The 224,511-nt window shown below is 63.6% G+C and carries 213 protein-coding genes, 2 tRNA genes and 4 pseudogenes (2 of these 219 cut by a window edge); 97 read left to right on the top strand and 122 right to left on the bottom strand.

The annotated features are described in order from the left end of the window. From NGM68_RS01010 to NGM68_RS01020, 3 genes are all read right to left on the bottom strand, one after another. A protein-coding gene (locus tag NGM68_RS01010) for a glycine zipper 2TM domain-containing protein (protein ID WP_252699804.1) crosses the window boundary here: on the bottom strand, window positions 1-196 show its 5' portion. It extends 47 nt beyond the left edge of the window; the window shows 196 of its 243 coding nt (coding positions 1-196); its start codon is at window positions 194-196; the stop codon falls past the left edge of the window. A gap of 118 nt (window positions 197-314) precedes the next feature. Beyond that, a complete protein-coding gene (locus tag NGM68_RS01015; RefSeq protein WP_252699805.1) occupies window positions 315-1,136 on the bottom strand; it encodes a hypothetical protein in 822 nt (273 codons plus the stop codon). A gap of 264 nt (window positions 1,137-1,400) precedes the next feature. After that, window positions 1,401-1,922 carry an archaemetzincin family Zn-dependent metalloprotease gene (locus NGM68_RS01020; protein ID WP_252699806.1) on the bottom strand — a complete coding sequence of 174 codons (522 nt, stop codon included), beginning with the start codon at window positions 1,920-1,922 and terminating at the stop codon, window positions 1,401-1,403. A gap of 39 nt (window positions 1,923-1,961) precedes the next feature. Between NGM68_RS01020 and NGM68_RS01025 the strand changes: the two genes are divergently transcribed. The 5 genes from NGM68_RS01025 (at window position 1,962) to serA (ending at window position 6,026) form a co-directional block, all read left to right on the top strand. Next, window positions 1,962-2,366, top strand: coding sequence for a UPF0146 family protein (locus tag NGM68_RS01025; protein WP_252699807.1), 405 nt, complete (start codon window positions 1,962-1,964; stop codon window positions 2,364-2,366). 68 nt (window positions 2,367-2,434) lie between these two features. Then, the gene (locus NGM68_RS01030) at window positions 2,435-2,881 is read left to right on the top strand and encodes a hypothetical protein (protein WP_252699808.1); all 447 of its coding nucleotides are present in this window, start codon (window positions 2,435-2,437) and stop codon (window positions 2,879-2,881) included. Between the two features lie 118 nt (window positions 2,882-2,999). Further along, the gene (locus NGM68_RS01035) at window positions 3,000-3,176 is read left to right on the top strand and encodes a hypothetical protein (RefSeq protein ID WP_252699809.1); all 177 of its coding nucleotides are present in this window, start codon (window positions 3,000-3,002) and stop codon (window positions 3,174-3,176) included. Window positions 3,177-3,191: 15 nt separating this feature from the next. Next, complete coding sequence (locus tag NGM68_RS01040; protein ID WP_252699810.1) at window positions 3,192-4,046, top strand: transposase; 855 nt, start codon at window positions 3,192-3,194, stop codon at window positions 4,044-4,046. Between the two features lie 396 nt (window positions 4,047-4,442). Further along, window positions 4,443-6,026, top strand: a complete 1,584-nt coding sequence (serA, locus tag NGM68_RS01045) for a phosphoglycerate dehydrogenase (RefSeq protein ID WP_252699811.1) — start codon at window positions 4,443-4,445, stop codon at window positions 6,024-6,026. A gap of 60 nt (window positions 6,027-6,086) precedes the next feature. Here serA and NGM68_RS01050 read toward each other — a convergent pair whose 3' ends face one another. Continuing rightward, window positions 6,087-7,643 (bottom strand): DNA-directed DNA polymerase II small subunit, encoded by a 1,557-nt coding sequence (locus NGM68_RS01050; RefSeq protein ID WP_252699812.1) that lies wholly within the window; start codon window positions 7,641-7,643, stop codon window positions 6,087-6,089. 115 nt (window positions 7,644-7,758) lie between these two features. On the opposite strand from NGM68_RS01050, the gene NGM68_RS01055 reads away from it, so the two are divergent. Further along, window positions 7,759-9,000 (top strand): S24/S26 family peptidase, encoded by a 1,242-nt coding sequence (locus NGM68_RS01055; protein ID WP_252699813.1) that lies wholly within the window; start codon window positions 7,759-7,761, stop codon window positions 8,998-9,000. 132 nt (window positions 9,001-9,132) lie between these two features. Here the strand turns inward: NGM68_RS01055 and NGM68_RS01060 are convergent, their stop codons facing one another. From NGM68_RS01060 to NGM68_RS01080, 5 genes are all read right to left on the bottom strand, one after another. After that, window positions 9,133-9,723 carry a hypothetical protein gene (locus NGM68_RS01060; RefSeq protein WP_252699814.1) on the bottom strand — a complete coding sequence of 197 codons (591 nt, stop codon included), beginning with the start codon at window positions 9,721-9,723 and terminating at the stop codon, window positions 9,133-9,135. 171 nt (window positions 9,724-9,894) lie between these two features. Then, entirely contained in the window at window positions 9,895-10,434 is a 540-nt protein-coding gene (locus NGM68_RS01065; RefSeq protein WP_252699815.1) for a heme NO-binding domain-containing protein, read from the bottom strand. Window positions 10,435-10,612: 178 nt separating this feature from the next. Beyond that, complete coding sequence (locus NGM68_RS01070) at window positions 10,613-11,485, bottom strand: ribose-phosphate diphosphokinase (protein ID WP_252699816.1); 873 nt, start codon at window positions 11,483-11,485, stop codon at window positions 10,613-10,615. A gap of 54 nt (window positions 11,486-11,539) precedes the next feature. Then, window positions 11,540-12,070 (bottom strand): hypothetical protein, encoded by a 531-nt coding sequence (locus NGM68_RS01075; RefSeq protein WP_252699817.1) that lies wholly within the window; start codon window positions 12,068-12,070, stop codon window positions 11,540-11,542. 48 nt (window positions 12,071-12,118) lie between these two features. Continuing rightward, the gene (locus NGM68_RS01080) at window positions 12,119-13,147 is read right to left on the bottom strand and encodes an HVO_0234 family beta-propeller protein (RefSeq protein WP_252699818.1); all 1,029 of its coding nucleotides are present in this window, start codon (window positions 13,145-13,147) and stop codon (window positions 12,119-12,121) included. A 133-nt stretch (window positions 13,148-13,280) separates the two neighbouring features. On the opposite strand from NGM68_RS01080, the gene glmM reads away from it, so the two are divergent. Then, a complete protein-coding gene (glmM, locus tag NGM68_RS01085) occupies window positions 13,281-14,645 on the top strand; it encodes a phosphoglucosamine mutase (RefSeq protein ID WP_252699819.1) in 1,365 nt (454 codons plus the stop codon). Window positions 14,646-14,728: 83 nt separating this feature from the next. On the opposite strand, the gene trpY is transcribed toward glmM, so the two are convergent. After that, the gene (gene trpY / locus NGM68_RS01090) at window positions 14,729-15,232 is read right to left on the bottom strand and encodes a TrpY family transcription regulator (protein ID WP_252699820.1); all 504 of its coding nucleotides are present in this window, start codon (window positions 15,230-15,232) and stop codon (window positions 14,729-14,731) included. Window positions 15,233-15,264: 32 nt separating this feature from the next. On the opposite strand from trpY, the gene NGM68_RS01095 reads away from it, so the two are divergent. Both NGM68_RS01095 and NGM68_RS01100 read left to right on the top strand, forming a co-directional pair. Beyond that, window positions 15,265-15,480, top strand: a complete 216-nt coding sequence (locus NGM68_RS01095) for a hypothetical protein (protein WP_252699821.1) — start codon at window positions 15,265-15,267, stop codon at window positions 15,478-15,480. A 41-nt stretch (window positions 15,481-15,521) separates the two neighbouring features. After that, a complete protein-coding gene (locus NGM68_RS01100) occupies window positions 15,522-16,583 on the top strand; it encodes an N-acetylmuramoyl-L-alanine amidase (protein ID WP_252699822.1) in 1,062 nt (353 codons plus the stop codon). Window positions 16,584-16,614: 31 nt separating this feature from the next. Here NGM68_RS01100 and NGM68_RS01105 read toward each other — a convergent pair whose 3' ends face one another. Further along, window positions 16,615-16,986, bottom strand: a complete 372-nt coding sequence (locus NGM68_RS01105) for a DUF5518 domain-containing protein (RefSeq protein WP_252699823.1) — start codon at window positions 16,984-16,986, stop codon at window positions 16,615-16,617. Between the two features lie 80 nt (window positions 16,987-17,066). Between NGM68_RS01105 and NGM68_RS01110 the strand changes: the two genes are divergently transcribed. Further along, complete coding sequence (locus tag NGM68_RS01110) at window positions 17,067-18,035, top strand: NOG1 family protein (RefSeq protein ID WP_252699824.1); 969 nt, start codon at window positions 17,067-17,069, stop codon at window positions 18,033-18,035. Between the two features lie 24 nt (window positions 18,036-18,059). Here NGM68_RS01110 and NGM68_RS01115 read toward each other — a convergent pair whose 3' ends face one another. Together NGM68_RS01115 and NGM68_RS01120 are read right to left on the bottom strand one after the other, a co-directional pair. Beyond that, window positions 18,060-18,335: a hypothetical protein gene (locus tag NGM68_RS01115; RefSeq protein WP_252699825.1), complete on the bottom strand. Its 276-nt coding sequence runs from the start codon at window positions 18,333-18,335 to the stop codon at window positions 18,060-18,062. A 383-nt stretch (window positions 18,336-18,718) separates the two neighbouring features. Then, the gene (locus NGM68_RS01120) at window positions 18,719-18,874 is read right to left on the bottom strand and encodes a flagellin (protein ID WP_252699826.1); all 156 of its coding nucleotides are present in this window, start codon (window positions 18,872-18,874) and stop codon (window positions 18,719-18,721) included. Between the two features lie 317 nt (window positions 18,875-19,191). On the opposite strand from NGM68_RS01120, the gene NGM68_RS01125 reads away from it, so the two are divergent. Beyond that, the gene (locus NGM68_RS01125) at window positions 19,192-20,538 is read left to right on the top strand and encodes a tryptophanase (protein ID WP_252699827.1); all 1,347 of its coding nucleotides are present in this window, start codon (window positions 19,192-19,194) and stop codon (window positions 20,536-20,538) included. Between the two features lie 80 nt (window positions 20,539-20,618). Here NGM68_RS01125 and NGM68_RS01130 read toward each other — a convergent pair whose 3' ends face one another. The 3 genes from NGM68_RS01130 to NGM68_RS01140 all read right to left on the bottom strand — a co-directional run bounded on the left by NGM68_RS01130 (window position 20,619) and on the right by NGM68_RS01140 (window position 22,162). Continuing rightward, the gene (locus NGM68_RS01130; protein ID WP_252699828.1) at window positions 20,619-20,993 is read right to left on the bottom strand and encodes a hypothetical protein; all 375 of its coding nucleotides are present in this window, start codon (window positions 20,991-20,993) and stop codon (window positions 20,619-20,621) included. 93 nt (window positions 20,994-21,086) lie between these two features. After that, window positions 21,087-21,599 carry a GNAT family N-acetyltransferase gene (locus NGM68_RS01135; protein ID WP_252699829.1) on the bottom strand — a complete coding sequence of 171 codons (513 nt, stop codon included), beginning with the start codon at window positions 21,597-21,599 and terminating at the stop codon, window positions 21,087-21,089. Then, the gene (locus NGM68_RS01140; protein WP_252699830.1) at window positions 21,596-22,162 is read right to left on the bottom strand and encodes a redoxin domain-containing protein; all 567 of its coding nucleotides are present in this window, start codon (window positions 22,160-22,162) and stop codon (window positions 21,596-21,598) included. The genes NGM68_RS01135 and NGM68_RS01140 overlap by 4 nt, the downstream gene beginning before the upstream one ends. Window positions 22,163-22,258: 96 nt before the next feature. On the opposite strand from NGM68_RS01140, the gene NGM68_RS01145 reads away from it, so the two are divergent. The 3 genes from NGM68_RS01145 (at window position 22,259) to NGM68_RS01155 (ending at window position 31,132) form a co-directional block, all read left to right on the top strand. Continuing rightward, window positions 22,259-24,457, top strand: a complete 2,199-nt coding sequence (locus NGM68_RS01145; RefSeq protein WP_252699831.1) for a CARDB domain-containing protein — start codon at window positions 22,259-22,261, stop codon at window positions 24,455-24,457. Between the two features lie 273 nt (window positions 24,458-24,730). Beyond that, complete coding sequence (gene polC / locus NGM68_RS01150; RefSeq protein ID WP_252701352.1) at window positions 24,731-30,442, top strand: DNA polymerase II large subunit; 5,712 nt, start codon at window positions 24,731-24,733, stop codon at window positions 30,440-30,442. 360 nt (window positions 30,443-30,802) lie between these two features. Next, the gene (locus NGM68_RS01155; protein ID WP_252699832.1) at window positions 30,803-31,132 is read left to right on the top strand and encodes a DUF7130 family rubredoxin-like protein; all 330 of its coding nucleotides are present in this window, start codon (window positions 30,803-30,805) and stop codon (window positions 31,130-31,132) included. A gap of 21 nt (window positions 31,133-31,153) precedes the next feature. On the opposite strand, the gene NGM68_RS01160 is transcribed toward NGM68_RS01155, so the two are convergent. The 6 genes from NGM68_RS01160 to NGM68_RS01185 form a co-directional block, all read right to left on the bottom strand. Next, window positions 31,154-32,353 carry an AAA family ATPase gene (locus NGM68_RS01160; protein WP_252699833.1) on the bottom strand — a complete coding sequence of 400 codons (1,200 nt, stop codon included), beginning with the start codon at window positions 32,351-32,353 and terminating at the stop codon, window positions 31,154-31,156. Between the two features lie 41 nt (window positions 32,354-32,394). Next, window positions 32,395-33,531 (bottom strand): ABC transporter ATP-binding protein, encoded by a 1,137-nt coding sequence (locus NGM68_RS01165; protein ID WP_252699834.1) that lies wholly within the window; start codon window positions 33,529-33,531, stop codon window positions 32,395-32,397. 2 nt (window positions 33,532-33,533) lie between these two features. Then, complete coding sequence (locus NGM68_RS01170; protein WP_252699835.1) at window positions 33,534-34,427, bottom strand: carbohydrate ABC transporter permease; 894 nt, start codon at window positions 34,425-34,427, stop codon at window positions 33,534-33,536. Window positions 34,428-34,433: 6 nt separating this feature from the next. After that, window positions 34,434-35,318, bottom strand: a complete 885-nt coding sequence (locus NGM68_RS01175; RefSeq protein WP_252699836.1) for a carbohydrate ABC transporter permease — start codon at window positions 35,316-35,318, stop codon at window positions 34,434-34,436. A 30-nt stretch (window positions 35,319-35,348) separates the two neighbouring features. Continuing rightward, the gene (locus tag NGM68_RS01180) at window positions 35,349-36,725 is read right to left on the bottom strand and encodes an ABC transporter substrate-binding protein (protein ID WP_252699837.1); all 1,377 of its coding nucleotides are present in this window, start codon (window positions 36,723-36,725) and stop codon (window positions 35,349-35,351) included. A 251-nt stretch (window positions 36,726-36,976) separates the two neighbouring features. Beyond that, window positions 36,977-37,765: an HAD-IIA family hydrolase gene (locus NGM68_RS01185; RefSeq protein ID WP_252699838.1), complete on the bottom strand. Its 789-nt coding sequence runs from the start codon at window positions 37,763-37,765 to the stop codon at window positions 36,977-36,979. A 168-nt stretch (window positions 37,766-37,933) separates the two neighbouring features. Here NGM68_RS01185 and NGM68_RS01190 point away from each other — a divergent pair, with 168 nt between their 5' ends. Next, window positions 37,934-38,770 carry a glycerophosphodiester phosphodiesterase gene (locus NGM68_RS01190; RefSeq protein WP_252699839.1) on the top strand — a complete coding sequence of 279 codons (837 nt, stop codon included), beginning with the start codon at window positions 37,934-37,936 and terminating at the stop codon, window positions 38,768-38,770. Between the two features lie 259 nt (window positions 38,771-39,029). After that, window positions 39,030-39,944, top strand: coding sequence for a ketopantoate reductase family protein (locus NGM68_RS01195; protein WP_252699840.1), 915 nt, complete (start codon window positions 39,030-39,032; stop codon window positions 39,942-39,944). Between the two features lie 15 nt (window positions 39,945-39,959). Here the strand turns inward: NGM68_RS01195 and NGM68_RS01200 are convergent, their stop codons facing one another. After that, window positions 39,960-40,310: a NifU family protein gene (locus NGM68_RS01200; protein WP_252699841.1), complete on the bottom strand. Its 351-nt coding sequence runs from the start codon at window positions 40,308-40,310 to the stop codon at window positions 39,960-39,962. Window positions 40,311-40,375: 65 nt separating this feature from the next. After that, a complete protein-coding gene (locus NGM68_RS01205; RefSeq protein WP_252699842.1) occupies window positions 40,376-40,696 on the bottom strand; it encodes a DUF5783 family protein in 321 nt (106 codons plus the stop codon). 248 nt (window positions 40,697-40,944) lie between these two features. On the opposite strand from NGM68_RS01205, the gene NGM68_RS01210 reads away from it, so the two are divergent. The 5 genes from NGM68_RS01210 to NGM68_RS01230 all read left to right on the top strand — a co-directional run bounded on the left by NGM68_RS01210 (window position 40,945) and on the right by NGM68_RS01230 (window position 47,551). Further along, window positions 40,945-41,346, top strand: coding sequence for a hypothetical protein (locus NGM68_RS01210; protein ID WP_252699843.1), 402 nt, complete (start codon window positions 40,945-40,947; stop codon window positions 41,344-41,346). Window positions 41,347-43,618: 2,272 nt separating this feature from the next. Beyond that, window positions 43,619-44,512 (top strand): Gfo/Idh/MocA family oxidoreductase, encoded by an 894-nt coding sequence (locus tag NGM68_RS01215; RefSeq protein ID WP_252699844.1) that lies wholly within the window; start codon window positions 43,619-43,621, stop codon window positions 44,510-44,512. 137 nt (window positions 44,513-44,649) lie between these two features. Further along, complete coding sequence (locus NGM68_RS01220; protein WP_252699845.1) at window positions 44,650-46,002, top strand: neutral/alkaline non-lysosomal ceramidase N-terminal domain-containing protein; 1,353 nt, start codon at window positions 44,650-44,652, stop codon at window positions 46,000-46,002. A 134-nt stretch (window positions 46,003-46,136) separates the two neighbouring features. Continuing rightward, window positions 46,137-46,511, top strand: coding sequence for a Rid family detoxifying hydrolase (locus tag NGM68_RS01225; RefSeq protein ID WP_252699846.1), 375 nt, complete (start codon window positions 46,137-46,139; stop codon window positions 46,509-46,511). Beyond that, a complete protein-coding gene (locus NGM68_RS01230) occupies window positions 46,508-47,551 on the top strand; it encodes a zinc-dependent alcohol dehydrogenase (RefSeq protein WP_252699847.1) in 1,044 nt (347 codons plus the stop codon). Before NGM68_RS01225 ends, NGM68_RS01230 begins: the two co-directional genes overlap by 4 nt. Before the next feature lie 151 nt (window positions 47,552-47,702). On the opposite strand, the gene NGM68_RS01235 is transcribed toward NGM68_RS01230, so the two are convergent. Next, entirely contained in the window at window positions 47,703-48,482 is a 780-nt protein-coding gene (locus NGM68_RS01235) for a sugar phosphate isomerase/epimerase family protein (protein ID WP_252699848.1), read from the bottom strand. Window positions 48,483-48,719: 237 nt separating this feature from the next. Between NGM68_RS01235 and NGM68_RS01240 the strand changes: the two genes are divergently transcribed. After that, window positions 48,720-49,502, top strand: coding sequence for an IclR family transcriptional regulator (locus NGM68_RS01240; RefSeq protein ID WP_252699849.1), 783 nt, complete (start codon window positions 48,720-48,722; stop codon window positions 49,500-49,502). A 118-nt stretch (window positions 49,503-49,620) separates the two neighbouring features. Here NGM68_RS01240 and NGM68_RS01245 read toward each other — a convergent pair whose 3' ends face one another. From NGM68_RS01245 to NGM68_RS01255, 3 genes are all read right to left on the bottom strand, one after another. Then, on the bottom strand, window positions 49,621-50,175 hold the full coding sequence (locus NGM68_RS01245) for a YdcF family protein (RefSeq protein WP_252699850.1): 555 nt from the start codon (window positions 50,173-50,175) through the stop codon (window positions 49,621-49,623). A 91-nt stretch (window positions 50,176-50,266) separates the two neighbouring features. Then, window positions 50,267-51,001 (bottom strand): fumarylacetoacetate hydrolase family protein, encoded by a 735-nt coding sequence (locus NGM68_RS01250; protein ID WP_252699851.1) that lies wholly within the window; start codon window positions 50,999-51,001, stop codon window positions 50,267-50,269. A gap of 153 nt (window positions 51,002-51,154) precedes the next feature. After that, the gene (locus NGM68_RS01255) at window positions 51,155-52,786 is read right to left on the bottom strand and encodes a N,N-dimethylformamidase beta subunit family domain-containing protein (RefSeq protein ID WP_252699852.1); all 1,632 of its coding nucleotides are present in this window, start codon (window positions 52,784-52,786) and stop codon (window positions 51,155-51,157) included. A gap of 415 nt (window positions 52,787-53,201) precedes the next feature. Here NGM68_RS01255 and NGM68_RS01260 point away from each other — a divergent pair, with 415 nt between their 5' ends. Next, window positions 53,202-54,221 (top strand): amidohydrolase family protein, encoded by a 1,020-nt coding sequence (locus tag NGM68_RS01260; protein WP_252699853.1) that lies wholly within the window; start codon window positions 53,202-53,204, stop codon window positions 54,219-54,221. Window positions 54,222-54,351: 130 nt separating this feature from the next. Here the strand turns inward: NGM68_RS01260 and NGM68_RS01265 are convergent, their stop codons facing one another. Genes NGM68_RS01265 through NGM68_RS01280 form a run of 4 tightly spaced genes read right to left on the bottom strand, consistent with a single transcriptional unit; the run spans window position 54,352 to window position 58,158 of the window. Continuing rightward, window positions 54,352-55,905: a sulfatase family protein gene (locus NGM68_RS01265; protein ID WP_252699854.1), complete on the bottom strand. Its 1,554-nt coding sequence runs from the start codon at window positions 55,903-55,905 to the stop codon at window positions 54,352-54,354. Continuing rightward, a complete protein-coding gene (locus NGM68_RS01270; protein ID WP_252699855.1) occupies window positions 55,902-56,990 on the bottom strand; it encodes a Gfo/Idh/MocA family protein in 1,089 nt (362 codons plus the stop codon). The genes NGM68_RS01265 and NGM68_RS01270 overlap by 4 nt, the downstream gene beginning before the upstream one ends. After that, complete coding sequence (locus NGM68_RS01275) at window positions 56,987-57,970, bottom strand: LLM class flavin-dependent oxidoreductase (protein WP_252699856.1); 984 nt, start codon at window positions 57,968-57,970, stop codon at window positions 56,987-56,989. The genes NGM68_RS01270 and NGM68_RS01275 overlap by 4 nt, the downstream gene beginning before the upstream one ends. After that, on the bottom strand, window positions 57,967-58,158 hold the full coding sequence (locus NGM68_RS01280; protein ID WP_252699857.1) for a hypothetical protein: 192 nt from the start codon (window positions 58,156-58,158) through the stop codon (window positions 57,967-57,969). The genes NGM68_RS01275 and NGM68_RS01280 overlap by 4 nt, the downstream gene beginning before the upstream one ends. Window positions 58,159-58,365: 207 nt before the next feature. Here NGM68_RS01280 and NGM68_RS01285 point away from each other — a divergent pair, with 207 nt between their 5' ends. The 4 genes from NGM68_RS01285 (at window position 58,366) to NGM68_RS01300 (ending at window position 61,712) form a co-directional block, all read left to right on the top strand. Beyond that, window positions 58,366-59,577, top strand: a complete 1,212-nt coding sequence (locus tag NGM68_RS01285; protein WP_252699858.1) for an aminotransferase class V-fold PLP-dependent enzyme — start codon at window positions 58,366-58,368, stop codon at window positions 59,575-59,577. 247 nt (window positions 59,578-59,824) lie between these two features. Continuing rightward, window positions 59,825-60,373: a flavin reductase family protein gene (locus NGM68_RS01290; protein WP_252699859.1), complete on the top strand. Its 549-nt coding sequence runs from the start codon at window positions 59,825-59,827 to the stop codon at window positions 60,371-60,373. A gap of 213 nt (window positions 60,374-60,586) precedes the next feature. Beyond that, the gene (locus NGM68_RS01295; RefSeq protein ID WP_252699860.1) at window positions 60,587-61,234 is read left to right on the top strand and encodes a YIP1 family protein; all 648 of its coding nucleotides are present in this window, start codon (window positions 60,587-60,589) and stop codon (window positions 61,232-61,234) included. Between the two features lie 178 nt (window positions 61,235-61,412). Continuing rightward, window positions 61,413-61,712, top strand: coding sequence for a hypothetical protein (locus NGM68_RS01300; protein WP_252699861.1), 300 nt, complete (start codon window positions 61,413-61,415; stop codon window positions 61,710-61,712). A gap of 310 nt (window positions 61,713-62,022) precedes the next feature. Here NGM68_RS01300 and NGM68_RS01305 read toward each other — a convergent pair whose 3' ends face one another. From NGM68_RS01305 to NGM68_RS01330, 6 genes are all read right to left on the bottom strand, one after another. After that, window positions 62,023-63,726, bottom strand: a complete 1,704-nt coding sequence (locus tag NGM68_RS01305; protein WP_252699862.1) for an amidohydrolase family protein — start codon at window positions 63,724-63,726, stop codon at window positions 62,023-62,025. A 121-nt stretch (window positions 63,727-63,847) separates the two neighbouring features. Then, complete coding sequence (locus tag NGM68_RS01310) at window positions 63,848-64,873, bottom strand: ABC transporter permease (protein ID WP_252699863.1); 1,026 nt, start codon at window positions 64,871-64,873, stop codon at window positions 63,848-63,850. A 12-nt stretch (window positions 64,874-64,885) separates the two neighbouring features. Next, window positions 64,886-65,914 (bottom strand): ABC transporter permease, encoded by a 1,029-nt coding sequence (locus NGM68_RS01315; protein WP_252699864.1) that lies wholly within the window; start codon window positions 65,912-65,914, stop codon window positions 64,886-64,888. Between the two features lie 172 nt (window positions 65,915-66,086). After that, window positions 66,087-68,021 (bottom strand): ABC transporter substrate-binding protein, encoded by a 1,935-nt coding sequence (locus tag NGM68_RS01320; RefSeq protein WP_252699865.1) that lies wholly within the window; start codon window positions 68,019-68,021, stop codon window positions 66,087-66,089. 148 nt (window positions 68,022-68,169) lie between these two features. Next, entirely contained in the window at window positions 68,170-69,258 is a 1,089-nt protein-coding gene (locus NGM68_RS01325; protein WP_252699866.1) for a HEAT repeat domain-containing protein, read from the bottom strand. Window positions 69,259-69,305: 47 nt separating this feature from the next. Further along, window positions 69,306-69,548: a hypothetical protein gene (locus NGM68_RS01330; RefSeq protein ID WP_252699867.1), complete on the bottom strand. Its 243-nt coding sequence runs from the start codon at window positions 69,546-69,548 to the stop codon at window positions 69,306-69,308. 375 nt (window positions 69,549-69,923) lie between these two features. Here NGM68_RS01330 and NGM68_RS01335 point away from each other — a divergent pair, with 375 nt between their 5' ends. Next, complete coding sequence (locus NGM68_RS01335) at window positions 69,924-72,131, top strand: dipeptide ABC transporter ATP-binding protein (protein WP_252699868.1); 2,208 nt, start codon at window positions 69,924-69,926, stop codon at window positions 72,129-72,131. A gap of 192 nt (window positions 72,132-72,323) precedes the next feature. Here the strand turns inward: NGM68_RS01335 and NGM68_RS01340 are convergent, their stop codons facing one another. Next, a complete protein-coding gene (locus NGM68_RS01340; RefSeq protein WP_252699869.1) occupies window positions 72,324-73,448 on the bottom strand; it encodes a dipeptidase in 1,125 nt (374 codons plus the stop codon). 136 nt (window positions 73,449-73,584) lie between these two features. Here NGM68_RS01340 and NGM68_RS01345 point away from each other — a divergent pair, with 136 nt between their 5' ends. Continuing rightward, entirely contained in the window at window positions 73,585-74,322 is a 738-nt protein-coding gene (locus NGM68_RS01345) for an HpcH/HpaI aldolase family protein (RefSeq protein ID WP_252699870.1), read from the top strand. 89 nt (window positions 74,323-74,411) lie between these two features. Further along, window positions 74,412-74,621, top strand: coding sequence for a DUF8074 family membrane protein (locus NGM68_RS01350; protein ID WP_252699871.1), 210 nt, complete (start codon window positions 74,412-74,414; stop codon window positions 74,619-74,621). Window positions 74,622-74,700: 79 nt separating this feature from the next. Here NGM68_RS01350 and NGM68_RS01355 read toward each other — a convergent pair whose 3' ends face one another. Continuing rightward, on the bottom strand, window positions 74,701-76,125 hold the full coding sequence (locus NGM68_RS01355; protein WP_252699872.1) for an amidohydrolase: 1,425 nt from the start codon (window positions 76,123-76,125) through the stop codon (window positions 74,701-74,703). A 609-nt stretch (window positions 76,126-76,734) separates the two neighbouring features. Further along, window positions 76,735-77,463, bottom strand: a complete 729-nt coding sequence (locus tag NGM68_RS01360; RefSeq protein WP_252699873.1) for a sugar phosphate isomerase/epimerase family protein — start codon at window positions 77,461-77,463, stop codon at window positions 76,735-76,737. A 276-nt stretch (window positions 77,464-77,739) separates the two neighbouring features. Here NGM68_RS01360 and NGM68_RS01365 point away from each other — a divergent pair, with 276 nt between their 5' ends. Both NGM68_RS01365 and NGM68_RS01370 read left to right on the top strand, forming a co-directional pair. After that, window positions 77,740-77,913 carry a hypothetical protein gene (locus NGM68_RS01365; RefSeq protein ID WP_252699874.1) on the top strand — a complete coding sequence of 58 codons (174 nt, stop codon included), beginning with the start codon at window positions 77,740-77,742 and terminating at the stop codon, window positions 77,911-77,913. Window positions 77,914-77,944: 31 nt separating this feature from the next. After that, a complete protein-coding gene (locus tag NGM68_RS01370; protein WP_252699875.1) occupies window positions 77,945-78,952 on the top strand; it encodes a zinc-dependent alcohol dehydrogenase in 1,008 nt (335 codons plus the stop codon). 184 nt (window positions 78,953-79,136) lie between these two features. On the opposite strand, the gene NGM68_RS01375 is transcribed toward NGM68_RS01370, so the two are convergent. The 4 genes from NGM68_RS01375 to NGM68_RS01390 form a co-directional block, all read right to left on the bottom strand. Beyond that, window positions 79,137-80,162 carry a Gfo/Idh/MocA family protein gene (locus NGM68_RS01375; RefSeq protein WP_252699876.1) on the bottom strand — a complete coding sequence of 342 codons (1,026 nt, stop codon included), beginning with the start codon at window positions 80,160-80,162 and terminating at the stop codon, window positions 79,137-79,139. Then, a complete protein-coding gene (locus tag NGM68_RS01380) occupies window positions 80,159-81,136 on the bottom strand; it encodes a Gfo/Idh/MocA family protein (RefSeq protein WP_252699877.1) in 978 nt (325 codons plus the stop codon). Before NGM68_RS01380 ends, NGM68_RS01375 begins: the two co-directional genes overlap by 4 nt. Window positions 81,137-81,206: 70 nt before the next feature. Continuing rightward, entirely contained in the window at window positions 81,207-82,721 is a 1,515-nt protein-coding gene (locus NGM68_RS01385) for an oligosaccharide flippase family protein (protein ID WP_252699878.1), read from the bottom strand. Between the two features lie 84 nt (window positions 82,722-82,805). Further along, complete coding sequence (locus tag NGM68_RS01390) at window positions 82,806-83,504, bottom strand: PIG-L deacetylase family protein (RefSeq protein WP_252699879.1); 699 nt, start codon at window positions 83,502-83,504, stop codon at window positions 82,806-82,808. A gap of 166 nt (window positions 83,505-83,670) precedes the next feature. On the opposite strand from NGM68_RS01390, the gene NGM68_RS01395 reads away from it, so the two are divergent. Both NGM68_RS01395 and NGM68_RS01400 read left to right on the top strand, forming a co-directional pair. Continuing rightward, entirely contained in the window at window positions 83,671-84,126 is a 456-nt protein-coding gene (locus NGM68_RS01395; protein WP_252699880.1) for a universal stress protein, read from the top strand. Window positions 84,127-84,237: 111 nt separating this feature from the next. After that, window positions 84,238-84,945 carry an AAC(3) family N-acetyltransferase gene (locus NGM68_RS01400; RefSeq protein ID WP_252699881.1) on the top strand — a complete coding sequence of 236 codons (708 nt, stop codon included), beginning with the start codon at window positions 84,238-84,240 and terminating at the stop codon, window positions 84,943-84,945. A 108-nt stretch (window positions 84,946-85,053) separates the two neighbouring features. On the opposite strand, the gene NGM68_RS01405 is transcribed toward NGM68_RS01400, so the two are convergent. Beyond that, window positions 85,054-86,565 carry a hypothetical protein gene (locus NGM68_RS01405; protein ID WP_252699882.1) on the bottom strand — a complete coding sequence of 504 codons (1,512 nt, stop codon included), beginning with the start codon at window positions 86,563-86,565 and terminating at the stop codon, window positions 85,054-85,056. Between the two features lie 255 nt (window positions 86,566-86,820). On the opposite strand from NGM68_RS01405, the gene NGM68_RS01410 reads away from it, so the two are divergent. From NGM68_RS01410 to NGM68_RS01430, 5 genes and pseudogenes are all read left to right on the top strand, one after another. After that, complete coding sequence (locus NGM68_RS01410) at window positions 86,821-88,293, top strand: arylsulfatase (RefSeq protein WP_252699883.1); 1,473 nt, start codon at window positions 86,821-86,823, stop codon at window positions 88,291-88,293. Window positions 88,294-88,396: 103 nt separating this feature from the next. Then, complete coding sequence (locus NGM68_RS01415; protein WP_252699884.1) at window positions 88,397-89,194, top strand: sugar phosphate isomerase/epimerase family protein; 798 nt, start codon at window positions 88,397-88,399, stop codon at window positions 89,192-89,194. Further along, a pseudogene (locus NGM68_RS01420) lies at window positions 89,191-89,328 on the top strand (sulfatase-like hydrolase/transferase); the annotation flags it as partial. The gene NGM68_RS01415 and the pseudogene NGM68_RS01420, both read left to right, overlap by 4 nt. A 20-nt stretch (window positions 89,329-89,348) precedes the next feature. Next, window positions 89,349-89,687, top strand: a complete 339-nt coding sequence (locus NGM68_RS01425; RefSeq protein ID WP_252701462.1) for a hypothetical protein — start codon at window positions 89,349-89,351, stop codon at window positions 89,685-89,687. A gap of 45 nt (window positions 89,688-89,732) precedes the next feature. After that, window positions 89,733-90,041, top strand: coding sequence for a HalOD1 output domain-containing protein (locus tag NGM68_RS01430; RefSeq protein ID WP_252699885.1), 309 nt, complete (start codon window positions 89,733-89,735; stop codon window positions 90,039-90,041). A 51-nt stretch (window positions 90,042-90,092) separates the two neighbouring features. Here NGM68_RS01430 and NGM68_RS01435 read toward each other — a convergent pair whose 3' ends face one another. After that, window positions 90,093-91,181 carry an aryl-sulfate sulfotransferase gene (locus NGM68_RS01435; protein WP_252699886.1) on the bottom strand — a complete coding sequence of 363 codons (1,089 nt, stop codon included), beginning with the start codon at window positions 91,179-91,181 and terminating at the stop codon, window positions 90,093-90,095. 241 nt (window positions 91,182-91,422) lie between these two features. Between NGM68_RS01435 and NGM68_RS01440 the strand changes: the two genes are divergently transcribed. The 6 genes from NGM68_RS01440 (at window position 91,423) to NGM68_RS01465 (ending at window position 98,187) form a co-directional block, all read left to right on the top strand. Then, entirely contained in the window at window positions 91,423-91,983 is a 561-nt protein-coding gene (locus NGM68_RS01440) for a hypothetical protein (RefSeq protein ID WP_252699887.1), read from the top strand. Window positions 91,984-92,274: 291 nt separating this feature from the next. After that, the gene (locus NGM68_RS01445; protein WP_252699888.1) at window positions 92,275-93,510 is read left to right on the top strand and encodes a DegT/DnrJ/EryC1/StrS family aminotransferase; all 1,236 of its coding nucleotides are present in this window, start codon (window positions 92,275-92,277) and stop codon (window positions 93,508-93,510) included. A gap of 164 nt (window positions 93,511-93,674) precedes the next feature. Further along, window positions 93,675-95,015, top strand: a complete 1,341-nt coding sequence (locus NGM68_RS01450; protein ID WP_252699889.1) for an aminotransferase class III-fold pyridoxal phosphate-dependent enzyme — start codon at window positions 93,675-93,677, stop codon at window positions 95,013-95,015. Between the two features lie 277 nt (window positions 95,016-95,292). Next, the gene (locus NGM68_RS01455) at window positions 95,293-96,639 is read left to right on the top strand and encodes a hypothetical protein (RefSeq protein WP_252699890.1); all 1,347 of its coding nucleotides are present in this window, start codon (window positions 95,293-95,295) and stop codon (window positions 96,637-96,639) included. Next, window positions 96,639-97,739, top strand: a complete 1,101-nt coding sequence (locus tag NGM68_RS01460; RefSeq protein ID WP_252699891.1) for a DUF4432 family protein — start codon at window positions 96,639-96,641, stop codon at window positions 97,737-97,739. The genes NGM68_RS01455 and NGM68_RS01460 overlap by 1 nt, the downstream gene beginning before the upstream one ends. Window positions 97,740-97,839: 100 nt before the next feature. Further along, on the top strand, window positions 97,840-98,187 hold the full coding sequence (locus tag NGM68_RS01465) for a hypothetical protein (RefSeq protein WP_252699892.1): 348 nt from the start codon (window positions 97,840-97,842) through the stop codon (window positions 98,185-98,187). Window positions 98,188-98,436: 249 nt separating this feature from the next. Here NGM68_RS01465 and NGM68_RS01470 read toward each other — a convergent pair. The 5 genes and pseudogenes from NGM68_RS01470 to hemC all read right to left on the bottom strand — a co-directional run. Then, a pseudogene (locus NGM68_RS01470) lies at window positions 98,437-98,901 on the bottom strand (IS630 family transposase); the annotation flags it as partial. Between the two features lie 77 nt (window positions 98,902-98,978). Continuing rightward, window positions 98,979-100,481, bottom strand: a complete 1,503-nt coding sequence (gene recJ / locus NGM68_RS01475; protein WP_252699893.1) for a RecJ family nuclease — start codon at window positions 100,479-100,481, stop codon at window positions 98,979-98,981. Between the two features lie 64 nt (window positions 100,482-100,545). After that, entirely contained in the window at window positions 100,546-101,289 is a 744-nt protein-coding gene (locus NGM68_RS01480; RefSeq protein WP_252699894.1) for a uroporphyrinogen-III synthase, read from the bottom strand. Window positions 101,290-101,292: 3 nt separating this feature from the next. Beyond that, entirely contained in the window at window positions 101,293-102,108 is an 816-nt protein-coding gene (cobA, locus tag NGM68_RS01485; protein WP_252699895.1) for a uroporphyrinogen-III C-methyltransferase, read from the bottom strand. Continuing rightward, window positions 102,105-103,316, bottom strand: coding sequence for a hydroxymethylbilane synthase (hemC, locus tag NGM68_RS01490; RefSeq protein ID WP_252699896.1), 1,212 nt, complete (start codon window positions 103,314-103,316; stop codon window positions 102,105-102,107). The genes cobA and hemC overlap by 4 nt, the downstream gene beginning before the upstream one ends. Before the next feature lie 197 nt (window positions 103,317-103,513). On the opposite strand from hemC, the gene NGM68_RS01495 reads away from it, so the two are divergent. Next, window positions 103,514-103,699, top strand: coding sequence for a hypothetical protein (locus NGM68_RS01495; protein ID WP_252699897.1), 186 nt, complete (start codon window positions 103,514-103,516; stop codon window positions 103,697-103,699). Here the strand turns inward: NGM68_RS01495 and NGM68_RS01500 are convergent. Further along, a complete protein-coding gene (locus tag NGM68_RS01500; protein ID WP_252699898.1) occupies window positions 103,672-103,980 on the bottom strand; it encodes a HalOD1 output domain-containing protein in 309 nt (102 codons plus the stop codon). The two genes, NGM68_RS01495 and NGM68_RS01500, sit on opposite strands and share 28 nt — an antisense overlap. Before the next feature lie 170 nt (window positions 103,981-104,150). Between NGM68_RS01500 and NGM68_RS01505 the strand changes: the two genes are divergently transcribed. Further along, the gene (locus NGM68_RS01505) at window positions 104,151-104,750 is read left to right on the top strand and encodes a helix-turn-helix domain-containing protein (RefSeq protein ID WP_252699899.1); all 600 of its coding nucleotides are present in this window, start codon (window positions 104,151-104,153) and stop codon (window positions 104,748-104,750) included. A 64-nt stretch (window positions 104,751-104,814) separates the two neighbouring features. Here the strand turns inward: NGM68_RS01505 and NGM68_RS01510 are convergent, their stop codons facing one another. The 4 genes from NGM68_RS01510 to NGM68_RS01525 all read right to left on the bottom strand — a co-directional run bounded on the left by NGM68_RS01510 (window position 104,815) and on the right by NGM68_RS01525 (window position 108,174). Then, entirely contained in the window at window positions 104,815-105,750 is a 936-nt protein-coding gene (locus NGM68_RS01510; protein ID WP_252699900.1) for a metallophosphoesterase family protein, read from the bottom strand. Between the two features lie 94 nt (window positions 105,751-105,844). Continuing rightward, entirely contained in the window at window positions 105,845-106,672 is an 828-nt protein-coding gene (locus NGM68_RS01515) for an ABC transporter permease (protein WP_252699901.1), read from the bottom strand. 51 nt (window positions 106,673-106,723) lie between these two features. Beyond that, window positions 106,724-106,999 carry a DUF8119 family protein gene (locus tag NGM68_RS01520; RefSeq protein WP_252699902.1) on the bottom strand — a complete coding sequence of 92 codons (276 nt, stop codon included), beginning with the start codon at window positions 106,997-106,999 and terminating at the stop codon, window positions 106,724-106,726. A gap of 2 nt (window positions 107,000-107,001) precedes the next feature. Further along, window positions 107,002-108,174 carry a hypothetical protein gene (locus NGM68_RS01525; protein WP_252699903.1) on the bottom strand — a complete coding sequence of 391 codons (1,173 nt, stop codon included), beginning with the start codon at window positions 108,172-108,174 and terminating at the stop codon, window positions 107,002-107,004. 440 nt (window positions 108,175-108,614) lie between these two features. On the opposite strand from NGM68_RS01525, the gene NGM68_RS01530 reads away from it, so the two are divergent. After that, complete coding sequence (locus NGM68_RS01530; protein WP_252699904.1) at window positions 108,615-110,363, top strand: acyl-CoA carboxylase subunit beta; 1,749 nt, start codon at window positions 108,615-108,617, stop codon at window positions 110,361-110,363. 296 nt (window positions 110,364-110,659) lie between these two features. After that, a complete protein-coding gene (locus NGM68_RS01535; RefSeq protein ID WP_252701353.1) occupies window positions 110,660-110,959 on the top strand; it encodes a DUF5658 family protein in 300 nt (99 codons plus the stop codon). A 95-nt stretch (window positions 110,960-111,054) separates the two neighbouring features. Here NGM68_RS01535 and NGM68_RS18235 read toward each other — a convergent pair whose 3' ends face one another. The 4 genes from NGM68_RS18235 to NGM68_RS01560 all read right to left on the bottom strand — a co-directional run bounded on the left by NGM68_RS18235 (window position 111,055) and on the right by NGM68_RS01560 (window position 117,130). Continuing rightward, on the bottom strand, window positions 111,055-112,416 hold the full coding sequence (locus tag NGM68_RS18235) for a GNAT family N-acetyltransferase (RefSeq protein ID WP_311136051.1): 1,362 nt from the start codon (window positions 112,414-112,416) through the stop codon (window positions 111,055-111,057). 140 nt (window positions 112,417-112,556) lie between these two features. Continuing rightward, window positions 112,557-113,432, bottom strand: a complete 876-nt coding sequence (locus NGM68_RS01550) for a cohesin domain-containing protein (RefSeq protein ID WP_252699905.1) — start codon at window positions 113,430-113,432, stop codon at window positions 112,557-112,559. Then, window positions 113,429-114,652, bottom strand: a complete 1,224-nt coding sequence (locus NGM68_RS01555; protein WP_252699906.1) for an iron transporter — start codon at window positions 114,650-114,652, stop codon at window positions 113,429-113,431. Before NGM68_RS01555 ends, NGM68_RS01550 begins: the two co-directional genes overlap by 4 nt. Before the next feature lie 279 nt (window positions 114,653-114,931). Then, window positions 114,932-117,130 carry a bifunctional metallophosphatase/5'-nucleotidase gene (locus tag NGM68_RS01560; RefSeq protein WP_252699907.1) on the bottom strand — a complete coding sequence of 733 codons (2,199 nt, stop codon included), beginning with the start codon at window positions 117,128-117,130 and terminating at the stop codon, window positions 114,932-114,934. A gap of 358 nt (window positions 117,131-117,488) precedes the next feature. Between NGM68_RS01560 and NGM68_RS01565 the strand changes: the two genes are divergently transcribed. Further along, window positions 117,489-117,860, top strand: a complete 372-nt coding sequence (locus NGM68_RS01565; protein WP_252699908.1) for a DUF7113 family protein — start codon at window positions 117,489-117,491, stop codon at window positions 117,858-117,860. 36 nt (window positions 117,861-117,896) lie between these two features. Here the strand turns inward: NGM68_RS01565 and NGM68_RS01570 are convergent, their stop codons facing one another. Continuing rightward, on the bottom strand, window positions 117,897-119,168 hold the full coding sequence (locus NGM68_RS01570; RefSeq protein ID WP_252699909.1) for a DNA double-strand break repair nuclease NurA: 1,272 nt from the start codon (window positions 119,166-119,168) through the stop codon (window positions 117,897-117,899). A 698-nt stretch (window positions 119,169-119,866) separates the two neighbouring features. Next, window positions 119,867-121,804 (bottom strand): archaea-specific SMC-related protein, encoded by a 1,938-nt coding sequence (locus NGM68_RS01575; protein WP_252699910.1) that lies wholly within the window; start codon window positions 121,802-121,804, stop codon window positions 119,867-119,869. Window positions 121,805-122,027: 223 nt separating this feature from the next. Between NGM68_RS01575 and NGM68_RS01580 the strand changes: the two are divergent. Next, window positions 122,028-123,346: pseudogene (locus tag NGM68_RS01580) on the top strand (RNA-guided endonuclease InsQ/TnpB family protein). A gap of 96 nt (window positions 123,347-123,442) precedes the next feature. Here NGM68_RS01580 and rdfA read toward each other — a convergent pair. The 5 genes from rdfA to NGM68_RS01605 form a co-directional block, all read right to left on the bottom strand. Beyond that, window positions 123,443-124,042, bottom strand: a complete 600-nt coding sequence (gene rdfA, locus NGM68_RS01585) for a rod-determining factor RdfA (RefSeq protein WP_252699911.1) — start codon at window positions 124,040-124,042, stop codon at window positions 123,443-123,445. A gap of 478 nt (window positions 124,043-124,520) precedes the next feature. Further along, window positions 124,521-124,862 (bottom strand): ferredoxin, encoded by a 342-nt coding sequence (locus NGM68_RS01590; RefSeq protein WP_252699912.1) that lies wholly within the window; start codon window positions 124,860-124,862, stop codon window positions 124,521-124,523. A gap of 172 nt (window positions 124,863-125,034) precedes the next feature. Next, a complete protein-coding gene (locus NGM68_RS01595; RefSeq protein ID WP_252699913.1) occupies window positions 125,035-125,550 on the bottom strand; it encodes a peptidylprolyl isomerase in 516 nt (171 codons plus the stop codon). 81 nt (window positions 125,551-125,631) lie between these two features. Beyond that, window positions 125,632-126,696 carry an anthranilate phosphoribosyltransferase gene (locus tag NGM68_RS01600; protein WP_252699914.1) on the bottom strand — a complete coding sequence of 355 codons (1,065 nt, stop codon included), beginning with the start codon at window positions 126,694-126,696 and terminating at the stop codon, window positions 125,632-125,634. 102 nt (window positions 126,697-126,798) lie between these two features. Then, window positions 126,799-127,311 carry a pyridoxamine 5'-phosphate oxidase family protein gene (locus NGM68_RS01605; RefSeq protein WP_252699915.1) on the bottom strand — a complete coding sequence of 171 codons (513 nt, stop codon included), beginning with the start codon at window positions 127,309-127,311 and terminating at the stop codon, window positions 126,799-126,801. Between the two features lie 194 nt (window positions 127,312-127,505). On the opposite strand from NGM68_RS01605, the gene ahbB reads away from it, so the two are divergent. After that, entirely contained in the window at window positions 127,506-128,582 is a 1,077-nt protein-coding gene (ahbB, locus tag NGM68_RS01610) for a siroheme decarboxylase subunit beta (RefSeq protein WP_252699916.1), read from the top strand. Here the strand turns inward: ahbB and NGM68_RS01615 are convergent. From NGM68_RS01615 to NGM68_RS01625, 3 genes are all read right to left on the bottom strand, one after another. Continuing rightward, complete coding sequence (locus NGM68_RS01615; protein ID WP_252699917.1) at window positions 128,565-128,942, bottom strand: hypothetical protein; 378 nt, start codon at window positions 128,940-128,942, stop codon at window positions 128,565-128,567. The genes ahbB and NGM68_RS01615 overlap by 18 nt on opposite strands. Window positions 128,943-129,089: 147 nt before the next feature. Next, window positions 129,090-129,350: a DUF8006 family protein gene (locus tag NGM68_RS01620; protein WP_252699918.1), complete on the bottom strand. Its 261-nt coding sequence runs from the start codon at window positions 129,348-129,350 to the stop codon at window positions 129,090-129,092. A gap of 88 nt (window positions 129,351-129,438) precedes the next feature. Then, complete coding sequence (locus NGM68_RS01625) at window positions 129,439-132,546, bottom strand: FAD-binding and (Fe-S)-binding domain-containing protein (RefSeq protein ID WP_252699919.1); 3,108 nt, start codon at window positions 132,544-132,546, stop codon at window positions 129,439-129,441. A gap of 262 nt (window positions 132,547-132,808) precedes the next feature. On the opposite strand from NGM68_RS01625, the gene NGM68_RS01630 reads away from it, so the two are divergent. After that, complete coding sequence (locus NGM68_RS01630; protein WP_425493606.1) at window positions 132,809-134,572, top strand: L-lactate permease; 1,764 nt, start codon at window positions 132,809-132,811, stop codon at window positions 134,570-134,572. A gap of 233 nt (window positions 134,573-134,805) precedes the next feature. Here NGM68_RS01630 and serS read toward each other — a convergent pair whose 3' ends face one another. After that, a complete protein-coding gene (gene serS, locus NGM68_RS01635; protein ID WP_252699921.1) occupies window positions 134,806-136,188 on the bottom strand; it encodes a serine--tRNA ligase in 1,383 nt (460 codons plus the stop codon). Window positions 136,189-136,311: 123 nt separating this feature from the next. Here serS and NGM68_RS01640 point away from each other — a divergent pair, with 123 nt between their 5' ends. Next, the gene (locus tag NGM68_RS01640; protein WP_252699922.1) at window positions 136,312-137,520 is read left to right on the top strand and encodes a potassium channel family protein; all 1,209 of its coding nucleotides are present in this window, start codon (window positions 136,312-136,314) and stop codon (window positions 137,518-137,520) included. A 310-nt stretch (window positions 137,521-137,830) separates the two neighbouring features. Here the strand turns inward: NGM68_RS01640 and argS are convergent, their stop codons facing one another. From argS to NGM68_RS18300, 3 genes and pseudogenes are all read right to left on the bottom strand, one after another. Then, window positions 137,831-139,603, bottom strand: a complete 1,773-nt coding sequence (argS, locus tag NGM68_RS01645; protein WP_252699923.1) for an arginine--tRNA ligase — start codon at window positions 139,601-139,603, stop codon at window positions 137,831-137,833. Window positions 139,604-139,780: 177 nt separating this feature from the next. Beyond that, window positions 139,781-140,617, bottom strand: coding sequence for a sensor histidine kinase (locus NGM68_RS01650; protein WP_252699924.1), 837 nt, complete (start codon window positions 140,615-140,617; stop codon window positions 139,781-139,783). Window positions 140,618-140,894: 277 nt separating this feature from the next. Next, window positions 140,895-141,215 (bottom strand): annotated as a pseudogene (locus NGM68_RS18300) (PAS domain-containing protein); the annotation flags it as partial. 61 nt (window positions 141,216-141,276) lie between these two features. Between NGM68_RS18300 and NGM68_RS01660 the strand changes: the two are divergent. Beyond that, window positions 141,277-141,417, top strand: a complete 141-nt coding sequence (locus NGM68_RS01660) for a hypothetical protein (protein WP_252699926.1) — start codon at window positions 141,277-141,279, stop codon at window positions 141,415-141,417. Between the two features lie 314 nt (window positions 141,418-141,731). Here the strand turns inward: NGM68_RS01660 and NGM68_RS01665 are convergent, their stop codons facing one another. After that, the gene (locus tag NGM68_RS01665; protein ID WP_252701355.1) at window positions 141,732-142,652 is read right to left on the bottom strand and encodes an isoaspartyl peptidase/L-asparaginase; all 921 of its coding nucleotides are present in this window, start codon (window positions 142,650-142,652) and stop codon (window positions 141,732-141,734) included. A 115-nt stretch (window positions 142,653-142,767) separates the two neighbouring features. Between NGM68_RS01665 and NGM68_RS01670 the strand changes: the two genes are divergently transcribed. Together NGM68_RS01670 and icd are read left to right on the top strand one after the other, a co-directional pair. Next, the gene (locus NGM68_RS01670) at window positions 142,768-143,061 is read left to right on the top strand and encodes a hypothetical protein (protein ID WP_252699927.1); all 294 of its coding nucleotides are present in this window, start codon (window positions 142,768-142,770) and stop codon (window positions 143,059-143,061) included. Window positions 143,062-143,211: 150 nt separating this feature from the next. Continuing rightward, the gene (gene icd / locus NGM68_RS01675) at window positions 143,212-144,474 is read left to right on the top strand and encodes an isocitrate dehydrogenase (NADP(+)) (protein ID WP_252699928.1); all 1,263 of its coding nucleotides are present in this window, start codon (window positions 143,212-143,214) and stop codon (window positions 144,472-144,474) included. Window positions 144,475-144,638: 164 nt separating this feature from the next. On the opposite strand, the gene NGM68_RS01680 is transcribed toward icd, so the two are convergent. Genes NGM68_RS01680 through NGM68_RS01690 form a run of 3 tightly spaced genes read right to left on the bottom strand, consistent with a single transcriptional unit; the run spans window position 144,639 to window position 146,937 of the window. After that, window positions 144,639-144,887: a lipoyl domain-containing protein gene (locus NGM68_RS01680; RefSeq protein ID WP_252699929.1), complete on the bottom strand. Its 249-nt coding sequence runs from the start codon at window positions 144,885-144,887 to the stop codon at window positions 144,639-144,641. After that, window positions 144,884-145,918 (bottom strand): alpha-ketoacid dehydrogenase subunit beta, encoded by a 1,035-nt coding sequence (locus NGM68_RS01685; RefSeq protein WP_252699930.1) that lies wholly within the window; start codon window positions 145,916-145,918, stop codon window positions 144,884-144,886. The genes NGM68_RS01680 and NGM68_RS01685 overlap by 4 nt, the downstream gene beginning before the upstream one ends. Then, window positions 145,918-146,937: a thiamine pyrophosphate-dependent dehydrogenase E1 component subunit alpha gene (locus NGM68_RS01690; protein ID WP_252701356.1), complete on the bottom strand. Its 1,020-nt coding sequence runs from the start codon at window positions 146,935-146,937 to the stop codon at window positions 145,918-145,920. The genes NGM68_RS01685 and NGM68_RS01690 overlap by 1 nt, the downstream gene beginning before the upstream one ends. A 353-nt stretch (window positions 146,938-147,290) precedes the next feature. On the opposite strand from NGM68_RS01690, the gene NGM68_RS01695 reads away from it, so the two are divergent. Beyond that, complete coding sequence (locus NGM68_RS01695; protein WP_252699931.1) at window positions 147,291-147,875, top strand: hypothetical protein; 585 nt, start codon at window positions 147,291-147,293, stop codon at window positions 147,873-147,875. Window positions 147,876-147,932: 57 nt separating this feature from the next. On the opposite strand, the gene NGM68_RS01700 is transcribed toward NGM68_RS01695, so the two are convergent. Next, the gene (locus NGM68_RS01700) at window positions 147,933-148,589 is read right to left on the bottom strand and encodes a DUF7509 family protein (protein WP_252699932.1); all 657 of its coding nucleotides are present in this window, start codon (window positions 148,587-148,589) and stop codon (window positions 147,933-147,935) included. Window positions 148,590-148,684: 95 nt separating this feature from the next. On the opposite strand from NGM68_RS01700, the gene NGM68_RS01705 reads away from it, so the two are divergent. Next, window positions 148,685-149,068, top strand: coding sequence for an ArsR/SmtB family transcription factor (locus NGM68_RS01705; protein ID WP_252699933.1), 384 nt, complete (start codon window positions 148,685-148,687; stop codon window positions 149,066-149,068). Between the two features lie 86 nt (window positions 149,069-149,154). On the opposite strand, the gene NGM68_RS01710 is transcribed toward NGM68_RS01705, so the two are convergent. Continuing rightward, entirely contained in the window at window positions 149,155-149,493 is a 339-nt protein-coding gene (locus NGM68_RS01710; protein ID WP_252699934.1) for a cupin domain-containing protein, read from the bottom strand. Window positions 149,494-149,676: 183 nt separating this feature from the next. Here NGM68_RS01710 and NGM68_RS01715 point away from each other — a divergent pair, with 183 nt between their 5' ends. From NGM68_RS01715 to NGM68_RS01725, 3 genes are all read left to right on the top strand, one after another. Continuing rightward, window positions 149,677-150,099, top strand: coding sequence for a VOC family protein (locus NGM68_RS01715; protein WP_252699935.1), 423 nt, complete (start codon window positions 149,677-149,679; stop codon window positions 150,097-150,099). Window positions 150,100-150,153: 54 nt separating this feature from the next. Continuing rightward, window positions 150,154-150,678, top strand: a complete 525-nt coding sequence (locus NGM68_RS01720) for a DUF5817 domain-containing protein (protein ID WP_252699936.1) — start codon at window positions 150,154-150,156, stop codon at window positions 150,676-150,678. Window positions 150,679-150,777: 99 nt separating this feature from the next. After that, on the top strand, window positions 150,778-151,122 hold the full coding sequence (locus tag NGM68_RS01725; RefSeq protein ID WP_252699937.1) for a hypothetical protein: 345 nt from the start codon (window positions 150,778-150,780) through the stop codon (window positions 151,120-151,122). Between the two features lie 94 nt (window positions 151,123-151,216). Here NGM68_RS01725 and NGM68_RS18145 read toward each other — a convergent pair whose 3' ends face one another. The 3 genes from NGM68_RS18145 to NGM68_RS01735 form a co-directional block, all read right to left on the bottom strand. After that, on the bottom strand, window positions 151,217-151,345 hold the full coding sequence (locus tag NGM68_RS18145; protein WP_256469918.1) for a hypothetical protein: 129 nt from the start codon (window positions 151,343-151,345) through the stop codon (window positions 151,217-151,219). Window positions 151,346-151,581: 236 nt separating this feature from the next. Then, entirely contained in the window at window positions 151,582-152,259 is a 678-nt protein-coding gene (locus NGM68_RS01730) for an ArsR/SmtB family transcription factor (RefSeq protein ID WP_252699938.1), read from the bottom strand. Between the two features lie 222 nt (window positions 152,260-152,481). Then, complete coding sequence (locus NGM68_RS01735; RefSeq protein WP_252699939.1) at window positions 152,482-153,330, bottom strand: hypothetical protein; 849 nt, start codon at window positions 153,328-153,330, stop codon at window positions 152,482-152,484. Window positions 153,331-153,683: 353 nt separating this feature from the next. Here NGM68_RS01735 and NGM68_RS01740 point away from each other — a divergent pair, with 353 nt between their 5' ends. The 5 genes from NGM68_RS01740 (at window position 153,684) to NGM68_RS01760 (ending at window position 157,895) form a co-directional block, all read left to right on the top strand. Beyond that, window positions 153,684-154,094, top strand: coding sequence for a DUF5802 family protein (locus NGM68_RS01740; RefSeq protein ID WP_252699940.1), 411 nt, complete (start codon window positions 153,684-153,686; stop codon window positions 154,092-154,094). Window positions 154,095-154,130: 36 nt separating this feature from the next. Further along, window positions 154,131-155,141, top strand: coding sequence for a Vms1/Ankzf1 family peptidyl-tRNA hydrolase (locus NGM68_RS01745; protein WP_252699941.1), 1,011 nt, complete (start codon window positions 154,131-154,133; stop codon window positions 155,139-155,141). 107 nt (window positions 155,142-155,248) lie between these two features. Continuing rightward, window positions 155,249-156,265, top strand: coding sequence for an N-acetyltransferase DgcN family protein (locus NGM68_RS01750; protein WP_252699942.1), 1,017 nt, complete (start codon window positions 155,249-155,251; stop codon window positions 156,263-156,265). Then, window positions 156,262-157,305, top strand: coding sequence for a dipeptide epimerase (locus NGM68_RS01755; protein ID WP_252699943.1), 1,044 nt, complete (start codon window positions 156,262-156,264; stop codon window positions 157,303-157,305). The genes NGM68_RS01750 and NGM68_RS01755 overlap by 4 nt, the downstream gene beginning before the upstream one ends. Before the next feature lie 194 nt (window positions 157,306-157,499). Beyond that, complete coding sequence (locus tag NGM68_RS01760) at window positions 157,500-157,895, top strand: hypothetical protein (RefSeq protein ID WP_252699944.1); 396 nt, start codon at window positions 157,500-157,502, stop codon at window positions 157,893-157,895. Between the two features lie 271 nt (window positions 157,896-158,166). On the opposite strand, the gene NGM68_RS01765 is transcribed toward NGM68_RS01760, so the two are convergent. Next, the gene (locus tag NGM68_RS01765) at window positions 158,167-159,225 is read right to left on the bottom strand and encodes a DUF7972 family membrane protein (protein WP_252699945.1); all 1,059 of its coding nucleotides are present in this window, start codon (window positions 159,223-159,225) and stop codon (window positions 158,167-158,169) included. A gap of 322 nt (window positions 159,226-159,547) precedes the next feature. Between NGM68_RS01765 and NGM68_RS01770 the strand changes: the two genes are divergently transcribed. Next, window positions 159,548-160,057 (top strand): FxLYD domain-containing protein, encoded by a 510-nt coding sequence (locus tag NGM68_RS01770; protein WP_252699946.1) that lies wholly within the window; start codon window positions 159,548-159,550, stop codon window positions 160,055-160,057. Between the two features lie 31 nt (window positions 160,058-160,088). Here NGM68_RS01770 and NGM68_RS01775 read toward each other — a convergent pair whose 3' ends face one another. Both NGM68_RS01775 and NGM68_RS01780 read right to left on the bottom strand, forming a co-directional pair. Then, window positions 160,089-160,931, bottom strand: coding sequence for a PspA/IM30 family protein (locus NGM68_RS01775; protein WP_252699947.1), 843 nt, complete (start codon window positions 160,929-160,931; stop codon window positions 160,089-160,091). A 143-nt stretch (window positions 160,932-161,074) separates the two neighbouring features. Continuing rightward, the gene (locus tag NGM68_RS01780; RefSeq protein WP_252699948.1) at window positions 161,075-161,509 is read right to left on the bottom strand and encodes a nuclear transport factor 2 family protein; all 435 of its coding nucleotides are present in this window, start codon (window positions 161,507-161,509) and stop codon (window positions 161,075-161,077) included. Window positions 161,510-161,856: 347 nt separating this feature from the next. Here NGM68_RS01780 and NGM68_RS01785 point away from each other — a divergent pair, with 347 nt between their 5' ends. Continuing rightward, window positions 161,857-162,489, top strand: a complete 633-nt coding sequence (locus NGM68_RS01785; protein ID WP_252699949.1) for an alpha/beta hydrolase — start codon at window positions 161,857-161,859, stop codon at window positions 162,487-162,489. 108 nt (window positions 162,490-162,597) lie between these two features. Here the strand turns inward: NGM68_RS01785 and upp are convergent, their stop codons facing one another. Further along, entirely contained in the window at window positions 162,598-163,275 is a 678-nt protein-coding gene (gene upp / locus NGM68_RS01790; protein WP_252699950.1) for a uracil phosphoribosyltransferase, read from the bottom strand. 158 nt (window positions 163,276-163,433) lie between these two features. Here upp and NGM68_RS01795 point away from each other — a divergent pair, with 158 nt between their 5' ends. The 8 genes from NGM68_RS01795 (at window position 163,434) to NGM68_RS01830 (ending at window position 173,764) form a co-directional block, all read left to right on the top strand. Further along, entirely contained in the window at window positions 163,434-165,224 is a 1,791-nt protein-coding gene (locus tag NGM68_RS01795) for an Hvo_1808 family surface protein (RefSeq protein WP_252699951.1), read from the top strand. Between the two features lie 186 nt (window positions 165,225-165,410). Beyond that, entirely contained in the window at window positions 165,411-166,874 is a 1,464-nt protein-coding gene (locus NGM68_RS01800; RefSeq protein ID WP_252699952.1) for an Hvo_1808 family surface protein, read from the top strand. A 178-nt stretch (window positions 166,875-167,052) separates the two neighbouring features. Continuing rightward, entirely contained in the window at window positions 167,053-168,948 is a 1,896-nt protein-coding gene (nosZ, locus tag NGM68_RS01805; protein ID WP_252699953.1) for a TAT-dependent nitrous-oxide reductase, read from the top strand. 6 nt (window positions 168,949-168,954) lie between these two features. Beyond that, window positions 168,955-169,812, top strand: a complete 858-nt coding sequence (locus tag NGM68_RS01810; protein WP_252699954.1) for a hypothetical protein — start codon at window positions 168,955-168,957, stop codon at window positions 169,810-169,812. Then, window positions 169,809-171,194, top strand: a complete 1,386-nt coding sequence (nosD, locus tag NGM68_RS01815) for a nitrous oxide reductase family maturation protein NosD (protein WP_252699955.1) — start codon at window positions 169,809-169,811, stop codon at window positions 171,192-171,194. Before NGM68_RS01810 ends, nosD begins: the two co-directional genes overlap by 4 nt. Next, the gene (locus NGM68_RS01820; RefSeq protein WP_252699956.1) at window positions 171,175-172,239 is read left to right on the top strand and encodes an ABC transporter ATP-binding protein; all 1,065 of its coding nucleotides are present in this window, start codon (window positions 171,175-171,177) and stop codon (window positions 172,237-172,239) included. Before nosD ends, NGM68_RS01820 begins: the two co-directional genes overlap by 20 nt. After that, window positions 172,236-173,147: an ABC transporter permease gene (locus tag NGM68_RS01825; RefSeq protein ID WP_252699957.1), complete on the top strand. Its 912-nt coding sequence runs from the start codon at window positions 172,236-172,238 to the stop codon at window positions 173,145-173,147. Before NGM68_RS01820 ends, NGM68_RS01825 begins: the two co-directional genes overlap by 4 nt. Window positions 173,148-173,149: 2 nt before the next feature. Continuing rightward, window positions 173,150-173,764: a nitrous oxide reductase accessory protein NosL gene (locus NGM68_RS01830; RefSeq protein WP_252699958.1), complete on the top strand. Its 615-nt coding sequence runs from the start codon at window positions 173,150-173,152 to the stop codon at window positions 173,762-173,764. Between the two features lie 13 nt (window positions 173,765-173,777). Here NGM68_RS01830 and NGM68_RS01835 read toward each other — a convergent pair whose 3' ends face one another. Both NGM68_RS01835 and NGM68_RS01840 read right to left on the bottom strand, forming a co-directional pair. Beyond that, window positions 173,778-174,362 (bottom strand): hypothetical protein, encoded by a 585-nt coding sequence (locus NGM68_RS01835; protein WP_252699959.1) that lies wholly within the window; start codon window positions 174,360-174,362, stop codon window positions 173,778-173,780. A 205-nt stretch (window positions 174,363-174,567) separates the two neighbouring features. Then, entirely contained in the window at window positions 174,568-174,768 is a 201-nt protein-coding gene (locus tag NGM68_RS01840) for a hypothetical protein (protein ID WP_252699960.1), read from the bottom strand. 171 nt (window positions 174,769-174,939) lie between these two features. Here NGM68_RS01840 and NGM68_RS01845 point away from each other — a divergent pair, with 171 nt between their 5' ends. Then, the gene (locus tag NGM68_RS01845; RefSeq protein WP_252699961.1) at window positions 174,940-176,094 is read left to right on the top strand and encodes a nicotinate phosphoribosyltransferase; all 1,155 of its coding nucleotides are present in this window, start codon (window positions 174,940-174,942) and stop codon (window positions 176,092-176,094) included. A 27-nt stretch (window positions 176,095-176,121) separates the two neighbouring features. Here the strand turns inward: NGM68_RS01845 and NGM68_RS01850 are convergent, their stop codons facing one another. From NGM68_RS01850 to hemB, 3 genes are all read right to left on the bottom strand, one after another. After that, window positions 176,122-176,724 (bottom strand): TIGR00296 family protein, encoded by a 603-nt coding sequence (locus tag NGM68_RS01850; RefSeq protein WP_252699962.1) that lies wholly within the window; start codon window positions 176,722-176,724, stop codon window positions 176,122-176,124. Between the two features lie 258 nt (window positions 176,725-176,982). Continuing rightward, on the bottom strand, window positions 176,983-178,707 hold the full coding sequence (locus tag NGM68_RS01855) for an ammonium transporter (protein ID WP_252699963.1): 1,725 nt from the start codon (window positions 178,705-178,707) through the stop codon (window positions 176,983-176,985). 542 nt (window positions 178,708-179,249) lie between these two features. Next, complete coding sequence (gene hemB / locus NGM68_RS01860) at window positions 179,250-180,302, bottom strand: porphobilinogen synthase (protein ID WP_252699964.1); 1,053 nt, start codon at window positions 180,300-180,302, stop codon at window positions 179,250-179,252. 156 nt (window positions 180,303-180,458) lie between these two features. Here hemB and NGM68_RS01865 point away from each other — a divergent pair, with 156 nt between their 5' ends. Further along, the gene (locus NGM68_RS01865) at window positions 180,459-182,030 is read left to right on the top strand and encodes a hypothetical protein (protein ID WP_252699965.1); all 1,572 of its coding nucleotides are present in this window, start codon (window positions 180,459-180,461) and stop codon (window positions 182,028-182,030) included. A gap of 34 nt (window positions 182,031-182,064) precedes the next feature. Here the strand turns inward: NGM68_RS01865 and NGM68_RS01870 are convergent, their stop codons facing one another. Then, window positions 182,065-183,207, bottom strand: a complete 1,143-nt coding sequence (locus NGM68_RS01870) for an SDR family oxidoreductase (protein ID WP_425493593.1) — start codon at window positions 183,205-183,207, stop codon at window positions 182,065-182,067. Next, window positions 183,207-184,754 carry a succinic semialdehyde dehydrogenase gene (locus NGM68_RS01875; protein ID WP_252699966.1) on the bottom strand — a complete coding sequence of 516 codons (1,548 nt, stop codon included), beginning with the start codon at window positions 184,752-184,754 and terminating at the stop codon, window positions 183,207-183,209. Before NGM68_RS01875 ends, NGM68_RS01870 begins: the two co-directional genes overlap by 1 nt. A 272-nt stretch (window positions 184,755-185,026) precedes the next feature. On the opposite strand from NGM68_RS01875, the gene NGM68_RS01880 reads away from it, so the two are divergent. Next, on the top strand, window positions 185,027-185,611 hold the full coding sequence (locus NGM68_RS01880) for a nitrous oxide reductase accessory protein NosL (protein WP_252699967.1): 585 nt from the start codon (window positions 185,027-185,029) through the stop codon (window positions 185,609-185,611). An 87-nt stretch (window positions 185,612-185,698) separates the two neighbouring features. Here the strand turns inward: NGM68_RS01880 and NGM68_RS01885 are convergent, their stop codons facing one another. From NGM68_RS01885 to NGM68_RS01900, 4 genes are all read right to left on the bottom strand, one after another. Then, window positions 185,699-187,192, bottom strand: coding sequence for an outer membrane protein assembly factor BamB family protein (locus tag NGM68_RS01885; protein WP_252699968.1), 1,494 nt, complete (start codon window positions 187,190-187,192; stop codon window positions 185,699-185,701). A gap of 143 nt (window positions 187,193-187,335) precedes the next feature. Beyond that, window positions 187,336-188,241: an ABC transporter permease subunit gene (locus NGM68_RS01890; protein ID WP_425493594.1), complete on the bottom strand. Its 906-nt coding sequence runs from the start codon at window positions 188,239-188,241 to the stop codon at window positions 187,336-187,338. Next, window positions 188,238-189,005, bottom strand: a complete 768-nt coding sequence (locus NGM68_RS01895; RefSeq protein WP_252699969.1) for an ABC transporter ATP-binding protein — start codon at window positions 189,003-189,005, stop codon at window positions 188,238-188,240. Before NGM68_RS01895 ends, NGM68_RS01890 begins: the two co-directional genes overlap by 4 nt. Before the next feature lie 86 nt (window positions 189,006-189,091). Further along, window positions 189,092-191,005, bottom strand: coding sequence for a NosD domain-containing protein (locus tag NGM68_RS01900; RefSeq protein ID WP_311136052.1), 1,914 nt, complete (start codon window positions 191,003-191,005; stop codon window positions 189,092-189,094). 153 nt (window positions 191,006-191,158) lie between these two features. On the opposite strand from NGM68_RS01900, the gene NGM68_RS01905 reads away from it, so the two are divergent. Further along, on the top strand, window positions 191,159-192,331 hold the full coding sequence (locus tag NGM68_RS01905; protein WP_252699970.1) for an acyl-CoA dehydrogenase family protein: 1,173 nt from the start codon (window positions 191,159-191,161) through the stop codon (window positions 192,329-192,331). 126 nt (window positions 192,332-192,457) lie between these two features. Here the strand turns inward: NGM68_RS01905 and NGM68_RS01910 are convergent, their stop codons facing one another. The 4 genes from NGM68_RS01910 to NGM68_RS01925 form a co-directional block, all read right to left on the bottom strand. Beyond that, window positions 192,458-192,940 carry a hypothetical protein gene (locus NGM68_RS01910; protein WP_252699971.1) on the bottom strand — a complete coding sequence of 161 codons (483 nt, stop codon included), beginning with the start codon at window positions 192,938-192,940 and terminating at the stop codon, window positions 192,458-192,460. Window positions 192,941-193,042: 102 nt separating this feature from the next. Continuing rightward, window positions 193,043-194,332 carry a threonine synthase gene (gene thrC, locus NGM68_RS01915; RefSeq protein ID WP_252699972.1) on the bottom strand — a complete coding sequence of 430 codons (1,290 nt, stop codon included), beginning with the start codon at window positions 194,330-194,332 and terminating at the stop codon, window positions 193,043-193,045. 137 nt (window positions 194,333-194,469) lie between these two features. Further along, a complete protein-coding gene (locus tag NGM68_RS01920) occupies window positions 194,470-194,856 on the bottom strand; it encodes a helix-turn-helix domain-containing protein (protein WP_252699973.1) in 387 nt (128 codons plus the stop codon). Between the two features lie 80 nt (window positions 194,857-194,936). Further along, window positions 194,937-195,206: a DUF8001 family protein gene (locus NGM68_RS01925; protein ID WP_252699974.1), complete on the bottom strand. Its 270-nt coding sequence runs from the start codon at window positions 195,204-195,206 to the stop codon at window positions 194,937-194,939. Window positions 195,207-195,453: 247 nt separating this feature from the next. Here NGM68_RS01925 and NGM68_RS01930 point away from each other — a divergent pair, with 247 nt between their 5' ends. Next, entirely contained in the window at window positions 195,454-195,951 is a 498-nt protein-coding gene (locus NGM68_RS01930) for a histidine kinase (RefSeq protein WP_252699975.1), read from the top strand. A 184-nt stretch (window positions 195,952-196,135) separates the two neighbouring features. Then, window positions 196,136-196,474, top strand: a complete 339-nt coding sequence (locus NGM68_RS01935) for a DUF7126 family protein (protein ID WP_252699976.1) — start codon at window positions 196,136-196,138, stop codon at window positions 196,472-196,474. Window positions 196,475-196,981: 507 nt separating this feature from the next. Here the strand turns inward: NGM68_RS01935 and NGM68_RS01940 are convergent. Continuing rightward, on the bottom strand, window positions 196,982-197,704 hold the full coding sequence (locus NGM68_RS01940; protein WP_252699977.1) for a 5-formyltetrahydrofolate cyclo-ligase: 723 nt from the start codon (window positions 197,702-197,704) through the stop codon (window positions 196,982-196,984). Window positions 197,705-197,828: 124 nt separating this feature from the next. Between NGM68_RS01940 and NGM68_RS01945 the strand changes: the two genes are divergently transcribed. Together NGM68_RS01945 and NGM68_RS01950 are read left to right on the top strand one after the other, a co-directional pair. Then, the gene (locus NGM68_RS01945; protein ID WP_256469919.1) at window positions 197,829-198,143 is read left to right on the top strand and encodes a thioredoxin family protein; all 315 of its coding nucleotides are present in this window, start codon (window positions 197,829-197,831) and stop codon (window positions 198,141-198,143) included. A 150-nt stretch (window positions 198,144-198,293) separates the two neighbouring features. Next, window positions 198,294-199,334: a DUF4382 domain-containing protein gene (locus NGM68_RS01950; protein WP_252699979.1), complete on the top strand. Its 1,041-nt coding sequence runs from the start codon at window positions 198,294-198,296 to the stop codon at window positions 199,332-199,334. Window positions 199,335-199,504: 170 nt separating this feature from the next. Here NGM68_RS01950 and npdG read toward each other — a convergent pair whose 3' ends face one another. The 8 genes from npdG to NGM68_RS01990 all read right to left on the bottom strand — a co-directional run bounded on the left by npdG (window position 199,505) and on the right by NGM68_RS01990 (window position 208,163). Continuing rightward, window positions 199,505-200,173 (bottom strand): NADPH-dependent F420 reductase, encoded by a 669-nt coding sequence (npdG, locus tag NGM68_RS01955; protein ID WP_252699980.1) that lies wholly within the window; start codon window positions 200,171-200,173, stop codon window positions 199,505-199,507. 115 nt (window positions 200,174-200,288) lie between these two features. Next, a complete protein-coding gene (locus NGM68_RS01960; protein ID WP_305884193.1) occupies window positions 200,289-201,896 on the bottom strand; it encodes a Cdc6/Cdc18 family protein in 1,608 nt (535 codons plus the stop codon). Between the two features lie 463 nt (window positions 201,897-202,359). After that, complete coding sequence (locus NGM68_RS01965) at window positions 202,360-202,881, bottom strand: hypothetical protein (RefSeq protein WP_252701360.1); 522 nt, start codon at window positions 202,879-202,881, stop codon at window positions 202,360-202,362. Window positions 202,882-203,037: 156 nt separating this feature from the next. Then, on the bottom strand, window positions 203,038-204,729 hold the full coding sequence (locus NGM68_RS01970; protein ID WP_252699982.1) for a histidine kinase N-terminal 7TM domain-containing protein: 1,692 nt from the start codon (window positions 204,727-204,729) through the stop codon (window positions 203,038-203,040). 172 nt (window positions 204,730-204,901) lie between these two features. Next, window positions 204,902-205,186: a hypothetical protein gene (locus NGM68_RS01975; RefSeq protein ID WP_252699983.1), complete on the bottom strand. Its 285-nt coding sequence runs from the start codon at window positions 205,184-205,186 to the stop codon at window positions 204,902-204,904. Between the two features lie 452 nt (window positions 205,187-205,638). Next, window positions 205,639-206,301, bottom strand: coding sequence for a hypothetical protein (locus tag NGM68_RS01980; protein WP_252699984.1), 663 nt, complete (start codon window positions 206,299-206,301; stop codon window positions 205,639-205,641). Window positions 206,302-206,849: 548 nt separating this feature from the next. Beyond that, entirely contained in the window at window positions 206,850-207,194 is a 345-nt protein-coding gene (locus NGM68_RS01985) for a hypothetical protein (RefSeq protein ID WP_252699985.1), read from the bottom strand. Window positions 207,195-208,089: 895 nt separating this feature from the next. After that, window positions 208,090-208,163 (bottom strand) — tRNA-Phe (locus NGM68_RS01990). A 218-nt stretch (window positions 208,164-208,381) separates the two neighbouring features. Here NGM68_RS01990 and NGM68_RS01995 point away from each other — a divergent pair. Further along, window positions 208,382-208,819, top strand: coding sequence for a DUF7344 domain-containing protein (locus NGM68_RS01995; protein WP_252699986.1), 438 nt, complete (start codon window positions 208,382-208,384; stop codon window positions 208,817-208,819). A 587-nt stretch (window positions 208,820-209,406) separates the two neighbouring features. Here NGM68_RS01995 and NGM68_RS02000 read toward each other — a convergent pair. Next, window positions 209,407-209,480, bottom strand: a tRNA-Val gene (locus NGM68_RS02000). 67 nt (window positions 209,481-209,547) lie between these two features. Here NGM68_RS02000 and NGM68_RS02005 point away from each other — a divergent pair. Both NGM68_RS02005 and NGM68_RS02010 read left to right on the top strand, forming a co-directional pair. Beyond that, a complete protein-coding gene (locus NGM68_RS02005; RefSeq protein ID WP_252701361.1) occupies window positions 209,548-210,051 on the top strand; it encodes a DUF192 domain-containing protein in 504 nt (167 codons plus the stop codon). A 177-nt stretch (window positions 210,052-210,228) separates the two neighbouring features. Beyond that, window positions 210,229-212,193: an ABC transporter ATP-binding protein gene (locus tag NGM68_RS02010; protein WP_252699987.1), complete on the top strand. Its 1,965-nt coding sequence runs from the start codon at window positions 210,229-210,231 to the stop codon at window positions 212,191-212,193. 11 nt (window positions 212,194-212,204) lie between these two features. Here NGM68_RS02010 and NGM68_RS02015 read toward each other — a convergent pair whose 3' ends face one another. Further along, window positions 212,205-212,549, bottom strand: coding sequence for a DUF5789 family protein (locus NGM68_RS02015; protein WP_252699988.1), 345 nt, complete (start codon window positions 212,547-212,549; stop codon window positions 212,205-212,207). 188 nt (window positions 212,550-212,737) lie between these two features. On the opposite strand from NGM68_RS02015, the gene NGM68_RS02020 reads away from it, so the two are divergent. After that, window positions 212,738-213,475, top strand: coding sequence for a creatininase family protein (locus NGM68_RS02020; protein WP_252699989.1), 738 nt, complete (start codon window positions 212,738-212,740; stop codon window positions 213,473-213,475). 20 nt (window positions 213,476-213,495) lie between these two features. Here NGM68_RS02020 and NGM68_RS02025 read toward each other — a convergent pair whose 3' ends face one another. From NGM68_RS02025 to NGM68_RS02050, 6 genes are all read right to left on the bottom strand, one after another. Beyond that, window positions 213,496-213,912 (bottom strand): DUF5790 family protein, encoded by a 417-nt coding sequence (locus tag NGM68_RS02025; protein WP_252699990.1) that lies wholly within the window; start codon window positions 213,910-213,912, stop codon window positions 213,496-213,498. Between the two features lie 228 nt (window positions 213,913-214,140). After that, window positions 214,141-214,761, bottom strand: coding sequence for a hypothetical protein (locus NGM68_RS02030; RefSeq protein WP_252699991.1), 621 nt, complete (start codon window positions 214,759-214,761; stop codon window positions 214,141-214,143). Window positions 214,762-215,056: 295 nt separating this feature from the next. After that, window positions 215,057-215,431, bottom strand: a complete 375-nt coding sequence (locus NGM68_RS02035) for a dihydroneopterin aldolase family protein (protein ID WP_252699992.1) — start codon at window positions 215,429-215,431, stop codon at window positions 215,057-215,059. Between the two features lie 78 nt (window positions 215,432-215,509). After that, window positions 215,510-215,677, bottom strand: coding sequence for a DUF7576 family protein (locus tag NGM68_RS02040; RefSeq protein WP_252699993.1), 168 nt, complete (start codon window positions 215,675-215,677; stop codon window positions 215,510-215,512). A gap of 180 nt (window positions 215,678-215,857) precedes the next feature. Next, a complete protein-coding gene (locus NGM68_RS02045) occupies window positions 215,858-216,964 on the bottom strand; it encodes a PGF-CTERM sorting domain-containing protein (protein WP_252699994.1) in 1,107 nt (368 codons plus the stop codon). A gap of 357 nt (window positions 216,965-217,321) precedes the next feature. Continuing rightward, window positions 217,322-217,516 (bottom strand): cold-shock protein, encoded by a 195-nt coding sequence (locus tag NGM68_RS02050; RefSeq protein ID WP_006087767.1) that lies wholly within the window; start codon window positions 217,514-217,516, stop codon window positions 217,322-217,324. 253 nt (window positions 217,517-217,769) lie between these two features. Here NGM68_RS02050 and NGM68_RS02055 point away from each other — a divergent pair, with 253 nt between their 5' ends. The 5 genes from NGM68_RS02055 (at window position 217,770) to NGM68_RS02075 (ending at window position 221,660) form a co-directional block, all read left to right on the top strand. Further along, entirely contained in the window at window positions 217,770-217,922 is a 153-nt protein-coding gene (locus NGM68_RS02055) for a hypothetical protein (protein ID WP_252699995.1), read from the top strand. Further along, the gene (locus tag NGM68_RS02060; protein ID WP_252699996.1) at window positions 217,915-218,625 is read left to right on the top strand and encodes a queuosine precursor transporter; all 711 of its coding nucleotides are present in this window, start codon (window positions 217,915-217,917) and stop codon (window positions 218,623-218,625) included. Before NGM68_RS02055 ends, NGM68_RS02060 begins: the two co-directional genes overlap by 8 nt. A gap of 219 nt (window positions 218,626-218,844) precedes the next feature. Then, window positions 218,845-219,942, top strand: coding sequence for an aminopeptidase (locus NGM68_RS02065; protein ID WP_252699997.1), 1,098 nt, complete (start codon window positions 218,845-218,847; stop codon window positions 219,940-219,942). 567 nt (window positions 219,943-220,509) lie between these two features. Beyond that, window positions 220,510-221,130, top strand: coding sequence for a DUF309 domain-containing protein (locus NGM68_RS02070; RefSeq protein WP_252699998.1), 621 nt, complete (start codon window positions 220,510-220,512; stop codon window positions 221,128-221,130). A 50-nt stretch (window positions 221,131-221,180) separates the two neighbouring features. After that, window positions 221,181-221,660 (top strand): deoxyuridine 5'-triphosphate nucleotidohydrolase, encoded by a 480-nt coding sequence (locus tag NGM68_RS02075; RefSeq protein ID WP_252699999.1) that lies wholly within the window; start codon window positions 221,181-221,183, stop codon window positions 221,658-221,660. A 142-nt stretch (window positions 221,661-221,802) separates the two neighbouring features. Here NGM68_RS02075 and NGM68_RS02080 read toward each other — a convergent pair whose 3' ends face one another. Beyond that, entirely contained in the window at window positions 221,803-222,684 is an 882-nt protein-coding gene (locus NGM68_RS02080) for a hypothetical protein (protein WP_252700000.1), read from the bottom strand. Between the two features lie 137 nt (window positions 222,685-222,821). Between NGM68_RS02080 and NGM68_RS02085 the strand changes: the two genes are divergently transcribed. The 3 genes from NGM68_RS02085 to NGM68_RS02095 all read left to right on the top strand — a co-directional run bounded on the left by NGM68_RS02085 (window position 222,822) and on the right by NGM68_RS02095 (window position 224,489). Continuing rightward, entirely contained in the window at window positions 222,822-223,376 is a 555-nt protein-coding gene (locus tag NGM68_RS02085) for a metal-dependent hydrolase (RefSeq protein ID WP_252700001.1), read from the top strand. Window positions 223,377-223,463: 87 nt separating this feature from the next. Then, window positions 223,464-223,943 carry a copper resistance protein CopD gene (locus NGM68_RS02090; protein ID WP_252700002.1) on the top strand — a complete coding sequence of 160 codons (480 nt, stop codon included), beginning with the start codon at window positions 223,464-223,466 and terminating at the stop codon, window positions 223,941-223,943. Between the two features lie 102 nt (window positions 223,944-224,045). Continuing rightward, the gene (locus NGM68_RS02095; protein WP_252700003.1) at window positions 224,046-224,489 is read left to right on the top strand and encodes a hypothetical protein; all 444 of its coding nucleotides are present in this window, start codon (window positions 224,046-224,048) and stop codon (window positions 224,487-224,489) included. Between the two features lie 17 nt (window positions 224,490-224,506). Here the strand turns inward: NGM68_RS02095 and NGM68_RS02100 are convergent, their stop codons facing one another. Further along, a protein-coding gene (locus NGM68_RS02100) for a DUF7118 family protein (RefSeq protein ID WP_252700004.1) crosses the window boundary here: on the bottom strand, window positions 224,507-224,511 show its final stretch. It continues 1,147 nt past the right edge of the window; the window shows 5 of its 1,152 coding nt (coding positions 1,148-1,152); its start codon lies off the right edge, out of view; its stop codon occupies window positions 224,507-224,509.

The following is a 224,511-nucleotide window of genomic DNA, read 5'->3' on the forward strand; positions in this document are numbered from 1 at the left end:
GTGCTTTCAGTTCCTCGAGCCGTGACTCTGCCGAGGGGCGGCGTTCGCCGATCGCGGCTCCAGCGAGTGCGCCGAGGGCAGCACCGGAACTCGCGGCGTTTTTGCTGATCAATCCACCGACGAAGCCGCCGATGGCGGCCCCGATGGCGGCGTATCGTGCGCGACTGAGCATGCGTTCGAGTCGATCTTTCACCATGGGTGAGTATTCGCTTCTCAGAAAGATAAGCGTGTTCCCGGTTTGCAGGGTGGTCGTTCCGGTTTTCTCGAGTCGAGGGTTCGCCCCGTGAGTGCACTGTCAGGGGCCGTCGGTTCCTTCACTCGGTGTCGACGTGGGTACTGATCGCCAGCCCGATCACGACGAGACTGAGCCCAAGGATGATCGCTGCGAGGGCCACACCAGAAACGACGATTGCGCCGGCCGTTCCGTACATCGTGCCCACGGCGGCGACGAGCACGCCGAGTAACGCGAGTCCAGCACCGACGGGTATTCGCCAGACTCGAGTGGCATCCCCCTCCTCGACCCGCTCGAGCGGATCGACGAGTCGCCACTCTGGGCTGTGGTCTTCCTCGAGGCGGAACTGTCCACCGAGGGTGTCGAGCAGCGCGTTCCCGGTCGTGCGGACGAAGCCGTCCCGCCACTCGTCCCAGCCCCACGCCCATCCCGACGCAGGCTCGTCCTCGGGATCGACGCGGGCGACGTAGATCGGTTCGCCGACCAGGTGGTCGATCGAGGCGGCGTCGTAGCCGACGTCCTCGACGATGCGGGCGAGCAGGTACGTCCGCGACCACGGAATCGGCTTCTCGAGGCGGAACGTCGTCGTGACGTCGTGTGGGAGCGTGACCTCGAGTTCGACGGTCGTCTCGTCGATCGGCGTCAGTCCGGTGACTCGGCCCTCGACGTAGCCGTCGGGCGTGGTCATGAGGTCGATGCGGCCAAGTTCGTCCGCGAGATCGTCGGGGGTCGCGGTGGTGCGATCGTCCTGGGCGTCGTCGCCGTCGTAGTTGCTCGAGCGGTCGTTTGCCGTCGCAGCGGCGTGATCGTCGGACGCCCACCCACGACCAGTGTCACGTTCGGAGTCGATTTCGATTTCGATCTCGTCTCCGTCGTCTTCGGTGTGACGCCAGCGATCACTCATCGGTTTCCCTCCGTGTGTGCGTTTGCGGGGTGGCCCCGATCGTTTCGGCTCGAGATAGTCTCGGGTGTGCGTCCCGCTATTGACCGTCCTGACCGACCCCATCGCGAACGCGTCGCTGGAACGGAACCCGGTGCCGTCGCTCCGTTGGGTAGCGTAACAGGGGTTTCATCGTGAACGGGGGTCGAGGGGGCCACGGTCGTCGACTGCGTCTACTGGCGCCGGAGGGATAAGCCGTTCTTTTGTAGCCGATCCAACCACTCCCGCTCAGTCGACCAACCGCTGACAGCTCCCACAGAGGTGTTCTTCCTTGATGTCGACCTCGCGAACCGTGGGCGAGAAGTTCATCACACAGCGCTGGTTGTCACAGTGCTCGAGCCCGTAGGTGTGGCCGATCTCGTGGACGATCTCCTTGCGGACGCGATCCTCGAAGATGTCCGCCGCGCTCTTGTTCGAGAAGCCGCCGTCGCTCGAGGTCTGGAGCCGGTAGGTGGAGACGACGCTGCCGCTGCCGTCGAGGTAGGCCAGGCCAAAGACGTAGTTTCGCCGGCGGTAGAAGAGGTCGTGCGGGGTGATGGCGATGTTCTTCTCGCCGCGCCCGACGCGCTCGGCCAGCTGGATGAAGGTCTCCGCACAGTACTGGTTACGCCCGGAGTCGTACGCGCCGTTTGGAATCGACTGGGAATCGTTGACCGTGACGTCACAGTCGTAGACCGAGCGAAGCGCCGCGGAGGCCTCCCGTTTGACCGTCGCAGGAACGGAGCCAACCGGCACGATGTCGACGAGCATAGCAACGTCTATGCCGTCCCGTGGCATAAACATCCCGCCGTGGCACGCTTTCGCCGGAACCAGGCAGCACTCATCGAGAAATTGGCCGCCTACGACGCCCTGGTCGAGATCGGAATCGGTCGCCGGACGGGGGTCGCGAGCGCGCTGCTCGAAGGCGGGTGTTCCGTCGTCGCGACGGACATCCAGCATCGTGAGGTTCCTGACGATCTGCCGTTCGTCCTCGACGACGTGACCGATCCGACGCTCGCACGCTACGCGGATGCCGACGCGCTCTACGCACTGAACCTGCCGCCGGAGTTACACCGTCCAACGCTCGAGGTTGCGCGGGCAGTCGACGCCGACTTCCTGTTTACGACGCTGGGTGGCGACCCGCCGCTAGTCCAGGTTGAGCGGGTGGCACTCCCTCGAGAGACGCTATTTGTGGCGCGCCGAGCTACCGGATAGGGTGACACCCATACGCACCCTGTGTATGCCGGGTGCACACTTCTCCCTACAGCAGCGCTGGCTCGAGCATGCGCATTTCGATCCCCGGACTACCCGGCGTTTCCTACGACACCGACGGCCAATCGACCGCACTCACCGTCGCGCTCACTGCGGCGGGGCGACGGGCACCGAAACCACACGGCTACGCGGTTCAGGTGCTGCCGTACCTCTGGGAACTGGAGATCGATCTCCAGGAGGTGCCTCCCGACCACCCGATCCAGTATCTTCACCCCGACGGGGCACGCAGCGTGCAGTCGGCCGCTCCTCACGAGTCGCTCGAGGTGGCCGCCGGCAACGTCGACCGACTCGGTCGGCTGCTGTGGGCTATTAGCGAGGAGACCGAACGGGGCTTCGAACAGCTGGCTGGTGCGGAGCCGATCGAGACCCGCGAGCACGCCGACGGCGGCGTCGTGATCGAGATCGACGACGGGTCGCTCGAGGACGATTCCGGATCGGGCTCGACTGACCGCTCTTGAACATTCACATCATTTCGAATTGTGCGTTGACACATAGTGCGAGCACATACCCGCGTCTTCACAGTAGTTGCCGAAGTGTCTGAGAGACGGGTATCTCTGGTGGAACCGTACGATGAGTATGGTCGCTCCCGTCGAGGCACGGCAGGTCTGCCGTGCCGCAGGATCGTTGCTGTATCCGCCACTTGACTTCGGAACGAAGGTCAACGGCACCTATCCGAGTGAGGACTTCGCCTGGGTCCTCACTCGGAATGCATTCGAACAGGAGTTTACCAACACCAGTGCCAGACACCTGTAACTTACCAGAGGCGAGATGCTCGATCTCGACGACCGCAGTCCGCTAGCGAAATCACTCCTGTACAATCTTGGCACGATGGACGTGGACGCCATTGACGGCCAGTTCGATGGCGTCCGCGACCAATTCATCGCTCAGGCACGCAAGGCTCGTCGCTTCCCGACCACTGCAGAGGTCGCCCTAGACCTCCACGAGTGGCTCTACTACGGCTCGAAGCAGACACCGATGGTGGCACGAATCAACCCGGATCGTGGAACGAATCTCGCCTACGTCTTCGTGACACTCTGCATCGTTTCACCGTCAACACGCTTCACGCTCGCGTCCAAGCACGTTCCTCGAACCGACACAACGTCGCTGATTGGAGCGATCCTGGACATGATCGAGACGGCACGAGAAGCCGTCTCGATCACCCGTCTCTACTGTGACCGTGGTCTCTATCGGGTGGAACTGGTCAACGCACTTGTCGATCTCGACGTGGAGTTTGTGATGCGCGCACCCAAAACACCAGGAATCAAGCGCGTCCTCTCTGAGCACGACGCCGAGAGATTCGTCACCAACTACGAGTTAGTCAGGAGAGCCTCACCGACGATGCGAGTGCCGGTGACGCTCGTCGTCGTCCCGCACAACTCGCGGGACGACGACTCGCTGTGTCTTATCACGAACCGGACGAGAACGGTTGACGAAGCGGTGCCACTCGCTCAGGCGTATCAGCGCCGGTGGGGAATAGAAACGTCCTACCGGAAAACCGGTGGGTTTCTGCCCCGAACCACGTCGCCAGTGTTTGCGGTGCGGCTGTTCTCTTTCTGTTTGCTGTGGCAGTGTACAATCTCTGGATCATCGTGTGTCTGTTGCTCTCTGAGCAACGGCGAGTGAGAACACGGCCAGCCGTGTCAACGGCGACATTTCGGTTCTTCCTGGGCACAGTGACGTACGGCTGACCGTCTTGAGGGCGCTAGCCCGGGTCAGCACGCCTTTTCGTACTGGCGAGACTCTCTGTCAGCGTGAATTACTTGTCTCGTCCGTCACTGCCGGCTCAAACCACTGCTCGAACAACCGACTTAACCCGAATTTCAGTGACCGCGCCCTGTTTCAGCGAGCGCTCTGCAATCTGAATCGGCAACTACTCTTCAGGCGCGGGAGGAGGTCAACACCCTCTGACCCGTCGACTGGCGACGATCCACGACAACTGCGGTCGGTCACAGCTTCGAGACCCACCCAACATCTGCACCCTTCGGAAGGGTTTACCTCGTCCGCGCGATTGACTCGCACATGAAGGTGCTAGTCACCGATCCCATCGACGATGCGGGTCTGGCCGTGTTGCGGGACGCCGGCCACGAGGTCGAAACGGGCTACGAACTCGAGGGCGAGGAACTCCTCGAGGCGGTTTCTGCGGCGCATGGACTCATCGTCCGCTCTGGAACCGAGGTCACCCGGAGTGTCCTCGAGACGGCCGAGAACCTGGTCATCGTCGGGCGAGCGGGGATCGGTGTCGACAACATCGACATCGATGCAGCCACGGACGAAGGGATCATCGTCGCCAACGCCCCGGAGGGGAACGTTCGTGCGGCCGCCGAACACACCGTCGCGATGACGTTCGCCGCCGCCCGATCCATTCCACAGGCACACGCTCGTTTGAAGGTGGGTGAGTGGGCGAAAAGCGACTACCTCGGCACCGAACTCAACGGCAAAACCCTCGGCGTCGTCGGCCTCGGTCGCGTCGGCCAGGAGGTCGCCAAAAAGCTCGACGCCCTCGGAATGGACGTTGTCGCCTACGACCCGTACATCTCCGAGGAGCGCGCCGAGCGCATCGGGGCCGAACTCGCCGACCTCGAGGCGTGTCTCGAGCAGGCGGACTTTCTGACGATCCACACGCCCTTGACCCCCGAGACGGAGGGGCTCATCAGCGACGCCGAACTCGAGCGCTTCGGCCATGGCTACGTCATCAACGTCGGCCGGGGTGGCATCATCGACGAAGACGCCCTCGCCGCGAAGGTCGAAGACGGGACGGTCGCCGGCGCAGCCCTCGACGTGTTCCGCGAGGAGCCACTCCCCGAGGAGTCGCCGCTGCTGTTCGTCGACGACATAATCGTCACGCCCCACCTCGGTGCGTCGACGGAGGCCGCCCAGGAGAACGTCGCGACCTCAACGGCGAGCCAGGTCGTCGCCGCCCTCGGGGCCGAACCCGTGGCCAACGCGCTGAACGCGCCCTCGATCGACGAGAGTGCGTTCCCGCGAGTCGAGCCCTACATCAACATCGCCGAGACGGCGGGCAAAATCGCCGCCCAGCTCCTCGATGCTCGCATCAAATCCATCGAGGTTCGCTACGAGGGCGAGATTGCCGACGAGGACGTCGAGTTCGTTACCGCGAGCGCACTGAAGGGCGTCTTCGAACCGCTCGAGTGGCAGGTCAACGCGGTCAACGCCCCCCAGATTGCCGAGGATCGAGGCGTCGAGGTAACGGAGTCCAAGAGCCACCAGACGGCGGACTTCCAGAGCCTGATCTCGGTGACGGTCGCGAGCAGCGACGATGCGATCACCGTCGACGGGACGCTCTTCGCGGGCGACGATCCGCGAATCGTTCGGATCGACGACTACCGCGTGGACGCCATCCCGCACGGCAAGATGGTCGTCACCCGGAACACCGACGAACCCGGAGTCATCGGCCTCATCGGTACCGTGATGGGCTCTCACGGCGTCAACATCGCGGGGATGTTCAACGCCCGCGAAGCCCACGGTGGGGAGGCGCTGACGGTCTACAACGTGGACGGCGACGTCCCCGAGGAGGCCAGGGAAGAACTCGAGCGCGACGAGCGGATCATCGGGGTTCGGTACATTACGCTGAACGGGCAGTAGTAGCACTCACTCGAGGCGCTGAAGGGACAGTTCTACGCTCTCGCTCGAGGCTCCCTTACTTTAACTGAACTTTTGCACCGTCACGTCGAGCGTGTCCAGATCCACGATCGGCGCGTACCCCGAGTCGGGGTTGATGTTGACGCTCTTCTGAAAATCGGTCTGGGACTGCCAGCAGCCGGAGTTGATCGCCAGCACGTTGTGATACTTCCCGAAGCCGAGTTTGTGGACGTGACCCGTGTGGAAGATGTCCGGCACCTCGTCGATGATCAGGTAGTCCTTCTCCTCGGGGGCCAATCGGGTGTGGCCGCCGAACTGGGGTGCGACGTGACGTTTCTTCAGGAGGTGGTACATCGCCTTGTGTGGCTCGTCGTAACTCGCCTTCTCCGCTGGGAGTTCGGCGATCACTTCGTCTAAACTGACGCCGTGGTACATCAGGACGGAGACGCCCTCGAGGGTCACCGTCGACGGATTGCTGACGATCCGGGGGTCGTGGGCGTCCATGATCCCGCGCAGACGTTCGTTGAATCCCGGCTGGGGTTCGGCGAGGCGGACGGCGTCGTGGTTGCCCGGGATCATCACGATCTCGAGGTCGCCGGGAACCTGTTTCAGGTACTCGTTGAACAGTTCGTACTGGTCGTAGATGTCGACGACGTCGAGTTCCTCGTCCTGGTTCGGGTAGACGCCGACGCCCTCGACCATGTCGCCGGCGATCAGGAGGTACTCGACATGCTCGGCGTCCTCGGTGTGGAGCCAGTCGGTGAAGCCGTTCCAGGCGTCGTGCATGAACTCCTGGCTGCCGACGTGGACGTCGCTGATGAGCGCCGCCTGGACGTGGCGGTCGGCCGTCGAAGGCTGGTGCGTGCGTGGAACGTCCGGGAAGTACATCGAATCGACGAAGGCGATCCCCGAGTCGTCGGCGAGGGTGCCCTCCATCGCGAGCGCCTCGTCACAGAGCAACTCCTCGACGAGGTCGGCGTACTCCCGATCCTTCATCACCAGCCACGGGAACGTACCGGTGGCGTCCTCGAGTTCGACCAGCCAGTGACCGCTCGCCGTCGACCGAATGTCGTTGACCAGGCCGACCATTGCCACCTCGCTGCCGCCGGGCATCGACTCGATCGAGGTCGCGGGCCGGTGGTTGACCCGCCCGCGCAGTTTCGAGCCGAGGCGCTCGAGGCGGTCGCGAAAGACGGCGACGAAGTCCTCGTACTCGCCGGTGCCGGTGCTCTCACCGGTCATGTCGTTCGTGATCGCGACCGCTTGCCGGCTCGTATCGATCGCCGACCGTGGTGCGTCCGACCCCTTCGTTTCAACTGGAACTGACCCAGCGCTGGAGGCCGGTTTTGTGGGCTGTGTTCCAGTCGAAACAGGGGGGTCTGTGGTTGCGTCCAGTGCGGTCGTGTCCGTCTCGGACGCGTCACCCCTGGCACGCTCGAGGGCCGCCCGAACGTGGGCCGTTTCGAGGACGAGTGCGTTCTCGGGCGCCCCGTCGATCGCCTGCTCGAGCAGTGCGAACGGCTCGTCGGCACTGGCGATGAGTGTCACGGCTTCCCGTTCGGCGTTGTAGCCGCGGCTCGTGAGTTCACTGACGATCCGGGCCGGCCCCTCTAATGGCACGTTCTGGGTATTCTCGAGTGGCGATAAAAGGCTAGCGAATGTCTCGATAGGTGGGATGTTTACGTCCTTCCCCGGAACAGAAAGTTGATTGCCGACGCCCCCAAACCGAAGGCCGATGAGCGGTAACGGTGCCGACGACTCAGGTGAGGACTCGAGCGATCGCTCCGGGTCGTCGGATCGCCGTGACGAAGGCTGCGACCCAGACGCGGATCGGCGGGACGAGCCCCGATCCGACTCACCTCCTGTTGCTGACGATGCATCGGGCTCGAGTAATCCCGAAGCCGATGATGATACCACTGTCTCGGACTCGAGGCATTCTGATACCAATAATGCGGACTCGAGGCGCGACCTTGATCGCCCGTCTCACTCGAGTTCCCACCGAGACGATACACAGTCACCGGAATCGGACGACGAGCCCGAAAATCGGACACCTGAGTGGGCTCGTGACCATTCCGGTGGCCCGGCGTCCCCCGGACAGACGGCAACCGACAGCGACACAGGCCGACGATACGACTCGTCGCCACCGCCACGGAAACGACCCGACGACGATCGGGTGACGATCGAAGACGACGGCGTCGTCCGCTGGTTTTTCAAGACCGATCACGGCACGGTCGTCGCCGTCCGTGACATTCTGAGCAGCGTCGCCCTCGTCGCGTTTATCGGCCTGCTCCTGTTCGCCATTAGCGGGATCTGGCCCCCGCTGGTCGCCGTCGAGAGCGGTAGTATGGAGCCGAACATGGAGCGTGGTGACATGATCTTCGTCGTCGCCGTCGACCGGTTCGTCGGCGACGGCCCCGTCGACGGAACCGGTGTCGTTACCCTCGACACGGGTGTCGAAAACGGCCACGAGAAGTTCGGAAAACCGGGTGACGTAATCATCTTCAGACCGAACGGGGCGGCGCACGAGACCCCGGTGATCCACCGGGCACACTTCTGGGTCGAGGAAGACGAAAACTGGGTCGACGAGCAAGCAAACCCCGAGTACGTCAACGGCAACAGCTGTGATCAGATCCAGGCCTGTCCAGCCCCACACGACGGCTTCATCACCAAAGGTGATGCCAATAGCGTGTACGACCAGACGACGTGGTCACGCGGTGCGGATACGACGGTCGTCAAACCCGAGTGGACGACCGGAAAGGGAATGTTCCGTATTCCATGGCTCGGCCACATCCGCCTCGGCTTCGAGCGACTCTTCCCGTCGATGATCGCGATCGGGTTCCAGCCCGGCGTCTCTGTCCCAGTCTCGAGCGGTTTGCTCCCGCCGCTGTCGCTCTCGACGACCCTTGTCGGTACGGCGGGCGCGATCGGTTTCGCCCGCGTGTCGCAGGTGGATCGAGGTCGACGTCGACGGTTCTGACGGTTCGGGTTCTCGTTTTGGTCTCGATTGGGTCTCATGTCCCGTCTCTCGAGTTCCGAGTTCCGTGTCTCGTTTGAGGCTCGAGTCTCGAGAGTCCCGTATCACGAGTGCTGCGAGTACCGTGAGCACGCCCTACGACGTCGTTCTGTCGTCGACACCTGTCCCGAACGCCTCCGTTTCGATTCGAACGGCTTTCGGCGTCGGCCCCACGAGAGCGAACCCCGATTCGGTTGTCAGCCGGACGCTGGCGTTCGCTCGCGGTCGGTCGCTCGGAGTCGTTCTAGCGCTTTCGAACGCTTCGTCCCTGATTCGCGTCTCCGTCCACGCCGCCCGCTCGAACGCCCGACGCCAGGCTTCCGGGATCGTCGCGTCAGATCGATTGTCCGTCTCGCCTTGCTCGGGCCCGTCGGATTCCGTTTCGGTGTCCTCGATTGCTCCGTCGTCGAAACCGAACCACTCCCCCTCCTCGAGATCCCAACCTGGGGATTCCATTCGGCTCTCGCCGGCCTCGAGTTCGCGGGCCACTCGCTCGAGTTCCTCGAAGAGCTCGCTCGCGACGGTGTCGTCGGCGTCGATCGATTCGTCTCGAGTTGGATCATGTGCGCCGTCCGCGCTGGCCAGCACGTCTTCGGGCGAATCGACGCCGAAGGCATCGAGTACAGCGTCCGGGTCGGGATCGATCTCCTCGAACACGTCCGTTTCGTCGGTGGGCTGATCGTCCATGGGTGCCCGCCCGTTCCAGACGGCTCCCCTTGGTTAGCCCCCTGCTACCGTCTCACAACATTGCCTGGCAGCGTCGTTGCGTCGAGTTTGGCAGTGCCTACTCGTCTCTCGTGAGCAGGGTCTCTGCGTGGGGACAAGCGCTCCTATGCGCCCGCTCACTCGAATCCGACCTCACTCGAGCCCCTCGACCAGAAACACACACTCCGTATCCCCGTTCACACGTCTCGTTTCGAGCCGCGTCACCGTCACGTCGACGTTGAACTCCCTGGCCATCCCTTCGAGGACGCCGTGGGCAATCGCCGGATAATCACGCGAGGATCGGTAGGTCACCCGAAGCCCGTCGCCGGCTTGCATACAGCTCAGCGTCGGCGGTTCGGTATCGTTATCTTTCGAGCGAATCTCGTCGGTGATCGCCTCGAGACCGCTGAGCAACTGGGGGTACGACCAGTCGTTGCGCCAGTGGGCGCGAAAGGTCTGGAGAAGCGCTGGCCCAAGGGTGCGGCCGAAGTCGCGTTCGATGATTGTACGCTCGTGGCCAGACAACTGGGCGACTGTCTCGAGAACCTTAGGAATCTCGTCGTCAGGATAGTGTGAGATCTGCAGGTACAGTTGTGGGTCGATCCCCGCACGATCGAGGACGACCGTCCAGCTCGCTTCGTCGGTTTTATCAACGACATAGGTCTTGAGCGTCTGGTGGACGAGTCCGTGCATTCTGATGGGTTCCCCCTGATGAAATTGTTAGTCGAGGGTTGGAGCGTGACGTAATATGTTGTTCGGATCAGGAATGTTTGCCGACGTGAGTTCGGTGGGAGGTAATTGCGTTCGGGAGCGGAGGGCGGCGTCGGTGTCTGTGTAGTGTGGCTACGTGGCCGTCACCTCACCACCGTTCTTACTCGAGCGCTGCCGCGACCGCCGAGGCGACCGACACGGCGCTGACGGGACGCTCGAGGGTGTCGGTGCCGTAGATCGCGTCGACACCTGCTTTCGTCAGTCGGGTGTAGGCGTTTCGAGCCAGCAGCGGGTGGACGCAAGTGACGAAAATTCGGGCGGCCCCGCGCTCAGTGAGTACGCCAACGGCTTCGCTCATCGTACCGCCGGTCGCGATGATGTCGTCGGTGACGATGACGTCTCGGCCCCCGACCGCGACGTCGCTCGGCGAAATGTCGACGTCGGTTCCCGAGTGGCGGGTCTTCTCGAAGTAGTCGACCTCGCCGCGACCGTAGGTGTCGCGAACCGTTTCGGCGAGTTCGATCGCGCCGGAATCGGGGGAGAGAAAGACGGGGTCGTCCAGATCCGTAGGCAGTGGCTCGGCGAGGACGCCGGCGGCATCGATCGCCGTCGCCGTCGGCTCGAAGAACGCACAGACGTCCGTCTCGTGGGGGTTGACGACGAACACTGAGTCCGTTCCCGTGGAGATGGCTCGAGCGACCGCCCGCGCAGACACCGGCTGGCCGGCTTCGAACGCTCTGTCCTGACGACCGTACCCCATGTAGGGGATGACGGTGACGACCTCGGCTGCACCCGCCTCGCGGGCGGCGTCTTGCAACAGGAGGAGTTCGACGTGGGCGTCGCTCGAATCCGTCGAGGCGACGACGACGACCCGTTCGCCCTCGAACTCGGGTGCTGGGTCGGATTCGAGGCTGAAAAATAGCTCGCCGTCGGGAAAGCGGTCGTAGGTGGCGGGAGCGAGCGACGCGCCGAGTTCGTCCGCGAGCGCCGCTGCCAGCGCCTGGGATCTGGAGCCGCTAACGATAGTCGTCATACTCGGGGGGACAGCCTCCGGGGTAAAACCGGTTTTCGTTCGCGTTTCGATCGATTAGGCGTCGTCGCCGTTGTCGTCATCGTCCGCCTCGGCAGCATCCTCGGCGTCCGTGATGTCGACGTCGCCGTCACCGCAGGGGCCACCGTCGGTGACGCCGGCGATGCGGATCGTTCCATCACGACGAACGAAGATAATCAGGTTCAGACAGGCCGGATTACTCCAGTTCGTGGGGGTCACTTGCGTGAACTCGCCTTCGTCGAGGCGCGCGGTTACCCGGAAATCGCCCCGCTGGTCGGGCCAGTCGCCCTCGAGGGTGACCCCTTCGGTCGTGTCGTCGAACTCGTGGGTCGACCAGTGGTCGATTTCGCCGTCGAACTCGACGAGGACGTCGACCGTGTGTCCCTGGTCGTCGAGGTTCTCGACGGTGATTTCGCCCAGGCGTGTCCCGGTCGGTTCGGGCGAATTACCCTCGTCGTCCCCACTTTCCCCGTCGTCCTCTTCAGCCGAACTCGTACACCCGGCGATCGCCATTGCACCGACAGCACCCGAGGCGGCGAGCACCTTCCGCCGCGTTAGATCGCTCATGATCCGGCGAATGGGGTGCCCGGTAGATAACTCCCCGTCAGACGCTCGTCAGACTCCGCGGTCGGGTGACGCCGCGAGCGGAACCGCCAGCCCACAGACGCCCGAAATTCCGATGGTGTGCGCCCGCCACGACGGGTCGTCCGCCGATGCGGTGTCGGCGGCCAAAACCGTTCCCGTCGTCGTCACTGCGTAGACCGCCTCGCCGTAGGCCACCCCTGCAATGGGATCGCTCGAGGAAATCGCCTCATCGTCCTCGACGCGTGTCCACTCGCCGCTGGCAGTGGTCGTGGTCGTAGCGCTCGAGCCGGCAGAACTCGAGGAGGCGTCCGCGCTCGCGGAGCCGTCGGCAAACACGTACCATTCGTCGGCCACCACCGCGTGCGCGCGAGCCAGCGACCCGGGTTCGCTCACCGGATCCGCACAGACAAGATCGACCGACCCGTCGAGTTCCTTCATCCAGCCGTTACCGAGTTTGTAGAGTCCCTCGGCGGTCGCCGCAAGCGGGACGCCCGCGGCGGAGACGTCCCGGACGTCCGTCAGCCCAGCGTGCTCGAGGCGGCCGTCCCAGTCTCGGAAGACGCCGACGTCGGTCGCGAGCAGGTCGCCAGCGATCGATCGGACGCTCGAGGGGGCGGGCGCGTCGGTTCCGTACTCGAGGGGGAGCCAGTCACCGGTTGCCGTACTGCCCGTCTCCGACTCGAGTTCGTACCGTGCGACGACTCCATCCTCGTCGGCGGCCAGCACCGCTCCCTGGTGTACGCCGACGGCGACGGCGGGGCCGAAGCCGGTCGGCTCGAAGCTGAGAGTGGATCTTTCGTCTCCGTCTCCGTCTTCGCCCCCAACTCCATTCCCGCCACCCGTCTCGAGTCGACACACGAGAACGTCTTCGTCGGTTGCGACGGCTAGCACGTCGACACCGGCGGCGATATCGCGGGCGGTACAGCGCTCGAGCAGGCCGAACTCGCCGACCGTCGTTCCCGAGACGAGCACCCGGACGACGCCGACGTCGCTGGCGACGTAGACCGTCGTCACCCCGCTCCGGTCGCCGTAGACGCGCTTTTCGTCGATCGATTGCATGGTTGAACGTTGGTGCGGTGGGTGGAAAACGTTCCCGACGCTGGCGACCGCCTCGAATGCGCGGGGCGTGTCGACGGTCGGTGCCCACTGTAGTTCGCAACCACTTTGATGATTCCCGACCTATTATGTCCTAATGAAGGTATTCGGTTCGAGTGGCACCCGTGGCGTCGCAAACGAGGAACTGACGCCGGCGTTCGTTCTGCGGGTGGCGAAAGCGGCCGGAACCGCGTGGGGAGCCGACCGCGTCGCCGTCGCTCGAGACACCCGCTACACCGGGCGCATGATGGCCGATGCCGCCTCGAGCGGCCTGGCAAGCACCGGGACGGACGTCGACCGACTCGGCATCCTCCCCACGCCCGGCGCCCAGTTCTACGCCGAACGCGAGGGCGTGCCGACGATCGTCATCACCGCCTCGCACAACCCGCCACCGTACAACGGCGTCAAACTCGTCGGCGCTGACGGCGTCGAACTCGCCGTCTCGGATCTCGAGGAGATCGAACAGACGCTCCTCGGGGAGACGTTCGCCGTCGCCCGCTGGGACGAGACCGGCCGCGTCCGGGAGGTCGACGGCGTTCGCCAGGACTACGTCGCCGAACTGCTCGCGAACGTCGACCGCGAGACGATCGAAGCGGCGGAGTTAACCGTGGCGCTCGATCCTGGCCACGGCGCTGGCTCGCTCACCAGCCCTGAATTCTTCCGAACGCTGGGCTGTCGCGTCATCACGGTCAACGGCCAGGCCGACGGCCACTTCCCCGGCCGCGACCCCGAACCCGTCGCCGAGAACCTCGTCGACCTCGGTCGACTGGTTCGTGCCACCGATGCCGACGTCGGCATCGCCCACGACGGGGACGCCGACCGGGCTATCTTCTTCGACGAGGACGGCACCTACGTCGAGGGGGACGCCACGCTCGCAGCGCTGGCCGCCGCGGAACTCGAGCCCGACGACGTGACGGTCTCGGCGGTCAACGTCTCCCAGCGTCTGGTCGACGTGGCCAACGACGTCGGGGCCGACCTCGAGTTGACGCCGATCGGCTCGACCAACATCATCACCCGAATCGAGGAACTCGAGATCAACGACCGACACGTCCCGATCGCGGGCGAGGGCAACGGCGGCATCTTCTTCCCGGACTTCCGGCTCTCCCGCGATGGAGCATACACGGCCGCCCGGTTCCTCGAAATCGTGGCCGAGCGACCGGTGAGCGAGATCGTCGCGCCCTACGACGGCTACGCGAACGTCCGGCGCAACATCGATTACGGCTCGACGGCCGAACGGGACGCGATGCTCGACGCGGCGGCCAACCATGCTCAGGCCTCCGACGCCGAACTCAACACACGCGACGGCTACCGCCTCGATCACGGCGACGCCTGGGTGCTCGCCCGACCCTCGGGCACCGAGCCGCTGGTACGGATCTATGCGGAGGCTCGGGATCTCGAGCGGGCAGAGACCCTCGCTGGCGACATGTACGAGGCGCTCGCGGAGGCGAAAGCGAGCGCCTGAGAACCCGTCTGTTCGAATCCTTTTGAGACGCGCTGTACGTTCGCAAACGGGCAGTTAGCTAGCAACCCGAGATGACGGCGATACTATTGCAACTCGAGGCGGCGAACGAACGCCAGCTCCCGAATGTCGGTGATCACGTTCCCCGGGAGATCCTGATCGGTGACGAGGTGGAGCCGTGGCTCGTCGGTGAACTCCGGATCCTCGCTGATCGTCTGGCGGATCGAGATGTCGTGATCGGCGAGCACCCCGGTCACCGCGGCGACGATTCCCTGCTGTTCGGCGTCGCTGACCTCGACGGATAGCACCGTCAGGTCGAGCACGGGGGCCAGATCCATCAGACTCGGCACCTGCGAGATGTTCTGAAAGATCCGTCGCAACTCCGGATCCTCGAGGATGACGTCCGTCGTGGAATCGACGACGCGCCGATCGACGTCGATCTCGCGGGCGATGCCAGTGTTTGGGATTTCGATACCGCCAGAGACGACCCGTCCGTCGTCGTTAACCGAGAAGCCGCGCTCGAGGAGCAATCGGATCACCGCCTGTTGACTGGGCGATCCCTCGAATTTCTCCATGATCTCGTCGAACATTCTTTGGCGGTCAGTACGCGCCCTGTCGTATAATGGTGGGTGATCGTCCGGTGGTCGGTTCCACGCTCGTGGTTGTGCAGATGGTGGTAGTGGTGGTTGTGCAGATGGTAGTAGTGGTGCTCGTGATGCTGGTGGGCTATCGAGTGGGTTTCGACTGCGTGTCCCTGTCTCGTGTGGATCGGATGGTGATCCGACTCCCGACACTTAAAAAATATGACTACATAAACATAATGGATATAATAATTTGATTAAAAATTATATATCTTCGTGTGGTTGTGTGTGCCACACCATGGATGTTAACAGGCGACAACTCCTGAAAGCCGCCGGCCTCTCGGTCGGCGCTGGTGGCGTCGTAGCGGCAAGCACCACGGCGGCCGCAGCTGAGGAACCGGTCGATCAGTGGCGACCCGCGGACTCGAGCAACTACTCCGCGTCGAACCGAGGCGTGAACGACATCAACTGGATCGTGATCCACTACACGGTCGGTTCGTACGGGGGTGCGATCAACTGGTTCCAGAACCCGGACGCGAACGTCTCGGCCCACTACGTCGTCCGAAACTCGGACGGCCACACGACGAAGATGGTCGACGAATCCGACGTCGCCTGGCACGCCGCCGGCTTCAACTCGAACTCGATCGGGATCGAACACGAGTGGGTCGAGGGCCAGGACGGCTTCACCGACGCGCTCTATCAACGCTCGGCGGCGATCATCGACTACCTGGCCGAGACCTACGACATACCGAAAAACTACTACACGAGTCACACGGCCCCCTGTAACGCCAGCGGCGGCATCATCGGCCACATGCACACCCCGACAGATAGCTACTGCTCGAGTTCGAACTCGACGTCCTGTCCGGGGCCGTACGATCCCGACAAGTTACAGCAGTACCTCGGTGATGGCGACGGTGGCGACAGCACCTTCGAGATGGATCAGGCGGTTCACACCACTGCCGACCTCAACGCCCGCGAACAGCCCGGTACCGACTCGCCCATCGTCGCCACGATGCCCGAGGGCTCGGCCGGTCGGGTCGTCAACGGCCCCGAGTCGGCCGACGGCTACACCTGGTGGGGGCTGCACTTCCATGCGGAGAACGTCTGGGCCTGGTGTGCCGAGCCGTGGCTCGAGGCCTGCCCGACGTTCTGTCACGGCACTTACGTCGAGTCAACGGGCGACCTGAACGTCCGTTCGGGGCCGAGCGTCAACGACACCGTCCGGTCGACGGTTCCTGAGGGAACCCGCGGCGTCGTCACCCAGGGGCCACAGAACGCCGACGGCTACCAGTGGTGGTACGTCGAGTGGAACGACGGCTCGGAGGGGTGGTCGGTCGTGGACTATCTGCAGACGGCCTGATTCCTTCGACCGCTGCAGATACCTGCCTCGATCACGGATTGAGCAGGCCGCCGAGCGCCCCAGCGACGGCGCTCTCGAGCGCCATGACGAACGCCACGATCACGGCGAAGGCGAAGATGCTGGCCCCGAGGACGCTCGAGATGGCGGCACCGGCCGGACCGAGCGCGAAGCCGACGAGCCCGACGACGAGCGCCAGGATCAGTCCGCCGACGATGCCACCGAGCGAGCCCGCGAGGAGGCCGTGCCAGAACCCCGAACCGAGGCCGCCCCCGGCGAGGTAGCCCGCGACGAAGCCGCCGACGAGGCCGGCGGTGAGCTGGCCGAGTCCGGGGGCGGCGACGCCGAGTACGCTGAGGACGACGATCACGAGAAAACCGATGCCGACTGCTCTCCAGCTGGTCATGCTCCCTCATAGAAGGGCCGGACAAAAATACGCATCGCGTAACGAACGACCTTTTATGACCGGCCCACCTAGTCGAGCACATGATTTTCGAAGACCTTCCGACCACGCCCACGTCGGAAGAGCTGATCGACAAGGCGTTCTCCCGGGCGTCACGAGCCGGTCGAGCCCAGAAAGGGCTCGACGCCCAGCAGTCGATGCTCCAGACGGCGGCGAACATCATCTCCGACAACCTCGAGAACGTGGTCACGTCCTGGCCGGATTTCAGCTACGACGTCCACCCGTTTTACTACGAACTCGCCGACGCCATCGTCGACGTCGACCGGCTTCGCCAGAGCCTCTCGGAGGTGACGTGGGCCAGCCGAAAAGCCCGCGAGATTCACGAGGAGTACCAGTCGAAACTGCGCAAGACCGACGTCGACACGGCTAGAAAGCACCGCAAACAGGCGTTCGCCCGGCTGGCCGACATCGTCGAACAGGTCGGGGACGAACTGCTGTACATCAACCAGTCGCGCAACGACCTGCGCGACCTCCCCGAGATCAACCCCGAGGAGCCGACGATCGTCGTCGCCGGCTACCCGAACGTCGGGAAGTCCTCGTTCGTCAACGACGTGACCAACGCGCGCGGGGAGACCGCTTCCTATCCCTTTACGACCAGGGGGATCGGACTGGGCCACTTCACCCGCGATCACATCCGTCACCAGATCGTCGACACGCCGGGGCTGCTCGACCGCCCGCCACAGGATCGCAACGAGATCGAATCCCAGGCCGTCAGCGCCCTCGAGCACCTCGGCGACTGCATCCTCGTCCTCGTCGACGCGAGCGAGGAGTGTGGCTACCCGCTGGCCGACCAGCTCGAGTTGCGCGACGCCGTCGCCGACCAGTTCGGCGACATCCCGGTGCTCACCGTGTGTAACAAGGCCGATCGCTCGCGAGACGTCGAGGCCGACTACTACATGAGCATCGAAACCGGCGAGGGCGTCGAAGAGGTGCTCCAGGCTGCCATCGACGTCATCGATTTCCAGCCGGAGTTGCCGTCTCGAGACCGTTAGCGCACGTTTTCTCTTCCCGGATGATCAGGCATCGGTCTCGGTATCGGCCTCGGCCTCGTCCTCGTCCTCGGAGACGATCCGAACCACCACCTCGTCGGTGCCCCAGCCAGCGTCCACGGTGACGCGAACGGTCTCGTCGACGTCGTCCTCGTCGGCGAGTTCCTCGAACGATAGGGCGGTCGCGTTCTCGCCGTCCGCATCCGTCGTTCCCGCTGTTCGCGTGAGGCTGATCTCCTCGCGGGTGTCATCGGGGATCGAATACGTGACGTCCACGCCGTCTTGAACCGGATCGGTGCCCATCGTCAGCGTCAGGTTCGCCTCGCTGGCGGCGACGGCACACTCACCGTCCTCGCACGTCGCCGGCGGCTGATCGGCCAGCCAGAAGGCCTCCCGGTGGGCGAACTCGAGCGTCGAGCGGGCGCCGTCGAGGGTGGCGACGAGCCGGTGTGGGCCGGGCTCGATGGTGCGATCGATCGTGACCTCGAAGACGGCTCCTTCGCGCCAGTGGTCGCCGTCGACGACAGTTCGATCGGTGATGGCACCGTCGGAGACGTACTACCCGTCGAGCAGGACGTCGAGTGCGTCCGGCTCGAGGGTCGTTTTGCCGACGCTTTTCACGTACAGGGTGACGGTTTCGGTGTCGCCGTCGTAGGTCGCTCCAGACTCTGGATCGTTGATGATCGTCAGGTCGGTCTCGAGGCTGCCTGCTCGCGCTCGTTCTCGTCGTCGATCGCCTGCGCGTACAGGCCGGCTTCGGTGACTAGCACCCCGGCGGCGATGGTCGCCGCGCTCACGACGGCGAGAAAGAGGATCAGGTGGGTGATCGAGATGCGGGCCATTGGGTCTCGCTCGAGTTGCTGTGTCGGGTGGCCCTCGTGTCGCCCGTTGTCGTCGTATCGATCCCGTGAGACGACATCTGGCGCTCGAGGGTCAGGACTGCGCTCGAGACACTAGCCGAACGGGGGCGGGATAATCCTACCTGCCAATCGCGTCTCACGCTCACATGTGGCATCCACGGCGACGATCGCCTCGGAATCCGGCGCTCGAGAAACCCGCCCGACGACCGCCCGATACGTCCGTCGATGTACGTTCGGGGCACCCAGTCCCCAGAAAGGCGCAGATGCATTGAACTACCGCCCGACCACAACATCCGGCTATGGTGCAGTACAAATCGAAGATGGTCGAGCGGATCCACCTCCCCGAGCGCGCCGAACGCGAGCACGCGCTCGAGGCCGCCGGCTACAACGTCTTCAATCTCGACGCCGAGGACGTCTTTATCGATCTCCTGACCGACAGCGGCACTGGCACGATGAGCGAGGCACAGTGGGCGGCGCTGATCCGCGGCGACGAGTCCTACGCCGGCTCGAAGAGTTTCGCCCGACTCGAGTCCTCCGTCGACGACGTCATGGGCTTCCCACACGTGATCCCCGCCCACCAGGGTCGCGGGGCCGAGAACGTCCTCTACGGGACGCTGCTCGAGGCGGGCGACGTCGCGTTGAACAACACCCACTTCGACACGACGCGGGCGCACGTGGCGAACCAGGGCGCCGACCCGGTCGACTGTCCGATCCCCGACGCGGCCGATCCGAGCGCTGACGGGGACTTCAAGGGCAACTTCTCGATCGAACGCGGCTGGGAAATCGTCGAAGAGGTTGGTGCTGACCGGATTCCCGTCGTGATTCAGACGATTACGAACAACTCGACGGCGGGCCAGCCCGTCAGTGTCGAAAACACCCGGCGGGTCGCCGCGTTCGCCGACGAAATCAACGCGACGTTCGTCATCGACGCCTGCCGGTTCGCCGAGAACGCCTACTTCGTCACCGAACGCGAGGACACCTACGCCGACGCCACCGTCGCCGCAGTCGCCCGCGAACAACTCGGCTACGCCGATGCGCTCGTGATGAGCGGCAAGAAAGACGGCCTCGTGAACGTGGGCGGCTTCGTCGCCACCGACGACGAGCGTATTGCCGACCGTTGCCGGCAGCGGGCGATCCTCTACGAGGGGTTCCCCACCTACGGTGGGATGGCCGGCCGCGACATGGAGGCGTTGGCGGTCGGCCTCCGCGAAGCCGTCGAGGTCGAGTACGTCCGCGACCGGATCGAACAGATCCGCACCCTCGCCAGCCTGCTCGAGGATCGAGGCGTCCCCGTCTACACGCCGACGGGCGGCCACGCGGTCTACCTCGACGCCGAGGCGTGTTTCCCGCACCTCCCCCCGAGTGCGTTCCCGGGGCAGGTACTCGTCTGTGAACTCTACCGCGAGGGCGCCGTCCGCGGGGTCGAACTCGGGAGCTTCGCCTTCCCCGGAACGGATCGTCCGGAGCTGGTTCGCTTGGCCGTGCCCCGACGCACCTACCACCGCGAGCACTTCGAACACGTCGCCGACACTGCCGCGGCAGTGCTCGAGCGAGCCGAGGAGGTCTCGGGTCTCGAGATCCAGACCGAACCGGAGGTGCCCGAACTGCGGCACTTCACGGCCGAACTCGAGCCGGTCTCGAGCTAACTCGGTTCCCCTGTTTTACGGGCATACTACACTCTCTAAAGTATTAAACTTCAAAAACCATAGCTTCGATTTACGGCCGGTCAGTCGCCGATGACGCCTTTCGCTCGAGTACGGATCGAGGATTTCGGCCCCGGTTCGGGCTCCGTGCCGCCAAAGCGCTGTTTGGCGGTCGCGGCGAGGCCGGCGCCCTCACCCTTCGGCTCGCCCTCGAGTTGGGCGAGCACCCAGTCAGGAACCGACTCCCGGAGTTCTTCGCGCTTTTCGGCTCGAAGGGTACTGTACTTGCGGAGCGCGAGGCCCACACCGAGGAACAGCGCGGCGTCGAGCAGTTCGCGACGGAATCGCGTTCGGTCGTTGCGGACGGCCAGTGCCTTGAGCAGCGAGACGGTACCGATCCCGAGGTAGAGCCACGAGCTACGCCCGGGGTCGCCGGTGAGGAGCTGTCTGAAATCCATGACGAAGCCACGTACCACGTTCGTCGGTATAAAACCGGTACCGAGCTCTCCACTCGTGAGGGTCGCTTCTCTCACCACTCCAGTGGGGGCCGCTCAGGCGGACACCGAGTCGTCCTCGAGTCGCTTACGTCCTCGACATCGCCCCTCCGCGAGCGGTTCGATCTCGAACCCGAGCGATCGGTAAAACGGTCGTACACCGACGTCGAAATTCGCGGTCAGTGCGCCCTCCCGTTCGAGTGCGGCCTCCAGCAGCGCGGTTCCGACACCGCGTCCGCGAGCGCGCTTCCGGACGGCGATTGCATGGACGTGGCTCCCCTGGTCGTCGTCTCGAGCGTTCCTCCGTGCCGAGGCTGCGGTGTCGTCCTCGTCGGCGCTCGAGTCCCCTGCAGTCGTCGTCGGCTGGTCGGGGGGCTCGAGGACGATCACGCCGACGATGGCTCGTCGCGTCTCCCCCGACCCAGTCGGCCGTTCCTCGGTCGCGACGAGAACGTCATCGGCGTCGATGCGCGCCTCGACGTTCCCTACCTCGAGCATGGCCCCGTCGACGATCCGCCTGATCTCGAGGGCGTCCTCGGGCGAAGCGACACGAACCCGTCGGCCGGTCACGGCTGCCCCTCGTCGTCGTGGCGGCTTTGCTGGCACGCCTCGACGGCCGCGAGTAGGTCGTCGACGGTGGGTCGATCCCACCGGGACTGGCCGTGGTGTTCGTAGACGGTCTCGAGGGCACCCGAGTCCCGGACGTCGAGGACGAGGGCGGCGGGCATCCGTCCGAGGAGATCCGAGTGCTGGCCGAGGGAGCCCAACCGAACGTGCTGGTCGACGGCGTCACCCGCGTTCGCCTCCGGGTCGGCACAGATCGGATAGGGGAGTTCGTAGGCGTCTTGCCACTGCTCGACGCGTTCGCGTGGCTCCGGGACGATCGAGACGACCTGAGCGCTCCGGGCCACGAACTCGTCGTAGCGGTCGGCGACGGCTCGCACCTGTCGCCGACAGTTGCCACAGTGGTGGTCGCGGTGGAACAGGACGACGATGGCGTCGTAGGCGGGCGTCTCCTTGCCGGTCGTCGTCGGGTCGGGCGGCGTGACCGTTTCGGCGACGCCGCGCAGCCGGAGTGGATCGGGGCCGGGGCCGACGTTTTCCAGGGCGAGGTCGAGGAGGGTCGTTGACATGGCCCCGCCTACACCCTCCTCGGTGAAAACGCTCCGGTTGGTTCGTTTCGAGCGGAAGCCAGAAGAGACTTGGACACTCACGACTGATGATCGGTCGTGACAGGCCGGGTTCTCGCTGTCGTCCTCGCAGTCGTAATGCTCACCAGCGTACCGGTGAGCGCCGGAGCGACGGCGTTCGGGTCGAACGATCTCACCCTCGAGGGGCCTGCCGAGCCTCGACAGGACGGATTCGCCCTCGAGCCGACAGCACCCGGGACGATCGACCGCACTGCTCCCAGCACGACCGCACTGATGGGAGTCGACCCTGCCGAGAGCGGACTCAGCGACGACGCCGAACTCATCCGTGAGTCGTTCGTCCTCCACCAGCGCCCCGACCGACCCGGTGAGTACGAGGCCGTCGTCACCTACGACGTGCCGGAACCGGTGACGCGGCTGTCGGTGACTCCCGAGTCCAGGGTGACCGTCCTCGAGGCGACCGGCTTCGAACAGACCTCCGATGGGGCCTACGAGTGGCACGAACCCGACGAAGCCGATGACGGTGAGGGTGACGGCCACACCCTCGAGTTACACCTTCGTGTCGAGGCGAACCAGACGAACGAGGGGCGTCACGCCCACGACGCACCGCTTCGATCCGGCGACTCGAACGAGATACGCGGCCACGACCACAAGGGTGGTCTCACGTTCGCCGAGACCGGCGAGTGGGGAATCGTCAGCCTCCCACAGCTCAGGGTCGGCTGGAGCCAGCGTTCCCTCGTCGGAACCACTCGATCGGTGACGGTCGACGGGCCGGGCGCTGCTGGAACCAACGTGGCCTATTTCGGCGCACAGACGACCCACGAACGGACGGTTGCTGGCGAAACGATCCGGCTCGTCGTCCCCGAGGCTGCCGACCTCAGGGAGTCCCCCGAGGCGATACTGGATTCGCTCACGTACGCCAGCGAGGAGCTGCGAATCGGCGGGCGCAACGAGGAGGTGTTCGTCGTCGCCGCCCCGGCGGGCGATGTCGAGTGGGGAGCAAACGGCATCCAGTACGGCCCGAGCGACGCCTGGGTGAACGCCGACGCCCGACTCGACGTGGCGGGGAACGTCTGGATCCACGAGTACGTCCACACCCGCCAGGACTACGCCAGGGCTGGCCTCGACCGGGAGAGTACCTGGCTGCTCGAGGCCCAGGCGGAGTACTACGCGGCGTCGCTCACGTACGAGCAGGGCCACATCTCCTACCGGACGTTCCGCCGGTTCCTCGAGGAAGGCCAGGAGTCACCCTACGCCGAGGGGATCCTCGCCGATCCGTCGACGTGGAACGATCCGCTCACCGACTACGTGAAGGGGCCGCTCGTCTACGGCGCGATCGATCGCGAACTGCACCTCGAGACCGACGGTGAGCACTCCATGGCGGCCGTCTTCCGTGATCTCAACCGTCACGACGGCGAACTCACCGAATCTGCCTGGCTCGGCGCGCTCGAGGACGCCGGCGGGGCCGACGTACGGGCAATGGCGGAGACCTACACGCGGACGGACGCCGTTCCCGACTCGTGGTACGCGCTCGAACATCGGGCGGCCTTCGGCCAGTCCACGCCCGCCATCGACAGCGCCCTCGCCGAGACCGAGCCGATCAGGGTCGACGGCCTGCTCGGGAGCGAGACACTCGAGCAGCCACGGCCGGTGCTCGTCGGCGAGACCGTCACGTTCCCCGTCGCGGTCGACAACCGCGGGGATCGTGACGGGCCGTACTGGGCGACCGTCCAGGTCGACGGAACGGTCGTCGACGGCACGACTGGCCGCCTCGAGGCCGGCGAATCGACCGTCGAATCGCTCGGCTGGACGCCCGAGAAGCCAGGTCGGTACACGCTCCACGTCGGTGACCAGCCGATCCGCGTCGACGTCCTCAGGCCGGCGTCGCTGACGGTGACGTCCCTCGAGGCAGTGCCCGACCGCGTCGAGTCCGGCGAGTCGGTAACGGTGACGGCAACCGTCGAGAACCAGGCGACCCGCGTCGGGCAGGAGACGCTCGAGTTCCGGACGGGATCGGGAACGGTCGGCGAGGAGACGGTGACGCTCGCTCCCGGCGAGTCGACGACCGTCGAGACGACGGTTTCCTTCGACGCTCGAGGCAGCCACGAGGTCGCGGTGGGCGAGCAGCGAATGACCGTCACCGTCGAGGGGAGCCTCGAGTCACAGGCCGGCAACGCCGTAGACTCGATCCCCGGCTTCGGCGTCGGGGCGGCGGCCGCCGCGGTCGTGCTGTCTCTCGTCGTGATCGGTCGCTTCACCTCGGGTCGTTCGCGTCGCTGATCTGTTTGCGCCCGGGGTCTGGTATCGAATTCGCGAATAGGCCCCTCGATACGGCTTCTCGATCGCAATCTGGCAAATATTCCCTGTCCCGTTCCCGACCCACTCATCGAACGATGGGATTTTGCTGCTGGGGCCGACAGTATGCTGGCATGAACGATCGTGCAGTCGACGGAACGAACGAGAACGTCGCTTCTTCGTGGGTATGCGACCGACGAGCGGCCCTCGAGTGCACACACGAGTACCCGCTACCAGCACCGGGCGGGCGCTGATACCATGCGGGAGGAGGACGAACAGTACTTCGAGCGCCTCGAGTCCCGCCTCGACGAGGCGTTCGACGTCGCCGAGACGGCCAAACAGCGCGGTGGCGACCCCAAACCGGAGGTCGAGATTCCGGTCGCCAAGGACATGGCCGACCGGGTCGAGAACATCCTCGGTATCGAGGGAGTCGCCGAACGCGTCAGAGAACTCGAGGGCCAGATGTCTCGCGAGGAGGCCGCCCTCGCCCTCGCGGAGGACTTCGCGGACGGGTCGGTCGGCGAGTACGAGACGAAAGCCGGGAAAGTCGAGGGCGCGGTACGAACGGCCGTCGCACTGCTCACCGAGGGGGTCGTCGCGGCCCCGATCGAGGGGATCGACAAGGTCGAGATCCTCACCAACGACGACGGAACCGAGTTCGTCAACGTCTACTACGCCGGGCCGATCCGATCCGCGGGTGGGACGGCTCAGGCGCTGTCGGTGCTCGTCGCGGACTACACCCGCGCGCTGGTTGGTCTCGAGACCTACGACGCTCGTAAAGAGGAGATCGAACGATACGCCGAAGAGATCGGCCTCTACGACAAGGAGACTGGCTTGCAGTACTCCCCGAAGGATAAAGAGACGAAATTCATCGCCAAACACCTCCCGATCATGCTCGACGGGGAGGCGACGGGCGACGAGGAGGTCTCGGGCTTTCGGGATCTCGAGCGCGTCGACACCAACTCCGCCCGGGGCGGGATGTGTCTGGTGATGGCCGAGGGGATCGCCCTCAAAGCGCCCAAGATCCAGCGCTACACCTCCCAACTCGAGGAGATCGACTGGCCGTGGCTCCAGGATCTGATCGACGGGACGTACTACGACGACGCGGCCGGTGCGGACGAGGACGAGGATGTCGACGGGGACGTAGCGGAGGGGGACGCCAACGAGAGCGACGACGGCGAGGACGACGATGCTGTGGACGCGAACGACGAACCCGAAGAAGACCGCCCGACCGGCCCTCCGCGAGTCGAACCCGCCACGAAGTTCCTCCGGGATCTCATCGCCGGTCGACCCGTGTTCTCACACCCGTCCGCGAAGGGTGGTTTCCGGCTTCGCTACGGTCGCGCACGTAACCACGGCTTCGCGACCGCGGGGGTCCACCCCGCGTCGATGCACCTGCTCGACGACTTCCTCGCGACGGGTACCCAGATCAAGACCGAACGCCCCGGCAAAGCCGCCGGGGTCATCCCCGTCGACAGCATCGAGGGTCCCACAGTTCGGCTGGCCAACGGCGACGTCCGCCGAATCGACGACGTCGAGGAGGCCCTCGAGGTCAGAAACGGAGTCGAGAAGATTCTCGACGCTGGCGAGTACCTCGTCAACTACGGGGAGTTCGTCGAGAACAACCACGCCCTCGCCCCGGCGTCGTACGTCTACGAGTGGTGGATCCAGGATCTCGAGGCCGCCGGGGCCGACGTCCAGGCCCTCGAGGACGACCCCAGAATCGACCTCGAGCACCCGACCGCAGACGAGGCCCTCGAGTGGGCTCTCGAGTACGACGCACCGATCCACCCGGCGTACACCTACCAGTGGCACGACCTCGGCGTCGACGCCTTCAGTACGCTCGCCGACGCCGTCAGCGACGCCACCATCGAGAGCGACACGGGCTCGCTGGTCCTCGAGTACACCGACGCGACCAGGGACGCCCTGGAAGCCATCGTCATCGAACACCGCCAGCGCCCCGACCGCCTCGAGATCGACGACTGGCTTCCGTTCGTCCGGACGCTTGGCATTGCGGTCGACGACGGGGCCGAGACCGGAGCCGAGGCCGACGCTCAGGAACCGACGCTCGAGCGCACCTGGGCCGACGACGACCTCAGCGAGCGCGCCCGCACCTGGGGCGTCGAGACAGCGGGCGACAACGCCATCGAGGCCGTCAACGAGGTCGCCCCGTTCGCCGTCCGCGAGTGCGCCCCGACGCGCATCGGAACCCGGATGGGTCGGCCCGAAAAATCCGAACGCCGGGATCTCAGCCCGCCGGTACACACCCTGTTCCCCATCGGCGAGGCGGGCGGTGCCCAGCGTAACGTCGCCGACGCGGGCAAGTACGCCGAGACGATGTCGGACACCCCCGGCGTCATCGAGGTGCAGATCGGCCGCCAGCGCTGTGAGACCTGTGGAGAGGAGACCTACAAGAACCGCTGCCCCGAGTGCAACGCTCGAACGGTGCCGGACTACCGCTGTCCCGACTGTGACACCCAGATCGATCCCGACGAGGCCGGCCGCGTCGAGTGTGGACACTGCGAACGCGAGGCAACCTGCGTCGAGTTCACCGAAATCGACGTCCACGCGGCCTACCGCGACGCCCTCGAGGCCGTCGGCGAGCGCGAGAACGCCTTCGAGATCCTCAAGGGCGTGAAAGGGCTGACGTCGACGAACAAAATCCCCGAACCCATGGAAAAAGGCGTCCTCCGGGCGAAACACGACGTCTCGAGTTTCAAGGACGGCACCGTCCGCTACGACATGACCGACCTCCCCGTGACGTCGGTGCGCGCCAGCGAACTCGACATTACGGTCGGCCAGCTCGAGGCGCTCGGCTACGAGGAGGATATCCACGGCGAACCGCTCACCCACGAGGATCAGTTGGTCGAGCTCAAGGTGCAGGACATCGTCCTCTCGGATGGCGCGGCCCAGCACATGATGCAAACGGCCGCCTTCATCGACGACCTCCTCGAGCAGTACTACGGCCTCGAGCCGTTCTACGAACTCGAGGATCGACAGGATCTCGTGGGCGAGCTGGTGTTCGGGATGGCACCCCACACGTCTGCGGCAACTGTCGGGAGGGTGATTGGTTTCACGAGCGCAGCGGTCGGATACGCTCATCCGTTCTTCCACGCTGCGAAACGCCGGAACTGCTTCCATCCGGATACAGAGATTCGGTTCGAAGACGAGTCCGGACGAACTCGAGCGGAGACAATCGAGCAGTTCGTCGACTCGAGGCTGACCGACCCGCACACGGACGATTTCGGCACCTTCGTTCAGGAACTCGACGGATCCGTGGCGGTACCGTCGATAACCGATTCAGGAGCGACCGTTTCGAAACCCGTTACCGCCGTTTCGAAACACCCGGCTCCCGATCACCTCATCCGCGTGGAAACGGAGCATGGTCGAACGCTAACAGTCACCCCAGATCACACGATGGTCGTGTGGAACGGCGGCCTGGAGCAGGTGCCGGCGAGCGATCTTGAGTGTGACGATGCGATCCCCGTCCCGCCAGAACCGGGAATATCTCGGGATCAGTCGGTCTCTCAGACGACTGACGGCGGTCGTCCGGAGGTTGATATAGTAGCACGAGCCCAGATTGTGCCATCCGATGTGGAATACACCTACTGCCTCACGGTTGCAGAGACCCACACGCTCGTCGCCAATGAACTATACGCGAAGCAATGTGACGGTGACGAGGATTGTGTAATGTTGCTTATGGATGGGCTGCTCAACTTCTCGCGGTCGTATCTCCCGGATAAACGAGGGGGTAGCGTCGCCGAAGACTCTCGACTGATCGCGTTCGACCCCGATGGCAACCTTCGGTTTATGACGTTCGACGAGTTCTGGGACGAACTCGAGTTACCGATCGAGATCGACGGAAAGTTTCACAAGAAAACGGTTGCACTCGAGAGGTGGACGACCTACACCTTCGACGAGAATCACGAGGCGTCCCCACAGCCAATCGAGAAGGCGATTCGATATCGGGCCGACGACGACGAAGAACTCCTTCGAATACGAACCCAGTTCGGTCGGGAGATCGAGATCACGACCGACCACAGTCTGTTCCGATACAAAGACGGCATTGAGGAGGTGGCCGGTTCGGATCTCGAACCGGGCGAGTTGATCGTCGCCCCGCGTACTCTCGACGTCGATCCAATCGAGACGAAGATCGACGTCCTCGAGTGTGTCGATGACCCGTATGTCCTTATCGACGACGCTCACGAGGAGTGGCTTTCGGAGGTCTGGAACGACGCCGAACGGGGGAGCGACACACGAGTCGCGTTCGATGGTGGACTTTCATACCGACTTCGGAAAAAGAAGGTCGATCGATCCACACTTGAGGCGATCGAGAGTGAACACGGTGAGCGGACGCTTCCCCACGAATGCGCGGTTGGCTGGATGGGGTCGTCCGACTGTATCGACCGGTACATCGAGGTCGATGCGGACTTCGCGTGGTTACTCGGCATGTTCGTCGCCGAAGGGTCACTATCGGCGAGTCGACCGACGATTTACAACGCTGACGAGGAGTTGGTCGATCGCGTCGTCGAGGCTACGGAAGCAGTGATCGGCTGTGAACCAAGTGTTCGGTGGTCGAACAAATCGTACGAGATCGCGTTTCCTGCCGTGTTCTTTGACGTGCTGTACGACCTCGGATTTAAAAAGCGCGAGTCGTATAACTCGAGCGAGAAGGTTGTTCCAGATTGTATCCTCCGAGCTGAAAGGGACACTGTGCTTGCCTTCCTTCGCGGATTCATCGCGGGCGATGGCTCCGAACCGAGCGACGACAACTACACGGGGATTAATTTCCACACCACCAGCGAGGACGTCAAAGACGGCATCGTATTCCTGTGTCACAGATTGGGTCTCGTTGCGAACATCTCCCGTCGGGAACGCGACCCGCCCCGGCAGCCGATATTCGACGTGAATGTGTCCGGTGGCGCCTACGACAATCCGCTTCGGCGGATACTCGACGGCGACGATCCCTACCATCCGAAGAGTCTCGTGGTCACGATTCCTGACGAGTTGATGGCGATTCGTGAGATGGATGTCGAGAGAGTGAAACAGATCATCCCGAAGTACCTCAAACGACGGGAAAACATCTCACTCGAAAAACTTCGCGAAATCGTCGACGAACTCGACGCTGGAGACCTCTCCGTTGAAGCGGAACGAAACCTCGAGGCGATCCGCCCGCTGGTCGATGGTGATTTGTCGTACCTTCGGATCACGTCGATCGAGCGCGTCGAGTACGACGGGCATCTCTACGACCTTCAGGTCGGCGGCGAACCGATATTTACGTCGAACTGGCTCTATGCCCACAATTCGATGGACGCCCCCCTCGTCATGTCCTCGAGAATCGATCCCTCCGAGATCGACGACGAGGCCCACAACATGGACGTCGTTTCGCGGTACCCTCGCGAGTTCTACGAGGCCACCCTCGAGCAGGCAGACCCCGGCGCGGTCGAGACCCTTGTCGAGATCGCCGAGGACACCCTGAGCACCGACGAGGAGTACACCGGCTTCGAGCACACCCACGACACCACCGACATCGCCATGGGGCCGGATCTCTCGGCGTACAAGACGTTGGGCTCGATGATGGACAAGATGGACGCCCAGCTCGAGTTAGCGCGCAAACTCGAGGCCGTCGACGAGACCGACGTCGCCGAGCGGGTGATCGAGTACCACTTCCTGCCCGACCTGATCGGCAACCTGCGGGCGTTTTCGCGCCAGGAGACGCGCTGTCTGGACTGCGGGGAGAAGTTCCGGCGAATGCCGCTGACGGAGGTCTGTCGGGAGTGTGGCGGTCGGGTCAACCTTACGGTGCACAAGGGCTCGGTGAACAAGTACATGCAAACCGCGATCGAGGTCGCCGAGGAGTACGGCTGTCGCGATTACACGAAACAGCGCCTGGAAGTGCTCGAGCAGGCTCTCGAGAGCATCTTCGAGAACGACAAAAACAAGCAGAGCGGCATCGCGGATTTCATGTAACGACATTTTTCCGCTCGGGTTCGCATCGCTCACCGCTCGCGTAAAAATCTCGGCCAAAAAGCCGCTTGCTCGGCTTCACCTCGCTCGCGGTGATCGTCGGTGAGAAGCCTGCCCTCCCCCGGCGAGCGGCCGGCCGCCGTCGCCACGGCGACCGACCGCTCACGGCCACCGTGTGTGGGCCTCGAGCCCGGGAGGGGGTCTTGTGTCCATGAGGAGTCTCGTATCAATAAGGGTTCTCGTGCCGGGTCACTCGAGTCATTCCCCACAGCGACAGCGCGAACGTGATTTCGAGGCTGAGTGTCGTCTCGCTCGAGGGATCGGCGTCGTAGCTTTATGCCCCTCCTCGTGGCCCGCAATCGTATGGGAGAAACACCTGCGAGAGAAGGCGAACAGGACGCAATTGAGGACGTTCACGAGGTCACCTTCGGACAGGTCGTCTACGACGAGGAGGGCACGAAACTCGGGACGATCCGCGGACTCGACCACGGCGGATTCTTCGTCACCACGCGCGAGGGCGTCGAAGCGTTGAGCGTCGAACACGCTCGAGCGGGCCACGAGTTCGGCGAAGCCGAGTTGATGTGGCGTTGTACCGAGTGTGGCGAGATGGGTGCGATCAACGAAGGGCTTCCAGACACCTGTCCCGGCTGTGGCACCGAAAAGGAGAATCTGATGTACTGGACGGAGGACTGACGCCGGTCGAGGGTGGTTCGATCATTCGTTTGGGTTCGAGTCCGAATCCGAATCCGAGTCCGAGTCGTGTAATGCCATGAACACCGACACCGGAAACCGTGGTTCGAGCGTGCTCGGTGGCCTGCCACGACCGTCGCTTTCCCCGTCGATGCGACGAAACAGCCCGTCTTCGGTGAGTTCGTACAGCAGCCGTTTGACCGTCGATGCCTGTAACTCGATCGCCGGGTGGGAGGCGAGCGCCTTCGCGGTCGCCCCGACCGAGGCCGTCTCCGTCGTCGACAGGGCACCGAACCGATACAGGAGCTCTCGACGATCGGCAGGTAATGCGAACACGCGGTGGAGCGAGACGCAATCGTCGGGGAGGCGCTCGACCGCTCGAGCCCTCGTGTCATCGTCGATCCGGTGATCGTCCGAGGCCGCTGCCGCCCTCGCTGCCACAAACAGCGCGACCAGCGCGTCGTGGGCGTCACCGTCTGCCCACTCGGCGATCGCGTCCAGCTGGTCGTGCATGATCGACCCACTTGTCAACCCCGCGTCGGCCCGGCCGGTGAGGATATCGACGAGCGTGTGGTGACGATAGGGATCGAACTCGAGGTAGTGGTCGAACGCGATGTCGACGTCGTCAGGGGGGCTCCGGCCGCTCGCAACCCACGCCGTCCGGGTCTCGAGGCCGTCGATCCAGGACGCGATTTCCGTCGCCGGCGGCGCTCGAGTGTCGTCGAGGTGGTCGGTCACGATCAGTGCCGCGTGGCGCGGCGTGAGCGCGGACTCGACTCGTTCTCGAAGCTCTTCCGTGCTGATGCCGTTGGTTGGCACGGCCTCGGAACCGATGACCGATGCCAGCAGACCACGATAAAACGCGAACTCGCTCGTGACGCTGCGGGCGTCGAGGTAGGTCGCAACAGGGACGTCCCGTTCGGTCGTCCGCGTCGACGTGTAAAACAGCTCCCTGTCGTCGCCGCCGACCCGCCGAATCGCCCGGACGACGCCGACGAGAATCGTCGATTTACCGGCTCCTTTCGGGCCCCACGCGTACACCGTCGGCCGTCCGTCGGCTGAGAGGGCTGGCTCGAGCAGGTCGAGTAATCGTTCGATATCTGGCCCGCGGCCCGCTACGTCGACTCGATAGGCTGTTGGATCCAGTGCCGACTGGTCGGTGATGACACTCGTCGACGAGTCGCTGCGTATCCGTCTCTCCACGCGGTCGGTAATTGTCGTCATCGACTGAACGTCAGTGAGTGATACCGTTGGCCCGATGGCTGTCAGTGTGTCGGTGTCTGGTCGGGCGCGTCGACCGACTGATCCGAGTGATACCGTGCGTGACCGGTTTCGGGATCGAACAGGTGAATCCGATCCGTATCGGCGCTGAAATCGAGGGTTTCTCCGGTCTCGAGTTGCCGTCGCGCCTCGATCTGGAATTTGAGCAGTTCGGATTCGACGTGGCCGTGTAACAGCATCGAGTCCCCCAGCGGTTCGGTGACGGAGACGGTGGTTCGAACGCGGTTGTCGTCCGTTGCCGTCCCCTCCGAGAGGTCTTCGGGTCGAACCCCGAGTAGCATCATCGTTCCCTCGAGACCTTCCAGCCCCTCACTCTCCGGGAGGGCGATTCTGAGTTGATCCGAGGCCGAGGTGGCGACGTGTTTGGTGCCGTTGCGTTCGATCGTGACCGGGACAGTGTTCATCGCGGGACTGCCGATGAACTCCGCGACGAACTGATTCGCCGGATAATCGTACAACGTCTGTGGTTCGGCGACCTGCTGGATGCGGCCGCCGTCCATCACGGCGACGCGGTCGCCGAGGGTCATCGCCTCGGTCTGGTCGTGGGTCACGTAGATGGTGGTTGTGCCGAGTTCGTCGTGAAGTTGGCTCAGCTCCGCGCGCATCTGGATCCGGAGTTTGGCGTCGAGGTTGCTCAGCGGCTCGTCCATGAGCAGGTAGTCGGGGTCGCGAACGAGCGCGCGACCGATGGCGACGCGCTGTCGTTCCCCGCCGGAGAGCGCTTTCGGCTTCCGCTCGAGCAGATCCTCGATGTCGAGGATCGACGCGGCTTCCATGACTCGGCGCTCGATTTCGTCGTCGGTGTAGTCGCCCGCCGACTTCATCCCGAAGCTCATGTTCCGCTTAGCGGTCATGTGCGGATAGAGCGCGTAGTTCTGAAACACCATCGCGACGTTACGGTCTTTCGGGGCTACGTGAGTAATCTCGGTGCCGTTCGTGAAGATCTCCCCCTCGGTGACGGTTTCGAGCCCCGAGAGCATCCGGAGCGTGGTCGATTTCCCACAGCCGGATGGGCCGACGAGGATCAGAAATTCGCCCTCGTTAATCGTGAGATCGATCGAGTCGACTGCCGTTACGTCCTCGAATTGCTTTGTGACGTTGTTGAGTGTAATCTCTGTCATTGTTACTTCTGTTGCACCCCGAAGGTCTCGAGGAGTGGCTTCTTGAAGATGATCAGCGCGAGTAGTGGCGGGATCAGGGTGATGATCGCGCCTGCCATGACGATTGCCCACTGCAACTCACCCGCCTGAATGTCTCCCTGGAGCAGGGTAATCCCGACCTGGGTGACCTGCTGGCTCTGGGAGTCGATGATGACCAGCGGCCAGAGGTACTGGTTCCAAGCGTAGATGAACATGATCACGGAGACGCCTGCGAGCATGCCTTTCGACATCGGAATCAGGACGTAGATGAGGAATTTGAATGGCCCGATCCCGTCGAGTTTCGCCTGTTCGACGATCGACGCGGGAATCGAGTAAAAGTGCTGGCGGAGCAGGAAGACGGTGGTCGCACTCGCGAGATACGGGATGGTCAACGCGAGCATGCTGTTGTACCAGCCGAGATCCGTCACGATGTTGAACAGCGGGACGAACCGCACCGGAACGGGCAGCATGAGCGTGAACAGGATGATCAAGAACATCAGGTTCTTGAACGGGAAGTCGTAGTAGACGATCGCCAGCGCGGCAAATAGCGAGATGGCGAGTTTCCCGACGACGATGATGATCGACATGATGAACGAGTTCATCAGGTAGACGCCGAAGTTGTAGTCGGTCATCACCGTTTGGTAGTTGTCGATCAGCTGTGAGCCGGGCAGTAAGTCGCTGAAACTGGTGACGATGCCGACTTCCTGTGTACTCACGATGGCGGCGATCAGGATGGGAACCGCCATCACGAACACCGAGAACCCGAGCACGAGGTGAACCAGGAGCCGTTTGAGTGTCTGCTCCGGGTTGAGCCGTCTATCGAAGACGGTGATCGTGTTCGGTGGCGACGTCGACTGTGATTGTGTGTCAGTGCTCATGTGTGATCACCCGTAGTGTGCATAGCGATCGGAGACGCGCAACTGGGCGTACATCAGAATCCCCACGACGAAGAAGAGGATCACCGATTGGGCCGACGCCAGGCCGTGATTGTTGAACTCGAAGGCGTTTCGGTACAGGTCGTAGATCATGATGTTCGTCGCACCGCCCGGCCCACCCTGCGTGAGGATGTCGATGAACGCGAACGTGTGGAAGAACGCGTAGATCGTGTTCATCACGATCAGGAAGATCAGCGTCGGCGAGATGAGCGGGACGTACACCCGAACTAGCCGATGGAACTTGCCGACGCCGTCCAGATCGGCAACCTCCCCCAGTGCGTCCGGGACGTTGTTCAACGCGGCGATCATGAAGATCACGTTGTAGCCGATCTGTTTCCAGATAACGGCGATCGTGACGATGGTGAACGCCTGTCTGCCGTTGGTGAACCAGTCGACGTTGATCCCGAATATCGCCTCGATCGGCTGTGTGAACACCCCCAGCGTCGGGTGGATGATGTAGAAAAACACGATACCAGCGACCGCTGGCGGCAACGCGTACGGCCAGATCGCGGCGATGAGATACGACGACTGCCCGACGCTGACCTCGTAAATGAGATACGAGATCACCAGCGAGATGGTCAACACCCCGATGATGACGATCAGCGAAAACAGGATCGTGATACCGATACTACTGTGGTAATCGCTCGAGGTGAGCAGGTACTGGTAGTTACCGAGCCCCGTCCAGACCCGGATCGTCCCGAACTGTAGCGTCTCGTACAGACTGAGATACGCGGCTCGGATCGCCGGGTAATATAGGAAAACGATTGACACGACGAGTGTCGGCAACAACAATAGATACGCCACCCACGACCGATTGTATATTTCTCGTGACATGGTGAAAACGAACTCGACGCGTGTCGAGCCTTACTGGTTCGCGACGCGGTCGTACCGTTCGAGCTCTTCCTCGACGTCTTCTTTCATGTTCTGTAATCCCTCATCGACGCTGACAGCGCCGGAGAAGATCTCCTGGGACTCCTCCTGGATCGTCAGCTGCACCTGCCGGGCTGGGCCGACGAGCATGCGCAAGGTTGCCGGCGTCGTCTCGGACTCGAGCAGCTGATCGAACGCCGTCGCATAGTGGGGGTTGTCCTCGAACCAGCCATCGGATTCGAGTTCGTCGATAGCCTCGTTCCGGATCGGGTAGTAGCCACTGCCCTGGTGCCACTCGATTTGCTGGTCGACGGAGGTCAGGTGCTCGAGCAGACCTCCGACTTCCTCCTCGCGTTCGTCGGACATGTCGCCACTGACCCACAGCGATGCGCCGCCGATGACGACGCCGGTGCGTTCTTCGGTTGGCGAGGGGTAGAACCCGGTTCCAAGTTCGAACGCGTCGACGTCCTCTTCGTCGATGTCGTCGCCGTCGACGTCGCCTTCGGCTCCGGAGAGGGTCGATTCGACGGCCGCAGTCGAGTCGAGTTTGATGCCGACTTCACCGGTGAGGAACGCGCTGCGGGCTTCGCTCCAGGCTTCGATACCCGGATTCATGAAGAGGTCGTCCTCGTACATCTCTTTCCACCACGTCCAGAGTTCGTGGGCGAAATCGGTGTCGGCGTACATCGTCGTCGGCGCGCCGGTGTGACCGTTCTCCTCGTCGAGGATGAGTTCGTCGGCAAGCGAGTACCAGGTTTCGACGAACCAGACGTGGTTTGGCCAGGTGATCCCGTAGTTCGTCGCGCCGGATTCGACGAGCGCTTCGGAGTGGGTGCGAACGTCCTCGAGCGTTTCCGGTGGCTGTTCGGGGTCGAGTCCGGCCTCCTCGTACGCGTCCTTGTTGTAGTACAAGATTGCGTTCGAGTTGTTGAACGGCATCGAGTTCAAATCGCCGTCGACAACGAAGAAGTCCTGGACGGCGCTAACGAGGTCGTCGGTCGGGAAGTCATCTCCCAACAGGGCGGAGACCGGTTGGGTCGCCTCGGTGTCGAGCACCTGTTGGTTGTGCAGGCTGTCGATCATGACCACGTCGGGCATCTCGCCGGCCTCGATGGCCCCGAACATGCTCTGGAGGATGTCCTCGTAGCTGCCCTGATACTCGGACTCGCTGTTTGCGCCATCGTACCCTTCGACCATGTCGTCGAGGAGCTGGCCAGAGCCACCACCCATGGCGTGCCAGAAGTTCAGGACATCGTCGTCGACGTCGCCGTCGCCGTCGTCGTCGTCGCCACCGAGACATCCTGCGAGGCCCAGTGCAGTGGCTGCCGAGGCCCCCGCGAGAACTGATCGTCGTGAGTGCTTGTCAGGCATAAACAACCATTAGGAATCATAACATAAATATTTACTGGAAACTCTTTTCAAGACCCATAATTTAAACCAGCAAACCGGGGTACTGCGATATTATTTACTACTATTCAAACTCCCTCAGTAACAAATTAATTTTGTAGTTTATATATAACTCTCCGGTGAACTCGGAACCGCTCCTGAGGCGAACGGGTTCGGGAGGTGTCGTCATTCACACACAGCACACGAAATCACTACCACGTCGAAATCGGAACCGGTCACGACTCGAGCACCGCCTCGATATCGCCCAGCGACTCGAGCACGTATGACGGATCGGCGGTCGACCCATCGAGTTGGTTCCGATCCGTGACGCCCGACAACACGAGGGCAGTATCCATCCCCGCTCGCTGCCCCATCGTGATATCGGTCTCGAGGCGGTCACCCACGACGAGACACCGCATGGGGTCGACACCCAGCTGTTCAGCTGCGACGGTGACGGCCGTCGCGGATGGCTTTCCGATGACTCCGTCGAGTTCCCGACCGGTGAGCCCCTCGATCGCACCGATCATCGCCGCAGCGTCGGGTATCTCGCCATCAGCGACCGGACACGTCCGATCGGGATTCGTTGCGTAGAACGCGGGTTCGTTCTCGAAGGCGTCGAGGACGTCCTCCAGATCGGCGTACTCGAAGGTTCGATCCATCGACGCGAGTACGACCTCCGCCCTGGATGGATCGGTCGTCGTCGTCACCCCGGCTGTTTCGAGTTCCTCGACAAGGGGTGTCTCTCCCACCACAAACGTCGCTTCGTCGGGATGGGTATTCGCCAGATACGTCGCGCTGATCGTCGCTGCGGTTAACACGGACTCGAGGTCGGCGTCGACCCCGATGGCCGCCAGCCGATCCCGATAGCTGGAACGACGTTCGATCGGGTTGTTCGTCAGAAAGACGAGATCGACGCCCGCTGCTCGAAGGCGCTCGATACCGGTTACAGCGCCGTCGACTGCGTGTTCTCCACGGTAGACGGTGCCATCGAGATCGAGTATCGCACCCGCGTACTGCTCGCTCATCGCCCCGCAATTTGACCGTCACGTCTCGAATTCGTTACGAACACTTTCGGATCACGAGTACGAGTGTGTGCGCTCGCTACATCTAACTCTTGCCCTCCGGGCACGGTGTCGCGATACAACGCCGTTTCGGGGAAGAGATCAAAGGGGTCGGGCACCTACTGAGCCACGATGACGACCGGGCGCTCTCGTCGCGAGTTCGTGCGGGACGCGAGCCTCGGCTGTGTGGTCGGGACGACCGGTGTTCGACTCACCCTGCACCGACCACCGAATCGTGATACTGAACCGCCTCGTCTCGTCGGTCATCGGGGCTGTGCACTCGAGGCACCAGAAAACACGCTCGCAGCGGTCGAGCACTCGAGCCGGGTGGCAGATGCCGTCGAGGTCGACGTTCGCCGTGCCGGTAGCGGAGAACTCGTGGTGTTCCACGACGATACCCTCGACCGAGTCACTGACGGGACGGGTGCCCTCGAATCGCACACCCTCGAGGAACTCCGCGATTTCACCGTACTCGAGAGCGACGAATCGATACCGCGACTCGAGGCGGTGTTCGAGACCGCTCCGGCGTCGACGTCGCTGGTTCTCGATCTCAAAGAGCGGGGGATAGTTCCTGATGTGCTCGACCTCGCCGCTGGTTTCGACCACGACGTACTTATCTCGTCGTTCGATCAGTCGATCGTCGAGACGGCGAGTACGGCCGGTGCGGACTGCGCGCTGATCGTTCGGGAGACTTGGCTGGCCAGGCGCGCCCGCGGTGTGGTCGCTCGAACGTCTGTCCCAGTGTACATTCGACAGCCGGTGAATCAGCTTCTCGAGACGGCCCTGGAGCTAGAGTGCGTCGCGATCCATCCACGACTCGAGCTGTGTCTTCGGACGCCGCTGGTCGAACGCGCACACGAACGGGGTCTGTTGGTCGAACCGTGGACGATCACCTCTCCCGAAGAGGCGCGTAAGCTGGCGGAGAGTGGCGTCGACGGCCTCATCACGGACGTTTGCGCGGCGCTGTAGTGCCGGGTCGCACGTTTCGAACACGGGCACATTCCGTTTACACGACACAGCGCACACCCTGCTCGAGCGCGGACGTAGGCTACCTCCCGTCATCTCGAATGGGCACGATTCGGAGGCTGCCCCATACCGTGACCACGAGCGTGTCTGTCCACTCGGGCGACGGTGAACTCGCCGCACTGCTCCGGGATTGTGAGGTGCGTCCCGCCACGACGCTTCCAGGAGGAAAACGATTTTGCCACCACCGCTCGCCAGACCAGGTATGGACATCGTCGTCTTCGGGGCGGGTAGTCTCGGCAGTCTCGTTGGCGGCCTCCTCGCCCGCGAACACGACGTCACCCTCGTCGCTCGCGACCCCCATGCACGGGTAGTCACCGAACGCGGACTTCGGATCGAAAACGCCGTCCAGACTACGGTCTCCCCAGAGGCGACGACCGACGGCCGCGAACTCGAGGCCGACCTCGCCCTCGTGACCGTCAAATCGTTCGACACGGAATCGGCAGCGACGGCGCTGGCGATGGGGCAGTTCGACGCCGTCCTCTCCCTCCAGAACGGGATGGGAAACGAGGAGGTGCTCTCGGCGCACCTCGAGTGTCCCGTACTGGCGGGCACGGCGACCTACGGTGCCGCCCTTCGGGAACCGGGAGTCGTCGCGTGTACCGGCCTGGGCGAAATCGTTCTCGGAGCGCCGGACGGCGGCTCGTCGGCGGTCGCCGACGTCGTCGCGACGGCGTTTTCGGCCGCTGATCTCGAGACGACGGTCTCGACCGAGATGCCACGACGACGGTGGGAGAAACTGGCGGTCAATGCCGGAATTAACCCGGTGACGGCGCTCGCCGACGTCCGAAACGGGGCGGTGCTCGAGTCGCCAGCCCGCCCACTCGCACGGGCTGCCACACGCGAAACCGCACGGGTCGCCCGCGCCGGTGGCGTCCGTCTTTCGAATCGGGAGGCGCTCGCCGCGCTCGAATCGGTCGCTACGGCGACAGCCGAGAACACGTCCTCGATGCGCCAGGATTTCGTGGCGGGACGGCGAACGGAAATCGACGCGATCAACGGATTCGTGCTCGAGCGCGCTCGAGAGCAGGGACTCGAGGTACCGACGAACGCGTTGCTCACGGGACTCGTTCGAACGTGGGAGAGTGAGAACGTCACGTCGCGGTCGGCCGGTCGGTGACTGAAACAGTCCCCGCTAGAACGGTGCCTGTGGCCCTTCGTCGTCGTCGTCGCCGTCGTCGACGGTTTCACCGGGGAACGACGGACTCATGCCACCGCCACCGCCGCCCATGCCGGTTCCTGCGTGGACTTTCGTAATCTCGGGGATCTCCTTGACCATTCGGCTCTTGATCGCCTGAATCGTCATCGGGGAGATGCCACAGCCGCTGCAGGCACCGCCGAGCTGGATGTGTACCTCGCCCGTCTCGCGGTCGATGTGCTGAATCGCGGCGCTCCCGCCGTGCATCTGGATCTGGGGGAAGTTCCGACGCAGGAAGTTCGCGACGCGCTCTTCGAGGTCGTCTCCCTCTTGGGTCTCCGTGCTCATACACACCTGTTGGGTGTCGCCCTCCCTAAACCTTCCGTCGTCCGTGTTCGGTTGCCGGCCAATCGTCAGTCTCGAACGTCGAATATACGCTCGAGTTCCGTTTCGATAGCGTCGACGTGGGCCTCGAGGACGTGTTCGAACTGTTCTTTCTCGACGACGACGCCGGTGATTCGGTCGTAGGGGTCGTCGGGGAGTTCGATCCAGAACCCGTCGTCCTCGTCGTAGAACGGTTCGCTCTCGTTGAGCACCTGCTGGTCGATGGCGTGGACGAGTGTCGAGTCGTAGCGCTCGTTAATTCGGCTGAACGCGTTCTTGTAGGCCTGCTGCAGTTCGGGGAAGTAGTTGGCGTACTTGTCCTCGAATTGTTCAGGATCGAAATCGGTCATTGTGGCGCTGTAGTGGCTCGAGGGTATAGTACCCGTTGAAACGTCCCTGAGACCGACATCCTCACCACGAATGGGGCCCGTAACCGGGGCCACAGCCAGGCACCGATCACCCGGATAGATCGGTCACTCGACCGACCAATCCGCCGGATTGAATGTCTCCGACGATGATGGTGTATGGGTACCCTACAAAGGGTGGCTGCCTACGCAAGGCGAATTCATTCAACGGGGAGTAGCTTTTCCCGACGTGTATGCCACTGGATCACCACCCAATCCCACACGAAGCGTTGCCGCCGGGATGGGGGCCTGCTGTCGTCGGTGAAGACGAACTGGTCTATCGCCGTCGCCAGCCACCAGTTGAGCTGATCGCCCAGGACAGTCATGCCGAACAGGCACACCCGTCGCTGGGGATCGGTCGATGCTGGGAACTGCAGTATCGCCACCAGATTGGCGAGCTGTCGGTGACCGAAACGATCGGACACGTCTCGACGAGACAGGGTGCGATTACTGGATTGCTCGAGTGTATGAATCACTTACACGAACACCTCGGTCATCGAGCCGACCCAATCGAGATTCAATCGGCCATCGACGACCTCTCACTCCCGGCATCGCTGCCTGAGAAGCGAAACGTGTCTACAGACCGAACGCAGTAATTCCGAACGGTCTCTATTCCATATAGCATTATATGATTCATCAGCCACGAATTCGTTCGACACTCTCACTCGACGGATCGTCCCGGTGAACGCTCGCAGGCTCGGTGACGCCCGTATTGGCAATCACGTGCGCCATTTCGGCACCTGTGGCCGTGGTGGCTCTCGGTGGGGCACCATTGGTGCTGGTTCGATGGAGGTTGTGCCGGTTCGGTTAACAACCGGCATTCGGACGGGGACGTCAGGTAGCTGATGTAGGCACCACCAAACGTGCTCGAGGTGAGCGACCGACGTGCCTGGGCAATCCCGTCACGTGTCCTGGTCGCCGTCTTTCACGGCCGTCGGTATCGTGTATAGTAGGATCTGGGTCTATCGGATGGACTTGTACGCGCGTTGAAGGTGGGTGCCATCGTTCTCACTGCTTCGCACCTCCGCTATCCAATCGTCTCCTTCGATATCGTCTGACTCGATTCATCATCCTCGAGACGAGTGATGACAGGCCTGCTGCTCGTTCGGGTTCGTCACTCGAGACGGCGGGGTCGTCGTTCTCGTTCTCGCCTTCGTATCGTCTCGTGTAGGATTCGGTTGTCGCTTGCCGAGCTGCAGACTGGTTGAGTCATTTCTGGTGTTCGCCTGAAGTCGAGGGTTTTGGGTCTTCTACTGGCCGGTCGCCGGGCGCTGGTGGAGTTTTACCCTTTCTGGCTCTCGGGTCGATAAATCTTATTATGCTATACAAAATCGCCTCCTCCGCGGTCAGCCAGTGGCACTGAACTGCTTCTCGGTCAGCACACCCGTATCGAGCCGATCGCCAGTGAGTAGGCCCCACCTCGGTTGCTACTGACAGCTCTTTTGCCCGGGTGGTGAGTAACGGAATCACGAGCCAGAAATCGAATTTACTCGCTTGTTCGCCGTCTTCGTTCATCGCCGGGTGACGGATTGTGACACGGAACTTCCCCGTTCAGCGCCCTCGAGAATCTGCCAAAATACGGCTCACCGGTAGTGTAGTAACCGACCACAACGATCGTGGGTGATCGGTACGCTACCGTGGGATCGGCCGCAGAAATGTCCACACCTTATCGCTCGTTGAGTGACGGATTGCGTGTTTGGGAACTCCTCGAATCCGGGTTCCAACACGCCCGGTGTAATTATTTAAATTCGATACTTAGGTAATCATGTTTGATAGCTGATGTGCGGATTTATTGATTCGGTATGCCTTTTCATTGGCTTTCAGTTCTGTCGATCCGTCCCGACTGCTCATCGTCCTCTGACGAGATCGAGTGGTCGATCGGGTTTGCCGGAGCCGTCACGGGCGAGTCGTTTCCGACGATAGATGTTCCCCTTTTTGCGTTGGCGGCGGTGTCTCTGTACGACTCTCACTCGTTGGAAGGGTGCCTGAAAGCAAGACTTTTGAGCACGTGTCTCTGGCAGTCGGTACTGTCCATGGATTCATACACTGTGACTCGTCGACAGTCGAATTGACGGCGGTTGAACGATTGCTGTCTGGAATACGTTGGTATCAGTATCTCTGTTTCGAATGCAGTATGAAATACTAACATGTTTGACCGATACTCTATCTGCTGATGCGATATACTTCGGGCAATGCATTCGTCGGTTGGCACAGGTGAGGACAAAGGTCCTTGATATTACAGACATATCTTTGTAATGGGTGGGGGAGGTTCACCTAGGTATGCGGAGTGGTGTGTAGTACCGGACTGGTACGAGCGTCACGCTGCATAACTGCCACATTTTACAGCGGCTGACGGTCACGGGAGGGGTATGCGTGTGGTAGTGCACCGGAGACTGTGGTTTCTGGGGTGTAAACCCCGCACTTGTCGGTGCTGACTACTGTGTTTCTCAGGTCTAAACGTGGATGTGCGTTCGAACTCTCGTCTCCACCGACAGATGAGGAGACGTATACTCACCGTGGCCAAACACTGTGGTCACGGTCAACGAACCGGCCAGACACGAACGTTTACCAGTAGAAAACACCAACGTTCGGATCATTATTGCTCGATATCGATTACACTGCGACACCGATGGCCGTATTCAGTGTTTCACGGTGTTGGTGGCTGCGGACTCTCTACTGGCTGTTTACGCAGGGAAAACAGCTCGAGTACAATGGGAACACACCACATTAGCTCGAATAGCCGGTATCGGACGAACGGGCTCTATAATTCCACCACCTCCTCGCTAAACCGCTCGAGACCGTGTTTAACATGGTTTCGAGCCTATGGTGCAGTAAACTATAAGTCGGTGAAAGGGTCAGTGGTGGTAGATGGTAGAGATCGGCATCGTCGGGTTAGACACGAGTCACGCAGAAGCGTACGCAACGTCGATCCGAAACCACCCGACGGCAACGCTCGAGGCCGTGTGGGATGGCGGCGACGTTCGCAGTGACTCGTACGCAGAGGGCTTCTGTGATCGGAACGACGCTATCCAATACAGCGACCCGCTCGAGATGGCCGACACCGTCGACGCGGTGATGATTCTCACCGTCGACTGGAATTCCCACCGAGACCTCGCCGTCCCGTTTTTACGACGGGACGTCCCGACGCTGATCGATAAACCGATCGCCGGCACTCTCGCGGACGTGACGGCGATCCGTTCGGCGGTCGAAACGACGCCGTTTTTCGGGGGCTCTGCCGTTCCGTACCACCCCTCGCTTCGCTCGTTCCAGGCGAACGGCGACGAACGGACGCTCTACTGCGTCGGCTACAACGACCCGTTTTACTACGGATGCCACGTTATCGATGCACTGTCGTATCTGGTCAATTCTCACTGGGCAAGCGTCATGCCGGCCGACGACCCCGGGAAGACCGTCGACATCGTCTTCACCGACGGGACGTACGCGACTGCCCGACTCGACGATCCCAGCGGCTACGAGCAGTTCACGTTTTTCAGCGTGGGGGATCAGACGACGGTTCGCGACGTCGGGAACTCCGAGCGTGACATGGCTGAAATGTATTACGGGTATCTGGACGCGTTCGTGGAGGTCGTCACGGGGGAACGCGAGTCACAGAGTGACCGGATTCTCGATGCGGCGACTCTCTTGTTGGCGGTGAACGCGGCCCTCGAGGAGGGGCAACCGATCACGCCGGAGTGCCGAAATCTGGCAGCGTATCGAGCCAATGGGCGGGCCTTTCTCGAGGAGTACCAGCCGTACTACTGACTGTGAGTATTGCTGTGGCTGCCCGCATCGTGTGGATGGTGCCGCGGACAACGTCTGCCTCGCCATAGAGTTAAGAGGCGAGACGCGTTCGTGTCTGTCATGACGTTGCTCGAATTCGATCGACCGGAGGACATCTGATGTACGCCCACGAAGCACGGCTCCGGGCCGGTTCGGCCGCCGTCGACATCACGCCCGATCACCCTGTCGTGATGAGCGGCTACGGCGCGCGAGATGGACGCTCGACCGGCGTTCACGATCGACTGTTCGCGACCGCCCTCATTCTGGACGACGGCGCGGTCACGGTCTGCATTGCGTCTGTCGACGCGTTGAACGTGTCGCGGGAATTCACCCATCGCGTGACCGCTGCCCTCTCGAGCCGAGGCGTGGAACTGGACGCGATTATTCTCGCCGGAACACACACCCACGCTGGCCCGTACCTCCCCGCTCGAGCGATCGACGTGAGCCCCCCGTTGCGAGCGGACGAGGACGTCTCGAGGACGGTCGAGGGGATCGAATCGGATCTGGTGGGAGCGATCGAACGGGCGTTCGAGCGCCGCGAGTCGGCGGGGATTCGGCTGGGGCATGCGACGGAGGAGGGCGTCCAGGAGAACCGACGAGCGGCCGGTGGCGTCGGTGGCAACGTTCGGATGCCACAGGGGCCGATTGATCCCGACGTGACGGCCGTCGTCGTCGAAACCGCGTCCGGCGACGAAACGATTCTGTACAACTTTGCCTGCCATCCGGTGTGTACGACTCCCGGCGAAACCGTTCTCTCGGCGGACTGGCCGGGGTACGCCCGCCGACGGATCGAAGCCGACCGCGACGGGGCGACCGTGCTCTTCCTCAACGGCGCGGCGGGCGATATTAACCCGAGTGGGCTGGAACCCGCCCGTTCGGGTTCGGCAGTTTACGAGGCGATGGAACGCGTCGGGTCGCGTGTCGGCGATGCCGTCCTTCGAGCGGTCGCGGACGCGACTGCGGACGACGCCCCGGTGCTCGAGCGAACGCCGATCCGGTGTGCGAACCGAGCCGTCGAGTTCCCTGTGAAACGAACGCCGTCGCTCGAGAGAATCGAGAGCCGTCTCGATGAACTCGAAGCGCAACTCGAGCACCTCGAAGAGCGGGGAGACGGGGTCGGCTACGAGAAGGTAAACTGGGATCGTCGGTACGCGGAGGAGCTGGCCGCGATCGCGAAGTGGGACGTCGACGCACTTCCGAACGCTATCCCGTACGTCGAAATCGGCGACCTGGGTGTTCTCGGGATGCCCGGTGAGGTACACGCCCGACACGGGCTCGAGTTCAAGGAACGCTCGCGCGCCGATACCCTCGTGCTGGCCGGGTACGCCAACGACTACGTCGGCTACGTGCCGACGCTGTCTGCACTCGAGAACGGGGGGTACGAGGTGCGAACGATGAAAATCGCACCGGAGGCGATCGTCGAGTTCCGTCGGGCGGCGTTCGATCTCGTCTCCGGGGACACCCGCTGGTAGCCCGCCGAAATGCGCGGCCCTTTTGGGGGGACAGGACACTCGAGCGGCCGATACGGCCACGTTGGTGACGCACCCTGGATGGGCTATCGGTAGTGTTAACCGAGTCGGGAACGACCCTTCTCTTGACTCGAACTATGGAAGCAATTCACACGGACGAGGCACCAGCAGCGATCGGCCCGTACTCCCAGGGCATCAGGGACGGCGACCGTATATTTGTCTCCGGTCAGGGCCCTGTCGACCCCGAGACGGGGGACGTCGTCAGCAGCGATATCAGCGAACAGACCGCCCAGACGCTCGAGAACGTCGCCGCCGTGCTCGACGCGGCGGACAGTTCACTCGAGAACGTCGTCAAGGCCACCGTCTTCGTGACGGACATGGACACCTACGAAGACGTCAACGAGGTGTACGCCGAGTACATGAGCGAGCCATACCCCGCCCGGAGTGCGATCGAAGTGGCCGATCTCCCGATCGACATCGGCGTCGAAATCGAGGTGATCGCGACGGCATGAGCGTCGACAGATCGGGCACGCAGCAGGCGGTCGTCACCGACGGCACGGGTGAGGCGTGGGCCGAAGACCGTGAGATTCCCGAACCGGAACCTGGCGAGGCGCTCGTTCGCGTGACGGCAATCGGCATCTGTGGTAGCGATGTTGGCCTCATTGGAGGCGAAGGGCCGCCGTGGACGGACTACCCCGTCGTCCTCGGCCACGAGGTCGCCGGCGAGGTCGTCGAACTCGGCGAGGGGGTCGACCACCTCGAGGTCGGCCAGCGGGTGGCCCTCCACGGCTTCATCTTCTGTGGCACCTGCGGCGCGTGTCGCGACGGTCGGTACTACCAGTGTGACGACCTCAAGGAAATCGGTTTCACCGTCGACGGTGGCTACCGAAAATATGCGGCCTGGCCCGCGTACACGCTGACACCGTTGCCGGACGACGTCTCCGACGTCGAGGCCAGTCAGATCGACTCGGCCGGTTGTACGCTGCACGCGTTACAGCGGATTCAGACGTCGTTTACCGACACGGCGGCCGTTCTCGGCCCGGGTTCGCTCGGCCTCTACGGCGTTCAGTTGCTGCGCGCCCAGGGTGTCAAGGACATCGTCCTCACCGGAACGCGAGAGGCACGTCTCGAGGCCGGCAAACAGCTCGGAGCCACGCGAACGGTGAACGTCTACGAGGAAGATCCAGTCGAGGCGATCATGGAACACACCGACGGTCGCGGCGTCGACGTTGCGGTCGAGGCCGCTGGCGCTGGCGACGTGCTCGACACCTGCGTCCAGAGCGCTGCCAAACAGGGCACGATCGTGCTGACGGGTGTGTTCGGGCAGCGAAAGGAACTCGATCCGGATCAGATCGTTGCGAAGGAACTCACCGTCGTCGGCGGCGTGACCGCCTCACATGCCGTAGACGAGGTGATCGAACTGTTCCGGCGGGACGACCTCACCATCGACGGCGTCGTCACCCACGAGTTCCCGCTCGAGGAGTTCGAGGACGCGCTCGATGCGGTTCGGGAACGGCGTGACGGTCTCGTCAAGGCGGTACTTCGGCCGTAGTCGCTGACCGCCGACTGCCGGACGCCACGAACCGCCCGTGACCGAGCCCTCAACTCGTTTTCTCCTGTCTTCCCGACGATCGCCCGATCACAACAGTGCGCGTGGCGACTGTCCACCCGAGGCCGAAGACGAACGGTGCTCGCTCGAGACGCTACTCGGTACGCCCGGCGAGGATCGATTCGAGGTACTCACGATCCCGTTCAGCGGCCTCCTCGAACGCGAGATCGTCGGTGACGAACTCCACTTCGACGTAACCGTCCAACCCCGCCTCCTCGAACGCGTCGACGACGGCCGGGACGTCGAAGAACGCGTCCTCGAGCAGGCACCGTTCGTCGGGCGGGCGGCCGGATTCGGGGACGGCCTGTACGTGGACGTTGTTCGACAGCGGGGCGAGTTCGCGGGCTTCCGCAAGCACCTCGTCGGGGCTGAGGCCAAACAACGGCTGCCAGTTGAGTCCGCAGTTTGGACGATCGACTGCCTCGATGAGTCGTCTGGCACCGTCCTGGGTGTTCGTCAGCGTTCCTTCGTGCTTCTCGACGGTTACGCCGATCCCGTTTTCAGCCGTCCGATCGGAGAGGGTCTGCAGGTCGTCGATCGTCCGCCTCCAGTGCTCGTCCGACCGATCCTGAAACTCCTCGTGTCCGGCCCAGACCCGGATCAGGGAGGCGCCAAGTCGATCGGCTATCTCGAGTTCTTCGTCAATCGCGTCGAACCCGTCCGTCCCCGGTCGGAGGTACGAGCCGTAGACGGGGATCTCCAGGTCGTTGTCCCGGGCGGCCTCGCGAACCGACCGACAGGCCGCCTCCGAGCCGTCGCCGATGTGCCCGCGGCCCCAGATTTCGATGCCGGCGTATCCGGCGTCCGCGGCGATCGACGCCACCGTCTCGATCGGCTGGTTCCCGGCCGCAATCGTACAAAGTCCGAGCTTCATGTCGTTGCCTCTCGAGGTGGCTGTTTGGTTCGACGGTGTCTCGGGTGATGGATGACGTCGGTGTGTCGATTCATACCGTATCGGATTCTCCCAGTCACTTAACCGTGGCTGTTGGTCGAGCGAATCGGTTTTACCAGCGTGCACACGTGGACTCATCGGGTATCAGGACGTTCGCCGTGGCACGGTGTGTTTACCACGCCTGAACAATTAAGTGGCGTGCGGTCGTAACCGGACAGTATGACGTCAAAACGGAGTTCGGGGGGGTCGAAAAAGCGGATCCAGGCCGTCCAAACGACGCTGGACATCTTCGAGATGCTTCGCGAGAGCGGGGGTGCTGGCGTCACCGAAATCGCCAGGGAAATCGGCGTCACGAAGGGAACCGTTCACAACCACCTCGCCACGCTCGAGGCGAACGATTACGTGATCAAGGAAACCGATGAAACCTACCACCTAGGGCTTCGGTTTATCGACGTCGCCCACCACGCGAAGTCCCGGATCTCCATCCTCGACCTCGCCCGCACGGAGGTCGACAAACTGGCAGAAAAGAGCGGAGAGATGGCGCTGTTTACCGTCGAAGAACACGGTGTCGGGGTCTGTTTGCACGTCGCCCACGGCGAACAGGCGGTTCAGACGCCGCTGCACGTCGGCCACCGGAGCGAACTCCACCACACGGCCGTCGGAAAGGCGATCCTGGCACATCTGCCGCCGGAACGCGTCGACGCGATCGTTGAGAAACGTGGCCTGACCCAGCTAACCGACAAGACGATCACTGACACCGAGCAACTCCACGAGCAGTTGAAAGAGGTTCAAAAGCGCGGGATCGCGTTCAACGAACAGGAGACGATTCAGGGATTAGTCGGCGTCGGCGCACCGATCACGGATCAACAGGGGAACGTACTCGGTGCGTTGAGCATCATCGGCCCGTCCAGTCGGATGGACGAGGATCGACTCCAGCGCGAGCTGCCGGATATGATCATGCGAAGCGTCAACGTCATCGAGATCAACCTCACCTCGCTGTGAGGCCGGCGGTGGGTCTCGAGCCCGTCATTGACTCCGTTTCACTCGAGCCGTCGCCGAGTTTTCCGCCTTCATTGCCCTTCGACACTCACCGCACTTACCGTCCCTCCCCACTCTCCACTCACGCGTGTGCCACCGATAGCTCGTCGTAGTAGTCGTGTCGCTCCTGAAGTCGTCTCGCGATTGTCTCGACGTCGCCGGAGGAGACACCGTCGAAGAAGGCGCGCGTTCGCCGCAACCGCTGTCGCTCCGCTCGTCGTCTCTCCTGACGGCCCGGACCGGCTTCGACCGGCACGACGTCGTACCGATCGCCGACGCACTGGTCGAAGACGTACGTCGCCCGCTCGAGGTGGTACGCGGACGTGACGAGATACACCGTGTCCACCGCTGTGGGCAGTCCATCGATGAGTCGTCGACTGAAGTAACCGTTCCCGATCGTATCGAGTGACCGATTCTCGAGGCGAATCCGATCCGGGTCGATGCCAGCCTCGAGCCCGTACGCTTCCATCTCCGCAGACTCCGATCGTGGGAGTACCTGGTTCGTCCGGCCACCGCTGAAAATCAGGTACTGAGCATCGGTTCGCCGAAAAACGCTGACTCCGACGTCGACCCGATCGTGCAGTTCGTCGATGTCGGATTTCGACTGGAGCTGCCGACCGAGCGTGACGACGACCATACCCGACTCTTCGAGCCGATTGCTATAATGCTGTCGACGCGCGGAGTTGGGCTTGCTCACATCGCGCTCTGCTTGCGATGGCCGCTCCGCCTTACCGCGTCGTGACGTGATTCTCGAGCGTTCCGACGCCCTCGAACTCGACCTCGACGACGTCGCCTTCGGCGAGGGAATCCGGGCCAAACGGCGTTCCGCTCGCGATGACGTCACCCGGCTCGAGGGTGATGAGTTCGGTGACCTCGGCAACGAGTTCGGCGACGGAGAAGATCATCATGTCGCGGGTCGTCTCCTGTTTGGTGTCGCCGTTGAGGCGTAGCTCGAGGCGGGCGTCGTCGGGCACCTCGTCGGGTGTGGCCATCACGGGCCCCATCGGTAACGACGAGTCGAACGCCTTTCCGCGAACCCAGTTTCGCTCCTCAGCCTGGTCGTCGCGGTTCGAGATGTCGTTGACGCAGGTAAAGCCCGCCACGACGTCCATCGCCTCGGATTCCGGGACGTTTCGACACTGTTGGTCGATGACGATACCGAACTCGGCTTCGAAGTGAATCTCGTCCCGACCTGGGGGGAGTTCGATGGCGTCGCCGTGGCCGACGACACAGTTGGGTGTCTTCAGGAATAGCTCGGGACGTTCCGGAAGATCGTCGAATCCGGACTCCTCCCGGTGATCCATGAACCCGCCGGCCTGGCAGACGATTTTCGTGGGTTCGCAGGGTGGCAACACGGTGACCGAATCCGGATCGTAGAGCCGGTCGCCGGTGTCGATTCCGTCATCGGTCAACTCGCCAGTCCGGGGGTAGCCGGATGGATCGGTAAATCGAACGGTGTGCATCGTCGACTAACGACTCGCTCTGGCACACTAACATCCTTTCGGTTCGTGCAGGTTCCCCGACGGACGACGGCCGTTCGGCGTGTCCGCTCCGACTGTTTGCGAACGGTCGTAATCGGACGTGCCTCGACTCCTCGAGGCGACGCGCCGACGACGTCACCGCGACGAATTCACGAAGTCGTCGAGCAGATTCCGGGTGAACTCCTGGAGGCGTGGATCCGGGTCGGCGATCGACGGCGCGTACTCCCGAACCCGAACGTACGGCCAGCCGCGGTTCCAGTCGGGATCCGGATCGATCGCCCGTGTGTAGCCGAGCGTCCCCGCGCTGAAGACGGTGCCACCGGCCTCGCTGTTGTACGCGATCGCGTCCGCGTCGGCCGGGCGCTCTATCTCGAGGTCGCTCGTCCCCTCCTCGTAGTGGAAGAAGTTCGTGTACTCACCGGGTGGCGGACAGTCGTCCCTGACCCAGTCCCACTCCGGGCCGACGACCGCCAGGATCTCGTCACCCGGTTCGAAGCCGGTGTTCGCCATCCACGGATGATCCATGGCGTCCTCCTGTACCGTGAAGTTCGGGAAGTTATACAGGCCGGCCCCCCATCCCTGGACGCCGAGCAGTTCGCACTCGGGCAGCCCCACATCCCTGAACAGCCCGGTTCGACGCTCGTCCTGAATCGGATCGTCTTCGACGGTGTGTTTGTAGCAGACCATCGACCGTGCGTCGTTCTCGTAGCGAACCTGCCAGTAGGCGATGTTCGCCCCGAAGAAGCCGACGTTCGATCCGGCGTCGACCGCTCGTTGAAACGCCAGGCGCTGGGGTCGACTCCAGTACTCGTCGTGACCGGCGCTGAGGACGACGCCCTGGTTCTCGACGAGCGAGGGGTCGCGGTGGACGTCGCTGTCACAGACGTACGCGACGTCGTATCCTTCTTGCTCGAGAAAGCGCAGGAGGTGTACCGCGTAGTTCAGGTGGAACGTGACCTCGTTCACGTACGGGCGGTCGTGGGAGACGACGTTTGCCGGCTCTCCCTCGCTCGTGTGGTCGTAGAGGCTCTTGCCGCCCCACCCGTTGTACGCCTGTGCGGTCGCCAGCGGGAGCTGCACGAGCACAGCCGGGTCGCGGTCGGGATGCGGTCGAACGACGAACGGGTGGGTCGTCGACGTCCCCGCCTCGGGGCCTGAGGTCAGGACGAACCGAGCGAGGTAGAGCCCGCTCAGCCAGTCGACCGGCACCTCGAGCACGTCGGTTACGTCCCAGTCGCAGGCGACTTCGCCGGTTTCGGGATCCGGTTCGGGAATCGGCTGATCCGTCCCTCGGGAGTCACCGCTCGAGGGAATCGTCGTCGTGAGGCGACCGCCGTCACCGTCGTACCAGCCCAATCGGTAGACGTCGATCCGATACGTCCAGTCGTCATCCGTTCGAACGTAGAACTCGAGGGAGTCGCCGGGTAAGACGCTCGTCTCACCGGTGTAGCCTTCGATCAGGTGTTCGACGTGCTCGGGGCGCTCGCTGGGACTGACCCGGGGTTTCCAGCCGTCGTCCCCATCGCGGTCGTTTTCGCTCGAGAGGGTTCGCTCGACAGCCTCGGATTCCTCGGATTCCTCCCCCGAATTTGGCCCGCCGTCGCGTTCGTCGTCGGATCCGGCCGACTCGTCCTCCGAGAGACAACCGCTCGTGATGATCGCGGCACCGCTCCCGCCCGCGATGCCGATTTGCAGCCACCGACGACGGCTCAATCGATCGCTCGCGACGCGTGCTCCAGTGAGGGCTCTCGCCCGGATCGATTCCATCGATAGCGGGTTTGTACGGGTTCATCATAAAGGAATGGGTCGATCGGCCGAACTGATCGCATGTGGCTATAGTAGCCACTGCACGTCATTGCACACCTGGTCGTCAGGCGTATCGGCAATCAGTGCGTCCATCGTTGCATAGCAATTCTTGGAACAGTCTAGACACGCAAGCGCTACCGTCTCCGCTCGAGTGTCTCAGGACTTCCAAGAATCGCTATCAGTTGGTGCTCTCTTTTCAGAGGTTCGACGGCGGTGATCGATTCGCGACGATATCGATGTGTGCGTAGCCTTCCAACAGAAATGTATAAGTCGCCCCGTGATTGTTATCCCATCGCATGGATTTCCCAGACGAGACGCGAGCGACGGGTGCTCTATCCTCGCTCGTGTTCGCGCGAACACAGACGGGTGAGCAGCGGTGACGACCGAGACGAACCACGCCGAGTGGCGACGCGACCAGCCAGTGATCGATATGCACACGCACATCGGCGTCGATCACCTTGAGGAGGCCATCGAACTGATGGATCGCAACGGCCTCGAGACGATGGTCGACATCTCGGCGTACTCCGGCGAGACCTTCGACGAGTTCGTGGAGGCGATCGCGGACTACCCCGGTCGCTTCGGCGTCTTCGGCGGCTTCGAGTTCGAGGACTTCGGCGAAGACGGCTGGCTCGAACGCGAACTCGAGCGGATGGAACGCGCGGTCGAGGCCGGGGCCGTCGGCTTCAAGATCCACAAGCGGATGGGTCTCGTCTACACCGACCCCGAGGGCGACGTCGTCCCCGTCGACGACGAACGTCTCGCCCCGCTGTTCGAGAAGGCGAGCGAACTGGACGTCCCCATCGCGTTTCACACCGCGGATCCGAAGGCGTTTTTCGAACCACTTACCCCGGAGAACGAGCGCTACGCGGAGCTGTCGGAGAACCCCGACTGGTGGTGGGGCGATCACGAGAACCACCCCTATCGCTGGTGGGAACTCATCCGACAGCTCGAGAAGGTGATCAGCCGCCACCCCGAGACGACGTTCATCGGCGTCCACTTCGGGTGTGCGGCAGAGGAGGTCGGCTACGTTGCCGACGTCATGCGGGACAACCCGAACTACGTCGTCGACGTCTCGGCACGACTCCCCGAAATTGGTCGCCACGATCCCGCGTTCGTCCGCGACGTCTTCATCGAGTTTCAGGATCGCATCCTCTTCGGGACGGATCTGGGCGTGCGCGAGACGCTCATGCTCGGATCGCCCCAGGGGTTCGACCCGACCCACGAGCAGGCCGAGGCGTTCTACGACGCCCACTGGCACTACTTCGAGACCGACGAGGCGGAGATCGATCACCCCACGCCGATTCAGGGCGACTGGACGGTCGACGCCATCGATCTTCCACGAGAGGTGCTCGAGAAGTTCTACGTGACGAACGCTCAGCGGATTCTGGGCCTGTAGCGCGGTCGACATCGACGATCGATCTGCCTATACGGTCGTTTTTCTCTGTCGCCGTTCGCCGAGCCACGGCTCGAGCACGAACGTCTGAGCGAAAGCCGATAAACGAGGCCGTATACGACGTCGATCCCGCCTACCGCGACCGCGGGAACCGCTCCATCGTCCGCTCGACCGCCTCGATCTGGCCGTCTGAGCGGTCGTGTTCGCGATACAACTCGAGGAGGGCGTCCGGATCGGCGTACAGGTACGGCCCCCGCGAGGCCGTCCGTGCGAGGGGATCACGCCCGCGAGCCTCGACCGGCCGTTGCTCGTGCCACCGATCCGAGAGGCGCTCGACGAGCCAGCGGTCGAGTTCCGCGCGCAGTTCCGCCGTCTTCTCGGGGCAGGCGTCGACGAGGTTCGTCGTCTGGTGGGGATCCGCCTCGAGGTCGTGTAACAGCTCCAGCCCGTCGTTCGTGAGCGCCGGATCGTTGTAGAGGCCCGGGTAGGAGAACACGCCGGGGTGGAGCAGGCGAACGTACAGCCACCGATCCTGGCAGACGGCTCGACCGTAGGTGTAGATGCCGTGTCCGGAGACGATCGTCTCCCGCCCGTCGAAGGGCTCGCCCTCGAGGGCTGGCGTGAAGGATTCGGCGTCCCACCCGGACGGGACGTCGAGATCGGCGAGGTCACAGACCGTCGGTAAGAGGTCGAACTGGTAGATCTGTTCGTCGACGGCGGTTCCAGCGCCCTCGTCCGTGACGCCCGGCCAGGAGACGATCATCGGGACGCGCTGGCACGCGGGATGGGGGAAGGCGTGTTCGGCGTAGATCCCGTGTTCGCCGAAGGCTTCGCCGTGATCGGCGGTCACGACGATCGCGGTGTCCTCACGAACGCCGTGGCGCTCGAGCGCCTCGAGCAGTGTCGCGATTTCGCCGTCGACGCGGCGGATGCTGGCGTCGTAGCCGTCGACGAACTGCTCGACGTCCTCGCGACTCTCGACGGATTCGGGCATCCGGTAGTCGTAGGACTCCTCCCAGCCGGGTCGGTACTGGCCGGCGCTCGGCCACAGATCGGCGGTGCGAATCCCGGTCATCTCCTGCTGGTCGTCGATCGTCTCGCGGTCGGGCCACGACGGTGGCGGCCCGCTCTCGCGTACCGGGTCGACGAACTCCTCGATGCCCAGGTAGGGGTGGTGGACGTCCCAGTAGTTGACGTGGAGGAGCCAGTCGTCGTCGGTCGCGTGTCTGTCCAGCCAGGATTCGACGACTGGCGTGACGTCCGAGCAGTCCTCGACCGCCGGTCCGCCCGCAGTCGCCGTCGGCATGATCGACTCCTGGAAGTTGGCGCTGAAGTGATAGGCCAGATGGCGCTGGGAGAACTGGCTCACCGACGCCGTGTAGACGCCGTTCTCGGCGAGATACCGGAACGCCGGCATCCGATCGGCGCCAGGGTCGTGGCCGTCGCCGGGTTCGTCGTATCGCTGGCCCTCGCCGTGGTGGGTCACGACGCCCGTGTTCACGCCGAACCGGCACGTCGCCAGCGCGGTTCGACTGGGGAGACACGGCGTGTCCGAGGCGTAACACCGATCGAACCGAACGCCGCGGTCGGCCAGCGCGTCGATCGTCGGCGAGGTCGCCCGTTCGTAGCCGTAACAGCCGAGGTGATCCGGTCGCAGGGAGTCGACGTCGATGACGAGAACTCTCATAGTCGCGCTTCAGCCGCCGGTGTCGCGCCGGCGACGTCGACCCACGACCCCGAGTCGGCCGACTCGTACACCGCGTCGAGGACGCGAAGCACCGACAGTGCGTCGGTCAGATCGGCCGGGGGCTCGACGTCCTCGTGCGTGCGTGCATCGAGGAACTGTTGCATGAAGTCGAGTCCGTAGCCGCCACCGTAGCCCGGGATCGGCGCGTAGTCGTAGGTGAGAAACCGGCGGGGTGTGCTCGCGTACGCCTCTCGAGTCGACTCGAACTCGACGGTCGTCTCGTCCTCGAAGCCGAAGTAATCGCCCATCGGATCCCAGGTCGCCCGGCCGTCCATACCCGTGATCGAGAGGTTGGTGTCGTACCGCCCCTCTCGGAGGTAGTAGCCACAGTGAAGCGTTCCGATCGCGCCCGAGGCGAGTTCGAACTGTACGACGGCGCCGTCGTCCACGTCGACTCCTGCCCGTTCGGCGGTCAATCGAGCGTTCACACGGGCGACCGGGTCGTCCAGAATCCACGGGAGCAGATCGATCCAGTGAATGCCCAGCCACTGGACGATGCCGCCGCGACTCGCCTCCTGGTCGAACAGATAGTGATCGTCGTCCCGGCAGGCGAGCTGGGAGGCGACGAACCGCGCTTCGACGGCTCGGAGGTCGCCGAAGAAGCCGGTCGCCGCGCGCTGACGTAGCTCCTGGGAGGCGGGGTGACCGCGCCAGGTGTAGGAGACGCCTACGGTTGCGTCGGCCTCGTCCGCGGCGTCACGGACGCGCTCGAGGTCAGCGCCCGTCCGCGCGGCCGGTTTTTCGGTGTAGACATCGACACCGCGATCGATCGCCGCCTCGACGACGGCGGGCGTGTCCCGGTTCGAGAGCGTCACCCAGACGATGTCCGGCTCCTCGGCATCGAGCAGCCGTTCGGGGTCGGCGTAGAGCGGGACGTTGCTGAGGCCCTCGACCGAATCGGCGTCGAACGACTCGTCGGGTTCGCAGGCGGCCGTCACCGACACCGGCAACTCGGCGAGACTCTCCAGGTACGGTTCGGTGTGGTGGTGATCCAGTCCGATGTACCCAACCGTCGGCATCGTCATGGTTGCATCTCCGGGATGATCTCCTCGCCGATCCGCTCGAGACACTGGAGGGTCGTCTCCTGGGGCTGACCGGGGAACTGGACGCGGAAGACGACGTGATCGACGCCGAGCTCCTCGTAGGTGCGGAGTTTCTCGAGACACTCCTCCGGCGTGCCGAGGACGAACTTCTCGGCGAGTTCGTCGTAGTCGACCTCGACTTCGTGTTCGTCCATGTAGGTCTGCCCCCAGCGGGCGTACATCTGGTAGAGTTTGAGGAGGTACGGCTCGATCGTATCCCGCGCTTCCTCGTAGGAGTCGGCGACGAAGCAGTCGCGCATCAGGATGACGTCGTTGTCCGATCGATCCATCCCGAACTCCTCGAGGGAGTCCTCGTAGACGCCGATCTGGCGCTCCAGGTCTTCCGTCGTCGACGAGGCGCTCGCGATCCAGGCGTTCCCCCGGTAAGCGGCGCGTTTGATCGCGATGTCGGCGTGGCCACCGATCCAGACGGGCATCTCACCCGTCGGCCGGGGGCTGATGAACACGTCGTCGAACTGCCAGTGGTCGCCGTCGTGGTTGACGCTCTCTTTCGCCCAGAGGCGTTTGAGCAGCGAGAGCGACTCCATGAACATCGGCACCCGGTCGTCCAGCGTGACGCCGAAGGGAGTCAACTCGCGCTCGCGGTAGCCGATGGCCGCGCCAAAGCGCATCCGCCCGCCGGAGAGGCGATCGATCATCGCGACCTTCTCGGCCAGGTGGAGCGGGTTGTACAGCGCCGGTAGCACCGCCATCGTCGCCAGCTCGAGGGTGTCAGTTCTCGCCCCGAGCGCGGCGAGCGTCGTCAACGGTTCGACGACGCCCTCGTCGTGGACGTGCCGTTCCCCGAGCGCCAGCGAGTCGAAGCCGACCGACTCCATCAGTTCGGCCTGTTCGAACAGATCCGTAACCTCGAACTCGTCGTCGGGCGTGTAGTACTGGTTCAGAAAGACGCCGAATTTCATGCGTGGATCACCGTCGCTCGTGGTTCGGACGTGGGGGAAGCGGTCGCCGTTCGTCGATCGCGTTCGGATGCCGCGAGTGTCGGGTGCGATCGCTCGAGCGTGATCGACTCGAGGGGAACCGAGTCGTGAGATAGTTCGTCGTTCGTCCGTCCCGAGATGTCGGGAGTGTTCGCTCTGCGAAGCTGCATTCGTCTATCCGCAGGGGGCGATAGGTAATAATAATAGGGGGCACGACTGCCACCGTTCGGCCGAATCGATCCCCGCCGGAGACATCGCCGGTCACCCGCTGAATCGTCGACACTCGGCGGATTTGATCGACGTAGTGGCGATTCTCGAGCGAATCGACCGAACGACTTATTTTCCGACCGGCGGATATCCAGACGTGTTTCGAACGCATGTCTAACGAGCGATCAATTTACGACGAACTCGGTGTTCCGACGGTTATCAACGCGGCAAGTACGAAAACGCGGATCGGCGGCAGCCTCATCCGACCGGAAGCCGTCGAGGCCATGGCCAGCGCGTCGGAGTCGTTCGTTCGCATCTCGGACTTGCAGGCACGCGCCAGCGAACTCATCGCCGAGGCGACGGGGGCGGAAGCCGGATACGTCGCAAGCGGGGCAGCGGCGTGTCTGACCCTCGGAACGGCCGCGTGTATCGCCGGCACCGATCTGCACGTGATGGATCAACTCCCACACGCCGAGGACGCGGCCAACGAGGTCGTGATGCCGCGCACGCACCGAAACGGCTACGACCACGCCATCCGCCTCGGTGGCGGGCGTATCGTCGACGTCGGCAACAACGACAATCACCTCGGAACCGGGTCGGTCAACACCGAACTCTGGGAGATCGAGGCCGCGATCACCGACCAGACTGCCGCCGTCGCGTACATGCAGAAGTCGTACTCGCAACCGGAGCTCTCGGACGTGGCCGACGTGGCCCACGAGCACGACGTCCCGGTCATCGTCGACGCCGCCGCCGAGTTGCCTCCGGCGAAGAACCTCTCGCGGTTCATCGACGAGGGTGCCGATCTCGTCGTATACAGCGGCGGCAAGGCGATTCGTGGGCCGCAGGCCTCGGGTATCCTCGCCGGCCGAGGGGACCTCATCGAGTCCGCGGCGATGCAACACCTCGACATGCACGTCGCCGAGTCGGTCTGGAAGCCGCCGTCCGAGCTGATAGATCTCGAGCGCTTCGACGGCGTCCCGCGACAGGGCGTCGGTCGCCCACTCAAGGTCGGCAAGGAGGAACTCGCGGGACTCATTCGAGCGCTCCAACTGTTCCTCGAGGAGGATCACGACACTAACGCGCGCGAGTGGGCCGCCCGCACGAAGACGATCGCATCGGCGCTTCGCGAGGAGCCGAGCCTCTCGATCACCGTTACGGAGGGCGAAAAGACGGCCGTGGCACCCGAATCGTTCGTTCGGATCGACCCGGACGTCGCCGGCATCGACGCGACGACCCTCGTCGCAAAGCTACGCCAGGAGGATCCGCGGGTGTTCGTCGGCCCCGATCACCTCCACGAGTCGGCGTTCACCATCAATCCGATGTGTCTCACCGACGAGGAAGCCGAGTACGTCGTCGACCGCGTTCGATCGTACCTCGAGTGAGCCGGGTTCGGGCGGGGATCCCGTCTCTCCGCGTCGGCCGTTCGACCCGACTTCGATTCTAATCACCGATTCTTGCACCCGATCGCTTCCAGTGGTGCACCGCTCCGTCGGCCGCCGAATTCGGTTCTCGAGTTCGTCGAATTCCCGTCACGGTGCCATACACGAGCGTCGCCGGAGCCGGCCGTCGTCACCGCGACCGGTACGCCTATCGTGGTTCACGAAAAGGCCGTGGACAGATGGTGATACTGTGAAACGAGTACCACTCGGCGAGGCAGTGGCGCGAAAGTTCCCCGAATCGGTCGTGTTCATCGTGGCTCCGGACGAGGAGGGCGATCCGAACGTCATGCCGGCGGGCTGGAGTATGTTTACGTCGAACGATCCACTGATGATCGCCGTGAGCGTTGGATTCCCCCGATACACCCATGGGCTCCTCGAAGCGGCCGAGGAGTACGTGGTCGCGTTCCCGAGCGCGGCCCAGAAGGCGGACGTCGTCTTCTGTGGCTCCAACTCGGGGGCTGACGTCGACAAAATCGGGGAAAGCGGGTTATCGCTCGCCGATCCGGCGGTCGTCTCCACGCCGATCCTCGAGGACGCGGCTGCGTGTTTCGAGTGTCGATCCGGGCCGTCGCTCGAGACCGGTGACCACACGATCTTCGCGGGCGAGGTCGTTGCGGCTCACGTCTCGGAAACCTACGACGAACGGCTCAAGAACCTCGGCAGGGAGTGGGGTGACGGCCCCGAACGATTCAAAACGCTCTCGGAACTACTCGGCTCGACCCTGTCTCCCCAGTCGTGACCGATTGTAATCGTTCGGGTTGGCCGCGGTAGCCGTGAGCGACGGGGTGTGGCTCGTGTCGATGTGGCCGCGAGCGACGGTGAGCGTCTTGTGCAGTGGGAACCGAGATCGGGGAAGGCATCGGGTCGGTGTGGACGCCAGTTTTCGCCCGATTACACCGGTTACCATGGGTAACCGAAACACCTACGATGCTAGAGCAGCACACGTAGGGTGATGATCGAACACCTGGTGACACAGCCACGGTACTTTTTCAAAGAGCAGACGAAGTATCCCGGAGCGAGAACGCAGATGCTTCTCGTGTTGGCGGTCGGCATCGCGTTCGGATTGGCCCACGTGAGCATCTACTATCAGATGGGTGAAGAGGCAGCCCAGTACTACGAGGTGATCGCTATTTACACCTCGGTCAACGTCGCGGTGCCGTTTCTGATCTGGATCGGCTCGACGATACTGATGGCAATTCTCTCCCGGTTCATCTCGAGGGGACTGCTGATCGGCGAGCTCTTTCGACTCACTGGCTGGGGAATGTATCCGCTTCTGGCCGCTGGCCTGATCCAGAGCGCGGCTCGAGTCTACGCGCTCGAGGGAAGCGAACCGCCGGAACTCGGCCTGACTCCCCACCTCTCGCACACCTGGGATCAGTATCGGCTCTACCTCGAGACGGCGAACGGCGACCCGGTGTTCCTCGTTACGACGGGCATCGCTGTCGCGTTGGCGCTATACGCCGGCTACCTGTGGATGATAGCCGTCGAGGAACTCGCCGCGTTCGACGAGACGACTATCGCCAGACCGAAAGCGGCAATCATCGCGGCCATCCCGACGGTACTGTGTCTCGTCTGGATTGTGGCACCGTTCGTCTTCTGAGACGTCACGTCGTTTTCACTTCACCTCTCCATCGAAAGGTCGCGACCTGCGCGTTACGTTTGCCGCCTGTTCGGAGCACGGGCGGTGGTTAGCATCTAGCACTCGTTTATACTCGTGGTGACGAAGCTCAGACCGTCATCCAAAACGTATTTACTGGCGTTGTGCGTTAACACAGCTAATGGATTCGAACGGAGAGCCTTCGTCCGCCTCGGTGGAACAGAATCGCAAGTCACTCGGCGTCCGATTCGCCGAGTCGTCCGTCGGCGAACCGGTTATCAACGGTCTGCTCTTTATCACCAACTCGTTCTGGTTGATGCTCGCCGCAGCCGGCGTCATACTCGTCGTGATCGCGGCGGCCGTCGGCGAGGGCGTAATGGCCGGTATCACCGGCGTCTTCGGACTGAGCGCGGTCGCAGTCGGCGTCTTCGGTTACCTCTCCTACCTGTTCTACGTGTCGCGCCAGGACACGCGTTCCTGACGCTGCAGGCGTTCGAGCACAGAGCCGACACCATACCACACCCGCTCGCCACTGTCCTCGCCCGTCGTGCGATTCGATCATCCTTTGGCTACTGACATCGTTCTCAGGCACGCAGAAACGATTCCGCACGCTCGAGCCCGGTGATGTGAGTAACTACGACGGACTCGAAAGCAGTTTCAATGGATCCACGGTCACCACCGTTACGGGTTTTATCGCCAGCGAGGCGTAACGCCGATAATCCGATCTCCCCATTCCTCTTCGACTCGATACCAGAAGGGGTGAGGTTCGAGAGGCCTCGAACTACACCGACTCACTCATCGAGCAGTTCCAGCACGTTCTCGCTCCGGACGCGATTTTTTTCCGTCTCGGTGACCGGCAGGTGTTTCGTGTAGTTGTAGAACGATTCGAAGTACTTGAGCGGGAGCTTAGATCCCATCACAAGGTGATCGGTTCCGATCCCCTCGACGATATCACGACCCTGGGTCTGGGTCCAGTAGCAGAACAGGTCGTCGATGATGAGCAGCGTCCGCCCCGAGCGGATCGCGTTGTGCAGCCGGACGTCTTGCCGGTTAACGGTCGTCGTTTCCCTGATGATGCGAGCGCCAGCGGACCAGGCACCGGCGACGACGACGTCCGCTTCCGGAACGGCCAGGAGGAGATCGATCAGTTCGTCGATCTTCCCCTCGTTTGCGCGCCAGTGCTTGGCCTGTCCCATCCCCTCGAAGTGGCGTAGTTCGACCCGAGGATGGCGCCCGCGCTGATCCTCGAGAGCCGGGACGATCATCGCCGGCACGTCCAGATCCACACAGTGTCGGAGCAGCGCTTTGGATTCGGGGGCGTCGATCTCGTAGTCGTGATATGCCGGGAACAGACGAACGCCTCGCATCCCCAGCTCTTCGACGCAGTGGCGCAGATCCGCCTCCCAGCTCGGGAATGTCGGATCGATCGTGGCGAACGGAATTAGCCGATCCCCGTGGCCCTGGATGTCGTCCACGAGTTCGTGGTTCCCGTGTTGTGGGTCGCGGTAGAACAGGGCCTCGAGCGAGGACACGACGGCTCTGTCGACGCCGTTTCGATCCATCGTCTCGAGCAGATCCTCGGCCGATGCGTCGAACGGGTGGAACGGCCATCTACCGATGTAGGCGTTCGCGTCGACGATTTCTTCTTCGTAGGGTTCGTCAAGCGCCGCGAATCGATCGGTCTTTTGCTCGATCCGCCTCTCCCGTTCGTCGTCGGAGAGGCGGTTTTCGACGCCGTCGTGGAGCAGGTGTTCGAAGTTGTACGCGATCGTCGCCCGCTCGGCCGGCGGTAAGTTCGCGGCGTCGAGTTTGCCAGCGCACACCGAGAGCCACGTGTCGGTTCCGAACAGCAACCGGTCGACACCCAGGTACTCCGCGGCTAGCTCGAGCTGTCCAACCTCACAGTTACTCCCGCTGAGGTCGAGATACACGTTGTCGTGCGGGGCGATGTTCTTGATACGGTATTCCCAGTTTCCGCCCGCACTGATGTGTCCCGAGATCAACGTGAGGTCGGGATACTGCGTCGCGAGTTCGACGACGTCCTCGGAGCGGGCTTCGCTCGGCCGTTCACTGGGGTACGGTTCCTCGTTTTGCATTACGTGGGAAATAATCGGCACGTCCATGTCGATCGCCGCTTCGACGAGTGGTGCAAACTCCGGATCCGTGATGTTGATTTCCGTCCCGAGGAAGTGGTGTTTGAGTCCGACCAGCCCGTCCTCCTCTACAGCTCGTCGGAACTCCGCGACGCTCTGCTCGCCCAGTGCGGGGTGGATTCGTGCCCAGCCGTAGAAGAGATCGGGGTGTTCTTCGACGAATTTGGCGACAGTTCGGTTGTGCTCTTTGCACGCGTCGACGGTGTCGCCGATCTCCCCGATGAGACAGGTTCGATCGATCCCGAGGACATCGGCCTCGCGACGGAACTGCTCGGCTCGCTCGGCGCGCTTCTTGGGCGTCGAAACGTCCTGCGTCCACACGTGGAAGTGACAGTCGATCATTTGTTATTGGTATATTACCGGTTTGTACCGGGATTATCGTTTGTGTTCCGGCGATACCCACGGCCGTCGATCGTCCCCTCAGAATGAAAATGGGGTCGCTCCAAATCGATATTCCGGGCGTTCAGCTGTGCAAGTCTGCGTCGAGGTCGTCTTTTTCAGACGCCGTCTTCTCGTGTCGCGCCCGGAGTCGCGGGTTGAATATCCGGTCGAGTCCCTGTGACAGCAAGATGAGCGACATCGACATCAACAACAGGACGATCATCGGAGCGAACAACCAGTGGCCGGCGTGACCGGGGTTCGACACTGCGGAGCCGGTGTTGTACGCCTCTTCCATCATGACACCCCAGTTGAGCCCGCTGGCGGGCAAGACGCCGATGAAGTACAGCCCCACCGACTGGAAGATCACGCCGCGAGCGGCCCCGGCGGAGCGGATCGTAATGTACGGCATGAGCTGTGGGAGGACGTCGTCCCACAGGATCTCACCGGAGTTGCGTCCCATCGCCCGACCGGCCTCGATGTAGGACTCCTCACGGATCGTCAGCACTTGCGAGCGGAGCGCTCGCGCCAGGCCCGGCCAGTTGTCGATCGCCAGGATGAATCCGACCATCCACGGGCTGTCCGGTGCGAAGATCGCGACGATCACGATCACGAGCGGGAGGCCGGGGATACAGATGACGACGTCGCTGATCCCCATCAGTACCTCGTCCCAGTAGCCGCCCTTGTAGCCGGCAACGATACCGATTACGACCCCGATGCTCATGGCGACCACAGCACCCGAGAAGGCGATGATGAGCATATCGGGCGTCGCGTGGATCAACTGCGGGAGGATCGCACGGCCGCCGTAATCGGTGCCGAGTGGATACGACAGACTCTGGAAGGGTGGGGCATATCGCGGATGGTCGCCGACACGCGGATACGGCGTGAACCGAACCACGACCGTGCCAACGAGTACGAAGAGGGCGATCATGGCGATCCCAAAGGATGCGCGCCAGTCGGATCGGATAATCCGGTACGGCGTGAAGAGGTGGATGTCTAACCATCTGTACAGGCGTTCTTTTCGTGTGAGCGGATCGGCGTCCGACACGATGTTGAAGACGCTCGATTCGTCCGTGGGACGATCACCAGCGTTTGGATCAGTGTTACTCATTGCAGTGTCTCGTCAGTAGCTCTCCTTGTTTTCGGTACTCGCGCGTGGATCGATGAACCCGTAGGTGAGATCGGCGATCAGGATACAGAACACCGTGATCACGGTGAAGAAGATGAACGCCCCCATCAACAGCGGATAGTCGTTCCGGATGAGCGCGTCGAACGTGTACCAGCCGACGCCCGGGTACGTGAAGATCCGTTCCATGATGACGCTGCTGCTGAAAATGCTGCTGAGTCCGATCATGAAGCCCGTGTACAGTGGCAGGACGGCGTTCCGTCCGATGTACCGGATCGAGATCCGGCTATCTTTCAATCCGCGAAGCTCGGCTACGCGGAGATAATCCGATCCCATGACCCGAATACTGTTCGCTCGCATCGCCAGTGCGCCGGATCCGAATCCGACGACCATTCCGGAGAGAATCGGGAGCGTGCCGTGGTGGAGAACCCCTTGCATGAAGTAGAGGTTAAATCCGGGAATCGCGTCCGGATACGCCCGGCCGCCAGTGGGGAACCACCCGAGTCCGAACGCCAGCGTCGCGAGCATGAGGACGGCGGCGACGTAGTAGGGGATCGAGTCGAGGATGATGATGGCGACCGTCATCACCTTGTCGAAGCGACCTCCTTCTTTGAAAGCCATCACCGCCCCGAGGACGATCGTGATGGCGAACCCGAGCAACAGTCCGTAGACGCTCACAAAAATAGACCACGGCATCGCACGAAACAGGATGTCGAAGACCGGCTCACCGTAGTAGTACGACATCCCGAAGTCCTGGTAGAGGAGAACGTCTCGCATATATTCGTAGTAGGCGATGTGGATCGGTTGGTCGGGCGTAATTCCCGTGTGAAACTCGATCAATCGGTCGATCTCTTCGGGATCCCGGCCGGCTCCACCCGACGCGAAGTCCCGTTCACCGCTCATGTATTCCTGGCGCAACGCTTCAACTGGACCCCCTGGCATAAGGCGATAGAGCACGAACGTCAGGCTCGTCGCCGCAAAAATCGTCACGATGGCCTGACCGACGCGCTTCGCGAAGTACCTCATCGTCGATATACGTTTTGGGCCATCCGCTATATGTGTTTTGGTGCCACACCCCACTTGAAACCTCGAGGCGTCAGCGGATTTTCCCGTACGAGTTGCTTTGTCGTCACGTCACTGTGAGGCGGCTGGCTTCGTCATTCGATGCAGCCAAAAAACTCAATCGTCGTTGTCGGGACTACTGCTCGCGTCCCTGCATCACGCCGTAGCGGTGTACCAGGTGCTGGGTCTGGTCGGGAACGTCGTGGTACAGCGGATCGTCGTTCGGGAACTGCCAGCTTTCGGTGTCCGCCCACAGGGCGTTGACCTGCGGGAACAGGTCGGGCCGGGGAAGGTCGTAGTTGAAGTACGTCACGAAGTCCTGGATGATCTCGTGGGATCGTTCCTCGTCCTGAGTGCTGATGAACTCGTCCCAGAGTTCGAGGAGGTTGATCTCCCTTGTCGAGCCCTCGAGGAAGATGTCGCTGGGATCTTCGGGGATTTCGACGACGATGGGTCGGCCGTTGTTCGGTGACTCGGTGAGTCCTTCGTCTAACCACTGCGTGTGGTCGTCCGTTCCGGGCGTGTACAGGTGCAGGAAGAACGGGTTGATCGGCGAGAAGTAATCGCGCGGATCGCCACGTCCCCAGCCGGTCGCCCACAGCGTTACGTCGACGTCGCCGGTGCCGTCCTGCAGGTTCGGCGTCAGGTAGCCGAAGTCACGCGAGATCATCTCCGGTTCGAAGCCGAACTCGTCCCACCGGTCGTAGATCGCGCTCGCGAGCGTGCTGAACAGGCTTCCGGTCGGCGGGGCGAACGTGAACTCGACGGTTTCGCCGTCGCCGTTCTCCCAGAGGCCGTCCCCGTTGCGTTCGTACCCACCCTCGTGCATGAACTCCTCCGCGAGTTCTTCGTCACCCGCGGTCGGGTAGTCGTAGAGCGAGTCGAGGAAGTCACTGTCGAGGAACCGTTGTTCGTCGGCTTCGGCCATTCCGCTCTGGGTTTGTTTGACGAAGCCGCCCTCTCCCTGCCAGAAGTTGACGAGGAAGTCGAGATCAAGCACGGTCAACAGCGCCCGGCGAACCCACCGGTTCGCGATGTGATCGTTCAGGTACCGGAAGTAGAGGTTGCGCGAGGCGAGCGCCTCGGTCTCGGTAATCGTCTGTAAGTGATCCGGGGAGACGTCACGAATCGATTCGGGGAACGTCCCGGTACCGATGTCGATGTAGTCGTTGAGGATCAGTTCGTCACAGGCCGCCCCGTCGCAGGTGTGTGCGACCAGCTCGTCGTAAGCGAACGCGTCGGCGTAGGGGTGGTTCTCGTTCTTCTCGAACGTCACGGACGTCTCGTCGTACGTGACCGGCATCCACACCGAGGAGCTCATTCCCTCGTCGATGAACTCCTGCATCGTGATGCGTTCGTTCGCGATTTCGGCGGACACCTCGGCGCGTTCGTCTTCGGTGCTCACGTCCTCGAGTTTCTCGAGCCACTCCTGTTCGCGCCCCTTGGCGAGTGCGAGCCGTTCGTCGGGATAACCCTGCACCATAGGGTTCATCGGATCCTTCGAGACGGCTTCCCACTCCCACTCGTTTAGCAGGTTGACCTCCTCGGCCCAGCGCTGATCTTCGGATTGCTGGAGGAGCGTCACCATCGTTTGCGTGTAGAAGTCTTCGGCGGTGATTGGGTCGCCGTTCGCCCAGTAGAACTCGTCCTCTTTGACTTTGTAGTGGTACGTCCGGGTATCGGGATCGTAGTACGTCCCGTCGCCGTCGTAGATCATCCACACCGGTTCGTCCATCGCCTGCGTGAAGATCGATTCGTACTCGCGAACGATCCAGTGGTAGCCGGTGTTCAAGGCGAACCGGTTCATGTTCACCTCCTCGGGCGTGTTACCGTCCATCACGTCGACGGTGGAATCCATGAGGTCTTCCGGGGAGAGTTCGGACGTATCCTCGACCTCGTCGGATGTGCCGTTCCCGCCGTTGCCGTTTCCGTTCCCGACACCGTTCCCTTCGCTTGGACTGCTTGCACACCCGGCCAACCCGGTTGCCACACCCGCCGTCGTCAACGCGAGCAGTTGGCGCCTCGACACCCCTCGCTTATTAATCTCTAATCGCCGCTTGTCGCTTGTCATACTACACCATACTACTTCAAGAGCACCTATTTATGTTTATTTTATCTATTCAGATATGTGTGTGACGATTTATTACCCACAAACTCCGAACTCCGCACAACTAGTTCATCGCATTTCTAACAAACGTGGTCGTGGTGGCGGACTGCCATCACGGTTGAGCGCCTCCTACGTCATCGCAGTCGGCCCGTTCGTCCGCAAGCGCGTCGATCGCCTCTTCAGCCGTTCGTACCACTGCAGGATCGATGTCGTCTCGCTCGAGAACGTCGGTAAGTGCGCTCACGGCCCTGTCGGTACCGATGAATCGCAGCGCCCAGACGGCGTTGCCGGCGACGGTAACCGGCCCGTCGAGACTCTCGATGAGCGTCTCCTCTGCTGGTTGGATCGCCTCCGGTGTGTCCTCGGCGAGGTAGGCGAGCACACCGGCGACCGACGCACGAATCATTGGGTTGTAATCTTCGAGGAGGCCGAACAGACTTGGATAGTGTGGCTCGAGGGCCTCCGTTGCCAGTGCTGTTTCCTCGGGGGTAACGCTCGCGAGGGTTCGCGCCGCTGCCTCTCGTGCGCGGACGTTTGCTGCACGTCCGCCACGATCGGAGACCAGGGTCTGATAGCCGCCCATCTGTTCGGTCGCGGAGCTTTTGTCGTTCGTCGCGTTCGGATCGTAGGTGATCTCCGTCGGTGTCCGGTGTGGATCGGTGAGCAACGCGAGCAGCGCGTCGGTCGACTCGATCACGTCGGCCGGATGATCGTCGCTCACCGCCTCCAGAACCGCGGCGGCGTCCCGTCGTGTCTCCTCGCTCTCGGCCTGCAGTAGCGACGTTACGCGCGGGACGGCGTCGACGACGGCCGTCGGATCGTTGGCGGCGATCTGCCGGAGGGCTCCGATGGCACTCCGGGTCGTCGACGCCGACTGATCGTCGAGCCGCTCGACGAGGCGATTCGCGTGCGGCGACACCGGCCCTGGGGAGGTCTCGGCAACGTTTCCCAGCGTGAGCGCCGCCTTCGTTCGGATCGTCGCCCGATCGCTTTCGAGGAGTGAAACCAGCTGTGGAACCAGCGTACGTACCCGATCCGGCTGGGTAAGCGAGATCGTGTACGTCACGGTGAGCGCTCGGTCACGAATCGATTCCGTTTCCACCTGGAGCGCGCGCTCGAGCGGTTCGATCGGAACCGTTTCCGGGTCAGACCGTGTCTGGCGCTGTAATCGTTCGAGCCTGGATTGCAGTTCGTCCTTCATCCCCGTTCGTCAGTGAGAACGCTCTACTCCGGCATAAACCATCGGGCTCATATCCCTCGTTCTCGGCAGAGGTAGAGAACCGTTCCAGACGCGAGAAGCATCCCGCTCAGGCCGACCAGATTGAGAACCACGATCACGTACGTCTCCGAGCCTGGTTCGACCACGACGAACGAGATGAGACTGAGCACCACCATCACGACCGAGATGACGAACACGACGAAGATGAGTTCTCGATAGAGGCACAGCCCTTCGAGGAAGGTGTCCGCCTTTCCGCGGTTGTCCGGGTTCATCGACCTCCCTCGAACTGCCCGTCGTCACGACGTGGGTAGACGAACCGTCGTTGGAGGGGTGGTCGATGAGGTGACGTGCCAGCGGGTTGGTTAGCGGGCGAATCAGCACGCTCGAGACGCGTTTCGGGTGCCGTCGTCCGACACAGTTCGACCATGCGTAAGGACTCGGGTCGGTCGGCAAAGCCTTTTCGCCGCCGTGGAGGCCGTTCACGTTTGTTCGCGCGTCCCTGCTACGATCGACGACTCGATCGACGAACGGCTCACGCTCCGCCTCGTAAAGTGCGTGTCCCATTCGATGACCCATACGAAAGATATTTACCCCATTTCGCCCACCACTATGTCATAACGTACCTCTCCACACGTTCCAGTGATACAATGGCCACGACAGAAACTACGGGCGATCGTCTTCATCAGGGCAGCGATACCATCCTCGAGATGCGCGGAACGACGGTTCAATTCGGCATGGATCGTGGCGTGTCCCGCGTTCTCGACGACGTGAGTATGGACATCGAACGGGACGAAATCCTCGGTATCGTCGGGGAGTCGGGTTCCGGCAAATCGATGTTCGCCTCGGCCCTCCTCGACGCGGTCGCTCCACCGGGGGAACTCAGCGGCGAGATCACCTATTATCCGAGGGATGGAGACCCCGTGGACGTCCTCAATCTCACCGACGAGGAGCTTCGCCTGCTTCGATGGGAGGATATCTCGATGGTCTTCCAGGGGGCGATGAGTTCCTGGAACCCAACGATGAAGGTCGGTGACCACTTCCTCGAAACGCTACGGGCTCACAACTTCGAGGCCGAGGCGGGAATGGATCGTGCTCATCAACTCCTCTCCGACCTGTATCTCGACCCCGAGCGCGTGCTCACGTCGTACCCTCACGAGTTGAGCGGCGGGATGAAACAGCGGGCACTCATCGCCCTGAGTCTGGTGCTCGAACCGGAGGTGCTGGTGATGGACGAGCCGACGGCCGCACTCGACTTGCTCATGCAGCGGTCGATCCTGAAACTCCTCCAGGAGGTGCAGGCGAAGTACGACATCACGCTCATCTTTATCACCCACGACCTGCCGCTGGTCGCAGAACTCGCCGACCGGCTGGCAGTCATGTACGCGTTCGAATTCGCCGAGGTGGGGCCGACCGATGAGATCCTCGAGGAAGCGACCCACCCGTACACGCGGGCGCTGTTGAACTCGACGCCGAACCTCTCGACGAGCGTCGAGGCGATGCAACCGATCGACGGCTCGAGCCCCGACCCCGTCGATACGCCCGAGGGTTGCTCGTACCATCCACGATGCTCGCTGGCGACCGAAGAGTGTCGGGACTCGCCACCTGAGTTTCGCGAGACCGGCCCATCCCACCACGCCGCGTGTTATCACTGGGAGCAGGCGGCCGAGGAGATACCGTTTACGCGGGAAGTTCCCGACGAGATACCGTCGGCGGACGACGAATCTGTGACTGGGGCAGCGGCCAGGCGAAACGACGATGCGGAACCGGTACTCTCGCTCGAGGACGTCGAAGTCCACTTCGAGATCAACAAGGGTATGCTCAATTTCTGGCGCGAGTCGGAGACGGTTCGTGCGGTCGACGGCATCTCCCTCGACATACCCGAAAACGAATCGATCGCGCTCATCGGGGAGTCGGGCTGTGGGAAGACGACCATGGGGAAGACGGCCATCGGGCTTCAGCGGCCGACCGGTGGCTCGGTCAGCTACCGCGGTCAGAACATCTGGGACGCACGAGATGGGAAGGGGAAGATCGACATTGCCTGGCGGAACATTCGACGATCGCTCCAGATCATCCACCAGGATCCCGGTAGTTCGCTCAACCCGAACAAACGGGTGATGCACCTCCTCGAGATCCCGCTGAAGAAGTGGAAGCGCGATCTCAATCACCAGGATCGACGCGCGCGCATCCTGGGGATGCTCGAACACGTCGGGATGAGTCCGCCGGAGGACTACGCGAACCGGTTCCCTCACCAGCTCTCCGGTGGGGAGAAACAGCGCGTCGCCCTGATTCGGGCGCTGTTGATGAACCCGGACATTATCCTCGCTGATGAGTCGATCAGCGCGCTCGACGTCTCGTTGCGCATCGAGATGATGAACCTCTTCCTCGAGCTCCAGGAGGAGTTCAACACGTCGTTCCTGTTCATCTCTCACGACCTCTCGAACGCCCGGTATCTGACGGAGAAGTCGGACGGCCTCATCGGGATCATGTACCTCGGCGAACTCGTCGAGATCGGGCCGGCCAAGCAGATCATCAACGATCCCCGCCACCCGTACACGAAAGCCCTTCGCTGGGCCACGCCCGACTTGCTTCCGGACGACGGGGACGAGGAGATGCCGATGACGAAAATCGACATTCCGGATCCGAAGAATCCGCCATCGGGTTGCCGGTTCCACACACGGTGTCCAGTTGCCAGGGAAGCGTGTACAAACGAGTCACCTGAGCCGATGGAGGTAACGCCTGGACAGCGTGTCGCCTGTTTCCGCGAGGACGACACACACGAGTACTGGCAGAGCGAACCGATCGCAGAGGAGGCCGCCTTCGACACCGCGGCCGCGGAAACGACGGGCGACGACTGAGTCTGCGGCGGTCAACCGATTTCGTTTCGGACGTCGTTTCGGTGTCGTGGTTATCAACTTGTTCTTCCGGCTCGACCGTCTCTGGACGTCACTCGAGGTACGTTGGTCGCTCGAATTCGTATCGTTGGCTCGTGTGCTCGCTGTCGGCGCGAATTCGTGTTGCTGTCGCTCGAGATTACCTTCCGCATCGAGTCACTGAACCTGCTCGAGTACCCGCAGGAAGTTCTCGCCGAGTATGCCCCGAATCTCCTCGTCGGTGTAGCCCCGCTCGACCAGCCCGCGGGTCAGGTTCGGCAGTTCGGTGTGGCGGTGAAGGCCGTGGGGGAACGGTTCGTAGTGATCGATCGGCCCGCGACCGTAGACTTCGGGGAAATCCGGTCGGAAGTTTCGGTAGGCGGCGTACGGCGGTGTCGTTCCGCTGTCCAGGGATTGATCACTCATGTCGCTCCCGAACGCTACGTGCTCGACCCCGGCGACGTCGGCGACGTGATCGACGTGATCGAGGACGTCGTGGATCGTCGCCTCCTGTACCGCGTAATTGTCCGGATCGGTCTTGACCGTCGGCGGGAAGACGCTGACGCCGACGACCCCGCCGTTTTTCCCGATCGCTTCGATCTGTTCGTCGGTCTTGTTTCGTTCGACGTTGCTCAGTGCTCGAGCGCCCGCGTGGGTGCAGACGACCGGATCGTCCGCGTACTCGATCGCTTCCATCGTCGTCCGGTCGCCGCAGTGTGAGAGGTCGACGACCATTCCGAGGTGATCCAGTTCGTCGATCAGGCGCCGACCGAAGTGTGACAGGCCGGGGTCAACCCGCTCACAGCACCCGGCGCCGACGTAGTTGAGCGAGTTGTACGTCAACTGGATCACGCGCACGCCGAGTCGATCGAACGCTCGGAGATACTCGAACCCGCCCTCGAGGATCATCCGATCCATCGGGATGATCGGCATCGTATCCTGGAAGGCGATGACGATCGCAGTCTTCCTCGCGTCCTTGGCCGCCCGGACGTCTGTCGCCGTCTCGGCGACCGTGAACAGGTCGTCGTGTTCGGCGACGAGCGATCGGATCCGCTCGACCTTGCGCGTCGCTTCGGGGAAGGAGACGCGACTTGCGGCGGTGATCCCCGCGGCGGTGACGCCGCCGCGTTGCAGGTGATCGCGGTACTCAGCCGTGTCCAGGTACGCCGTCGTCGGGACGCAGGCATCGACGACGATCGAGTCGTCGTGGAGGCGCGTCGCCCGTCGCTCTTCCGCCGGTGTGAGATCGAGTATCGAGTCGGTGCTATCGGGGTCGGTGGTGGCGGTCGCTGGATCGTCCATGCGTGGTGGGGTGTCTCGAGGCACCTATAGGTTTCTCTCGGTGCTATCGGTGACTGTCGATCCTCGAGTGATGGTGGCGCCGGTCGCTCGTCACCGATTCCAAACCACTTTTAACCCGGGTGCGTCATTCACACCCATGGAACCGAGACAATCCTTCGCGGAGCTAGTGAACCGTCCAGAAACCGCCATGGGAACGAATCTGAAGAGTGGCTCACCGGTCATGGCCGAGGCGCTCGGCTACAGCGACCTCGATTTCTTGCTCATCGACCGCCAGCACGGCTCGCCGCTGATGGAGGGGCTCGAGGAGGTCGTCCGCGCCGCGGATCTACAGGACGTTCCCGTCGTCGTTCGAACGCCCAAAGACGACACGAGCATGATCACGTACCTGCTCGACACCGGCGTTCGCGGCATCATGCTCCCGATGGTCGAGGACGTGGAGACGGTACGGGAGGCGAGCGCGCACATGCGTTATAAGGACGGGCGAAGCCTCGGCTCGTACACGCGAGCGGCCCGGTTCGGCAACGTGCCGAAACCGCGGTACGCGGAGTACGTCAACGAGGAACTGGCGCTCCTGCCGATGATCGAGACGACGGCTGGACTCGACATCGTCGACGAACTCTCGAGCATGCCCGAGGTCACGGCGCTCGTGATCGGCCCTGGCGACCTCGCGTGGTCGCTCGACGTCCCCTACGACAGCCCGGAACACCACGATGCGCTCGACGAAATCTTCGAGGTCGCAGCGGCCAACGACTGCCCAGTCGGCACGTTCGCGCCCGCAGTGTCCCACGTCGAGCAGTTCCGCGAGCGGGCGGCCTATCTGATCCACAGCTCGGACGTCTCGATCACCATGGGGCACTTCGACGACCTGTCGTAAGGGCGCTTCGTCGCCCGTTCGTGGCGGAGAACGCATCCTCCGTGGGCGGAACCAGCGATTTTTTAGCACCCGCACGTCAAGGACACCTCATGCGTGTCACACTAACTGACTGGGTCGTGTTTCTGTACAACCTCGGTGTCGTGTTGAGCGGCGGATACGCCGTCTTATTGTTCGAGATCGACGACCGCCTCATTCTGTTCGGTCTGACGTTCGTGTTCGCCCTGTTCTGGACGATCTACTTCAAGTTCTACATGCGCTCGCGGCTCGAGACGCTGGCCGAGCGGGCCGACGAGAGCTAATCCAGCGTCCGTGGCGGTGTCGCACGCCGATTCCGACTTTCGCGTATCCGACTGTGACGGCACCCGTGCTATCCGCCGCCTACTCGAGCGTGACGTCGAACGGCGGCTCGGCGTCCGCAGGGAGCGGCGTCTCGTAGGAACGGTCGCTCGTTGCCGCCTCGAACTCAGCCTGAGCACGCTCGAGCGTTGCCGGCTGCTCGAGTAGCCTGGCCGCGCTCCCGGCGAGGACTTTCGCCGCGTAGACGGCCCCGTCGATCCCGAAATCGCCGTTAGCGGCGACGGCCTGCCAGCTGTGCGCCGGCGTCCCGAGCGCCCAGGTTGCCCCCCTGAACTGTCCCGTCGGGACGAGCCAGCTCACGTCGCCGACGTCGGTCGACCCGCCACCGATCTCGTCCGCTCCGTGGGGTGGGATGGGATCGTCGTAGAGCGCTACATCGCTCATTTCCGCTGCATGTTCGCGGGGGACGCCCTCGAGCGTCGACTCGAGCTCTTCGTCAGAGAGCGTCTCCTGTAATTCGCTCGCGAACGCCCGGTCGTCGTCCGTGTAGCCGACGGGGCCGAGTTCGTCCATCGTCTCCCAGATGACGTCGGTCACTGCGTCGTTGGGGAGGTAATCCCAGCACCCGGTGACGTACCGCGACGTGAGATCAGTTCGGGTCATGTTCGCGGCGGCCGTGGCGATGTCGCGCACCCACTCGGTGGCGAACTCGACGGCATCCCGAGTCGGTGCTCGAACGTAGTACCAGACGGTCGCCGACGGGGGGACGACGTTCGGCGCGTTGCCGCCGTCGGTGATCACGTAATGTACGCGTGTCGTATCCGGGAGGTGTTCTCGAGCGTACTCGACGCCGGTGTTGAGGAGGGAGACGGCGTCGAGCGCGCTGCGCCCCGACTCCGGGGAGACGCCCGCGTGTGCGGCGATCCCATCGTAGGTGAACTGGATCGAGTCGAGCGCCAGCGTCCGACCTACGTATGGTGTACTGACGTCCCACGGGTGCCACGTGATCGCCGCGTCCAGGTCGTCGAACGCGCCATCGCGGGCCATGAACACCTTTCCGACCAGCGTCTCCTCGGCTGGACAGCCGAAGAAGCTGATCGTTCCCTGGAGGTCGCCGCGATCGATCGCGCGCTTGATGGCGACCGCGGCTTCCACCCCGGCGACGCCGAAGAGGTTGTGCCCGCAGCCGTGGCCCGGTTCGCCGTCGGTAATCGGGTCGCGCTCGGCGCGCACGCGCTGTGAGAGCCCTGGCAGTGCGTCGTACTCGCCGAGAATGCCGATCGTCGGGCCGCCGTCACCGTCGCAGTAGGTTGCGACGAACGCCGTGGGCATTCCGCCGATTCCAGTGTCCAGGTCGAAGCCTTCCTCTTCGAGTCGCTCACAAAGGAGTCGCGCGGACGTTTCCTCGTGAAGGCCGAGTTCCGGCGTCTCCCAGATCGATCGGGCCATTTCCTCGAGTCGATGATGGTCGCCGTCGATGTCGTCGAATAGAGTGGTCGTCTGCACGGCTGACTCGTGGATAGCTGCCATCATAAGTGTTCGAGTCCTCCTTCGAATTCGATTCAGTATTCGGTGTTCGCGCCGTTGTCCGTTTTGTCTGAGTGGGAGAATCACGCCATGTGGTGTCTTGTACCATGACCTGGTTTACCACGTCTAAACAGCACTTGTACCCACAACATTCGGAGTATGGTACGAAGATTATTACAAACATATGCGTGTAATGGGTGTCTCTATACTCGATACAAACGCGCCCACAATTGACCTGGCTGTGTGAATTACCAATGAACAATACTGTGAAACTCTCACAAACTGTTCACCCATGGTAAACGGGGTGTTGTGCTGGATGCGGCCTCGGCGGGTCTGGCGCTCGCGGCTCCGCCGTCCGTCGCCGTTGCGAACCGGGTCACACCCAAGACGGTCGGGCCCGTTGCTCCCTGCGTGGGAGATTAATGGCTTGAGTCGATCAGACGGCTGACGTGACCAGCGCGCTCTGGACGGACGTCGGTGGACGCATCCTCGTGTGAGACGGCCGAGTTCCGCGGGTTCGCTGATTAGAATCCGTGTACGGGACACTTTCGCTGTCTCTCACCGAACGGTCGAAAAAGGAAATGGGTGCTAGTCGGTGGAATGAGCCGTTCCGGCAGCCGTCGAGTCGTCCGGCCCGTGGCACAACATCGACAACCTGGACTCAGCGTGGGCGAGCGAGTCCGTTGGGTCACTCGTTTTACTGTGTTCGTACACCATCCATTCGACGCCGGCCGCCCGGGCGGCCTCGACGCAGGCTTCCACGTCGAGTTCGCCTGCGCCGAGTTCGACGTTGACGGTCGCACCGGTTCCTGGGACGGAATCGGTGAGGTGGACGAGTTCGACGCGGTCAGTGTAGCGCTCGAGCATCCCGATCGGATTCACACCGGCGTACTGGGCGAGGCCGGTATCGATTTCGAGGGCAACATCGTCGTCGAGTGCGTCGACGAACACGTCGTACGCGAGTTCGCCGCCGATCCGTTCGAACTCGATCATATCGTTGTGGTAGACGAGGTCGAATCCATCCGCCGAGAGCCGCCTCGAGACCTGATTCATCCGATCTGCGAGTCGTTCGACGTCGGCGAACGAGGTGAACGCCTCGACGTTGCGATCCGCGACGATCAGTCGACGACAGCCGATGGTGTCGTAGGTGTCGACGACCGTTTCGTAGTCGTTTTCGAGGCGAGCGAGGTCGACGTGTGCCCCGATCGGTTCGAGGGACGATTGGACGAGCACATCGACGACGGTTTCAGGGGGCGTTTCGTCCAGACCGGCGAACTCGACGCCCTCGAGCGTCGTCGCACCGACTCTGGCGATCATTGCTGGAAGATCCTCGGAGAGAGACTCGAGCGTCTGTAGCTGTATCGCAGTACCAACCATACGTTCAGTCTGTAAGAGATAGTCTACCCATGATATAGGTGTTGCGCTCACCGAACGTCTCGAACACGCCTCCGGCGGTGGCGTCACCCAACGAAAACAGCTATATCGCTGTATTCGAGAGTACGTGATGTGCGTTTCCTCGGTCGTTCATCGAGGTGCGTTCACGCTCGCTGATACGCCATGAGTAATCCCGAATCGTCCGATCCGAAAGCACCAATGGGACCCTCGCCCGATCGCTTGACTGCGACCTCCGCCACTGCAGTGATGAACCGCCTCGACGTTCGCGGGGCCTTCCTCGAGTTCGTGGCCGAAACGGGTGGGCACGGACACACGACCGACATCCGAGGCGCGATCGCTGCTGCGGACGACGAGGCACAACACATCAACTGACTGGCACGCCCGCCAGTACGAACCAACCACTATGAGCACGAACCCAACCATCGTCTTCACCGACGTCGAATCGATAGCGATCGAAGAACGACCGATCCCCGAACCGGCAGCCGATCAGGTACTGATCCGGACAGAACGAACCCTCGTGAGTACCGGCACCGAGTTGACGGTGCTCTCCGGGGACGTCCCGCCCGGTTCCGACTGGGACGAGCACATCGAGTACCCGTTCACGCCGGGGTACAACAACGTCGGCACGGTCGTCGAAACCGGCGACGCGGTCGACGACGTCTCGGTGGGCGACCGCGTCGCGACGTACGGCTCACACGCGAAGTACGTCTGCACCGGTGCCGGTGCCTGCCGACCGATCCCCGACGACGTGAGCGACGAGGAGGCCGTCTTCTTCACCATCGCCGAAATCGTGATGAACGGCGTCCGCCGCAGCGACCTCACCTGGGGCGAATCGAGCGTCGTGTACGGACTCGGCTTGCTGGGTCAACTCGCAGCCAGGATCAGTCACGCGGCCGGAGCCCGTCCCGTCGTCGGCTTCGACGTCGCGTCCTCGAGGCTCGAACGCCTCCCCGACGAACCCGGAATCGTCGCCGGGAACCCCCTCGAGGCGGATCCGGAGAGCGTCGTCCGGGAGGCGTCGGGCGGCCAACTCGCCGACGTCGTCTTCGAAGTGACGGGCAACCCCGACGTGATCCCGGACGAGTTCGACGTCCTTCGCGACCAGGGCAAACTGGTCGTCCTGAGCAGTCCCCGCGGGGAGACGTCGATGGATTTTCACGATTACTGCAACCTTCCGAGTTACACGATCATCGGGGCACACAACTCGTCCCATCCGTCCGTCGCGACGCCGGAGAACCCGTGGACGCAGAAACGTCACGCCGACCTCTTCTTCGAGTACGTCGCCGACGGCTCCATCGACGTCGCTCACCTCGTCAGCCACGCCGAATCGTACGAACAGGCGCCGCGACTGTACGAGCAACTGCTCGAGGATCGCTCAGACGCGATGGGTGTCGTGCTCGAGTGGGAGTGAGAGGGGCTGTTGTGACGAGGGTTCGTCGGGTGCCCGCCACGGGGTCGGAGACCGACGATTTGCGACCGGCGATCGGCGGTAACTGACGACAACGACAGCACCGAGACGCCTCGAGCGACGGATTGCAGGGGATCGATTTACCGACCGAAACGAGACAGGTACAGAAAAGAGCCGGGCGTCCACCCTACCGGTAGTCCACGTCGACGGGTTCACTCCGCTCGGCCGACTCGTAGGCCGCCTCGACGACGGCGACGGCTTCGACGCCCGCTTCGCCCCGCGTTTCCGGCGCACGCCCGTCGCGCACGGCGTCCACGAAGTCCGAGACGAGGCCGCCGTTGGGGTCGCTTCCCCAGTAGACCGAAGCGATTCCGTCGCCGTCCGCGCGGCCGTCCGTATGTGTGAGTTTCTGGGCGAAGCAGTCCACGTCGATGGCCGCGTCGGTGCCGAGGAGACTGACGGTCGCGTCGCCCCAGAAGTCCCACGTCTCCGGCTTGCTCCAGGACCCGTCGAGAGAGAACTGCGTCCCGTCGGTGAGTGTCATCGAGAGGAGGTTCACGTCCTCGACCGGGATGTCGTGGAACCGCGACCCCGTCTCTGCGTAGACGGTCTCGACGCGTTCGCCGGTCAGCCAGTGTACCAGATCCACGATGTGCACCGTGTGATCCATCACGGCACCGCCGCCGGAGGCGTCCGGATCGACGAACCAATCGCCCGGCATTTTCCCCCGGTTCGTCCCGGTGATGCTCATGAGCGTGCCGATCTCACCCGCCTCGAGGGACGTTTTCGCCTCCCGGGCCGGCAGGCTGAACCGCAGCGGCATGGCGACCCCGAGGTGGACGTCTGCGTCGGCACACGCATCGACGATCGCTCGTGCGTCGTCGACTTCCGGGGCGAGCGGTTTCTCCGAGAGGACGTCGACGCCAGCCGCCGCGGCTCGTTCGATCCAGGATCGGTGCTCGACGTTCGTCGAACAGACGATGACGCCATCGACGCGGTCGAACAGCGCGTCGGACTCGAGGTACTCGACACCGTGTTCGTCGGTGAACGCGCGCCCCCGCGACTCGTCTCGGTCGGCGACGCCGACGAGGGTCGCTCCCTCGAGCGCCTCGAGCTGGGCGGCGTAGGCACCGGCGTGGAGATGGGCGGCCGAACAGATGCCGATGCGGACGTCCTCACCGTTTCGGTCGCCTCCACGAGCGGGGGCAGTCATGCGACCACCTCCTCGACCGCGACGGGCCGCCCTTCCGTCGCGGAGCGGTTCGCCGCGATCGACAGGCGGAGCGTCTCGATCGCATCTTGGGCAGTGACGGGAGGTTCGGTTCCCGTGCGAACGCTCTCGACGAACGCCTCGAGTTCGCGCTGGTAGCCGCCCGCGTCGACCGGGCTGGCGGTTTCGGTTCCGCCCGCGGTCATCGTCGTCACGGCGGCGTCGTTGCCGTCGTACTCGAGAAGTCCGTCGTCGCCGGCGATCTCGAGGGAGTGGGTGAGTTCCTGGCTCTCGGGCAGGCCCCACGACGCCTCGACGTAGCCGACGGCTCCGTCCTCGAACCGGAGGGTGACGTGGGCGTGTTCGCCGCCGTCCCAGATCGACCGGCGGGCGAAGACCCGGTCGACGTCGCCGACGACCCACCGGAGGTAATCGAGGTCGTGGATCGCCAGGTCGACCAGCACCCCTCCGCTGCGGTCGCGGTCGGCGTACCAGTTATCATGTCCCCACGAGGGGAACGGCGACAGCCGTCGAGCGCGAGCGACGCCCGGGGTGCCGATCCCGCCGTCGTCGACGACCCCCCGGATCCGCTCGTACTGTGGGAAAAACCGCAGGACGTGGCCGACCATGAGCGAGATCCCGCTTTCCTCGGCTACGTCCGCGATCGCGCGGGCGTCCTCGAGGGTGCCAGCGATCGGTTTCTCACAGAATGCGTCGACTCCGTGTTCGGCGGCTTGCTCGACGATCGGGCGGTGCGTCGGTGTCGGCGAACAGATGTCGATGGCGTCGACCGTCCCGTCCTCGAGCAGTTCATCGGCGGATGAATAGGTTGCCGCCTCGAGTCCTGTGCTGTCGACGAACTCGTCGGCCGTGCTCGGCGAGGCGACCGCGACGATGGTCGCGTCGTCGATACCTGCGTAGGCGTCGGCGTGGGTTTCGGCCATGAACCCGCTGCCAACGATACCAATGCGTACCATACCACACACATCGGACGAGGGGGTAAAAACTGTGCCGACGGACGACTATCGATCCCGTTTCGGTTCGGGGTTACCGCAGCGCGCGAATGCCGATAGCCGCGCCGAAAAACTCTCGATCGGCTCGTTCGATGCCGAGTAGCCAGATGAGGCCGCCGTAGGTCACCAGGCCGACGACGATACCCGCAGCGAGGAGCGGGATTCCCGAAAGCGGGAAGTGCAGTCCGTACATCGTCAGGCCGGCTCCAGCGCCGGCGGCAAGCGGCTTGAGAAACCCTCGCGTGTAGGGGTACAGTCCCTCGAGGTACCAGATCTCGAGAAGGCGGGCGACGTTGTTGAGGGCGCCGATGGTAGCGGTCGCGAGCGCTGCCCCGATCAGCCCGTACTCGAGGATGAAGTAGTAGTTGAGCACGACGTTGCAGACGCCGAAGACCCACTGGTTCGCGAGGAGGACGTACTGGTGGCCCGATATCATCAGGAGGTAGCCGCTCGGCCCGACCGCGTTGTTGAGCAGCTGGCTGGCCACGAAGAACGCGAGGACGGCCGCGCCAGCCGTGAACTCGGGGCCGAACAGGGCGAGGATCTCGGTTCGGTAGAGGGCAGCGACGAGCCCGAGAAAGAGCGAGCTCGTCAGCGTCCAACGCGTGACGATGCTGAAGACGCGATTGAGTTCCTCGAGATTCCCGTTGGAATAGAGCCGCGAGGCGACCGGCGGAAACAGCTGATTGAAGGCGGCGAGTGGCAACGACAACATCGCCGCGACGATGAGCGTGACGTTGTAGATCCCGACGGCGGTCGACGTGAGGAAAAACCCCACCATCAGGACGTCGATGCGACTTCGAAAGATCGCGCCGGTATCCTTCAACACCAGCGGGATCGAGAGGTTGTAGTACTCCCTGACGTCGCTGGCCGACCCCGCCGACCGACCGATCGACGGCCGGAGCGAGAGGCGCGTCAGCAGGAAGTAGATCCCGACGAGGAAGACGACGACACTGGCGACCACGAGCGCGGCCATGACGCCGTAAAACGAGAGGCCGAGGAGGAGGGCGAGACCGACGCCGAGCAGTCGCGAGACCGGTTTGAGAAACTGCAGGAGAAAGACCGAGTACTCGAGACGCTCGAGGCTCCTGAACGTCCCCGCCACGATCTGTACCATCGTGTCGAACACCAGGACGATCGCGAACAGGCGCAGGACGTCGACGAGTAACGGGTCGCCGAGGGTGTATCGGGTGACGACCGGGGCTGTGAGGTACAGGCCTGCCGCGACGACGAAACTCGCGACGAACGAGGTGGCGTAGGCGAGGCCGAGCATGAACCGCTGCTTTCGTTCGTCGTCTTCGTACTGGGGGACGTACTTGAGGATCGAGTTGGTCGATCCGAGGTTCGTAAAGACGAGCGCAATTGCGATCAGCGTGTTCGCGTAGGCGAACACCCCGTACATCGTCGAGGTGAGTGCCCGAGTGAGTACGAGGGTGAGGAGAAATTGGAGCGCGTCGAGGACTATTCGTCCGATAATAAACACGAGTGCGCCGCGGGAAATCGACTGGAGCGACGCGACGGCTACGTCGCGACTGCGTTCATCGCTCATCTGCTACCCGTCCGATTTCACCCGGCGTATAAATACGTGGCTATCCGGTCACTGTCGGCCGATCACTCGAGGAAGTCCTGCCGATCACTCGAGAAAGTCGACCGTGGTGTCGTGGAGTCGGGTGAACCCCTCGGCGTACGTCGCTCCTGCCTGTCGACCCAGGGTGTTCGCGGTCGCGCGCATGCTCTCGACGAAGTCGTCGAACTCGGCGTCGATGCCGCCGTGTTCCTCGAGCCAGGCGACCTGGGATTCGTGACAGAGGGCGGCCTCCTCTTTGATCTCCTGGAAGTCGGTAACGTCGACGATGACCGTCGGATCGAACGCGGATGTCGGCTTGCCGAAGTAGTAGACGTTGGTCGGATCACAGGGTGGGTGGTCGGTCTCGAGCAGCGGCAGTGACACCATGTAGTAGGCGTCGGTCACCAGTTTCGAGGTGACGCGGTGGTCGGGGTGCATGTCGTCGGCGAAGTGCGTGAGCACGATGTCGGGGGCGACCGACCGGATGCAGTCGACGAGGGCGAGCCGGTTCTCGAGGGAGTACGTCACCCGTCCGTCCTCGAAGTCGAGGAACGTCGTCTCTGCACCGAGTACCTCTGCAGCGCGGCGGGCTTCGTCCTCCCGGGTCGCGGCGAGTTCCGCCTCGCTGGTGTCGAAGCCGCCGTACTCTCCGCGGGTCATGTAGGCGATAGTGACGTCGTCGCCACGGTCGGCGTGTTTCGCGAGCGTTCCGCCACAGAAGATCTCGGCGTCGTCGGGGTGTGCAACGATAGCGAGTACCTGCATGTCTCTACGTCTGCCACTGGAGGACATAACGTTTCGGCCTCGAGGCACCAGTCGCTGCGTGCCGTAATCGCCGTTATGGTGCCCACACGTCGACGAACGCACGGAAATACCCCGCCTGTCGTGGTGGAACTGAACGTTTATCATCCTGTCCCCGAAAGTGACGGTTATGGAACGCGCACTGATCGTCCACGAGGAATCGCATTCCACGGAACCCCTCCTTCGGGAAGCTGCAACCCTCGCCGCAGGGGTCGATGCCGAACTCGTCATTCTCTCGCTGGTGACGCCCGAGGAACTCGACCAGGATCTCGAGACGCTCGAGACGATCGCCGACATCGAACACACGGACTACGGGGCCGACACCGTCCTCCAGTCGGCGGTCGTCGCGGCCAAGGATCACGCCGCCGACGTCATCGGGGACGTCGACGTCGAGTACACCGCCGTCGCGAGCATCGCCGACGACGGGGCGGCGAGAACAATCGTCGAGACGGCCGTGCAGAACGACTGCGACCACGTCTTCCTCGCCGGACGGAAACGCTCGCCGACCGGGAAGGTACTCTTTGGCGACGTCGCCCAGTCCGTGTTACTCAACTTCGAGGGCCGAGTGACTGTCGAACTGTCGTGACCGAGGTCACAAGATGACCGGCTATTCGTCCGGTCAGTCCAACCAATCCAATCAGTCCGACCAATCCGACCGACCCTCACCGTCGGCGATCTCGTCGACGATTTCCGTTCGATGGGCCTCGAGCGCGGCGACGAGCTCGTCGTCCACGGTTCGCTCTCGAGCATCGGCTGGGTCGAAGGCGGTGCCGAGACCGTCGTCGACGCGCTGTGCGCGGCCGTCGGCGACACCAGAACCGTCGTCGTCCCGACGTTCACTCCCTTCGTCGTCCGCGAGGAACCGTTCGACAGCGCGGAAACCCGCTCTCGAACCGGTGCGATAACCGAAGCGCTGCGGACGCGCGAGCACGCCGTCCGGAGCGATCATCCAACGCACTTCGTCTCGGCTCTCGGCCCGGCTGCTGAACCGCTGACGGACGGCCACGCACTCGAGCGTTCGCTGGGCCGCGATAGCCCGCTGGATCGCCTCGCTCGCCGCGGCGGGAAGATCCTCCTGCTGGGTGTCGGTCACGAACGCAATTCGACGATTCACATGGCCGAAGCGCTCGCCGACCTGCCGTACAAGACGGGCACCAACGAGGTGCTGATTCGTGGCGCGGACGACGCTATCAGAACGGTCGAGGCGGCGACGGTCGGCTGTGGGAAGGGGTTCTCGGCTTTCGAACCGGTTCTCGAGGAGGTGGGGCTCCTCACACGCGGTCGTATCGGTGAGGCCGACGCACAGGTACTTCCAGGAAAGGGGCTGCTCGAGGAACGTCCCGCGTTCGCACTGTGTGACGAGTCGGACTGTTGGTGGTGTCCTGAAGCGAAGCAAATGGTGTGAGCGCCACGCCAGCGAGATTGATTGGGCAGGTCGCTCGAAGGAACAGAGGGAACGATTCGGTCTGGAAGCCGGTGGAAACACGTACTCGTGCCACCGGTCGGAACCTCCTCAGGAGAGGTTGCGAACCGTCACGTCGCTCTCGTCGTCGGCGACGATCGCCTCGCCGGTGACGTCGATCGACGGATTGTTCACCATACCGGTGGCGTTCTGGAAGCTGATACCGTCCCGATCCGCGCCGGACTGGGTGACGCGGAGGTTGTTGACGGTCGCGTCACAGTTGCCGAGCAGGAGCGCCGATCCGGTACCGGCGTCGCCGGCAACGTGAACGTTGTTGAGCCTGACCTCGTCCCCGCCCTGGAGGTACCGGACGGCGTGTCGACCGTCGCGGTTGAGTTCGAACCGGCTGTTGACGACCTCGAGGGAGCCGTGGTGGCTCGCCTCCTCGAGGATCCCCTCCCCGTTGGGGTGGTCGTGGACGACGTCGATGTTCTCGTAGGTGCCGTCGAAACTGTGCCAGATCCAGCCAGCACGGCTGGTGATGGCCCCCCACGGCGTCGCAGGGATCTCCCCCTCCTCGGTGACGACGGTGCAGTCTTTCGCGTAACTGCCAGGCGACCCGAGACGGATCGCCGTGATGTTGTTGTTCTCGAAGTGGCAGTTCTCGACACGAACGGATCCTTCCTGACCGTTGTGCTGGCCGGGCGGTGAGGCGTAGATCGCGTTGTCCGAGAAGTTGGAAAACTCACAACTCTGAAAGAGTAGATCGCCAGCGTGGTGGAAGGTAACCCAGCAACCGCCCTTGCGGCTGAACGGCTGGACTCCGTCCGGAGCGCGGACGTTCTCAATGACGCCAGTTCCGTCCCGGCCGAATACGCCGGGTCCGACGCAGAACGGGTCGTCCAGTATGACGCTCGGGTCGTACTCCGGATCTTGCCAGTGGGGAGTTTCTACGTAGTCGCCCGTCACTTTCCCGTCGAAGTGAATGTCCTTGATGACTAACTGGTCGGATCCCTGTACGGTTATCCCAGATGAAGTGTCATCGACGGTCTGATCGACGGTGAAGTTTTCGATGCGAAGGTCTCGTCCCCAGAGCGTGAAAATCGGGTGTCGACCCCCTTCAGCCGGTCGGAGGATAGCATCTCCGTCACCCTCTCCGACGAGCGCCAACTTCCCGAGGAACTGCTGCTCTTCCGGGTGAGCAGGACTAATTCCCCACCGAGTAAAGCCGAAACCCCTCGCCCCGGCTTCGATCACGTATTCGCCTTCAGGGAAGATCACCTTGACACCGCCGTCGTCGAAGTCGATCTCGTCGATGGCCGGCATCGGCCAGCCCTGGGCTGGTGCATAGTGGCTGAAGTCGTACTCGACGTCGGCGGTCGCCGCCGCGAGCGCGTCGTTGATTGGCTCCGAACCCGTGTTGTCGGCACCGAGGTCGTCGACGACGTCGAGGACGACGTCGTACTCGTCGTCCGACGCCGCGACGCTTGGGACGCCGGCGGCACCGGCGAGGAGGCCGGCTCCGGCTAGCTGGAGGTACCTGCGCCGGTTTACCGTGGTGTGTTCGATCGTTCGAGAGTCGTCGCTCAAGCTGTGGTCGTGACTACTGTTGTCAAATGGCATGCGTGTCAGCAGTCACCACAAAGAAGATCCGCATAATAATACTATTTGAACTGTCCTGACATGATGTACCTTCACATGTGCTGACTTTATGTATGGCCGATAGAGCGTTGCCATATCCCGGCCCGAGCGCGTACGGACGGATCTCGATCGCATCGCCGTTGACCCCGACCGTCGACGCTGTGAGTGCGTCGACTCGAGGGGGGACTCGAACCGGAAGGACGTAGAATTATAAGTCTCGATTCAGTGGAGTGCAGTATGTCGAATCGACCGAACATCCTGTTTATCATGACGGATCAGCACCGCGGCGACTGCATCGGTGCCGATCCCGACTCGCCGCGAGATCGCGACGGGCGACCGCTCGTTCACACCCCCAACATCGACAACCTGATCGAGAACGGAGCGATGTTCACGCGAGCCTACACCCCTGCCCCTTCGTGTATCCCTGCGCGGCGCTCCCTGCTCACCGGCCAGACGCCGTTCACCAACGGGGCACCCGGCTGGGTAACCACCCCCTGGGAGTTCGAGCACACCCTCCCCCAGGAACTTCGCGACGCTGGTTACCAGACCAAACTCACCGGGAAGATTCACTCGATCCCGATCCGGAACCACGTCGGTTTCGAGGATATGGAGCAACACGAGGCGCTGTTCGCCCACCCGGACGACGACTACACGCGCTGGCTCGAGGCCGAGAGCGGCGGCAAGTACGAGGAACTCGGCACCGGGCTGGGTCGGAACTCCTGGGATCCGCGGCCGTGGCACCTCGAGGAGTACCACCACCCGACGAACTGGACGACGCGTCGGGCGCTCGAGTTCCTCGACCAGCGCGACGACACCCGGCCGTTCTTCCTCAACCTCTCGTACGTCCGCCCCCACACGCCGTTCGATCCGCCGCAGGTGTACTGGGACATGTACGTCGACCGGGAGACGCCGGAGCCGTACGTGGGCGACTGGATCGACGCCGAACACGGCGAGAAGATCCCCGACTACCCGGCGATCGACGCCTGGCTCGCCGACCTCCCGCCGACCATCGTCCATCGGGCTCGAGCCGCGTACTACGGGCTCATCACCCACATCGACCACCAGATAAAGCGCGTCTTCGACAAACTCCGCACCATCGGCGAACTCGAGAACACGTTCGTCGTTTTCCTGTCGGATCACGGCGAGATGCTCGGCGACCACCACATGTGGCGAAAGACCTACGCCTACGAGGGGTCGGCCCGGGTGCCGCTTCTCCTGCAGTTCCCCGAGTCGATGGAACTCCCGCGAAAACGGATCGTCGGCCAACCCGTCGGCCTCGAGGACGTGATGCCGACGCTGCTGTCGGTGGCCGGCGTCGACGTCCCGGAGACCGTCGAAGGACGGAACCTGCTCGACCTCGTCGAAGAGCCGGATCGCGAGGACTGGCGGGAGTGGTACCACGGCGAACACGCCGCCGGCAGCTACGACCCCGAGAACGGTACCCAGTACCTGATCGACGAGCAGTTCAAGTACGTCTGGAATCCCGTGACCGGCAGCGAACTCCTCTTCGACCTCGCAGCCGACCCCGGCGAGGAACGCGACCTCTCCGACGATGGGGATCACGCCGGCGAACTCGAGCGTGCTCGAGACGCGATGGTCGAACGGCTCTCGAGTCGACCCGAGGGGTTCGTCGAGGATGGGGAACTCGTCCCGACCGACGCGGGCCCGGACGACGTCGGCGACCCGGACGATTGCAGCACGAGTAGCTGATCGCCCTCTCGACGTTCCGATCTTTTCCCAAAATCTCGCTCTCGAACGGCACGAGCGCCACCTCGAGCAAAAGGACTTTATCCCGCCTCGTCTCCTGTGTGCTATGGTACGCACAGCCATTCAGCTGTTTACACTGAAAGACGTCGACGAACCGGTCTGGCGACTCATCGACCGCGTCGGCGAGTCGACCTTCGACGGCGTCGAACTGTACGGGGCCAACGTCGACGACCTCGACGACGCAGACCTCGAGCGAGCGAAGATGGCACTGGACGAGGCCGACCTGTCGGTCGCCGGCTGTCACTTCCGCGCCGAAGAGATCGAGGACGAGTTCGACGATATCGTGCACGTCTGTGACGCGCTCGAGATTCCGAATCTCGTCGTTCCGACCTACGACGGGGACGCGTTCTCCTCGGTCGACGGGATCGAGGCCGCCGCTGATCGCCTCGGTACGATCGCCGCCGATCTCGCCGAGCACGACGTCGACTTGCTCTATCACAATCACACGTTCGAGTTCGACGAGGTCGAGACTGACGACGGCTCCCAGGTCGCGTTCGAGGCGTTCGTCGACCGCGCCGACGGCCGGTTCGGGTTCGAGCCCGACGTTGGCCTCGCGAGCCGCGCCGGCTACGACCCCATCGACCTGCTCGAGTACACTGCGGGCCAGGCACCGCTGGTTCACCTCACCGACACCGTGCCGGAGGACGACTACCTGCTCCACGCCGACGTTGGCGAGGGGGCGGTCGACCTCGACGCCTGTGTTCGCGCCGCGGGCGACACCGGCGCCGAGTGGCTCGTCTGTGAGAACGGTCGGACGGACGACGGCCTCGCGTCGCTCAAACACGGTAGCGAGACGTTCGCCGACTTCCGCGCTCGTCTCGAGTCGTCGCCACGGAGCCGATGACCGACACCCCCTCGAAGATTCTCTACGTCGACACCGACTCGCTCCGGCCGGATCACCTGGGCTGTTACGGCTACGAGCGGGACACTTCGCCGGTGATCGACGACCTAGCGTCGGCGGGGATGCGATTTACGAACTATTACGCGACGGACGCCCCGTGTCTTCCCTCCCGGACGGCACTGTTCTCCTCCCGGTTCGTATCCACACCGGCACGATACATCTCGGCGGACTCACGGCCGACACGCGGCCGCTCGGCGACCACCGAACCTTTCGGAACCTCGACGGTTGGAAATCGTGGATGCAGGCGTTCCGTCAGGAGGGGTACTACACGACGTCGATCAGCCCGTTCGTCCAGCGCCACCAGGCCTGGTCGGTCGCGGCAGGCCGACCGGGCACGCGAACTCGAGCGCTGCTACGGCTGATCCTCTCTTCTCACACCCAAGTTTCGCCCCCTCACACGAGTATCGATGGTCTCGGAGACCGTTCCGAAAAGTGACCATAGATTGATGTGGTGGTAGTATGAACACGAAGGTTGATTCGGATGGATTCGCCCCGAAGAAACAATGGTAGTGGTGGGAGTGAACGGCCGTTCGAGTACGGTTTCAAAGAACACACCTCGGTGAGTGTCGCGATCGTCGAAGCGATCGCTGCAGTCGAACGCGTTGCGCCGACGACGACGCCGAAAGAACTCGGCTTCACGCTGTACGACTACATTGACACCGATGCACTCGACGCGCTCTTCGACGGTCAGCAGGTGTCCGAGTGCCTCGAGGTCGAGTTCGATGTTGACTGTTACGAGATCCGCGTCGAGGGCTCCGGCCGAATTCTCGTCTCGACGGGCGAACGCTAAGACGATCGAGGAATCGATAAAAGTCGCGTGTCTCTCGAGCACGCCGGCCGCTCAGTTCGACTCGAGCAGCGGTTCGACGTACTCTGGGGAGTAGCGCAGACAGCGATAGACGTTCCCTATCGACCCCTCCTCGTTGAACGGGCTGACGAAGTCCCAGACGACCTCGCCGTCGGGCGTGACCTCGAAGAGGTGGGCCTTCGTTCCCTCACAGATCAGCGTGTTGCCGTTCGGGAGTCGCTGGGCCCCGGAGATGAACGGCGCGTAGAAGTCCTCCTTCGGCGAGCCGGTGTACTCCCAGACGATCTCCTCGCTGAGCGGGTCGAGTTCGATCACGCGCGACCAGCCCCGCTCGGTGCCGTTGTCGAAAATGAGCAGATTGCCGTTCTCGAGCATGTAGGGGAGGTGCTGGCCGTCGAGTTCGCTGGGCCCCCACGCCCAGACGATTTCGCCGCTGGGGTAGTCGATGACGCCGATGACGTCGACGCTCCGGTAGGAGAAGACGATGTTCCCCGGTTCGAAGCGGACGGGGCCGTCTCCCTCGAGTTCTTTCCGGTAGGTGTCGTTCTCGGGGATGAGCTGGAGCGTGTTGTTGTGGGCCCAGTCGAAGGAGTAGTCGTTCTCGATGCGGTCTTCGACGAAGGCCCACTCGTCGTCGGGGAGAAGTTCCCGGATCTCGTCGACGTGATCCTCGCCGAACCACTCCCAGTGGAGGTTCTTCTCCCGGTCGATCTCGACGATGTAGGGGTTGCGCTTCAGCTCCGGCCCGAGGTCGGGCACCATGTTGTCGGTGATGGTGTGACACATGAGATGGCCGTTGTCCATCACCTGATAGTCGTGGTCGATCCGGCAGTGGTACGACCAGACGACGTTGCTGTCTGGGTCGAGTTCCCGGAGGCCGGCCTGGGAGAGATCGGATCGATCACGTGTCGGGTAGAGGAGGTTGCCGTTCGGGAGCAGCCGGGTGTGTGACTGCACGGCGGTTTCGACCTCCCAGCGGTGGACTGGCTCGCCGTCCATGTCGACGAGGTATACCTTCCCCTTTCCGTCGGGGGCCTCCTCGGGAAACTGGTACGTTTCGTTGAAGAGCGTGTAGCCCTCGTAGTACTGCTCGGCGTCTGCAATTGTAACTCCTGATGGCATGCGTGCTACCGTGTTAGCCGTTCCCAGCCCAGTGTGATAAGCGTATTCCTCCGGCTTGTCGATTCCGTCTCGGGCGTTCGATCGTTCTACATGTTCGGGTCGTTCGATGCGATTAGCCCGTTCACCGTTCATTGTACTCTCGAGTCCCGAACGTGGCTAACGAGTCCGTTCAGCACGCTCGAGCACTGAACGATTTCCGGGAGGAAAACCCTTATCAGGTACTGTCTGGGAGATGCATACAATGGGACGAGTTCGCCTTACCCGTCGCCAGTATAGCGTCGCAATCACCTCCGGTCTCGTCGCCGCGCTTGCCGGCTGTCTCGACGGAGACGATGCGGACGACGACCTCGAGCCAGCGGACGACGATGACGCCGTCGACGACGATCAGGAGGACGAGACCGATGGTACAGATTCGGACGACGAGCAGGATGCGGACGACCAGGACTCCGATGACGATGCGGCGGCCGACGAAAACGACTACGGCGCGGTCGGTGAACTCACCGTCATCCTCGAGAACGAAGACGGCGATCCCGTCTCGGACGGCGTCGAGGTGCAGGTCATGCACGACGAGGAGGGCGTCGGTGTCGTTACCGAGGAAATCATCGACGGCGTCGCCCAGGTCGAACTGGTCGAATCTGGCCCCTACACCGTCCGTGCGGAGAGCCTCACCGACGAGTTCGAATCGGTCGAGGAGGGCATCGAGGTCGAGGGCGACGAAGAGATCACGCTGGTTCTCGAGGGTGCGGCGGGTGACGAGGACGTGGATGAGGACGACGGCGAGGAAGAGGACGACGGGGAGTAACTCCAGTGCGCTCCGCGTAGCGTCGGTCACGGGGAGTTCGCTCGATCGGTGATCGACCCAGAGCTAGACCGCTCGAGCGGACTGACTCGCGGGCCAGTTTTTCGATTCACCCTTTCGCCACGTTCGTCCGTTCCCGTCTCCACTACGACCACTACCGTGTCCGCTTCGTCCGTTCCCGTATCCGGTTCGCCCGCTCCCGCCCCGCCAATCGGTGTGACCGATGGACTCATGTACCAGACCACGTATGTAGCAAGTGATCTAGCACCCCATCGACGGGGTGTCTCAGCACCAATGACCAGGTTAGCACTCAACGGCGGCCCCGAGGCGGCCGCGGGGCTCGATATTCCGCGGTGGCCTCAATGTACGGACACGAGCAAAGAATACGTTCTCGATGCCCTCGAGTCGGAGAAGTGGTGTCGAATCATCGACGGGGCGGACTGGGTCGACCGGTTCGAATCCGAGTTCGCCGACTATCACGACGCCGAACACGCGATCGCCGTGAGCAACGGGACGGTCGCGATCGAACTCGCGTTGCGCGCGTCCGGATTGCAACCCGGTGACGAAGTCCTCGTCCCGGCGTACACCTTCATCGCCACCGCAAGCGCGGTCGCCTGTATGGGCGGCGTTCCGAAGTTCGTCGACGTCGACCCCAACACGTTCAACATCGATCCCGAGTCCGTCCGGGAGAACGTTACCGATCGGACGGTCGGGATCGTCGGCGTTCACTTCGGCGGCTATCCGATGGACATGGACGAACTACTGCCGATTGTCGAGGAACACGGCCTGTTCCTCATCGAGGATTCGGCTCACGCGCAGGGCTCCGAGTGGCGCGGACAGCGGGTCGGCACGTTCGGCGACTTCGGCACGTTCTCCTTCCAGCAGTCGAAGTCCCTGCCGGCCGGCGAGGGTGGTATCGTCGTCACCGACGACGACGTCCTCGCCGAGGAGGCTTCGCTCGTCCACAACATCGGCCGCCCCGTGGGCGCGGGATACAAACACACCATGCTCGCGTCGAACTACCGGCTGCCGGAGCTACAGGGGGCGCTTCTCTGTTCGCAACTCGAGAAACTCCCCGACGAAAACCGCCGTCGCCAGGAAAACGAGGAGCGCCTCGTCTCGGAACTCGACGTGATCGACGGTATCCACACGCTACGGAGAGACGACCGAATCACGAACCGCGGCTACTGCGTGTACAACTTCCGCTACGACGCGGACGCGTTCGACGGCCTGTCGCGCGATCGGTTCCTCGAGGCCCTCAGAGCCGAGGGCGTGCCGGCCAGTCCGGGATACGGGCTCCCCCTCTACAAACAGCCTGCCTTCTCTCGCGAACAACTCGGGACGCTCGTGCCGCCGGACACCGAGATTCCGGTCAACCGGCACCTCCATCTCCCCGGCGTCGAGGAGATCATGGAGACGAACGTCAGGCTCTCCCACACCGCGCTCCTCGCGGAGGGTGAGACGATCAACGCCATCCCGCGAGCGATCCGCAAGATACAGGAGAACGTCGATCAGTTGCTCGAGTCCTGATGGTGATTGGTCGGTTTTGTCGAGCACCGATGATACCGGTTATCGAGCCGTGACGTCACCGGCTCCCGATCCGTCACCAGCCGTCAGTATCGAACACTGTAGATCACTATCACGCGCCGTGTGAACGAAGCACTTATCATGCCGCGGTGTCACTCGTCTGTGTAATGTCCAGCGGTTCACCGTTAGTGTCCACTGATCGGTCGATCACCGAATCGAGACGCCTCGTCGAACGCGCCTCGAAGGTCATCCCGGAGGCGACCCAGACCGGGAGCAAACGCCCTACGCAGTTCGTCCAGGGCGTTTCGCCCACCCACATCGTACGTGGGGAAGGAAGTCGGCTGTGGGACGCCGACGGCAACGAATACGTCGACTGTAACGCCGCGCTCGGCCCGATTCTCCTCGGCCACAACTACCCGGCGGTGACCGACGCGGTGAAAGCCCAACTCGACGACGGGACGATGTTCAGCATGGAACACCCACTCCACGTCGAGGTCGCCGAACTGTTCACCGAGGTCGTCCCCTGTGCGGAGATGGTTCGTTTCGCCAAGAGCGGCAACGACGTCACCGCCCTCGCGGCGAAGGTCGCTCGAGCGTCCACCGACCGGGACGTCGTCGCCACGCAGGGCTACCACGGCTGGCCCGATGTCTGGATGGGGAACAAGCCGGGGCTCAACGCCGGGGTTCCCGACGTGGTCGGCGAGTACACCGAGGAGTTCGCGTACAACGACATCGAGAGCGTCGAGCGAATCTTCGAGGCACACCCCGATGACGTCGCTGCAATCGTGACGACGCCAGTGAACCTCGAGATGCCCGAGGACGGTTTTCTCGAGGAGCTTCGAGAACTCGCCGACCGGGAGGGAGCACTGCTCGTCTTCGACGAAGTGCTAACCGGGTTCCGGTTCGCCCTCGGCGGCGCCCAGGAGTACTTCGGCGTGACCCCCGACCTCGCGTGTTTCGCGAAGGGGATGGCCAACGGCTATCCGATCTCCGCACTCGCCGGGAAGCGAGAGTACATGGAGGTTCTGAGCCGTGGCGACTTCTTCTACTCGATGACCTACGCCGGCGAGGCGGCGTCGCTGGCGGCGACGAAGGCGTCGATTACCGTCCAGCGCGAGGAGAACGTTCACGACCACATCTTTACCGTGGGCGAGACGCTCATCAACGGCTACAACGAACTCGCCGCCGAACTGGATCTCGGCGATGTCACGCAAGCGAAGGGGCTCCCACCGCGGTTCGTCGTTCAGTTCACGGACGACGAGGGCAACCACGACCAGCTCGTCCGGAGCCTCTTCATGCAGGAGGCCCACAAACGGGGCGTCCTCTACACCGGCGGGCACATTCCGACGTACAGCCACACCGACGAGGACGTCGAGTGGATCCTCGACGCCTACCACGAGGCCCTCGAAATCGTGGGGGACGCTCTCGAGAACGACGACGTCGCCTACAGACTCGAGGGTGAACCAGTCGGCGCGACGCTGCGTCAGCGAACCGGCGAAAACGACTGATACGGAACAGACTGGCGGATTTTTTGTGACCCGTATGGGCAGCAGTGCTCGTTCGAGCGGTTAGAGACACGAGTGAACGGGTGGCTCGAGTGCCGATCGATCGGCTCGAGTCATCGGTGGTTTGGCGCTGACAACGGTCGACCGGATAGTCGCTCACACCGGACACTTGAGCGGGACGACGAAGCGCCGACGGCCGACCACCGTTCATCGTGATCCGGGCCCGATCACCGGCACGTACGTAGGTTTATTAACCGCGACGTCAGACGAGTGGATACGAATGGCAACCGCTGACGAACAGCCACGCGGAGACGACAGTGGGTCGGACGGAGGCGACGAGAGCGCCCCCGAACGACGCTGTGACGGAGGACGCACCCTCGGGACACGTGAACACGAGTGGCGGGTCGGCACTGCAACCGTACCGATCACGCCCAATGAAGACGAGCCCCATCGACTCATCGGATTCGGCGCCCGCGAGGGTCACATGGACGGCGTCGAACACGACATCTACGCGCGAGCGGTCGCGTTCGAGGACGGCACCGGACGACGGATGGTTCTCGTATCCTACGAACTGCTGTTCGTGTTCGAAACGCAGCGTGCGCTCCTCGAGCGCGAGTGTGCCGAACGCTGGGATCTCGAACCCGAAGCGCTCCTCATCAATCCCAGTCACACCCACTACGGCCCGGACTACGACGTTCACGAGGAAGGGCTCGAGGAGGACTACGACCGGGACGACGACCTCGTCGCCGCCTACCGCGAGTTCGTCGACGAGCGACTGCTCGAGGTGATCGGCGCGGCGCTCGACGACCTCGAACCGGCCTCGCTCGCCTCCCACCGGGCGAAACTCGCCATTGCGATGAACCGTCGCCGCCCGCTGGAAGGCGGGATCGGATTCGATCCCACGCCCGACGGGCCGGTCGACCACGACCTGCCGGTGCTCACCGCTAAAACGGAAGGCGGCGAGGTGAAGGCGCTGCTGTTCGGCTACGCCTGTCACCCGACGGTCGGGATGGCGTTCTGTAACGAGGTCAACGGCGACTGGCCGGGGTACGCGATGTCGATCCTCGAGGAGGCCTACCCGGAGGCGACGGCCGTCTTCGTGATCGGCTGTGCGGGCGATCAGAAGGCCTACCCGCAGGGGAGTCGCGAACTCGTCCGCCAGCACGCCCGAACGGCGGCGACGGCGGTCGAACGCGCGCTCGTGACCGAACCGCGGCCGGTTCGCGGGCCGTTAAAACTCGCGGCGGGAGGCGTCAACCTCGACGTCGAGAATCCCATCGAGGACGACGACGGAACCCAGATCGGGATGGAGGTAACTGACCACCGGCCGTACCCCATCCAGGCCGTCGGCTTCGGCACCGACCTCACCCTGCTCTCGTTGTCCGGGGAGGTCGTCGCCGACACCTCGCTTCGACTGAAGGACACGCTCGAACCGCCGCTGTGGGTGGCCGGCTACGCGAACAACACGGGGTATCTGCCGACGAAACGAATCCTGGCCGAGGGCGGATACGAATCCTGGCAGTCCTTCGAGGACGGCCACTACGCGCCGTCGACCGCCGAGCGAATCCACAACAAGGCAGTTTCGCTCGCCGAACGCGTTGGGGCACAGCGGAGGGAGCGACCGTAATGTCCTCGAAAGACCGGCGCGGTACCCGCTACCGCACGGAACCGGGCCCACGCGTTTCGACCGATTTCACCTACCGCGGAATCGACGCCGCGATCCTCGAGAACGAAGCGCTTCGCGTGATGGTGTTGACCGGCAAGGGAGGCGACCTGGTCGAGTTCCGTGACAAGCGGACGGACGTCGACGTCCTCTGGCGAACGCCGCACAAGTGGACGGCCCCGAGCGACCGGTACGTCCCGTCGACGAATACGACCTGGAACGAACACTATCCGGGCGGCTGGCAAGTGAACCTCCCGATCGCCGGCGACGGGATGGAGATCGACGGCAGCAGCTACGGCCAGCACGGCGAGAGCGCTCTCCTCCCGTGGGACGCCGAGGTCGTCCGTGACGACGGCGAGGCCGTGACGCTCCGGCTCACCGTCGAACTCGTCCGGTATCCCTTCTTCGTCGAGCGTGAGTTGACGCTGCGGGCCGGCGAGTCGAGCCTCCACATCGACGAGTCGGTGACTAACCTCGGCGGGGTGTCACTCGAGTACGTCTGGCAACAACACGTCACGCTGGGGGAACCGCTACTCTCGCCGGCCGCACGGCTCGATCTACCCGAGGCGACCGGTATCAACGCACCGTACGGGGACGGCTTCCCGAACGCGCGACTCGAAGGAGACGTGGCCTACGAGTGGCCCCACTCCCCGGGCGCGGACGGTGGCACCGTCGACCTGCGGGACATTCCGCCGCGGTCGGCGACGGTTCACGACCAGTCCTACGCGATCGATCTGTCCGAGGGCTGGTATGCACTGACCAATCCGGAACTCGATTTGGGATTCGGTCTGCAGTTCCCACACGAGACGTTCGACTGCCTGTGGTACTGGCAACCCTTTGGCGGCTACCACGAGTCACCGTGGTTCAACCGCACCTACAACGTCGGCCTCGAGCCGACGACGCGTTATCCGGGCGACACACTCCCCGGCGACCTCGGATCGAACGACCCCCGAGACGTTCTCGATCCCGGCGAAACCGTCGACGCCTCGTTCACCGCCGTCACCTACGACGGCCTCGAGGAAGTGACCGGCGTCTCGCCCGACGGCACAGTCGAGGGTCGATAGCGGAGCCGGTACATCGTTTTCTCACCACGAGGGCACCCCACGTCCGTCGATCGCTACCGAACGCGAAAGTTAATGCCGCCGGGTCGGTTTGTACCGTCCAATGAAACGGTATGAAACGGATCTTCGGGACGACGTCCTCTTCCTCGAGACCGACGAGGGCTGGATCGAGGTCGGATCGATGGCCGACATCTGCGAACTCGTCGGCGGGGAGACCTACACGCTCGAGTACGACGAGCACCAGCGGACGGTGTCGTGGCTGGACACGGACGAGGACGGGACGCTGACGTTCGACGTCCGTGAAACCCTGGCCGAGATGAGCTACGACCGGGAGTTCGTCGCCAACATCGAATCGATCGACGCCGACGCCACCGACGGGGAATACCCGCTTCGGGCGTCGGTGTTCGCGGATCTGATGACGACCATCTGGGATTCGAAAGGCGATCTGTAGCGTACGGGTACCTGGACGAAATTTCGCAGTATTCGACTCCGAATATTCAAAAGTAACTACCCATCCCGAACGAGAGCGCCGAACGGTGGTGATTCGAGGGGCCGGTTCGACCCGACGTCACCAGAGCAGGCGAACCTGGAACGTATCCTCTCGAATTGCCATTCATTATTCAAGTATGATATACTCCATAGTCAGACACTCCGACTACCGCAGCACCCACGCCCCGTCGCCAACCGTCCGCTCGCCGGGTTCGCTCGAGGCATCCTCCGTGGTTTCCGCTGGTGAACGCCGATACCGCAATCCGGACTCCTTCAGAAAGCGCCGACAGCTCGGGATCGAGTACTCGACGTCGTAAGTCTCCTGGATCCAGTTCTGAAGGAGCGCAGGCGTCCACGCCAGTTCTTCGTAGCCGACGTCGGTCGGCGGTTCCCGAACAGTTCGTTCGAGTATTTCCTGTTGTTCGCCGGAGAGTTTTCGAGGCCTTCCGGATCGATGACTATCGTACACGGCCTGCTCGAGCGACGCCGCATCGAGTCGCGTGAGCCAGCTGTAGATGGTTCGCCGTTCGACGCCGTACCACTCGGCGAGTTCGGTCTGTGTCACTCCGTTTTTGTACGCGATGGCGGCCAACAACCGTTGCGTCGGTTTCTTCCCCTCGACGGCGTCGAGGGCGGCTTGCAGTTGTTCGACGGTAATGTCCTCGAGGTGATCCATCACCTGTGGTAGAATCTGTGAGTAAAAAGTTTTAATGGAAAAGATCGGTGGTCGGGCTCCGCATCGTCGTGTACTGCTTACGAAAGCTGCTCGCCGACGATCTCGTCTGCGAGTTCGATGAACGCCTCCTCCTGCCCTTTCGGTACCGTCGCCCCGGCAGCAACGTCGTGACCGCCGCCATCGCCGCCGACGGCCCGGGAGGCCTCCCCCATCACGACCGAAAGGTCGAGCCCCTCGCGGACGAGGCTGTGGGTGCCGCGAGCGGAGACTTTCACCTCCTCGTCGTTCTTGTCGGCGAAAGCCAGGATCGGCATTCGCCTGCTGATGCCGGCGTTGCCGACGGCCATGCCGGCCACGATACCGACGATCGTCTCCCGAATCCGGTCGCCCGCGTGGAACCACTGGACGTGATCTTCTTTCGTGACGCCCTCCTCGGTGACCAGATCGATGCCGTTCGAGAGGTTTCGGCGGTGTTCCCGAAGGAGCTGGCGGGCGCGCTCGAGCGCCCCTTCGCGATTGCCGAGACAGACGCTCAGCCCGACGTCTGCGCGCTCGTATCGGGCGGTGGCGTTCAACAGCGTGGAGAACTCGCTGGCGTCCCGGAGTTCGGTGCCGACGGGTTCGGCCGCGAGGACGTAGCTCGTCCCGACGAGGTCGTCGATTTTGTGGGCGGGAACCCCGCTCGTTACGGCCTTCTTGACCAGCGCGCTCGCGACGACCTGTTTCTCCTCGCTTGTGAGGTCGGCCCAGCAGCGCCAGTCGCCGTCGCGGCGCAACTCGAGGTCGAGGCCGTCGAGGAACCGAAGGGAACCGTTCCCGTCGTTGGAGATGCCGGGTATGTTGACGTCGCTGGCATACTCGAGCAGTTTCGGGAGCGGACGGGTCTGTTTCCCGTAGAGTGCGAGGTCGGTGGCCGTCTCGAGAACGCCGGCCTCGACGCCGTCCTCGACGATGGACGCGTTGGCACCGTGGAGCTCGCCTCCCGAGGCTTGCATGTCGCCGACGGCCCCGACGACGGCGAGAGCTGCCAGGTCGCGGTTGTCCGACCGGGCGGTCGTCGCGACGGTGCCACCGTCGGGTACTGTTTCTCTCTCGTTGGCCGTTGAACTGCTTCCGCCTTCGGACTCGCCCTCAGACTCGGCCTCCGCCAGCGCTCGAGCGAGGACGTAACTCGCGCCCGCCCCGGAGAGTTCGGACGCGCCGTTGATCCCGAACAGGAGCGGGTTGAGGTGGAGGTCGGTGTCCGTCTCGGCGGGCTGGTGGTGATCGGCGATGACCGGGGTGAAGTCGCCCGCCGCCTCGTACTCGCCAATGACGTCGAGCTGGCCGCTGCCGAAGTCGGTGAACAGGACGGTGTCGTAGTCAGTGTCGGCGATGGCCGCGATGGCGTCCTCGTCGAGCTGTTTTTCGAAGACGGTTTCGAACGGGAGGCCCGCTCGCTCGAGCGCGCTGGCGGCGATCGCGGCGCTCGTCAGTCCGTCGGCGTCAATGTGGGAGGCGAGGAGGACGCGGTCACTGGCGAGCAGGTGCTCGGCGCAGGCGGTCGCACGTTCCTCGAGGGCTGGAATTGGGCCTGCCATCGGTCTTGGCTGGGGATTGGGTCGGCTTCTGGTATAAACCTGCGGTCGCAAAAGGGCTACAGCCCTATTCGTGGTAGGTCGGTGCCGCCGCCTCGACCGTCTCACAGGCCAGCGCGTCGAACGTCGCCTCGCTGGCGACCAGGTCGACGTCGATACCAGCATCGGCGGCGGTCTCTCGTGTTGGCTCTCCGATGACGCCGACGGTCGCTTCGGTCAGCCCCTCGAGCGCTTCGTCTCGGTTCCCGCGTTCGTCGGCGGCCTCGAGCCAGTGTTCGACCGTCAGCGAGGAGGTGAAACAGGCGGCGTCGAGGGTGCCAGCGGCGGCGCGTTCGGTGGAGTCGCCGCTCCCGGCCGGTCGGACGAGTCGGTACAGCACGGTTTCGTGGACGTACGCGCCTGCCGCCTCGAGTCCATCGAGCAGGACGGGGCTGCCGTGATCGCTGCGCGCCACCTCGACGCGAGCGCCGTCGACGGCGCCCTCGAGGGTGGCGACGAGGCCGCTCGAGGTGTACTCCTCGGGGACGGTATCGACGTCGTAGCCGACTTCGCGGAGCGCGTCGGCGGTTCGCGGCCCGATGGCACAGACGGTCGCCTCGCCCGGTTCCCAGCCGGCGTCCGCGACGAGTTCGGCCCCGGTTTTGCTCGTCAGGACGACGCAGTCGGCATCAGTCCGGGGAGGGGAACCAGTTGGCTCGACGGCGAGCATCGGATCCGGGACGGCGGTCGCGCCGAGAGAGTCGATCAGTTCGACGGCGTCCTCGAGGCGCTCGTCGTCGGGGCGGAAGACGGCGACGGTGAGATCCCGCACGCGTCACACCTCCTGCTCGTCGCTGTCGGCATCCGTCGGCTCGTTCTGAAGAAACTCGAGCACCGACTCGCGGGTGCCGGCGACGTCGCCGATGACTGTCACCGCGGGCGGTTCGATGCCTGCCTCGTCCCGAACGTCCACGATGGTCTCGAGGCTGCCCGTCGCGACCCGCTGGCCTGGCCAGGTGCCTCGTTCGATCAGGGTGACCGGCGTCTCGGGGGCCATGCCGGCCTCGAGCAGGGCAGTGGTGTAGTCTGGCAGTCGGCCGACGCCCATCAGGACGACGATGGTGCCGCCAGTGGCAGCCAGGGCGTTCCAGTCGACGGTGGATTCGTCTTTCGTGGGATCCTCGTGGCCGGTGACGAACGAGACCGATGAGGCGTGATCGCGGTGCGTAACGGGGATGCCGGCGACGGCGGGGGCCGCAATCGCGGCGGTGACGGCGGGGACGACTTCGAACGGAATCCCGTGTTCGGCGAGGTACTCGGCCTCCTCGCCGCCGCGACCGAAGACGAACGGGTCACCGCCTTTCAGGCGGGCGACGCTCTTGCCCTCTCGGGCGAGTTCCACCAAGCGTTCGTTGATCGCCGACTGCGGAGTGCGCTCGCCGCCGGCGCGTTTCCCGACGTCCTCGGCGTCCTCCGGGAGCGAGTCGAGAATTCGTGGCCCCGGAAGCTTGTCGTGGAGGACGACGTCGCACGTCTCGAGCAGGCGGGCGGCTTTGACCGTCAGGAGGTCGGGGTCGCCGGGCCCGCTGCCGATGAGGTAGACGGTGCCGGGTTCGGGTTCGGCGTCGGTGGTCGACGTGGCGTCACTCATTCGACGTCCCCCTGACGAGACGCGTTTCCGTCGCCACCGTCAGCATCACCCGCTTCGCCGACGTCCGCGCCGCCGTCGCCGGCGTCGTCCCCTCGAGCGGCAGCGATGAGGTCGGCAGCACCGCGGTCGGCCAGGTCGGTCGCGAATTCACTGGCCGCGTCCGCGTGGGACTCGATGGGAAGGTCGCGGCTGCCGACGACTGACTTCTCGCCGTCCTGGTCGAACACCTGGACGCTCGCGTGGACGTACGCCCCCTGGACGACCGCGTAGATGCCGATCGGGGCGATACAGCCGCCGCCGAGTTCGGCCAGAATCGTCCGCTCGACGGTCGTCTCGACCCGGCTTCGCGGGTGGTCGATGGCCTCCTTGATCTCGCGAGCGGTGTCGCCGTCCTCGGCCGTCACGGCTAGGGCACCCTGTCCGGGTGCGGGAACGAACGTCTGGGTCGGGAGGGGCACGTACTCGACCTGGTCGGTCAGCCCGCTGCGGTCGAGCCCTGCTTCCGCGAGGACGAGCGCGTCGTAGTGGACGTCGACCTCCCGGTCGAGTGCCCGCTGCTCGAGGTCGGTGAGGCTCGCGTACCAGTCGTCGACGGTGACGGTTTCGTCGGTACCGTCTTCGCCCTCGCCCTCGCCGTTGTCGTCGTAATCCGGCTTGTAGCTCCCGGTGTCGCCCTTGCGGTTCGCGTCGGCTTCCCGACGCCGCTCGCGTTCGGCCTGCAACGCCGGCGCAAGTACCTTCTCGAGGCGGGTGTCGACGTTGCCCCGAATCGGTTCGACCTCGAGGTCGGGGCGTTCGGACAGGAGCTGTGCGCGTCGGCGGAGGCTCGAGGTGCCGACGACCGCCCCCTCGGGCAGTTCCTCGAGCGTCGATCCGTCGGGGGTTACCAGCACGTCGCCTGGTCGGGCGCGCTCGGGGACGGCCGCCGTCACCAACTCGGCTGGCTGTTCGGTCGGCATGTCCTTCATGGAGTGAACCGCGCCGTCGACGTCACCCGCGAGAACGCGTTCGTCGAGTTCGCGGACGAACGCGCCGGTTTTCCCTAGCCGGTGGATCAACTCGTCGCGGATCTGGTCGCCCGTCGTCTCGACGGTCTCGAACGCGACGTCGTAGCGGCGGTTCTCGAGGCCCTCGCCCACGAGTTCCGCCTGCCGTCGGGCGAGCCTGGAGCCTCGTGTCGCCAGCCTGAGCGTCCCCTTGGTTCTCATATCACCCAGTCCGAGCCTCGAGTATGAAAAGCGCACGCTCTGGACTCGCCGTGTCGGTGGGCTGACCCCCGTTCGATCTGTGAGCCGATAACGAGTTCCTGCAGGCTGAAAGGCGATGTCGTTTCGGTCGGCTCGGCCCCTCGTGCCAGGTCGCGACTCGAGTGGCCTCCGAGACCTCGTCGAGCGACCGGTCTTGAGTGGCACCCGGATCGGTTACCCGCGATCGCAGCGCCGTGGATGGTGCCCTCGTCGCCGTCCCTCGCCTCGACGACGAGCGGTGGCTCACGACGGTCGCCTGGCCGCGTCTCAACGACGTTCTCTCGCGCTGTCCCTCGAAAATGGGTCTCTCGAACGGTCATCCCTCGAGTTCGATAATCACCTGATCGTCCTCGACGACGACCGAACACCCCTCGTAGGTGAACGCGATGGTGCACTCCCTCGAGCGTGTCCCGGTCGACGAGAACAGTGCGTCGAGTGCTTCGGGATCGATGGCGTCGTACAGCGGTGGCAGCGCCTCCGGCCGTTCTGCGGTGGGGGCGGCCGTTTTACCGGTGGCGGCTGCCACGGCAATGACGACTGCTTCACTCGGCGATTCGTCCGCAGGGCGGTCGTACCGGTGGTGGGGGGTTCCGGTCGAGCCCCCGGTCTTCTCGAATCGTGACACTGCTACACCTAGTGTATATTGACAAAAAAGCCGCACTGTTGACTATGTAACCCCAACATGATTGGTCATGTCGCTTTTACATCGACGCACAAACTGATCTTATGGGATTGATTGCTGAGTTCTCTGTCGAACTCCCCGCTCTGTGTCACACCTCCACTGCTGTCCCTACGATGCGTCTGTCCGGTATCGATATCGTTCTGGACGACGATCGGCCACACAAATTTGCCTTCACGGCGTACGGTACCCGTTTTTCCGAGTTCGAGCGCGCGCTGACGACCGATCCAACCGTCTCAGAGCACACCGTTCTCGCGAAAGGTGACGATCGGAGCCAGTACGTGGTAACCTACGACCAGTCGACGGTGACCCAGGGCACGTATTACGTCGCAACACAACAGAACATCGTCTACGATCTGGTTTTCCTCCGGGACGGCGAATACACCGTTCACGCCCAGGTGCCCGATCGAGACGCGCTTTCTCACCTCCGCGAGCACTGTTCGGAACACGACATCCCGTTTCAACTCGACCGACTCTATCGATCGGAGGGGGTGTCCCTCTCTGCAAACGAACTCACGGCGTCACAGCGCGAAGCGCTGGTGGTCGCCTACGAGAACGGCTACTTCGATTCGCCGCGGGTGACGACGCTCGAGGCCATCGGTGACGAGATCGGGATCTCGCGGCAGGCGGTCGCCGATAGGCTTCGACGCGGGCATCGCCACCTGATCGAGTCGATGCTGATCAGCGATCCCGATCTCGACCTCGAGGAGATGTGACGGGCGATTTGTGTGCGTTCTAGTCATCGAGGGGCAGATTCGAGTGTTTCCACGATAGACACCCCTACTCGAGTTCGTCGACCAGCGGATAGGTCGCCTGCTGGGCGGCCGACAGCAGGACGCGGTCTTTCTCGTAGCCGTGGGCGATCGATTCGACCATGCCGTCGCTGTCGGTGAGCGGCAGCTGGCGGACGCGCGTCCCTCGCTCGTCTATCTCGAGGACGAGCAGCGCGTGGGGGAACGAGGAGACGGCGGGCACGGTCAACTCCCTGACGCCGTCTCCGTCTTCGATGGCCGGAAAGTGGAGGTGGCCGGTGATGACCAGGGCGACGTCGTGGGCGGTGAGTACCTCGAGCAACGGCTGAGGGTTGGTGAATCCCGGGACGTACCCCTCGACGGGTAACCGCTCGCTCCAGCGGTCGTAGAGCGCGCCGGTTGCCGGAAGATTGTGGTGGACGGCGACGATGGTCGCGTCCGCGTCGGTCGCCGCGAGAGCCTCGTCGAGCCACATCAGCGACTCGGCGTCGATGCGTCCGTCCCAGCTTTCAGCGGGCTCGCCGGGTCGTGCAGCGTGGCTGTCGAGGCCGACGACCTCTAGTCCGCCGATACGAGTACGGAAGGGGAGGCTTCCGGGGGTGTAGCGCCGTTCGAAGGACGCGACCGAGGCCGTCTCGTGTTCGTCGAACGTCGTCGGCTCGTCGTGGTTGCCGGGAATCGCGACCATCGGTGGCTCGAAGGTGGCGAGTTCGTCGAACCGATCGAACTCCTCGGGAGCCCCGTTCCGGGTGAGGTCGCCGGCGACGAGTACGCCGTCGACGTCGCGTTCGTTGACGCAGGTGACGGCCGCCTCGAGGTGCCGCTCGGTGCGGTGAAATACCTTCCAGGTACCCGTTGCGTCGGTTGCGAGGTGGATGTCGGAACAGACGGCGAGCGTGATCGGGTCGGTGGTTCGCGGTCGCTCGAGACGAGCCAGCAGGTGTCCCGCGTGGGGTCGGGCCATCGGGCATAGCAACCACGTGGAAGGTGAAAATGGGTGTGGGCTGGTTCGCTGGGTGTTCCAGTTGTTTTAGTTGGTTCTCGGTTTCCGCTCTCGGCTAGATAAGCCCGCTGATGAACGCCAGTCCCATGACGATGAGCACGGCGGCTGTGAGTGTCGGGAAGTGTCGCGTGTAGCGTTCGACGGTCTCGCGATGGCGTTCGTAGCCAGCGATCAGCAACAACGTCGGCACGATGATTGCGACGATGACCGCCAGCGAGTAGACGAGCATCAACTCGAGACAGCGCTCGGTGCCGATACAGATGGCCAGGATCTGGATCGGCTCCTCGTGGGCGAATCCGAGCACCAGTGCGGTCGTTCCCAGGGTGAACAGCCCCCGCTCTGCGTGGGATTCATCGAGGTGCTGGTGGCCGTTTCCAGGGAGGAGTGAACGGAGTTGAGCGAGGCGGCTCGAGTCGTGTTCGTGGTGGTCGCCGTGTTCGTGTTCGTGGTGGCCCCCGTGGTCGTGGTTGTTGCCGTGTTCGTGTTCGTGGTCGTGACGATGGGCGTGATCGCTGTCCTCGTGGTGGTTATCGTGACCGTCGTGACCGTCGTGTTCGCCGTGATCGTGCCCATCTCCGAGGTGCCCATGCCCCCCGTAACGGTACTCGTAGAGTCCGAGCAGGATCAACAGCGTTCCGGCGATATATTTCATCATCGGCCCTTCAGCGAACGCCGCGAAGCCACTCACCCAGAAGTACGCGAGCACTAACACCACGCTGCTGACGAGGTGGCCGACGCCGAGAATAAGCGCCGCGACGAACCCGTGAAGCCAGCGTCGGGGTCGCTCGAGCGCGTACGTTGCGGCGATCGGCCAGCCGTGATCGGGTAAGACGCCGTGGATGAACCCGATGGCGATGACGCCGGCGACGACACCCAGTTCCATGCGTGAGCGTGTCGGCGCGGACGCTAAATCGTTTGGTATCGTGACGGGTTGCTATCCCGGGGTCTCGGGGGATCGAATCCAGGGAGCGGTCACGACCACGTACACGGCCGCGCCACCAACGAGTATCACGTAATACGCCCAGCGGGGCCAGGCCGTCGAGAGAAAGAGGAGCGTGAGAAAGATCGTCCAGAGCCCGAGGACGACCAGATCAGTGAGCAGCCGAGCACCTCCGAGGAGGTACCTCGAGAGCGTTCGGTCGGTCGATCGGGAGCCGGTGGAATCGGTCGGTTCGGAGTCGGTGGAATCCGTGATTTCGGTACGTACCATCGTTAGAAGTGATAGCCGTGCTGTTCGGTGAGGTGGTAGGCGGCGATTCCCCAGACGTAGCTCTGACCGGGCCACCACGTGCGGGCGTTGTTGAAACCGGCGATCAGGACGCTGTTATCGTCGCCTTCCGGATCGGCGTGGAAGCTCACCGATCCGCTGTCGCCGTCTGTCATGTCGGTTTCCTCTCCCCATCGAAGCTGCCCCCGACGACAGATCGAACTCGTCACACAGGAGACGGCGTCAATCCCCTGGATGTCGCCGCTCGTTTCCCCCGTTAGCGCGCCGACCTTCCAGAGCGGTTCGCCCCTGGCGACCAGGTCAGCGAGCCCGAACCGGGTGTACTGACCCGTGATCTCGTAGCGCGCCTTCCCCTCGATGGTACTGCTCGGTTGGTACGCCCCCAGCGGCTCGATCGTCGCGACGTCGGCGACCGGGTAGCTGCCGACGACGGTCCCGAGTTCGACCCGCGACCCGTCCGAGAAGGGAAGGGTGACGAGTTCTCCTTCGGGGGCGTCGGATCTCCCAAAGGCGTGTTCGGCGGTCGAAAAGTATCGTTCTTGCCCCTCCGGATCGTACAGCGCCGGGCCAAGGGTTGCCATACTGTCCGCGGTTTCACAGGCGTATCCCGCAGGAATCGCCGGGTTCGAGTCCGCTCGAGCGAGCCGCGGTTCAAGCACGGATCGATCCTCCTCGAGATTGTCGAGGTTACGGATCGCCTCGAAGTTGATCGAGACGCCGTCGGTAATCCGCTCGAGTGCTTCCCGCATTTGGGCCGGGTTGACGCTCACTTCGACGGTGATCGAGGCACTCTCGTCGCTGTAGCTCCCGGGGACGACGGCACTCCCCAGGTAGCCGGTGATCGTCGACTGGGCGAGCAACTCGTTGTATTCGAACGCCTTCGAGACCCGGTCGTACCATGCCGCCGGCACCGACCGCGTACGGGTCTCCATCGACCAGGGGTCGTCCGGATCGGCTCGAACGAGAGCGGTGACGACTGGCACCTCGCCGTCGGGACTCGAGAGGAAGTCTTCGACCCCGAGAAACTGTGCGAGTCCGAGGGTGTATCCGGATGCGACGAGGGTTCGGAGAAACTCCCGACGATCCATACCGCGTGCGAGGCGCTCGCGGATCGACGCTAGTCGCTGTCCGGTCGTCTCATCACTGTCAGGAACCATCGTCTCGAGGGCCGCTCGTAGATGACGCTCCGACAGGGATAGCTAATTCTCCCGTACACCGACTGGTCGCTCGTTCAGATCATCCAATCGATACTTAACTACTGTCTGTATCAAGCCCAACACAAAGGATTGGTGACGCGAATCGACATGGTGTCTCCGTGCTGGTGACCACGGGGACGCATGGCGCGAACCCCGGTTCCCCCTCGAACCGGGTTCCGTCTCTTCTCCCCTTTCCTGCCGATCAGCGCTCGACCCACAGCCGACCGTTGGGCGAGACATACAGCGAATCGTTCGCATTTCGGTTCCGATCGACGCGCCACACGTGCACACGTGGTGGGGTCGCTCGTGACCACAGGAGGTTGCATCTCGAGTAGGGATCCGTTTCCTGCGGTCACCGCAAAAGGGAAAACGGTTTTTCCCCGCTCCTCGCAGAAATTGCCATGGACGTTCGTATCGGATCGGGTGCATCCGCGGAGGAAGCGTCGGCGATCGGGGCGGCCCTCGCCGAGTACGTCGGCGACGAAGTCGAAGTGTACGTCGGTGATGGCGAGGAGCCCGCGGCCGTGGCCGAACCGCCGGAATCGGCGACGACCGACGACGGCAGCGAATCGCCGTCAGAACCAGCACCAGCCGCCGACCTCGGGCCGACCGAACGCGAGGAGAAACTCATCGAAGAGATCGAGGAGATCCTCGAGGGCGGCCACGAGAAGTACAAAGAACAGCTCCCCGATGAGGGGAAACTGTTCGTGCGCGACCGTCTCGACCTCTGGTTCGACTCCGACGGCAGCGCGTTCCTCTTCGAGGACGGCCGGTTCGCCGAGTTCGACGCCGACGATCGCCTGCCCGCGGACGCGCTCATCACGGGCGGGGCGACGTTCGAGGGCCGCGACCTTCACTTCATGGCCAACGACTACACGGTCAAACGCGGCTCGATGGCCGCGAAGGGGGTCGAGAAGTTCCTTCGGATGCAACAGCGCGCGCTCAAGACCGGGCAGCCGGTGCTGTACCTGATGGACTCCTCGGGCGGTCGGATCGACCAGCAGACCGGCTTTTTCGCCAACCGAGAGGGGATCGGCAAGTACTATTACAACCACTCGATGCTCTCGGGGCGGGTACCCCAGATCTGCGTCCTCTACGGGCCGTGTATCGCCGGAGCGGCCTACACCCCCGTCTTCGCCGACTTCACGATCATGGTCGAGGGGATGTCCGCGATGGCGATCGCCTCTCCGCGGATGGTGCAGATGGTCACCGGCGAGGAGATCAGCATGCAAGAACTCGGCGGCGCGCAGGTTCACTCCAGCGAATCCGGCTCGGCCGACCTCGTGGCGACCGACGAGGAACACGCCCGGAAACTCGTCGCCCAGCTGATTACCTACCTTCCCGACAACGCCGACGAACAGCCGCCGCAGATGGAACCTCGAGCCCCGTTGCATAGCCCGGAGGGAATCGACTCGATCGTCCCCCAGCACCCGAACCGGGGCTACGACATGGTCGACGTCATCGAGCGCGTCGTCGACGCGGGGAGCTACTTCGAACTCAGCCCCGACTACGGCAAGGAGATCATCACCGCTTACGCCCGTATCGACGGCCGTCCAGTCGGCATCGTCGCCAACCAGCCGGCCCACCGCGCGGGCGCGATCTTCCCCGACGCCGCCGAGAAGGCCGCCGAGTTCATCTGGAAGTCGGACGCGTTCAACATTCCACTGCTGTACCTGTGTGACACGCCCGGCTTCATGGCCGGCTCCCAGGTCGAGAAGGATGCCATCCTCGAGAAAGGGAAGAAGATGATCTACGCGACCTCCTCGGCAACCGTCCCCAAACAGACCGTGATCGTCCGGAAAGCCTACGGGGCGGGGATCTACGCGATGGGCGGGCCAGCCTACGATCCAGAGAGCGTCATCGGCCTCCCCTCGGGCGAAATCGCGATCATGGGGCCGGAGGCGGCTATCAACGCCGTCTACGCGCGCAAGCTGTCGGAGATCGAGGACGACGACGAGCGCGCCGAGATGGAACAGCAACTACGCGAGGAGTATCGCGAGGACATCGACATCCACCGGATGGCCAGCGAGGTCGTCATCGACGAGATCGTCCCCCCGAGTTCGCTTCGGGACGAACTGGCCAATCGCTTTGCGTTCTACGAGGGCCTCGAGAAGGAGTTGCCGAGCAAGAAACACGGCACGATTCTGTAGGCGTCGTCGGCTTTGGAGTCCTCGAGTTGACACGCTGTCCGCCACACTTTGGCCCACTGTAGGGGATCGACAACCCTGGAATCATCAGGGTAACTTTCTGCTTACTCCGCAGTAACAGCCGCTTACACGCTCACTCGAGGCTCCATAACAATAGCCCGGATCGCGGTAGCCGTGAACGCTCTCGGTGGCTGGGATCGACGACGATGCGACGCCGGTTCGACTCCGGTGGGGAGCGTATGCGGTCTGACGGCCTCCAGTGGCGATGGCACCGCCGCCTCTCGATCGACCTCGAGCAGATGGACGACCTCGAGCGCCTGCTCTGGGTCGTCGTCGGCCTCTCGCTGGTCGGCGATCTGGTGACGACGTTCGTCGGGCTACACCTCGGGCTGGCGGAATCGAACCCCGTCGCCCGCAACGCGATCGAACAGTGGGGGGTCTTCGGGATGCTCGCGCTGAAAGGGTTCGCGGTTGCCGTCGCCCTGCTCTGCCGGACGGTGCTCGAGCAGGCCTACCGGCCGATCATCCCGGCGGCGCTGGCGCTGCCGTGGGTGCTCGCGGTGTGTATCAACGTGTACATGATCTCGAGCGTGATGTGACTGCGGTGTGTGCGGTCGCCGGAACGGTGGCAGGCACGTTCGCCGGTGTGGTCGCCGATCACTCGTGATGCAGTCGCCGATCGCCCGCGATTCGGTCACCGATCGATCGTAGCCGACTCCGGAATCCGCACCGTCACGTCGGGCTGATTGTCCTGATACTCTTCTCTCGAGACGGTGTACCGGTACAGGGTCGCGGGCTCGCCGTCCTGGACGCGCCAGTTGCGCACGCGTCCCTCACAGCCGCCGCCACGAGCCTCAGTGTAGCGGGTGATCGCCCGTCTGGAGCGCTCGTTCCCCTCGAGTACGGTGACCGTGACGACCTCGAGATCCAGGTGTTCGAACGCGAGTTCCATGAACGCCGTCGCCCGCTCGCCCGAGTAGCCCCGTCCCCAGAAGGGTTTGCGCAGCCAGACGCCGAGGGTCATGGTTCGCGCCTCCCAGTCGATGCCGAACCCCGCGTCTCCGGCGAATTCGCCGTCACCGTCCTCGCCCGAACGGGGGTAGATGGCGTAGGAGCCGCCGGTCGATACATCCCACTTCTCGCTGACGTACTCGAGGAACTCGAGGGTCTCCTTCGGCGTCCGGTGGGGATCCCAGGTGAGGTACTCGGTGATCTCCTCGATGTCCGGATCCGACGAGCAGATCGCGTAGAGCGCGAACAGGCCGTCGGCGTCGACCGCGTCGGTGTGGAGCGCCTCGAGGCGAAGCCGATCGGTTTCGATCGTGCCGGGAAACAGCGGGTGGTCGTCGGTCGTCGCGGTCGTTTCGGCGGCGATGGGGCCGACGGTCGGTTCGGCTTCGGTGCTGACTTTGCTGGCTCGAGTCGTTCGATCCGCGCCTCGAGCAGCGTACTCCTCCCCTCGACTCGCCTCGAACTCCTCCCGTGCGATCGTATACCGGTGCAGATCGACCGGCTCGTCCTCGAGGGTGCGGACGTTGCGGAGGTGTCCCTCGTACTGCCCGCCCGCGCGGTCGACGTACCGGTCGATGGCTCGCCGGGAGCGCTCGTTGTCGGGCAGACAGGAGACGGCGACCGCCTCGAGATCCAGTCGGTCGAAGGCCACCTCGAGCAAGGCACGAGCGCGTTCGCCGGAGTACCCCCGTCCCCAGAAGCGTTTCCGGAGGACGATGGCCAACTCGGCCAGGTGGCGATCCCAGTCGACGAAGATGGTGGTCGTCCCAGCGAAATCGCCGGCCCCGTCTTCGCCTTCTCGGGGACGGATCACGTACGTCGCCGCCGCTCCCTCCGCTCGCTTCTCGGCCACCGACTCGAGGAACTCGAGGGCGTCGTGTGGTGTCTCGTACGGCGAGAGCGGGACGTACTCGAACACCGATTCGTCCTCGAGGCCGTCCCGGGCATATGCGGCGTACAGTTCGTCGACGTCGATGCGATCCGGATCGGCCGCCTCGAGACGCAAGCGATCGGTCTCGAGTCGATCCGGGAAGAGCGTCGTCATGCCCGTTCGGAAGTGCCGTGGGGTAAAAGTGGTAGCCCAGGCATGCGTGATTTTGACACGCTCTCACCCCCTGTTGACGATAACTATAATCTCTATGCCAATTCACTACAATTTTTGCAGTAATACAGATGGCCGTTTCGTCACCGTTTGCTGGGGCCTCGAGCGTCGCGTCCACCGAGGCGAGCAATGCCGGCAAGAGCGACGAGCGTGGCGAGTAGTACCCCTGCACCGGCGACTGCCGTAAATCCGGAAATCGGATCATCGCTCTCGTCGGTCACCGCTCCATCGGCATCGTCGGCTTCAGTACCCGCATCGGCGTCGCTTTCGGAACCACTCGTTCCATCGACTCTGCCCTCGTCCGTGTCGTCGCCACCGTCCGTCTCGTTCTCGTCCGCCGTCATCGACTCGAGGCTCTCTCGATCGCTCGGATCCGGATGATCGAACGGTTCGTGTGGTTCTCCACCGCCGTCGACCGAGACAGTCACCTCGCGATGGTGGATCGCTAACGGGAACTTTCGCTCGAGGTAGACGCCCGAGTCGCCAAAGGAGAGCGTCGTCTCGTGGGCGGGGGCGTTCTCGAGCACGCGGACGGTTACCGTTGCCACGCGATCTTGTCCTTTGGCACCGTCGGCGACGGGATCACGTCGTTGCTCGAGGATCGCTGTACCGGCCTCGTGGGCGATCACCTGTTCCTCGGTGATCTCCGTCTCGTCGCCCTGCTCGAGCCAGTCGCCGGACTCGATGGCGACGATCTCGAGGTAGTCGGGATGGTACTGGCCGACCAGTTCGAACGAGGCGACGCCTTCGCCGCCGTGGCCACCCTCGCTTCGCATGACGACGTCGACTTCGAACGTCTCCCCTGGTTCGGCTTCGACCTCGTGGGGCGTCGGGTCGATCACGGCGAGTTGGTCGCCTGCGGTGACGGAACCGCCCCCGACTGCGACGATGGCGAGCAGCCCCACCAGGAGGACGGCGACACCTACCCCGGCGAGGGCGAGACGCCTGGCACTGGTCATCTCGAGATCACCGTCGACATCGACGACATGTCGCGAAACGCCGTCTCGTATCCCCGGTGGCGCGAGACCTGCGGCGGGGTGACCACCTCGAGGTCGAGGTTGGCTCCATCGGGTTCGGACTCGAGGACGACGCCGTAGTGGTGGCCGAGTTCGTGATCCATCGTCTCCGTGAGCGCGTGACCCTCGCCCTCGACCGTCACCTCGAGCGCCATCAGCGGGAGGACACAGCGGTTGTAGGGCGTTCGCGGGGAGACCGCGAGATACCAGCCGTCGTCGGCGAACCGGGTGTCGGACTCGAGGAGCGTGATTGCGAACGCGGCGTCGCCGCTCTCGAGGGTGTCCTGGTAGGTGCCGGGGAGGTCGTCGACCGGCGGGAGGGCGGAGTAGGGGATGGCGTGGCCGTCGTCGTGGTGCTCATCGCCGTGATCGTCGTGCTGGTCATCATCGCGATCGTCGTGGTGGCCGCCGTCGTCGCCATCACCGTGCCCCATCGGCTCGAGCGCCCCTCGCTCCCCCCACTCCTCTTCGGGGAAGTACTCGATATCGGTCGCCAGCGCCCGCAACTCGTCGTCGTACTCGAACTCGAACGCGAACTCGACGGCCTCCTCGAACCGTCCCTCGAACGCCCCGGTCTTGTGGACGCCCACGGGATTGATCCGACCCTCGACGCGATAGCTGCCGTCGCCCTCGAGGGCAACGTTGTCGCCGAAGTGAAACCCCATCTGCTGGGAGATCATCAACCAGGGTCGGTTCTCCGTGAGGAACTCCCCTTCCCGATAGAGTTCGAAGACGGGACTCGAGTCTAACGGCAGCACGTGGCCGGTCTCGCGATCCCAGGCGGTGACCATCAGGTGGACGTCGTCCTCGGCGGTCGGGTCGACGCGTTCGACGTCGGTTCCGTCGGTAAGCCAGAACGGGTGCGGGTAGGTGAGCATCGGCCCGATCAGGTAGTCGCCGGCCTCGACGGGCTCGAGCATCCGCATCCGCTCGCGGTGGGTCGGGAGGTAGACGGCCTCTGGTGGGTCTTCGATCTCTGGAAACGCGAGGATGTCGTCGTTGCTGTCGCTGTCGCTGTCGTCACCGTCGTCGCTCTCTCCCTCTGATCCACCGTTCGAGTCGTCGTCATCGCCACCGAGACAACCAGCCAGGGCGAGCACACTGGCGCTGATGGCGCTAGACTCGAGCAGGCGACGACGCGAGACGTGACGATCGTCGGTCATTCGATGGGTGAACTGAGTCGATTGAGCGGCTTACCGTTTGTCTTTTCGGCACCCTTTCGTATCGACCGACATCGTTTCGGAGTGTTCGGGACGGTACCCGTTCGGGTCGCGTTCGCCGCGTCCCGGATTCCACGGTCGTTCGACTCCGCTCACGTCCTGAAAAAGCGAACAGCTTCGTGAAGCGATAGTCATAAATTGACGTCTTCGAGGGGCGATGAACCCGATCCTCGAGCCAACCAAAATCAGGTGGGCGACGAACGAACAATCGACCCGTCCGAATCAGCCCTGCACCTGGTCGTCCTCGTCAGCGCCGCTCACGCGCGAGTAGAGGTACGCGCCGCCGGCACCACCTGCGAGCGCCGCGAACGGGCCGAATCCGGGCGAGCCGTCCTCGACGTCGTCGGCACCGTCGTCTTCGACGACGACGTCCTCATCGTCGTCAGTGCTGTCATCGTCCGTCCCGTCGTCATCGTCGCTACCACCCTCGCCATCACCTTCCGAAGCCTCGATCACCGCCGTCGCCTCGAGGCTCGCCTTTAGCTTGAAGAAGTCGTAGCCATCGGAGGTGGGGACGTCGAAGCCGTAGTCCCAGTGGTCGGCGTCGGGATCGTAGCCGCCGAACACTCGAAGCGCCGGTTCGTCGACGCTCGCGGCGAGCGAGGTCAGCTCGCCGGTGTCGAAGCGAACCTCGACGGTGTCGCCGTCGGCCGACGCCCCGGTCGCCTCGAGATCCTCGCCCGTACGGACGACCGCGCGGAAGGAGTCCTCGACGATTTCCGTCCCGCCCTCGGGGAAGGGGAAGGAGACGACGAGTTCCCCGCCATCGAGGTCGACGGATGCCTCGCCGACGTCCTCGTCGACCCGGATCATCCGGTTCTCGCGTTCGGGTGCGACCGTCCCCCACTCCTCGAGCACCTCGAGGACGTACGGACCCTGGAACTGGCCGGAGTCGTGGACGTGTTCGGCCTCGCTCAGGACGGGATCGTTGCCGACGACGTAGTCGTTGTTCGCGAGGTAGTAGGTCTCCTCGGGATCGACGGGTTCGCCGTCGACGAACACGTTATCGATCCGGGTCTCGTCGTGGTGGCCCCACCACTCGTAGGAGACGCCCGAGACCTGAATCGCCGGCTGGGTACCGAAGGAGTCGTCCGGGTGCGGTCGGACTTCGCTCTCGAGGTACTCGACGAGTTGGTCGCCGGTGACCTCGACGACTTCGATCTCGTTGGGGAACGGCAGCGTCTCCATCACCTGTGCGCCCGTGATCGGGCCGGCCTCGTAGTAGCCCCCGCGGATACCGCCGCCGTTCTGGACGGCGACGTCGACTTCGATATCGGCAGTCTCGCCGATGGTCGCCATCGCGTCGGTGATGAGGTTCCCGAAGCCGGTCTCGACGGCGTAGTTGTCGAAGGTGCCGTTGAGATCCGTCTCGCTCTCGAAGAACGGCTGGCCGAGGCGTTCGTCGAGGTCGCCCTGCCAGTGGTCGCTCAGCTCAGCGAGGGTGGGATCCTCCGCGATGTCGTCGGTGTGGATGGCCGTGATCTGGTCGTACTCCGCGACCTCGTCGGCGGGCTCCCAGTCCGGTGCGAGGAGGTCGACGCGCTGCCAGTCGACGAGGTCGCCGTCGGCATCGAGGGTGATCGAGCCGACGTGGTTGAACTCGTCGCCGAACTCGCTGATGACCGTCCCGTCGAGGATCTCCGGTTCGTCGTAGACGACGCCGGAGTGTGAGCCGACGATGGCGTCGAGTCCGTCGACCTCCGCGGCGAGCGTGTCGTGGACGTTCGTGTTCACGTGTGAGGCACAGACGACGAGATCCGCACCCTCCTCTCGGAGCGCGTCGGCCGCCTCCTGGGCCCCCTCGACGTAGCCGAGCACCTGCCAGTCGGCCGGGTAGTCGGTCAGCGTGTGGAAGTTCGTCGACACCAGGCCGAAGACGCCGAGAGTCAGATCGCCGGCCTCGAGCGTCACCCACCGCTCCGTTCCGGGTACGGGGTCGCCGGCGTCGTCGAGCAGGTTGGCGACGACCCAGGGGAACTCGCTTTCCTCGAAACGAGCCGTCGCGACGTCGGCCCCGAAGTCGTACTCGTGGTTGCCAACGCCGACGGCGTCGATGTCCATGTAGTTCATGGCCTCGATCATGTGCTCGCCTTCGTACTCGAGGCCGAGCATCGAGGGGGCGATGTCGTCGCCGTTTCCGAGAAACAGCGAGTTCTCGGCGTTGCCGAGTACCTCCTCGACGATGGTGTAGTACCGAGCGATGTTGAGGTCGTGTTCGTTGGCGTCGCGGAATCGTCCGTGGAAGTGGGTGTCGTGGACGATGGTTACCGTCTCACCGCTTGCGGCAACGCTGGCACTCGCGGGGACGAGAGCGGCGAGTGAGGCACCGGCGGTCGCGCCGAGAAATCGGCGACGGCTTCGATCGACCGACGGTGTCTGTTTGTCTTCCGAACTGGTATCGAATCGTGAACGTTGACCCATGAATCACTGCTGTGAAACGAGTGCCTAATACCTTTTCAATTCAACCCTGTCCTGTTGGATTTCTTTATATTCCAGTCCGATGAATCCCGGTTCGGCTGGAAATTCCCGACTGAACTCGGCGCACACTCCGGGATCGCAAACACTCGAGTACGGCCAGTTATCGCGAACCCGTTCGTTCGCATACGGGTCGTTTCCGTCTGTCTCTATTCGTCTCGTGCGTTCTCGAGTCGTATTCCATCCCGGTGACGGCCTCAGCCGTCACGCAGCGATCGATGCTGCCCGGTACCCAGTGGCTCAATCCGTCCAGGCAGTGCTTGCAACCACCCGGTTTTTCCGTTTGCTTCCCCTACAGAACGGTATGTTACTCATACGCGGTCGTGCCGGCGGCACCGAACTGACCGGTACGCTCTACGAACGGGGCGAGCAGGCTCCGTCGTTTCGTGGGGCCCCGGACGAAGGGGCGGCCTACGTCTGGATCTGCGACGAGTTCTACGAGGTCGACAGCGGCGGCACCGTCCAGATCGTCGACGGCCGCGAGATCCACCTCGCGTTCGAATCCCCGATGCCACGAGGCTTCGACACGCGCGAACAGGCGCTCGAGGCTGCGAAATCGCACATTCGAACGCAGTTCGCCCGCATCGGCGTCGACCCGGGCGCAGTCGAACTCGAGGTCGAAAAGGACGCGCCGGCGTCCGTACTCGACGACCCGATCGAAGGGGACGTGCCGTAACGCTCATCGAAGGAGACGGCCCGTCACGCCGACCACTCAGGCGAATTCGTCGCCCCAGCGCTTGTCGTCGTAGCTGCGGCGTTCGACCGTATCGAACTGGCGCTCGAGCGTCTCACGGAGCGACCGCTTCTCGGTGGCGCTGATCCGGGCGAGTTCGTCGGCCTTTTCGATGATCCGTGGCGGCCCGTGGGCGATGGCGACGTCCTGTAAGAGCTGTCTGGTCAGCCGTTCGCGTCGCTCCTCGTCGCGGACGATCGCGCAGGGGGCTTCGACCCGGTAGATCAGGTCGTCTCGAGGATCGTAGATCACGAAAAACGCCACCTCGTAGGCCGCCGGCTCGAGCTGTCTCTCGACGCCGAGGGCGTCGCCGTCTACCGAAAGCGGCCTGTCGACCCCTCCACGAGAACGGAACCAACCGGTGTAGGTCAGACTCGACTCGTCTCGCTCCCACCGGTCGTCGCCGACGTCCGAGACGTACTCCCCGCGCTCGAGAATCCGGGTGAAAAACGTCGAATCGTCGCTCCAGGGGGCGTCCGCTCCCTTCGATTTTACCGTTCGGGTGATGACTCGCGTCGCCGGGTTCTTCACGAAGCCAACGAGGGGAACGTCGCGCTCGACGAACGTTTCGACGAGTCGAACGTAGTTCTCGAGCACCTGCTTCGGACGGGCGTTCTCCTCGAGAAACGTCGCGAGGTCAGGATGTTGATCGGACCAGCGCAGGAGCCCACGCGGGTACAGTGGCCCGTCGAGAACGAGCAGGTCGGTGACGTCCTCGGCGTGATCGCGGGCGTGTTCGCTCTCGGCCAGATAGAGTGCGAGTGCGTGGACGACGCCTTCGGCGAACCGCGGGAGTGGCGGGATTTTGACGGCCCGTGATTGGCTGTACCCCTCGTCGAACTCGTCCCAGCTTTCGTCGACGTGGGCGGTTGGGTCGTTCGAGTGTACGGTCGCGACGACCGTTCGCGAGCGGTGCAGGTCGAGGTTCGAGGGGGTTCGACTCATCGCCGCCTGGGCGATATCGATCACGAGGCCGTTCTTGAACACCGTCGGGTTGATCGTCCCCGCGTCGAGTCCGTGCTCGGTGGGGAATGGACGCTCACAGAGCGCGATTCCCTCACAATCGACGACGTGACGCGAGACGGTCTCGAGTGGCTCGAGTACCAATCGCCCAGTGTCGTCGACGAGCGGATCGAGAAACTCCGACCAGACCGTCTCGGCGAACTTCCGGTGATCGCGCTCGTCGGCACCGTGGTCGATCCGTTGGGCGAGACGCGCGATGCCGTCGAAGTGTACCGGATCGAGTGTCATGCCCGACTCCACCGAAGCCACCAGCAAAAAGCCAGTGGTCGGGATCACGGTACGGTCGTGGTGCTGCACAGCCGACCGATCTGTCAAACCGACACGCTCGAAGGATTTTCCGCCTGCTGATGTTCTCGGATATAGTCGACCACGAAATCTACGACAAATATAATATAACAAACATGCATATCTATCTGTCACCTTGGGTCGATCGGTTCGCCCACAGAGAGGTTCTGTACGCAGGTTCAGAGCCACCACGGAGTACTGCTCGACTCGAGCGCGGACGTCCTCCGATGACGGCGAGTTCGCGATCTACTAGCGGGAACGGGCTGAATCACAATACGAGTATCGCTTCGTACAATCTCGGCTTTCGGTCGTCTGTCTGGCGTTAGACGATGCTGACACTGTACCCGTTCGAACGTCCACACCGGCTGGTTCAGTCGATAAAACTGGCGATTTGGCCATACGAAATTGTGCCCCGGATAACTCGAGACGGAGCGAGGTTTCTCGCCACCAATTTTGGTTAATAAATACGATACTTTTGCACTTGTGTATGGCTTCGGTTAGTATTGCTGTGAGCGGTAGAGGAGACGAGAGTTACACCTGTAGGGGTGTAATATCCGTCTACGAGGACACACTTCCGTCCGTGAATATCACGTTCGGTGATTAACCACGCTCATCGGACAAAATGGTCGCTGCCGATCCGTTCAGATCGACGTAATTCGCGTATACCCCTCGTCGAGCGCCTCTGCGTCCTCTGGAAGCAGCGCCGTCACGACGGTCTCAGCGTACTCGCTGAAGTAGTCGACCAGGCGGGCGATTCGGTTTGAGTCGATCGCCTCGAGCGAGTCGAGCAGCATGAACGGTACCTTTTCGTACACGTCGTGAACGAGGTACCCAGCGAGCGCGAACACCAAACCTGTCACTTCCCGCTCACTCTCACTGAGGTGATCGATCGTGTCCTCGTAGGTGTGGCCATCCTCCGCCTGCCTGACGATGTGGAGCTCGAACGTCGGCCTGTCGACGTGCCTGCGCCCCTCCCTGACCGTCTGCTCCGTTCGCTCGATCCAGATCCGCTCGATGTTCTCGTACTCGAGCACGTCGAGGACGGCAGCCATGTGTTCGTTGAACGCATCCACCGATTCGCGCTCGAGGCGGTCGATCCGCGTCCGCAAGTCGGTGAGCCGCTCCGAGACGGCGTCCCGTTCGGCCTGGAGGTCGTCGACGCGCTTGAGTTCGTCCTCGGTTTCTTCGATTTCGGCTTCGACGTCTTCGAGGTCGTCCCGGAGCTGGCCGAGACGGAACTCGAGTTCCGTGACGTTCTTCTGGCGGTCGAGCGTCTCGCTCTCGTCTTCCTGCTCGAGTTCTTCGACCGTCTCCTCGAGTTCTTCGACCGTCTCCTCGAGTTCGTCTTCCCGTTCCGTCAGCGTCTCGATGCGAGCTTTCCGATCCTCGATTTCGGTTTCGGTCTCCTCGAGTTGCCGATTCACCCGCTGTCGGCGCTGTTTCGTCTGGCGTGCCTCACGGAGCGTTTGCTTTCGGTCGTCGATTTCCTGGCGAAGCTGATTTCGTTCCTGGACTTTCTCCTGTCTGAGCGAGCGAAGTCGGTCGATGGTCGCTTCGATCTGTGCAGTGTCGACTTCGGTTCCGCACGTCCAGCAGACGACCGTCCCGTCGTCGGCTAACAGCTGGTCGGTGAGTTCGCCCTCCTCGTCGTCACTGAGCGCCGCCGTGATCTCGGGGTTCGTCCCATCGAGCATCTCCTCGTTGAACTGGATGATGCTCTGGAGCTGTGTCGTCTCCGAGTCGAGGTTCGAACGCTGTTCGCGAAGCGTCTCGAGCTCGTGTTCGATCGCGTCCGGATCCGTCTCGAGCGCATCCGGCAGTTCCTCGAGCTCCGCCGTGAGATCCTCGAGTTCGGATTCGAGCGTGTCGATGCTCCGTCGCTCGGTTTCGAGCTGGAACTCGGTCTCCTCGAGGTCGCCCCGAGCCGACTGGAGCTCATCGAGTTTTGCGTCGAGTTCGTCGTCGTCTTCGTCGTCGGCCTCGGCTTTCTTCGCCTCCAGGTCGGCGCGGCTCTCCTCGAGTTCGGCCTCAGTCTCCTCGACCTGCTCGCGGAGCGATTGGCGGCGTTCCTCGAGCGAGGGGAGGGTGGACTTCATGGACGTCACCCGGTCGATCTCCTCGTCGAGTTGGCGCTTCTCGGTTTCAGCCTGGTCGATCTGGGCGGTGATCTCGTCGACGTCGACCGGCCGCATGATCACTTCGCGTAGATCTTCTTTCTGGCTGACGGCCCGGCGAGCGGTGTTCGACTCGAGCAAGAACGCAAAGAGATTCGCCAGCGTCGGGTCGTCGAGATACGGATTGCCTGAGCTGACGACCTGGCCGCTTCGCCGTTCGAAGTGACGTTCGTACGTTTCGCCGCCGATCTCGAGTCTGACTGAGCCGGACTCGGCGTCGGCTTTGAGCGAGACCTGATCGCTGCCGAGTGCGCCCATGATCGACTGCAGAAAGGAGGTTCGGTTCGTTGCATTTCGCCCGGTGAGGATGTTCACACCGGGAGATAACTCGACCGTCGTCGAGTCGATTCCGCCGATGTTTTCCACGGCGAGCCGTGGTCGGGTCGTGGTTTCCCCTGAACTCATTATCGACCCTTAGAGAACGATGTACTTATAGACCGTCCCTTTTTCCGGGCGACCGTATTGGAACGATTATACAGAATCGAGGAGAATACCTGACCCTTTAGGGTCAGGATGAATCCGACAACACCTCCACTGTCCACCGTCGATAACGAGGCCGGATATCCACTATTCACAATCCAAAGCTTTACAATAAGATCAATTATAAGCTATTATATAGGCGTTCAGGGTGTTGGAAGTCCATCGTACACATCGAGCGAAAATCCTCAACCACTCACAAGTGGAACGGATGCTCGACCGGCACGGATGGTCGGCCAGTAAACTCTGGAACGTCGCTACCTACCACTCCCGGCAAGTATGGGAGGAGACGGGCGAGATTCCCGACCACGGCGATCTCAAAGACGAGTTGAAGACTCATCCAAAATACAAAGGACTGCACTCGCAGTCCAGTCAGCGCGTTCTGGAGGAGCTCGCTGAATCCTTCAACTCGTGGTACGGAAAACGCAAATCCGATGACCGCGCATATCCGCCCGGCTACCGCAAGAAAAACTACTACGACTCACAAGGCCGGCGCGTTCACGAAGAACACCCGCGTAGCAGGTGACGTGGAAACAAAACGGCATCCGCCACGACTCGAAGAACAACCGTTTTCGGCTCTCAAAAGGCGCGAATCACAAGGAACACCCAAAAGCGTGGGAGTACATCCTCATCGAGTACGAAACCCGCCCTGGCATCACCGTCGAGAACGTACAGCAGGTTCGTGCTGTCTACGACCGAGCGAAGGGGCGGTGGGAACTGCATCTCGTCTGCAAAGACGGGATCGAGACGCCCGCTGCACCCGGCACCGAGTCGGCTGGTGTCGACCTCGGTATCTGTAACTTCGCAGCGGTCGCATACAGCACCGAGCAAGCCGACCTCTACCCCGGCAACCGCCTGAAACAGGACGGCTACTACTTCCCGAAAGAGATCGCCAGATGTGACAACTCAGGTGGCAAAGCAGCCACCAGACACCACCACACGTGGTCGGAACGCCGCACCCACTTCTTCCACAGCCTCGCAAAACACATCGTAGAGACGTGTATCGAGCGTGGCGTGGGTCGAATCAACGTCGGGAAACTCTCTGGTGTTCGAGAGGACGAGAACGGTGACTCGAAAAACTGGGGTCGCCATGGCAACCTCGACCTGCACGGGTGGGCGTTCGACCGCTTTACGAAGATTCTCACCTACAAAGCGAAGGTTGCGGGTATCGAGGTCGTAGAAGTGTCCGAACGCGACACGAGTAAGACGTGTTGTATCTGCGGGAGAGAAGAGGATAGTCAGCGTGTCGAACGTGGACTGTACGTCTGTGAGGGGTGTGATGGCGCGTTCAACGCTGATGTGAACGGGGCGGAGAACATCCGTCTCGATATCAATGAAAGTAACTCCGAGTCTTCGGCCAGTTTGGACGAAGATAGGAGTACCGGCTGGTTGGCACAGCCCGGAGTCTACCTTCATGACCTCTCCCGAGGATTCCAACCTCGGGCAGAGGTGGTAGACTGCAAACCCTAATATCCCAACTCAGCGGTGCGAAGCCGTGGGATTCCTCCGCGTTCCCGCGGAGGAGGATGTCAAAACTCCGTGCCGTGATCGCTGATCGACGAAGGGTTACTCCTGTCTACACCGACACCCACCACGCTCGAGAAACGTCCCGACGTCGTACTGTTCGCCACAGTCTTCACAGAGAACGTTCACGTCGACGAGGACGGAGACCGACCCGCTCTCGAGGGCGTCGGTTTCACTGTATCGCGCGATGGTGTCTTCCGTTACTGCGGTTAGCCGACTCGAGAGGCGCTGGATGGAGTCGGCATCCCGCTCGAGGCGATCCTCGAGGGACGTCCGCTCTGAGGGCTTCTCGGCTCCTCGATCCGAGGTCAGATAGGTGTGGACGGCCTGGTGGGAGACGAACTCCGTGCGGAGTGTGTCGACGTCGATGCCGGCCCGCTCGAGTTCGCGTTCGGCCTGTATGCGCATCCCCGCACTCACGTCGTCGTCGGTGAGCAGTCGGTGAGTGTTCTCGACTTCGCCGTCGAGCGGAGAGAGCCCAGCCCGATTCATCCGCTCGTCGAGCAATCGTTCGTTGAACCGGGTCGCGAGGGTTCGCAGACTCTCGCGCTCGTAGCCCTCCCCGAGCCACCGGTGCTCGAGCTCCTCTCCAAGGGACTCGAGGTCGTAGGTCTCGACGAGACGGGCGATTTTAGTGGGCATACCCCCACCCCAACCGGCACGGTCGATCGATCATTAGCAGCCAATGGGTGGGTTTCCTACGTGAATTTATCGACTGCGCTGGATGACGTCGTGAACGTCGGCTACCGCTTCGATGTGCGCACTCACTCGTCGTTCCGTGTCCTAACCTCTCCAATCACACAACTACTTCTTAAACAGACATGTCTGCCACTCACCCAATCGTCGAAGTAGCTGTCTGATTACTGTCCGTATTTTCTACTCCCTTCTACATCCTGTTCTCGGGGTCTAACTACCGTTTATTCGAACGCTCCTCTCTGTCCAATCCAGCTCACCCGAAGATCGGCATTCGATGGGCTCGTAAATGAGTGGAACGTGGGGTGGCGTCCTTATTCGGCGTATGCCGTCGCTATTACCGAGCGATCTCACGGTTGGCTCTCAGATCGGTGAAAACACCTCTGGAAACAAACCATTGGTCTAAAATATCGAATTTATGACTTACTCACCAGTCGACGCTCAACGTCCCATCGCCGTGGGGATCGGGCGCAATCTCTTCGTCGGTACGGCGATCGACCACGTGAATGCAGCCGTCGCCCTTCTTCGCCGGGCAGACCTCCGCCGCGCGGACGTTCTCCTCGAGTTCGTCCTCGCCGATGAAGTACGAGTCGACGCGGGCGAGGCCGGTGGCCAGATCCATCTCCCAGTTGTCGCTCACTTCGGCACACTTCCCGGCCCCGAAGCACTTGTTCGCCTCGAAGATGATCTTGTACGGCTTTTCGTCGACTGGCGGCCCGTCGCTCGAGCCGACCTCGCTCGGTCGCGGGCGGTCGTCTGTCTCGCTCATTACCCGTCTCTCGGGACGCGGTGGTCTTTCGCGTTACGGTCGCCCGGCGACCGTGCCTGTTCCGGGGGACAGACACCGCTCGAGATCGGGTTCGGGGGTCGACGGTGGTTCTCGAGTGCTCTCGGATGTCACTCGAGGGGCCATCCGGCTGAAAATCGCAACGATTGCGGAATTACTGGTCGACAGTGACCGACTCGAGCAGGATGTCCTGCTTCGGTCGGTCGTTGGCGTCGGTGTCGGCCGAGCCGATGTCGCGGACGACGTCCATGCCGTCGGTCACTTCACCGAAGACGGAGTGGCGGCCGTCGAGGTGGGGCGTCGCGTCGAGGGTGATGAAGAACTGCGACCCGTTGGTGTTCGGCCCGGCGTTGGCCATCGAGAGGGTTCCGGGGCCGTCGTGGGAGAGGTCGTCGTGGAACTCGTCGTCGAAGGTGTAGCCGGGGCCGCCGCGGCCGGTGCCGGTCGGATCCCCACACTGGATCATGAAGCCCTCGATGATGCGGTGAAAGAGCACGTCGTCGTACAGCGGTTCGTCGGTGACCCGCTCGTCGGTCTCCGGGTGCGTCCACTCGCGCTCGCCCGTCGCGAGGCCGATGAAGTTCCCCACCGTTCGGGGGACTTTCTCTTCGAACAGTTCGACGGTGATGTCGCCCTCGGTGGTGTGGAGCGTCGCTGTCGGATTTGCCATACCTCGCCGGACGAGGGGCGTGGTGAAAACAGTGGTGGTCTCGCGGCCGCTATTGTCGGGGCCTGAACGCGATCCGGGTGATCAGAACGCGCGCAGTTCCTCGAGCACCGCCGCACCACTCCCGTCGGCGATGACGTCGCGAGTCCGCTCGAGCCCGTCCTCCAGGTCGTCGACGTCATCACGGGCGAACAATCGGAAGGCGGCGTTGAGCGCGACGGCGTCGGCGAAGTGATCGTCTCGCTCGCCGGCGAGGACGGATTCGGTGATCGCGGCGGAGTCGGCGTCGACGTCGTCGACCGCGAGATCCTCGCTCTCCATTTCCATCCCGTACTCGGCCGTTTCGATCTCGAAGTCGTCGAAGTCGCCCTCCCGCCAATCCGCGACTTTCGTGTACCCTGGCCGGATGTCGTCGTAGCCCTCCATCCCCTGGAACATCAGGACGCGGGAGAACTCGAGTTGCTCGCTCTCGGCGACGAGGTCGCACATCTTCTTCGCGAACGCGAGGTGGTAGAACGAGCCGAGGTGGACGTCAGCGTTGGCCGGGTTGGCGACGGTTTCGATCGTGTTGACGAACGTCCGGACGCCCATCCGGTCGCGTCGCTCGTACAGGTCGTGGATCCCGGGGTTGAAGTTCGGCTGGTAGTAGAAGCCGAAGCCGGTCTCGTCGACCATCTCGGCGGACTCCGTGGGCTCGAGTTCTGTCCGGACGCCGAGTTCGTCGAGGACGTGCTTGTACGCCGTCGCCTTCTGGGTCGGAACGCGGTCGCCGGAGTGGGCGACGACGGGAGTTCCCGCCGCGGCGGCGACGATGCCGGCGGCGACGCCGAGGACGGCCGTGGTGTGTTTCCCGTCGTAGTTCGCCCCACAGTCGACCGGGTCACAGTCCGGTTCGGCGGTCACGACGCTCTCCTCGCGCATGACGTCGGTGAACGCGGCCAGCTCCTCGGGGGTGTTCTTCTTCCAGCGGTTCGCCAGCCAGAACGCCCCCAGCGTGGTGTGATCGGGCTCGCCCGCGAGGATGCGCTGGAACGCCTCTCGAGCCTGCTCACGGTTCATATCGTCGGCCGACTTCGGGCCGGAGCCGACGAGTTCGGTCAGCAGGCGTTTCAGCGGCCACTCGCCGAATTTCTGGGTAGCCTGGGTCATGTCTCGAGGTTCGAACGGACGGGGGAAAAGCGTCCCGTTTTGGGTGGAGGTCGCCCGCTCGAGGACGCTGCTCGAGTTGTGATATCCGTGTCGAACCGACACTCAGAGCGTGGTACTCGATTCCCGACGCCCCGTCAGCGACGTCGGCTCGAGCCGACAGAACGCGAAGTCGATCTCCCGAGGATGCGTCCCGAAGATGTCGATGAGGGGGATCTCGACGCGCTCGAGGCCCGCGAGGGCGTCCGTACCGATCGATTCGCGTTCGATGTCCTCGAATCGGCCTTTGGCGACGACGCTCCACCACCTGTCGTTCGTGCCACTCTTGTCGTTCGTACCGTTCTCGCTCTTCCCGTCGATCGCCGCGTCGTCCGGGTCGTCCGTGTCGTAGGCGACGAACGAGACCGCGTGGCCGTCGAGCGTGTTGGGCGGGTGGTTCGGCGACGTTGCGAGGCGAAAGTAAAACGTCGACTCGAGGGGGTCGTACCCGTAGGACACCGGAATCGTCCGCGGAGGTTCGTCACCCTCGGTCGAAAACGACAGCACGCCCGTGCCGCCGGTGCCGAGTACCGACCGCAGTTCGGCGTCCTCGAGTTCGGCGATTTCGATGCGGGACATAGGTCTCTGTTTGCGCTCAGTGGGGATAATTCCCGTGTGCCCCCGGAACCGGCTTGCACCCGATCGGAACGGTTTGCGGATAACTGGCCGTCGTCTCTCTCGCCTGGGTATGCCTACACCCGTGCCATCCCAGCACCTGCCCACGGCTCGAGAGACCCGAAAGCAATAGGTACGAACCCTCCCTAGGCTCGCCAATGAGTTCCCGTCCCCGGCCCCGGTCGACGCTGGACGACTGGCGCGAGGCGATCGACGACGTCGACGCCGCGATCATCGACGGCTACCAGAGCGGCTTCCCCATCGCGGAACGCCCCTTTCGAACCCTCGGCAAGGCCCTCGAGATCGACGAGGACGACGCCCTCGAGCGCGTCCAGCGACTCCGCGAAGCTGGCGTCTTCCGGCGGTTCGGGGCCGTCCTAAATCCGCCGGTGATCGGCTCCTCGACGCTGGCGGCGGTCAAGGCCCCCGACGACCGATTCGACGACATCGCCGAGGTCATCAACGGCTACCAGCAGGTCAACCACAACTACGCACGCGATCACGAGTGGAACATGTGGTTCGTGGTGACTGCCGGTTCCCGGGCAACCCGCGATCGCATCCTCGAGGAAATCGAGGAGCGAACCGGCTGTCCCGTCCTCGTGTTGCCGATGCTCACCGACTACTACATCGACCTCGAGTTCCCGGTCGTCAACAGCGACAGTTTCGCGCGCGAATCGCTCGAGTCGGGCACCGACGCCTCCGCCACCCGGATCAGCGAGGACGCGGCCGGCGACCTCTCGCGGTTCGACGCCGCATTACTCCTCGAGATCCAGGACGGGTTCCCGCTCTCGAAGACGCCCTACGGCGATATCGCGGCTGCCCTCGAGACCGACCTCGACGAACCGGTCGCCGTCGACGACGTCCTCGAGGCCGTCACCCGCCTCCAGGACGACGGCTGTATCAAGCGAATCGGCTGCATCGTCAACCACATGGTGACGGGGTTCGACGCCAACTGCATGGTCGTCTGGGACGTCCCCGACGACCGTCTGGACGAGTGGGGCGAGCGGGCTGGCTCGCTCCCGTACGTCACGCTGTGTTATCACCGGCCGCGTCGACCCGACCTCGAGTGGCCCTACAACCTGTTCACGATGATCCACGGCCGCGATCAGGACGCCGTCGACGCGAAGATCGACGAACTGGCCGACGACTACCTCCCGGTCGAGCACGAACGGCTGTACTCGACGCAGACGTTGAAACAGACCGGCGCCCAGTACGAGTCACTGGTCGGTGAGTGACGGCCCGACGCCTGCGGCCTGCCCTCCCCCGAGGAACGCGACTCTCGTCGTCCGCCGTCCTCGAGTCGCGTTCCCGGCCTGGACGGATTGGCGGATTGCTGGATTGCCGGGCGGTGAAAGCCCCGGGCGCGTGCTGGCACCGCGCTCGAGCACCGGCGAGAGCGCGCGGTTGACTGCGCGCGAGGGGCGAGTGAGCGACCGCCGGGAGCGAACGAGTCGGCTGGGGAGGGTGAGGCCGCGTTGGTGGGGGAGTGGTCGGGATCGTTGTCGCCGCGTCTCGCGGGCTCTGTAGCAGGCGATCGGCAGGACAGTGCCTTCATTGGGATTCTCGAGAACGGTTCTCGACGCACGACACACCACTCGTAACGCACAATTCACGACCACTCGCGGGAGACTGGAGCGAGTCGCTCGAGGCACACGCTACCCACAACCGACCAGCGTGACGGCGAGAAAAACCGCACGAACGATCCGAAAGACGGTACAGAGACAGCAACGAGTGGAGTGTAATTATCGACCGGCGACGTACAGCATCGGCCCGATCACGACCAGGGCGACACCGATCAGCCGGAAGACGATCATATCACCCGTGGCGCTCACCGGCGTGAGGACGAACAGCGTGCCGACCAGGATCAGGTTGAGTCCCATGATCTTCATCGACTTCAGCGGCAGCGTCCCAAGAATCGCGAGCACGAGCAACCCCATGAGGGCGTGGCCCATGTGCAACTCGAGCATGATATTGTCGATTGTCTGGAGAGGTACCTCGATCATTCCTGTACGTATCTCCCCACGATTCGGCCTTTAATACTTCGATTCGGCTGTTGTCCGGTCATCGTCCCCGGAGCCCGTCCGCGAACCGTCACTCGAGGGCCAGGGCCGCATCCACGAACTCGATCGGCGTCTTCGGCAGATCAGCCCGCCGTTCCCGGGTTGTAAGCTGCGTCCGACAGGACGCACCGGGGGCAACGACCCGGTCGCCGTCGCTCGCCTCCACCTGCTCGAAGAGGATCGAGCCGATGGCGTCGCTCATCGAGGCGTGTTCGGCCTCGTAGCCGAAGGAGCCGGCCATACCACAGCAGCCCGAATCGAGCGGATCGACCGCGTAGCCCGCCCGGCGTAACACGCCGACGGCGTGGTGATCCTTCCGGGTCGCCTTCTGGTGGCAGTGGCCGTGGTAGGTGAGCGACTGTTCGGCGGCCTCGAGCGCGAACGAGAGGGTCTTGTCCAGCCCGAACGTATCGAGGTACTCACAGACGCCGTAGGTGGCGTCTGCGAGCGGCCGTGCGTCCTCGCCGAGCAGATCCAGGTAATCGGACTGGAACATGACCGCGTCGGAGGGCTCGACCACCACGACGTCCCAGCCCTCCTCGACGGCGGGCTCGAGTGCTGTGAGGTTCTCCCGAGCCGTTTGTGCTGCCTGATCGAGAAACCCCTTCGAGAACGCCGGGCGGCCGGTGTCGCCAACCTCGACCCCATCGCCGTCGCCCGTGGGGACGTCGACGTGGACGCCGGCGGCCTCGAGCACCCGAACGGTCGCCTGCCCGGCGTCGGGGTTGTTGTAGGTGGTGAACGTGTCCGGGTAGACGACGACGCGGCGGTCGGCCTCGGCAACCGGCACCTGCGAGCCGCCACGCGCCTCGAACCAGTCGGTGAACGTGTGCCGGTAGAACCGCGGCAGGGGCTTGTCGGCGTTGATCCCGACCGTCCGCTCGAGGAGCCAGCGCGCCCCCGGCAGCTTCGGCCCGAGGTTCGACAGCGGCGCGAGCCGCGACCCCAACGCCGAGAGCTCGTGGACGTTCGCGAAGAGTCGGTCGCGCAGGCTCGAGCCGTGTCGTTGGTGGTGTTCGTGGGTCACCTCGGCTTTGAGCTTCGCCATGTCGACCTCGCTGGGGCAGTCGGTCGCACAGCCCTTACAGCCGATACAGAGGTCGAGCACCTCCGCGAGGAACTCGTCGGAAAACGCCTCGTCGCGCTCGAGCCCGCCGCTCATCGCCTGGCGCAGCGCGTTCGCCCTGCCGCGGGTGCTCGTGATCTCCTCCTGACTGGCACGGAAGGTCGGACACATCACCCCGCCGGTGGTCGACTGGCCGCCGCGACAGCCGGCACAGCCGTGACAGAGTTCGACCATGCCCTGGAAGCCGTTGTCGACGTCCCACTCGAGCGCGGGGTCGAAGCCGGCCTCGAACGCGTAGTCGGGGCCGAAGCGGTGGTTCTCGGTCATGTCGGTCGGCTCGTCGTCGCGGAAGACCACCTGCCCGGGGTTGAGCAGCCAGTCGGGATCGAACGCGGTCTTCAGGCGCTGGAAGGTCTCCCAGAGTTCCTCGCCGTACAGCTTCCGGTTCCACTGGGTTCGCGCCCGGCCGTCGCCGTGTTCGCCCGAGACGGAGCCGTCGTACGCGACGACGAGGTCGGTGGCGGCGTCGGCGAGCGACTCCATGTTCTGGAGCCCGTCTTCGGTCTTGGTGTTGACCAGCGGGCGAATGTGCAAGACCCCGGGGCCGGCGTGGGCGTAGAAGCTCGCGTACGTGTGGTGCTCCTCGAGGACGTCCTGGAAATCGGCGACGAACTCGGGGAGGTGTTCGGGCGGGATCGCCGTGTCCTCGATGAACGCGACGTGTTTCTCGTCGCTCGTCCGCGAGAGGAGGATCGGGAGCCCGGACTTACGGAGCTTCCAGATCTGCACCTGGTCGGCCTCGTCGTAGGCCTCGATGACGCCGAACGCGCGGCCCTCGACGTCGAGGGCGAGGCGCTGTTCGGCGGGATCCGGTTCTCCGGTCGGCTCGGCTTCGGGGTGGCGATCGGCGAGCAGGTTCGCCACCTTCCGCTTGCCGTCGAGGTCGTCCTCGGCGTAGAACTCGACGAGCAACACCGCCCCCGTCCCGTCGGGGAGCATTTCGGTCACGTCGGTGAACTCCGCGGTCTCCTTCGCCAGGTCGATCAATACGTCGTCGACCAGTTCGACCGCCGCGGGGTCGTGTTCGACGATCGGGGCCACGTCGGAGACGGCGTCGATCACGCTCTCGTAGGCGAGCAACACCATGCTCTTCGTCTCGGGAATGGGCTCGAGCGAGACAGTCGCCTCGGTGACGATCGCCAGGGTGCCTTCGCTGCCACACAGTAGTTTCGCGAGGTTGATCGTCCCGCCCTCGCTGGTTCGCTCGCCGATTCCGCGTTCGCTTCCGCGGGCATCCTCGAGCAGCCAGTTGAGGTTGTAGCCGGAGACGTTCCGTTTGAGGTCGGGGTAGGTTTCCTCGATCAGGTCGCCGTCTTCTTCGAGGATGCGGTGGACTTCGGCGTAGATTCGGGCCTCGAGGTCGTCGCCATCGGCCAGCTCGGGCAGTTCCTCGAGGGACACCTCGCCAAAGCGGGTGACGGTGCCGTCGGCGAGGACGACCTCGCATTCCTCGACGTAGGCGTCGGTCTTGCCGTACTGCAGGGAGTGTGCCCCGGTGGAGTTGTTGCCGATCGCGCCGCCGATGGCGCTCTTGTCGCCCCAGGCCGGGTCGGGGGCGAACTTGAGGCCGTGGTGTGCGAGGCGCTCGTTGAGTTCGCCGAGGATGGTGCCTGGCTGAACGACGGCCCGCCGGCTGTCGGGGTCGACCGCGAGGACGTCGCCCATCTCGCGGGTAAAATCGAGGACGACGGCTTCGTTGACGGTCTGGCCGGCGAGACTGGTGCCGCCGCCGCGGGGGAGAACCGGAATCCCCCGGCGAGCGCAGTAGGAGACGGTCGCCGAAACGTCGGCGGTCGAGGTCGGGAAGACGACGGCGATCGGCAGCATCTCGTAGATGCTGGCATCCGTCGCGTACAGGTTTCGCGAGTACGAATCCGCCCGGACGTCGCCGTCGACGACGCGCTCGAGGTCGGCCACGAGCGCGGGGCGGTCGACGTCGTCGCTCCGGTAGTCGTAGGTCACTCGGCTGTCGGTCGCTGGTTCGTCCGGTGGTGGTGAGATGTGCCCTGACATGAGACAGCTGCCTCGAGGATGTGTGATAGAACGGTAGTGGGCGATATGCTTAAAAGTGGGTTGCCGGGATACCTCGAGCAGGGATCAGGATGCGCAATCGTCTCGAGCGCCGTAGCCTCTCGAACGCCCGCTCACCCAGTTCGACGTGATAAACCGTGGTATACACTTATTATCTCGTACAGGTCACATTGCGGTGAGTGTTCACAATGAACACGAAACAATCTCATTCGTTCGGTCGGCAGGTCGGTGGTAACGCATGGTGATGGACGTCATCCTGGCGGCGCTGCCCTTGCTGGTCGTCGCCGTACTGCTGGTTGGACTGCTGTGGCCGGCGACCCGGGCGATGCCCATCGCGTGGATTGTCGCCCTCGTCGTCGGGCTCATCTGGTGGAACAACTCGCCGACGTGGCTCGCGAGTGCCTCGATCGTCGGCGTGATGACGGCGCTGACGATTCTGTGGATCGTCTTCGGCGCGCTGGTGTTGCTGTACACGCTGATGCAGGCCGGTGCATTCGATCGGATAAACCGCGGCTTCGCCGCGGTGTCGGAGGATCGACGCGTCCAGATCGTCCTGCTCGCGTTCTTCCTCGCAACGTTCATCGAGGGGGCCGCCGGGTTCGGCACGCCTGCGGCGGTCGTCGCCCCGCTGTTGCTCGCGCTCGGCTTCCCGGCGCTGGCGGCGGTGATCGCGGCGCTGATCGGTCACATCATCGCCGTGACGTACGGCGCGGTCGGAACGCCGATCATCGTCGGGATCCGCGACCCGCTCGAGGTCTACGAGGACGAGATCGTCACCGACGGCGGGATGACCGTCGCCGAGTACTCGAACGAGGTCGCGGCGTGGGCGGCGACCTACCACGCGCTGGTCGGGTTCGTCATGCCACTGTTCGCCGTCGGGATGGTGGTGTACTTCTTCGGCCCGCGGGAGGAACGCTCGATCAAGCCGGCTCTCGAGGTCGCCCCGCTGTGTCTGTTCGCCGGCATCGCGTTCGCGATTCCGTACTGGCTCTCGGCGTGGTTCCTCACCGCCGAGTTCCCGTCGCTGATCGGGGCGATGGTCGGGGGCGCAATCACGGTGGCCCTGCTGCGCGCCGGCTACTTTCAGCCCGAGGACGAGTGGGACTTCCCGCCACGCGAGGAGTGGCCCGCCCACTGGGTCGGAACGATCGAACCCGGTGCCGAAGGGGTAAACGGCCCCGACACGACCGGCGGTTCGTCGATGTCGCTGTTGAGGGCGTGGTCGCCGTACATCTTCCTCGTCGTCCTGCTCGTGATCACGCGAGTCTGGGATCCAATTGCCGAGTTCCTCACCGATGCAGACTTCGGTGTCGACGTCGCCACTCCCGTCGGCGAGTTCACGATCGGTATGGTTCTCGCCTGGGGGGACATCTTCGGGCAGGGACTGTCTGCGGACATCGCGTGGGTCAACGTCCCCGGGTTCTGGCTGATCCTGAGCGCGCTGATCGCGATCCCGCTGTTCGGCATGAACGGCGGGCAGGTCAAGGAGGCCTGGAGGGAGGCCGGTGAGAAACTCGTTTCGCCGTTTATTGCCCTCGTGTTCGTCATCGCGATGGTGCAGGTGATGCTCCTCTCCGGTCAGGCACCCGGGGCGGCGTTCGAGGACAGCATGATCGAACTGCTGGCGATCGCGACCGCGAACTTGTTCGGCCCGGCCTACCCGTTCATCGCGGCGCTGATCGGCGGCCTCGGAGCGGCGATGGCCGGTTCGAACACCGTCTCGAACATTACCTTTGGCGGTTTCCAGTTCACCGCCGCCCACGAACTCGGTATCTCGAGTCAGATCATGGTCGGCACCCAGGCCGTCGGTGGCGCGGTCGGCAACCTCGTGGCAATCCACAACATCGTCGCGGCGCTGGCGACCGTCGGTCTCGTTGGCCAGGAGGGGCGCGTGATCCGGTTGAACCTGATCCCACTGTTCTACTACGCGATCTTCGTCGGGTTCTGGGCGATGCTGTTCGTCTACGTCATGCCCGACGTGCTCCCGGCGGTGTTCGACGTCTACTGACGGCGTCACCGTCCCGCTGGTTCCGGGTTTGATGGATTCTCTCGAGGCGATCACCGGGCCACTACGGTGCTGAGCCACTGAAGCGGGGCGCTCGTTGTGCGCTCGAGACCAACTGTGAATGCGAATCCGTCGATGGGTGAAAACCGCTCGAGTGGTCGCCGACGCGGGTACTTGTGACCAACTCGATTAAAATCGTGTCCCGAGTATCGTGTACCCGTATTCGCAGACCTCGTTCACTCGCGCTCGCCGGCCCCGAGCGCGCTCTCGCCGACTTTTTCGTGGCCCTCGATGATCTCTTGCCCGTCCATGTACGGACGCAGCGCCTCCGGAATCGTGACCGTCCCGTCCTCGTTCTGGTAGTACTCGAGCACCGCCACCATCACCCGGGGAAGCGCCAGCCCCGAGGCGTTGAGCGTGTGGAGGTACTCAGCCGATTCGTGGCGCTCTGGGCGGTAGCGCAGGCCGGCCCGACGGGCCTGGAACGCCTTGAAATTGGAGGCGCTCGAGACCTCGAGCCAGCGCCCGCCTTCCTCGGGGCCGTCGTCCATGTCGTCGCCGGGGGCCCAGACCTCGATGTCGTACGTCTTCGCGCTGGCGAAGGTCAGGTCGCCGGTACAGAGCTCGAGGATGCGGTAGGGGAGCCCGAGGCGCCTAAGCACCGCTTCGGCTTCCTCCAGCAGGGCCTCGAGTCGATCGACGCTCGTTGCCGGTTCGACGAAGTTGACGAGTTCGACCTTGTTGAACTGGTGGACGCGGACGATACCGCGGGTCTCGGTGCCGTGTTCGCCAGCTTCTCGGCGGAAGTTCGGCGTGTAGGCCTGATGTTTCAGCGGGAGGTCGTCCTTCAGGAGGATCTCGTCGGCGTACATGTTGGTGACCGGCACCTCTGCGGTCGGACAGAGCCAGAGGTCGTCGTCGCCGTACTCGTCCTCGTTGCTGCCGCCGAGGCGGTAGGCGTCGTCGGCGAACTTCGGGAGCTGACCGGTGCCCCGCATCGACTCGCTGGTGACCGGAACCGGCGGGAAGACGTCGACGTAGCCCTGCTCGCGGTGGACGTCCAGCATGAACTGGATCAGCGCGTGCTCGAGACGAGCGCCGTCGCCCTTGAGGAAATAAAAGCCCGACCCCGTCGTTTTCGCCCCACGGGCCTCGTCGATGATGTCGAGTTCCTCGCCGAGGTCGTAGTGCGGGGTAACGTCCTCCGGGCGCACGCGCAGGTCGTCGAAGCCCCAGCGGCGGTGTTCGACGTTGTCCGTCTCGTCTTCGCCGACCGGAACGCTCTCGTCCGGCAGCTGGGGGAACTCGAGCAGTCGCTCCTCGAGTTCGGCCTCGAGTTCGTTCGCCCGAGTTTCGACCGCCTCGATCTCGGTTTTGAGCGACTGGGAGCGCTCGATGGCCTCTTCGGCCGCCTCGTCCTCGCCGGCCTGTTTCAGCTCGCCGATCTTCGAGCTGACTTCGTTGCGTTGATGGCGAAGGTCGTCGCCGCGGGCTTTCAGGTCGCGCCACTCCTCGTCTGCCGCGAGGACGGCCTCGAGGTCGACGTCGTCGGCCCCTCGATTCTCGAGGGCCTCGCGAACCGCCTCGGGCGTCTCACGCAGGGTCGTCCGGTCGAGCATTGGCCGTCGATTCTGTGCGGCGGGCAAAAACCGTGTCGGATGTGTGCGGTGCCGAGACACGCGTGCGCTGGGTCGGCCGGCGAGGCGGGAAACGTTTTTTTCTCCGCGGTGGGAGGTACGGACATGGATCCACTCGCGGACGAAGCACCGTCCACGCCGATCGAGTACGAGCCGGTCAGCGTGAAGGACGTGCTGATCGAGATGAAAGACACCGCCGAGCTCTTGATAGATCTCGCCTACTCGGCGGTGTTACACCGCAACGAGGATCTCGCACGGGAGGTTCTCCGCCTCGAGTCGCGCATGGATCTCCTCGAGATGCGCGGCCGAATGAGCCTCATGATGGCCGCGCGCAACCCGGACGACGCCGAACAGCTGGCCCCGGTGCTCGGGATCGTCGCGGCTGCCGACCAGATCAGCGACGCGGCCGGCGACATCGCGAAGATCGTCCTCGAGGATATCGGCCTCCCGGATGCGATGCGGGCGGCCCTCCCGGAGGCCGTCGAAACGCTCGTCCGGGGCGTCGTGACGACGGACTCGACATACGTCGCGCGCACGCTCAAGGACATCAACCTCGAGTCCGAGACGGGGGTGCGGGTCATCGCGCTCCGGCGGGGCACCGAGTGGCTGCTCAATCCCGGCCCGGAGACGACGATCGAGGCAGAGGACGTCGCGTTCATGCGCGGGCCCGACGCGGGCATCGAGGAGGTCTACGAGACCATGACGGGCACGCCTCACGAGCCGCCGGTGATCGACAAACCGGATTTGCCGGATCTCGAGCGGGCCGTCGACACCATCGTCCTGATGAAGAACCTCTCGGAGCTGGCGGTCGACCTGGCCTACAGCAGCGTCCTCTTCGACAGCGAGGGGCTCGCCGAGGAGGTACAGAACCTCGAGGTGGAAGTCGACGCGCTCGAGTCGCGGTTCGAGGCCTGGACGCTCCAGGCGGCCGCCGACGCCGAGGATCCGGTTCGCCTCCGTGGGTTGATCCACCTCGGGAGTGCGACCGAAGTGATCAGCGACGCCGCGGTCGACATCAGCGAGGGCGTCTTCCGCGACATCGACGTCCACCCGGTCGTGCGGATGGCCGTCGAGGAGAGCGACGAGATCATCGCCCGCGTGGTCGTCGAGGCGGGGAGCGAACTCGAGGGTCGCACGATCACCGACGGGATGCCCGAGACGGAGACGACGATGTCCGTGATCGCCATTCGCCGACCCGAGGAGGGGTGGCTGCTGGTCGGCGACGCGGATGCGGACGTGCGGGCGGGTGACGTCTTGATCGCGAAGGGGACGCGAACGGCTGCGGCGGCGTTCGACGAGCTGTCTCGAGGCTGAATCCTCGACGTCACTGATCGTCGGGTGCTCCTTTCTCACTGATCGTCGCACTCCTTTTCCACTGATCGTCCAGCCATTCCGCCGCCAGTAACCTTACCGGTGAAGGTCGACGTAGTCGCCCTCGAGGAGTGCAAACTCTCGCCGACGGCTGGATCGTTGATGAGTTCCTGAAGGAACGACGCGTTATCACGTCCAACGGTTCGAAGCTCGACGGTCGTTCCCTCGAGAAAGTGTGGGCCGGTGATTCAGTGGCGACATTCGCCCGGTTCCTCGAAGATCTCTATCCCGTGTCAGTAGTTGGCGTGGCCGACTACATCGACTCCGGCGCTGCGACCCCCAGCACACCGAGCGCGTTCGCGATGGTGTGCCTCGAGGCCGCGACCAGCGCCAGACGGGCCTCGCGCACCTCGGGGTCGACGTCGTCGGCGAGGACGGGACACTCCCGGTAGAAGCCGTTGAACGCCTCGCCGAATTCGCGGGTGAAGGTTGCGACCTGGTGGGGCTCGAGGTCGTCCGCCGCCTCCTCGATCACGGCGGGGAAGCGGGCGATGGTCTCGAGCAGGTGGCGTTCAGCGTCGGTCTCGAGCAGATCGGCATCCACCTCGGTCTCGACGTCGCCGTCGACGCCGATGCCGGCTTCGTCCAGAATTCCACAACAGCGGGCGTGGACGTACTGGACGTAGGGGGCCGACTGGGCCTCGAAGTCCAGCGCCTGCTCCCACTCGAAGGTGATCCCCTTCGTGGGTTGCTTGGAGACGATGTCGTAGCGAACCGCGCCGATCCCGACCTGGTGGGCGATCCGGTCGACGTCCGCGTCGTCGAGGTCGTCGTCGCGGATGCGGTCGTCGAGGCGGCTCTCGACTTCATCGCGGGCGCGATCGATCGCCTCGTCCAGCAGGTCGTCCAGCATGATCCCCGTCCCGCGGCGGGTGGACATCCCCTCGCCGCCGGGGAGGTTGACCCACGAGAAGTGGATCGAATCCAGGGCGTCGGTGTCGTTGCCCAACAGATCGAGGGTCGCCTCGAGCTGTCTCGCCTGGAGTTTGTGATCCTCGCCGAGGACGGTCACCGCGCGGTCGTATGTGTCGAACTTCCACTCGTGGTGGGCCAGGTCGCGGGTGGTGTACAGCGAGGTGCCGTCCGAGCGCAGGAAGACGAGCTTCTTCTCGATTCCCCACTCCTCGAGGTCGAGTTGCCAGGCGCCCTCCTCGAGGACGGCGTACTCGGTCTCGCGGAGGCGATCGGCCAGCTCCTGTGTGCTCCCGTCGCGCATGAACCGGGTCTCCTTGACGAACTCGTCGAACTCGGCGGGGAGGCGCTCGAGGCACTCGCGCATGCCGCCGAGCACCTGGTCGACGACTGCCTGGACGCGCTCGTAGGTGGCTTCGTCGCCCGCCTCGAGGCCCTGGAGGATGGTCTGGATCTCGGCTTCGGCGGCCTCGACGGCTTCCTCGTCGGCTTCCTCGAGGTAGGCGTTCCCCTTCTGGTAGTATCGGACGAGATCGTACTCGATGCGGTCGCGATCCGAGTCGGACTCGAGGTCGTCCTCGCCGAACGTCTCGTAGGCCCAGGTGAAGACCGCCATCTGGCGGCCGGCGTCGTTGACGTAGTAGTGGCGCTCGACGTTGTAGCCCGCCACCTCGAGCAGGTTGGCGACGGCGTCGCCGACGATCGGGTTCCGGGCGCGGCCGACGTGTACAGGTCCAGTCGGGTTCGCGCTGGTGTGTTCGACGACGACCGAGGTGTCGCGGTCGGGGAGCGCGCCGTAGTCGTCGTCGGTGCCGGCGGCGAGCGTCTCGGCGAAGTAGGCGTCGCTGGGCAGGAAGTTGAGGTACGGCCCCTGGGTCTCGAGGCGAGCGACGTAGGTGAGGTCGTCGACGTCGATTTCGTCGGCGAGCTGGGCGGCCACCTGCGGCGGGGTGGCTCCCATCTCACCGGCCAGCCGGAAGGCGACGCTCGAGGCCAGGACGGCCGGCACGTCTTCGGGTGGCTCTTCGATCCCGAGGTCGTCGGTCGGAAGCTCGAGGCGCGAGAGTGCCCCCTCGAGGGCGGCCTCGACTTCCGTGCGTAGGGCGATGAACATACCTGCCGTTTTCGGGGCGCGAGTAAAGGGATGTCGGGTTTCAGTCGGCTCGAGTAATGTCAGGTTTCGATCGGCTCGAGCCGTCGCGCGGCCGCTATTGCTATCGTTTCTATAGCGAATACTACTCTATCTAAATCTATTGACTTCAGAAATTATAGTTAACCCATTGCACGGGTTTCAGTCATCGAACTCGAGGCCGGTTATCTCGAATCTGGCTCCGCCGTCGTCGGCGTCCGTGTCGGTGACCCGGATCGACCAGTCGTGGGCGGTGACGATCTGGTCGACGATGTAGAGGCCATAGCCGGTGCCATCTATCGAGTCGGTGTAACCGAGGTCGAACACCTCCCCCTTCTTCGAATCCGGGATACCCGGCCCGTCGTCCGAAACGGCGATACCGTTTCGGAGGCGCTCGAGGCGAACGCAGACCCCGACGTTCGCCGACGTGTGTCCGTGTTCCATCGAATTCCGGAACAGGTTCTCGAGCGCCTCCTGCACCCGCTCGGCGTCGCCGTAGGTGGTTCCCTCGAGGTCGGCCCCCAGGTCGAGGACGGCGTCGTCCGTCGGAACGGATCCCCACGCGCGCTCGACGACGGCGACGAGGTCGATCGGTTCGACGATCCGGCCGTGACGGGCGAGTTCGAGCAGGTCGTCCGTGAGTCGATCCATCCGCTCGAGCGCCGCTTCGATCTCGTCGGCGTGAGCGGGGTCGCCGCTCTCGCGGTAGGCCTCGAGGTAGCCCTCGGCCGTGGCCATCGGATTGCACAGGTCGTGGCTGGCGATGCTCGCGAACTGTTCGAGGCGCTCGTTTTGGGTCTCGAGACGCGCTTCGCGCTCGGCCCGGTCGAGGGCGACCTCGATGTTGGCCGCGAGAATCCGCGCCAGGTCGACGCTGGACGCATCGAGTTCCTCGCTGGTCGTCTCGAACCCGAGGACGCCGTGGCTCCCGAGGGGTAACAATACGACGGCAGCGTCGTCCCCAAGCGTCGTCGTCGAGCAGTCGCGTCTCGCTCTCACGGTGGGTTCGCTCGAAGGCGTCGCGGTATCGGTCGAACACGGATTCGGTGCCGCGGGCCATCTCGAGGCGGCCGTCGGTCGTGAGCGCGATACAGAGCCGGGGCAGGTCGGGAATGTCGGCGGCGATGTCGGCCGCGACGTCGGCGATGTCGGTGCCAGTCGTCGCCGAGACGAGGTCGCGACTCGCCTCGTGGAGGACGTTCAGGATCAGCTTTTGTCGCTGGGTCTTCGTGACGTCGCGGCTGCTACCGAGGACGCCGACGACGTTCCCGTCGTCGTCGTAGCGGGCGGCTTTTCTCGTTCGAACCCACCGGTCGCGCCCCTGTCGGTCGACGTAGTGTTCGGTCTTGTTGATCACCGACTCGCCGGTGTTCATGATCTGGAGCTCCTCCTCGAACAGTTCGGCGGCCAGCTCCGGCTGAAACAGCTCGAAATCGGTGAGCCCAACCATTTGTTCGCGGGTGAGTTCGTACTCCTCGGCCGTCACGCGGCTCACGTCGATGATTCGGTGTTCGTCGTCCTTCAGGAACACCTGGTGGGGGAGGTACTCGAGCAGGGACTCGAGTCGCTGTTCGGGCGGCTGTAACGGCGCCCCCACGCCGGCAGCCGACCGGAGTCGCCGTTCGATGAGCGCGGGATAGTCGGTGCCGACACAGAGGATGTCTGCCGCGCCGGCCCTGAGCGTCGCGCCGACGGGCTCGAGTTCGTTGACGAGCGAGAAGACGACGACCGGAATCCGGGGGCCGACGCGGTCGACGACTGCCTCGAGCTGGTCGACGCCGTCGACGTCGCTGTCGTGACAGACGACGATACAATCTGGGACGTCCTGGCGTGACGACACGGTTGGATTCGGTTGGCGTTCGAGCCCTGCCGGCTGGTCGACGACGTCGACGGCGATGGTCGGGGCGTGTTCCCGGAGCGTCCGGGCTCACGAGCGTGACGGCGACCGGGCCCGCGGTGTGTTCCATGGTGACTGTGGTCTCTACGCATGCTCTGTCCCCTGCGGTCAAAATAGTAGCGCCCCGTCAGGTTCGTCGTGGGCGAATGTGTTCGTTTGGTGGGCGTCACACTGGTTCGAGGCGGAAGCCCACGAGTTCACTTGTGGATACTTGACCTATCGCTTCGCGCACCCCGTCTGCATCCCCTCGCTGTTGTACGCCGAGCCGAGGCGTCCTTGCGAATCGATCGCGATCACGCCAGCGCTCGAGCCCGTGAGTTCGCCGAACTCCTCGATGGCGAGGTCGGTGGCCTGCTGGGCATCGAGTCCGCGCTCAACGTGGCGGGCGACCCGTCTCGAGAGGGTGACGCGGGCGATGTCCTCGCCGGCTCCCGTCGCGCTCACGCCCGCGGCCGGACAGCAATAGAACCCGGAGCCGACCTGTGGAACGTCGCCAACTCGGCCCGCGAGGGCGAGCCAGCGCCCGCCCGTCGAGGTCGCCGCAGCGAGGCGCTCGCCGTCGAAGGCAACCGCGCCGACGGTGTCGTGGTCGTGTTCGTCGCCGACACCGGGGGCCGTGTCCGACCCGTCCTCCTCGTCGCGTCCGTCCGGATCCGTTCGCCCGTACTGGTCGCGAATCCACTCGAGCTGAGCGCGCGGATCGTCCCCGGGAGCCTCGAGCTCGGCCCACTTCTCGCTGGTGCGTTCGGACCAGAGGTCGGCGCCGGTCTCGATTCCGTAGGCCGCCGCCAGCGCGACGGCGTGGTCGCCCGAAACGAACCCGTGCGGGGTCTCTTCCATGACGAGGCGGGCCACGCTCACGGCGTGTTCGACGTCGGCCATCGAACAGGCGGCACCGACCGCCCGGTCGCTGGTCATGATGCCGGCGTCGGTTCGGATCCGACCGTCGCTCTGGACAGCGCCTCCAACTCCTGCGTTAAAGCGCGGCGAGGACTCGAGGACGTGAATCGCGCGTTCGACGGCGTCGACCGGCGTTTCGGCGGCAGCTCCCGTCTCGGCCGCTTCGTCGAGGACGGCCTGTCGTGGCTCCGGTTCTTCCGGCGTGCCGCCGGCGCCGCCGTGGACGATCACCTGCATCTGTGGCTGTGCGGGCATCTCTACTCAGGCGATTTCGCGGCACCCAAATGATTCTTTGTATACGCGCCGTCGTTTTCCCACACACTTACCATACCGGCTCGAGTATCGGTCGGCGATGAGTCCGATCGCGTTCCTGGTCGTCTTCTGTGCGGTGATGGCCATCGTCGCGGCCAGCCGTATCGACTGGTCTCGAGGCCCCGAGATCGGCGACACCGAGGGGATCGCACTCGCCGTTCTCGGACTGACGCTCCTGTCCGCGCTCTGGCTTTCCGTCGACGAAGGGTGGCTCGGCCTCTCGATCCTGTCGGTGCTGGTCGCCGTCGTTGGTACCGGGGCGCTGGTGTGGGGGATGGTCGTGATCTATCACTCGGTGCCGTCCGAGCAGCCATGGGACGGTCACCGCGAGTGACCACCGTTCGAGACGTCTTGGAACCGCTCGAGGATGCTTGCTGTCGGTTCAGCCGTCCAGTTGGGCGGCGAACGACTGTGGTCGTACTACCTTCCAGCCAGCGCTAAATGGGAGGCCTTTTACCCCAAGGTAAACCACCTAGGAACGATCATGAGCTACGAGCAAGTCGAGGTCCCCGAAGACGGGGAGAAGATTACGCTCGCCGACGAGGAAACTGGCGAGCTCGACGTACCATCGAACCCGATCATCCCGATCATCCACGGCGACGGCATCGGCACCGACGTTGGGCCCGCGGCCCAGAAAGTGCTCGACGCCGCGGCGGAGGCGACCGGGCGATCGATCGCCTGGATGCGCGTCTACGCCGGTGCGAGCGCCCGCGACAAGTACGACGAGAACCTTCCCGAGGACACCGTCAACGCCATCCGCGAACACCGCGTCGCAATCAAAGGCCCGCTGACGACGCCCGTCGGCGCTGGCTTCCGCTCGCTCAACGTCGCGCTTCGCCAGACGCTCGACATGTACGCGAACGTCCGACCGACCTACCACATCGACGGCGTCCCCTCGCCCGTCAAATCGCCCGAGAAGATGGATATGATCACCTTCCGGGAGAACACGGAGGACGTCTACGCCGGCGTCGAGTGGGAAGCCGGCACCGACGAGGTCGAGCAGGTTCGCACGTTCCTCGAGGAGGACATGGAGATCGCCGACGTCATCCACGAGGGTCCGGTCGGCATCGGCGTCAAGCCGATCTCCGAATTCGGTTCCAAACGCCTCATCCGCGAGGCCATCGACTACGCCATCGCGAACGACCGCGACTCCGTGACCCTCGTCCACAAGGGGAACATCATGAAGTTCACCGAGGGCGCGTTCCGCGACTGGGGCTACGAACTCGCCGAGGAGGAGTACGGCGACGATGTCATCACCGAGGACGAACTCTGGGAGGAGTACGACGGCGAACAGCCCGAAGGCACCGTGGTCGTCAACGACCGCATCGCCGACAACATGCTCCAGCAGCTCTTGACCCGCACCGACGAGTACTCCGTCATCGCGACGATGAACCTCAACGGCGACTACATGTCCGACGCCGCCGGTGCCCAGATCGGCGGCCTCGGTATCGCCCCCGGGGCGAACTTCGGCCACGGGCGCTGTCTCGCCGAACCCGTCCACGGCAGTGCACCAAAGTACGCCGGCGAGGACAAGGTCAACCCGACCGCGATGATTCTCTCCGGCCGTGAGATGCTCGATTACCTGGGCTGGAACGACGCCGCCGACCTCGTGCGCGACGCCGTCGAGGAGACCATCTCGTCCGGGACGGTCACCTACGACCTCCACCGCCAGATCGAGGGCGGTACCAAGGTCGCCACGAGCGAGTTCGCCGACGCCGTCGTCGAGAACATCGAGCAGCTGTCCTAAGCCGGGTTCTCGCGAGCAGACCTCGTTTTCTCTTTTTCATCTCCTCGAGGCCCCCGTCTGCTGTTTCGTTCCGACCTCGAGGCTCCCGTCTTCCAGGGGCCGAGGCTCTCTGGCCGTCAGGCCTCGAGGGTTCTCGACCGTCATGACTCGAGGCCTCCCGACCGTCAGCTCTCGAGTCGCCCCAACGAATCCCCGCGCCGAAACTCCTCGTTTTCGCCGACTACGATCGTCTCGAGCGTGCCCGTCGCCGGTGCGGGTACGTCGACGCTGACCTTCTCGATCTGGATCTCACAGAGGGTGTCACCCTCTTCGACGGTCGCCCCCTCGCGAACGAACCACGTCGCGACGACGGCTTCGTCCACTTCCTCGGCGTCAGCGGGCCAGAACGCCTCGGAGTCGATGTCGACCGTCATTCCTGGATCGACTCGATGGCGGCCGCGATGTCGTCCGTGCTCGGCTGAAACTCCTCCTCGAGCGGGCGGGCGTACGGGATCGGCGTATCGGGGGCCGTCACCCGGTCGACCGCCTCGAGGTCGTCGAGGGCCCCCTCGGTCGCTCGGGCGATCAGTTCTCCACTGACGCCGTAGGAGTGGTAGTCCTCGTCGACGACGACCAGCCGCCCGGTCTTGCGGACGGACTCGAGGACAGTCTCGGTGTCGAGGGGAACGAGCGTTCGGAGGTCGATCACCTCCGTCTCGATGCCATCCTCCGCGAGGCTTTCGGCGGCCTCGAGCGCCCGGTGGACGTGGAGGCCGAGAGTAACGACGGTGACGTCGTCGCCCTCGCGTTTGACGTCGGCCTCACCGAACTCGATCTCGTAGGGCTCTTCCGGAACGCCGGTTTTCGGCCCCTCGGGGGCGGGCATCCAGGCCAGCCCCATCAGCCGCTTGTGGAACATGAAGACCACCGGATCGTCGTCGCGGATCGCGGCGTGCATGAGCCCCTTGGCGTCGTACGCCGTCGACGGGACGACGACCTTCATCCCGGGGAGGTGGGCGAAGGTGCCGTACAGCGTCTGGGAGTGCTGGGCGGCGTCGTTGTAGGTGCCGCCGACGGCCGTCATGAGCACCATCGGCACCGACACCGAGCCCCCGGACATGTAGGCGGTCTTCGCCATGTTGTTGTAGATCTGATCCATCGCGACGCCGAAGAAGTCGACGAACATCAACTCACAGATCGGGCGCATCCCCTGCATCGCCGCGCCGACGCCAGCGCCGATGAACCCCGTCTCGGAGATCGGCACGTCCATGATCCGGTCGTGACCGAAGTCCTCGAGCAGCCCCTGGGTCGAGTCGAAGATACCGCCGTAGTCGGCGATGTCCTCGCCCATGACGAAGACGTCCTCGCTCTCGTTCATCTCGTGGGCGATCGCTTCCACCATCGCCCGGCTCATCGTTAGTTCACGGCTCGCTGCGTCAGGATCGGATGCCTGCGTCTGAGCCATCAGTCCTCACCACCGTCGGCCGCGGCGAGTTTCCGATCCGCCCGTTCGGGCCACCCCTCGAGTTCGTCCGTGAAGACGTCGTCGTACGTCTCCCCGGGATCGGGCTGGGGCTGGTCTTTCGCCCACTCGATCGCCTCGTCGACGCGGTCGTGGGCGCGTTCGCGGATCGCTTCGAGGTCGTCGTCCTCGACGCCGTGCTCGCGGAGTCGGTCGGCGAGCCGTTCGATGGAGTCGCGTGCGTGAGCGGCGTCGACGTCCGCGTCCGCGCGATAGGCCTCGGGATCCCCCATGAAGTGCCCCATCCGTCGGTGGAGTTGCACCTCGAGCAGCGTCGGGCCGTTTCCGTCTCGAGCCCGGCCGATCGCGGTTTCGGCGGCCTCGTACACGGCGACGGCGTCGTCGCTATCGACGCGCTCGCCGCGGACGTCGAACCCGTCGGCTCGCCGGGATCCATCTTCGACGTCTGTCACGCGTGCTTTGGGCATGCTGATCGCCCAGTCGTTGTCCTCGATGACGAACACGACGGGGAGGTCGTGGACGCCGGCGAGGTTGAGCGACTCGAGGAACCCGCCCTGGCTGATCGCCCCCTCGCCGAGGAAGGCGACGGCCACGTCGTCCGTATTTCGTTTTTTCGCCGCCATAGCCGCCCCGACGGCGGGGGGACAACCCTGGGCGATGATGCCGCTGCAGGCGAAGTTCACGTCGGGATCGTACAGGTGCATGTGCCCGCCTTTCCCCTTCGAGAGTCCCGTCTCGCGACCGAAAATCTCTGCTGTCATCCGTTTCAGATCGACTCCCTTCGAAATGGCGACGTGATGGGGTCGGTGCGGAGCCGTCACCGTGTCCGAGTCGCGGAGGTGGGCACAGACGCCCGCCCCCGACGCCTCGTGACCCGCCGCCAGGTGTAACTCGCCCGGAATCGGGCCCGCGGAGATGTCGAACGCGGGCTGTTTCCCCTCAAGGTACTCCTCCTGCAGTCGCTCTTCGTAGTACCGTGCCGTGACCATTTCCTCGTACATCCGTTGTAGTGTGTCATCTCCTACCATATGCAGGGGAACGCACACCAAGGAGGTGCTTAAAGGAGGTGCCGCGCTGCCATCCTGCGGCAGTCGGCGTCGTGATTGACGACACTGCAGCCCGAAAAAGTGCGGAACCGACAGCGCTCTCCCCGAAGCTCTGAGAACGAATACCGTCGACTCGGGAAGCGACAGCGTTTGTCTGCTCGAGCAGCGACCACACACAGTCTCCAGCCGAAATCGCCCACAATCGACCAGCGTGGGGTTCCTGGCGCGATAATCTCCCGGGTCAATCCGGTACAGGTCGGTGATGAAGTAATAAGTTTTAAACTAACGGGGTTAAAACAACGAGAAAAATGTCGTCAATTCTTGGGGTGCTGTTCAACCTGCTCACGTTCCCCGGACTCGTCTTGAACGGATTCGTGCAGAACTACTACGTACAACGGTACAGCGTGCCGGTCGAACGGCTCGACGCCGACGCACTCGAGAACCTGGACGACGACGAACTCGAGGAGCGACTCGACGGTGTTGACGCCAGCCTGGATGCGGACGAGTCGGGCGAAGTCGTCGTCGACTTTTACGGCATCGACGACTACCGGAGCGCGTTCGTCGTCACGCTGGTGCCGTTTTTCGTCTGCTCGATGGTTGCGTTCGCCACCTTCGTCCTCGCGGTGCCGCTCCTCGAGGGGGAGGTTCGGCTCTGGTGGCTGCCGTTCTGGCTCGGTCTCGCCGTCGGCGCACACACGTTTCCGAACGCCGTCGCGACTGACGCGCTCTGGCAACAGTCCCGGTCGACCGGGAGTCCGCTTCGGTTCGTCGGGTATCCCGTCGTCGCGGTTTCGAAGGTCGTCAACGCCCTCCGATTTCTCTGGATCGACCTGGTTTATGCGCTCGTCCTCTTTATCGCGGCGAAAGCGCTGATCGGGGCGCTCGTTTTCTGACCGACAGTCGACTCCCTTCTCACGGACGAACCGGGCCGCCGTTCGGTTCGGTGCCGATCACCGTTCCTCGTCGGGGACGGCGTCGAGCCCCGATAGCTCGCCGGTTCGCTCCCGTCGGATCAGGTCGCGGACGAACAGCCGACACTGGCGAACGAGGTCTGTCCGGTCGTCGTAGGCGTAGATGCGCACGTCCCAGCGATCCCTGACGGCGGCGATCATCGCGCTGCGGACGCCCGACTCGTGGACGAACATGACCCGCTCGCGGTGTTCGTCGTCTTCGTCGCCGGCGTACAGCGCCTCGAGAACCGCGCCGACCTCGATGCCGACGCCGAGGTTGTCCCCCATCGCAGGCACGACGTAGATCACGGCGTTGCTCGCGCGGGCGAACGCGATGGACTGGGCGGCCGCGTCCAGCTCCTCGAGCGGGACGTCGACGTCGATGGCGAGGAAGGCGTTGACGCCCGCCTCGGTGCGGAGGTGATCGCGTACCTCGAGCATGAGATCGAGGGCTACTTCCTCGCGCTCGGGTTCTCGGGAATGTTCGGTGCGACTCGCCGCCGTGAGTGCCCCGAAGTCGACCGACGCCGGCACGTCACCGGGGTCGAGGGTTTCGAGCGCGCGCTCGAGGTCGAACGCCTTGTACGGTCCCATGAGGTAGACGAGAAATTGTGGGCGCGGGAGGTCGCCGAGTTCGTCGATGATCCGGTCGCGCATACCGGTGGTGCTCGTCGGTCTTATATAAATGCACGCCGTTTCAGCAACGACTGACTCAGCAAACGCTTATGCGGGTGGGGAACCGACCGTGAACCATGGCCCAGTCCGATCGCACGAGTCGGCAGTTCGGCGACGATATCCTCCCCGAGTCGAGCGTCCTCTCGCTCGAGGAGTACCTCGCAATGCAGCGGGCGATCGGAAACGAATCTCGGTTTCGGATCCTCAATCGCCTCGTCGAGGACGGCTCCCACAGCGCGAGCGAGCTACGAGATGCCCTCGAGATCCGGTCGAACACGTTGCACTACCACCTCGACGAACTCGTCGACGTCGGCCTGGTCGAAAATCGGAAACGGAACGAGCCCGATTCGAGCGGGCTCTACTCGTACTACCGGGCGACCTCCCTCGGCGACGGCCTGCTCACCGAGGGGGTTCGAGAGCTGATGGCCCGCGAGTGGGACGCCCTCGAGCGCTATAGCTAGCCGGCTCGCTCGTTGCTCGTATGTCGTCGCTCGTCGCTCGCTTGTCGTCTAACTCACGTCACCGGTTCGGATTGCCGCCCGCCGGATCACTCCTGCCAGCTTGGATTCTCTCGCGGCGGGTCGAAGATGTCCACGCCTTTCACCGTCTCTTCGCCACGATTTTCGGCCGCGTGTGGCTGGTCGCCCGGAATGCCGTAGGCGTCGCCGGGGCCACAGACGATTTCGTCGCCGTCGGTCAGAAACGTCAGTTCCCCCTGGTAAATGAACCCCGTTTGCTCGTGGGGGTGGCTGTGTTCCTCGACGGCAGCGCCGGGTTCGATTTCGAAGTGCTGGACGTTCATGGAGTCGGTGCCTGCCATGATCGCGAGGTGGACGCCCTCGGCGGCTTCGGCGGTCTCGACGTCGGACAGTGAGACGTGTTCCATGGTGGAACGTTGACGGCTAGCACGGTAAGGATTGCTGCTGCGGCAGCGTGCTCGAGTGGCGTGTCGTGTGGGGAATGAACCGGATGTCACGTGACGTAAAGCTCACTCGAGTGACAGCGATCTGAGACGAGGTGGAAAGTGGCGACCGCGGGAGCTATGTGACTGGCAGCAGCCAACGGCATCATGACTGATCGTCCTGCGTCCAATCGAACCGGCGCGCTCCACCACCTCGAGTTGTACGCCAGCGATCTCGACCGGTCAGTTGCGTTCTGGTCGTGGCTGCTCGCGGAACTGGGATACGAACCGTACCAGGAGTGGGAGACTGGCCGGTCGTGGAAACTGGATTCGACGTATCTGGTGCTCGTCGAGGCCGAAGCACGCTTTCGGGACGAGGGATACCACCGTTGTCACCCCGGACTGAACCACCTCGCTTTTCACGCCGAATCGCGCGACTACGTCGACGACCTCACCGAACGGTGTCGAGACCGGGGCGTTCCAATCCTCTACGAGGATCGCCATCCCCACGCGGGCGGGCCGGATCACTACGCGCTGTACGTCGAGGATCCCGAGCGGATCAAGGTCGAACTCGTCGCACCGAGCGCCTGAGTACGCCCGCGAAGGTAGCGAAGATTCAACACCACGCGGTGCGGAACCCAGGATATGTACGCCGTCGTGGGCTGTAGTGAGTGCTCACACCTCTGGTTGATCGAGGGTCGATCGAAGACCACCCAGTGTCCCCGGTGTGGCTCTCGCCGCCCGTACGAGCGCCGAAAGAAGTTCGTCGAAACCGACGATCCGGATCACGCTCGAGAGGTGCGCGCGTCGATGCTCGCCACCCGCCAGGGTGAGGGCGACGCCTTCGCCCGCGTCGATTCGTTCGCCGACCTCGAGTCTCAGGTCGAAGCGGGAGTCGTCAGCGACGAGACCTACCTCGAGGAGTCGGGACTCGACCCCGAGGAAGTCGCGGCGGCCGGCGACCGCGACCCCCGCCAGCCAGCCCGAAGCGGGAACAAACGTGAGATCATCGAGGCCGCGCTCGCCGACCTCGAGACCCCGACCGAGGACGAAATCGTCGCCTACGCTGGTGAACGGGGACTCGAGGCAGGGGAGGTGCAGAAGGCCCTCGAGAAGCTGGTTCGAAGTGGCGACGTCAGCGAGAGCCGTGGGGAGTATCGGTTGCTGTGATGTGATGTGGTGTGACGAGTGTCGTTTCGAGGGCGTCCGTGACCCACCTCGTCACCGTCGATCGCTATCCCTTTCCCCCCTCGAGTGCTTGTCAACGGCATGACGGAGACGCTCGAGGTGCAGGGGACGGTCGTCGGGATCGGACTGCTCGCGGCGGTGCTCGTCGTGGCGTTCGGGACGATCGTCAGCGAGACGATTTTTGGGGTCGACACGTTGACCGTGGCGATGTGGATCTTCGCCGCTACGTTCGCCGTCATCTCGTTGCTCCACGCCTGGGTCGGTCAGTACAACTTCGCGTGGGGACACGGCGGCGCGGCCTTCGGGTGGGGGCTCGTGTTGCTCGGCTCGAGTACGTTTCAGATCGGGCTGGGCGTTGCACTCCTCGTGCTCTCCGGGATCTACATCGCGCTGCTCAGTCGGCGTGCGACTGCACAGGCGACCTGAGGCCACCCCATCCAACCCATACTGTTTGTACCGGGTCACCGGCGATTACCGACCCGCTCGGGCAATTGCCGGGAAGCGACTACGATAGACCGTCTCACAGTACCCCGATCGTGGCCGCGATCGACAGCACGAGGGCGACGATCGTGACCACCAGTTCGACCAGTATCAGGTACTGGACGAATCGATGCTTCTCGATTCGTGGGGACGAACACTCACAACTCATTGGTGGTGCGTCCGCAGGTGCTCACCGAACGGACGCATCCATGGCTACCGTCCGGTCGGCAAAATACCGTCGCCAACACCTCAGGGTGAAAGTGAAAGTGAATAGGAAAACGCGTTTATTGACTGGAACAGGGTTCCGAGACACTGTCCCATCACATTTTTATCCCGGCTGTTTTCAGTGAAACTGATACGGCGTCGACACCCAGTTCACCAACGACGGGAGACGCCACCGCCGGTTCAGTCCTGGGCGGATACCGACCCGGACTCGCGCAACTCCCAGCCGCGTTCGGTTCGCTGGACGAGTCCCTCGTCGGCCAGCACCTCGAGCAAGTCGGCGATCACTTCCCGCGGCACGCCGACGTCCCGGCTGAGGTCGCCGATACCTTTGGGTTCGTGACGAATACTCGCCAGCACGTCCGCGTGGATTCGACTCTCCCGGCCGACGCCAGCGGCTTCGGAGATGTTATCGAGCGTCTCACAGAGTCGACCCTGTACCCACCGCTGGGCCAGCGAGAGTTCGTTTTCGAGGCGCTCCAGGTCGTCGAGCGTCGACAGCAGGCTGTCGAGGTCGTCTGTCTGCTCGAGAGCGATATCGAGCGAGAGATGTCGATAGGTGGTGATGTCGACGGTGTTGTTCCGTGGATAGGCGCTCTTGCTGTCGAAGCCGTACGGCGAGAGGTTGACCTCGAGGCGAACGTTTCGGGCGATGTGAAAGTACTTTCGCCGCTGATCGTCGACGTGGCTCTCGATGAGGCCGGCTTCCTCGAGTTTTCGGAGGTGGCCGATGACGGCCTTTGGACTGACGCCGAGATACTCCGAAATCTCTGTGACGTAGCAGGGTTTGCGCGAGAGAAGGCGAAGAATTCGTCGCCGGTTCTCGTTTCCGAGCAGATCCAGCAACGCAGCGGAGTCCATCTACCCGGTCTTAGCGATGGGGACTGAAAAGCGTGTCTGCTCACTCAATACCACAGCGGTCGCCGTAGTAATCGAAATATAGTAGCCACTGCACGTCATTGTACACCTGATCGCCGATACGTCTGGTGGTCAGTGTGCAAATCGGTTCAGTTGGTACGATCGCTGTGGGACACCGTCGAATCCGCTGGGTGGAACGAACAACTCGATGCGGGTAGTCGCTGGTTACTCGTCGAAGTCGGATCCGTCATCGTCATCGTCTGGTTCCGACTCGTCGCCGTCGTCGCCGTCGCTGTTGTCATCAGTCGACTTTTCGGACTCTTTGGCTTCGTCACCGTTGTTCGACTTTTCGCTCGAGTTGTCGTCAGTACCGTCACCGTCTCCATCCCCGGAAGCGTTCGGCGTGTCATCGGGCGGGCCAGCGCTGTCGTTTCCGCTGTTGTTGGATTGGTTTTCACCGGTTTGGTTGTCGTCGACTCCGGGGCTATCGTTCTGTCCAGGTGTCTCCTCACCCGGGCCTGCGTCGTCTGGTGGGCCGCGTGGCGGGTCAACACCCGCAATCTGCTGGGCTCGTTCGGCGACTTCCTGCCCGCCGAGCTCGGAGGCGTTCTGCCGGAGCGTGTTGAGCTCAGTTACGTTGACGCCAGCCCCTCTCGCTCGCTGTTCGGTCTGCTCGAGCGACCGGTCGATTCCGGCGAGCTCGACGGTGATCCGCGTCATACGTGTGTTATACTCGGACGGATGGAGGTCGTCTCGCTGTTCACGTAGTTCCTGGTACTCCGCTTCGAGTTCCTCGAGTTTGGACTCGTGGGCTGCTGTTCGCTCCTCTATGAGCGCAGCACGTCGGTCGTCGTCACCCTTTTCGAATTTCGCCGTAAATATTCCGTCATCAACGGTGTGTGCGGCGTTTGCCGTGTTCGCTTGCATGAACGTCGAGACCTCGTCGCTCACCGACTGGGACTCGTCGTCGGTATCGTGCTCGTCGGTCATCCCCCCAGTGGCGGCCACCGGTGCAACCAGGAGCCCGATGACTGCCAGCAAAGCGAGGCATACCACGGCGCGGTTCGTTGGCATTACCTGATCGATACCCGTTCGGTGGTAAAAAGCCGGACTTTCGTTTGCATCGTTCAGGCTCCCCGTGGAACCGTTCGAACCGTTTTGAGCGTTCAAAACGCCAGACGGCGGTACTGTATGTAATGTGGCAATTTCCGGACAGAAGCGTCGTTCGCTTACCGAAACGAGACCATCGGTGGGCGATCACGCAACGCGGGACGGTCGAGCCGTTTCGGCCACCGAAACGGGAGGCTCGCGCTGGCGAGTTCCCCCGAGTGGAGGCCGATTTCCCCGCCAAAAGGACGCTGAAAGCGCTCACTCTTAAAGGTACTCGCAGAATAGTTATGTGGCACCGACGCATGGTGGTAGTTAACATGTTCGAGGCTTTCTCCGGAAGCTACTATCTCGGACGTCTCTACGTGACGCCGACTAGCGGCGATCACGCCCGTATGGAGCGGACACAGCACGAACGCATCAACGAAGCCGTCTACGCGACCGGCGACGGAATCGAACGCCTCGATACCCCGCTCGTGATGAAACTCGAGACCGGCCACTTTCCGGTACACGGTGACGAGGCCGTCCCCACGAATACGCTCGCGGTTCCCGAGTCGTTCCTCGAGGGAACGCGTATTCGGAATCCGCCAACGTTACGGGAGGTGTTTCTCGCTCGCCGTGAACGCGCCAAACAACTCCTGGGGTTCGGCTTTGGCGGCGTGCGGGAGCAGTGGGAGCTGCCTGACCCGAGGTGGAGCGACGACACTGAAGACGAAGAAACCGGGACGTAAAAGTAGGTCCCGTTCGCGTATTCGCTCGATATCGCGATGATCGATAAGCTGCTCGGGCGGGCCACACTCAAAGCCCGTATCGACGAACTCGAGGACGAAAACGAGGGGCTGCGCCGACGCTACGAGGCCGAATCCGACCGTCGATCGGAGGCCGCAACTGCTCGACAGCGGGCCGAACGCGAGCAGAACCAACTCCAGGATCGCATCGCCCAGCTCGAGGGTGAACTCGAGCGCCTCGAAGCCGAGCACGAACACGCTCGCGACGATGGCCACGCGGTCGAGCCACGTCGGCGGGATCGGCTCCGTGGCGCGGAACTGACGGCCGTTCTCGACCGCCTCGAATCCGTCCGAACGGAACCGGAGGGTGCGTTGACGGCGACGCTTCCGGCGAACTGGGAGCTCTCGGACGGCGTCCCCGATCCGCTCACCGACATCTTCGGCGACCGGACTGTCTTGCTCGAGGATGTCGCGCCGGCCATCGTGTACGCTGACGATGCTCAACTGATCTCGGTGGCATTGTCGCCCCCGATCGATCCGTCCGTCGCCGAGTCGGGGTCGGGGCAGTCAGGGAAGCCCGCAACGGCAAACCGACGGTCGGCTAACGCGGAAACGATCACTCTCGAGTGGGGAGACCGCTTCCAGGTTGATCGATCGTGGTTCTGTCCCCAAGGGGAGTTCACGCTGGCGCTGGTTCGCGCGGATCTGTTCGCCCTCGGCGTCTACGACGGCGACGAACGGATCGATTACCACGGGTTCGAAAGCGACGTCAAAGGCAGTCACTCCAAGGGCGGCTTCTCACAGGGGCGGTTCGAACGAATTCGGGAAGGGCAGATCGCCGATCACCTCGAGCGCTGCCGGGACGCGCTGTCTTCTCACCGGACGGATCCGCTGTACCTCGTCGGCCAGCGGGAAGCGATCTCGAGGCTGGTCGAGAACTGGGGCGTCGATCCCGAGGCGACCGCTGCGGTCGACGCGACGGGGAAGCCGAAATCGGCGCTCGAGGACGCGTTTCGCTCGTTTTTCACGACGGAGCTGTTGGTCGTTTGAAGTGACGAGAGTGGTGTTGCCGTCGAGGGAGTCGGTGGCCGGTTCACCTACCCACCAACTTCGCCGCGGGGTTCAGGATTAAGTTCCCCCTCGTCCTTGCCCCGTCTATGCGTGTCGCAATTCTCGCTCACGAAAAGTTCCCCGACCGGGCCAAGACGGCTCTCGGTGTGCTCCGGTACGCCGATTACGACGTCGCTGCCGTCCTCGACCGCGACAGCGCCGGTCAGCGCGTCAACGATCTCGTCCCGGATGTCCAGGACGCCCCGATTGTCACCGAAATGGCCGACCTCGAGGCCGACGCTGTCGACGCCCTGCTGATCGGAATCGCACCGGTCGGCGGCGGGTTCGACGAATCCTGGCGGGCGGACGTTCGGACGGCGCTCGAACGCGGCTGCGATCTCATCTCCGGGTTACACTACTTCCTCGAGGAAGACGAGGAGATCGCCGCGCTGGCCGACGAGTACGGCTGTGATATCTGGGACGTCCGCAAACCGCACGACGACCTCACCGTCGCCGAGGGGATCGCCGACGAGGTCGACGCGAATGTCGTGTTGACCGTCGGCACCGACTGCGGGGTCGGCAAGATGACGGCGACGATGGAATTGGCCCGGGACGCGAAAGCGGCGGGTTACGACGCGGTCGCGATCCCGACCGGTCAGACGGGGATCATGATCGAGGGCTGGGGCAACCCCGTCGACCGCGTCATTAGCGACTTCACCGCCGGATCTGTCGAGGAGATGATCATCGAGAAGGGCGACGACCACGACTACCTGTTCGTCGAAGGTCAGGGGAGCATTATCCACCCGGCGTATTCGGCCGTCACCTGCGGGATCCTTCACGGATCGATGCCCGATGCAATGGTTCTCTGTCACGACGCTGGACGGGATGCCCTCGCCCACGGATTCGACGTGGCGATTCCTTCCGCCCAGACCTATGTCGACCTCTATGAAGGGCTGGCCGAGCCAGTCAAACAGGCGCCGGTCGTCGCGGGCGCACTCAACACGTACCGACTCGAGGACGACGACGCCCGCGAAGCGGTCGACGCGTTCGAGGCCGACCTCGGCAAACCGGCGACCGACGTCGTCCGCTATGGCACGGACGAGATTCTGGAGGTGCTGCTATGACTCTCGAGGCCTCGTTCGAGCGCGTCGTGATGCCCCTCGAGTTCCCGTTTACTATCGCTCGAGGGACGGCAACGGAGGCCGAGAACGTCATCGTCACGATCGAAGACGACGCAGGGAACGTCGGCATCGGTGGCGCTGGCCCCTCCGCGCACTACGGCGAGACCGCGGCGACGGTCGAGGCCGTGTTGCCAGACCTGCTCGCGGTCGTCGAGGACGTCGGCGACCCTCACCAGCTCGGGTTGATTGAGCGACGGATGCGCGAGACCATCGAACGGAACCCGGCCGCTCGCTGTGCCGTCAGCATCGCGCTCCACGATCTCGTCACGAAACGCCTCGAGGTGCCGCTGTATCGCTACTGGGGGCTCGATCCGTCGGAGACGGTCGAAAGCTCGTACACGATCGGGATCGACGACACCGAGACGATGCGTGAAAAGACCGAACTCGCCCTCGAGCGCGGCTACGGCACGCTCAAGGTCAAACTCGGCACCGACCGAGATATCGAGATCATCGAGACGATTCGCGACGTGGCCCCCGACGTTCGCCTCTACGTCGACGCGAACGAGGCCTGGACGCCGCGGGAAGCCGTCCGGAAGATCGAGGGGCTGGCGTCCTACGAGCTCGAGTTCGTCGAACAGCCGGTGCCCGCCGAGGATCCCGAGGGACTGAAATACGTCTACGAGCGGGCGGCGCTGCCGATCGCGGCCGACGAGTCCTGCATCACCGTCGAGGACGTCCCACAGATCGCGAACCGGTGTGACGTCGCCAACCTGAAGCTGATGAAGTGTGGCGGCCTCCGCGAGGCGATGCGGATCATCCACACCGCCCGTGCCCACGGCCTGCAGGTCATGTGCGGGTGTATGTCCGAGTCGAACGCGTCGATCGCCGCGGCTTGTCACCTCGCGCCGCTGCTCGATTACGCCGACCTCGATGGCTCGCTGTTGCTCGCGGAGGATCCGTACGACGGCGTCCCGCTTCCCGGTGGCGAGATCAATATCGCGAGCCTCGAGGGAACCGGAACCGGCGTCGTTCCATCACGGTAGCGCCGGTCAGGAGGCACCAGCAGACGCTGACGAGCAGTATCGCCGGATAATGGCCGTTAGCGGGTGGAAAACTGCCGTCGACCGTCTTCTGACACAAACCTGTGTGAGTCATCAAAACACACTCTCAACCAACACTACCTGTGTGTTAACAGTGAACAAGATATTTGTGTCTGTGCGAAGTAGTGGAACTTCCCATGTCTCTCGAGCCACCCCGCCCAGAGAAACAGGTCGTCGACCGATGGAACCGGGCTTTCGAGGTGCTCTCCGCGGAACCTCGTCGGCAACTGGTGACCTCGCTTATGGATGCCGAACCGGACGACCCCGTTTCGTTGCCATCAGCCGCACAGTCGCCGGTTCTTCCGGCCGATTCGGAGGAACTCACGGTACGGTTGCATCACCAGCATCTGCCGATGCTCGCCGCTCACCAGTACGTCGAGTGGACGCACGAACCCTTTCAGGCGTCCCGCGGCGACAACTTCGATGAGCTAGCCCAGATCCTCGAATCGCTGTATACGAACGCCGACTCGCTTCCGGACGACCTCGTTCACGGGTGTTCTCGGCTCGAGCACGAACGTAGCGACCTCGAATAGCCGGTCGAAGACGACGGGTGGGGCGACGCCGGTGCGTCGTGAAACAGTCTGTGAGAGGCGTGTCAGCGCTCGAGAGACCGACATGGCTTTGCCACCGGCGGCACAAGTGACGGATATGAACGACCCGCAACTGCTTATGACCGCTGTCCTCGTCGTGGTTGTGCTGTTTTGTCTCGCCGCGATCTTGTACATCTCGATCGTGTGGGACTAGGGATTCTGGCCCGTCACTGACCGTCAGCGATTGCCCGGTTGGTGCGACCGAAAGCGAGTTTTACTCGGTCTGGTCGTCCGCCGACGCCTCGAGACTCTCGATGATCGAGCGGTCGGGGTCTTTCGTCGGCAACATCGGCCCGACCGAGGCGGTTCGTCGCGTCACCGTCGCGGTACGAAGAATGTAGACCGTGAGGAGCGCGAGCGGGGAGAAGACGACCGCGAGCAGGCCGCTTACGACGAACGGGAGGCTCGTTAGCGAAACGACTGGCCCCGTCCGACCTGCATACAGAAAGCCGATCAGCATGGCGGACGTGATCGCCGGCACCCCAATCACCAGCGTCAACTGTGAGAACCGGGTCAGTTCCCGCTGGAGGTACGTCGTCTTGAAGTGCTCGCGGGCGATGAGGAACAGTTCGAACGTCTCGATCAACGCTCGCAGATCCTCGCGAGCGGCCGGTGAAAGCGCCGATTCGTGGTGGGCGAGGAGGTACATCGCCCCGTGGTGTTGCATGGCCGCGTCGTACTCGATGGTCGCAGACACGGCGTCGAACGTGCCGAAGGCGGCCGTCGAGAGTGTGTCGTCGACCCGTTCGATGCTGTCCTCGACGGCGTCGATGTATCGCTCGAGTTCGCTGCGGGCGTTTTCGTCAGTGTCGTCGGCGTGACCCCGAAGACTGTCGGTTCGCTGGTGAATCCGGTCGGTGAGCGCCCCGAGCAGTTGGGAGGGGGTTCCCGGCGCGATGGGCGCGTCGATCGCGTCGGCGACGTCACTTCGGAACGTCGTCACCTCTTCGATCCGGTCGGCGGCCCGACCGGCCGAGGAGAACTCCTGTGAAAGGATGAGTTGATTGATCGAGACGACGATGGTGACGAGCGAGAACGTGCCGGCGACCATCCCACCCGCCAGTCGCGTGACCGAATCGTCGTTAGTGAACGCGATGAAGCCGAACGCGTCGAGCGCGATGAACAGGACGAACGCGCCTGCAGAGAGACTGAGAGCGAGAAACAACCGGTTAGCGTCGATGAGCACCCATTCTCTGACTCGAACGAGCGCGCTGGTGGTCGACCCCGAACCGCCTGTCACGTCGTCGGCCGATGCCGTGCCATCGCCGGGCATAATCCGTGTTCACCGAACGCGTGGAAAAACCTCGTCGTTGCACATGTTGTGCGGGCGTCTCGAGCGAGTGTTGTCTCGCGTTAATGCACCGTTGACCGCCCCATCTTCCGTCTACGTATCGTCGTTTAGTCGTCTTCGTCAACGCACCGTTGGCCAGACTGTTCCTCGTCAACGCATCGCCGTTCGCACCGCACCCTCATCAGCGCCCCTCGAGCGGTCATCCCGTCCTTCGCCATTGTCTCGTCGGTCGTCCCGTCCCTCGAGTCAGCACCCGGACGAGTGCAGGCCCCACACTCAACCGAATCGACGCTGAGATACCTCCATGGCGGACGACATTCGCTCCCGACGACGACTGCTCACGACGACGGGCGTGGCACTCGGGTCGACGCTCGGCCTCGCCGGCTGTCTCGGCCGCGGCGGCCCGGCCTACGATGGCGACGGCACCGAACCAGGTCGAACCCCGGTCGACGCCGACGGCGAGGCCCGAACGACCGAGGAGATGGCAGCCGCCTCGGCGCTCGCCGTCACGGAACCAGCGGAGGGCGTCTCCCCCGTCGAGGGAATCGAGATCGCCGACCACGCGTTCGTCCTCGAGGACGATTTCCGCGGCTCGACGGTACAGGGACGGCTCGAAAACACCGGCGACGATCGGCTCTCGGTCGTCGAAGTTCGCGTACGTGTGTACGACGAGGCGGGGGCCCAACTGGGGCTGTATCTCGATCGCACCAGCGATCTCGAGGCCAACACTGCGTGGTCGTTTACGGTGATCCTGCTCGAGGCACCGTCGGATATTGCGTCCTACGATATCGCTGCGGTTGGTGCACCGGCGTGAACTCCTCCCGGGTACTGACCGCGCGTCGATTTTAGTTCTCAGTTTCCTCCTGGAGATCCTCGAGTTCGGCGTCGACTTCGTCGTCGTTCACTTCCGTCTCGAGATCCTCGAGTTCGGCGTCGATGTCGGCATCGGTTTCGACGTCGGCGTCGACCGCCTCCCCCTCGGACTCGGCTTCCCCACCGACTTCCGCCTTGAGCGTCTCGAGTTCGGCGTCGACGCCGCTGTCGGTCGAGAGCGCCTCGAGTTCGCGGTCGATGGTGTCCTTGTCGGACAGCACGTCCTCGAAGGCACCCGACTCGTGGAGTTCGTCGAGCGCGGCAGCGCGGGCCTCCATGTCCTGGGTGCGCTCTTCGGCGCGTTCGATCGCGCGCCCGACGTCCTCGAATTCCTCTCCCGTGGCGGTCATCGCCTCCGAAACGGTCGAACTCGCCTCCGCGGCCTCGTAGCGGGCTTTCATCGTCTCCTTCTTGGTGCGGAACTCCTCGATTCGGCTCTGGAGTTCGTCTTTCTGCTCGATCAGCCGATCTTGCTGTTGCTGGAGATCGGAGATCTGGCGCTCGAGCTCCTCGATCTGGTTCATCTTGGCTTTCTTCTTCTCGAGGGCGCGTCGGGCCAGATCCTCACGACCTTGCTGGACGGCCGTGCGCGCCTGGCCGTTGTGTTTGTCGACGTTCTCCTCGAGGCGGCGCTTTTGCATCTCGAGGCGCTTTTTCTGCGTCGTCAGATCGGCGATGCCACGTTTGACCTGCTGGAGCTGATCGCGCATCTGCTCGTAGGAGTAATCGAGCGTCTGCGTCGGATCCTCCTGGCGGTCGAGAAACGAACTGATCTTCGACCGGATGATGTAGGACGTCCGAGAGAGGATACCCATACGTACTACGTGTCCCTCGTGGCTCTTAAAAACTTCACATCGATTACAGGCGAGCAGAACCGTCGGGGATTCTCTCGAAGACGGTCGACTCGGGCATCCGGTCAACGGGAAAGACGCTATCGACTCCTGGTGATCGCGAGTCGTTATCGTTCGCCGTGGTCGTCGTGTGTCGCGCGAGTGACCGCCGCTGAAGCTGTGCCCGGCCGTGCAATCAGCCAGGGATCACAGGGCTGCCAGGTTTCGACGATCCGGTAGCCCGCGAGTCGGACGACCATCGTCTTCCGGTTCGGCGGCGTGTTCCCCGTCGCGGATCCGTGGGACTCGATCCAGCTAGCCTCGTCGACGTTCCACTGGCAGTAGACGACGCCGTCGCCGCTGGCGAGGCCGTCGATGTGATAGGTGAGTCCGGGAAACGCTGCCCTGGCAATCTCCGCGTACGTTTTTAACGCATTCCGACCGACGAGAGTACCCCAACTGGTTTCGTAGGCGACGTGATCGTCGGCGACCAGGTCGTCGATGGTCGTCGAATCATCTCGGTCGATCGAGCCTCGGCGTACTGCTGAAGATATCGTCGCCACACCTCTTCGTGATCGATTTCCCGGCCTCTCACCGCTCGGTGGTTACGCTGTTCGCCGTCAGTGCTGTATTGGTCGCCACGCATGAACGTGTCATTCCCCAGGCTGGTTCGACGGGCGCGACGATAAGATTGCTATCTGGTAACAATTTTGCACCAACGGACTTGTGTGCAGCCGTTGCAAGGGCTCACGAGTTGCTCGGATCCCAGCTCGGGCTGGTCGTGTCACTACAGAGCACCTCGAGGCGGCGATTCCCTACTCATACGGCCCTCAGGAATGGTCGTCGGAACAGTCCGACCATGAAATACGAAAAAGCGGCGTTCAAGCCCTTCGAGTTCGAACGGGCGGCTATGTCATCGTCCACGTCCGCGTCCATCGTCGTGCCCGGCGCTCGAGACGTCCGTGGGACGCTCGAAGAGCCAGGGACGGATGCGTCGCCGTCGGCCATCGTCGTCGCCTGCCCACCCCATCCCCAGCACGGCGGGAACCGAAGCGATCGACGACTCGTGGCGGTCAGCGACTGGCTCGTCGACCACGGAATCGCCTGCCTCCGCATCGACTACGGCGAGTGGGACGAGGGTCGGGGCGAACGCACGGACGTCACGAACGCGATCCGTTGGGCGGCCGAGCGCTACGACCGTATCGGCGTCTTCGGCTTCAGTTTCGGCTCCGCGCTGGCGCTGCTCGCGAGCGGCGACGACCCTGCCGTCGAGGCGGTCGCCGCCCTCGCCCCACCGACGCGCCTCAACCCGGATCTCGAGGTGTTGCCGGCGCTCGAGTCCCTCGCTATCCCGGTGTTGATCGCCTACGGCGTCCGGGATACGACAGTCGACTGGGAACCGGTCGTCGATCTGGGGGAGGAGCGCGACGACCGCGTGCTCGAGTGGTCGGCCGATCACTTCTTCATCGGGCAACACGAGGCGATCGCCGCCGACATCGGCTCGTTTTTCGCGGAGACGATCGGTTCGACAGACGCAGACTGAGCCAACGAGTGCTCGAACTGCTCGTTGGGGATAGCGGCGAGAAATTCGTCGCGTCACTCGAGCCCATGGTGTGTGACGAGGGCCACGTAGCTCGAGGCGCTGTGAGCCCTACGTCGTCCGGAACGCCCGATCGCCCGCGTCGCCGAGACCGGGGACGATGAAGCCGTCGTCGTCGAGGTGATCGTCGATGGCGACGGTGAGGAGGTCGATGTCGGAGAACTGCTCGCCGACCCGCAACAGCCCTTCGGGTGCCGAGACCGCCGAGAGGACGATCAACTGCTCGGGATCGGCGGAGTTCTCGACGACGTGCTCGAGCACGGCGTTCATCGTGCTGCCCGTCGCCAGCATCGGGTCGGCGACGATGACGGTGTCGTCGGGAGTGATCTCGGGCAGTTTGACGTAGTCGATCGTGATCGGGAACGTCCCGGTTTCGTCCCGGCCGGCTTCCTCGTCTCGACTGGCGCTGATGACACCCTGGCGGGCCCGTGGGAACGCTTTGAGTAGCCCTTCGACGAAGGGTGTCGCCGCCCGGAGGACGTTGATAATGACGATGTCGTCGAGACCCTTGACGCGCTCGCCCATCGTGGCCTCGAGGGGCGTCTCGATCTGAACGTACTCGGTCTCCATTCGGCCGTCGATGATCTCGTAGCCACAGATGCGGCCGAGTTTCACGAGCCCCTTCCGAAAGCTCACCTGTTCGGTTTCGACGTCTCGCAGGCGCGAGAGCGTGTCCTTCGCCAGCGCGTGGGTGACGAGGTAGGCGTCACCACGGTCTTCGATCGGCATACCGGTACTCGGCGGTCGATCCCATTGATCTTACCGATCTCTCAGAGCGACTCGAGGTGGGACGAAGCGATCGGAGTGCCACCGATCGGAGAGAGTGCACGTTCCAGTCCCGAAACTCGAGGGACACTTTTATGAGTCGTTTCTCCTGAAGAGAAGTAATGAGCGAACGGAGCTTCCGACGTACCCTGGTCGGTGTCGTCCTCGCTGTTGCCCTCGTCACGGTCGCGGGTTTCGCGATCGCTGGTGCAGGCATCGGTGCGGTCGCCGGCGATGGGACAGCGGGAACGACCGCCGACGACCCGACAGCGCTCGAGCAGCCAGCGGCGCTCTCGAGTCAGCCAGCGGCGAGCCAGTCACCGCCACCCGTCGAACCGTGTGCCGCCGAACCGCCTGAAGACTTCGCCGCGCCCGAAGACGGCAACGACACGATCGGCTGGTTCGACGGCTACTGGTACAACCAGCCACTCGAGATCGACGCCGACGACGGCCTGACGGAGGCGGAACTCGAACAGGTGAGCGCTCGGACGGCCGCACGGTTCGAGGCACTGCGCTGTCTCACGTTCGAGTCGATGCCACCGGTCGAGATCGTCGACCGCGAGGAATTCGCCGAGCAAACCGAGGCCCAGTACGGCGAGGTCGACCAGCGCACCAGCCAGTTCGACAACGCCCAGTTCGAGACGCTGTTGCTCATCGGCAGCGAGGAGGACGCAATTGAGGTACGCCAGCAGGATCGCAGCGCGACCGTCGGCGGCTACTACGACTTCGTGAACGACGAAATCGTCGTCATCTCCGACGATCCCAACCAGTTGCAACTCGACGAGGCAATCCTGGCTCACGAACTCGGCCACGCCCTCCAGAACCAGCACTTCGATCTCGCGCAGTACACCCGAGACACCCGCGATCTCGACAACGGCAAACTCGGCGTGATCGAAGGCGACGTCCACCGCGTCGAACAGCGCTACCTCGAGTACTGCCAGGAGGACTTGTGGAACGAGCCCTGTATCCTCGACGATGCGGAGGACGAGGGGGACGCCCAGGAGCCGCCGAACTGGGGGCTGTACTTCATGCAGTTCCAGCCCTACAGCGACGGTCCGTCGTTCGTCGACCACGTTTACGAGGAGGGCGGCTGGGACGCCGTCGACGCCCTCTACGACGACATGCCGCGCTCGTCGGTCGAGGTGATATACCCCGAGCACTACGGCGAGTTCGAGACGGCCGACCTCGAGGTCGCGGATCGCTCGAGCGGCGACTGGGAGCGCCTGACGTTCGAGGACGGCCCCGACCACAACGTAATCGGCCAGGCCGGGCTGTCTGCGATATTCATGGATCCCGCCTACGACGGCACGCCCATCGTCGACCCGAACACGTTCCTGAACATCGATCCCGAGACCGGCGACATCGACCCGTCGAACCCGCTGAACTACGACCTCGAGGCGACCAGCGGCTGGGAAGGTGACCGGCTCTACGTGTACGAGAACGACGATCACACCGGCTCGGTCTGGAAACTCGCCTGGAGCGACAACAGTGAGGCGGCGACGTTCGTCGACGCCTACGAGGCCCTCGTCGACGTTCGCGGCGGCCAGGCCGTCGACGGCTACGCCCACACCTACACCTTCGGCGAGGGTAGCGAGTTCGATATGGCCCTGACGATCTACCCCGATGACGACCGGGTCTGGATCGTCACCGCGCCGACCGTCGATGCCTTGACCGACGTCCACGACGACGTCGAGTTGGTCGAAGCCGGCGAGAGCCCGCTCGAGGACGACGATGCGGATGATTCCGACACCGACGCCGGCAACGATTCTGACGCCGACGACGACACCGACGCGGACGACGACGCTACCGGGGACGACGGTATTCCCGGGTTCGGCATTGTCGCCGCGGTGAGTGCGCTGCTCGCCACGGCCGGGTTTGCGATGCGTCTGGGCGGTCGGTTCCGCCTCGAGTAACCGAGGGTACCTACCTCGAACAACCGAACAGCGATCATCCCGAGTACCCGAACGCAGCCACCTCGAGTAACCGAGACCACCAACCTCGAGTATCCGAACGCAGCCACCTTCAGCAACCGAACGCAGCCACCTTCAGCAATCGAACAGCACAACGCCTTTTTCATCTGCCGCCCTCTCGAGACACCAATGCGCGTTCGTCGCCTCGCCGTCGCTGTCGGTGTCGTCTTCCTCGTCGTCCTTGCCGGCTGTACGGCACCCCTGTCGGTTCCGGACGACCGGCCGGGCGATCCGGATCGCGAACTGGGGAACGTCGCGGGGTACAATGCGACCGACACGATCGAAATCGACGATCCGAACCGTCTGAGCCACGCCGAACTCGAGGCCGTGACCTACCGTGCTATGGCCCGCATCGAGGAGATTCGTGGCCTGCGGTTCACCGAGGACGTGGAGATCGAGGTGTACACGCGTGCGGAACTTCGTGAGTACTTCGATCGCGGTGACGAACCGGCCGACGCCTTCACGAACGAACTCTGGCGGGCGGCGTTCGTCGTCGACGGCGAGACCGACGTGAACGACGCGTTCGATCAGCTGTACGGTGATGCGGTTCAGGGTTTTTACGTCGATAATCGGATCGTCATCGTCACCGACGACCCCGACACGATCCGGATCGATCGCGGAACGCTGGTGCACGAACTCGTCCACGCCCTCCAGGATCAGCAGTTCGGGCTCGAGCGTCAGGGACAGACCCTCGACGAACGCCGGGCGGAGAACGGACTGATCGAGGGCGAGGCGAACTACCTGCCGACGCTGTACGACCAGCGCTGTGGATCGGAGTGGGAGTGTCTTCCCGACCTGGAGCCACTGGAGGGGGCGGAAGCGGCGTCGGCGGGCGAACTCAATGTGGGGCTGTTCCTCTCGATCTACGCCCCCTACTCCGAGGGGCCGACGTTCGTCGAGCACCTCCACGAGACCGGCGGATGGGACGCTATCGACACCGCCTTCGAGGATCGGCCGGTCAGCACCGCCCAGATTATACACCCTGAACGGTACCCCGACGACCGGCCGGTCGAGATCGACGTCGCGGATCGCTCGAGCCCCGGGTGGGAGCCGATAACGGACGAGGACGGCGCGGTGCGAACCGAGACGGTGGGTGAGGCGACGCTGTTCGCCGCGCTGTGGTCGAACGGCGCGCTCGAGCACTCGATCACGGCCGCCGGCACCGACCTATCGCCGTACAACTACTCGCATCCGACGACGGCGGCGTGGGCGGGTGACACGTTCGTCACTTACAACGAGACGGACGGGCCGGAAACCGGTCACGTCTGGGTACTCGAGTTCCGGGATGCCGGGGGTGCCGACCGATTTGCGGAGGCGTACGAACGCCTCCTCGAGAATCGGGGTGCCGATGCCGTCGCGGACGCCGATGGGACGTACCGAATCACCGACGAGGCGTTCGTTGGCGCATATCGTGTCACCGTCGACGACAACCGAGTCGAACTCGTCGGCGCGCCGACGGTCGCTGACCTCGAGGCGATTCGACCACCCGAAAACGGGACGCTTGAGGCGACGAATGCACCCATCGTATCCGCCCCTGCGCGGAACGCGGTTACCGCAAGCGTTCCCACTGGAACGGTGTCGCTGGCAGGGTAATATTGCACTCGAGTCTTCGTACCTCGTAGACTTCGTGGGACACCCCCACTAGTTTCCGACGAACACGTTCGGCCGTATTCCCGCCGAGAGAGATTCTGGTTGATCTTATATCCTCTGTAGGCTCCGAGTGGCGCCTGTAGCGAGTGGGTGCATCTCGATCACTCCTCCACACCAAACCATGACCGATCTCCCTGCAACCGATACGACGGAACCGACCACAGACGCCGACGACCGCGATCCACTGTTCGCGCGGATTCCACGGCGTGACTTCATGAAAGCTGGCGCGGCGACCGGCGCACTGACAGCGCTCGCCGGCTGTACAGGCATTCTCGAGGGCGACGGCGGCAACGGCACAGCGGCCGCGAGTTCGGCCGATCATACCGTCCCGCCCGGTGAACTCGACGAGTACTACGCGTTCTTTTCCGGGGGCCACTCCGGCGAGGTACGCGTCTACGGCGTCCCCTCGATGCGCAGTCTCATGCGCATCCCCGTGTTCAACCTCGAGGGCGCTCGGGGCTACGGCTACGACGACGAGACTCGAGAGATGCTCGAGGACGCCGGGGGCTACACCTGGGGTGACGTTCACCACCCCCGCGTGAGCCAGACGGACAACGAGTACGACGGCCGATGGCTCTTCGTCAACGACAAGGCCAACGGGCGCCTGGCCCGGATCTGCCTGAAGTACTTCGAGACCGACGCCATCGTCGACCTGCCGAACCAGCAGGGGACACACGGCGCCTGTGCGCTGATGCCAGACACGAAGTACATCTTCGGCGTCGGCGAGTTCCGCGTCCCGATGCCCAACGACGGACGGGATCTCGACGACCCGAGCGCGTACACGTCCGTGCTCTCGGCCGTCGACCCCGAGACGATGAACCCCGTCTTCGACGTGAAAGTTAGCGGTAACCTCGACAACGGCGACTCCGGGAAGAACGGCCGCTGGTTCTTCTCGACCTCCTACAACAGCGAGGAAGGCGTCACCGAGCAGGAGATGACCCAGGCGGATATGGACTGGGTCACCGCCTTCGACATGCCCGCGATCGAGGAAGCCCTCGACAACGGCGACTACGAGGAAATAAACGGCGTCCCAGTTATCGACGGAACGAAAGACAGCCCGCTCAACGACGCCGACCGGCCGATCGTTCGGTACGTCGACGTGCCCTCGAACCCCCACGGCGTGACCGTCACGCCCGACGGGAAGTACGCGATCGCGTCCGGCAAACTCGACAACACGTGTACGATCATGGAACTCGATCTCCTCGGCGAGGTCGACGACCCGAACGACGCCATCGTCGGCCGACCCGAAGTCGGCATGGGGCCGCTCCACACCCGATACGACGACCGTGGCCACGCGTACACGTCACTGTTCGTCGACTCACAGGTCGTCAAGTGGGACATCGAGGCGGCCGTCGAATCCGAACCCGGGAGCGACGACGCGGTCATCGAAAAGATCGACGTCCACTACAACCCTGGCCACCTGAACGCCTCCCAGTCGTTCTCCTCGGATCCGAAAGGCGACTGGCTGATCTCGCTGAACAAGCAGTCCCTCGACCGGTTCCTCCCGGTCGGGCCGACGTTCCCCGTGAACGACCAGCTGATTTACATCGGCGACGACGAGGAGGGAATGCAACTCGTCAAGGACACGCCAACCTACCCCGAACCCCACGACGCGACGATCGTCCACCGGGACAACATCAACCCCGAGACCGTGTACGATCCGGACGACCTCGCGCTCGAGCCAGTCGGTGGCGGCGACAACGACATCACCCGCGAGGACGGTCGAGTCGAGGTCAGGATGATCAACCAGCGAAACCAGTTCGGTTTCCAGGATATCACCGTCCAGGAGGGTGACGAAGTCGAGATCACGACGACGAACATCGAAACCAGCGAGAACATCGTCCACTCCCTGGCGATCCCACAGTACGACATCAACGTCAAGACCGCACCGCAGGAGACGCGAAAGGTGACGTTCACGGCCGACAAGCCGGGCGTCTACTGGATCTACTGTGCGTACTTCTGCAGCGCGCTCCACCTCGAGATGCGCTCGCGGCTCCTGGTCGAACCGGAGGACTGATCGCCGATGGCCCGATCCGGACGACTCGCGACGATCGCCTCGCGCCTGACCGAACTCCGGCGGGCCCTTCCCCTCATAGCTGCGGCGCTGTTGTTGCTCGCCATCGCGTTACCGATGTGGCGAATTACGCTGACCGCCCCGCAGTACCCCGGTCGGGCGCTACCGGTCGAACTGTACGCCTATCCACGACTCGGCGGCGAGTACGCGGAGGTGCAACTGCTCAACAGGTACGTCGGGTTCTACTTCCCGGATCCGGTGTTCCTCGACCCCAACTACGAGGTGCACGAGAAGGCCGTCGCCGTGCCCGAGTGGTCGATCGGCCCGCTTCCGTTCATCGCGGTGGCCGCCGCCGGCGTGTTCGTCGCGCTGGCGCCGACCGCCCGAAAGCTCAAACTCGGCCTGACCTGCCAGCTGATCGGGACGATCGCCGTCTTTGCCGGCATGTTCGCCATCATCCAGTACCGACTCCACCAGGTCGGCCACTCGCTGGATCCGGACGCACCGCTACGAGGCGTCGAGGGCTTCACGCCTCCAGTACTCGGCCCCTACGAGATCGCGAACATCAGCGGCAACGCCTGGTTCGGCCCGGGCGGCTACCTGACGATCGCCGCCATCGGCCTCCTCGTCGTCGCCTTCCTCCTGCGCGACTCCGAGGCGACGCTGCGGGACGCGCCCGAACTCGTTCGCTCGAGTCTCGAGCGGCTCCGAAGACGGCTTCGCCGCGGGGAAGACGAGTACACCGACACTGACGACCAGCCTGCTGGGACGTTCCACGCGCCAGCCGACGAATTCGAGGCACCGTCGACTCGACGCACTGACTCGAGCGACGCCGACCCGATCGACAGGGGAGGTGAGCGCTCGTGAGAACCGACGCCTGGTTCGCCGGTCTCGCCGTAATCGTTCTAGCGCTGCTCCTCGCCACGGCGCTCGTCGCCGCGACGGGCGCGTCAGAAAGCGCCGAGAGCGCCAGCGACTGGACGCCCGACGTCCCAGACATCCACGACATCGACGAACCTACCGAACCCGGCGTCGCAACCCTCGACGGCGAACACTTCGACTCCGTGCAGGCGGCGGTCGACGCCGCCCAGCCGGGTGACACCGTCGTCCTCGAGGGCACCTTCGAGGAACACGTCACCGTCGAAACCGACGGCCTGACGATCGTAGCGGCCGAGCGAGACGGCGCCGTCATCGACGGCGGGGGTGAAGGAACCGTCGTCGCGATCGAGGCTCCGAACGTCACGATCGAGGGCGTCTGGATTCGTGACACGGGTCACGAACGCAATGGCGAACACGCCGGGGTCTTCGTCAACGGCTCCGACGCGACCGTGACGGACGTCCGACTCACCGACGTCAGTTTCGGCGTCTGGATCAACGGCGTTTCGGACGTCACCGTCGAGGGATCGATGATCGCCGGTCGAGAGGACGTCTTCCCGCTCACCGACCGCGGTAACGGCATCCACCTCTGGGACGCCGACGACGCCGTGTTACGAGACAACTACATCACCACCGTCCGGGACGGCATCTACTACTCGTGGTCGGAGGGTGTGCTCGCCGAGAACAACACCATGTGGGAGATGCGCTACGGCGTCCACTACATGTACTCGAACGACAACCACCTCGAGGGGAACGTCGCCGCGAACAATGACGTCGGCTTCGCGTTGATGGTCTCGGAGAACATCACGCTCGTCGACAACGTCGCCGCGAACAACGATGGCACCAGCGCCCACGGCATCCTCCTCAAGGACGTCGAACGCAGCGAGATTCGCGGGAACGCCGTCGTCGCCAACGGTAACGGCTTCTACATCTACAACGCCCAGCACAACCGGCTCGTGGACAACCTCGTCCTCGAGAACCCCGTCGGCGTCCACGCGACCGCCGGCTCGAGCGGCGGGGTCGTCGCGGGCAACAGCTTCATCGAGAACGACGAGCAGGCGTTCGCGACGACGACCGCGCAGATCGCCTGGAACGACTCCGACCGGGGCAACTACTGGTCGGACGCCAGCGCCGTCGACCTCGACGGCGACGGCACCAGCGAGGTTCGTCATCGACCCGCGGGAACGGTGGAACGACTCGTCCACGATCGGCCGCAGGCGGCGGTGTTCGCGGAGAGTCCGGCGTTCGACGCCGTTCGACTGGCCGAGAGTTCGTTCCCGGTCGTCGAATCCGCGGGCCTGATCGATCACCACCCGCTGGCGGAACCGCCACACGACAACTGGAGGGACTACTATGCAAATCACGATCACTGATATCCACAAACGATACGGCGACGTCGTCGCCCTCGACGATCCTTCCTTCGAGATTCCGTCGGGATCGACGTTCGGCGTCCTGGGGACGAACGGCGCGGGAAAGAGTACGTTATTCGGCCTGCTGGTCGGTCACGACCGGCCCGATAGCGGAACGATCGACGTCGGCGGCCTCGACGTCGAGGAGGCGGGACACCGCGTGCGCGAGCGCGTCGGCTTCCTGCCCGAACACAGCGGTTTCCCCGGCTCGTTGACGGGACGGGAAGTCCTCTCGACGCACGCCCGGATTCGCGGCCTCGAGAACCGCGACGAGCGGATCGAGGACGTCCTCGAACTCGTCGGGCTTAGCGATGCCGCCAATCGAGCGGTTTCCGGCTACTCGAACGGGATGGGCCGTCGCCTCGGACTGGCTGCGGCCCTGCTCCCGGAGCCACCAGTACTCGTTCTCGACGAGCCGACCGCCGGACTGGATCCGCGTGGCGTCGCGGCGTTTCACGACATCGTCACGCGCATCGGAAACGAGACCGATACCACGGTCGTCCTCTCCTCACACGTACTCAGCGAGGTCGAGTCCCTCTGTGATCACGTCGCGATCCTCCACGACGGTCACCTCCACGCCAGCGGCTCCGTCGAGGCGCTGTGTGCGACTGGCGACACCGCCACCGTCAGCGTGGCGACGACGAGTCCCGACGCTCGCATCCACCTCCTCGATGAACTACAACTCCGTGTCGAGGATCTCGAGGTCGTTCGCCACGACGGCTCGAGTGACCGACTCGAACTTCGTTGTGACCGCAACCGGGCGTTCGATCTCGTGGCGCACCTCGAGTCCGACCTTGTCGAGCGCTTCGAGGTGCGCGAACCCGGGCTCGAAGCGGCGTTCCACCGGGCGATCGATGGGGAATCGGTCTCGGAACCGGTCTCGGAATCGGTACCGGTGGCCGACGAACCGACCAGGGACGACGAGGTTCGGAGCGAGAGCACCGAACCAGCAGGAGGGGACACCGTCCTCGCCGAAGGGGACGCCGCCCCCGCGGAGGTGGGCCGATGACCCTTACGAGCGAGTACGAAGGTGACCTCGAGTCGGTCGAGCCGATCGACACGGCTCACGCCGACGAGACCACGTCCACCACGACGACGGCGACCTCGAAAGCCGTCGGCCGGCAGGTGCTGGTGCTCGCCGAATCGGAGTACCGACTGGCCGTCCGGAGTCGCTGGGCGGTCGCGCTGACCGGCATCTTCGCCGCGTTCGCCCTCGGGCTGACGACGTTCAGCGGCGCGAGCGTCAGCCCCGAGGGCTTCGACCGAACCGTCGCGAGCCTCGCGGTGCTGGCGGTCTACCTGGTTCCGCTGGTCGCGCTGGCGTTCAGCTACGACGCCATCGTCGGCCGGGAGGAGAGCGGCTGGCTCCAGACGCTGTTCTCCCTGCCCGTCTCGCGGGCCTGGATCGTCCTCGGCACCGGTCTCGGCCGAGGCGCCATCCTGACCAGTGCGACGATCATCGGCTTCGGCGTCGCGGGCGGCTTCCTGCTGCTCGAGTTCGGCCTGGCCGGCTTCGACACTTACGTCGCGTTCCTGCTCGCGACCGTCGCGCTCGGCCTGGCGTTTCTCGCCCTCGGCGTCCTCCTGTCGACGCTGGCGCGCGAGAAGACCCACGCGCTCGGCTTCGCCTTGCTGGCGTGGGCGTGGTTCGTCCTCGTCCACGACCTGCTCGCACTGGGCGTCCTGTCGGCGTTCGACCTCCCCGACGCGGCGCTTTCGGTGCTGTTACTCGCCAACCCGACGAGCGTCTTCCGGGCGCTCGTCCTCGGCAGTCTCGGCGCGGCTGGTGACGCTGGCTTCGCCTCCGTGCTCGCGGAGGCCGGCCTGTCGACCGGTGTCCTCCTCGGGGCGCTCCTCGCCTGGATCGTCGTGCCAATCGCGCTCGCGGCTGTCGTTATCCGCCGTCGGAGGGTCTAATCATGACTCCACAACACAATCGACAACACCACCATCACCACCGCCACGAGACACTCTCGCGTACCGACCAGAACCATTCGAGCGGCTTCTCGAGGCGTCGATTCCTCGCTTGCACAGCGATCGCGACGACGGCTGGGCTCGCGGGCTGTCTCGGCAACGACGACGATGACGCCCCGCCCGCAGAACCGATCGCCCTGACCGGCGGCCGCGAGTGTGCCGTCTGTGGCATGGTCATCGAGGATCACTACGGCCCCGCCGGGCAGGTGTTCTACGATGACGATGACGACGACCCAGTCACGTACGACAGCCTCACCGAACTCCTCGTCCACCACGACGAACAACGCCAGCGTGGCACCGACGCCCGCGGCGTATTCGTCACCGATTACTCGAGCGTCGACTACGACCTCGAGGAACAGGGCGGCTCGCCGTACATCTCGACCCACGCCGAACAGGAGGCGTTCGCGGACGCGACGGAACTGTTATATCTCGTCGACAGCGCGATACATGGCGCGATGGGCCCCGACCACGTTCCGTTTTCCAGCCGCGAAGACGCCGAGGCGCTTCGGGAGGACGTCGGCGGCGAAATCCGCGAGTGGGACGACCTGGTCGAGGGCTGACTCGAGAGCAGGGTTAGCGCAGGCCGAGATCCATCGTCCCGTCGCGCGTCCCAACGTCGATGGTACCGTTTCGATGGACGACGATGCCGAATCTGAGGAGGGTAATCCTGAGAACGGGATCGGTGGGCGATCCGCCGTCGCCCACAACCTGACTCTCGACGTCGAACGTGATCGACTCGAGCGTCGGTGAACCGGCGGTGATCGAGTCGACAGCATCCGACGGTACGCCCCTGATCGTTCCCTCGACGGCGAACGCGATCGCCCCGGGAGGGCCGGCGTTCGAGTGAGGATCGTCGGTCGATTTTTCGTTCGTGAGTGAGAGGTCGTCGACCCCGGGCGTTTCGATGCCGACGTCCACGGACTCGAGGCGAAGCGAGGCCTCGGATTGCAGGTCGGTCTCGATGGTTCGTGTCTGGTCGACGGTAATATCGATCCGTGCCGGTTTCAGGGACGCACCCTCGAAGGCACCCAGTAGTTCCGGCGTCATCGTGATCACTCCCTCGGCTGCGACGTCGAGCCGATCCGGTGGTCGAGCCTCGATGGCTTCGCTGGTCACCCGAATATTCTGATTTGCGTCGATATCGACTGTGACACTCATTGGTTCATAGCACCCCTACGCTATTCGGGACTACACGGCCCAGGGGCGAAATACCGTCGTGCTGCGCACAGACAGGTTCGATTCGGAGAATGACGTCGAACCAGCGAGTCGTCCTCCCTCGAGTGATGCTCGAGCGTCTACGCCCTGCCGGTTGATGCCGATCAGTGTCGCCGTTCGATACCGGACGCCATCGCCGCCGGTTCGATTATCGGAACCGACGGTATGCCCGAAGGAGCACCGATGCGACCGTTCCGACGCCGGGCACCCGTGATGAGAGCGCCGCGGCACCGAGTAACAGCAGTCCACTGAGCCGTCGCCCCTTCGAAAATTCCATGGCTGCATCGATCACTGTCGTCACCGTACTCGCGTTTTTCAGCACGTCCGTCTGGTTGCTCGTTGTTGCCATCGGTATCGAGTCGGTCAACGATTCCCGTAAGAAAACGCGGCCGGCTTGCAGGTGCTGGGTATTTCGACTGCGTTTCCCAGCCGTCGCTTCCGAGACTCGAGGCGACCCCGTCCGAACAGCGTGCCGAGTCGAAGAGAGTAGCTTTAACGCGCTCGCCCGGCAAGCGAGCGTATGTCGAATCCGTTTGGAATCGTTTCCACTGAGGCCATCCTCGAGGGGCAGGCGACCGACGCCTACTTCGAGCGAACCAGGACGACGCTCGAGCACGCGGGCCGGAACCCCCACGTCGTCGCCGAGGTGACGGCGGATCAGTTCCCGACCGGGTCGTTCGAGGTGTTCGCGGGCGTCCACGACGTCGCCCGGCTGTTCGAGGAACGACCCGTCGACGTCGACGCTCTCCCGGAGGGACAGCTGTTCGACGGCGGGCCGGTGATGCGCATCGAAGGGAACTACCTCGACTTCGCCGAACTCGAGACCTCGCTGCTCGGCTTTTGTTCCCAGCCCAGTGGATTCGCGACGGGTGCGCTCGAGGCTCGCCTCGCCGCGCCCGACTCGCTCGTGCTCTCCTTCGGTGCTCGCCACGTCCACCCCGCGATCACGGGGACGGTCGAGCGGGCCGCCCTGCTGGCGGGGCTCGACGGTATCTCCCACGTCGCGGCGGGCGAGTTGCTCGGCCGGGAGGCCGGCGGGACGATGCCCCACGCGCTCGTACTCGCCTACGGCGAGGGAAACCAGGCAGACGCCTGGCTGGCGTTCGACGACGCCGTTCCCGAGGACGTCCCGCGGATCGCGCTGGTCGATACGTTCTGGGACGAGAGTTCGGAGGCGCTGCTGGCGGCGGAGACACTCGAGGGTCGCCTCGACGGCGTCCGCATCGACACGACGGGGTCGCGACGCGGGGACTTCCGTCACATCGTCCGCGAAGTACGCTGGGAGCTCGATGCTCGAGGTTACGAGGACGTCGACATATTCTGCAGCGGCGGGCTCACCCCCGACTCGATTCGGGAACTCCGGAACGTTGCCGACGGTTTTGGGGTCGGCAGCCACATCACGGGCGCCGACAGCGTCGACTTTAGCCTCGACCTCGTCGAAATCGAGGGTGACCCGATCTCGAAACGCGGGAAGCTATCGGGGGACAAACAGGTGTATCGAACTCCCGACGGCGGTCATCACGTCCGGTTGGCCGATCAGACCGCCCCGGAGAACGGGACGGCGCTGCTCGAGCCACTGGTTCGTGACGGGGATGTCGTCCGGGAACCTGATCTCGAGACGGCCACAAAACGGTGTCTCGAGGACGCCGCTACCGTTGGATTCGGTCGCGAGTAGACGGGGGATTCGACGGCGACGGGAGACCTACAGCTCTTCGATGCTCCCATCGCTCGAGCGCTCGCGGAAGACCTGTCCCTCGAAGAGGGTGACGACGACGTCGTCGTCCTGCCAGGCCATCGGCGGGAGTCCCGCCTTCCGGCAGGTGCGGTCGAGGTACTCGCGCTCGCTCCAGCCGTTTTCGACCGGCACCGTTGGGTACAGCCAGCCTGTTTTGCCCCCGCCGTCGACGGCGACGCCGTGCGTGCCGAGCTCGAGGTCGCCGAGGGGGTCGTCGGTGAGGAGTACGTTTCTGACGGTACAGACGGAGACGGTGAGGTTCGAGAGCTCCGAGGGGGTTACCTCCGAGCCACAGGAATCCTCGCTGGCGGCCTCGATCGCCGCGTCAACGATGACGTGACCGAGCTGTTCTCCGGAACGATACCCTCCCGCACAGCCACGGAGACTGCCGCGCCCGCGCGTCGACTCGAGGCGGACGAACGCGCCGGTGCGTTCGTAGAACGTCTCGCGCATGCTGCCTGGATGTTCTCGTTGGCCGTGTCGTACGAAAGATTCGACGGACTCACGCGCGAGTTCGACCGCACGCGCCCCGTCTTCATAAGAGAGGTCTGCACCCTGTCGCTGGGACATACACACGAACAACGTCGTTGTTCCCCTAAAGCGCTTCCATTCGTGTGGGTGGATGTACACGATCGTGAGTAATTGATCCATAATCGGCTGACTTCGTGGGGGTCGACGTAATTATGCGGAGCGTGACCCGCTCGAGGCGGAGCGCAATTGAAACAGTGTGTACCCTGCAGCTAACCCGATACTCGAGGCGGTAGTCCTCAATTGTCCGTTTCGCCTCGCGCGCGATTCTGAAAGAAAGCGGGTGTTACTCCAGCCGAGTCAGACGGCTTCGACGCCGGTGTTGCCGGTGCGAATCTGACAGGCGTCGTCGACGGGGATGACGAAGATTTTTCCGTCGCCGGGTTCGCCGGTGTTCGCCGCCTCGCGAATCGCCGCGACGACGTCGTCGACCGGGATGTCGGCGACGGCACACTCGATTTTGATCTTCTGGTGGAGGTCGACGGCGTACTCCTCGCCGCGCCACTGCCCCATCTTTGCGGGCTGAGAGCCGCGACCGGAGACGTTCGTCACCGTTAGCGACGGGGCACCGACGTCGGCGAGCGCCTTCTTCACCGCACTGAGGCGGTCGGGGCGGACGATGGCGGTAACCATCGAAATCTCGCTCGTCACGGCGGTGCCGCCGTCGGCCCGCAGCGCGCCCCCGTCGGTCGCCAGTTCCGGCCGGCCGAACTCGGGGTAGGTGTCGACGCCGTGTTCGCTCACGTCGAGGCCGTCGCGCTCGTGTTCGGGCGTGACCCGCACCTGGCCGACGGCTTTGAACGCGCCGAAGATGGCCGCGGTCGCGACAACCGTCCAGAGCGTGAGGACGACGACGCCGAGAACCTGGGGGGCGAACGCGCTCGCCTCGATCGAGAGGATACCGCCGGCGATCAGGCCGCCGCCGATCGCCGTACCCTCGAGCGACCACAGTGGGTAGAGGACGAGCCCGAGCATGCCGGCGCTGCCGTGGACGGGGAAGACCGCGCAGACGTCGTCGATCTTGAGACGTTTTTCGACGAACGAAAACACGATCGGGAGTTGTGCCCCGGCCAGGAGGCCGATCGCGAGCGCACCCATCGGCGTGATCAGGTCGGTCGGACCAGTGACGCCGACCAGGCCGGCGAGCATGCCGTTGGCGGCGTACAGGGTGTCGACCTTGCCAGTGGTGTACAGCGACACGGCGGACGCGCCGAGGGCACCCATCCCCATCCCGAGAGCGGTGACCATGGCCACGCTGCCGACGTAGGCGAAGTCGCCGAGGACGACCGACCCGTTGTCCATCGAGACGACCGTGGCGGCGGTGCCGACGTTGAACCCGAACCAGCCGAAACAGAGGATCAGCGTGCCGAGGACGGCGAACGTCAGCGAGTGACCGGGGATGACGTTGCTGGTGCCGTCGTCGGTGAACTTGTCCAACCGGGCGCCGATCACCCACGCGGCCGTGAGTCCGGCGACGCCGCCGACGCCGTGGACGACCATGCCGCCGGCGAAGTCCGAGAAGCCCAGACTGGCGAGCAGCGGCGCGTCGGCACCGGGCGCGTACCAGACTAATCCAGCGGCCACCGGGTAGATGACCGCGGCGAGTAGGAAGGTGTAGGTGACGTACGCACGGAGTTTCGCCCGGCCAGCTACCGCCCCGGAGACGATGGTCGCGGCCGTCATCGCGAACACCGCGCTGAACAGCCACATGACCCAGTCGAACGATTCCGCGCCGAACATCGTCAGCGGGCTCGAGTCGCCCCCGACCAATGCCGCGCCGACGTTGTTGGCGATCCCCATCCCAATCAGGAAGAAGACGCCGATGCCGACCGCCCAGGTCAGCATGTTCTTCGTCAACTGGTTGGCAACGTTCTTCGAGCGAACCTGGCCCGCCTCGAGCATCGCGAATCCGGCGTGCATGAAGAAGATGAGGAACGTGACGACGAGCGCCCACACGAGGTTCATTCCGGTCACGAGCGTCTCAAGATCGGCGGTCGTCGCCTCGAGTGGAATGGACGTTAGCATACGTTCATCTCCGTGTTTCGTCCACCGAAACCGGATCTATCTGGACGAGTGTTCATCAATTCTGACCTATCCTTTGCGTTCATGCTTCGTATCACGGTTGATTCGGATGAGGGTGGATTGTATAAGGGTTAGTGTTGACGTTTGGTCACATCTGGGGTGTATTATACGGATGTCGCAGAAATACGGTGTCGTATAATGGTGTATAAGATATCTGTTCGCCCACTTTTCGGTACGAACGGACAGCCGTTGTTGACGAACGTCGACACCGATACGAGCGGGTGTGAGGCAAACGTTGCCGAAATCCGTCGATTGGCGGAATGCGCCTCGTCGAACGCGCTACTTCGACCGCTCGCGCGGCAGTATTTGCGAGCGTCCGGACGTGATCGGACTGTCGATGGACGTTCGGTCACTCTCGCGTGTTGCGGACGGTAATGCAGTGCTCTCGAGTACGGGAGACACGGCTTTACCCGTTAACTGGGTGTCACTCACGCCACCTAACAGAACCCAAATAACCGCCTCGAGTCGACGCACTCACCGACCCGTCAGCACAATTCCGCGACGTCCTCGGCGAAGTAGGTCAGAATCAGATCGGCTCCTGCCCGCTTGATCGACAGCAGCGACTCGAGCGCGACGGCCTCGAGGTCGAGCCACCCTTTCTCGGCGGCGGCGTGGAGCATCGCGTACTCCCCGGAGACGTTGTAGGCGGCGATGGGATGGTCGAACTCCCGGCGGAGGTCGCTCACGATGTCGAGATACGGGAGGGCGGGTTTGACCATCAGCACGTCCGCTCCCTGTTCCACGTCGAGGAAGACTTCCCGAATCGCTTCCCGGCGGTTAGCCGGATCCATCTGGTAGTGTCTTCGGTTGCCGAAGGCGGGTGCACCGTCGGCGGCGTCCCTGAAGGGGCCGTAGAAGGCGCTCTCGTACTTGGCCGCGTAGCTCATCACCGGGATGTCGGTGTGCCCCTCGTGATCGAGTGCGTCCCTGATCGCGCCGACCATCCCATCCATCATCCCGCTCGGGGCGACCATCTCCGCGCCCGCCGCCGCGTGGGAGACGGCGATTTTCTCGAGCCTCTCCAGCGTGGCGTCGTTGTCGACGGTGAGGCCGCGGCTGGCGGTGGAGTCGTGCTGATGGTCGGTGCGGTCGGTTCGGTGACCGGGTTCGCCGTCGTGGTGGTCGTCACCCTCCCCAACCCCTGGCTCGAGCGGCCCACAGTGACCGTGATCGGTGTACTCACAGAGACAGACGTCCGTGATCACGTAGGCCTCGGTCTCCGCGGTGATCCGCCGTGTCGCCTCCTGGACGACGCCGTCTTCGGCCCACGCCCGCGTCCCCTCGGAGTCTTTCGAGTGGGGAATCCCGAAGAGCATCACCGCCTCGACGCCGGTCTCGAGTACCTCTTCGACGCGGGCGACGGCGTCCTTGATGGGCACACGCTCGTGACCGGGCATCGACTCGATGGGCACGCGCTCGTCGGTCGTCGCGTCAACGAACACGGGGGCGATGAAATCCGACGGGGCGAGAGTCGTCTCGCTGACGAGCCCCCGAATCCGATCCTTTCGGAGTCGCCGGGGACGGTGTGTGAGATCCATACGCGACCCTACCAACGGAACGGGCAAAAGCGGTGCGCTCGAGCGGTGCGGTCTGTCGACCACCAACGAACCTCCGAAGTGGGGGCGTCTCAGAACACTAAAACGCCGATTTGAGTTAGCCGGAAACTTATGCCTGAAGACTGAGTTCGCTCGAGTATGAGACGCCGACGATTTCTCGCAGGGATGGCGGGTGCAAGTGCCACCCTCGCGGGGTGTACGGCACTCGGAAACGGTGACGATCCGAGCGATCGCGCCCCCTACGGAAGTGCGGATCCGGACTGGATCGACGACGGCGACGATGTCGACGCGAACGGCGATGAGGAACCGCCCGACGACGAGGGTTCCGAGGGCCCCACCGTCTCCCTGTTCGACGAGCCGACCGTCGTCGACTTCGAGACGGCACCCCTGACGGCGGCCGTCATCGACGGATCGACGTTCACGGCAGACGGGCTCGCGGTGGCGGTCGACTTCGAAAGGCCCGCGACCGCAGCGAGCCCCGCGACGCTCACCGCAACGGTGGCCAATCAGCACTCCTTCGAGCAGACGTTTCGCTCCCGTCGTCTGCCGGGACTCGATTCGCCGACGATGTTGCGAAGGCGAGACCCTGATCGCCACGTCGTCTTCCTCGCGCCGACGCCCGAGCATCCCTTCGCCGAAACGACACCGACGTACGACCGGGACGAGAACGGGCGCTGGCGTCTCGAGTCCACCACTGGGGAGTGGTTCCCGGAGACGATCACGCTCGACCCCGAGGAGACGGTCGTCGGCGAGTACGTCCTGCTCGGTCACCCCGACTCGACGGAGCCGGCGATCGGGGCCGGTCGGTACCGGATCGGGCGTGGCGACGGCGGGTTCACGATCGCGTGCTGGTCGAGCGAGCGACCGGGGCCGGAGACGACGTCGACGTTCGAAGGGGTGACCGTGCCGTCGTTGCCGGACGATCAGCCCGACCCGTCGGTTCCCGAGACCGGCGAGAGCGACGAGAACACCGGAACCCGCTGGTTCCACGAGGCGACCCCCGAGACCGCAGTCTTCCTCGAGGCCGACACGGAATCGATCACCGCCCCGGGGTCGATCACGTTCTCGCTGGTCAACCACGGCCGGGACACGCTGCAGGGCAATCCCTACCACTGGCGGCTGTACAAACTCGTCGACGGCCGGTGGCTTCCGATCGAGCCGTGGGGGTGGCCGATGCCGATGGGGCGTCTCTCACCCGGTGACGTCCACGAGTCCACGCTCGCGTGTTACGCCGGCGAGCCGGTGGCCTGTGACCACGCCCGATCCGTCGGACACCTCGGCGGTGGCCGATACGCCTACACCGCTGGCTACAGCGGGGGCGCCGAATCAAACGCTCACGCGGCGATATTCGACCTCGAGGCGCCCGCGGTCGCCGTCGACCTCGAGGACGACGCGGTCGTCGACCGACGCGACGAAAAAACCGTCGTCACGCTGCCGGAGTACGGTGAGGGTAGACAGCCCGCGACGATGACGGTAACTCACTCGAGCGACGACCCCGATCAGCAACTCCTGCCGGAGCAACTGTACCGGCAGCCGTTCCGGAGCCTTCGGAACACGCTCCCGGCGTTCGAGTCGGGCGTGCAGACTGTCCACCTCCGGGCCGACCGGAACGTCGTCGGACAGCCGTTCAGGGAAGCAGACACGGATGCACACACGATTAGGTACGAGGACACGGTCTTTGAGGTGTCGTGGTCGCTCGAGGACGAGTAAACGGCTGAATTCTCGGTCGCGTCGTACACCATACTCAGATCATGGCCTCGTCACCCACCTCGGGGTGCGCTCGGACGAACCTCACGAGGTCGTCGACGTAGGCGTGAAACGGCGGACACTCGATGCCGGTGCCTGCAAGCGCTCGTTGCGTGTTTGGACAGGCATAGCGCGTCGGGTGGTCGAGGTAGTCGACGGTTGCCGGCTCGGCCGGCAGCCCTGCCGACTCGAGGCCCGAGAGGACGGCTCGAGCGACGGGCTTTGGGGTCGGCACCGAGACGACGCGGTGACTCATCGCATCGGCGAGCGCGTCGACGAACGCCGGCACCGAACACGGGGCGGGATCACACAGCTGGTAGACCTCGCCGACGGTATCCTCGCGAGCGCTCAGGTGGGCGATGGCGTCGATGACGAAATCCTGGGGGACGACGTTGAGTTCGGCGCCACTGGAACCTGGCAGGGAGACCGCGAACGAACACGCTGCGGGCTGGGACAGGAGGAGACGGAGAAGGTAGTACGGGCCGTCGTACTTCCCGGTTTCGCCGGTTTCGCTGTCACCGACGACGATCGCGGGGCGGTAGATCGTCGCTGGAAGCCCCGATGCCATGCGCTCTTGCACCGCCACCTCTGCCCGGTACTTCGTCTCCTCGTAGTGGTTGTTGAACGACTGGCCCTTCTCGAGGTGATCCTCGGTGAAGACGCCGTCGTAGCGGCCGCTGACGTAGCAGGTGCTGACGTACTGGAACCGGTCGACTTCGAGGGCCTCGGCCGCGTCGAGGACGTGTTCGGTGCCACGCACGTTCACCGCTTCGGCCAGGTCAGCGTCGACGCCGAGGTCGTAGACGGCCGCCAGGTGGTACAGTTCGTCAACCGTCGAGAGCGGCTCGAGCCCACCGCCTTCGTCCAGGCCGAGATCCGGCTCGGTGATGTCGCCCTCGAGCAGCTGAATCGCGTCAGGATCGACACCGGCATCGCTGGTGAGCGCCCCGGCTCGACGCTCGGCTTGCTGTCGGTAGCGTGACTGGATTAGACAGGCGACCGGTTCGTCGCCGCGGGCGAGCAACCGCTCGAGCAGCGCGGAGCCGAGGAAGCCGGGGAACCCGGTGAGCATCACCCGCGGATCGCGGGGATGGCGTCGCGGCCGGCTTTTGCTTCCAGCGCCGTCGCCGATGTCGCTCATCACAGCCACCTCGAGAGGCGCCGTCTGACGTTGGTCGCCGCGAGCAACGACCGGGTTGTCCACGTCGCTGGCACTCCCGATGGCGGCGCGAGCGACCCGATCCGCGAGCTGGCGATCGTCTTGGACTCGAGATACCGTTCGATTCCCTCGGGGCCGTGACGTCGGCCCAGCCCGGAGTCGCCGACCCCGCCCATCGGCGCATCCGTAGCCGCCCAGCCGGCGATGTAGGCGTCGTTGACGCAGACGGTACCGGCCTCGATTTCCTGGGCGAGCCGACGACCTCGTTCGCGGTCACCCGTCCAGACGCTCGCGTTCAACCCGTAGTCGCTGTCGTTTGCTGCCTCGATCGCCGCTCGAGGACCGTCGACGGGGGTGACGGTGACGACGGGGCCGAAGGTCTCCTCCTGGGCGACTCGCGCGTCCGGATCGACGTCGGTCAGAATCGTCGGCTCGTAGACGAACGGACCGACGTCCGGGCGGGCCCGCCCACCGGTCAGGACGGACGCCCCGCGGCCGACGGCGTCGTCGACGTGCTCCTCGACGCGCTCGAGCTGGGCGTCGTCGATGAGCGAGCCGACGTCGGAGCCGTAGCCGACCTCGGTGCCGAGGGACAGACGGCGGGTTTCGCCGACGAACGCGTCGAGAAACCGCTCGTAGATCGCGGACTCGACGTAGAGGCGCTCGGCGGCGAGACACAGCTGTCCGGCGTTCGTGAAACAGCCCTGGACGGCGCCGCGGGCGGCCTCTTCGAAATTCGCGTTGGCGAGGACGATCATCGGGTTCTTCCCGCCTAACTCGAGCGAACAGTCGATCAGGTTCCGTCCGGCCCGTTCGGCGACGGCGCGGCCGGTTTCGGTGCTGCCGGTGAACGCGACGTAGTCGACCCGATCGACGAGCGCCGGGCCGACGACCGATCCGTCGCCGGTAACGACCTCGAAGACGCCATCGGGGAGGCCCGCTTTCGCGAGCAGTTCGGCGAGCGCGAGCGCGATGAACGGCGTCTTTTCGTCGGGCTTCAGGACGACGGCGTTGCCCGCGAGCAGGGCGGGGACGGCGTCGGTGATCGACAGGGTCAGTGGATAGTTCCAAGGGGAGATGACGCCGACGACGCCGACCGGCTTCTTCGTCACCGTCGCGTCGGTCGCGAGCGGAAACGCCCCGTCTCGGGTCTGGTCGGCGAGAATCGACTCAGCTCGGCTCGCATAGTATGAACAGGTCGTCGGCACGTCGAGCAGTTCCTCGACGGCGTGGGCACGGGCCTTCCCCGTCTCGAGCTGTACCAGATCGAGCAGTTCCTCGCGTCGCTCGAGTACGAGGTCGCCGAAGTCCTCGAGGATGGCTGCCCGTTCGGCGGGGTCGAATTCGATCCACTCGGATTGGGCCGCCTGGGCGCGGCTGACGGCGGCCGCAACGTCGTCGTCGGTACAGCGAGGGATCTGCCCGATTGGCTCGTCAGTGGCGGGTGCCGTGACGGTGATCGGCTCGCGTTCGGGGGCGTCCGTGGAGACGCGACCGGTGATTTCTTCGAGCCATTTTTCGTTCGTCATAGTCCGCTCGAGGTGTCCCGGTAGCGACGGCACTGTCATGTCAGGGGGTATGAATTGGAGCGACCTGTAGCTATCGTAGTGATGGGGTGTTCGCTCCGCTCATAGCAGGCGCTCGGGGACAACCGACCGGCCCGAGCGACGCACGCTGACGACGGTGGTCGACACGAGTGACCCACACCGGTGTCGGAGAGCGGCACAGACGACACGCCCTCCCAGAATGGGTTCGACGCGTGTACCAGACGGGCTTTACCCATCGGACACCGATTCTCCGTATGCGCGAACACGAGTCCACTGTGTCGCTGCCGGTGTCTCGACGACGCTTGCTGGCGCTTGCGGGCGTCGGAACCCTCGGTGCGGTTGCCGGCTGTCTCGATGACAACGACACACCGGACGCCCAGGAGTTCACCGACGAGGACGCCTGCCAGAACTGTGGCATGCTCGTCACCCAGCAACCCGGGCCCAGCGGGCAGGCGTTCTACGACGACCACCCCGACCTCGAGGACGGGTGGGCCCCCTTCTGTAGCGGCACCTGCACCTACGGCTGGACGCTCGAGCAGGGGAACGCGGGCAACGATCCGCTCGTCACCTACCTCACTGATTACGCCATCGTCGACTGGGGGGTCTCCGACGACGGCGACCTGCGTTTCATCTCGGCCCACCACGACGGCGACGAGCAAGCGGACGCCACTGATCTCACGATGGTCACCGGAAGCGAACTTCGAGGGTCGATGGGACAGGATCTGATCGGCTTCTCCGATACGGACGAGGCCGAGGCGTTGCAGGACGAGTACGGCGGCGAACTCGTCATCCACGACGAGGTCACCCTCGAGCTGGTCGATAGTCTCGGCGGAATGTGAGCGGAAACGGTGTGCTTGCTTTCGCTGGGGTGGGCAATCGGCGACAAATTGATGCCCCGTTCCCTACGAGGTGTCTCGAACGCTTCGTTACTCGGTCGATTCGTCGGTTCGGGCCCGGCGGCGAAGCCACTCGAGTCCGAGCGCGCCGCCGATGAGCCCGGCACCGGTCGTAAATCCGGGCGAGCCGTCGGCCGGGAACGATGCGACGTCCGACGTTTCGACGCTGTCGTCCCCGTCCCCTTTCCCGTCGCTGTCGTCCGTCGCACTCTCGTCCGCGTCGTCTACGGAGCAGCCGACGCTGTCGTTTTCGTCGTCCTCACTCGAGTTGTCGTCTCCGTCCTCGTTTGGCGTTTCGTCCTCGCTCGTTGACTCTCGGAGGGCGACGAGCTCGCCATCGTGGTCGACGTACAGGGTTTCGTCGCTGATCGCCCGAATCTGCCCGATCGGGGCATCCGTCGTCGTCAGTGACCAGCGTTCGCTTCCGTCGTGCTTGTCGAGGGCGACGAGCGCCTCATCGTACTCGCTCCACTCCGCTTCGGCGTCTCCGAAGTGCACGTAGACCGTGTCGCCACAGACGACGCCCTGTCCGGCGTTGTACGCACTCGAGACGTCCCAGCTTGGATCGTCTCCCTCGGGGGCGCTCGCGAAGAACGAATGGTTGTTCCCACTGACGTAGATCTCTTCGCCGAGAGTCGTTTCGTGGCGGGTTTCAGACCAGATCAGTTCCTGCAACTCCCCGGTCTGTGCGTCGTGGACACCCTGCTCGACGTCCGACCACCAGTCGACGATGACTGCGTTCGAATTCGCGTGAATCGGCCCCGCGAAGTCCTGGTAGACCTCCTCGTCTCGCCAGACGTCCTCGCCGGTCGTCGGCTCCACCGCGTGGACGGTTCGTTGCGTCGCGGCGTACACCACGCCGTTCGCGGCGGCGGGAGATCGGTTGAAGCCGAACGTGTACTCCTCGTCGCTCCCGGGAGTCGTGACCGTTACCGAATCGCGTGCCCACCGCGTCGAGCCATCGCCGATCTCGAGGGCGTACAGCGCGCCGTCGGCGACGACGTAGACGCCGCCGTAGCCGACGGCGTGTTCGCTCACTTCCCCGTCGCCGGCCAGTTCGCGCTCCCACCGAACGCGCCCGTCTTCGCGGTCGAGCGCCACGATCCCTGCTTGGTTTGCGAGGACGACCGTCTCACCGATGACGGCCGGATTGGCTGCCTCGACGTCGGCGTTCGTCCAGACGACCGTTCCGTCCGCGGCGTCGACGGCGATGACGCCCTCGGCGCTCGAGGTGTACACCGTGCCGTTGGTGATGGCGACCGAGCCGTCGTGATCGACCGACCAGGCGGCATCGAGCGCCCCGGCGTCGAACTCGTAGGTGGCGTCGACGTCTCTCGTGTGGCCGGGGTCGCCCCGGTAGGACGCCCAGTCTTCGTCCATCTCGGGCATTGGGTCGATGCTGGGGTCGAGGAGGGCGTCGGCGTCGCCAGCTGTGGCACCCGCTGTTGTCGTCGAGGCGAGACCGATCCCGGCCGCGAGTGTTGCACCTGTCGTGAGAAATGTGCGGCGATTGTACGTGGACATGTGATGGCTGTGTCACGCCGCCCTCAATACTATCGGGCGTATAGCGGACGATCCTACTTTCGAAACTGTTGCAACACGAAAAAACCGGCGATAAATCAGCCATGGCTGTCGAAATTGGCTCTCCATCGGGAGGCGATGGCCGGTCAGACTCGGTCGACGGCGACGGTCGCGACCGCCAGCGAAGCGACCGTCCACAGCGCCAGCCCGAGCAGGCTCGCAATCGGGGACGCCGTTCGCGGCCCCGGCCCCGAGGCGGCGATCACGGCCGTCTCGAGGACGAGTCCACGGAACGCGCTGAGGGGGCTCAGCGCCAGCGTGTAGATGAGCGATCCGTCACTGATGAACCCCGCCGAAAATCCGTAGACGATCGCGAGGTCACCAGCCAGGAGCACTCCCAGTAGCGCGATCACCGTCAGTGCGAGTGCACTCCTGGCGGTACTCGCGACCGCCGAAATCGCGACCGCGACGGCGAGGACGACGAGCCCGAACACCGCGGCGAGGACGATCAGCCGGAGGAACAACAGCGGCGAGTCCGCACCGGCGTGGGTCGCGTAGATGCGGATCGTCTCCCGCTCGGTGAGGGCGACGGCGGCGAAGACGGCCAGCAGCGGCCCAACGATGGCGACGACCAGCCCGGCCGCCCGCCCGACGTAGACGCCGAGGACGACCTGCCAGGCCGAGACCGGATACGTTCGCAACACTTCGAGTTCTCCGCGCCGGGTGTCGGCCAGGATCGCCCGGTAGCCGAAGGCGACGGCGACGATTGGGACGAGCAACTCGAGGGGCGTCAGCAGGTCGACGATGGTGGGGACGTAGCCGGCCCGAACGCCGCCACCGGCCCACGCGACGCCGAGGAGAACGACGGTCAGCGACGCTGCAAGGACGGAGAAGGTCGGCGTCCTGGCGACGGTGTGGAGTTCGCGGCGGACGATCGTCGAGAGAATCGAGACGGAACCGGGCGCGTGTTCGTGGCGTCGGCGCGCTGCCTTCGGCACTGTCTCGTCGGGTTCCTCGAGCGCCGCGGACCCGGATCCGGACTCCGAGCTCACGTCGACTCACCTCTGACCCGAACAGTTCCGGCCTCTCCTACGACCGAGGCTTCGTAGGCCTCGAGAAGCGACGTCACCTCGAGTTCGTCGACGATCGACGCCGGCGCCCCCGTCTGTACGAGCCCGCCATCGTCGAGCAGCGCCACGGTGTCGGCGTGGCGGTCGACCAGCTCGAGGTCGTGTGAACTCACCAGGACGGCCTGGCCGCTCGCGGTCAACTCGTTCGCGACGTCGAAGACGTGCGCGCGCATCCCCGGGTCGAGCCCGCTCGCGGGTTCGTCCAGGACGACCACCGGCGGGTCGCCGATCGTCGCCTGTGCGATGCCCAGGAGCCGGGTCATCCCTCCCGACAGCGCCTCGACGTTCCGATCGGCTGCCGCTTCGAGCCCCACGTGCTCGAGATGGGTCATGGCGACGTCGGCGTCGGCACCGACGAGTTCGGCGTAGAACGTGAGCGTCCGCCGGACGGTGAAGCCGGGGCGGAACGACGGCTGCTGGGGGAGGTAGCCGATGTCGCGAGCCACGTCGGGGCCGCGATATTGCAGCCGTCCCGCGCTCGGACGGAGAAGTCGGGCCATGATCCGGAGCAGCGTCGTCTTGCCCGAGCCGTTCGGCCCGATCAACGCCGTCATCTCCCCGGCGGGGACGCCGAGTGAGACGCCGTCGAGCACGTCGACGCTGCCGTAGGCGTGCTCGATGTCGCTCGCCTCGAGGATCGCCTCGGATGGCTCGGTCGTCGCTTCGGTGGATGTGTTCGGTGTCACGGGTGGGATTTGCTGTGTGATGCTGTTGCGTGGGGTTTACTGTGTGATGCTGTTGTATGGGGTTGCTATGTGGGATGGTCGGGTTCTCAACTCTCCAAGGTACTGCACACGTACGTATCGTACACGAAGTCGGTGTCGTCGAACAGGTCGGGATCGGGTGGCTCACAGAGCGGTGCCGTATCGACGACCTCGCCTTCGCGCATTCCGGGAACGGTGCCCGCGAGTTCGCCACGTACCTCGAGCGCGAGCGACTGGGCGAGCGTCGGCGTCCCATCGACGGTGTGAAGCGCTCCGTCGACCGGCGTGGTCGGGGTGTACGGGCGGTCGATTACGGTACCCTCGGTTATTCCGACGGCTCCCTCCCAGTAGTTTCCGGCGCCGTCGTGCGTCCAGACGCGGAGCGGCCCGGTGGTCACCTCGGCGTGGACGTCGTTGTCGATGAAGGCGTTCCCGACGACCCGACTCGTGGGCACGGTCGAACTCGCGAGGACGCCGCGCTCGTTCCCGGCGACGAGATTTCCCTCGTACAGCGAGTTGTCCGCGTTCGTCGTAAAGCCGACGCCGTTGTCTATCAGGACGTTTCGAGCGACGTAACTGTCGCTCCCGCTCATGCGGATGCCGCTGGGGGCGTCCCGGACGTCGTTCCCGACGAATGCGTTCCCCCGCGGGGCGGTCATCACGATGAGGCCCGCAAGCTCCTGGTCGCGCACGTGGTTGTCCGCGACGAGCGCGTCCGAGGTGTGCATCAGATGGACGCCGAATCGCCCGCCGAGCAGCTCGTTGTCCCTGACGACGATGTCGTGAGAGCGGTGGGTGTAGACGCCGTCCCTGCCGCCCGTGATCGTCGACTGCTCGATGACGCCGGGCGAGCGCATGGCCATGACGCCCATGAACCCCTCCCGCCACTCCTCGCTCCCGGTTATCGTCGACGATCGGACGACTGCGTCGGGGCTATCGCGCAACAGCACGCCGTTCGATCGGGTCTCGACCGTCACGTCCTCGAGCAATACGCCCGGGGCGTCCACCACGGCGATCGCGGCGTCGCCGTGGCCGTAGCCCTGCTCGACGTTGCTGTCCCAGGTGTCGGCTGCGATGTCCGCGTCGGGATCCATGAACCGGTCGCCGACGCCGGTGACCGAGAGGCCCGTGATGGCGACGCGGTCGTCGTTCACGGTGATCACCGAGCCGTTGCCGTCGCCCTGGACGAGCGGGTCACCCTCGCCGGCGAGGGTGATCGACCGGTTGATCTCGACCGTTTCGTCGTACGTTCCCGCGGGCACGACGACCGTCGTTTCTGCGGGGGCCTCGTCGACAGCGGCCTGGATCGTCGGCGCGTCCTTGCCGACGACGAGGGAGTCGGGTCGGTCGCGAAGCTCGTTCGAGCGCTCGACCAGTTCGTCCGCCGCAGCGGCCTGACCGTCGACGCGGTCGCGGACGTGGCTGGCGTCGTCGACGTCGAACTCGCGCTCGAGGACGGCCTCCCAGGGGACGACGGTGCCGCCGTAGGTGTCGGCGAAGGCGGCCGCGTCGTCGGCCTCGGAGAAGGGGATCGCGGTCTCGCCGGCGGGGGTTCTGGCCTCGCTGTCGACGACGAAGTGGGCGCGTTCGGCGTCGACCCAGCCGCCGAACCTGTCAGTGACCGGGTATCCCTCCTCGGATAGCTCGAGCTCGGTCGGGCTGTAGTCGCTGACGTACACCGCGAGCGGGTAGCCAAACTGCTGGTCGTGGGCGGGCTGTCGGCTCGTGGTGACGAACGTCTCGACGCCGTAGTAACCGACGACGTACTGGTACTGCGAGTAGAACACCTGGACGCGCGGAAGGTCGACGTCCTCGGGGAGCGCGCGCTCGTCCTCGAGGGTGAGTCCCATCGAGACGGTGTCGTCGAAGTGTACGGGGTCGGGGTCGCTCGCACCGACGTCCACGACGAAGAGACCGACGATCGTGAGACAGACGAGCCCGAACGCGAGCCCGATCCAGACTACTCGCGGAATGTCGTCCACGCGCTATTCTACGTGGTGGGCGAGCAAATACCGTCTGGTTCGCTCGTCGAAAAGGCCTGCGAAGCGGGATCGCCGACGAATTTCCCCGACCAACTCGGCAATAATTGCAACGAGATAGGAGGGCTTTTCACGACGTCCTGTGGATAGAAAACTATGCTCGATTACGTCTCCCTCGAGGCCGACCTCGACGCCGAAGAGCGCCTGATCCGGGACAGCGCCCGGGAGTTCGTCGACGACCGGGTTCGCCCCGAGATCGGTGACCACTTCGAAGCCGGCACCTTCCCGACCGAGTTGATCCCCGAGATGGGCGAGATGGGTTTTTACGCCCCCAACCTCGAGGGGTACGGCTCGCCGGGTGTCTCGGAAACCGCCTACGGATTGCTGATGCAGGAACTCGAGGCCTGTGACTCGGGGCTGCGTTCGATGGCCTCCGTGCAGGGCGCGCTCGTCATGTACCCCATTCACGCCTACGGGAGCGAAGCCCAGAAGGAGGAGTGGCTACCCAAACTCGGCTCCGGTGAGGCCGTGGGCTGTTTCGGGCTGACCGAGCCAGAACACGGGTCGAACCCGGCGGGGATGGAGACCTACGCGGAGAAAGACGCCGACGGCTACGTGCTGAACGGCTCGAAAACCTGGATCACCAACTCCCCAATCTCGGACGTCGCCGTCGTCTGGGCGAAAGACCGCTCGAGCGAGGCGACGGGCGGCGACGCGGTTCGAGGCTTCCTCGTCGAGACCGATCGCGACGGCGTGTCGACGAACAAGATCACCGAGAAGCTCTCGTTGCGCGCGTCGATCACCGGCGAAATCGGTCTCAACGGCGTGCGCGTCCCCGAGGAGAACGTCCTACCAGGAGTGCAGGGGATGAAAGGGCCGCTGTCGTGTCTCACCCAGGCGCGCTACGGCATCGCCTGGGGCGCTATTGGCGCGGCTCGAGACTGTTTCGAGACCGCCCGCGAGTACGCGACCGAGCGCGATCAGTTCGGGGGACCGATCGCCCGATTCCAGCTCCAGCAAGCCAAGCTGGCGGAGATGGCGACCCAGATCACGCTCGCCCAACTGCTGGCACACCGCCTCGCGGAGTTGAAGGAACGCGGGGATCTCCGTCCCCAGCACGTCTCTATGGCCAAGCGCAACAACGTCCGGATGGCCCGGAACCAGGCTCGAGTGGCCCGCGAGATGCTCGGCGGTAACGGTATTACAACGGATTACTCGCCGATGCGCCACATGGCCAACATGGAGACGGTCTATACCTACGAGGGTACTCACGACATCCACACTCTCGTCCTCGGCCAGGATCTGACGGGCTACGCCGCGTTCGAGTAGCGACGTCTGGTTTACTATCGCTTTTGTATCCTCACACTATAAAAATTGAAGTGCCGGGTTGTGGACGACTCGGTGGCCCACGGCGTGTCAGACGCACGCTCGAGGAATACCTGGCTTGATGGCCAGTTATTTCAGCATCGAGCGGAGGCGAGCGAGGAGCCCTGGGCTGGCCGATTCGGTTCGGTCGGTAGCGGTTGTGTCGGTTTCATCGGGGGCTGCGGCGTCAGCGAAGGCAGCTGTCGTATTGGTGCATTCGGCGTCAGCGGCGGGAACGGCGGTCTCGGCGTCGTCCCCTGTCCCGGCATCGGTAGCAGTCTCGGTAACCGCCTCGAGGATGTACTCGTACTGGTCGATCAGCGCCTGATTGCGTCGGCGCTGGTCGCGTAGCGTGCGCTCGAGGGCGGCGATGCGGGTCTCGAGGTGCAGTCGTTCGATTCGGATGGGCAGGGCGACGGTATCGGCGTGTGGGCGCTGGTGCTGTGAGTCGGCGGCTGCAACGGTCTCGGGTTGGTGTTCGGCGGCGCGAGCACGATCGATCGGGAACGTGTCGGCGGTGGCGGCGTCGACGTCCGATTTCGAGGTGTCGTCGGCTGGGTGGGTAACGGACATCGGATTTCGGGGTACCATGGCCCAGCCTAAAAGGTTCAGTCAGTCGCTCGTCAGACGCGTCCGACGGGCGTCGCTCGCCCGACGGACGGACTGTCAAATTGGCTATTTGTCTCCCGTCAGTACTGTGAGTACTCCCTCGGTGTCGGCCGGGACTGGCTCGGGCTCGCGACCGGCGGCCGCGGCGGCGTCTGGATCCTTGAGCAGGTGGCCGGTGGTGAGGCAGGCGACGCGTTCGGCGTCGTCGACGACGCCGCGTTCGCGGAGTGCTCGCAGGCCGGCCACCGAGGCTGCGGAGGCGGGTTCGACGCCAATACCCTCCTCGGCCAGGTCGCGCTGAGCGGCCGTGATCTGCTCGTCGCTGACGCTGATCGCGGTGCCGCCGGTTTCCCGTATTCCGGGGAGCGCCTTGGGTGCGTTCACGGGGTTGCCGATGCGGATGGCCGTCGCCCGCGTTTCGACCTCGTCCCAGCGCCGTACCGCGTCGGCTCCCTTCTCGATCGCTTCGACCATCGGTGCGGCACCTTCGGCCTGAACGCCCGTCAGTTTCGGGACGTCTTCCGGTTCGAGTTCGCCCGCCTGGACGAGTTCGCGGAACGCCTTGTACAGTGCCGACGTGTTGCCGGCGTTGCCGACGGGGAGGACGATCCGATCCGGCCACGCGCCGTAGTCGTCGCGAAAGCCCTCGAGGATCTCGAGGCCGATGGTCTTCTGGCCCTCCAGTCGGAACGGGTTCAGCGAGTTGAGCAGGTAGGCCTCCCCGCGAGTGGCGAGTTCCTGAACGATGTCGAGACAGTGATCGAAGTTCCCGTCGACCTCGAGAATGCGGGCCCCGTGGAGGCTCGCCTGGGCGATTTTCCCCGCAGCGACCTTCCCCGCCGGCAGGAGGACGAGCGTCTCCATCCCGCCCCGGGAGCCGTAGGCGGCGAGGGCGGCGCTGGTGTTGCCCGTGGAGGCACAGGCCAGCCGATCGACGCCGAGTTCCGCCGCGACCGCCACGCCGACGGTCATGCCGCGATCCTTGAAGCTCCCGGTGGGGTTCATTCCCTCGTGTTTGATTCGCAACGACTCGACCCCGAGGTCGGCCTCGAGTCGTGGCACGCGATACAGCGGGGTGTCGCCTTCTTGGATGGTGACGTCGACGTCGAGGGGGAGCGCCTCGGCATATCGCCAGACGCCACGCCCCGAGAAGTCATCGAACGTCGGGAGGTCGGCGTAGCGAACCTCGAGCAGGCCGTCACAGGAGTCGCAGGTGTATCGGATCGTTTCGAAGGGTGCGAACGTCTCACCACAGGCGATACACGCGAGCCAGGTGCCGTCGGCTGCCACGTCAGGCGGGGAAGCAGGCTCGGCCGTAAGAGAGAGGGAACGGGTGTGGCTGTCCTCGGTACTCATTACCCGCCGGAAGGGGAGCGAGGGGGAAAAGTGGGTGGATTGATGCGGATGCTGCCAACGCCGTGTAAAGAGTGTCGTACCATTGCACCGCCGATTGCCCGCCGACGGGTCGGCGATCGGCGTCAGTGACTACCCTATCACCCGGTTCGTTCGCCGTCGAACTCGTCGATCACACCGTGGACGGTTGCCACCCAGGCGTCGAGCGCTTCGTGGAGGATCTCCTTGGCTTCGGGCAGCGCGATCGCCGTGTACTGGTAGATGTAGCCGCCGCCGTCGAGCAGCCGTCGATCCCGGTGAGCGAGGCCCCGATCGATCAGCGTCGACAGCGACCGGTTGACCGTGCTTCGGTCACGGTCGAGTGCGGTCGCGAGTTCCTCGATCGTACTGCCCGGGTACTCGAGTAACACCAGATAGGTGCGCGTTTCGTGGTCTTCGATCCCGAATACGCAGCTCATGACCTCCCGAAACGGGGGGTCGGATTGCTCCATCAACGCCCCGAGCCGATGGCGTGGGTCTGTGGTCATAGTCCTCCTTGGGGATGTTGGGTAAAAATTCCACCTCCGTTCGACCCGCTTCGACAGCGACAGCAACGGTGCCCGGTCGTTCACGATCCCGATTTCGGTGATTCGTTCGTGTCTCCATCCGAGGCGTAGCCCATATTCCGGATGCACGTTCGCATTTCTTCGACGCTCTCGTGGCGGTGAAGCCGGGTCGGCGTGTCACAGTAGTAGATCCCGCCGTCGACGCGAAGCGTAACCTCGTGTTCGCTGCCGAGCGTCTCGAGGGTGACGACGACTCGATACCCGTCTTCGAGCAACTCGAGGATCGTTTCGGTGGATCGCTCGCCAGCGGTGATTCGGAGCGGTTCCGTCATTACGGCCGCATTCGTCGGGGGCGAAAAAAGCGCTTCTCCTCGTCGGGCGCGGCTTCGGTGTTTCGTTGGCTGCCCTGCTCGACCCCTCGCGGTCGGCCTCACTCACCGTCCCGTATTCCACAGCCTTCCTCGCTCACCGTTGCGTATCTCGCGTCGTCATCGCTCCCCTCGGAGCGTCTCGCGGTTGTGCAGCGCCGATACCGATCCGCCACACGCATACGTTCGAACTCGACGTCCTCTCGATCGCATGGCATCAGATACCACGACCCAAACTGCCGTCTCGAATCGAAACGCGCTCACACCCTGGCAAGCCGGGGTCGTCGGCGGATTGCTCGGCTCCATCGCGTTCGGCGCGATCATGGTGTTCGTTATCCCCGATCCCGTCCTCGAGGTCGCGATTCCGAGTATGTACGGTATCGAGGCAACCCCGGACAGCCCGGCTGAGGGCGCTGGCTGGGTGATCCACCTGTCACACGGTGCCGTGCTCGGCGTCGTGTTCGCAGCCATCCTGTCCATCGGAGCCGTCCGAACCTGGGTGGACACAGTGCTCAAAACGGCGATCGTTGGCCTCGTCTACGGCGTCGTCGTCTGGGCGGCTCTCGCGGTCGTCGTCATGCCGATCTGGCTCGATGCGGTCGGGTTCCCCGGTGCGCCGCCGCTGCCGAATGTGGCTCCGCTCAGCCTCCTCGGTCACGCCCTCTACGGTGTCGTGCTAGGCATCGCGTACGCGTTCCTCGAGCGTTAACAGGGACTGTTGTAACCCTGTCCTGTCGATCGCCCAATAGGGGTCGGCGGCCAGCGGTACGTAACTCCAACGATCCCTAGAAGATTCGCTGTACGGGCCGGGAGAATACGACCCGAATCGCGTCGCCCAACCCCCGTATCCACTTCGACACACACAAATCCGGGCACCCCATCGCTGTAGGTACATGAATGCAATCGTCGCCGGCCCCGACGAAGAGGGGATTGCCGACGCACTCGAGGCCGCTGGCGTAACGGTCACCCGTCTGAACCTCGACGGGCACGTGACACGCCCGATGCTCGAAGAGGCTGGTATTCTCGAGGCGGGATTGTACGTGCTGACCGACGTCGCCGAATCGACGACGATTCCGATCGTGCGTGATCTCACGGACGAGATCCGGACGGTCGTCTACGATCGGAATACGATTCCCGAGTTCGTCCGTGGCCAACTCGACCTCGCAGTTGACCCGCGACTGATCGATCCGGAGATGCTCGCTAGCGAGCTCGTCACCGATCCTGACGAGTAACCCGAGGAACCGTTCGTGGATTCGGGTCGACAATTGACACGTCCGAAAGGCCGATGCAATTAAACAGCTATGATCAATTGTGTTGTTTGTGGAATACCGGTGGTATGAACTATCTCGATGGTGAAATCGGCCGATTAAATCCTGGTTAAGTGTGGGGGAATCCCACCGAAGTGGCTGGACTGACACCCCAGTTGAAGTAACCTCCTCTCGTTGCGTCTGATGGAGGTCGACGGGCGCACCCACCACCCACAGGCACTCATGCCTTGACCCCGTGACTTCCAGCAACCCACCACAGCACCCTTCCCCACCATTGCCGCGCTGTGTGTGCGGACGCGGGCCTGCACCTCCCTCGTCCCGCACACGGCTGTCGACGGTGGAGGCTCTGCACCGGCCTCTTCCGTCCCTGCAATTTTCCGTTCTCGAGCGACTATTCGTCCTCGATCCAGTAGATCCACCCTGGCCTCAGCCACCCGCTTTCGTCGATCACCCGCCCTCACGCCCGGCCGATCACTCCCCGAGATCGACCTTGAGGGACTGCAATACCGGAATCTCCTCGAGACGCGCCTCTGAGAGACGATCCCAGTCGATTCCAGACGGCTTCGTCGACGCGTCGGGGCGGATCACCCGCTCAGGCGTGACGACCAGATCCATTGGTACGTCGTGGTCGTCGGCCTCGATGTCCTCGCTCGAGCGGTGCTGGCGCTCGTGAATCGTCGTCGCAACGGGCGTCTCCGCATCGACCAGTCCCAGTTCTCGGAGGATCGCGTACTCGAGGTCGCTGTACCCCTCGCCCTTGCCAATGCGCACGCCGGCTTCGCTCACCGCGACGCTTCCGGAGACGATCAGGTCGATCGGTTCGACGTCCGCCGGCACGACCTGCACGCCGTGTTTTGACGAGCCCGACACCGTGGTCGCCTCGTCGTAGTCCTCGGGGTCGAGGACGTTCGGGTCGAGCTCGAGAAAGCACGCTTCATCGCGTAGACGTGGCACGGCCATGTAGACGGTTTTCCCCGCCCGAAGCGCGCGGCGGCGGACGGGAAGCTGTGGAGCGTCGGGGTTCGCCTTGATCGTCTCCGCCTCGCGCCACTCGGGCTGGTCGGCCAGGCGGCCGGCGGCTTCGCTCGCACCCGCGAAGTTCGGGATGCGGCCGTGGGGTGGAAACGGAAATCTGGCCGTTCCGCTCCCCTCGAGGTCGTCCCACACCGCCTCGCGAATCGACTGTTTGTCCATGACGGCCGTGGGGCCTCCGCGTAGTTGGTTCCTTCCCTCAGTTACGGGGGACGAATTCGCTGTGCGATCGTTTCAAACGGATCATTAGTGCCGGCGTGACCGGAATTCCGGCAAGCATACACAGGTGGGAAACCCTTATGCGCAACGGGCGGAAAGGGTCGATAACGGTATGACTGTTACGCTCAAGGACTTCTACGCGGATTGGTGTGGCCCCTGTAAGACCCAGGATCCCATCCTCGAGGAACTCGAGGACGACTGGGACGGCCGGTTCGAGGTCGAGAAAGTGAACGTCGACGAGGAACAGGACGTCGCCAACGAGTACCAGGTTCGGTCGCTGCCGACGCTCATCATCGAGAACGACGACGGCATCGTCGAGCGCTTCGTCGGTGTCACCCAGCGCGAGGACATCGAAGACGCCCTTGAGAGCGCTGGCGCGTAGCCCTTCTCGGATTCGAGTTGTCGTCACGTCACGAGCCGTCGGTTGCCGCTCACTCCTCGAGTGGCTAAACTGGATGAACCAAATAAACGATTCGTGAATTATCTGGAGTATCTGACTGTTATAGGGGTGGTGCGTTCAATTGATCTCGTAATGCCCCCATCGGATCGATCGGAGACGACAGCTCGAGACCAGCCCGATACCCACACACAGCGACTGAAACGCCGGACGTTTATCGGCGCAAGCGGCGGTGTCGGTGCAACGCTGCTCGCTGGCTGTACCGCAGAAAGCGACCCGATCGGTGACGATTCCGACGCCGAATCGCCCGATAGCGACTCGTCGACGGACGACGACTTGAGCGGCGAGAACGGGTCGTCCGGGAATTTCCGCCTGCTAATCAGCGACCTTCCCGCCGACATCGGTGACTTCGACTCACTCGATGTGTCGTTCGACCGGGCCCGGATCTTCAGAGCGGGTGGGGACGACGAGGACGAATCAGCTGACGATGACAATGACGATGCTGCCAGCGCCTCCGACACTGACGAGGCGGATGACACCACTGGCGATGACGACGGTGGTGACGACGAAACCGACGGGGAAGCCGACGGTGATGCTCGAGATGACGAAACGAACGGCACTGGTGACGGCGACGATGACGAAACCGAGGACACTGGAAACGACTCGAACGGACGCGGGTTCTTCGAACTCAACCTCGAGGGTGCGACCGTCGACCTCACCCAGGTCGTCGGCGGCAAGGCGATGAAAGTCTTCGACGGCGACCTCGAGCCGGGCCGGTACAACAAAATCGAACTGTACGCTGCCGATATCGAGGGTATCGTCGACGGCGAGGTTGCGGACGTAAAGATCCCGAGCGAGAAGCTCCAGATCGTCAAACCGTTCGAAGTGACGGAAGAGGATCCTGTCACGTTCGTCTTCGACATCAACGTCGTCAGGAAAGGCCACGGCGGCTACAACCTCCTGCCGGTTATCACGAAAAGTGGCGTCGTCGGCGAAGACGTCGACGTCGAGGAGATCGATCCGGAAGACGATGGCGACGGCGAAAACGAAGACGAGACCGGCGACGACGATACCGTAGAGGAAGACGACGCGGCTGACGACGCTGTCGAAGACGATGGGGAACAGTCTGACGCGCCCGGGGAAGGTGAGGCGGACGACTCGGACGAAGACGACTGACACACAGGCGTCCTCGAGCCCGACTTATCACTGCGAGCCTGACTGACCGCTCTCAGCCCGATTGCTGATCACGGTAGCAACCGCTCGAGGCACAGCCAACAGTCAAATACCGGTCTGGCCCTCGAGAACACGGATCTGGTTCGGTTCGGAAATCGATCGTCGACCGGTACCTAGTGGAACCGGACGCCGACGTCGCGCATCTCGTCGTTGTACCGGGCGATGTTGATCACGAGTGGCGTCACGCTCTCGACCTCGGCGGCATTGGCGATCGGTCCGACATCGAGCGCCCGGATCCCGTCGATTTCCTCGGCGAGGCGGCCAACGGTCGCCTTCGCGTCCGCGTCGTCACTCACGAGGAGCGTATCCACGCCGAGATCGACGTCCAGATTCGAGAGTTTGGCCGCAGCGAGGTTGTGGAACGCTCCCACCACGGGTACCTCCTCGGGCGCGCGCTGGGCGACCAGCGCGGTCACGCTCCCCGTCCCCGGTGGGTGGTAGTGCAGCCCATCCTCGTCGCCTTTCATCCCGACTGCGGGACTCACGAGAATCGTGTCCGCGTCGAGTTTCTCGGCGACCGACTCGACGGTGTCGCCGACGTGATACGGCGGGACGGCGAGGACGACGATGTCCGCCCGGTCGGCCGCCATTTCGTTGACGAATCCTTTGACGCTCGCCTCGATGCCGCGTTCCTCGAGTTCCTCGACGTACGCCGTCGCGCTGTCTCGCGCCTTTTCGGGGTCTCGAGAGCCGATCAACACGTCGTGGTCGGTGTCGTGCGCCCAGCGCAGCGCCAGTCCTTCGCCGATGTCGCCGGTTCCACCGAGGAGTGCGATTCGCATACTACATCGTCGGTGCGCCAGCGGGGTTAATGATTAGGTCTTCGGTCGCATCTGCCGGGGTCGTCACTCGTCGGCTGGAGCGTCACACTCACGACACGACCACGAACGGAAGAACTCAGTTCTCGAACCGTGCCTGCACGAACGGCTGGACGTCGTCGATGTCCGAGAGGCGAGAATCGGAGATCAACACCGCCTCGGTCTCCTCAAGGGGCACCGAGAGGCTGATCTCTTTCGTGCGGCCGTAGCGCCCCTTGGAGACGACGACGGCGTTGACGATGCCCAGCATGTCGAGTTCGCTGATGAGGTCCGTGACGCGTCGCTGGGTCAGGATGTCGGCGTCGATCTCGTCACAGAGCCGTTTGTAGATGTTGAACACCTCACCGGTGTTGATGCTGTGAACGCCGTTTTTCTCCAGCGAGATGATCGAGAAGAGGACGAGTTTGCTCTGGGTCGGCAGGGTGCGGACGACCTCGACGACACGGTCGAGTTCGATCTTGTCCTGGGCCTGGCGAACGTGCTCTTCGACGATGGTCTCAGACTGGGCGCGCTCGGCGAGTTCACCCGCGGTTCGAAGCAGATCGAGCGCGCGTCGGGCGTCCCCGTGTTCCTGGGCGGCGAACGCCGCACACAGTGGGATGACGTCCGGCGAGAGAACGCCCTCTTTGAACGCGACCTCCGAGCGATGCTGGAGGATGTCGCGCAGCTGGTTGGCGTCGTACGGCGGGAAGACGATCTCCTCCTCACCGAGGCTCGACTTGACCCGGGGGTCGAGGAAGTCAGTGAACTTCAGGTCGTTAGAGATGCCGATGATCGAGACCCGCGAGTTCTCGAGTTCGGAGTTCATCCGTGAGAGGTTGTACAGGGTGTCGTCGCCCGACTTCTCGACCAGTTTGTCGATCTCGTCGAGCATGATGACGACGACCCGTTCGGAGTAATCGACCGCGTCGAAAAAGACGCTGTAGACCCGATCGGTCGGCCATCCGGTCATCGGTACCTCCTCGAAGCCGTCTCGGTCGGCCTCGAGGGACTCGATTTCCGCCTCGACATCCTCGGCCGTGTCGAAGGGCTCCTCGGCGAGGGGGTCGGTCTGTGCGTGTGGCGTGGACGCGTCGTCGGCTGCGTCGTCGGATGACGACTCGACCTCATCGCTGGTTGATTGGTCGTCGACGTCGTCCACTGTGGCCGCTTCGTGCTCGGTTTCGCCGTCCGTTTCGACTGCCTCCCGGAGGGACTCGAGTTCCTCGATGCGCTCGTCGATGCGCCTTTCGTTCTCCTCGATGAACTTGTTGGCGAGCTGTGCCAGGACGCGATACTGGGTGTCCGTCACCTCGCAGTTGATGTACTCGACGTCACAGGGCACGCTGTACTTCTTCGACGTGCTCTCGAGTTCCTTGCTGACGAACTTCGCACTCGCAGTCTTTCCCGTCCCCGTTTTTCCGTAGATCAGGATGTTCGACGGCGTCTCTCCACGGAGCGCGGCGACGAGAATCGTCGCCATCTTGTTGATCTGATCGCTTCGATGGGGGAGTTCGTGCGGGGTGTACGATGGTCGTAGCACCTCCTTGTTTTCGAAAATCGGTTCGCCGCTCAGCAGGTCGTCGAACAGGCCCTGATTCGACTCCTCGTCGTCTCCATCACCCTCGAAGCTCATCGTGAACCCGACAGGTGTGTGTGGGTCTGTCGTCCGCCCTGTATCTGGTGTGTCTGAGTCCTCGTCTGACATTCGTCGTACACATACCCCCTCGTTTCGTGTGGAGCGCTCCACCCAGAACGACACGAAAACCCCGTTAGGCGCCGGTTATCGCATGTCCTGTGTATGGCCTCTCTCTTACGGAGTCCAGTTGATGCAAACGAACCAGAGGGACACATAGGTAATAAACGCTTCCCTTCAACGCGAGTGACTCTCTGGTTCGGGCTAGTCCGTACGAGTTCTGTTGGCCATCGTCGATTATCCGAAACGGTCAATATATCCCTTCTAGAGCAGTAATTCGGCAGAATTCAATTATGCCCGTTCATCAGAACGTGAAATTATGTGTGGGTTTACTGTTCAATTCCGAGATGTGATCCCCGAATCGGTATGCTAAACCCTCCGTTTCACCTGGAACGGCACACTCGTACCGACCGATGCGGTGTAAGCGACGCTTCAGATGGCCGATTGTGGGTCGCGGTCGTGGTTGCAGGCGTTTCTAGAGATCAGGATCGGATGTATCCGAAAACTGGTCGACCGCGTCTTGTGTTTGTCGTTGTGCGTCGTCGTACGCGGCTCCGAGTGCGATCAGGAACCCGACGATGGCAGTCACGATGGCGATGGCACCGACCGCGACGACGGCGAGTGACAAGACGGGCCCCGAGAGCACCTGTGCGGACGTCAGGAGGGCGATTGCGGTCACTGCCGCAATGAGAGTGACCAGACGACCGAACCGACCGGTATCGAATCCGTCTGACCCACCGTCGTCGTTCTCGAGGAGTTCGTTCAGGATACCCCGATAGGCACCGTCGCCAGTGGCGTCACCGAGGGAATGAATCGAGTGCGCGACCCACAACCCGGCGGTGAGATTGAGCAAGGCAACGAAGGAGACGACCGCTACCTGACCCTCGAGGAATATTCCGATCAAAACCGCATTTGCGAACGTGAGCGTCATCAACCCGTGTACGAGGAGCGAACGGGTGCCAAAGTCCTCGAGCGCTGTAATGTGTGCTACTCTCATGCTATCCATAGACATACAGCGGGTATGGCGTTGCTCCCTTACAGTGTCGGTATCGAAGGGGTGATCTCCGATGGCACTGGAAGCTTTCTACGGGTTTAGTACGGAAATTGCCACGCTGACGGACACCCACTTCGGGCAACAGCCACCCCTCGACGTTCACTCGTACAATTCGTCTACCAGCTCGACACCGGTGAACTCGAGTCGCGCTCCGCCTGTCGCCCCTTCGGTCGCGCGAACCGACCAGCCGTGGACGCCGACGACTTTGTGGACGATGCTCAGTCCGAGCCCGGTTCCAGATGGTGAGTTGGTGTAGCCCTTCTCGAAAATTCGTTCGCGTTCGCCCACCGGAAACCCGCAACCGGTGTCCTCGATGTAAAAGCCGTCTTCGAGCGGCCCGATCGTCACCTGGAGTGGCTCTGACTGCGCTTCGGCGCTCTCGCCGTCCCTAGACTCGCTGTTCTGCCCCGACCTCTCGTGACCGACTGCGCGGTCGCGACCGGTATTCACTTCGGAAGCCCCGTGCTCGACGCTGTTTCGAAAGACGTTCTCGAGCAACTGTCGAATTCGATCCGGATCGCCGATGATCGTTTGGTGTGTTTCGACGGAAAGGTCGGCGTTTGGGGTCCAGACGTGCATCCACGCCCGATTCGCCAGCTCCCCCAGATCGACCGGCGACTGGGCCTCGAGCTGTCGACCGGTGTGTGCGAGTTGCACCAGGTCGGTGACGAGTTCGTCGATCCGGTTCGCCGCGCCCAGCACCTGGTCGACGTGCTCGATGTCGCCCGTGTTGATCGCCAGATCTGCGCTCCCTCGAATTTCCATCAGCGGCCCCTGTAGATCGTGGGAGATCATCCCGGTGAAATCCTCGAGTTCCTGGAGCGTGATCAGCGTACTGCCCGACTCGGTGCCCACGCGGCTCGTTCGGATCTCGACGTCGCGGTCGACCCCATCGATCGTGAACGTGTGCTCGGCGACTGTCGAACCGTCCGTGCTGGGGAGCACGTCGGGCGCTTGCTCGCCCAACAGCGCCACTGGCTCCCGGCCGAGGATTCGTGCAGCCGATGGGTTGACGTCGACTACCCGGCCGTCCGCATCGACCACGACCATTCCGAGCTCCATCCGTTCGATGAGTTCCTTCCGGCCGAGCTCGCGCGTCGCCGGGATCAGTCGAACGAAATCGTAGCGAACGATGATGCCGACGGCGATCGCACTCGTGAGCAGGATTCCGAGCGGTGTGATCGCAAAGCCGTTTGGTGGGACTGGCAGGAAGAAGAGCACGTCGGCAACGATGCCGATCGAGATTGCCCCCGCGAGGGTGATTGCCTGCCACCGGTAGACGTGGTCGGCGACCACCGCGTATCGGACGAACGCACCGACGGCGACCACTGAGAGGACGAACGCGTAGGCGATCCAGGGGACGGCGATGAGCCCGTACTCGTATGCGACGTGCTGGGGCGTCGACGCTGCCGTCACGTTCGCATAGAAGCGTCCGTGGAGGTCGTCGGTCAGCGCCAACAGGAGTGCCCCGAGCGCCGGAAGGGAGATCAGGACGCGACGCCCTGGCGTCAGCCACTCGTCGTAGCCGGTGTACTCGAGCGCGAAAAACAGCAGTGCGACGGGGATGATCGTGATCCCGACGTACCGGATCTGGAGCAACGTCGCCGAGACGGTGAACGACGTCGTCGCGTAGTTGAGCCCTGCGGTGATCATCCAGACGACGTCGCCAACGAGAACCACGACGAGCCAGATAATGCCGGGTTGCTCTCGACGACGATAGGCGAACACGGCGAGCCAGATGCCAATCGCCGCACCGAATAACTGGACGAGTGCCAACAGCGTTAGCGTCATTGTTCTGCCACCACCACACCGGTCGTGTGCCTCGAGTAACCGGAGTTATCGTCAGATTGGACTACAGCTAAATGTACGTTCTGCTCGAACGACTGACGCGTGGCTATCGCTCGGAGACTCAGGCGGACGATTCGGGCAGAAAATTGGTGGGTTGGGTGGGGCCGTTACGGCATCATCGCGTCCGCTGTCGACTCCAGCCTCGCATCGACAACACGATCAACAGGAGAGCAAACACGGCGACGAGGAGCCACTGGCCGGTCCACGTCTGGGTGAACTCCGCGAACATTCCGAGGAGATCCAGCCCAAACGCTTGCCCGAGGGCAAACAGCAGCAGGATGAACCCGACCAGTGCGAGCGCGATCCGGAGGAGACTCCGGGTGATCATTGTCGCCTCGGACTCGGGCGACTGTGACGCGTTACGCGTGTCTGACTCGGCCTGGTGTGTATCCTGGGCCATGTGCGACTGTTTACTGTCCCCCATTACTATTATTGGCGCGCTAGCAACTGTTCGAATTCACAAAACAAACCGTGACCATCACGAAACCAGCCAATAACGTCGCTGAAGTGATCTACTCGTTCCGGCGATTCTCCCTCGTCTGGGCGGACGTGCAGGATCTGCTCGCCGTCGGCTCTTCGGTCTGCGGTCGTTCGCTTCGCCTTCGGTCTGGATCTCGGAATAGACGCCTCTCGGGTTCGAACCGGCACAGCATCTCTTCAGAAGCCGTTTCAACTACTTTCTCTGGCACCCGCGGGCGGCCCGGCGGTAGTCCATACTGATCCAACTCCAACTCTGTCCAGCCTCACCGGTACATTCACGCCGTGTCGTGGTGCGGGCGGAACCCGAACCCAGTCACGCGGTGGCTTCCATTTATACCCAGTGGCGAATTCAACGATGCCGTCGCCCAGGAATCACTCGAGGTGCGGAAGGATCTCCTCGCGAAGATACTCCAGATACTGGGCCGAGTCGAACGACGATGGCTGATAGAGTTCCACGTAGCCGCTTCGAGTCGCGGTCATCTTCACATCGGCTCCATCGAATTCGTACGAGAGCCCGACCTGATTCAGTCTCGAGTCCGCCAGAATACTGTCCATACTGTCCCGGAGATCCTCACCGTGAAAGACGCCGTTCGTCCCGTTCTGTCCGGTTCCGAAGAAGCCCGCTTTCCACGGCGTCGCGTCCGCGTGGGCGGTGAAGAACGCGTCGACATCGAGCGAAACGCGCTCGATGTCCGTGCCGGTCTCTTTGCCGATCAACTCGAACGCGAAGGCACTATCGCCGCTGTTTACGGCGACGAACTCGCCCGGAACGCCGACGAACTCGGCGTAGCGCGTGACGATCTCCTCCTGTTCGGCGACGTGGATGTCGCCGTTTTCGATGCTCGTGACGGTTTCGTTCACGATCGCGTCGATAGCGGCCCGCCCCTCGAACGCCATGTCGCCGCCAGGGAGCGAGAACACGCGATCGATCGTGAGGCACTGCTCCAGTTCGTGGCCATCCTCCGAGATCGTCTCGGTGAACGAGTCGACGACCTTGAACGTCCCGTCGACCAGCCCGAGCACACCTGCTTTCATACACAGGTATCAATTTTCATTCCACTTTAATGATTGATATTCTGCCTTCCGAATCGGTGTCGTATCCGAAGGTGGCGCAGTGTATCGATTTCTGCTGTACACCTGCATCGGCGACTCGAGTGTGACAGGGCCGTTACCCCGGAGGACTGATCCGATTGGATGATCCTGCTCGTTCGAACTGCTTCCTGTTTGAAGCTGCCTGATCTGGCTCCCGTGGATTGGAACCGTTTCGACGACTTACCGACCCTCCGTTGAACAGGTGTAGCGGATTCGAACTCCGAACGATTCACTGCCGTTCGTTTGTATTCTCATTCGCTTCGCTATCCTCGCACCGTTTCGGCGTGCTCCAGTTGGTCGCTCGGGCATTCCCTACACCTAGTATGAGCGTGGCGCATTCGAGACGTAATGATGGAGAATCAATCGTTCCAACACTGGTTCCGGGGCACGGACGGGAAGTCGACCGGCCACTCACGTCGTCGATGGTTCTGTCGCCCAAATTCGACTGCGTGATGGTGTAGGCGATAGCACAGCCGAGAACGATGATGGACTCATTCGGTGACGGTCACCGTTCCAATCGACTCTCTGTCACCGGCACTGAGCGACTCATCAACCTCTATTTGACCCGCCAGGTCGTACTCGCCGGGTTCGTCGAAAGCGCGGGTGAATTCGTACTCTGAACCGCTGAATCCGACGCAGTCCGCACCGCCGTCGATCGTTCCCTCGCGCGTATCGACCGCCTCACCGTCGACCAACAATCCGGCCGTAAACGCCGCTTCGCCGCCGAAGGTCGCCACCCCGAACGTCACCGACACTGACTCGCCGACGGCCACGGTCTCGGGCTCGAGGCTAGCGTCCGCCACGTCGAGATCCGTGTTGTCCAGGTAGTGGTTCACCGAGAGGGATTTTCCGCATGAACCTCGCCGTCCGGATCGCGCACTCTGACTGTTCCTTCCCTCACGCTGGAGGGTGCCCGCTCCGTGAGGTCGACGCTCCAGTGTCCGCGTTCGTCCGGCTCTGTAGGGATTTCCCTGACGACTTCTCCCCCATCGACTATCTCGAGCGTCAACGCTTCGTTGCATTCTTCGGCGCTTCCACTGACTGTGCCCTGACTGACCTGGCCGCTGTCGCACCAGTACTCCACGCTCAACCGTGCGCTGGAAATGCTCGCGTCCGTACACGTCTGTTCGGACAGGCAACCGGCGGCAACGAGGAATGGGGAACAGGCCAATCCGAGCAAATCACGTCGATTCATTTACCTGTCCAGGGTACCGGGGTCGATAATAAATACTTTCTGTCAGCTATTCCGTTCGGAGCCCGTGACAGTTGTTAAGGCGTGTAACCCAGGTAGGCCGCTTCGTCCGTATTCGTTATCGCTCGAAGGAAATCACTGCCTCCCGATCTGTGCCAGGAAGCGACGTCCTCATCGCTCACTTGCGGGAACGGGGACAGCTTGCTCTTCAGTCAAGTGCAGTCGCTTCTCGAGTGAGCATCGCGTAAAAGCCGGATGCCGCCTCCGTTTATGAACCACACCGAGACAGTCCGGGTGTATGGCTCGCTTCGCTCGCCATTCCGGGCTGTGACTCGTCTGGTTCAAATCCGATCGGATCGCACACTCACGGCTCGCGAGTTTGCTCGCCGTGAGAAGTCCGCCTCCCGGATTTGAACCACGCGAACACGGTCGCTCGCTCCGCTCGCGCTGCGTGTTCTCTACCTCAAATCCGATCGTTGGCAGATTTCTCCGCTCAGGGTTCGGTCGCGTCGCTCCCTCACAGGTTCGCGGAGAAATCATGCCGCCTCCCGGATTTGAACCGGGGACAGCTCGATCTTCAGTCGAGTGCTCTCCCAGTCTGAGCTAAGGCGGCTCACCTCAACGTCCGTCGATGATATAAAAAAGGATTTCGAATGCCGTTTTTCCTCGCTACCATATCCCACTAACGGCTTCCATTACCATCGCCACAACCGTCATTGCTCGAGTCTCACTACACTCATCAGACCCGATAGTGGCTCGTTACGCCACTGTATGTTGGAATTTCGGATATTCAAGACACCCTTTTCTGGGCAGCACACGAACATACCGTTCATGGAAGCGCTTCCCTCGAGCGAGGCAGACGAGCAGCTCACCGCTGACGTGATCCTCGAGCTGCTCGCCAACCGCCGTCGCCGATACCTCCTCTACGCGCTTCGTGGCCGAAACGAGCCGATCGAGCTATCGAAATTGGCCGAACAGGTTGCCGGCTGGGAGCACGACGTACCGCCCGACGAGGTCGCGAAAAACGAATACAAGAGCGTGTACGTCTCGTCCGTCCAGTGTCACGTCCCGAAGCTCGCCGATGCGGGCGTCGTCGACCACGACGCGGACAATCACACGGTCGTCCTCGCCGACCGGTTCGAGCAACTCGAGCCGTATCTGCGCGTGGTCGTCAAGGACGAACCCGAGAATTCACGCCTCTACGACGCACTCGAGGTCGAAGGTGGCGACGGCTTTTTCGGACAGCTTCGCCAGCGACTTAGCTCCTGATTTGCGTCCGTTGGGTTGTCCTCGCCTTCGCCCTCCTCCGCTCCGACGTCGCTCTCGCACTCGAGCGCCAGCGTCGGTCGTCACGGACGCGACGTGACCCACAATTCGCTGGGACAGGCAGGCGTCGTCGCTATCCCTCGTGGACGGCGCTCGGGCACGCAGACGCTGCCATTGATCCGTCTTCGGCCATGTGGGATCATCGAACGTGCGTTTGGTGGCTCGAGCGGCCTGGACTCTCTTGCTACGCCCGGTAATGGTCACGTATCTCGCCCGTCGTCCCGTCGTTCACGGTTCTGGGTTTTCTTGGTTGTTAGTAACGGTCGTGCGTGTGGGCTCGAGCGGGTTCGAATCTCTCCCAAACGGTCGCTCTCGCCTTCGCTCAGGCTGCGTTTTGCAGGGTACGAACCGGCCCCACGTCACGGTACTATCGCTCACGGACGTGTTCGCGACGGCGACAGCGGGCTCGGGCGGGTTCGAACCTCGCCCAGACGGTCGGCCTCACTTCGTTCGGCCGCTGCGACTGGTCTGGTTCGAACTGCCCTCAAGACAGATTGCTGTCGCTCGCGGGTTGCTCGCGACAGCAATAGTGGGCTCGGGCGGGTTCGAACCACCGACCTCGGCCTTGTAAAGGCCGCGTCATAACCAGCTAGACCACGAGCCCGTATCCGAGCAAAACCGCCCCGTTCGAATAACCTTTACTTTCTCGTGTCGGAGGTGTCCACGAGATGGTGTCCCTCAGACGCGCTTGGTCGGCCCTCGTCGTTGGGTTCGTCCTCCTCGCCGTCGTCTACGGCCTGATCCAGCTCTCGATCCTTCCCGTCCCGTGGACGGACGACACCGCCGAAGTCACCGTCGTCGGCGACGACGGAACCACGAAACTCGTCGTCGAGGTCGAGGTCGCCGACACCTGGGAGGAACGCTACACTGGCCTCAGCGACCACGATTCCCTCGAGCCAGGCACCGGGATGCTGTTCGTCCATCGCAATGAGGACGAACGAACGTACGTGATGCGAGACATGGACTTCGACATTGACATCATCTTCATCGGTGCCGACCGCGAAATCACGACGATACATCACGCGCGCGCACCAGAACCGGGGGAGGACGGCGAGGAACTCCGCTATTCGGGCGACGCACAGTGGGTGCTCGAGGTACCTAGTGGCACGGTCAACGACTCCTCGATCGAGGTCGGTGATCGGGTCGAAATCGATGACCTCGACGCCGATGGGTAACCGCGCGCCCGAGTAGTTGTGTGGTGTGGAAATTCGGTGTACAACCCAATCTGGTGTCGACGGTATCGGTTCGCTAGCCCTGTTGCCGGCAAAGTAACCCGGGTTTACCCACCGACCGTCGTTCATATTTCGATTCGTAGGAAACGTTTATTGCTGACCAACCATTCAGCCCGAGCAATGAGTAGTGTCGACTGGGATAAAGATGATCCGTTCGAAGAGCAACGGGACAACATCGAGGATCCGATGCGTCGATTGCTTTTCGAGTACGGGCGTCCCTACTGGTTTTCGGTGACGGTCGGGATCTTCTCGAGCGTCTTTGCACGAGCGTTAGACCTCCTTCCCGCACTCTTGCTCGGTGTTGCGATCGACTCCATTTTCGGCGACGCGGTGTTCGCCGAACAGATACCGCTGGTCGTCTTACCCGAGGCCTGGTTGCCGACGGGCCAGACAGAACAGTTCTGGTTCGTCGTCATCGCCATCGCGGGGTCGTTCGTCCTCGGGGCACTCTTCCACTGGCTGCGCAACTGGGGCTTCAACTCCTTCTCACAGGACATCCAGCACGACGTCCGGACGGCTGCCTACGACAAGATGCAGCGGCTCGACATGGAGTTCTTCAGCAGCAAGCAGACCGGTGAGATGATGTCGGTGCTCTCGAACGACGTCAACCAGCTTGAGCGCTTCCTGAACGACGGACTGAACTCGGCGTTCCGGCTGGTCGTGATGGTGCTCGGCATCGGCTTCCTGCTGTTCTGGCTCAATCCGCAACTCGCGCTGATCTCGCTCGCACCAGTGCCGTTGATCGCCTTCTTCACGTACATTTTCGTCAAGAAGATCCAGCCGAAGTACGCCGCCGTGCGCTCGAGCGTCGGGAAGGTCAACTCGCGGCTCGAGAACAACCTCGGCGGTATTCAGGTGATCAAAGCCGACAACACCGAGGAGTACGAGTCAGGCCGGGTCGACGACGTCTCGCGCAACTACTTCAGTAAGAACTGGGAGGCGATCTGGATCCGGATCAAGTTCTTCCCCGGACTGCAGTTGATCTCGGGGATCGGATTCGTGCTCACGTTCATCGTCGGTGGCTACTGGGTGTTCACGCAGACGGCTCCGGGGCCGTTCACCGGAACGCTCCAGACGGGGACGTTCGTCATCTTCATCCTCTACACCCAGCAGCTCGTCTGGCCGATGGCGCAGTTCGGCCAGATCATCAACATGTACCAGCGCGCGGAGGCGTCGAGCGAGCGCATCTTCGGACTGATGGACGAAGTGGGTCGGATCGACCGCGAGGAGGACGCCGATCCGATCGACGTTTCGGACGGTCACGTCGAGTACGATCACGTCTCGTTCAGCTACGCCGAAAGCGGTGAGTTCACCGAGGAGAACACCGAGAAAATCATCGACGACATCTCCTTCGAGGTCGGCGGCGGCGAGACCGTCGCGCTCGTCGGTCCAACTGGGGCTGGAAAGTCGACGGTCTTGAAACTGCTCTTGCGGCTGTACGACGTCAACGAAGGAGCGATTCGCGTCGACGACCAGGACATCCGTGACGTGTCGCTGGCGAGTCTCCGCCAGTCGATGGGCTACGTTGGCCAGGAATCGTACCTCTTCTACGGGACGGTCAAGGAGAACATCACCTACGGGACGTTCGAGGCCACCGACGAGGAGATCGTCGAGGCCGCCAAAGCTGCCGAGGCACACGACTTCATCCAGAACCTGCCCGAGGGCTACGACACCATGGTCGGCGAACGCGGCGTGAAGCTCTCTGGCGGTCAGCGCCAGCGGCTGTGTATCGCCCGGGCAATCCTCAAGGATCCCGACATCCTCATCCTCGATGAGGCGACGAGCGACGTCGACACCGAGACCGAGATGCTGATCCAGCGGTCGATCGACAAACTCACCGAGGATCGGACGACGTTCGCCATCGCTCACCGCCTCTCGACGATCAAGGACGCCGACCAGATCGTCGTCCTCGAGGGCGGAGCGATCGTCGAACGCGGCAGTCACGACGACCTGCTGCAAAACGACGGTCTTTACGCACACCTCTGGGGCGTTCAGGCCGGCGAAATCGACGAACTGCCGGAGGAGTTCATCAAGCGTGCCCAGCAGCGGACGGCACGCACGCAGGCTCGACGCGGGGACGACTGAGCGCTGAGCGGTCAGAACGACTCCTGTTTCCCCTCGAGATCCTCGCCCGATGGACTCTCTTCTTCGCGCTCCTCGCCGGGAGCGGGCGGCGTCCGATCGCTGTAGTGTTTTCGTCCAATCGCTTCGTCACTGACCATGTTCATCACGGCCTGTTCGATCTCGTCGTAGGAGGCGTACTCGTCCTCGTTGAGCGGGCCGATGAGTTCCTCGAGGGTGGCCGTCTCCTCGCCCATTTCGAGTTCGACGTCGCCGTGGTTCTCGAGCAGCGTGTCGTGTTCGATCGGGTAGTCGTGATCCTCGAGCGCCGCCTGCAGGTCGCCGAGTTCGATGCCGAGTTCGCGGCTGTCTTCGCTCATGGGGGCGGATTGAACGACCATCGAGTTACGGTTTGAGCCTGCGTTCGCGTGCCCGGCGTTCATACCGTCGGGTTCGGCTGCCGGAAACGTTGTTCCCGGTGGGATCGTCTGGTTCCGGCCGCTCGCGATGGGATCACCTGCGTCGTCACGGGCACAGGTACAAGAGGGGAGACCACTCACGAACCGGTATGGATCTCACTGAGGCCACTTGGGCCGAGGTCGCCGACTGTGACACCGACCTCGCCGTGGTTCCGGTCGGCAGCACCGAACAGCACGGCCCGCACGCGCCGCTCGGAACGGACGTGCTCGCCGCCGAAGCGGTCGCCGACGCCGCCCTCGAGCGGTTCGAGCGGGAGGTCGTCCGTGCGCCGGCGATTCCGGTCGGCATCGCCGAGGAACACCGACACTTTCCGGGGACGATGTGGGTCTCGCCGGACACCTTCCGGGCGTATATTAGGGACGTCGTCGACAGCCTCGCCCACCACGGCTTCGACCGCGTCGTTCTCGTGAACGGCCACGGCGGGAACGTCGATGCCCTCCGGGAGGTGACGGCCACCATCACCCGGCACGACGACGCCTACGCCGTCCCGTTCACTTGGTTCGAGGCCGTCGGCGAGCACGCGAGCGAGATGGGACACGGCGGGCCGCTCGAGACGGCCCTGCTTCGCCACTGTTATCCCGACCTGATTCGCGAAGACCGACTCGAGGAGGCACGGGACGGCGGCGCGGAACGCTGGGGCGAGTGGGTAAGTCACGCCAACCTGGCGGTCGACTCGGTGGAATTTACGGAAAATGGCGTCGTCGGCGACCCGACGGCTGGAGACGCCGATCGCGGGGCGGAGCTGCTCGAGCTGGCGGCGTCCTCACTGGAGCGATTGCTCGAGGCGGTGGCGACGCGAGACGTTTCGCGGCCGGAGAGGCGATAGCGAGGAGCTGGTGTGGGGCGTTACTCGTCGTCTTCGTCTTCGTCGTCTCCATCGGCTTCCGCGAGCGTCCCGCGAAGGGCCGGAATCGTCGCCGTGAGGTCGCCGACCTGTTCGCCAGCGCTGGTGATGTCCTCGAGGGCGGTTTCGATCGCTTCGATCTCTTCCTCGAGGTCGTCGGCGTCGTCGAACGCGTCGGCGCGTTCGCCCATCGTGTACCACTTCTTGGCGTCTCGCAGGTGATCCTCGGCGTCACCGACGTCGAGCGCGGATTTGAGCCCGTTGAGGACGCCCAGCACGTTCTCGGCGTCGGTTTCCCAGATGTCGTCGGCCGCCGGGAGCGCCTCCCAGGCGGCCGCCAGCGAGGCCTCGACGTCCGAGCGCATCTCGCTGGCCGCTTCCCCGAACAGTTCGTCGTCATCCAGTGAGGCTTGACTCATGTCACCACGTTCACTGCCACTCGGGTTAAAAGGTTGCCCGAAAGTGAAAGTGAAAACGCGGTGAATGGCCACTCTCCGTGGGGATCAGCGGCTGTAATTCGAAACTGTCTATATCTCTCATAGGGGTCGCTGTAGTTACGTACCGCCGATCGCCCGCCAGAGGGTCGGCGGCGGGCGGTACATTGGTACACCATTCCCTATCAATCGCCGGACGACCGGCGACGGCGATCACGTCGCCATCGTTTCGTTGTCTTCGTTCGAGTGCTCACTCCCCTCGCTCGAGCGCTCACCGCCTTCGTTCGAGGATTCGATGGTGACGTCCGTATCCTCGACCTGATCTGTCTGTCCCGTTCCGAGGAGCTTCGACGTACAGGCCTCTGCCGTCGGCTCGAGGGACGTATAGAGGACGACAGCGAGGGCGACGAGCAGGGGGAGCGACAGGATGAGGAACACGATGTCGTACGCCCAGGAGACGCTTCCGAGCAAGGGTTGCACCGCGTCGGCGAGTCCCCGGTGGGCGATCAACACCGCGACGAGCACCGTCGTAATGCGGACGGTTGTTCCGGCCTTTCTGGTGAGACCGGAGGGTTCTCTCAGACTCGACCGGACGAGTCGCTCGAGCGCCGGAGCGAGGATCACGAGGAGCGCGACGACGGCGATCGTGGCGACGGCGGTGAGCGCTGCGCCGATGGTCACCGGCGTGCCGGGGACGAGCCAGTTCGCCCCCGGCAACAGCGAGGCGAAGCTGACGAGCACGATCACGGCCGCCGCTGCGAGCGTCACCGTCGTTATCTGACGGACGGTGTCCGGTTCGATTGCGGTTGGGGTTGATGCGCCTTCGGTCTGCATGGTTAGCAGTGTCGACCAGCAATCGACCCAAAAAAGCGCAGTATCGTTCTTCAGGTTCGATCCGTTTCCGCTTCGTTCACGACCGTTTCCGTTTTACAACCGTGTCAGTGGATCATAGTGACCGCGAATCTTCTCGTTATCGGCTGATACACCCTTCAGAGCACCGGATGTCGTCGTTTTCTGCTTGCTCGAGTGGTATCGTCACCCGCGTGTGCCGGCGTTATCGTCCGTATAACCGTCGTGAACGTCGGTAGCGGGCGTGTGGCTGCCCAGATGGCCCACGTCCGCTACTCGATTAGCGCTGCCGGACGGACTCGAGGCGCATCAACGGGTAGCCGTCGTCCATCGCCATGCGCGTCACGACTTCGACGTCGTCGTAGTCGACGACGATCTCGACCTCGATGAACCGCCCGGTGAGTTCGGTGTAGTCGGCCGACGACGCCTCGAGCGCTTCGGTGAGTGCGTCAGTGCGAACGTCGACGGTCACGCTGGCGCAGTGGGGCTGGTTCTCGATGGCTGACTCCATCGCTCGAGCGAGGCTGTCGACGCTTTCGAGGCTGATGGGGGTGCCCGCAAACTGGTGGTAGAGGGAGCCGAACTTGATGCCTGCCTCGAAACAGGCCTGTTCGGCGGCCCTCGGGCCCTCCTCACCGTTGTGATCGCTGGTCATACGCGTCGTTCGTCCGGCAGCGCCGTGATCGTTGTGATCTCGTCCGGTGATCTCGAGGGTTCGTCACCCGAACTCGCGTCACTCGACCCAGGCTTCGAGACAGTCGTCGGTACAGAAATGATCGTAGGTGGTCTGGCCGTCCTCGACGGCCGTCACGACCCGATGAGTGTGTTTCTTGGTGATCGCGTCGCCACAGACGCGACAGGTCGTGTCGGTTTCTCCACCATCGGTGTGTAACTCGGCCATGTGTTCCAGCACCTGCTGCAAGTTGAAGGGTGTGACACACTTGAACACGCCTGTTGCGGCGGTATCCGCCACGGCCGGAATTTCAGTGACCAGTTGCTCAGTTCCGAGGCGTCAATCGCCGGACGGCGGGTTCGAAGGCGGATCGTGGCCACTGATCGTAGCCGCTGTCCTCGAGCGGTCTCAACTCCCCCGTGGCGTCCGTGCCAACGCCACCAGCAAGGCCGCGAGGGCGGTGAGAGCCACCAGCGAGCCAAAGCCGGATAACCCATCCGCGTCAGCGTCGTCGGTCGAGTCGTCCGTGCCGTTCGAGTCGCCCTGACCCGACTCCGTGTCGCTCGATCCGTCAGTAGCACTGTCATTCGCATCGTCATCGTCGCCAGTGTTCTCGTTACCGGTTGCATCGTCGTCACCTTCACCGGGCACACCGGAGGTATCGTCGTCTTCGCCGTCGTCGCTGGAGCTGTCGTCGTCGTTCGTTTCGTCGTCACTGTCAGCGTTAGACCCGGAATCGTCGGCACCGTCGTCAACGGGAGCGTCCCCGGTCAGTTGTAACACGACGACCACCTGTCCGTGTGAGAGCGGTTCCTGATAGACCCACCCGCCGTCAGCGTCCTCGTAGGGGACGGCCGCCTCGAGCGGATCGAGGTCGGTGTCCCAGGCCTGGTCGTCCTGCTGGATGTAGCCGATGACCTCGATGTGGTCGGCGTGTGCCCCATCGATGACGGCCTCTCCGTAGGTGACCTCGTCGCCGTCGTCGTCGAAGCCGTGGAACTCGATGCAGTGACTGTCGAGGTAGCCGTCGCCCTGGGGGACGTGATCTGCGGTGCCGAACTGATCGGAATCGAGCGGCCGGTCGTAGTGGTCGGTCAGGGGGTACTGCACCGTCATCGGATCGGCACCGGAGTGCCAGTCGAGCGAATCGCCGGTCGGGACGGTGACGGTCGTTCCCGGCACCGACTCGCCGACGATCGGATCGCCGGCCTCGTTCAGCAGGGTAACACAGATCTTGCCGGAGCCGTCGCCGAGATACGGGCTTCGGTACTCATCGCGCGGGTTGATGTAGCTGATCCAGCTGCCGTCGGCGGCCTGGGCTTCGAACCACTCATCCCCGGGTTCGGGTACCTCGAGTTCGGCCGCTTCCTCCGAGACGGTATCGTTCCCGGGATCGCTGGCAACGGGCGCGAGCGAGCCACTCGAGACGAGGAGTCCGGTTGCGATGGCGGCGATCACGAGGGATGCGCCGACGGCGAGCAGTACGGTACGCCAGGATCTGGATGGGGTGTCCATAGCGATGATCTGCCCCACCCAATGACAATCACGGATTTTGGTATGTCACGAGTACTACACCGTACGGCCTTCGTACCAGACGGTACGGGGTGCCTTCTCGGCACCGTCGCCGACGACCGTACTGGGTAGCGTGATCGCTCGAGGGGGATGGGTTACAACAGTGGACTGGTCGCAGTCACGACTCGGTGGGATGTAGTAGCCACTGAAACGATTCACACAGCGATCGCAGATGCGTCTTGCGATCGTGTGTGCAGTGACTTTCAGTGGCTACTATAGCAACCAGCAGTAACGCGAGCTATCGCTCTCGGTCGAGTTGAATAGTAGAATGTGAAACCGAGCTATTGAACGGGTGCCGTATTACAGGCGGGTGACGTTCGTCGCGCGGGGGCCTTTGGGGGCCTGTTCGATGTCGAATTCAATATCAGTGCCTTCTTCGAGGTCCGGACCGCCGACGTCTTCCATGTGGAAGAATACGTCATCGTCCGCGTCGTCCGTCGAAATGAAACCGTAGCCGCCTGTGTCGTTGAAGAAATCAACGTTGCCTTTCGCCATTGCGACTAAACACAACGCCGATACGGGGATAAGGCTTGCGTGGGTGGTGTTCACGCGACCACTGCTTACGAATATTCGAATCGGCGCTTTCCGAGAGTCGTTCCGCTGTATCCCCCATTGTGATCGGAATCGTCCGGTAATACATCCATTCTCGATATGAGGGGCGGAACAATATTTTGAGCTCGATCGCTCGAGGGTCGAGGCACTGTTGCCCGCGATGCTCGTGATACCGTTCCCCACGGCACGAGTAACGATGGTCGATTACGCAACGACGACCGGCTACGTAGCGTCGACCGACTCGGCCGGCGAGACGCCATTTTCGACCCGAAACGACCCGACGACACGAACCACCGCCGAATCACTACAGTTTAGCCCCTTCGCTCGAGAATACCCGGATAATGTCTGAATATGATCGTGGGCCGGGCGTCCCGCAGGTGGCGTTGATTGCGCTGTTCGTGACGGCGCTGATCACGGCGCAGGTGACGGCGGCGAAGGTGCTGGCGTTCGACCTCCCGTTTTCGCTGCCGGTGACGGGTGCCCAACTCGTCTTGCCCGGGGCCGCGCTCGCCTACGCGCTAACCTTCCTCGCGAGTGACTGCTACGCCGAACTGTACGGCCGGCGGGCCGCCCAGGTCGTCGTCAACGTCGCGTTCGCGATGAACTTCGTCCTGCTGGTGCTCGTCTGGTCGACCATCGCGGCTCCCGCATCTCCCGCGAGCGTTGATCCCGATATGTTCGAGACCGTTCTCGGCGCGTCGACGAACATCGTCGTGGGCAGCCTGCTCGCCTACGTCGTCAGCCAGAACTGGGACGTCTGGGTGTTCCACGAGATTCGCGATCTCACCGATGGCGACGCCCTCTGGCTTCGAAACATCGCCTCGACGGCCAGCAGCCAGGCCATCGACACCGTCATCTTCGTCGGCATTGCGTTCGCGCTCGCGCCGCGGGTACTCGGCGTCGGCCCCGTTCTTCCAGGCGGCGAGCTCGCTGCCCTGATCGTGGGCCAGTATCTCCTCAAACTCGCGATCGCGTTCCTCGATACGCCGATTGTCTACGCTGTCGTGGGCTTCGTTCGCTCGCGGGACGACGGCAAGTCGACGCCCGCCTGAGGTCTGGGGTGACCGAGTAGTCACCCTGACAGAAACACTATAAAAATAATAGTATATAATTACACCTTCTATATTTTTGGCTCGGCACCTGACATGGTTACAATGTGATCGTGTACGCCGTTTTGCCGCGACACGGCCAGTGGCTGGGGATCTGGTGTCCGTACTGACATCTCGAGTCAAAACGGGGAGATTTAGTGGCTCCCTCGAGACGAGTTAGGTATGGATGAGCGCGTACGCGAACACGCATCGGTACTGGTCGACTGGAGTACCCAGATCGAATCGGGTGACGACGTGGTTCTCTCGGTTGGCCCGGACGCCCACGAGCTGGCGGTTGCCGTCGCCGAAAAACTCGGTGAACGGGGGGCCAACCTGCTCGCCACCTACGACTCCAACGAACTCCAGCGGGCGTACCTGCGCGCTCACGATGGCGAATTCGAGGGGAGTGCCGAACACGAACTGGCCCTGTACGAGGAAGCCGACGTCGTGCTTTCGATCGGTGGCCAGCGAAACACCGCCGCGAAAGCCGACGTTCCTGGCGAGACGCGCCAGGCCTACCGGAAGGCGAACGCGGCGATGCGCGAAGCGAAGTACGACACGCGCTGGATGTCGACGGTGCACCCGACGCGCTCGCTCGCCCAGCAAGCCGGGATGGCCTACGAGGAGTACCAGGACTTCGCATACGACGCTATCCTGCGGGACTGGAAGTCGCTCGCGGAGGAGATGTCGCGGATGAAGGATCTGCTCGATGACGGGTCGGAAGTTCGCGTGGTCAAAGACGGCACCGACCTGACGATGCGCATCGACGGTCGGACGGCGGTCAACAGCGCGGCCTCGGTCACGTACGACTCCCACAACCTGCCGAGCGGCGAGGTCTTCACCGCGCCCTACGCGACGGCGGGAACCGTCCTCTTCGACGTACCGATGACGATCAACGGCGAGGCGGTTCGTGACGTCCGCCTCGAGTTCGAGGACGGCGAAGTCGTCTCGCACGAAGCCAGTCAGGGGGAGGGGGTGCTGACCGACATCCTCGAGACCGACGCTGGTGCCCGACGGCTGGGCGAACTCGGCATCGGGATGAACCGAGGCATCGACCGTTTCACGAACAGCATCCTCTTCGACGAGAAGATGGGCGATACGATCCACCTGGCGGTCGGTCGGGCCTACGACGCGTGTCTGCCCGAGGGCGAGACGGGGAACGATTCGGCCGTCCACGTCGATATGATCACGGATATGAGCGAGGACTCGTGGCTCGAGGTGGATGGCGAGGTCGTTCAGCGGAATGGTCGGTTCCGATGGGAAGCTGGGTTCGAGGGGTAGTCCGTGTTTTTGGTGCAGATTTTTGCCGGGCGAGCGTGTGAGCCCGCTCTCCACTTGTTCAGGCGCTGCTCGAGCGGTGCTCTCCCACTTTGCTCGAGCGACTGCGATCACGACCGGTACTCCCGCTGCTCGAGCGAACCGATCCACCGGTAACGACTCCCTACGATTCTGTGTCCGGGCGTCGTCCTCATCATCCAGTGCATACTCTTATTCGGTGCCGACGTCCGATCGAGTGCCGCCGAGATCAGCGGCGGCGTCCTGTCCGAACCGCTGTGTGATCGACGCGCACTGCTCCAGCGGCGGTCGGGTGCCGATTCGCCGGCGTATCGTCGGCGGCGCCGGTGTCGATGGCTCCCGTCCGTCCCAGCGTACCAATGGCGGCTGCCCGCCCTGCCGGAGGCGGCACGTATCCGGCTTTTTTACTGTCGAGTCCGGATCAACACGGAGTCAGGGAGCCAGCGAAGCGTGAGTACTGAGCGAGCCGCGAGTCTCGAGAGCGTGAGGCGTGAGGACTGCGCGGTCGTGTGAGCACCGAGAGTTATACCTCCGAGCCGCCTACCCCCTCCCATGCGCGAGGCGCTCCGTGCCGGTATCGCCATCTACAACGAGGGCTACTACCACGCCGCCCACGACGCCTGGGAGGCCCACTGGCTCGAGCTCGAGGCCGGAACCGACGACGAGCGACTGCTTCACGGGTTGATCCAGTTCACGGCGGCGATCTATCACGCCCGGAATCGTAACTGGGCGGGCGCGGTCGGACTGGCCTCGAGCGCGGGTGCGTACCTCGATGGGCTGCCGGCGGCGTATCGCGGCGTCAACGTCGCCGCCGTCCGGCGAGCGCTCGAGACGCTCGCGACTGACCCGGCGGTGATCGAACGCCGGTCGGCCCCACCGCTCACCCACGACGGTGAACGCCTCCACCTCGCGAATCTCGACCTCGAGGCGACGTTCCTGGCGGCCGGGGTACTCGCCGAGGAACTGGGCTACGACGAGGGCGTGATCGACGACGGCGTCGCCTACGCCCGCACCGACCTCGAGGCGGGATACGAGACGAGCCCGTTCCTGACACTGGTGGCCGATTTCGTTCGCGAACCGGGCGACAGGGCGCTGGTGTTCGACCGACTCGCGGGACACGTCGAACGACGGCGTGCAGAGGCGGCGGACGTCGAGGGGCTGTTCGACCCGTAACGCCCGGCGAACGCGATACGTTTTTCCCGCCGCCACGTACTTGTCCACGCATGTATCGTTCCGGTGCGTTCGTCGCCGAACACGTCTCGCCGACGACCGACGAGCAGGTACAGCCAAACGGCGTCGACCTCACCGTCGACGTCGTCTTCGAACAACTCGAGCCGGGGCGGATCACCCGCGACGACAAGGAGATCGGGGATCGCGTCGCCCGACCGCTCGAAGAACTCGACCGCAAGCAGCCCGACAGATACTACCTGCCGGTCGGCTCCTATGTCGTTCGCTACGGCGAGCGCATCCGCATCCCCGAGGACCACGTCGGCTTCGTCTACCCGCGCTCGTCGCTCATGCGTAACTCCTGTATGCTCAACACGGCGGTCTGGGACGCCGGCTACGAAGGCCGCGGTGAGGGGCTGTTGCAGGTACACCACGACATCGAACTCGAGCGCGGCTCGCGGGTTGCACAGCTCGTCTTCGCACAGGCCGATCACGAAGAGACCTACGACGGGAGCTACCAGAACGAAAATCTCTGAAACGGTCGGTTGTCGTCTCTTGCCGGTGAGACCCGACACCGTGTGTGGTCTTACCCGTAAACAGTTACAACCGACCGTGTGAGCGGATGCGGGTTGGCGCAACCGGATCGGTCGCGAAAATGCTGGCTTCGAACGTACGCCGTCACCGATCTCGCGGCGTCATCCCGAGGACGTTTTTGGACATCGCCACCGGCTGGCTCACCGCCCGAACCGCTTCGCTGGCGGTCGACCGAACGCGTCCCCGCGCCCGGTGGAGCGGCACCACAGCTCGTTTTCCGGCTTCAGCGGCGACGTCCCAGCTCACCCGCTCGACGAACTCCCCGCGCGAGCGCGCCCACCGGCTCGGGTGCGCGAGGACGTACAGTCGCGGACAGGCACCCGACTCGAGCAGTTCGATGAGGTCTTCAGTCGTGTCGATCCGGCCGGCGGTCGGATCGACGACCCCCCAGTGACGACCGGTATCGGAAACGTACGTTGGCTTCTGCGGATCCGCGTCGTCCGTTTCGATCGAGCCGTAGGCGATTCCGGTGAGTCCGTACCGTTCGGGTGGTCGCGCGTCGTCCCACATATCGGTGTTGAGATGGGGCGAGAGCGGACTCCCGTGTGAGCACGCCGTCGTCACCTCGACGTGCTCGCGAAATCGATCGAGGTTCCGCTCGAACTCCTCGTAGGCGAGTTCCCGATTGCCCTTCGCCCGGGCGAGGTCTTCGTAATGGTACCCGACCTCGTGGCCGAGATCCACCAGGGTGCGAGCGAACTCGGGACTGAACGTCGAGGTGCGGAGGTAGTAGGTCGCCTCGACGTCGTACTCGGCCTCGAGGTGGGCCATCGATTGGGCGATGCTCGGTCGCCGGTCGACGTCGTGGCGAACGATTACGTACCGTTCGGGGAGCGTCTCGGTCTCGAGGAACGAGGCCACGGAGTACGTCTCGTAGCCGTACTCGGTCAACGTCTCGAGTACCTGCTCGTATACCTCGAACGTGAAGTCTCGAACGACGAACTGTCCGTCTCCGATGAGAGCCATGTGCGACTGATACTCGCCCTCCGTGATAATTATCGAGTGGCTACCATTGGGCTGGGCGACGGTACGGCCACCGTTCTGGCCACGCGAGCGAGTCGACGAGGTTGGTCTTTTTATCGACCGAACCCCTCGGTCAGCGCATGATGGCCACGACGCACGTCTTCGTCGGTCTCGTGCTCGTGGCTCCCGTGGCCGTCGCCGCTCCGGATCTCGCGACGCCGCTCGCCGTCGGGGCAATCGTCGGCGGCCTCCTGCCGGACGTCGACCTCGTGTTGACCCACCGGAAGACGTTTCATTTCCCCGTTCTCGGCGCGGCTGGTGCCGTTTCGGCGGCCACCCTCGCGGCGGTCGCACCGTCACCGTTCACTGCGGGAATCGCCGCGTGCGCAGCGAGCGCCTGGATTCACGCCGCCAGCGACGCCCTAGGCGGCGGCCCGGAAATGGATCCCTGGACGAACCCGAGCGACCGCGCCGTCTACGATCACGCCCGAGGCCGATGGATCCGTCCCCGTCGATGGATTCGCTACGACGGTGCGCCCGAGGACGCCCTACTGGCATCCGCGCTGGCCGTTCCGGCGTTCGTGGTGTTTTCCGGGCCGATTCGGACGGTCGTCGCCGTCGCGCTGGCGGTTTCACTCGGGTACACGCTCGTTCGCCGTCGATTGGTCGAGTGGACGCCGGAGTGGCTCGAGTGACCCTCGCCATCCACGTTCCGTTCGAATGACTGTCACCCCCGGCGACGAGTCGCAACGCTGATACGGTTCGTCTTCGAGGGGCCGAGTATGCCGATCGATATCGCCTCCAGGCTCGCCCACCTGGTATTTGCCGCCGTCTGGGCCGGCAGCGTCTTCTACGTCGCGTTCGTGATCTTGCCGCTGGCTCGAGATGGGGCGTTCAACACGACCAAACCGCTCGAGACGATCTCGACGAAGCTCACGACGATTTCGCGTGTGAGCGCGCTGGTGTTGTTGTTGACGGGAGGGCACCTCGCTGGCACCGGATACAGCTTCGATGGTGACGGCGCGCCCGGGCTCTTCACCTCCGCCAACGGCCAGCTGGTCGCCCTAATGGTCGTCCTCTGGTTGGCGCTGGCCGCTCTCGTCGAAATCGGTGCCAAGCGCTTCGAGTCGGGACTGAACGGGAAGAAGCTGCGCGAACCTGCCCACCGGGCACTGCCTCTGTTTCGTGCGGCGGCCGTCGTGGCAGTCCTGTTACTCGTCGTGGGTGGAATTATCACGACAGGGGCTGTACACCGCCTGTAGCGCCTCTCGAGTCCGATATCTGTGCTCCTAGTGGTCTCGAAATCATGTCACTGTGATATATTCTTACGAAAGATACTTAGTCAATTGCTGTTAGATAGCGCTATGATGATCAGGGGTAAGGACATTGCCGTGTCGATGCTCGTAGTGGGCACCGCGGCCGCGGCTGGCTATCTCATACGGTCGCGCGAGCGGCCTACCGCCCGCGCCCGATCGAAGGCCGACGTTGGCGCTCGAATCGTCGAGGAAATCCCGGAGAACGTGACGGTCGTCGATAGCTCGAGCCGTCGACTGCGGGCGCTCCCCGGTGTCGGGCGAGCCATCTCCCGCGCGATTCGTAACGACGCCCGTGAGGAGTGGGAGCACGTCACCCTCGAGCGGGAGGGCTCCTGGGAAATCGTCGATGCGCTTCGCCGGTCGCTACCGTACTACGAGAGCGACGGCGACGGCGACGGCTACAACGGCGTCTACGTCCGCCACGAGGGGCGGATCGTCGTCCTCGACGCGATCGGGTGGGCGCGTATCGAAGAGGAAGAGCAGGTACAGTAAGCGCGGTTTTTGTTTATTTACG

The organism is Natronosalvus vescus, from assembly GCF_023973145.1.
Classification (GTDB): Archaea; Halobacteriota; Halobacteria; order Halobacteriales; family Natrialbaceae; genus Natronosalvus; species Natronosalvus vescus.

What these genes read in the sequence shown, in the direction of transcription:
- NGM68_RS02045 (WP_252699994.1), bottom strand. Translation starts at nt 216,964, where the DNA reads ATGGACACCCCATCCAGATCCTGGCGTACCGTACTGCTCGCCGTCGGC.
- NGM68_RS01525 (WP_252699903.1), bottom strand. Translation starts at nt 108,174, where the DNA reads ATGGTTCCTGACAGTGATGAGACGACCGGACAGCGACTAGCGTCGATC.
- NGM68_RS01595 (WP_252699913.1), bottom strand. Translation starts at nt 125,550, where the DNA reads ATGGCAAATCCGACAGCGACGCTCCACACCACCGAGGGCGACATCACC.
- NGM68_RS01365 (WP_252699874.1), top strand. Translation starts at nt 77,740, where the DNA reads ATGGGACCCTCGCCCGATCGCTTGACTGCGACCTCCGCCACTGCAGTG.
- NGM68_RS01055 (WP_252699813.1), top strand. Translation starts at nt 7,759, where the DNA reads ATGAGCGGTAACGGTGCCGACGACTCAGGTGAGGACTCGAGCGATCGC.
- NGM68_RS01995 (WP_252699986.1), top strand. Translation starts at nt 208,382, where the DNA reads ATGGAAGCGCTTCCCTCGAGCGAGGCAGACGAGCAGCTCACCGCTGAC.
- NGM68_RS01605 (WP_252699915.1), bottom strand. Translation starts at nt 127,311, where the DNA reads ATGTCCCGCATCGAAATCGCCGAACTCGAGGACGCCGAACTGCGGTCG.
- NGM68_RS02065 (WP_252699997.1), top strand. Translation starts at nt 218,845, where the DNA reads ATGGATGAGCGCGTACGCGAACACGCATCGGTACTGGTCGACTGGAGT.
- NGM68_RS01700 (WP_252699932.1), bottom strand. Translation starts at nt 148,589, where the DNA reads ATGCGCGACCGGATCATCGACGAACTCGGCGACCTCCCGCGCCCACAA.
- NGM68_RS02080 (WP_252700000.1), bottom strand. Translation starts at nt 222,684, where the DNA reads ATGGCTCTCATCGGAGACGGACAGTTCGTCGTTCGAGACTTCACGTTC.
- NGM68_RS01935 (WP_252699976.1), top strand. Translation starts at nt 196,136, where the DNA reads ATGAATGCAATCGTCGCCGGCCCCGACGAAGAGGGGATTGCCGACGCA.
- npdG (WP_252699980.1), bottom strand. Translation starts at nt 200,173, where the DNA reads ATGCGAATCGCACTCCTCGGTGGAACCGGCGACATCGGCGAAGGACTG.
- NGM68_RS01855 (WP_252699963.1), bottom strand. Translation starts at nt 178,707, where the DNA reads ATGCTAACGTCCATTCCACTCGAGGCGACGACCGCCGATCTTGAGACG.
- NGM68_RS01870 (WP_425493593.1), bottom strand. Translation starts at nt 183,207, where the DNA reads ATGAGCGACATCGGCGACGGCGCTGGAAGCAAAAGCCGGCCGCGACGC.
- NGM68_RS01410 (WP_252699883.1), top strand. Translation starts at nt 86,821, where the DNA reads ATGTCGAATCGACCGAACATCCTGTTTATCATGACGGATCAGCACCGC.
- NGM68_RS01100 (WP_252699822.1), top strand. Translation starts at nt 15,522, where the DNA reads ATGGATGTTAACAGGCGACAACTCCTGAAAGCCGCCGGCCTCTCGGTC.
- thrC (WP_252699972.1), bottom strand. Translation starts at nt 194,332, where the DNA reads ATGAGTACCGAGGACAGCCACACCCGTTCCCTCTCTCTTACGGCCGAG.
- NGM68_RS01065 (WP_252699815.1), bottom strand. Translation starts at nt 10,434, where the DNA reads ATGCACGGACTCGTCCACCAGACGCTCAAGACCTATGTCGTTGATAAA.
- NGM68_RS01865 (WP_252699965.1), top strand. Translation starts at nt 180,459, where the DNA reads ATGAGACGCCGACGATTTCTCGCAGGGATGGCGGGTGCAAGTGCCACC.
- NGM68_RS01825 (WP_252699957.1), top strand. Translation starts at nt 172,236, where the DNA reads ATGACCCTTACGAGCGAGTACGAAGGTGACCTCGAGTCGGTCGAGCCG.
- NGM68_RS01520 (WP_252699902.1), bottom strand. Translation starts at nt 106,999, where the DNA reads ATGGTACGTACCGAAATCACGGATTCCACCGACTCCGAACCGACCGAT.
- NGM68_RS01735 (WP_252699939.1), bottom strand. Translation starts at nt 153,330, where the DNA reads ATGCCAACGAACCGCGCCGTGGTATGCCTCGCTTTGCTGGCAGTCATC.
- NGM68_RS01305 (WP_252699862.1), bottom strand. Translation starts at nt 63,726, where the DNA reads ATGATCGACTGTCACTTCCACGTGTGGACGCAGGACGTTTCGACGCCC.
- NGM68_RS01640 (WP_252699922.1), top strand. Translation starts at nt 136,312, where the DNA reads ATGGATCCACTCGCGGACGAAGCACCGTCCACGCCGATCGAGTACGAG.
- ahbB (WP_252699916.1), top strand. Translation starts at nt 127,506, where the DNA reads ATGAGTTCCCGTCCCCGGCCCCGGTCGACGCTGGACGACTGGCGCGAG.
- NGM68_RS01775 (WP_252699947.1), bottom strand. Translation starts at nt 160,931, where the DNA reads ATGGGTATCCTCTCTCGGACGTCCTACATCATCCGGTCGAAGATCAGT.
- NGM68_RS01685 (WP_252699930.1), bottom strand. Translation starts at nt 145,918, where the DNA reads ATGGCTCAGACGCAGGCATCCGATCCTGACGCAGCGAGCCGTGAACTA.
- NGM68_RS01070 (WP_252699816.1), bottom strand. Translation starts at nt 11,485, where the DNA reads ATGACGACTATCGTTAGCGGCTCCAGATCCCAGGCGCTGGCAGCGGCG.
- NGM68_RS01325 (WP_252699866.1), bottom strand. Translation starts at nt 69,258, where the DNA reads ATGAAGGACGAACTGCAATCCAGGCTCGAACGATTACAGCGCCAGACA.
- NGM68_RS01840 (WP_252699960.1), bottom strand. Translation starts at nt 174,768, where the DNA reads ATGGCAACAACGAGCAACCAGACGGACGTGCTGAAAAACGCGAGTACG.
- NGM68_RS01715 (WP_252699935.1), top strand. Translation starts at nt 149,677, where the DNA reads ATGACTGATCGTCCTGCGTCCAATCGAACCGGCGCGCTCCACCACCTC.
- NGM68_RS01600 (WP_252699914.1), bottom strand. Translation starts at nt 126,696, where the DNA reads ATGACCCAGGCTACCCAGAAATTCGGCGAGTGGCCGCTGAAACGCCTG.
- NGM68_RS01560 (WP_252699907.1), bottom strand. Translation starts at nt 117,130, where the DNA reads ATGGGTCAACGTTCACGATTCGATACCAGTTCGGAAGACAAACAGACA.
- NGM68_RS01200 (WP_252699841.1), bottom strand. Translation starts at nt 40,310, where the DNA reads ATGAGCACGGAGACCCAAGAGGGAGACGACCTCGAAGAGCGCGTCGCG.
- NGM68_RS01920 (WP_252699973.1), bottom strand. Translation starts at nt 194,856, where the DNA reads ATGACCACAGACCCACGCCATCGGCTCGGGGCGTTGATGGAGCAATCC.
- NGM68_RS18145 (WP_256469918.1), bottom strand. Translation starts at nt 151,345, where the DNA reads ATGAGTTGTGAGTGTTCGTCCCCACGAATCGAGAAGCATCGATTCGTC.
- NGM68_RS01225 (WP_252699846.1), top strand. Translation starts at nt 46,137, where the DNA reads ATGGAAGCAATTCACACGGACGAGGCACCAGCAGCGATCGGCCCGTAC.
- NGM68_RS01185 (WP_252699838.1), bottom strand. Translation starts at nt 37,765, where the DNA reads ATGAGCGAGCAGTACGCGGGTGCGATACTCGATCTCGATGGCACCGTC.
- NGM68_RS01660 (WP_252699926.1), top strand. Translation starts at nt 141,277, where the DNA reads ATGTCTGCCGCGCCGGCCCTGAGCGTCGCGCCGACGGGCTCGAGTTCG.
- NGM68_RS01120 (WP_252699826.1), bottom strand. Translation starts at nt 18,874, where the DNA reads ATGGCCCGCATCTCGATCACCCACCTGATCCTCTTTCTCGCCGTCGTG.
- cobA (WP_252699895.1), bottom strand. Translation starts at nt 102,108, where the DNA reads ATGAGTGACGCCACGTCGACCACCGACGCCGAACCCGAACCCGGCACC.
- NGM68_RS01630 (WP_425493606.1), top strand. Translation starts at nt 132,809, where the DNA reads ATGGACGTCATCCTGGCGGCGCTGCCCTTGCTGGTCGTCGCCGTACTG.
- NGM68_RS01125 (WP_252699827.1), top strand. Translation starts at nt 19,192, where the DNA reads ATGGTGCAGTACAAATCGAAGATGGTCGAGCGGATCCACCTCCCCGAG.
- NGM68_RS01820 (WP_252699956.1), top strand. Translation starts at nt 171,175, where the DNA reads ATGCAAATCACGATCACTGATATCCACAAACGATACGGCGACGTCGTC.
- NGM68_RS01430 (WP_252699885.1), top strand. Translation starts at nt 89,733, where the DNA reads ATGGATTCGCCCCGAAGAAACAATGGTAGTGGTGGGAGTGAACGGCCG.
- glmM (WP_252699819.1), top strand. Translation starts at nt 13,281, where the DNA reads ATGAAGGTATTCGGTTCGAGTGGCACCCGTGGCGTCGCAAACGAGGAA.
- NGM68_RS01960 (WP_305884193.1), bottom strand. Translation starts at nt 201,896, where the DNA reads ATGTCAGACGAGGACTCAGACACACCAGATACAGGGCGGACGACAGAC.
- NGM68_RS01880 (WP_252699967.1), top strand. Translation starts at nt 185,027, where the DNA reads ATGCGCGAACACGAGTCCACTGTGTCGCTGCCGGTGTCTCGACGACGC.
- NGM68_RS01950 (WP_252699979.1), top strand. Translation starts at nt 198,294, where the DNA reads ATGCCCCCATCGGATCGATCGGAGACGACAGCTCGAGACCAGCCCGAT.
- NGM68_RS01450 (WP_252699889.1), top strand. Translation starts at nt 93,675, where the DNA reads ATGTCCAGCGGTTCACCGTTAGTGTCCACTGATCGGTCGATCACCGAA.
- NGM68_RS02040 (WP_252699993.1), bottom strand. Translation starts at nt 215,677, where the DNA reads ATGGCCGAGTTACACACCGATGGTGGAGAAACCGACACGACCTGTCGC.
- polC (WP_252701352.1), top strand. Translation starts at nt 24,731, where the DNA reads ATGCGGGAGGAGGACGAACAGTACTTCGAGCGCCTCGAGTCCCGCCTC.
- NGM68_RS01340 (WP_252699869.1), bottom strand. Translation starts at nt 73,448, where the DNA reads ATGGACGATCCAGCGACCGCCACCACCGACCCCGATAGCACCGACTCG.
- serS (WP_252699921.1), bottom strand. Translation starts at nt 136,188, where the DNA reads ATGCTCGACCGGACGACCCTGCGTGAGACGCCCGAGGCGGTTCGCGAG.
- NGM68_RS01220 (WP_252699845.1), top strand. Translation starts at nt 44,650, where the DNA reads ATGTACGCCCACGAAGCACGGCTCCGGGCCGGTTCGGCCGCCGTCGAC.
- NGM68_RS01795 (WP_252699951.1), top strand. Translation starts at nt 163,434, where the DNA reads ATGAGCGAACGGAGCTTCCGACGTACCCTGGTCGGTGTCGTCCTCGCT.
- NGM68_RS01345 (WP_252699870.1), top strand. Translation starts at nt 73,585, where the DNA reads ATGGAACCGAGACAATCCTTCGCGGAGCTAGTGAACCGTCCAGAAACC.
- NGM68_RS01750 (WP_252699942.1), top strand. Translation starts at nt 155,249, where the DNA reads ATGCGTGTCGCAATTCTCGCTCACGAAAAGTTCCCCGACCGGGCCAAG.
- NGM68_RS01195 (WP_252699840.1), top strand. Translation starts at nt 39,030, where the DNA reads ATGGACATCGTCGTCTTCGGGGCGGGTAGTCTCGGCAGTCTCGTTGGC.
- NGM68_RS01940 (WP_252699977.1), bottom strand. Translation starts at nt 197,704, where the DNA reads ATGGACAAACAGTCGATTCGCGAGGCGGTGTGGGACGACCTCGAGGGG.
- NGM68_RS01740 (WP_252699940.1), top strand. Translation starts at nt 153,684, where the DNA reads ATGTTCGAGGCTTTCTCCGGAAGCTACTATCTCGGACGTCTCTACGTG.
- rdfA (WP_252699911.1), bottom strand. Translation starts at nt 124,042, where the DNA reads ATGCCCACTAAAATCGCCCGTCTCGTCGAGACCTACGACCTCGAGTCC.
- NGM68_RS01440 (WP_252699887.1), top strand. Translation starts at nt 91,423, where the DNA reads ATGGGACGAGTTCGCCTTACCCGTCGCCAGTATAGCGTCGCAATCACC.
- NGM68_RS01360 (WP_252699873.1), bottom strand. Translation starts at nt 77,463, where the DNA reads ATGATCGCCAGAGTCGGTGCGACGACGCTCGAGGGCGTCGAGTTCGCC.
- NGM68_RS01745 (WP_252699941.1), top strand. Translation starts at nt 154,131, where the DNA reads ATGATCGATAAGCTGCTCGGGCGGGCCACACTCAAAGCCCGTATCGAC.
- NGM68_RS01250 (WP_252699851.1), bottom strand. Translation starts at nt 51,001, where the DNA reads ATGCACACCGTTCGATTTACCGATCCATCCGGCTACCCCCGGACTGGC.
- NGM68_RS01550 (WP_252699905.1), bottom strand. Translation starts at nt 113,432, where the DNA reads ATGACCAGTGCCAGGCGTCTCGCCCTCGCCGGGGTAGGTGTCGCCGTC.
- NGM68_RS01730 (WP_252699938.1), bottom strand. Translation starts at nt 152,259, where the DNA reads ATGGACTCCGCTGCGTTGCTGGATCTGCTCGGAAACGAGAACCGGCGA.
- NGM68_RS01240 (WP_252699849.1), top strand. Translation starts at nt 48,720, where the DNA reads ATGACGTCAAAACGGAGTTCGGGGGGGTCGAAAAAGCGGATCCAGGCC.
- NGM68_RS01310 (WP_252699863.1), bottom strand. Translation starts at nt 64,873, where the DNA reads ATGAGTAACACTGATCCAAACGCTGGTGATCGTCCCACGGACGAATCG.
- NGM68_RS01110 (WP_252699824.1), top strand. Translation starts at nt 17,067, where the DNA reads ATGATTTTCGAAGACCTTCCGACCACGCCCACGTCGGAAGAGCTGATC.
- NGM68_RS01190 (WP_252699839.1), top strand. Translation starts at nt 37,934, where the DNA reads ATGACGACCGGGCGCTCTCGTCGCGAGTTCGTGCGGGACGCGAGCCTC.
- argS (WP_252699923.1), bottom strand. Translation starts at nt 139,603, where the DNA reads ATGTTCATCGCCCTACGCACGGAAGTCGAGGCCGCCCTCGAGGGGGCA.
- NGM68_RS01335 (WP_252699868.1), top strand. Translation starts at nt 69,924, where the DNA reads ATGGCCACGACAGAAACTACGGGCGATCGTCTTCATCAGGGCAGCGAT.
- icd (WP_252699928.1), top strand. Translation starts at nt 143,212, where the DNA reads ATGAGCTACGAGCAAGTCGAGGTCCCCGAAGACGGGGAGAAGATTACG.
- NGM68_RS01710 (WP_252699934.1), bottom strand. Translation starts at nt 149,493, where the DNA reads ATGGAACACGTCTCACTGTCCGACGTCGAGACCGCCGAAGCCGCCGAG.
- NGM68_RS01030 (WP_252699808.1), top strand. Translation starts at nt 2,435, where the DNA reads ATGCGCATTTCGATCCCCGGACTACCCGGCGTTTCCTACGACACCGAC.
- upp (WP_252699950.1), bottom strand. Translation starts at nt 163,275, where the DNA reads ATGCCGATCGAAGACCGTGGTGACGCCTACCTCGTCACCCACGCGCTG.
- NGM68_RS01875 (WP_252699966.1), bottom strand. Translation starts at nt 184,754, where the DNA reads ATGACGAACGAAAAATGGCTCGAAGAAATCACCGGTCGCGTCTCCACG.
- NGM68_RS01390 (WP_252699879.1), bottom strand. Translation starts at nt 83,504, where the DNA reads ATGCAGGTACTCGCTATCGTTGCACACCCCGACGACGCCGAGATCTTC.
- NGM68_RS01505 (WP_252699899.1), top strand. Translation starts at nt 104,151, where the DNA reads ATGCGTCTGTCCGGTATCGATATCGTTCTGGACGACGATCGGCCACAC.
- NGM68_RS01405 (WP_252699882.1), bottom strand. Translation starts at nt 86,565, where the DNA reads ATGCCATTTGACAACAGTAGTCACGACCACAGCTTGAGCGACGACTCT.
- NGM68_RS01555 (WP_252699906.1), bottom strand. Translation starts at nt 114,652, where the DNA reads ATGACCGACGATCGTCACGTCTCGCGTCGTCGCCTGCTCGAGTCTAGC.
- NGM68_RS01385 (WP_252699878.1), bottom strand. Translation starts at nt 82,721, where the DNA reads ATGAGCGATGAACGCAGTCGCGACGTAGCCGTCGCGTCGCTCCAGTCG.
- NGM68_RS01665 (WP_252701355.1), bottom strand. Translation starts at nt 142,652, where the DNA reads ATGCAGGTGATCGTCCACGGCGGCGCCGGCGGCACGCCGGAAGAACCG.
- NGM68_RS01115 (WP_252699825.1), bottom strand. Translation starts at nt 18,335, where the DNA reads ATGGGCACCGATCCGGTTCAAGACGGCGTGGACGTCACGTATTCGATC.
- NGM68_RS02050 (WP_006087767.1), bottom strand. Translation starts at nt 217,516, where the DNA reads ATGGCGAAAGGCAACGTTGATTTCTTCAACGACACAGGCGGCTACGGT.
- NGM68_RS01315 (WP_252699864.1), bottom strand. Translation starts at nt 65,914, where the DNA reads ATGAGGTACTTCGCGAAGCGCGTCGGTCAGGCCATCGTGACGATTTTT.
- NGM68_RS02030 (WP_252699991.1), bottom strand. Translation starts at nt 214,761, where the DNA reads ATGCAGACCGAAGGCGCATCAACCCCAACCGCAATCGAACCGGACACC.
- NGM68_RS01810 (WP_252699954.1), top strand. Translation starts at nt 168,955, where the DNA reads ATGGCCCGATCCGGACGACTCGCGACGATCGCCTCGCGCCTGACCGAA.
- NGM68_RS01395 (WP_252699880.1), top strand. Translation starts at nt 83,671, where the DNA reads ATGGAACGCGCACTGATCGTCCACGAGGAATCGCATTCCACGGAACCC.
- NGM68_RS01760 (WP_252699944.1), top strand. Translation starts at nt 157,500, where the DNA reads ATGTCTCTCGAGCCACCCCGCCCAGAGAAACAGGTCGTCGACCGATGG.
- serA (WP_252699811.1), top strand. Translation starts at nt 4,443, where the DNA reads ATGAAGGTGCTAGTCACCGATCCCATCGACGATGCGGGTCTGGCCGTG.
- NGM68_RS02055 (WP_252699995.1), top strand. Translation starts at nt 217,770, where the DNA reads ATGGTCGATTACGCAACGACGACCGGCTACGTAGCGTCGACCGACTCG.
- NGM68_RS01035 (WP_252699809.1), top strand. Translation starts at nt 3,000, where the DNA reads ATGGTCGCTCCCGTCGAGGCACGGCAGGTCTGCCGTGCCGCAGGATCG.
- NGM68_RS01705 (WP_252699933.1), top strand. Translation starts at nt 148,685, where the DNA reads ATGGCCCAGTCCGATCGCACGAGTCGGCAGTTCGGCGACGATATCCTC.
- NGM68_RS01670 (WP_252699927.1), top strand. Translation starts at nt 142,768, where the DNA reads ATGAGTCCGATCGCGTTCCTGGTCGTCTTCTGTGCGGTGATGGCCATC.
- NGM68_RS01020 (WP_252699806.1), bottom strand. Translation starts at nt 1,922, where the DNA reads ATGCTCGTCGACATCGTGCCGGTTGGCTCCGTTCCTGCGACGGTCAAA.
- NGM68_RS01770 (WP_252699946.1), top strand. Translation starts at nt 159,548, where the DNA reads ATGGCGGACGACATTCGCTCCCGACGACGACTGCTCACGACGACGGGC.
- NGM68_RS01930 (WP_252699975.1), top strand. Translation starts at nt 195,454, where the DNA reads ATGGCATCAGATACCACGACCCAAACTGCCGTCTCGAATCGAAACGCG.
- NGM68_RS01830 (WP_252699958.1), top strand. Translation starts at nt 173,150, where the DNA reads ATGACTCCACAACACAATCGACAACACCACCATCACCACCGCCACGAG.
- NGM68_RS01285 (WP_252699858.1), top strand. Translation starts at nt 58,366, where the DNA reads ATGTCTAACGAGCGATCAATTTACGACGAACTCGGTGTTCCGACGGTT.
- NGM68_RS01140 (WP_252699830.1), bottom strand. Translation starts at nt 22,162, where the DNA reads ATGTCAACGACCCTCCTCGACCTCGCCCTGGAAAACGTCGGCCCCGGC.
- NGM68_RS01210 (WP_252699843.1), top strand. Translation starts at nt 40,945, where the DNA reads ATGCCACTGGATCACCACCCAATCCCACACGAAGCGTTGCCGCCGGGA.
- hemB (WP_252699964.1), bottom strand. Translation starts at nt 180,302, where the DNA reads ATGGATCTCACACACCGTCCCCGGCGACTCCGAAAGGATCGGATTCGG.
- NGM68_RS01350 (WP_252699871.1), top strand. Translation starts at nt 74,412, where the DNA reads ATGCGTGTCACACTAACTGACTGGGTCGTGTTTCTGTACAACCTCGGT.
- NGM68_RS02025 (WP_252699990.1), bottom strand. Translation starts at nt 213,912, where the DNA reads ATGAGTCAAGCCTCACTGGATGACGACGAACTGTTCGGGGAAGCGGCC.
- trpY (WP_252699820.1), bottom strand. Translation starts at nt 15,232, where the DNA reads ATGTTCGACGAGATCATGGAGAAATTCGAGGGATCGCCCAGTCAACAG.
- NGM68_RS18235 (WP_311136051.1), bottom strand. Translation starts at nt 112,416, where the DNA reads ATGACGACGCTCTTCCCGGATCGACTCGAGACCGATCGCTTGCGTCTC.
- NGM68_RS01590 (WP_252699912.1), bottom strand. Translation starts at nt 124,862, where the DNA reads ATGAGCGAGACAGACGACCGCCCGCGACCGAGCGAGGTCGGCTCGAGC.
- NGM68_RS01105 (WP_252699823.1), bottom strand. Translation starts at nt 16,986, where the DNA reads ATGACCAGCTGGAGAGCAGTCGGCATCGGTTTTCTCGTGATCGTCGTC.
- NGM68_RS02010 (WP_252699987.1), top strand. Translation starts at nt 210,229, where the DNA reads ATGAGTAGTGTCGACTGGGATAAAGATGATCCGTTCGAAGAGCAACGG.
- NGM68_RS01800 (WP_252699952.1), top strand. Translation starts at nt 165,411, where the DNA reads ATGCGCGTTCGTCGCCTCGCCGTCGCTGTCGGTGTCGTCTTCCTCGTC.
- NGM68_RS02015 (WP_252699988.1), bottom strand. Translation starts at nt 212,549, where the DNA reads ATGAGCGAAGACAGCCGCGAACTCGGCATCGAACTCGGCGACCTGCAG.
- NGM68_RS01910 (WP_252699971.1), bottom strand. Translation starts at nt 192,940, where the DNA reads ATGTCCGTTACCCACCCAGCCGACGACACCTCGAAATCGGACGTCGAC.
- NGM68_RS01845 (WP_252699961.1), top strand. Translation starts at nt 174,940, where the DNA reads ATGTCGAATCCGTTTGGAATCGTTTCCACTGAGGCCATCCTCGAGGGG.
- NGM68_RS01075 (WP_252699817.1), bottom strand. Translation starts at nt 12,070, where the DNA reads ATGAGCGATCTAACGCGGCGGAAGGTGCTCGCCGCCTCGGGTGCTGTC.
- NGM68_RS01080 (WP_252699818.1), bottom strand. Translation starts at nt 13,147, where the DNA reads ATGCAATCGATCGACGAAAAGCGCGTCTACGGCGACCGGAGCGGGGTG.
- NGM68_RS01400 (WP_252699881.1), top strand. Translation starts at nt 84,238, where the DNA reads ATGGGCCTCGAGCGCGGCGACGAGCTCGTCGTCCACGGTTCGCTCTCG.
- NGM68_RS01695 (WP_252699931.1), top strand. Translation starts at nt 147,291, where the DNA reads ATGTCGTCAATTCTTGGGGTGCTGTTCAACCTGCTCACGTTCCCCGGA.
- NGM68_RS01530 (WP_252699904.1), top strand. Translation starts at nt 108,615, where the DNA reads ATGGACGTTCGTATCGGATCGGGTGCATCCGCGGAGGAAGCGTCGGCG.
- NGM68_RS02035 (WP_252699992.1), bottom strand. Translation starts at nt 215,431, where the DNA reads ATGACCAGCGATCACAACGGTGAGGAGGGCCCGAGGGCCGCCGAACAG.
- NGM68_RS01435 (WP_252699886.1), bottom strand. Translation starts at nt 91,181, where the DNA reads ATGCCATCAGGAGTTACAATTGCAGACGCCGAGCAGTACTACGAGGGC.
- NGM68_RS01375 (WP_252699876.1), bottom strand. Translation starts at nt 80,162, where the DNA reads ATGACTGCCCCCGCTCGTGGAGGCGACCGAAACGGTGAGGACGTCCGC.
- NGM68_RS01235 (WP_252699848.1), bottom strand. Translation starts at nt 48,482, where the DNA reads ATGAAGCTCGGACTTTGTACGATTGCGGCCGGGAACCAGCCGATCGAG.
- NGM68_RS01925 (WP_252699974.1), bottom strand. Translation starts at nt 195,206, where the DNA reads ATGACGGAACCGCTCCGAATCACCGCTGGCGAGCGATCCACCGAAACG.
- NGM68_RS01445 (WP_252699888.1), top strand. Translation starts at nt 92,275, where the DNA reads ATGACCAGGTTAGCACTCAACGGCGGCCCCGAGGCGGCCGCGGGGCTC.
- NGM68_RS01465 (WP_252699892.1), top strand. Translation starts at nt 97,840, where the DNA reads ATGAAACGGTATGAAACGGATCTTCGGGACGACGTCCTCTTCCTCGAG.
- NGM68_RS01850 (WP_252699962.1), bottom strand. Translation starts at nt 176,724, where the DNA reads ATGTCCCAGCGACAGGGTGCAGACCTCTCTTATGAAGACGGGGCGCGT.
- NGM68_RS01060 (WP_252699814.1), bottom strand. Translation starts at nt 9,723, where the DNA reads ATGGACGATCAGCCCACCGACGAAACGGACGTGTTCGAGGAGATCGAT.
- NGM68_RS01275 (WP_252699856.1), bottom strand. Translation starts at nt 57,970, where the DNA reads ATGAAATTCGGCGTCTTTCTGAACCAGTACTACACGCCCGACGACGAG.
- NGM68_RS01170 (WP_252699835.1), bottom strand. Translation starts at nt 34,427, where the DNA reads ATGAGCACTGACACACAATCACAGTCGACGTCGCCACCGAACACGATC.
- NGM68_RS01255 (WP_252699852.1), bottom strand. Translation starts at nt 52,786, where the DNA reads ATGGAATCGATCCGGGCGAGAGCCCTCACTGGAGCACGCGTCGCGAGC.
- NGM68_RS01245 (WP_252699850.1), bottom strand. Translation starts at nt 50,175, where the DNA reads ATGGTCGTCGTCACGCTCGGTCGGCAGCTCCAGTCGAAATCCGACATC.
- NGM68_RS01095 (WP_252699821.1), top strand. Translation starts at nt 15,265, where the DNA reads ATGGTGGGTGATCGTCCGGTGGTCGGTTCCACGCTCGTGGTTGTGCAG.
- NGM68_RS02070 (WP_252699998.1), top strand. Translation starts at nt 220,510, where the DNA reads ATGCGCGAGGCGCTCCGTGCCGGTATCGCCATCTACAACGAGGGCTAC.
- NGM68_RS01565 (WP_252699908.1), top strand. Translation starts at nt 117,489, where the DNA reads ATGTTACTCATACGCGGTCGTGCCGGCGGCACCGAACTGACCGGTACG.
- NGM68_RS01130 (WP_252699828.1), bottom strand. Translation starts at nt 20,993, where the DNA reads ATGGATTTCAGACAGCTCCTCACCGGCGACCCCGGGCGTAGCTCGTGG.
- NGM68_RS01370 (WP_252699875.1), top strand. Translation starts at nt 77,945, where the DNA reads ATGAGCACGAACCCAACCATCGTCTTCACCGACGTCGAATCGATAGCG.
- NGM68_RS01380 (WP_252699877.1), bottom strand. Translation starts at nt 81,136, where the DNA reads ATGGTACGCATTGGTATCGTTGGCAGCGGGTTCATGGCCGAAACCCAC.
- NGM68_RS01625 (WP_252699919.1), bottom strand. Translation starts at nt 132,546, where the DNA reads ATGTCAGGGCACATCTCACCACCACCGGACGAACCAGCGACCGACAGC.
- NGM68_RS01975 (WP_252699983.1), bottom strand. Translation starts at nt 205,186, where the DNA reads ATGGCCCAGGATACACACCAGGCCGAGTCAGACACGCGTAACGCGTCA.
- NGM68_RS02075 (WP_252699999.1), top strand. Translation starts at nt 221,181, where the DNA reads ATGTATCGTTCCGGTGCGTTCGTCGCCGAACACGTCTCGCCGACGACC.
- NGM68_RS01415 (WP_252699884.1), top strand. Translation starts at nt 88,397, where the DNA reads ATGGTACGCACAGCCATTCAGCTGTTTACACTGAAAGACGTCGACGAA.
- NGM68_RS01330 (WP_252699867.1), bottom strand. Translation starts at nt 69,548, where the DNA reads ATGAACCCGGACAACCGCGGAAAGGCGGACACCTTCCTCGAAGGGCTG.
- NGM68_RS01570 (WP_252699909.1), bottom strand. Translation starts at nt 119,168, where the DNA reads ATGACACTCGATCCGGTACACTTCGACGGCATCGCGCGTCTCGCCCAA.
- NGM68_RS01295 (WP_252699860.1), top strand. Translation starts at nt 60,587, where the DNA reads ATGATCGAACACCTGGTGACACAGCCACGGTACTTTTTCAAAGAGCAG.
- NGM68_RS01230 (WP_252699847.1), top strand. Translation starts at nt 46,508, where the DNA reads ATGAGCGTCGACAGATCGGGCACGCAGCAGGCGGTCGTCACCGACGGC.
- NGM68_RS01040 (WP_252699810.1), top strand. Translation starts at nt 3,192, where the DNA reads ATGCTCGATCTCGACGACCGCAGTCCGCTAGCGAAATCACTCCTGTAC.
- nosZ (WP_252699953.1), top strand. Translation starts at nt 167,053, where the DNA reads ATGACCGATCTCCCTGCAACCGATACGACGGAACCGACCACAGACGCC.
- NGM68_RS01280 (WP_252699857.1), bottom strand. Translation starts at nt 58,158, where the DNA reads ATGCAGCTTCGCAGAGCGAACACTCCCGACATCTCGGGACGGACGAAC.
- NGM68_RS01885 (WP_252699968.1), bottom strand. Translation starts at nt 187,192, where the DNA reads ATGTCCACGTACAATCGCCGCACATTTCTCACGACAGGTGCAACACTC.
- NGM68_RS01620 (WP_252699918.1), bottom strand. Translation starts at nt 129,350, where the DNA reads ATGATCGAGGTACCTCTCCAGACAATCGACAATATCATGCTCGAGTTG.
- recJ (WP_252699893.1), bottom strand. Translation starts at nt 100,481, where the DNA reads ATGGCAGGCCCAATTCCAGCCCTCGAGGAACGTGCGACCGCCTGCGCC.
- NGM68_RS01765 (WP_252699945.1), bottom strand. Translation starts at nt 159,225, where the DNA reads ATGCCCGGCGATGGCACGGCATCGGCCGACGACGTGACAGGCGGTTCG.
- NGM68_RS01300 (WP_252699861.1), top strand. Translation starts at nt 61,413, where the DNA reads ATGGATTCGAACGGAGAGCCTTCGTCCGCCTCGGTGGAACAGAATCGC.
- NGM68_RS01455 (WP_252699890.1), top strand. Translation starts at nt 95,293, where the DNA reads ATGGCAACCGCTGACGAACAGCCACGCGGAGACGACAGTGGGTCGGAC.
- NGM68_RS01785 (WP_252699949.1), top strand. Translation starts at nt 161,857, where the DNA reads ATGTCATCGTCCACGTCCGCGTCCATCGTCGTGCCCGGCGCTCGAGAC.
- NGM68_RS01720 (WP_252699936.1), top strand. Translation starts at nt 150,154, where the DNA reads ATGTACGCCGTCGTGGGCTGTAGTGAGTGCTCACACCTCTGGTTGATC.
- NGM68_RS01165 (WP_252699834.1), bottom strand. Translation starts at nt 33,531, where the DNA reads ATGACAGAGATTACACTCAACAACGTCACAAAGCAATTCGAGGACGTA.
- NGM68_RS01510 (WP_252699900.1), bottom strand. Translation starts at nt 105,750, where the DNA reads ATGGCCCGACCCCACGCGGGACACCTGCTGGCTCGTCTCGAGCGACCG.
- NGM68_RS01015 (WP_252699805.1), bottom strand. Translation starts at nt 1,136, where the DNA reads ATGAGTGATCGCTGGCGTCACACCGAAGACGACGGAGACGAGATCGAA.
- NGM68_RS01515 (WP_252699901.1), bottom strand. Translation starts at nt 106,672, where the DNA reads ATGGAACTGGGTGTCGTCGCCGGCGTCATCGCCATCGGGTTCATCCAC.
- NGM68_RS02085 (WP_252700001.1), top strand. Translation starts at nt 222,822, where the DNA reads ATGATGGCCACGACGCACGTCTTCGTCGGTCTCGTGCTCGTGGCTCCC.
- NGM68_RS01155 (WP_252699832.1), top strand. Translation starts at nt 30,803, where the DNA reads ATGGGAGAAACACCTGCGAGAGAAGGCGAACAGGACGCAATTGAGGAC.
- NGM68_RS01320 (WP_252699865.1), bottom strand. Translation starts at nt 68,021, where the DNA reads ATGACAAGCGACAAGCGGCGATTAGAGATTAATAAGCGAGGGGTGTCG.
- NGM68_RS02060 (WP_252699996.1), top strand. Translation starts at nt 217,915, where the DNA reads ATGTCTGAATATGATCGTGGGCCGGGCGTCCCGCAGGTGGCGTTGATT.
- NGM68_RS02020 (WP_252699989.1), top strand. Translation starts at nt 212,738, where the DNA reads ATGGATCTCACTGAGGCCACTTGGGCCGAGGTCGCCGACTGTGACACC.
- NGM68_RS01725 (WP_252699937.1), top strand. Translation starts at nt 150,778, where the DNA reads ATGACGGAGACGCTCGAGGTGCAGGGGACGGTCGTCGGGATCGGACTG.
- NGM68_RS01160 (WP_252699833.1), bottom strand. Translation starts at nt 32,353, where the DNA reads ATGACGACAATTACCGACCGCGTGGAGAGACGGATACGCAGCGACTCG.
- NGM68_RS01755 (WP_252699943.1), top strand. Translation starts at nt 156,262, where the DNA reads ATGACTCTCGAGGCCTCGTTCGAGCGCGTCGTGATGCCCCTCGAGTTC.
- NGM68_RS01575 (WP_252699910.1), bottom strand. Translation starts at nt 121,804, where the DNA reads ATGAGTTCAGGGGAAACCACGACCCGACCACGGCTCGCCGTGGAAAAC.
- NGM68_RS01970 (WP_252699982.1), bottom strand. Translation starts at nt 204,729, where the DNA reads ATGACGCTAACGCTGTTGGCACTCGTCCAGTTATTCGGTGCGGCGATT.
- NGM68_RS01265 (WP_252699854.1), bottom strand. Translation starts at nt 55,905, where the DNA reads ATGAGAGTTCTCGTCATCGACGTCGACTCCCTGCGACCGGATCACCTC.
- NGM68_RS01680 (WP_252699929.1), bottom strand. Translation starts at nt 144,887, where the DNA reads ATGACGGTCGACATCGACTCCGAGGCGTTCTGGCCCGCTGACGCCGAG.
- NGM68_RS01460 (WP_252699891.1), top strand. Translation starts at nt 96,639, where the DNA reads ATGTCCTCGAAAGACCGGCGCGGTACCCGCTACCGCACGGAACCGGGC.
- NGM68_RS02090 (WP_252700002.1), top strand. Translation starts at nt 223,464, where the DNA reads ATGCCGATCGATATCGCCTCCAGGCTCGCCCACCTGGTATTTGCCGCC.
- NGM68_RS01215 (WP_252699844.1), top strand. Translation starts at nt 43,619, where the DNA reads ATGGTAGAGATCGGCATCGTCGGGTTAGACACGAGTCACGCAGAAGCG.
- NGM68_RS01175 (WP_252699836.1), bottom strand. Translation starts at nt 35,318, where the DNA reads ATGTCACGAGAAATATACAATCGGTCGTGGGTGGCGTATCTATTGTTG.
- NGM68_RS01535 (WP_252701353.1), top strand. Translation starts at nt 110,660, where the DNA reads ATGGACGACCTCGAGCGCCTGCTCTGGGTCGTCGTCGGCCTCTCGCTG.
- NGM68_RS01965 (WP_252701360.1), bottom strand. Translation starts at nt 202,881, where the DNA reads ATGAGAGTAGCACACATTACAGCGCTCGAGGACTTTGGCACCCGTTCG.
- NGM68_RS01205 (WP_252699842.1), bottom strand. Translation starts at nt 40,696, where the DNA reads ATGACCGATTTCGATCCTGAACAATTCGAGGACAAGTACGCCAACTAC.
- NGM68_RS01835 (WP_252699959.1), bottom strand. Translation starts at nt 174,362, where the DNA reads ATGAGTGTCACAGTCGATATCGACGCAAATCAGAATATTCGGGTGACC.
- NGM68_RS01905 (WP_252699970.1), top strand. Translation starts at nt 191,159, where the DNA reads ATGCTCGATTACGTCTCCCTCGAGGCCGACCTCGACGCCGAAGAGCGC.
- NGM68_RS02095 (WP_252700003.1), top strand. Translation starts at nt 224,046, where the DNA reads ATGATGATCAGGGGTAAGGACATTGCCGTGTCGATGCTCGTAGTGGGC.
- NGM68_RS01180 (WP_252699837.1), bottom strand. Translation starts at nt 36,725, where the DNA reads ATGCCTGACAAGCACTCACGACGATCAGTTCTCGCGGGGGCCTCGGCA.
- NGM68_RS01690 (WP_252701356.1), bottom strand. Translation starts at nt 146,937, where the DNA reads ATGTACGAGGAAATGGTCACGGCACGGTACTACGAAGAGCGACTGCAG.
- hemC (WP_252699896.1), bottom strand. Translation starts at nt 103,316, where the DNA reads ATGAGAACCAAGGGGACGCTCAGGCTGGCGACACGAGGCTCCAGGCTC.
- NGM68_RS01270 (WP_252699855.1), bottom strand. Translation starts at nt 56,990, where the DNA reads ATGACGATGCCGACGGTTGGGTACATCGGACTGGATCACCACCACACC.
- NGM68_RS01980 (WP_252699984.1), bottom strand. Translation starts at nt 206,301, where the DNA reads ATGAAAGCAGGTGTGCTCGGGCTGGTCGACGGGACGTTCAAGGTCGTC.